The sequence below is a fragment of the Mycobacterium sp. Panama NTM2 genome (assembly GCF_054355555.1).
Window position 1 is genome coordinate 4,378,705 of the sequence record NZ_CM135953.1, and the last position, 228,769, is coordinate 4,607,473.

215 protein-coding genes, 6 tRNA genes, 9 pseudogenes and 1 riboswitch (2 of these 231 running past the window's edge) are annotated in these 228,769 nt (G+C 67.1%); of the genes and pseudogenes, 102 read left to right on the forward strand and 128 right to left on the reverse strand.

Annotation, left to right across the window (positions count from 1 at the left end):
- Both ACXYX3_RS20930 and ACXYX3_RS20935 read right to left on the reverse strand, forming a co-directional pair.
- Positions 1-126, reverse strand: partial view of a type III PLP-dependent enzyme gene (locus ACXYX3_RS20930; RefSeq protein ID WP_458608861.1) — the 5' portion only. The gene continues 1,035 nt to the left of window position 1, outside the view; the window shows 126 of its 1,161 coding nt (coding positions 1-126); the start codon lies at positions 124-126; the stop codon falls past the left edge of the window.
- A complete protein-coding gene (locus ACXYX3_RS20935) occupies positions 95-622 on the reverse strand; it encodes a hypothetical protein (RefSeq protein ID WP_241203257.1) in 528 nt (175 codons plus the stop codon). Before ACXYX3_RS20935 ends, ACXYX3_RS20930 begins: the two co-directional genes overlap by 32 nt.
- A 121-nt stretch (positions 623-743) precedes the next feature.
- Between ACXYX3_RS20935 and ACXYX3_RS20940 the strand changes: the two genes are divergently transcribed.
- The gene (locus ACXYX3_RS20940; RefSeq protein ID WP_458608862.1) at positions 744-1,592 is read left to right on the forward strand and encodes an LLM class F420-dependent oxidoreductase; all 849 of its coding nucleotides are present in this window, start codon (positions 744-746) and stop codon (positions 1,590-1,592) included.
- Between the two features lie 38 nt (positions 1,593-1,630).
- On the opposite strand, the gene ACXYX3_RS20945 is transcribed toward ACXYX3_RS20940, so the two are convergent.
- Positions 1,631-3,160 (reverse strand): acetyl-CoA acetyltransferase, encoded by a 1,530-nt coding sequence (locus ACXYX3_RS20945; protein ID WP_458608863.1) that lies wholly within the window; start codon positions 3,158-3,160, stop codon positions 1,631-1,633.
- Positions 3,161-3,247: 87 nt separating this feature from the next.
- Here ACXYX3_RS20945 and ACXYX3_RS20950 point away from each other — a divergent pair, with 87 nt between their 5' ends.
- Entirely contained in the window at positions 3,248-3,430 is a 183-nt protein-coding gene (locus ACXYX3_RS20950; protein ID WP_241203260.1) for a hypothetical protein, read from the forward strand.
- Positions 3,431-3,735: 305 nt separating this feature from the next.
- Positions 3,736-4,788, forward strand: coding sequence for an IS110 family RNA-guided transposase (locus tag ACXYX3_RS20955; protein WP_458608864.1), 1,053 nt, complete (start codon positions 3,736-3,738; stop codon positions 4,786-4,788).
- Between the two features lie 35 nt (positions 4,789-4,823).
- On the opposite strand, the gene sucD is transcribed toward ACXYX3_RS20955, so the two are convergent.
- Together sucD and sucC are read right to left on the reverse strand one after the other, a co-directional pair.
- On the reverse strand, positions 4,824-5,726 hold the full coding sequence (gene sucD / locus ACXYX3_RS20960) for a succinate--CoA ligase subunit alpha (RefSeq protein ID WP_241203261.1): 903 nt from the start codon (positions 5,724-5,726) through the stop codon (positions 4,824-4,826).
- 21 nt (positions 5,727-5,747) lie between these two features.
- Positions 5,748-6,911, reverse strand: a complete 1,164-nt coding sequence (gene sucC / locus ACXYX3_RS20965) for an ADP-forming succinate--CoA ligase subunit beta (protein ID WP_458608865.1) — start codon at positions 6,909-6,911, stop codon at positions 5,748-5,750.
- A 265-nt stretch (positions 6,912-7,176) separates the two neighbouring features.
- Between sucC and ACXYX3_RS20970 the strand changes: the two genes are divergently transcribed.
- Both ACXYX3_RS20970 and ACXYX3_RS20975 read left to right on the forward strand, forming a co-directional pair.
- Positions 7,177-8,223, forward strand: coding sequence for a M23 family metallopeptidase (locus ACXYX3_RS20970; RefSeq protein ID WP_458608866.1), 1,047 nt, complete (start codon positions 7,177-7,179; stop codon positions 8,221-8,223).
- Positions 8,224-8,820, forward strand: a complete 597-nt coding sequence (locus ACXYX3_RS20975) for a hypothetical protein (RefSeq protein WP_458608867.1) — start codon at positions 8,224-8,226, stop codon at positions 8,818-8,820. It abuts the gene before it with no gap.
- On the opposite strand, the gene pcrA is transcribed toward ACXYX3_RS20975, so the two are convergent.
- A complete protein-coding gene (gene pcrA / locus ACXYX3_RS20980) occupies positions 8,817-11,129 on the reverse strand; it encodes a DNA helicase PcrA (RefSeq protein WP_241203265.1) in 2,313 nt (770 codons plus the stop codon). The genes ACXYX3_RS20975 and pcrA overlap by 4 nt on opposite strands.
- A 245-nt stretch (positions 11,130-11,374) precedes the next feature.
- Between pcrA and ACXYX3_RS20985 the strand changes: the two genes are divergently transcribed.
- Entirely contained in the window at positions 11,375-11,647 is a 273-nt protein-coding gene (locus ACXYX3_RS20985) for a chorismate mutase (RefSeq protein ID WP_241203266.1), read from the forward strand.
- Positions 11,648-11,703: 56 nt separating this feature from the next.
- On the opposite strand, the gene ACXYX3_RS20990 is transcribed toward ACXYX3_RS20985, so the two are convergent.
- Both ACXYX3_RS20990 and ACXYX3_RS20995 read right to left on the reverse strand, forming a co-directional pair.
- Positions 11,704-13,719, reverse strand: a complete 2,016-nt coding sequence (locus ACXYX3_RS20990; protein ID WP_458608868.1) for an SGNH/GDSL hydrolase family protein — start codon at positions 13,717-13,719, stop codon at positions 11,704-11,706.
- A gap of 72 nt (positions 13,720-13,791) precedes the next feature.
- A complete protein-coding gene (locus ACXYX3_RS20995; RefSeq protein WP_241203267.1) occupies positions 13,792-15,240 on the reverse strand; it encodes an NAD-dependent succinate-semialdehyde dehydrogenase in 1,449 nt (482 codons plus the stop codon).
- A 49-nt stretch (positions 15,241-15,289) separates the two neighbouring features.
- Between ACXYX3_RS20995 and pgi the strand changes: the two genes are divergently transcribed.
- Complete coding sequence (gene pgi / locus ACXYX3_RS21000) at positions 15,290-16,942, forward strand: glucose-6-phosphate isomerase (RefSeq protein WP_241203268.1); 1,653 nt, start codon at positions 15,290-15,292, stop codon at positions 16,940-16,942.
- Positions 16,943-16,949: 7 nt separating this feature from the next.
- Here the strand turns inward: pgi and ACXYX3_RS21005 are convergent, their stop codons facing one another.
- The 5 genes and pseudogenes from ACXYX3_RS21005 to ACXYX3_RS21025 form a co-directional block, all read right to left on the reverse strand.
- Positions 16,950-17,789: a glycoside hydrolase family 16 protein gene (locus ACXYX3_RS21005; RefSeq protein WP_458608869.1), complete on the reverse strand. Its 840-nt coding sequence runs from the start codon at positions 17,787-17,789 to the stop codon at positions 16,950-16,952.
- A 37-nt stretch (positions 17,790-17,826) separates the two neighbouring features.
- Complete coding sequence (locus tag ACXYX3_RS21010; protein WP_458608870.1) at positions 17,827-18,576, reverse strand: SDR family oxidoreductase; 750 nt, start codon at positions 18,574-18,576, stop codon at positions 17,827-17,829.
- A 47-nt stretch (positions 18,577-18,623) separates the two neighbouring features.
- Positions 18,624-19,097 carry a zinc finger domain-containing protein gene (locus ACXYX3_RS21015; RefSeq protein WP_458612167.1) on the reverse strand — a complete coding sequence of 158 codons (474 nt, stop codon included), beginning with the start codon at positions 19,095-19,097 and terminating at the stop codon, positions 18,624-18,626.
- A 189-nt stretch (positions 19,098-19,286) separates the two neighbouring features.
- Positions 19,287-19,481: pseudogene (locus ACXYX3_RS21020) on the reverse strand (DNA-formamidopyrimidine glycosylase family protein); the annotation flags it as partial.
- Positions 19,482-19,485: 4 nt separating this feature from the next.
- On the reverse strand, positions 19,486-19,869 hold the full coding sequence (locus tag ACXYX3_RS21025; RefSeq protein ID WP_458608871.1) for a phage holin family protein: 384 nt from the start codon (positions 19,867-19,869) through the stop codon (positions 19,486-19,488).
- 125 nt (positions 19,870-19,994) lie between these two features.
- Here ACXYX3_RS21025 and ACXYX3_RS21030 point away from each other — a divergent pair.
- The 7 genes and pseudogenes from ACXYX3_RS21030 to ACXYX3_RS21060 all read left to right on the forward strand — a co-directional run.
- A pseudogene (locus tag ACXYX3_RS21030) lies at positions 19,995-20,900 on the forward strand (AurF N-oxygenase family protein); the annotation flags it as partial.
- Positions 20,900-21,622 carry a DUF4873 domain-containing protein gene (locus ACXYX3_RS21035; protein WP_458608872.1) on the forward strand — a complete coding sequence of 241 codons (723 nt, stop codon included), beginning with the start codon at positions 20,900-20,902 and terminating at the stop codon, positions 21,620-21,622. The pseudogene ACXYX3_RS21030 and the gene ACXYX3_RS21035, both read left to right, overlap by 1 nt.
- Before the next feature lie 77 nt (positions 21,623-21,699).
- Positions 21,700-22,572 (forward strand): LLM class flavin-dependent oxidoreductase, encoded by an 873-nt coding sequence (locus tag ACXYX3_RS21040; protein ID WP_241203273.1) that lies wholly within the window; start codon positions 21,700-21,702, stop codon positions 22,570-22,572.
- 24 nt (positions 22,573-22,596) lie between these two features.
- On the forward strand, positions 22,597-23,307 hold the full coding sequence (locus tag ACXYX3_RS21045; protein ID WP_241203274.1) for a class I SAM-dependent DNA methyltransferase: 711 nt from the start codon (positions 22,597-22,599) through the stop codon (positions 23,305-23,307).
- 69 nt (positions 23,308-23,376) lie between these two features.
- Positions 23,377-23,673 carry a hypothetical protein gene (locus tag ACXYX3_RS21050; protein ID WP_241203275.1) on the forward strand — a complete coding sequence of 99 codons (297 nt, stop codon included), beginning with the start codon at positions 23,377-23,379 and terminating at the stop codon, positions 23,671-23,673.
- Between the two features lie 68 nt (positions 23,674-23,741).
- Positions 23,742-25,160: a sugar porter family MFS transporter gene (locus ACXYX3_RS21055; protein WP_458608873.1), complete on the forward strand. Its 1,419-nt coding sequence runs from the start codon at positions 23,742-23,744 to the stop codon at positions 25,158-25,160.
- Positions 25,161-25,179: 19 nt separating this feature from the next.
- Positions 25,180-25,818, forward strand: a complete 639-nt coding sequence (locus ACXYX3_RS21060; protein WP_241203277.1) for a VOC family protein — start codon at positions 25,180-25,182, stop codon at positions 25,816-25,818.
- Here ACXYX3_RS21060 and ACXYX3_RS21065 read toward each other — a convergent pair.
- Positions 25,819-26,978 (reverse strand): annotated as a pseudogene (locus ACXYX3_RS21065) (aromatic ring-hydroxylating oxygenase subunit alpha).
- A gap of 70 nt (positions 26,979-27,048) precedes the next feature.
- Here ACXYX3_RS21065 and ACXYX3_RS21070 point away from each other — a divergent pair.
- Positions 27,049-27,663 carry a TetR/AcrR family transcriptional regulator gene (locus tag ACXYX3_RS21070; protein WP_458608874.1) on the forward strand — a complete coding sequence of 205 codons (615 nt, stop codon included), beginning with the start codon at positions 27,049-27,051 and terminating at the stop codon, positions 27,661-27,663.
- Positions 27,664-27,713: 50 nt separating this feature from the next.
- Positions 27,714-28,187 carry a ribonuclease HI gene (rnhA, locus tag ACXYX3_RS21075; protein ID WP_458608875.1) on the forward strand — a complete coding sequence of 158 codons (474 nt, stop codon included), beginning with the start codon at positions 27,714-27,716 and terminating at the stop codon, positions 28,185-28,187.
- Positions 28,188-28,193: 6 nt separating this feature from the next.
- Here rnhA and ACXYX3_RS21080 read toward each other — a convergent pair.
- Positions 28,194-29,620 (reverse strand): annotated as a pseudogene (locus ACXYX3_RS21080) (HNH endonuclease signature motif containing protein).
- A 126-nt stretch (positions 29,621-29,746) separates the two neighbouring features.
- Here ACXYX3_RS21080 and ACXYX3_RS21085 point away from each other — a divergent pair.
- A pseudogene (locus tag ACXYX3_RS21085) lies at positions 29,747-29,980 on the forward strand (DDE-type integrase/transposase/recombinase); the annotation flags it as partial.
- Between the two features lie 53 nt (positions 29,981-30,033).
- Here ACXYX3_RS21085 and ACXYX3_RS21090 read toward each other — a convergent pair.
- The 6 genes from ACXYX3_RS21090 to ACXYX3_RS21115 all read right to left on the reverse strand — a co-directional run bounded on the left by ACXYX3_RS21090 (position 30,034) and on the right by ACXYX3_RS21115 (position 37,806).
- A complete protein-coding gene (locus ACXYX3_RS21090) occupies positions 30,034-32,343 on the reverse strand; it encodes an ATP-dependent DNA ligase (protein ID WP_458608876.1) in 2,310 nt (769 codons plus the stop codon).
- 61 nt (positions 32,344-32,404) lie between these two features.
- Positions 32,405-33,487 (reverse strand): ABC transporter ATP-binding protein, encoded by a 1,083-nt coding sequence (locus tag ACXYX3_RS21095; protein WP_458608877.1) that lies wholly within the window; start codon positions 33,485-33,487, stop codon positions 32,405-32,407.
- Between the two features lie 35 nt (positions 33,488-33,522).
- Positions 33,523-34,407 (reverse strand): carbohydrate ABC transporter permease, encoded by an 885-nt coding sequence (locus ACXYX3_RS21100; RefSeq protein WP_374238307.1) that lies wholly within the window; start codon positions 34,405-34,407, stop codon positions 33,523-33,525.
- Between the two features lie 2 nt (positions 34,408-34,409).
- The gene (locus ACXYX3_RS21105) at positions 34,410-35,381 is read right to left on the reverse strand and encodes a carbohydrate ABC transporter permease (protein WP_458608878.1); all 972 of its coding nucleotides are present in this window, start codon (positions 35,379-35,381) and stop codon (positions 34,410-34,412) included.
- Complete coding sequence (locus ACXYX3_RS21110) at positions 35,378-36,745, reverse strand: ABC transporter substrate-binding protein (RefSeq protein ID WP_458612168.1); 1,368 nt, start codon at positions 36,743-36,745, stop codon at positions 35,378-35,380. Before ACXYX3_RS21110 ends, ACXYX3_RS21105 begins: the two co-directional genes overlap by 4 nt.
- Before the next feature lie 35 nt (positions 36,746-36,780).
- Positions 36,781-37,806, reverse strand: a complete 1,026-nt coding sequence (locus ACXYX3_RS21115) for a sugar-binding transcriptional regulator (RefSeq protein ID WP_458608879.1) — start codon at positions 37,804-37,806, stop codon at positions 36,781-36,783.
- Between the two features lie 186 nt (positions 37,807-37,992).
- Between ACXYX3_RS21115 and ACXYX3_RS21120 the strand changes: the two genes are divergently transcribed.
- The 12 genes from ACXYX3_RS21120 to ACXYX3_RS21175 all read left to right on the forward strand — a co-directional run bounded on the left by ACXYX3_RS21120 (position 37,993) and on the right by ACXYX3_RS21175 (position 48,294).
- Entirely contained in the window at positions 37,993-39,408 is a 1,416-nt protein-coding gene (locus ACXYX3_RS21120) for a mannitol dehydrogenase family protein (protein WP_458608880.1), read from the forward strand.
- Positions 39,405-40,361, forward strand: coding sequence for a carbohydrate kinase family protein (locus ACXYX3_RS21125; protein WP_458608881.1), 957 nt, complete (start codon positions 39,405-39,407; stop codon positions 40,359-40,361). The genes ACXYX3_RS21120 and ACXYX3_RS21125 overlap by 4 nt, the downstream gene beginning before the upstream one ends.
- Positions 40,362-40,370: 9 nt before the next feature.
- Positions 40,371-41,294, forward strand: coding sequence for a non-homologous end joining protein Ku (gene ku, locus ACXYX3_RS21130; RefSeq protein WP_241203289.1), 924 nt, complete (start codon positions 40,371-40,373; stop codon positions 41,292-41,294).
- 55 nt (positions 41,295-41,349) lie between these two features.
- A complete protein-coding gene (locus ACXYX3_RS21135) occupies positions 41,350-42,141 on the forward strand; it encodes an SDR family oxidoreductase (RefSeq protein WP_458608882.1) in 792 nt (263 codons plus the stop codon).
- A gap of 8 nt (positions 42,142-42,149) precedes the next feature.
- The gene (locus ACXYX3_RS21140) at positions 42,150-43,226 is read left to right on the forward strand and encodes an NAD(P)H-dependent amine dehydrogenase family protein (RefSeq protein ID WP_458608883.1); all 1,077 of its coding nucleotides are present in this window, start codon (positions 42,150-42,152) and stop codon (positions 43,224-43,226) included.
- 20 nt (positions 43,227-43,246) lie between these two features.
- On the forward strand, positions 43,247-43,495 hold the full coding sequence (locus ACXYX3_RS21145) for a hypothetical protein (RefSeq protein WP_046364374.1): 249 nt from the start codon (positions 43,247-43,249) through the stop codon (positions 43,493-43,495).
- A gap of 31 nt (positions 43,496-43,526) precedes the next feature.
- Positions 43,527-43,736: a hypothetical protein gene (locus ACXYX3_RS21150; RefSeq protein ID WP_458608884.1), complete on the forward strand. Its 210-nt coding sequence runs from the start codon at positions 43,527-43,529 to the stop codon at positions 43,734-43,736.
- Positions 43,737-43,829: 93 nt separating this feature from the next.
- The gene (locus ACXYX3_RS21155; protein WP_458608885.1) at positions 43,830-45,056 is read left to right on the forward strand and encodes an Nramp family divalent metal transporter; all 1,227 of its coding nucleotides are present in this window, start codon (positions 43,830-43,832) and stop codon (positions 45,054-45,056) included.
- Positions 45,057-46,121: a poly-gamma-glutamate hydrolase family protein gene (locus ACXYX3_RS21160; RefSeq protein ID WP_458608886.1), complete on the forward strand. Its 1,065-nt coding sequence runs from the start codon at positions 45,057-45,059 to the stop codon at positions 46,119-46,121.
- 55 nt (positions 46,122-46,176) lie between these two features.
- Entirely contained in the window at positions 46,177-46,935 is a 759-nt protein-coding gene (locus ACXYX3_RS21165; RefSeq protein ID WP_458608887.1) for a DUF1365 domain-containing protein, read from the forward strand.
- Positions 46,936-46,951: 16 nt separating this feature from the next.
- Complete coding sequence (locus ACXYX3_RS21170; RefSeq protein WP_458608888.1) at positions 46,952-47,575, forward strand: sigma-70 family RNA polymerase sigma factor; 624 nt, start codon at positions 46,952-46,954, stop codon at positions 47,573-47,575.
- Positions 47,572-48,294, forward strand: coding sequence for an anti-sigma factor (locus ACXYX3_RS21175; RefSeq protein WP_458608889.1), 723 nt, complete (start codon positions 47,572-47,574; stop codon positions 48,292-48,294). The genes ACXYX3_RS21170 and ACXYX3_RS21175 overlap by 4 nt, the downstream gene beginning before the upstream one ends.
- Here ACXYX3_RS21175 and ACXYX3_RS21180 read toward each other — a convergent pair.
- The gene (locus tag ACXYX3_RS21180) at positions 48,291-49,385 is read right to left on the reverse strand and encodes a glutamate--cysteine ligase 2 (RefSeq protein WP_458608890.1); all 1,095 of its coding nucleotides are present in this window, start codon (positions 49,383-49,385) and stop codon (positions 48,291-48,293) included. The genes ACXYX3_RS21175 and ACXYX3_RS21180 overlap by 4 nt on opposite strands.
- A gap of 132 nt (positions 49,386-49,517) precedes the next feature.
- Between ACXYX3_RS21180 and ACXYX3_RS21185 the strand changes: the two genes are divergently transcribed.
- Positions 49,518-50,342 carry an LLM class F420-dependent oxidoreductase gene (locus ACXYX3_RS21185; RefSeq protein WP_458608891.1) on the forward strand — a complete coding sequence of 275 codons (825 nt, stop codon included), beginning with the start codon at positions 49,518-49,520 and terminating at the stop codon, positions 50,340-50,342.
- 6 nt (positions 50,343-50,348) lie between these two features.
- On the opposite strand, the gene ACXYX3_RS21190 is transcribed toward ACXYX3_RS21185, so the two are convergent.
- The 3 genes from ACXYX3_RS21190 to ACXYX3_RS21200 are packed head-to-tail and all read right to left on the reverse strand — an operon-like array spanning position 50,349 to position 51,929.
- Positions 50,349-50,618, reverse strand: a complete 270-nt coding sequence (locus ACXYX3_RS21190; protein ID WP_458608893.1) for a cytochrome C oxidase subunit IV family protein — start codon at positions 50,616-50,618, stop codon at positions 50,349-50,351.
- 1 nt (position 50,619) lies between these two features.
- Positions 50,620-51,123: a cytochrome c oxidase subunit 3 gene (locus tag ACXYX3_RS21195; RefSeq protein WP_458612169.1), complete on the reverse strand. Its 504-nt coding sequence runs from the start codon at positions 51,121-51,123 to the stop codon at positions 50,620-50,622.
- A 59-nt stretch (positions 51,124-51,182) separates the two neighbouring features.
- A complete protein-coding gene (locus ACXYX3_RS21200; protein WP_458608894.1) occupies positions 51,183-51,929 on the reverse strand; it encodes a hypothetical protein in 747 nt (248 codons plus the stop codon).
- A 50-nt stretch (positions 51,930-51,979) separates the two neighbouring features.
- Here ACXYX3_RS21200 and ACXYX3_RS21205 point away from each other — a divergent pair.
- Positions 51,980-52,052: transfer RNA gene (locus tag ACXYX3_RS21205), tRNA-Arg, on the forward strand.
- 42 nt (positions 52,053-52,094) lie between these two features.
- Here the strand turns inward: ACXYX3_RS21205 and ACXYX3_RS21210 are convergent.
- Positions 52,095-53,285 (reverse strand): IS481 family transposase, encoded by a 1,191-nt coding sequence (locus ACXYX3_RS21210; protein WP_458608895.1) that lies wholly within the window; start codon positions 53,283-53,285, stop codon positions 52,095-52,097.
- A gap of 196 nt (positions 53,286-53,481) precedes the next feature.
- On the opposite strand from ACXYX3_RS21210, the gene ACXYX3_RS21215 reads away from it, so the two are divergent.
- A complete protein-coding gene (locus ACXYX3_RS21215) occupies positions 53,482-54,678 on the forward strand; it encodes an IS481 family transposase (protein ID WP_458608897.1) in 1,197 nt (398 codons plus the stop codon).
- A gap of 159 nt (positions 54,679-54,837) precedes the next feature.
- Here ACXYX3_RS21215 and ACXYX3_RS21220 read toward each other — a convergent pair whose 3' ends face one another.
- Positions 54,838-55,524 (reverse strand): GAF and ANTAR domain-containing protein, encoded by a 687-nt coding sequence (locus tag ACXYX3_RS21220; protein ID WP_458608898.1) that lies wholly within the window; start codon positions 55,522-55,524, stop codon positions 54,838-54,840.
- A gap of 196 nt (positions 55,525-55,720) precedes the next feature.
- Between ACXYX3_RS21220 and ACXYX3_RS21225 the strand changes: the two genes are divergently transcribed.
- The 5 genes from ACXYX3_RS21225 to ACXYX3_RS21245 all read left to right on the forward strand — a co-directional run bounded on the left by ACXYX3_RS21225 (position 55,721) and on the right by ACXYX3_RS21245 (position 60,461).
- The gene (locus tag ACXYX3_RS21225) at positions 55,721-56,938 is read left to right on the forward strand and encodes an acetyl-CoA acetyltransferase (protein ID WP_458608899.1); all 1,218 of its coding nucleotides are present in this window, start codon (positions 55,721-55,723) and stop codon (positions 56,936-56,938) included.
- Complete coding sequence (locus ACXYX3_RS21230; protein ID WP_458608900.1) at positions 56,935-58,458, forward strand: carotenoid oxygenase family protein; 1,524 nt, start codon at positions 56,935-56,937, stop codon at positions 58,456-58,458. Before ACXYX3_RS21225 ends, ACXYX3_RS21230 begins: the two co-directional genes overlap by 4 nt.
- A 26-nt stretch (positions 58,459-58,484) precedes the next feature.
- Entirely contained in the window at positions 58,485-59,336 is an 852-nt protein-coding gene (locus ACXYX3_RS21235; RefSeq protein WP_458612170.1) for a winged helix-turn-helix transcriptional regulator, read from the forward strand.
- The gene (locus ACXYX3_RS21240; protein ID WP_458608901.1) at positions 59,333-59,890 is read left to right on the forward strand and encodes an isochorismatase family protein; all 558 of its coding nucleotides are present in this window, start codon (positions 59,333-59,335) and stop codon (positions 59,888-59,890) included. The genes ACXYX3_RS21235 and ACXYX3_RS21240 overlap by 4 nt, the downstream gene beginning before the upstream one ends.
- Positions 59,891-60,008: 118 nt before the next feature.
- Positions 60,009-60,461, forward strand: coding sequence for an Hsp20/alpha crystallin family protein (locus ACXYX3_RS21245; protein ID WP_458608902.1), 453 nt, complete (start codon positions 60,009-60,011; stop codon positions 60,459-60,461).
- 56 nt (positions 60,462-60,517) lie between these two features.
- On the opposite strand, the gene ACXYX3_RS21250 is transcribed toward ACXYX3_RS21245, so the two are convergent.
- Together ACXYX3_RS21250 and ACXYX3_RS21255 are read right to left on the reverse strand one after the other, a co-directional pair.
- Positions 60,518-61,951: an ATP-binding protein gene (locus ACXYX3_RS21250; protein ID WP_458608903.1), complete on the reverse strand. Its 1,434-nt coding sequence runs from the start codon at positions 61,949-61,951 to the stop codon at positions 60,518-60,520.
- Positions 61,948-62,640: a response regulator transcription factor gene (locus tag ACXYX3_RS21255; protein WP_458608904.1), complete on the reverse strand. Its 693-nt coding sequence runs from the start codon at positions 62,638-62,640 to the stop codon at positions 61,948-61,950. The genes ACXYX3_RS21250 and ACXYX3_RS21255 overlap by 4 nt, the downstream gene beginning before the upstream one ends.
- A gap of 130 nt (positions 62,641-62,770) precedes the next feature.
- On the opposite strand from ACXYX3_RS21255, the gene ACXYX3_RS21260 reads away from it, so the two are divergent.
- Entirely contained in the window at positions 62,771-63,490 is a 720-nt protein-coding gene (locus ACXYX3_RS21260) for a hypothetical protein (RefSeq protein WP_458608905.1), read from the forward strand.
- 6 nt (positions 63,491-63,496) lie between these two features.
- Here the strand turns inward: ACXYX3_RS21260 and ACXYX3_RS21265 are convergent, their stop codons facing one another.
- A complete protein-coding gene (locus ACXYX3_RS21265) occupies positions 63,497-64,093 on the reverse strand; it encodes a GNAT family N-acetyltransferase (protein WP_458612171.1) in 597 nt (198 codons plus the stop codon).
- Positions 64,090-64,536, reverse strand: coding sequence for a hypothetical protein (locus tag ACXYX3_RS21270; protein ID WP_458608906.1), 447 nt, complete (start codon positions 64,534-64,536; stop codon positions 64,090-64,092). Before ACXYX3_RS21270 ends, ACXYX3_RS21265 begins: the two co-directional genes overlap by 4 nt.
- 25 nt (positions 64,537-64,561) lie before the next feature.
- On the opposite strand from ACXYX3_RS21270, the gene ACXYX3_RS21275 reads away from it, so the two are divergent.
- The gene (locus ACXYX3_RS21275; RefSeq protein ID WP_458608907.1) at positions 64,562-65,008 is read left to right on the forward strand and encodes a cupin domain-containing protein; all 447 of its coding nucleotides are present in this window, start codon (positions 64,562-64,564) and stop codon (positions 65,006-65,008) included.
- On the opposite strand, the gene ACXYX3_RS21280 is transcribed toward ACXYX3_RS21275, so the two are convergent.
- Positions 64,998-65,723, reverse strand: a complete 726-nt coding sequence (locus ACXYX3_RS21280; protein ID WP_241203310.1) for a 3-keto-5-aminohexanoate cleavage protein — start codon at positions 65,721-65,723, stop codon at positions 64,998-65,000. The genes ACXYX3_RS21275 and ACXYX3_RS21280 overlap by 11 nt on opposite strands.
- A gap of 182 nt (positions 65,724-65,905) precedes the next feature.
- Here ACXYX3_RS21280 and ACXYX3_RS21285 point away from each other — a divergent pair, with 182 nt between their 5' ends.
- From ACXYX3_RS21285 to ACXYX3_RS21300, 4 genes are read left to right on the forward strand one after another with little or no spacing between them, the layout of a single operon-like run.
- Complete coding sequence (locus ACXYX3_RS21285; RefSeq protein WP_241203311.1) at positions 65,906-66,853, forward strand: cyclopropane mycolic acid synthase family methyltransferase; 948 nt, start codon at positions 65,906-65,908, stop codon at positions 66,851-66,853.
- A 50-nt stretch (positions 66,854-66,903) separates the two neighbouring features.
- Entirely contained in the window at positions 66,904-67,800 is an 897-nt protein-coding gene (locus ACXYX3_RS21290; RefSeq protein WP_458608908.1) for a cyclopropane mycolic acid synthase family methyltransferase, read from the forward strand.
- 54 nt (positions 67,801-67,854) lie between these two features.
- Entirely contained in the window at positions 67,855-68,064 is a 210-nt protein-coding gene (locus ACXYX3_RS21295; RefSeq protein WP_241203313.1) for a hypervirulence associated TUDOR domain-containing protein, read from the forward strand.
- On the forward strand, positions 68,061-68,408 hold the full coding sequence (locus ACXYX3_RS21300; RefSeq protein ID WP_458608909.1) for a DUF3140 domain-containing protein: 348 nt from the start codon (positions 68,061-68,063) through the stop codon (positions 68,406-68,408). Before ACXYX3_RS21295 ends, ACXYX3_RS21300 begins: the two co-directional genes overlap by 4 nt.
- A gap of 70 nt (positions 68,409-68,478) precedes the next feature.
- Here ACXYX3_RS21300 and ACXYX3_RS21305 read toward each other — a convergent pair whose 3' ends face one another.
- Both ACXYX3_RS21305 and ACXYX3_RS21310 read right to left on the reverse strand, forming a co-directional pair.
- Positions 68,479-69,363 carry an amidohydrolase family protein gene (locus ACXYX3_RS21305; RefSeq protein WP_458608910.1) on the reverse strand — a complete coding sequence of 295 codons (885 nt, stop codon included), beginning with the start codon at positions 69,361-69,363 and terminating at the stop codon, positions 68,479-68,481.
- A 16-nt stretch (positions 69,364-69,379) separates the two neighbouring features.
- The gene (locus ACXYX3_RS21310) at positions 69,380-70,795 is read right to left on the reverse strand and encodes an aldehyde dehydrogenase family protein (RefSeq protein ID WP_458608911.1); all 1,416 of its coding nucleotides are present in this window, start codon (positions 70,793-70,795) and stop codon (positions 69,380-69,382) included.
- A gap of 134 nt (positions 70,796-70,929) precedes the next feature.
- On the opposite strand from ACXYX3_RS21310, the gene ACXYX3_RS21315 reads away from it, so the two are divergent.
- On the forward strand, positions 70,930-71,085 hold the full coding sequence (locus ACXYX3_RS21315; RefSeq protein WP_156394903.1) for a hypothetical protein: 156 nt from the start codon (positions 70,930-70,932) through the stop codon (positions 71,083-71,085).
- 59 nt (positions 71,086-71,144) lie between these two features.
- Positions 71,145-71,561: a hypothetical protein gene (locus tag ACXYX3_RS21320; RefSeq protein WP_241203318.1), complete on the forward strand. Its 417-nt coding sequence runs from the start codon at positions 71,145-71,147 to the stop codon at positions 71,559-71,561.
- Here the strand turns inward: ACXYX3_RS21320 and ACXYX3_RS21325 are convergent.
- The 8 genes from ACXYX3_RS21325 to ACXYX3_RS21360 all read right to left on the reverse strand — a co-directional run bounded on the left by ACXYX3_RS21325 (position 71,549) and on the right by ACXYX3_RS21360 (position 78,151).
- Complete coding sequence (locus ACXYX3_RS21325; RefSeq protein WP_458608912.1) at positions 71,549-72,265, reverse strand: SDR family oxidoreductase; 717 nt, start codon at positions 72,263-72,265, stop codon at positions 71,549-71,551. The genes ACXYX3_RS21320 and ACXYX3_RS21325 overlap by 13 nt on opposite strands.
- A complete protein-coding gene (locus ACXYX3_RS21330) occupies positions 72,258-73,211 on the reverse strand; it encodes a 3-oxoacyl-[acyl-carrier-protein] synthase III C-terminal domain-containing protein (RefSeq protein WP_458608913.1) in 954 nt (317 codons plus the stop codon). The genes ACXYX3_RS21325 and ACXYX3_RS21330 overlap by 8 nt, the downstream gene beginning before the upstream one ends.
- A complete protein-coding gene (locus ACXYX3_RS21335) occupies positions 73,208-73,456 on the reverse strand; it encodes an acyl carrier protein (RefSeq protein ID WP_241203321.1) in 249 nt (82 codons plus the stop codon). Before ACXYX3_RS21335 ends, ACXYX3_RS21330 begins: the two co-directional genes overlap by 4 nt.
- A 13-nt stretch (positions 73,457-73,469) precedes the next feature.
- The gene (locus ACXYX3_RS21340) at positions 73,470-73,724 is read right to left on the reverse strand and encodes a lipoyl domain-containing protein (protein ID WP_241203322.1); all 255 of its coding nucleotides are present in this window, start codon (positions 73,722-73,724) and stop codon (positions 73,470-73,472) included.
- Positions 73,721-74,701: an alpha-ketoacid dehydrogenase subunit beta gene (locus ACXYX3_RS21345; RefSeq protein WP_458608915.1), complete on the reverse strand. Its 981-nt coding sequence runs from the start codon at positions 74,699-74,701 to the stop codon at positions 73,721-73,723. The genes ACXYX3_RS21340 and ACXYX3_RS21345 overlap by 4 nt, the downstream gene beginning before the upstream one ends.
- Positions 74,698-75,597, reverse strand: coding sequence for a thiamine pyrophosphate-dependent dehydrogenase E1 component subunit alpha (locus ACXYX3_RS21350; RefSeq protein WP_458608916.1), 900 nt, complete (start codon positions 75,595-75,597; stop codon positions 74,698-74,700). Before ACXYX3_RS21350 ends, ACXYX3_RS21345 begins: the two co-directional genes overlap by 4 nt.
- A gap of 190 nt (positions 75,598-75,787) precedes the next feature.
- Positions 75,788-77,140, reverse strand: a complete 1,353-nt coding sequence (locus ACXYX3_RS21355; RefSeq protein WP_458608917.1) for an ammonium transporter — start codon at positions 77,138-77,140, stop codon at positions 75,788-75,790.
- 168 nt (positions 77,141-77,308) lie between these two features.
- Positions 77,309-78,151, reverse strand: coding sequence for a CE1 family esterase (locus ACXYX3_RS21360; RefSeq protein WP_458608918.1), 843 nt, complete (start codon positions 78,149-78,151; stop codon positions 77,309-77,311).
- A 95-nt stretch (positions 78,152-78,246) separates the two neighbouring features.
- Between ACXYX3_RS21360 and ACXYX3_RS21365 the strand changes: the two genes are divergently transcribed.
- Positions 78,247-78,894 (forward strand): NAD(P)H-binding protein, encoded by a 648-nt coding sequence (locus ACXYX3_RS21365; RefSeq protein ID WP_458608919.1) that lies wholly within the window; start codon positions 78,247-78,249, stop codon positions 78,892-78,894.
- A gap of 94 nt (positions 78,895-78,988) precedes the next feature.
- Here the strand turns inward: ACXYX3_RS21365 and ACXYX3_RS21370 are convergent, their stop codons facing one another.
- From ACXYX3_RS21370 to ACXYX3_RS21395, 6 genes are read right to left on the reverse strand one after another with little or no spacing between them, the layout of a single operon-like run.
- The gene (locus tag ACXYX3_RS21370) at positions 78,989-79,459 is read right to left on the reverse strand and encodes a type II toxin-antitoxin system Rv0910 family toxin (protein WP_241203328.1); all 471 of its coding nucleotides are present in this window, start codon (positions 79,457-79,459) and stop codon (positions 78,989-78,991) included.
- Positions 79,460-79,464: 5 nt separating this feature from the next.
- Entirely contained in the window at positions 79,465-79,722 is a 258-nt protein-coding gene (locus tag ACXYX3_RS21375; protein ID WP_241203329.1) for an antitoxin, read from the reverse strand.
- Between the two features lie 10 nt (positions 79,723-79,732).
- Complete coding sequence (locus tag ACXYX3_RS21380) at positions 79,733-82,111, reverse strand: cation-translocating P-type ATPase (RefSeq protein ID WP_458608920.1); 2,379 nt, start codon at positions 82,109-82,111, stop codon at positions 79,733-79,735.
- Positions 82,108-83,691: a serine hydrolase gene (locus ACXYX3_RS21385; protein ID WP_458608921.1), complete on the reverse strand. Its 1,584-nt coding sequence runs from the start codon at positions 83,689-83,691 to the stop codon at positions 82,108-82,110. Before ACXYX3_RS21385 ends, ACXYX3_RS21380 begins: the two co-directional genes overlap by 4 nt.
- 28 nt (positions 83,692-83,719) lie before the next feature.
- Positions 83,720-84,826: an MBL fold metallo-hydrolase gene (locus ACXYX3_RS21390; RefSeq protein WP_241203332.1), complete on the reverse strand. Its 1,107-nt coding sequence runs from the start codon at positions 84,824-84,826 to the stop codon at positions 83,720-83,722.
- The gene (locus ACXYX3_RS21395; protein WP_241203333.1) at positions 84,826-85,560 is read right to left on the reverse strand and encodes an enoyl-CoA hydratase; all 735 of its coding nucleotides are present in this window, start codon (positions 85,558-85,560) and stop codon (positions 84,826-84,828) included. Before ACXYX3_RS21395 ends, ACXYX3_RS21390 begins: the two co-directional genes overlap by 1 nt.
- Before the next feature lie 25 nt (positions 85,561-85,585).
- On the opposite strand from ACXYX3_RS21395, the gene ACXYX3_RS21400 reads away from it, so the two are divergent.
- Positions 85,586-87,058: a carboxyl transferase domain-containing protein gene (locus ACXYX3_RS21400; protein WP_458608922.1), complete on the forward strand. Its 1,473-nt coding sequence runs from the start codon at positions 85,586-85,588 to the stop codon at positions 87,056-87,058.
- A gap of 1 nt (position 87,059) precedes the next feature.
- On the opposite strand, the gene ACXYX3_RS21405 is transcribed toward ACXYX3_RS21400, so the two are convergent.
- Genes ACXYX3_RS21405 through ACXYX3_RS21415 form a run of 3 tightly spaced genes read right to left on the reverse strand, consistent with a single transcriptional unit; the run spans position 87,060 to position 90,053 of the window.
- Positions 87,060-87,320, reverse strand: coding sequence for a hypothetical protein (locus ACXYX3_RS21405; protein WP_241203335.1), 261 nt, complete (start codon positions 87,318-87,320; stop codon positions 87,060-87,062).
- Position 87,321: 1 nt separating this feature from the next.
- Positions 87,322-89,316 carry a YhgE/Pip family protein gene (locus ACXYX3_RS21410; protein WP_458612172.1) on the reverse strand — a complete coding sequence of 665 codons (1,995 nt, stop codon included), beginning with the start codon at positions 89,314-89,316 and terminating at the stop codon, positions 87,322-87,324.
- A gap of 14 nt (positions 89,317-89,330) precedes the next feature.
- Positions 89,331-90,053, reverse strand: coding sequence for a hypothetical protein (locus ACXYX3_RS21415; protein WP_458608923.1), 723 nt, complete (start codon positions 90,051-90,053; stop codon positions 89,331-89,333).
- Positions 90,054-90,094: 41 nt separating this feature from the next.
- Between ACXYX3_RS21415 and ACXYX3_RS21420 the strand changes: the two genes are divergently transcribed.
- Both ACXYX3_RS21420 and ACXYX3_RS21425 read left to right on the forward strand, forming a co-directional pair.
- Positions 90,095-90,787 (forward strand): hypothetical protein, encoded by a 693-nt coding sequence (locus ACXYX3_RS21420; RefSeq protein ID WP_458608924.1) that lies wholly within the window; start codon positions 90,095-90,097, stop codon positions 90,785-90,787.
- 27 nt (positions 90,788-90,814) lie between these two features.
- Complete coding sequence (locus ACXYX3_RS21425) at positions 90,815-91,690, forward strand: crotonase/enoyl-CoA hydratase family protein (RefSeq protein WP_458608925.1); 876 nt, start codon at positions 90,815-90,817, stop codon at positions 91,688-91,690.
- A 3-nt stretch (positions 91,691-91,693) separates the two neighbouring features.
- Here ACXYX3_RS21425 and ACXYX3_RS21430 read toward each other — a convergent pair whose 3' ends face one another.
- Positions 91,694-92,140, reverse strand: a complete 447-nt coding sequence (locus ACXYX3_RS21430) for a hypothetical protein (RefSeq protein ID WP_458608926.1) — start codon at positions 92,138-92,140, stop codon at positions 91,694-91,696.
- 32 nt (positions 92,141-92,172) lie between these two features.
- On the opposite strand from ACXYX3_RS21430, the gene ACXYX3_RS21435 reads away from it, so the two are divergent.
- On the forward strand, positions 92,173-93,285 hold the full coding sequence (locus tag ACXYX3_RS21435) for an alpha/beta fold hydrolase (protein ID WP_458608927.1): 1,113 nt from the start codon (positions 92,173-92,175) through the stop codon (positions 93,283-93,285).
- Here the strand turns inward: ACXYX3_RS21435 and ACXYX3_RS21440 are convergent.
- The 9 genes from ACXYX3_RS21440 to ACXYX3_RS21480 form a co-directional block, all read right to left on the reverse strand.
- Positions 93,282-94,898 (reverse strand): AMP-binding protein, encoded by a 1,617-nt coding sequence (locus ACXYX3_RS21440; protein ID WP_458608928.1) that lies wholly within the window; start codon positions 94,896-94,898, stop codon positions 93,282-93,284. The genes ACXYX3_RS21435 and ACXYX3_RS21440 overlap by 4 nt on opposite strands.
- Complete coding sequence (locus tag ACXYX3_RS21445; protein ID WP_458608929.1) at positions 94,895-96,589, reverse strand: AMP-binding protein; 1,695 nt, start codon at positions 96,587-96,589, stop codon at positions 94,895-94,897. The genes ACXYX3_RS21440 and ACXYX3_RS21445 overlap by 4 nt, the downstream gene beginning before the upstream one ends.
- Before the next feature lie 32 nt (positions 96,590-96,621).
- Positions 96,622-98,079: a purine-cytosine permease family protein gene (locus ACXYX3_RS21450; protein ID WP_458608930.1), complete on the reverse strand. Its 1,458-nt coding sequence runs from the start codon at positions 98,077-98,079 to the stop codon at positions 96,622-96,624.
- An 11-nt stretch (positions 98,080-98,090) separates the two neighbouring features.
- Positions 98,091-98,939: a nitrilase-related carbon-nitrogen hydrolase gene (locus tag ACXYX3_RS21455; RefSeq protein WP_458608931.1), complete on the reverse strand. Its 849-nt coding sequence runs from the start codon at positions 98,937-98,939 to the stop codon at positions 98,091-98,093.
- A gap of 6 nt (positions 98,940-98,945) precedes the next feature.
- Positions 98,946-100,301 carry a histidinol dehydrogenase gene (gene hisD / locus ACXYX3_RS21460; protein ID WP_458608932.1) on the reverse strand — a complete coding sequence of 452 codons (1,356 nt, stop codon included), beginning with the start codon at positions 100,299-100,301 and terminating at the stop codon, positions 98,946-98,948.
- Positions 100,302-100,371: 70 nt separating this feature from the next.
- The gene (locus tag ACXYX3_RS21465) at positions 100,372-101,325 is read right to left on the reverse strand and encodes a LysR family transcriptional regulator (protein ID WP_458608933.1); all 954 of its coding nucleotides are present in this window, start codon (positions 101,323-101,325) and stop codon (positions 100,372-100,374) included.
- Between the two features lie 106 nt (positions 101,326-101,431).
- On the reverse strand, positions 101,432-103,252 hold the full coding sequence (locus ACXYX3_RS21470; protein WP_458608935.1) for an ABC transporter ATP-binding protein: 1,821 nt from the start codon (positions 103,250-103,252) through the stop codon (positions 101,432-101,434).
- Complete coding sequence (locus ACXYX3_RS21475) at positions 103,249-105,120, reverse strand: ABC transporter ATP-binding protein (RefSeq protein WP_241203348.1); 1,872 nt, start codon at positions 105,118-105,120, stop codon at positions 103,249-103,251. Before ACXYX3_RS21475 ends, ACXYX3_RS21470 begins: the two co-directional genes overlap by 4 nt.
- Positions 105,113-107,071, reverse strand: a complete 1,959-nt coding sequence (locus tag ACXYX3_RS21480) for an ABC transporter ATP-binding protein (protein WP_458608936.1) — start codon at positions 107,069-107,071, stop codon at positions 105,113-105,115. The genes ACXYX3_RS21475 and ACXYX3_RS21480 overlap by 8 nt, the downstream gene beginning before the upstream one ends.
- Positions 107,072-107,157: 86 nt before the next feature.
- Here ACXYX3_RS21480 and ACXYX3_RS21485 point away from each other — a divergent pair, with 86 nt between their 5' ends.
- From ACXYX3_RS21485 to ACXYX3_RS21495, 3 genes are read left to right on the forward strand one after another with little or no spacing between them, the layout of a single operon-like run.
- Positions 107,158-107,928: a potassium channel family protein gene (locus tag ACXYX3_RS21485; protein ID WP_241203350.1), complete on the forward strand. Its 771-nt coding sequence runs from the start codon at positions 107,158-107,160 to the stop codon at positions 107,926-107,928.
- A 39-nt stretch (positions 107,929-107,967) separates the two neighbouring features.
- Entirely contained in the window at positions 107,968-108,678 is a 711-nt protein-coding gene (prrA, locus tag ACXYX3_RS21490) for a two-component system response regulator PrrA (RefSeq protein ID WP_239736230.1), read from the forward strand.
- Between the two features lie 13 nt (positions 108,679-108,691).
- Complete coding sequence (locus tag ACXYX3_RS21495) at positions 108,692-110,032, forward strand: sensor histidine kinase (protein ID WP_241203351.1); 1,341 nt, start codon at positions 108,692-108,694, stop codon at positions 110,030-110,032.
- A gap of 7 nt (positions 110,033-110,039) precedes the next feature.
- Here ACXYX3_RS21495 and ACXYX3_RS21500 read toward each other — a convergent pair whose 3' ends face one another.
- Entirely contained in the window at positions 110,040-110,402 is a 363-nt protein-coding gene (locus ACXYX3_RS21500; RefSeq protein WP_241203352.1) for an FKBP-type peptidyl-prolyl cis-trans isomerase, read from the reverse strand.
- A 9-nt stretch (positions 110,403-110,411) separates the two neighbouring features.
- Positions 110,412-111,149, reverse strand: coding sequence for an SDR family oxidoreductase (locus tag ACXYX3_RS21505; RefSeq protein WP_458612173.1), 738 nt, complete (start codon positions 111,147-111,149; stop codon positions 110,412-110,414).
- 43 nt (positions 111,150-111,192) lie between these two features.
- Here ACXYX3_RS21505 and ACXYX3_RS21510 point away from each other — a divergent pair, with 43 nt between their 5' ends.
- Complete coding sequence (locus tag ACXYX3_RS21510; RefSeq protein ID WP_241203353.1) at positions 111,193-111,441, forward strand: DUF2630 family protein; 249 nt, start codon at positions 111,193-111,195, stop codon at positions 111,439-111,441.
- Entirely contained in the window at positions 111,438-113,006 is a 1,569-nt protein-coding gene (locus ACXYX3_RS21515; protein WP_458612174.1) for a phytoene desaturase family protein, read from the forward strand. The genes ACXYX3_RS21510 and ACXYX3_RS21515 overlap by 4 nt, the downstream gene beginning before the upstream one ends.
- Here the strand turns inward: ACXYX3_RS21515 and ACXYX3_RS21520 are convergent.
- The 7 genes and pseudogenes from ACXYX3_RS21520 to pdxH all read right to left on the reverse strand — a co-directional run.
- Positions 113,003-113,232, reverse strand: a pseudogene (locus tag ACXYX3_RS21520) (hypothetical protein); the annotation flags it as partial. The gene ACXYX3_RS21515 and the pseudogene ACXYX3_RS21520 sit on opposite strands and share 4 nt — an antisense overlap.
- A gap of 30 nt (positions 113,233-113,262) precedes the next feature.
- Positions 113,263-113,682, reverse strand: a complete 420-nt coding sequence (locus tag ACXYX3_RS21525) for a MarR family winged helix-turn-helix transcriptional regulator (protein ID WP_458608937.1) — start codon at positions 113,680-113,682, stop codon at positions 113,263-113,265.
- On the reverse strand, positions 113,672-115,105 hold the full coding sequence (locus ACXYX3_RS21530) for an MFS transporter (RefSeq protein ID WP_458612175.1): 1,434 nt from the start codon (positions 115,103-115,105) through the stop codon (positions 113,672-113,674). The genes ACXYX3_RS21525 and ACXYX3_RS21530 overlap by 11 nt, the downstream gene beginning before the upstream one ends.
- Positions 115,106-115,248: 143 nt before the next feature.
- Complete coding sequence (locus ACXYX3_RS21535) at positions 115,249-116,553, reverse strand: citrate synthase (protein ID WP_241203355.1); 1,305 nt, start codon at positions 116,551-116,553, stop codon at positions 115,249-115,251.
- A gap of 123 nt (positions 116,554-116,676) precedes the next feature.
- Positions 116,677-117,327 (reverse strand): TetR family transcriptional regulator, encoded by a 651-nt coding sequence (locus ACXYX3_RS21540; RefSeq protein ID WP_241203356.1) that lies wholly within the window; start codon positions 117,325-117,327, stop codon positions 116,677-116,679.
- Positions 117,328-117,397: 70 nt separating this feature from the next.
- Positions 117,398-118,669 (reverse strand): MFS transporter, encoded by a 1,272-nt coding sequence (locus tag ACXYX3_RS21545; RefSeq protein ID WP_458608938.1) that lies wholly within the window; start codon positions 118,667-118,669, stop codon positions 117,398-117,400.
- On the reverse strand, positions 118,669-119,298 hold the full coding sequence (pdxH, locus tag ACXYX3_RS21550) for a pyridoxamine 5'-phosphate oxidase (RefSeq protein ID WP_458612176.1): 630 nt from the start codon (positions 119,296-119,298) through the stop codon (positions 118,669-118,671). Before pdxH ends, ACXYX3_RS21545 begins: the two co-directional genes overlap by 1 nt.
- A 95-nt stretch (positions 119,299-119,393) precedes the next feature.
- On the opposite strand from pdxH, the gene ACXYX3_RS21555 reads away from it, so the two are divergent.
- From ACXYX3_RS21555 to ACXYX3_RS21570, 4 genes are all read left to right on the forward strand, one after another.
- Complete coding sequence (locus ACXYX3_RS21555; protein WP_458608939.1) at positions 119,394-120,512, forward strand: citrate synthase 2; 1,119 nt, start codon at positions 119,394-119,396, stop codon at positions 120,510-120,512.
- A complete protein-coding gene (locus ACXYX3_RS21560) occupies positions 120,509-121,123 on the forward strand; it encodes a maleylpyruvate isomerase family mycothiol-dependent enzyme (protein WP_458608940.1) in 615 nt (204 codons plus the stop codon). The genes ACXYX3_RS21555 and ACXYX3_RS21560 overlap by 4 nt, the downstream gene beginning before the upstream one ends.
- 102 nt (positions 121,124-121,225) lie before the next feature.
- On the forward strand, positions 121,226-121,657 hold the full coding sequence (locus tag ACXYX3_RS21565) for a VOC family protein (protein WP_458612177.1): 432 nt from the start codon (positions 121,226-121,228) through the stop codon (positions 121,655-121,657).
- A 55-nt stretch (positions 121,658-121,712) separates the two neighbouring features.
- Positions 121,713-122,489, forward strand: a complete 777-nt coding sequence (locus ACXYX3_RS21570; RefSeq protein ID WP_458608941.1) for a bestrophin-like domain — start codon at positions 121,713-121,715, stop codon at positions 122,487-122,489.
- Here ACXYX3_RS21570 and ACXYX3_RS21575 read toward each other — a convergent pair.
- Together ACXYX3_RS21575 and ACXYX3_RS21580 are read right to left on the reverse strand one after the other, a co-directional pair.
- Positions 122,486-124,159 carry a 4Fe-4S binding protein gene (locus tag ACXYX3_RS21575; protein WP_458608942.1) on the reverse strand — a complete coding sequence of 558 codons (1,674 nt, stop codon included), beginning with the start codon at positions 124,157-124,159 and terminating at the stop codon, positions 122,486-122,488. The genes ACXYX3_RS21570 and ACXYX3_RS21575 overlap by 4 nt on opposite strands.
- 18 nt (positions 124,160-124,177) lie before the next feature.
- Positions 124,178-125,206 (reverse strand): AurF N-oxygenase family protein, encoded by a 1,029-nt coding sequence (locus ACXYX3_RS21580; protein ID WP_241203362.1) that lies wholly within the window; start codon positions 125,204-125,206, stop codon positions 124,178-124,180.
- A 216-nt stretch (positions 125,207-125,422) separates the two neighbouring features.
- Between ACXYX3_RS21580 and serC the strand changes: the two genes are divergently transcribed.
- Positions 125,423-126,538: a phosphoserine transaminase gene (gene serC / locus ACXYX3_RS21585; protein ID WP_458608943.1), complete on the forward strand. Its 1,116-nt coding sequence runs from the start codon at positions 125,423-125,425 to the stop codon at positions 126,536-126,538.
- 88 nt (positions 126,539-126,626) lie between these two features.
- Positions 126,627-127,448, forward strand: a complete 822-nt coding sequence (sepH, locus tag ACXYX3_RS21590; protein WP_458608944.1) for a septation protein SepH — start codon at positions 126,627-126,629, stop codon at positions 127,446-127,448.
- Here the strand turns inward: sepH and ACXYX3_RS21595 are convergent.
- Together ACXYX3_RS21595 and ACXYX3_RS21600 are read right to left on the reverse strand one after the other, a co-directional pair.
- On the reverse strand, positions 127,416-127,700 hold the full coding sequence (locus ACXYX3_RS21595) for a DUF2537 domain-containing protein (RefSeq protein ID WP_241203365.1): 285 nt from the start codon (positions 127,698-127,700) through the stop codon (positions 127,416-127,418). The genes sepH and ACXYX3_RS21595 overlap by 33 nt on opposite strands.
- Positions 127,697-128,518, reverse strand: coding sequence for a TrmH family RNA methyltransferase (locus ACXYX3_RS21600; protein ID WP_458608945.1), 822 nt, complete (start codon positions 128,516-128,518; stop codon positions 127,697-127,699). The genes ACXYX3_RS21595 and ACXYX3_RS21600 overlap by 4 nt, the downstream gene beginning before the upstream one ends.
- 44 nt (positions 128,519-128,562) lie before the next feature.
- Here ACXYX3_RS21600 and ACXYX3_RS21605 point away from each other — a divergent pair, with 44 nt between their 5' ends.
- Both ACXYX3_RS21605 and ACXYX3_RS21610 read left to right on the forward strand, forming a co-directional pair.
- Entirely contained in the window at positions 128,563-128,811 is a 249-nt protein-coding gene (locus ACXYX3_RS21605) for a DUF2530 domain-containing protein (protein ID WP_111512703.1), read from the forward strand.
- Between the two features lie 18 nt (positions 128,812-128,829).
- On the forward strand, positions 128,830-129,285 hold the full coding sequence (locus ACXYX3_RS21610; RefSeq protein ID WP_241203368.1) for an SRPBCC family protein: 456 nt from the start codon (positions 128,830-128,832) through the stop codon (positions 129,283-129,285).
- A gap of 4 nt (positions 129,286-129,289) precedes the next feature.
- On the opposite strand, the gene ACXYX3_RS21615 is transcribed toward ACXYX3_RS21610, so the two are convergent.
- Positions 129,290-130,039, reverse strand: coding sequence for a DUF3027 domain-containing protein (locus tag ACXYX3_RS21615; RefSeq protein ID WP_458612178.1), 750 nt, complete (start codon positions 130,037-130,039; stop codon positions 129,290-129,292).
- 245 nt (positions 130,040-130,284) lie between these two features.
- On the opposite strand from ACXYX3_RS21615, the gene ACXYX3_RS21620 reads away from it, so the two are divergent.
- Together ACXYX3_RS21620 and ACXYX3_RS21625 are read left to right on the forward strand one after the other, a co-directional pair.
- Positions 130,285-131,952 (forward strand): MFS transporter, encoded by a 1,668-nt coding sequence (locus tag ACXYX3_RS21620; protein WP_458608946.1) that lies wholly within the window; start codon positions 130,285-130,287, stop codon positions 131,950-131,952.
- A complete protein-coding gene (locus ACXYX3_RS21625; protein ID WP_241203369.1) occupies positions 131,949-132,431 on the forward strand; it encodes a DUF2771 domain-containing protein in 483 nt (160 codons plus the stop codon). The genes ACXYX3_RS21620 and ACXYX3_RS21625 overlap by 4 nt, the downstream gene beginning before the upstream one ends.
- Positions 132,432-132,503: 72 nt before the next feature.
- On the opposite strand, the gene ACXYX3_RS21630 is transcribed toward ACXYX3_RS21625, so the two are convergent.
- Both ACXYX3_RS21630 and ACXYX3_RS21635 read right to left on the reverse strand, forming a co-directional pair.
- On the reverse strand, positions 132,504-133,520 hold the full coding sequence (locus ACXYX3_RS21630) for a glutathione S-transferase family protein (protein ID WP_458608947.1): 1,017 nt from the start codon (positions 133,518-133,520) through the stop codon (positions 132,504-132,506).
- Positions 133,521-133,554: 34 nt separating this feature from the next.
- Positions 133,555-133,965 carry a cold-shock protein gene (locus ACXYX3_RS21635; protein ID WP_143818490.1) on the reverse strand — a complete coding sequence of 137 codons (411 nt, stop codon included), beginning with the start codon at positions 133,963-133,965 and terminating at the stop codon, positions 133,555-133,557.
- A 177-nt stretch (positions 133,966-134,142) separates the two neighbouring features.
- On the opposite strand from ACXYX3_RS21635, the gene ACXYX3_RS21640 reads away from it, so the two are divergent.
- The 4 genes from ACXYX3_RS21640 to ACXYX3_RS21655 all read left to right on the forward strand — a co-directional run bounded on the left by ACXYX3_RS21640 (position 134,143) and on the right by ACXYX3_RS21655 (position 137,714).
- Positions 134,143-134,556: a YccF domain-containing protein gene (locus ACXYX3_RS21640; protein ID WP_241203371.1), complete on the forward strand. Its 414-nt coding sequence runs from the start codon at positions 134,143-134,145 to the stop codon at positions 134,554-134,556.
- Positions 134,553-135,617: a GTP 3',8-cyclase MoaA gene (moaA, locus tag ACXYX3_RS21645; RefSeq protein ID WP_458608948.1), complete on the forward strand. Its 1,065-nt coding sequence runs from the start codon at positions 134,553-134,555 to the stop codon at positions 135,615-135,617. The genes ACXYX3_RS21640 and moaA overlap by 4 nt, the downstream gene beginning before the upstream one ends.
- Before the next feature lie 2 nt (positions 135,618-135,619).
- Positions 135,620-135,868, forward strand: a complete 249-nt coding sequence (locus ACXYX3_RS21650) for a MoaD/ThiS family protein (RefSeq protein WP_458608949.1) — start codon at positions 135,620-135,622, stop codon at positions 135,866-135,868.
- A gap of 282 nt (positions 135,869-136,150) precedes the next feature.
- Positions 136,151-136,319: riboswitch (cyclic di-AMP (ydaO/yuaA leader) on the forward strand.
- A gap of 9 nt (positions 136,320-136,328) precedes the next feature.
- Complete coding sequence (locus tag ACXYX3_RS21655) at positions 136,329-137,714, forward strand: transglycosylase family protein (protein ID WP_458608950.1); 1,386 nt, start codon at positions 136,329-136,331, stop codon at positions 137,712-137,714.
- Between the two features lie 6 nt (positions 137,715-137,720).
- On the opposite strand, the gene ACXYX3_RS21660 is transcribed toward ACXYX3_RS21655, so the two are convergent.
- The 4 genes from ACXYX3_RS21660 to ACXYX3_RS21675 are packed head-to-tail and all read right to left on the reverse strand — an operon-like array spanning position 137,721 to position 139,292.
- Positions 137,721-138,146: a molybdenum cofactor biosynthesis protein MoaE gene (locus ACXYX3_RS21660; protein WP_458608951.1), complete on the reverse strand. Its 426-nt coding sequence runs from the start codon at positions 138,144-138,146 to the stop codon at positions 137,721-137,723.
- Positions 138,143-138,637, reverse strand: a complete 495-nt coding sequence (locus ACXYX3_RS21665) for a MogA/MoaB family molybdenum cofactor biosynthesis protein (protein WP_458608952.1) — start codon at positions 138,635-138,637, stop codon at positions 138,143-138,145. The genes ACXYX3_RS21660 and ACXYX3_RS21665 overlap by 4 nt, the downstream gene beginning before the upstream one ends.
- A complete protein-coding gene (gene moaC / locus ACXYX3_RS21670; RefSeq protein WP_458608953.1) occupies positions 138,625-139,095 on the reverse strand; it encodes a cyclic pyranopterin monophosphate synthase MoaC in 471 nt (156 codons plus the stop codon). Before moaC ends, ACXYX3_RS21665 begins: the two co-directional genes overlap by 13 nt.
- Before the next feature lie 2 nt (positions 139,096-139,097).
- Positions 139,098-139,292, reverse strand: a complete 195-nt coding sequence (locus ACXYX3_RS21675; RefSeq protein ID WP_241203377.1) for a hypothetical protein — start codon at positions 139,290-139,292, stop codon at positions 139,098-139,100.
- A 55-nt stretch (positions 139,293-139,347) separates the two neighbouring features.
- On the opposite strand from ACXYX3_RS21675, the gene ACXYX3_RS21680 reads away from it, so the two are divergent.
- Positions 139,348-141,612 (forward strand): helicase-associated domain-containing protein, encoded by a 2,265-nt coding sequence (locus ACXYX3_RS21680; RefSeq protein WP_458608954.1) that lies wholly within the window; start codon positions 139,348-139,350, stop codon positions 141,610-141,612.
- A gap of 285 nt (positions 141,613-141,897) precedes the next feature.
- On the forward strand, positions 141,898-144,024 hold the full coding sequence (locus ACXYX3_RS21685) for a right-handed parallel beta-helix repeat-containing protein (protein WP_458608955.1): 2,127 nt from the start codon (positions 141,898-141,900) through the stop codon (positions 144,022-144,024).
- Here ACXYX3_RS21685 and ACXYX3_RS21690 read toward each other — a convergent pair.
- The 16 genes from ACXYX3_RS21690 to ACXYX3_RS21765 form a co-directional block, all read right to left on the reverse strand.
- Positions 144,000-145,172, reverse strand: coding sequence for a lipase family protein (locus tag ACXYX3_RS21690; RefSeq protein WP_458608956.1), 1,173 nt, complete (start codon positions 145,170-145,172; stop codon positions 144,000-144,002). The genes ACXYX3_RS21685 and ACXYX3_RS21690 overlap by 25 nt on opposite strands.
- Before the next feature lie 241 nt (positions 145,173-145,413).
- Entirely contained in the window at positions 145,414-146,127 is a 714-nt protein-coding gene (locus tag ACXYX3_RS21695) for a class I SAM-dependent methyltransferase (RefSeq protein WP_458608957.1), read from the reverse strand.
- A 79-nt stretch (positions 146,128-146,206) separates the two neighbouring features.
- Complete coding sequence (locus tag ACXYX3_RS21700) at positions 146,207-146,968, reverse strand: aspartyl/asparaginyl beta-hydroxylase domain-containing protein (protein WP_458608958.1); 762 nt, start codon at positions 146,966-146,968, stop codon at positions 146,207-146,209.
- A 293-nt stretch (positions 146,969-147,261) separates the two neighbouring features.
- Positions 147,262-147,915 (reverse strand): GNAT family N-acetyltransferase, encoded by a 654-nt coding sequence (locus ACXYX3_RS21705; protein WP_458608959.1) that lies wholly within the window; start codon positions 147,913-147,915, stop codon positions 147,262-147,264.
- Positions 147,916-147,924: 9 nt separating this feature from the next.
- Positions 147,925-149,088, reverse strand: coding sequence for a GNAT family N-acetyltransferase (locus tag ACXYX3_RS21710; RefSeq protein WP_458608960.1), 1,164 nt, complete (start codon positions 149,086-149,088; stop codon positions 147,925-147,927).
- Between the two features lie 40 nt (positions 149,089-149,128).
- Complete coding sequence (locus ACXYX3_RS21715) at positions 149,129-150,133, reverse strand: glycoside hydrolase family 113 (RefSeq protein WP_458608961.1); 1,005 nt, start codon at positions 150,131-150,133, stop codon at positions 149,129-149,131.
- Positions 150,134-150,153: 20 nt separating this feature from the next.
- On the reverse strand, positions 150,154-151,413 hold the full coding sequence (locus ACXYX3_RS21720) for a nucleotide sugar dehydrogenase (RefSeq protein ID WP_458612179.1): 1,260 nt from the start codon (positions 151,411-151,413) through the stop codon (positions 150,154-150,156).
- Positions 151,410-152,186: a polysaccharide deacetylase family protein gene (locus ACXYX3_RS21725; RefSeq protein WP_458608962.1), complete on the reverse strand. Its 777-nt coding sequence runs from the start codon at positions 152,184-152,186 to the stop codon at positions 151,410-151,412. The genes ACXYX3_RS21720 and ACXYX3_RS21725 overlap by 4 nt, the downstream gene beginning before the upstream one ends.
- A 16-nt stretch (positions 152,187-152,202) precedes the next feature.
- Entirely contained in the window at positions 152,203-153,534 is a 1,332-nt protein-coding gene (locus ACXYX3_RS21730; protein ID WP_458608963.1) for a glycosyltransferase family 4 protein, read from the reverse strand.
- Between the two features lie 5 nt (positions 153,535-153,539).
- A complete protein-coding gene (locus ACXYX3_RS21735; RefSeq protein ID WP_458608964.1) occupies positions 153,540-154,820 on the reverse strand; it encodes a lipopolysaccharide biosynthesis protein in 1,281 nt (426 codons plus the stop codon).
- On the reverse strand, positions 154,817-156,001 hold the full coding sequence (locus tag ACXYX3_RS21740; protein ID WP_458608965.1) for a hypothetical protein: 1,185 nt from the start codon (positions 155,999-156,001) through the stop codon (positions 154,817-154,819). The genes ACXYX3_RS21735 and ACXYX3_RS21740 overlap by 4 nt, the downstream gene beginning before the upstream one ends.
- Entirely contained in the window at positions 155,998-157,968 is a 1,971-nt protein-coding gene (locus ACXYX3_RS21745) for a hypothetical protein (RefSeq protein WP_458608966.1), read from the reverse strand. Before ACXYX3_RS21745 ends, ACXYX3_RS21740 begins: the two co-directional genes overlap by 4 nt.
- Before the next feature lie 7 nt (positions 157,969-157,975).
- A complete protein-coding gene (locus ACXYX3_RS21750; RefSeq protein WP_458608967.1) occupies positions 157,976-159,121 on the reverse strand; it encodes a glycosyltransferase family 4 protein in 1,146 nt (381 codons plus the stop codon).
- Positions 159,118-160,383: a glycosyltransferase family 4 protein gene (locus ACXYX3_RS21755; protein ID WP_458608968.1), complete on the reverse strand. Its 1,266-nt coding sequence runs from the start codon at positions 160,381-160,383 to the stop codon at positions 159,118-159,120. Before ACXYX3_RS21755 ends, ACXYX3_RS21750 begins: the two co-directional genes overlap by 4 nt.
- Entirely contained in the window at positions 160,380-161,162 is a 783-nt protein-coding gene (locus ACXYX3_RS21760) for a glycosyltransferase family 2 protein (protein WP_458612180.1), read from the reverse strand. The genes ACXYX3_RS21755 and ACXYX3_RS21760 overlap by 4 nt, the downstream gene beginning before the upstream one ends.
- Positions 161,163-161,640: 478 nt before the next feature.
- Complete coding sequence (locus tag ACXYX3_RS21765) at positions 161,641-162,960, reverse strand: right-handed parallel beta-helix repeat-containing protein (protein WP_458608969.1); 1,320 nt, start codon at positions 162,958-162,960, stop codon at positions 161,641-161,643.
- 186 nt (positions 162,961-163,146) lie between these two features.
- On the opposite strand from ACXYX3_RS21765, the gene ACXYX3_RS21770 reads away from it, so the two are divergent.
- The 3 genes from ACXYX3_RS21770 (at position 163,147) to ACXYX3_RS21780 (ending at position 165,847) form a co-directional block, all read left to right on the forward strand.
- Entirely contained in the window at positions 163,147-164,796 is a 1,650-nt protein-coding gene (locus tag ACXYX3_RS21770) for a DNA repair helicase XPB (protein WP_241203380.1), read from the forward strand.
- Positions 164,793-165,152 carry a VOC family protein gene (locus ACXYX3_RS21775; protein ID WP_458608970.1) on the forward strand — a complete coding sequence of 120 codons (360 nt, stop codon included), beginning with the start codon at positions 164,793-164,795 and terminating at the stop codon, positions 165,150-165,152. Before ACXYX3_RS21770 ends, ACXYX3_RS21775 begins: the two co-directional genes overlap by 4 nt.
- Positions 165,153-165,229: 77 nt before the next feature.
- Positions 165,230-165,847 carry a hypothetical protein gene (locus tag ACXYX3_RS21780; RefSeq protein WP_458608971.1) on the forward strand — a complete coding sequence of 206 codons (618 nt, stop codon included), beginning with the start codon at positions 165,230-165,232 and terminating at the stop codon, positions 165,845-165,847.
- Between the two features lie 189 nt (positions 165,848-166,036).
- Here the strand turns inward: ACXYX3_RS21780 and ACXYX3_RS21785 are convergent, their stop codons facing one another.
- From ACXYX3_RS21785 to ACXYX3_RS21795, 3 genes are all read right to left on the reverse strand, one after another.
- A complete protein-coding gene (locus ACXYX3_RS21785; protein WP_458608972.1) occupies positions 166,037-179,329 on the reverse strand; it encodes an Ig-like domain-containing protein in 13,293 nt (4,430 codons plus the stop codon).
- A 659-nt stretch (positions 179,330-179,988) separates the two neighbouring features.
- The gene (locus tag ACXYX3_RS21790; RefSeq protein ID WP_458608974.1) at positions 179,989-180,981 is read right to left on the reverse strand and encodes an LLM class F420-dependent oxidoreductase; all 993 of its coding nucleotides are present in this window, start codon (positions 180,979-180,981) and stop codon (positions 179,989-179,991) included.
- A 23-nt stretch (positions 180,982-181,004) separates the two neighbouring features.
- The gene (locus tag ACXYX3_RS21795; RefSeq protein WP_458608975.1) at positions 181,005-181,979 is read right to left on the reverse strand and encodes a helix-turn-helix domain-containing protein; all 975 of its coding nucleotides are present in this window, start codon (positions 181,977-181,979) and stop codon (positions 181,005-181,007) included.
- A 70-nt stretch (positions 181,980-182,049) separates the two neighbouring features.
- Here ACXYX3_RS21795 and ACXYX3_RS21800 point away from each other — a divergent pair, with 70 nt between their 5' ends.
- Positions 182,050-182,208 carry a hypothetical protein gene (locus ACXYX3_RS21800; protein WP_458608976.1) on the forward strand — a complete coding sequence of 53 codons (159 nt, stop codon included), beginning with the start codon at positions 182,050-182,052 and terminating at the stop codon, positions 182,206-182,208.
- Positions 182,209-182,341: 133 nt separating this feature from the next.
- Here ACXYX3_RS21800 and ACXYX3_RS21805 read toward each other — a convergent pair whose 3' ends face one another.
- From ACXYX3_RS21805 to ACXYX3_RS21820, 4 genes are all read right to left on the reverse strand, one after another.
- Positions 182,342-184,489, reverse strand: coding sequence for a 3-hydroxyacyl-CoA dehydrogenase NAD-binding domain-containing protein (locus tag ACXYX3_RS21805; protein WP_458608977.1), 2,148 nt, complete (start codon positions 184,487-184,489; stop codon positions 182,342-182,344).
- 11 nt (positions 184,490-184,500) lie between these two features.
- Entirely contained in the window at positions 184,501-185,712 is a 1,212-nt protein-coding gene (locus tag ACXYX3_RS21810) for an acetyl-CoA C-acetyltransferase (RefSeq protein ID WP_221351252.1), read from the reverse strand.
- Between the two features lie 199 nt (positions 185,713-185,911).
- Positions 185,912-186,100 (reverse strand): hypothetical protein, encoded by a 189-nt coding sequence (locus tag ACXYX3_RS21815; RefSeq protein ID WP_241203387.1) that lies wholly within the window; start codon positions 186,098-186,100, stop codon positions 185,912-185,914.
- A gap of 35 nt (positions 186,101-186,135) precedes the next feature.
- Entirely contained in the window at positions 186,136-187,242 is a 1,107-nt protein-coding gene (locus ACXYX3_RS21820; RefSeq protein WP_458608978.1) for an alkene reductase, read from the reverse strand.
- Between the two features lie 58 nt (positions 187,243-187,300).
- Here ACXYX3_RS21820 and ACXYX3_RS21825 point away from each other — a divergent pair, with 58 nt between their 5' ends.
- Together ACXYX3_RS21825 and ACXYX3_RS21830 are read left to right on the forward strand one after the other, a co-directional pair.
- Positions 187,301-188,224: a DUF5996 family protein gene (locus ACXYX3_RS21825; protein ID WP_458612181.1), complete on the forward strand. Its 924-nt coding sequence runs from the start codon at positions 187,301-187,303 to the stop codon at positions 188,222-188,224.
- Between the two features lie 121 nt (positions 188,225-188,345).
- The gene (locus ACXYX3_RS21830) at positions 188,346-189,515 is read left to right on the forward strand and encodes a pyridoxal phosphate-dependent aminotransferase (protein ID WP_458608979.1); all 1,170 of its coding nucleotides are present in this window, start codon (positions 188,346-188,348) and stop codon (positions 189,513-189,515) included.
- Here ACXYX3_RS21830 and ACXYX3_RS21835 read toward each other — a convergent pair.
- Positions 189,512-189,952 (reverse strand): SRPBCC family protein, encoded by a 441-nt coding sequence (locus tag ACXYX3_RS21835; protein ID WP_241203415.1) that lies wholly within the window; start codon positions 189,950-189,952, stop codon positions 189,512-189,514. The two genes, ACXYX3_RS21830 and ACXYX3_RS21835, sit on opposite strands and share 4 nt — an antisense overlap.
- A 124-nt stretch (positions 189,953-190,076) precedes the next feature.
- On the opposite strand from ACXYX3_RS21835, the gene ACXYX3_RS21840 reads away from it, so the two are divergent.
- Entirely contained in the window at positions 190,077-191,084 is a 1,008-nt protein-coding gene (locus ACXYX3_RS21840; RefSeq protein WP_458608980.1) for a cation diffusion facilitator family transporter, read from the forward strand.
- Here the strand turns inward: ACXYX3_RS21840 and ACXYX3_RS21845 are convergent.
- Positions 191,065-191,505, reverse strand: a complete 441-nt coding sequence (locus tag ACXYX3_RS21845; RefSeq protein WP_241203417.1) for an SRPBCC family protein — start codon at positions 191,503-191,505, stop codon at positions 191,065-191,067. The genes ACXYX3_RS21840 and ACXYX3_RS21845 overlap by 20 nt on opposite strands.
- Before the next feature lie 72 nt (positions 191,506-191,577).
- Here ACXYX3_RS21845 and ACXYX3_RS21850 point away from each other — a divergent pair, with 72 nt between their 5' ends.
- Positions 191,578-191,931: a UBP-type zinc finger domain-containing protein gene (locus ACXYX3_RS21850; RefSeq protein ID WP_458608981.1), complete on the forward strand. Its 354-nt coding sequence runs from the start codon at positions 191,578-191,580 to the stop codon at positions 191,929-191,931.
- A gap of 32 nt (positions 191,932-191,963) precedes the next feature.
- Complete coding sequence (locus tag ACXYX3_RS21855) at positions 191,964-192,116, forward strand: hypothetical protein (RefSeq protein WP_458608982.1); 153 nt, start codon at positions 191,964-191,966, stop codon at positions 192,114-192,116.
- Positions 192,117-192,131: 15 nt separating this feature from the next.
- Here ACXYX3_RS21855 and ACXYX3_RS21860 read toward each other — a convergent pair whose 3' ends face one another.
- Positions 192,132-193,691, reverse strand: coding sequence for a phytoene desaturase family protein (locus tag ACXYX3_RS21860; protein WP_458608983.1), 1,560 nt, complete (start codon positions 193,689-193,691; stop codon positions 192,132-192,134).
- Positions 193,692-193,745: 54 nt separating this feature from the next.
- Positions 193,746-194,351, reverse strand: a complete 606-nt coding sequence (locus tag ACXYX3_RS21865) for a TetR/AcrR family transcriptional regulator (RefSeq protein WP_241203421.1) — start codon at positions 194,349-194,351, stop codon at positions 193,746-193,748.
- A 135-nt stretch (positions 194,352-194,486) separates the two neighbouring features.
- On the opposite strand from ACXYX3_RS21865, the gene ACXYX3_RS21870 reads away from it, so the two are divergent.
- Positions 194,487-195,272, forward strand: coding sequence for an MBL fold metallo-hydrolase (locus tag ACXYX3_RS21870; RefSeq protein WP_458608984.1), 786 nt, complete (start codon positions 194,487-194,489; stop codon positions 195,270-195,272).
- Here ACXYX3_RS21870 and ACXYX3_RS21875 read toward each other — a convergent pair.
- From ACXYX3_RS21875 to ACXYX3_RS21885, 3 genes are all read right to left on the reverse strand, one after another.
- A complete protein-coding gene (locus tag ACXYX3_RS21875) occupies positions 195,245-195,838 on the reverse strand; it encodes a TetR/AcrR family transcriptional regulator (RefSeq protein ID WP_458608985.1) in 594 nt (197 codons plus the stop codon). The two genes, ACXYX3_RS21870 and ACXYX3_RS21875, sit on opposite strands and share 28 nt — an antisense overlap.
- Position 195,839: 1 nt before the next feature.
- Positions 195,840-196,403 (reverse strand): chorismate mutase, encoded by a 564-nt coding sequence (locus ACXYX3_RS21880; protein ID WP_458608986.1) that lies wholly within the window; start codon positions 196,401-196,403, stop codon positions 195,840-195,842.
- Positions 196,403-196,470, reverse strand: a tRNA-Phe gene (locus tag ACXYX3_RS21885). The genes ACXYX3_RS21880 and ACXYX3_RS21885 overlap by 1 nt, the downstream gene beginning before the upstream one ends.
- 349 nt (positions 196,471-196,819) lie before the next feature.
- Here ACXYX3_RS21885 and ACXYX3_RS21890 point away from each other — a divergent pair.
- Positions 196,820-198,154, forward strand: a complete 1,335-nt coding sequence (locus tag ACXYX3_RS21890; protein WP_458608987.1) for a rolling circle replication-associated protein — start codon at positions 196,820-196,822, stop codon at positions 198,152-198,154.
- A gap of 38 nt (positions 198,155-198,192) precedes the next feature.
- On the opposite strand, the gene ACXYX3_RS21895 is transcribed toward ACXYX3_RS21890, so the two are convergent.
- Positions 198,193-199,431, reverse strand: coding sequence for a hypothetical protein (locus ACXYX3_RS21895; RefSeq protein WP_458608988.1), 1,239 nt, complete (start codon positions 199,429-199,431; stop codon positions 198,193-198,195).
- Between the two features lie 167 nt (positions 199,432-199,598).
- Here ACXYX3_RS21895 and ACXYX3_RS21900 point away from each other — a divergent pair.
- The 3 genes and pseudogenes from ACXYX3_RS21900 (at position 199,599) to ACXYX3_RS21910 (ending at position 203,619) form a co-directional block, all read left to right on the forward strand.
- Positions 199,599-200,821 (forward strand): annotated as a pseudogene (locus tag ACXYX3_RS21900) (ISL3 family transposase).
- An 892-nt stretch (positions 200,822-201,713) separates the two neighbouring features.
- Positions 201,714-202,802, forward strand: a complete 1,089-nt coding sequence (locus tag ACXYX3_RS21905; protein ID WP_458608989.1) for a helix-turn-helix domain-containing protein — start codon at positions 201,714-201,716, stop codon at positions 202,800-202,802.
- Positions 202,795-203,619, forward strand: a complete 825-nt coding sequence (locus ACXYX3_RS21910; protein WP_458608990.1) for a hypothetical protein — start codon at positions 202,795-202,797, stop codon at positions 203,617-203,619. Before ACXYX3_RS21905 ends, ACXYX3_RS21910 begins: the two co-directional genes overlap by 8 nt.
- Before the next feature lie 241 nt (positions 203,620-203,860).
- Here ACXYX3_RS21910 and ACXYX3_RS21915 read toward each other — a convergent pair whose 3' ends face one another.
- The gene (locus ACXYX3_RS21915) at positions 203,861-205,096 is read right to left on the reverse strand and encodes an IS256 family transposase (RefSeq protein WP_458608991.1); all 1,236 of its coding nucleotides are present in this window, start codon (positions 205,094-205,096) and stop codon (positions 203,861-203,863) included.
- 150 nt (positions 205,097-205,246) lie between these two features.
- Positions 205,247-205,675: a hypothetical protein gene (locus ACXYX3_RS21920; protein ID WP_458608992.1), complete on the reverse strand. Its 429-nt coding sequence runs from the start codon at positions 205,673-205,675 to the stop codon at positions 205,247-205,249.
- A gap of 118 nt (positions 205,676-205,793) precedes the next feature.
- Here ACXYX3_RS21920 and ACXYX3_RS21925 point away from each other — a divergent pair, with 118 nt between their 5' ends.
- Positions 205,794-206,492 (forward strand): hypothetical protein, encoded by a 699-nt coding sequence (locus tag ACXYX3_RS21925; protein ID WP_458608993.1) that lies wholly within the window; start codon positions 205,794-205,796, stop codon positions 206,490-206,492.
- Positions 206,493-206,514: 22 nt separating this feature from the next.
- Here ACXYX3_RS21925 and ACXYX3_RS21930 read toward each other — a convergent pair whose 3' ends face one another.
- The gene (locus ACXYX3_RS21930; RefSeq protein WP_458608994.1) at positions 206,515-207,111 is read right to left on the reverse strand and encodes a uracil-DNA glycosylase family protein; all 597 of its coding nucleotides are present in this window, start codon (positions 207,109-207,111) and stop codon (positions 206,515-206,517) included.
- Positions 207,112-207,363: 252 nt separating this feature from the next.
- Between ACXYX3_RS21930 and ACXYX3_RS21935 the strand changes: the two genes are divergently transcribed.
- Positions 207,364-208,005 (forward strand): 8-oxoguanine DNA glycosylase OGG fold protein, encoded by a 642-nt coding sequence (locus ACXYX3_RS21935; RefSeq protein ID WP_458608995.1) that lies wholly within the window; start codon positions 207,364-207,366, stop codon positions 208,003-208,005.
- Positions 208,006-208,145: 140 nt separating this feature from the next.
- Here ACXYX3_RS21935 and ACXYX3_RS21940 read toward each other — a convergent pair whose 3' ends face one another.
- Positions 208,146-208,628, reverse strand: coding sequence for a hypothetical protein (locus ACXYX3_RS21940; RefSeq protein ID WP_458608996.1), 483 nt, complete (start codon positions 208,626-208,628; stop codon positions 208,146-208,148).
- A 70-nt stretch (positions 208,629-208,698) separates the two neighbouring features.
- Here ACXYX3_RS21940 and ACXYX3_RS21945 point away from each other — a divergent pair.
- From ACXYX3_RS21945 to ACXYX3_RS21955, 3 genes and pseudogenes are all read left to right on the forward strand, one after another.
- A pseudogene (locus ACXYX3_RS21945) lies at positions 208,699-209,267 on the forward strand (cell division protein FtsK); the annotation flags it as partial.
- Positions 209,261-209,497, forward strand: a complete 237-nt coding sequence (locus ACXYX3_RS21950) for a helix-turn-helix transcriptional regulator (RefSeq protein ID WP_458608998.1) — start codon at positions 209,261-209,263, stop codon at positions 209,495-209,497. The pseudogene ACXYX3_RS21945 and the gene ACXYX3_RS21950, both read left to right, overlap by 7 nt.
- Positions 209,497-210,651 (forward strand): annotated as a pseudogene (locus ACXYX3_RS21955) (tyrosine-type recombinase/integrase). Before ACXYX3_RS21950 ends, ACXYX3_RS21955 begins: the two are co-directional and overlap by 1 nt.
- Positions 210,652-210,689: 38 nt before the next feature.
- On the opposite strand, the gene ACXYX3_RS21960 reads toward ACXYX3_RS21955, so the two are convergent.
- The 3 genes from ACXYX3_RS21960 to ACXYX3_RS21970 form a co-directional block, all read right to left on the reverse strand.
- A tRNA-Phe gene (locus tag ACXYX3_RS21960) sits at positions 210,690-210,766 on the reverse strand.
- 38 nt (positions 210,767-210,804) lie between these two features.
- Positions 210,805-210,881: transfer RNA gene (locus ACXYX3_RS21965), tRNA-Asp, on the reverse strand.
- A 32-nt stretch (positions 210,882-210,913) separates the two neighbouring features.
- Positions 210,914-210,986, reverse strand: a tRNA-Glu gene (locus tag ACXYX3_RS21970).
- Positions 210,987-211,111: 125 nt separating this feature from the next.
- Here ACXYX3_RS21970 and ACXYX3_RS21975 point away from each other — a divergent pair.
- Positions 211,112-211,187, forward strand: a tRNA-Lys gene (locus ACXYX3_RS21975).
- Between the two features lie 3 nt (positions 211,188-211,190).
- Here the strand turns inward: ACXYX3_RS21975 and ACXYX3_RS21980 are convergent.
- A complete protein-coding gene (locus ACXYX3_RS21980; protein ID WP_458608999.1) occupies positions 211,191-212,102 on the reverse strand; it encodes a serine/threonine-protein kinase in 912 nt (303 codons plus the stop codon).
- Between the two features lie 74 nt (positions 212,103-212,176).
- Between ACXYX3_RS21980 and ACXYX3_RS21985 the strand changes: the two genes are divergently transcribed.
- The gene (locus tag ACXYX3_RS21985; protein ID WP_458609000.1) at positions 212,177-212,503 is read left to right on the forward strand and encodes a DUF2510 domain-containing protein; all 327 of its coding nucleotides are present in this window, start codon (positions 212,177-212,179) and stop codon (positions 212,501-212,503) included.
- Here the strand turns inward: ACXYX3_RS21985 and ACXYX3_RS21990 are convergent.
- Together ACXYX3_RS21990 and ACXYX3_RS21995 are read right to left on the reverse strand one after the other, a co-directional pair.
- Positions 212,469-213,119, reverse strand: a complete 651-nt coding sequence (locus ACXYX3_RS21990; protein WP_458609001.1) for a L,D-transpeptidase family protein — start codon at positions 213,117-213,119, stop codon at positions 212,469-212,471. The genes ACXYX3_RS21985 and ACXYX3_RS21990 overlap by 35 nt on opposite strands.
- Positions 213,120-213,138: 19 nt before the next feature.
- Entirely contained in the window at positions 213,139-214,149 is a 1,011-nt protein-coding gene (locus ACXYX3_RS21995) for an oxygenase MpaB family protein (RefSeq protein ID WP_458609002.1), read from the reverse strand.
- A gap of 58 nt (positions 214,150-214,207) precedes the next feature.
- Between ACXYX3_RS21995 and ACXYX3_RS22000 the strand changes: the two genes are divergently transcribed.
- From ACXYX3_RS22000 to phoU, 5 genes are all read left to right on the forward strand, one after another.
- Positions 214,208-214,789, forward strand: a complete 582-nt coding sequence (locus tag ACXYX3_RS22000; RefSeq protein ID WP_458609003.1) for a TetR/AcrR family transcriptional regulator — start codon at positions 214,208-214,210, stop codon at positions 214,787-214,789.
- A gap of 106 nt (positions 214,790-214,895) precedes the next feature.
- On the forward strand, positions 214,896-215,903 hold the full coding sequence (locus ACXYX3_RS22005; RefSeq protein ID WP_241203430.1) for an acyl-ACP desaturase: 1,008 nt from the start codon (positions 214,896-214,898) through the stop codon (positions 215,901-215,903).
- A 77-nt stretch (positions 215,904-215,980) separates the two neighbouring features.
- The gene (gene dusB / locus ACXYX3_RS22010; RefSeq protein ID WP_458612182.1) at positions 215,981-217,066 is read left to right on the forward strand and encodes a tRNA dihydrouridine synthase DusB; all 1,086 of its coding nucleotides are present in this window, start codon (positions 215,981-215,983) and stop codon (positions 217,064-217,066) included.
- Between the two features lie 237 nt (positions 217,067-217,303).
- Positions 217,304-219,304, forward strand: coding sequence for an LCP family glycopolymer transferase (locus ACXYX3_RS22015; protein WP_458609004.1), 2,001 nt, complete (start codon positions 217,304-217,306; stop codon positions 219,302-219,304).
- Between the two features lie 72 nt (positions 219,305-219,376).
- Positions 219,377-220,045: a phosphate signaling complex protein PhoU gene (phoU, locus tag ACXYX3_RS22020; protein WP_458609005.1), complete on the forward strand. Its 669-nt coding sequence runs from the start codon at positions 219,377-219,379 to the stop codon at positions 220,043-220,045.
- A 70-nt stretch (positions 220,046-220,115) separates the two neighbouring features.
- On the opposite strand, the gene pstB is transcribed toward phoU, so the two are convergent.
- The 6 genes from pstB to ACXYX3_RS22050 form a co-directional block, all read right to left on the reverse strand.
- Entirely contained in the window at positions 220,116-220,892 is a 777-nt protein-coding gene (gene pstB, locus ACXYX3_RS22025; protein WP_241203433.1) for a phosphate ABC transporter ATP-binding protein PstB, read from the reverse strand.
- A 9-nt stretch (positions 220,893-220,901) separates the two neighbouring features.
- Entirely contained in the window at positions 220,902-221,819 is a 918-nt protein-coding gene (pstA, locus tag ACXYX3_RS22030) for a phosphate ABC transporter permease PstA (protein ID WP_241203434.1), read from the reverse strand.
- The gene (pstC, locus tag ACXYX3_RS22035) at positions 221,816-222,892 is read right to left on the reverse strand and encodes a phosphate ABC transporter permease subunit PstC (RefSeq protein ID WP_458609006.1); all 1,077 of its coding nucleotides are present in this window, start codon (positions 222,890-222,892) and stop codon (positions 221,816-221,818) included. The genes pstA and pstC overlap by 4 nt, the downstream gene beginning before the upstream one ends.
- 56 nt (positions 222,893-222,948) lie before the next feature.
- Positions 222,949-224,082 carry a phosphate ABC transporter substrate-binding protein PstS gene (gene pstS, locus ACXYX3_RS22040; RefSeq protein WP_458609007.1) on the reverse strand — a complete coding sequence of 378 codons (1,134 nt, stop codon included), beginning with the start codon at positions 224,080-224,082 and terminating at the stop codon, positions 222,949-222,951.
- A gap of 128 nt (positions 224,083-224,210) precedes the next feature.
- Entirely contained in the window at positions 224,211-225,119 is a 909-nt protein-coding gene (gene mshD / locus ACXYX3_RS22045; protein WP_458609008.1) for a mycothiol synthase, read from the reverse strand.
- A complete protein-coding gene (locus tag ACXYX3_RS22050; RefSeq protein WP_458609009.1) occupies positions 225,116-225,943 on the reverse strand; it encodes a winged helix-turn-helix transcriptional regulator in 828 nt (275 codons plus the stop codon). Before ACXYX3_RS22050 ends, mshD begins: the two co-directional genes overlap by 4 nt.
- Positions 225,944-226,112: 169 nt before the next feature.
- Between ACXYX3_RS22050 and lmeA the strand changes: the two genes are divergently transcribed.
- From lmeA to ACXYX3_RS22075, 5 genes are all read left to right on the forward strand, one after another.
- On the forward strand, positions 226,113-226,925 hold the full coding sequence (gene lmeA / locus ACXYX3_RS22055; protein ID WP_458609010.1) for a mannan chain length control protein LmeA: 813 nt from the start codon (positions 226,113-226,115) through the stop codon (positions 226,923-226,925).
- Positions 226,922-227,344, forward strand: a complete 423-nt coding sequence (locus tag ACXYX3_RS22060; RefSeq protein ID WP_458609011.1) for a thioredoxin family protein — start codon at positions 226,922-226,924, stop codon at positions 227,342-227,344. Before lmeA ends, ACXYX3_RS22060 begins: the two co-directional genes overlap by 4 nt.
- A gap of 29 nt (positions 227,345-227,373) precedes the next feature.
- The gene (locus ACXYX3_RS22065; protein WP_374238313.1) at positions 227,374-227,463 is read left to right on the forward strand and encodes an Ms5788A family Cys-rich leader peptide; all 90 of its coding nucleotides are present in this window, start codon (positions 227,374-227,376) and stop codon (positions 227,461-227,463) included.
- An 84-nt stretch (positions 227,464-227,547) separates the two neighbouring features.
- The gene (locus ACXYX3_RS22070; protein ID WP_458609012.1) at positions 227,548-228,021 is read left to right on the forward strand and encodes a DUF4395 domain-containing protein; all 474 of its coding nucleotides are present in this window, start codon (positions 227,548-227,550) and stop codon (positions 228,019-228,021) included.
- 17 nt (positions 228,022-228,038) lie between these two features.
- A protein-coding gene (locus tag ACXYX3_RS22075) for a sulfurtransferase (RefSeq protein WP_241203442.1) crosses the window boundary here: on the forward strand, positions 228,039-228,769 show its 5' portion. 103 nt of this gene lie beyond the right edge of the window; the window shows 731 of its 834 coding nt (coding positions 1-731); its start codon is at positions 228,039-228,041; its stop codon lies beyond the right edge, outside the window.

Here is a 228,769-nt window from a genome sequence, read left to right on the forward strand (position 1 = left end):
ACGTCGCGCGACCCGATGCGGTTCGAGCACGAGAAGCGGGGTGCCGTACGCCTCGGCCAGCCGGGTCCAGCGCGACGCAGCGCCGCGCAGCTGCTCACGCAGCTGAGACCGTCGGTGCGGGTTCATGACCGCTCCCTTTCTCGATCGGACGGCGATGCGCCAGCAGCGTGGTGAAGCGTTCGTAGCTGAAGACGGCGCACCCGTAGAACGCGACGTCGGAGACCAACTTGCCGAAGATCCAGCCGGCCGCGACGTTGCCGAACACCGCAGGCCCGAGATAGAAGGCGAGCGGCCGTACGGCGATGCTGTCGATCAGTTCGGCGGGGCCGAACTCGATCGCGACACTGCGTAGCGCCAGCAGCACGGACACGACGATGCGGGCGCCGCGGCTGCGGTGGCTGTGGTCGCGGTAGGTCCAGCGCAGAGCGGTCAGGAATGCCGCCGCGTAGTAGCCGCCCGATGCGCCGACCGTCGCCGCGACGGCTGCGGCGGCCAGTGACCCGGTGGCCGCGTAGACCGCCGCGGCGGCTCCGAATTCTCCTGCGGTGCCGGCTATTTCGCACGGCAGGTAGCGTCGTATCCATTCCCCGACCCGGTCCCGGATCGGCGTCGTTGCGTTCATGCCGGAACTGTCCCGCGGCCGCCGGTCCAGGTCTTGAGTAGCCCGCTACCCGAATCGGAGCATCCGGCTACTCACGCACCCCACTTGCGGACGCATATTGGAACACGTTCTAATTCTTTCCATGGACTTTGGGTTGGTGCTGTTCACCTCCGACCGCGGCATCATGCCCGCGGCGGCCGCCTCGCTCGCCGACGAGCACGGCTTCTCCACCTTCTACGTGCCCGAGCACACCCACATCCCGATCAAGCGCCAGGCCGCTCACCCGACCACCGGCGACGAGACCCTGCCCGACGATCGCTACATGCGCACCCTGGATCCGTGGGTGTCGCTGGGCACCGCGGCCGCGGTGACGTCGCGGGTCCGGTTGTCCACCGCGGTGGCGCTGCCCGTCGAGCACGACCCGATCACGCTGGCGAAGTCCATCGCCACGCTGGATCACCTGTCCGGCGGCCGGGTGTCGCTTGGCGTCGGATTCGGTTGGAACACCGACGAACTCGCCGATCACAACGTGCCTCCCGCGCGCCGCCGCACCATGCTGCGCGAGTATCTGGAGGCCATGCGGGCGCTGTGGACCGAGGAAGAGGCCGCCTACGAAGGCGAGTTCGTGAACTTCGGTCCGTCCTGGGCGTGGCCCAAGCCGGTGCAGTCGCACATCCCGGTGCTCGTCGGCGCCGCGGGCACCGAGAAGAACTTCAAGTGGATCGCGAAGTCGGCCGACGGCTGGATCACCACCCCGCGTGACTTCGACATCGACGCACCGGTGAAGCTGCTGCAGGACACGTGGGCTACCGCCGGTCGGGACGGAGCGCCGCAGATCGTCGCGCTGGACTTCAAGCCCGACCCGGACAAGCTGGCCCACTGGCGCGAGCTCGGCGTCACCGAGGTGCTGTTCGGTTTCCCCGATCGCAGCCCCGACGAGGTCGCCGCCTACGTGGAACGGCTCGCAGGCAAGCTCAGCGCGCTGGTGTGAATTGATGCGCCGGAGGCCCCGGCCGCAACCACGCTGTTCTAGCGCAGAACCGCCCGGTTGCCGTCGTCCGTCGCCGTGACCGAGATGTTCGCGCCCAGCGGGTCGCCGTCAGACATCAGCGCGACCAATTCCTCGTCGGTCGTGGTCGCCATGAAGCGGGAACCGTCGGCGTCGAGACGTCCGACGATGATCCCGGTGCGCACCGGCCAGTCGTAGTGCACCGAGTACGTCTCGACAACACCCGATCCCTCGGGTTTCTTGGTCACCGGAACCGTCGGCAGCGCAGCCACCTGCTCGGTGAGCTCGGCGCTGCGGGACGTCCGCCATTGCGCGGGTTGGGTGGAATAGATGCCGGCCGAATACTTGCTCATGATGCCGCCGTTGGCGCCGACGAAGCCGAATCGCCCTGGCTTGTCGCGCATCTGGACCACGGTCTCGGCGATCGCGTGCGCCGAGTAGCTGTTGCCCGGACCCCCGAAGTAGGGCAGGCCGCCGGTCAGGGTCAGGCCGCGGGGATCGTCACCGGACACTCCGAGCGCCTCGCTCGCCACGAACACCGGAAAGGGGAAGCAGCTGTACAGATCGAATGTCGCGATGTCGTCGACACCGACGCCGGCCACGCGCAGCGCCTCGTGAACCGCATGCACGGCCGCAGGGCTGGCACCCATGTCCGCCCGGCTCAACAGAGCCTGCTCGACGAGATCCGAGTGCCCGTGCACGAACACCCACTTCTCCTGCGGTACCCCGTGGCGCCGGGCCGCCTCGACGGACATGACGATCAGTGCGGCACCTTGGTTCACGGTGTCGCGAGCGACGAGATACCGCGGATAGGGATCGCAGATCATCCGGTTGTCGTCGGTGACCGTTTCGATCTCCTCGACCGAGCGCTCCACCGGGGACGACGAGAACGGGTTCTTCGCAGCGACTTTCGACATCGGCGCGAACAGCTCGGCCATCGCGTGGCGATATTCCTTCACGCCGACGCCGAGGCGGGCCCGGCGTGCGTTGTCGAGCAACCCGTATTGCACCGGGGCGCCGGTCAATCCGTGCGTCACGGTGTATTCGTCGATGTAGCTGTAGATCCCGTGCCCGCGGCCCTCGAGCTGACCCTCGACATGCTCGGTGAAATCGGGCTTGTCATCTCGGTCGGCGAAGTACTTGGCCGTCGACCCCGGCTCCGACCCCATGATCATCACCACGTCGGCGTCCCCGGCGACGATCGCGTTCCCTGCCTCGGCGACCAACTTCTGCGGGCCCTGCCCGCCCACAGGCTCGAGCACGACGCGTGCCGGGTTACCTCCGAGGCGCTGCATCACCGAGCGCGGATAGTTGTTGGACTTGCCGAGCGTCGCCGGCATCGGACCCGAGATCTCGAACTGGCGCAGCCCGAAGACCGTGTCGATGGCGCCTGCCACTGAGGACGCATCCGCACCGGTGTCGGCGAGCGCCGCCCGTGCGGCCTCGGTCGCCAGCTCCACGGCCGACATGCCGCGGTAGCCGGGGTCGTCGATGCGCTCGGTGAACTGGCCGACGCCGACCAGGATCGGGGTGCGCGGATCGATCGGCATGACGGGCCTCCTGACAGGTGTTGATTCGAGAGGCTAATAGAACCGGTTCCAGTTCTTGTATCGGGGTCGACCGGGTACTCCTCCAGCATGGCCCGCGGCGAACATCCCCAACGCACGGTGTTCTACGGCGCATGTCTGGTGGCGGCGGCGTTTCTGTCGTGCTGGGTGGCGGCGTCGGTGCACATCACCTGGGTATCGACACTCATCTACATCGCCGCTGCGGTCGCGGCCTGCGTCGGCGCGGTGATGACGCTGCGCGACTACGGGTGACGCACCGCGCGCTGGAACGCGACGAGCGCGCGCCTTTGTACGGTTGCGACGGTGTGTCGCTGTACAAACGCTCAGTGTCAGGGTGGTGATCGCCGCGTTGCGGTGGTTGGGTCTTCTCACCCGGGATTTGGCTCTTGCAAACTCTGCCGCCTTCGGGCTGGTTTTCGCGCGTTGTGCCGATCTTGGGTGGGAAGGACCGACCGGCGTGACTTGATAGGAGCGTGGCATCGCCCCCACTGAGATGTGTCAGCCGGTCGGCCCAACCTTCACTCATCCATCCCAATTGATGAAAGAAGGCACCGTTCATGGTGGTCGTTGGAACCGATGTACACAAGCGCTCCCACACCTTCGTCGCCGTCGATGAGGTCGGGCGCAAACTCGGTGAGAAAGTCGTGCCGGCAACCACAGCCGGCCACCACCGGGCAATCACGTGGGCTCGCGCCGCATTCGGCGAGGATCTCTGCTGGGGCATCGAAGACTGCCGAAACCTGTCGGCCCGGTTGGAACGCGATCTGCTCTCGGCTGGACAGTCGGTGGTGCGAGTGGCACCCAAACTGATGGCCCAGACACGAGCCAGTGCCCGCACCCGCGGCAAGTCTGATCCCATCGACGCGCTCGCCGTCGCGCATGCAGTGTTACGCCATCCCGACCTGCCGGTTGCAGCCCACGACGACGTTTCACGTGAGTTGAAGTTGCTCGTCGATCGCCGCGAAGTGTTAGTCGCACAACGCACCTCGACGATCAACCGGCTCCGCCAACACGTCCATGAGCTCGACCCCACCGTTGACCCCAGCCGAGGATCGCTGCACCGCGCCCGCCCGTGCGCTGCCTTGGCCGATTGGCTGGCCGGCCAATCCGGGATCCTTGCCGAACTGGCCCGCGACGAACTCACCGACATCATGCGCTTGACCGAGGCCATTGACGGCCTCGCCGCCCGGATCAGCGATCGGGTGCACACGGTGGCGCCAACACTGATGGCGCTGCCCGGCTGCGGCGAGTTGACCGCGGCCAAACTCGTCGCCGAAACCGCCGGAGTCACCCGCTTCCGCAGCGAAGCCGCTTTCGCCTGCCATAGCGGCGTCGCCCCCATCCCAGCCTGGTCCGGCAACACCGCCGGACGGGTCAGGCTCAACCGTTCAGGCAACCGACAACTCAACGCCGCACTACACCGGATCGCGATCACTCAGCTGCGCATACCCGACAGCCCCGGACAGCACTATTACCGAGCGCGCCTCGCCGATGGCAAGTCAACAAAAGAAGCCCTGCGCTGCCTCAAACGCCAACTCTCCCGCGTGGTCTATAGACGACTCCGCGCCGACCACACCACCCAGCAAAACCCCAACAAGCTCATTGCTTGACATAGGAGCAATGCGCGCTCGCGGATGGAAGGGAGCTACAGGTTCTCGAAGATCTCCCGGGCCAGCTTCGCGGTCTCCGACGGCGTCTTGCCGACCTTGACCCCGGCGGCCTCGAGAGCCTCCTTCTTGGCGGCCGCGGTGCCCGACGAGCCGGACACGATCGCGCCCGCGTGCCCCATGGTCTTGCCCTCGGGCGCGGTGAAGCCCGCCACGTAGCCGACGACCGGCTTGCTCACATTGGCCTTGATGTAGTCGGCTGCCCGCTCTTCGGCGTCGCCGCCGATCTCGCCGATCATCACGATGACCTTGGTCTCAGGATCCTTCTCGAACGCCTCGATGGCGTCGATGTGCGTGGTGCCGATGACCGGGTCGCCGCCGATACCGATCGCGGTCGAGAAGCCGAGATCACGAAGCTCGTACATCATCTGGTAGGTCAGCGTGCCGGACTTCGACACCAGGCCGATCGGGCCCTTGCCGGTGATGTTGTTCGGCGTGATGCCGACCAGCGACTCGCCCGGGGTGATGATGCCGGGGCAGTTGGGCCCGATGATCCGGGTCTTCTCGCCCTTGTCTTTGTTGTAGGCCCACGCGAAAGCGGTGTCCTGCACCGGAATTCCCTCGGTGATGACCACGAGCAGCGGGATCTCGGCGTCGATCGCCTCGATGATGGCGTCCTTGGAGAAAGCCGGCGGCACGAACGCGATGGAGACATCGGCGCCGGTCTCCTTCATCGCCTCGGCGACGCTGCCGAACACCGGCAGCTCGACCTCCTGGCCGTCGGAGTTCTCGTGCTTGACCGTGGTGCCGGCCTTGCGCGCGTTCACACCGCCCACGATCTGGGTGCCGGCCTTGAGCATCAGCTTGGTGTGCTTGGTGCCCTCGCCGCCGGTGATGCCCTGGACGATGACCTTGGAATCCTTGTTGAGGAAGATAGACATTTCTTCGTTTCCCTAAGTCCGCTACTTGTTAGCCAGCTCGGCGGCCTTGTCGGCGCCGGAGTCCATGGTGTCGGCCTGGATGACCAACGGATGGTCGGCCTCGGCGAGAATGCGCCGGCCCTCGTCGACGTTGTTGCCGTCCAGTCGCACGACCAGCGGCTTGTTGGCCTCGTCGCCCAGGATCTGCAGAGCCTTGACGATGCCGTTGGCGACCGCGTCGCAGGCGGTGATTCCGCCGAAGACGTTGACGAACACGCTCTTGACCTGATCGTCACCCAGGATCACGTCGAGGCCGTTGGCCATCACCTCGGCCGACGCGCCGCCGCCGATGTCGAGGAAGTTGGCCGGCTTCACGCCGCCGTGCTTCTCCCCCGCGTAGGCGACGACATCGAGGGTGGACATCACCAGGCCCGCGCCGTTGCCGATGATGCCGACCTGACCGTCGAGCTTGACGTAGTTGAGGTCGTTCTCCTTGGCCTTCAGCTCGAGCGGATCGGTGGCGTCCTTGTCCTCGAACTCGGCGTGCTCGGGATGGCGGAAGTCGGCGTTCGCATCGAGAGTGACCTTGCCGTCGAGCGCGAGGATCTGATCGTCCGGCGTGCGCACCAGTGGGTTCACCTCGACCAGCGTGGCGTCCTCTTTGACGAAGACCTCCCACAGCTTGGCGATGGTGACCGCCGCGGCGTCGAGCACCTCGGCGGGCAGGTGACCCTTCTCGGCGATCTCGCGAGCGAACGCCTCGTCGACGCCCTTGGTCGCGTCGACGGAGACGCGAGCCAGGCGGTCCGGCTTGGTGGCGGCGACCTCTTCGATCTCCACACCGCCCTCGACCGAGCACATGGCCAGGTAGGTGCGGTTGGCCCGGTCGAGCAGGAAGGAGATGTAGTACTCCTCGGCGATGTCGCTCGCCTCGGCCACCAGCAACTTCTTGACGACGTGACCCTTGATGTCGAGGCCCAGGATGTTCTGGGCGTGGGTGAAGGCGTCGTCCGGCGTCGCGGCGTATTTCACACCGCCGGCTTTACCGCGGCCGCCGACCTTGACCTGCGCCTTCACCATGACCGGCTTGCCGATCTCCTCGGCGATGGCCTTCGCATCCTCGGCGCTGTCGGTGACCCGACCCGGCGTGGTGGGAACGTTGTGCTTGGCGAACAGTTCTTTCGCTTGGTACTCGAAGAGGTCCATGGACTCTCAGACCATCCCTGTCTGTCGGCGGCTGGTAGATGTGTGCCCGACGGGCTCCGGGGGAACTGTATCGACCCGGCTTTTCCTCATTGGCACCGCCTGCCCGACATGTGGTCGATCTCACCTGGCCCCAATCGTGATTCAGGTCACATTCTCCGATCGACTACAGTCCCGGGTTGGCATCTCCATTGGAATTTGGTTAACGTCCTGTGGTCTAGATAACGGTCTGGTCACGACGGCTCACGACAGATTAGGACGTCTCAGGTTGGCTCAGCATCGATCGCCTCGCTTCTCTGAGGCCCTCGCGGCACCTGAAGCCACTGAAGTCACCGACATCATTCCGTTCAACGAGTTCGGCGCGCTCGGCGATCTGCGCGACCTCGACTGCGCGTCCGACGACGTGTTCGACCGTGACACCCAGGTCATCCACGCCCCCGAACTCGACGATCTGCTGGACACCGACGATCTCGAGCCCCTGCGCCTCGTGCCCGCCGAATTCCGCGCCTCGAGCAGCACCCCACGCAGCTCACGCGCGTACCGCGACAGCCACACAGACCGCAGCGACGGCACAGCCACCACCGACGTCATCGACATGCGTGGCCGCACCGGTCAGCACCGCAAGCCCGAGGTCCCCGTCAAAGGCCGCCTGATGGTCGCCGCGATGGCCGTGGGGGCGACCGCCGCCGGCGCGTACAGCGTCACCACGGCCGCGGAGAAGCAGCCTGCAGAGACCGTGCTCGCGTCGGACACGACCACGATGGGCGGCTCCGGCGTCATCACCGGCTCGGTGGACGGCATGCAGATCGTCACCGTGGCCCCCGCGGCGAACTCCGCGATCCACGCCGAAGAGATCACCAAGGCCGCCGCCTTCGCGCAGGAACGCGCGGAACGCGAAGCGCGCCTGGCCCGCCCGCAGTTCGTGATGCCGACCCGCGGGGTGTGGACGTCCGGCTTCGGCTTCCGCTGGGGTGTTCTGCACGGCGGCATCGACATCGCGAACTCCATCGGCACCCCGATCCTGGCCGCCGCCGACGGCGTCGTCATCGACGTCGGCCCGACCGCCGGCTACGGCGCCTGGGTCAAGCTCAAGCATTCCGACGGCACCGTGACCCTGTACGGCCACATCAACACCTGGCTTGTCAGCGTCGGGCAGCGCGTCATGGCCGGCGATCAGATCGCGACGATGGGCAACCGAGGCAACTCGACCGGCCCCCATCTGCACTTCGAAGTGCTTCTCGGCGGCACCGACCGGGTCGATCCCGTCGGGTGGCTGGCCAAGCGGGGATTGTCCCCCGGCAGCTACGTTGGCTGAGTGGCCGGCGACGCAGGCGAGGCACCCGAGCAGCACGATGACGCAGAGACACGGATCCTGCGTCGGGCACCGCTGAACACAGGCTCGCAACCCGTCTCGGAATCGGCCGAGCCGGCCACGTCGATCATCAGGCGTCATCCGACCGGTGAGTTCCCCGCGGCGGCAGAGCCCGCCACCGGATATCTGCCGCGGGCCCAGCCCGTCGCCGTCGGCCCTCCGCGCGCACCGCACGTGCCCGCTCGCTCCGCGATCGCCACCGCCGTCGTCAGCATCCTGTCCGGGTGGGCGACCGCGGTCATCGCGACCAATCTGATCTCCGGCTGGTCGGCGACCGACCCGCTGTTCTGCGTCGCCATCGGCTTCCTCGCCGCGATCTCCGCGGCCGCGACCATCGGCGGGTTGATCGCGCTGCTGCTGCGACGCAGGATGGGCCGGCTGCTGGTGATCGTCGGCGCGGCGATCGCGCTGCTGATCTTCGCGGGGCTGTTCGTCGCGGGCGCCGCACTACCGGCCCTCGTCTACGCCATGCCGGTGCTCCCGGTGGCGTCGATCGTGCTCGCGCTGCTCCCAGAGACAGCGCGCTGGGGACGTTCCTAGAGCTTGCTGACCGGCGCGTGGTTGTGCATGAGCTTGACGCGCCCGGCGCTGCCGAAGTCGATCAGCGACATCGCCGACTCCCCCATCCCCGACACCTCTTCCACGCGACCGAGACCGTACTTGTCGTGGGTGACGCGGTCGCCGGGCTCGAGCACCAGCAGCGGCCTCTTACCTGCCGACGAACGCGCGGGCGATGGGCGGGGCGTACCGAACCGGCCCGCCCCGCTCACCGGCGCCGAGAAGTGCGACGGCGGGGCCTCGACGCGCCGCCAATTGATCAGCTCCTGCGGAATCTCCCGCAGGAAGCGCGATTCCGGGTTGAGCATCGGCTGCCCCCATGACGAGCGGACCTTTGCTCGGGTGAGGTAGAGCCGCTGACGGGCCCGGGTGATGCCCACGTACGCCAGCCGGCGTTCCTCCGAGAGCTCCACGGGGTCGCCGAGGGCCCGCATGTGCGGGAACATGCCGTCCTCCCACCCGGTCACGAAGACCACCGGGAACTCCAGGCCCTTGGCGGTGTGCAGCGTCATCATCGTCACCACGCCGGACCCGTGTTCGGGGATGTCGTCGGCGTCGGCCACCAGCGACACGCGTTCGAGGAACGAGGCCAGCACCCCGGTGTCGGGGACGTCCTCGTCCTCGGGCTCGGCGTCCTCCTCGGCGAGAGCGCGTGCGTTGGCCAGATCGATGCTGAATTCGTGTGCGACGCTGACCAATTCGTTGAGGTTGTCGAGGCGGGCCAGATCCTGCGGATCGCTCGACGATTCGAGCTCGGCGCGATATCCGGTGCGGTCGAGCACCGACTCGACCAGCTCACCCAGTTCGCCGTCGAGCCCGCCCCGGAGCTCGTCGAGCATCTCGACGAAGCCGGCGATCGCCTTCTCCGCACGGGTATTGAGCATCGGTACCTTGCCCTCGGCGGCGGCCACCAGGGCATCGTTGAAGCTTCCGCCGGTGTTCTCGGCGTGCACCGCCACGCATGCCTCGGCGCGGTCACCGATGCCGCGGCGGGGGGTGTTCAGGATGCGCCGCATGCTGACCGAGTCACCGGGATTGTCGAGCACCCGCAGATAGGCGACGATATCGCGGATCTCGCGGCGCTCGTAGAAGCGCACGCCGCCCACGACCTTGTACGGGATGCCCGCGCGGATGAACACCTCCTCGAGGGCGCGGGAGGAGTTGTTGGTGCGGTAGAACACCGCGACGTCGTTGTACGAGAAATCGCCCTGGCTGTCGGCGAGTGCGTCGATCTCCTGCGCGACGAACCGGGCCTCGTCATGCTCGTTGTCGGCGACGTAGCCGACGATCAGTTCCCCTTCGCCCGCGTCGGTCCAGAGCCGCTTCTCCCGGCGACCGGCGTTGCGCGCGATGACGGCGTTGGCCGCGTTCAGGATCGTCTGCGTGGAGCGGTAGTTCTGTTCGAGCAGAATCGTTGTGGCACTGGGATAGTCGCGCTCGAAATCCTCGATGTTGCGAATCGTGGCGCCCCGGAACGCGTAAATCGACTGGTCGGCGTCGCCGACGACGCACAGCTCGGCGGGCGCGACCCCATCGACCGTTTCGGTGCCGACGAGCTCACGCACCAGTACGTACTGCGCGTGGTTGGTGTCCTGGTATTCGTCGACGAGGATGTGCCGGAAGCGACGCCGGTAGTACTGCGCGATCTGCGGGAACGCCTGCAGCACAGCCACCGTCTCGCCGATCAGGTCGTCGAAGTCCAGCGCGTTGGCCGCGCGCAGACGGCGCTGGTACTCGGCGTACACCTCGGCGATCACGCGGGCCAGATCCTCGGCGGCCTCCGACGCCTCGGCGGCCGCCTGCTCGGGACCGATCAGCTCGTTCTTGAGGTTGGAGATGCCGTTGGACAGCAGACGCGGTGAGAACTTCTTGGTGTCCAGGCCCATGTCCTTGCCGATCATCAGCAGCAGACGGCGGGAATCGTCGGCGTCGTAGATCGAGAAGTTCGAGTTCAACCCGGGCAGCAGCGACGCCTGGTTGCGCAGAATCCGCACGCAGGTCGAGTGGAACGTCGACACCCACATGTTGCGGGCCCGCGGACCGACCAGTTGCGCCACACGCTCGCGCATCTCGGCCGCGGCCTTGTTGGTGAACGTGATCGCGAGCACCTGGCCCACGCCGACCTCGCGGGCCGCGAGCAGGTAGGCGATGCGGCGGGTGAGTACCGCGGTCTTTCCGGAGCCCGCTCCGGCGACGATGAGCAGCGGGGTGCCCTCGTGGAGGACGGCCTGCCGCTGCTGGGGATTGAGCCCGTCCAAGAGCTCATCGGTTTCAGTGGTAACGATCGACATACTGCCCCAAACCTACCGCCGAACGGTGACAGTCTTTGCGCTGGCACGTCAGGTGATGGCACACTCAGTGAGTGCTTTGTCAGCAGCAACGATTTTTCTACGGGTACCGGCCAGCGGTGCCCGTGGTCTAGCTGCTTCCCCCTTCAGCCCCGCGGTCCGCTTCCGGACCCGGGGCTCGTTTTCTGTGTGAGGCCCGGAACCGGATGAGACCAGACCAGTCACACGACGAGAATCCGGAGAACGACATGACCACCGACACCGCACAGACGCCCGATATCCCAGACATTGCTGACCTGCGCCAGGAGATCGATCGCCTCGACGCGGCGATCCTCGAGGCCGTACAGCGGCGCACCGAGGTCTCGCAGATGATCGGCAAGGCCCGGATGGCCTCCGGCGGTACCCGCCTGGTGCACAGCCGCGAGATGAAGGTCATCGAGCGCTACAGCGTGCTGGGCCCCGAGGGCAAGAACCTCGCGATGCTGCTGCTGCGCCTGGGCCGCGGCCGCCTCGGGCACTGATCTTCTTGCGACCTCGGCGCGATTGCCGTCGCTGAGCGACGACAGGCACGCCGAACTCACTGGGGCTTGACGGCGTCGACCAGCCAGGGCGTGAGCCACTCGACTGCTTCTGGCGTGGGATGCACCCCATCGGCGCGCACGACCATCCCGTTGACCTTGGCCTGGTAGTAGCCGTTGGGGCTGAGCTTGCTGTTCAGGTCGAGCACCGTGACGTTCCGGCGTGGTTCGGCGACGCTGCGCAGCAGCGTGTTCCACGCGTCGACGCGCTTGGGCTGATCCTCGGGATAGAGGCTGCCGTCGGCTTTCTCCGCGCGCCGGTTGTAGGGCTCGGTCGTGACGACGATGCGGGCGCCGGTCGAGCCCAGGATGTCCAGCGCCCGGGTGAGCTCGCCCCGCAAGTAGGCGTCATAGCCCGGCTCGCCGATGTGCGCCCACCGGCCCTCGTTCATCCGGTCGACCACCTCCCACCGGCCGACCATCAGCAGAACCACATCGGGTTTCTCGTAGCCGATGCGCTGCGCCCACCGCGCCGGCCAGGAATCGCATTCCGGCTTCTGCGGCAGTTCTTGACCCACGTACTCATAAGGCCCGCCGCGCGCGATGCCGCAGCCGATCGTGGTGAAGTCGGCGAAGTCGACACCGGGGGTGTCCGGTAGGTAGCGCATGATCGTCCACGCGATGGAATCGCCGAACACCGCGACTCGCACGTCTCCCGGGGCTCGCGGACGCACCGGCCGGGTGACCGATACCGGTATCTCGGGGGCGATCAGGGCGGCCGAATCGATCAACGGCCCCGGGCCGGGCTTGGGGAACGGCGCACCGGACGGAAGCACGGTCATCGCGACCACCGCCGCGGTGGCGGCCGTCGCCGCGGACAGCCGCAACATCGGCACGAACGCCGGACGCCAGTCCCGGATCGGCTGCTCGATCAGCCACCACGACACCGCAGCCACGGCGATCGTCGCCGCACAGCGCAGCGCGAACAGCTTCCACCCCTCCGACCCGGTCCGTTCACCGTTGAGCAGCAGAAAGATCGGCCAGTGCCACAGGTACACGCCGTAGGAGATGGCCCCCAGGCCCACCAGCGGCCCCATCGACAGCATGCGCGCGGCCGGACCGGTCTGATCCAGCGCCACCGGGGCGATCACCAGCACCGCCGCCACGGCGACGACGACGAGCAGTCCCCCCCGGAACTCGGCCGCCGTGCCGACGGCCAGGTGCGCCGCCGTGGCGAGAACCAGCAGCCCCAAGACCGGGAGCAGCCAGGCCAGCCATCGGGCCCAGCGGGAACGCAGTGTCACCAGACCGGCTGTCATCCCGCGCCAGTCCCGCACCACCAACGCCGCCGCGGCAGCGCCGACCAGTAGCGCCTGCATGCGGGTGTCGGTGCCGAAGTACACCCGGTGCAGCGAGTCGTCCGACGCCAGCGCGACCGACGCCGCCGCCGAGCCGAGGACGCCCAGCGCGGCCACCACGAACACCGCAGTACGCACCATCGTCGGGGTGACCGGCACACCACGGCGATAGGCGATGGCGCCCAGCACCGCGACGATTCCGACGATCAGCAGCGGCCACAGTAGGTAGTACTGCTCCTCGACACCGAGGGACCAGGTGTGCTGCAGCGGTGACGGCGGCGCGCCGGTCGAGAAGTAGTCGGTGTGCTGGGCGACGAACATCCAGTTCGACATCCAGAACAGCGCGGCGACGGCCTCCTCACGCAGACCGGCCACCGACTCGGGGGCGAACAGATCGCGGGCGACCGCCACCGCCAGCACCATCACCACGAGCGCGGGAAGTAACCGGCGCGCACGACGCACCCAGAATCCGCGCAGACCGATCCGCCCGGTTCGGGTCGTCTCGTCGATCAGCAACGAGGTGATGAGGAACCCGCTCAGCACGAAGAACACGTCGACGCCCAGGAATCCGCCCGGCAAGCCCGGCACGCCCCCGTGGTCGGCGAGCACCAGCCCGACCGCGATGGCCCGTACCCCGTCGAGCGCCGGAATCCCCCGGCCCGAACCGACATAGCGGCGTGGGCCCACCCGGATCGGCGCCGCGCTCACGGCAGTCAACTCGTGTGGCCCTCCTTGCCTTCGAACAAGGAAGCCTATTGAGGATCGGGCGCGGAAGCGGGAAGGCGCGCGCTACTTCGTCAGCGCAATGTATTTCGTGTCGAGGTACTCCTCGATGCCCTCGCTGCCACCCTCACGGCCGAACCCGGACTCCTTGACCCCGCCGAACGGCGCGGCGGCGTCGGAGATCACGCCACGGTTGACGCCGACCATGCCGGATTCGATGCCCTCGGCCACCCGCAGCGCACGATCCAACGACTGTGTGTAGACGTAGGCGGCCAGCCCGTACTCGGTGTTGTTGGCCGCGGCCACGCCCTCGTCCTCGGTGTCGAACCCGGTGATGGGGGCGACGGGTCCGAACACCTCCTCCTTGAGGATGCGCGCGTCGGCCGGCACGTCGGTCAGCACGGTGGCCGGATAGAAGTTCCCGGGGCCGCCGGGCGCGACGCCGCCCACGGCGACCGTCGCGCCGCGGGAGACCGCGTCGGACACCAGCTCGGTGACGGTGGCGACCTGCTTGGCGTTGATCAGCGGGCCCAGCGTCGACTTCTCGTCGAGGCCCTTGCCGAGGGTGAACTCGCTCATCCGCTTCACCAGCTTCTCGGTGAACTCTTCGCGCACGGCGTTGGCGACGTGGAACCGGTTGGCCGCCGTGCACGCCTCGCCGCCGTTGCGCATCTTCGCCAGGATGGCTCCGTCGACCGCGGCGTCGACGTCGGCGTCGTCGAACACGATGAACGGTGCGTTGCCGCCCAGTTCCATCGACGTCCGCAGCAGCTTGTCCGCCGACTGCTTGACCAGTGCCTTGCCCACGCCGGTGGACCCGGTGAACGTCAGCTTGCGCAGGCGACCGTCGTCGATCAGCGCCTCGGTGACACCGCCGGGATTGCTCGTCGGCAGGATCGACAGCACACCCTTGGGCAGGCCGGCCTCGTCCATCAGCTTGGCCAGCAGCAGCATCGTCAGCGGCGTCTCCTGGGCCGGCTTGACGATCATCGTGCAGCCGGCGGCAAAGGCGGGCCCCATCTTTCGGGTCCCCATGGCCAGCGGGAAGTTCCACGGCGTGATGGCGTAGCAGGGGCCGACGGCCTGTTTGGTGACCAGGATGCGGCCGGTGCCGGCCGGGCTCGCGGTGTAGCGCCCGTCGATGCGGACCGCCTCCTCGGCGAACCACCGGAAGAACTCGGCGCCGTAGGTCACCTCACCCTTGCTCTCGGCGACGACCTTGCCCATCTCCAGCGTCATCAACGCCGCGATGTCGTCGGCGCGCTCGGTGATGGTCTCGAACACCGACCGCAGGATCTCGCCGCGCTTGCGCGGTGCGGTCGCGGCCCACTCGCCCTGCACTGCGCACGCGGCGTCGAGTGCGGCGCGCGCGTCGTCGGGGGTGGCGTCGGCCACCTTGGTGATCACCTGGTCGTCGCTGGGGTCGAGCACGTCGAACGTCGACGAGCCCTCCCGCTCCTCACCACCGATCCACAGACCGGTGGGGACTGAGTTCAGCAGCGCGGCTATATCCATACCCCACGTCTTACACCCTCGGTCAAGTCGCGGCACTAGGGTTCTTTTCATGGGCTCCTCCGACATCACGGCCACATCGGCATGGCAGGCACTGTCCCGGCACCATGAGCAGATCGGCGGCACCGATCTGCGTCAGCTCTTCGCCGACGATCCGGCTCGGGGAACCGAGCTGACGCTGACCGTGGGCGACATGTACATCGACTACAGCAAGCACCGGGTGACCCGTGAAACGCTGGATCTGCTGCTCGATCTGGCGCGCGCAGCCGGGTTGCCCGAGCGGCGCGACGCCATGTTCTCCGGTGAGCACATCAACACCTCGGAGGACCGCGCTGTCCTGCACACCGCGCTGCGGCTGCCCCGCGATGCCGAGTTGAGCGTCGACGGCCAGGACGTGGTGGCCGACGTGCACGAGGTGCTCGACCGGATGGGGGAATTCACCGATCGGCTGCGCAGCGGCGAGTGGCGCGGCGCGACCGGTGAGCGCATCACCACGGTGGTCAACATCGGTATCGGTGGCTCCGATCTGGGGCCGGTGATGGTGTACCAGGCGCTGCGGCACTACGTCGACGCGGGCGTGTCGGCGCGGTTCGTGTCCAACGTCGATCCCGCGGACCTGGTCGCGAAGCTCGACGGACTGGACCCCGCCAGCACGCTGTTCATCGTTGCGTCGAAGACGTTCTCGACGCTGGAGACCCTGACCAACGCGACGGCGGCGCGGCGCTGGCTCACCGATGCGCTCGGCGAGGACGCGGTGAGCAAGCACTTCGTGGCGGTGTCGACCAATGCGAAACTGGTCGACGAGTTCGGCATCGACACCGAGAACATGTTCGGCTTCTGGGACTGGGTGGGTGGCCGGTACTCGGTCGACAGCGCCATCGGGTTGAGTGTCATGGCGGCGATCGGCAAGGAGCGGTTCGCCGAATTCCTCGAGGGCTTCCATCTGGTCGACGAGCACTTCCGAACGGCGCCGCTGGAGGCCAACGCGCCGGTTCTGCTGGGATTGATCGGGCTCTGGTACAACAACTTCTTCGGTGCGGAAACCCGTGCGGTGCTGCCGTATTCGAACGACCTGTCTCGGTTCGCGGCGTATCTGCAGCAGCTCACCATGGAGTCCAACGGCAAGTCGGTGCGCGCCGACGGCACGCCGGTGACGACGCGCACGGGCGAGATCTTCTGGGGCGAGCCCGGCACCAACGGCCAGCACGCGTTCTACCAGTTGATCCATCAGGGCACCCGGCTGATCCCGGCCGACTTCATCGGGTTCAGCGAACCGACCGACGACCTGCCCACCGCCGACGGCACCGGCAGCATGCACGACCTGTTGATGAGCAACTTCTTCGCCCAGACGCAGGTGCTGGCCTTCGGCAAGACCGCCGAGGAAATCGCCGATGAGGGCACACCGTCAGATGTGGTGCCCCACAAGGTGATGCCGGGCAATCGGCCGAGCACGTCGATCCTGGCGACCAAGCTGACGCCGTCGGTCGTCGGTCAGCTGATCGCGCTCTATGAGCATCAGGTGTTCACCGAGGGCGTGGTGTGGGGCATCGACTCGTTCGACCAGTGGGGTGTGGAGTTGGGCAAGACCCAGGCCAAGGCGTTGCTGCCGGTACTGACCGAGGACGAACCGCCTGCGGCGCAGTCGGATTCGTCGACCGACGCGCTGGTGCGCCGCTACCGCGCGGAACGCGGTCGTTCGGCGTGAGTTCGGCTCACCAGACGCGGACGTAGTCGATCAGCATCTCGGCCGGATAGCTGCCACCGCTGGGATCGCCGCCGCCGGAGCCTGCGACGGCCAGGTCGAGGATCGGGAACAGTTGATAGCCCGGCTCGTTGAACTGCCAGTCGGGCAGCGCGTGGGCCGGCACGTCGAAGTACGGTGCGGCGCCGTCGGTGTAGTCCCGCCAGAACCGCATGCCCGCGTCGTCCCACTGCACCCGCCAGGTGTGCCAGGCGCTGTCCACGCTGATGGTCCGGCTGACGTGTTCGCCGCCGTTGAGCTTGGCGTGCACGGCGGTGCCGGGCGCCCAGTGGCCGTTGCCGTACCACTCCATGATGTCGACCTCGCCACCGTTGACGGGGTTGTTGTTGGCGAGATACCACGCCGGCCAGCAGCCGGGGGTCAGGCAGTTGAGCTTGATGCGGGCTTCCCAGTTGTGGCCGATGCCGCCCCGGAAGGTGCCGAAGATTTTGCCGCTGTAGTAGGTGTCACCGTCCTTGGCGGCGTGGAACACCAAGTTCGACTTGCCGTCGAGGTAGACGTTGCGACGGTCGTCCCGGTACTGGCCGACGTTGCCGGGCAGCTCCCAGTAGGTGGGGTCCTCCATGGATTCGCGCGCGGTCGCGACCTCCCACTTCGACCGGTCGGGCGCCGAGCCGGCAGGGCCGTCGAAGTGGTCTTCGAACAGGTACTTGCCGGCCGGTGGCGGCGCGGCGGGCGCGGGTCCGGGCCACGGCGTGGCCTGGGCCGGGCCACTGGGCAGCGCCGCTCCGAGCAGGCCGATCCCCGTCATCGCCATCACGGTGCGTCGGTTGAGATGCCGGTCCGTCATCGGTCCATGAAAGCACCCGCGCCCGCGGGCGAACCTGTCAGGCGAAGCGTTTGGTGTATTTGGGCGGCAGCAGCTTCATCACCTCGACCAGCGGCCACCACGGCCAACCCGGGACAACGGCGCGGCCCTTTTCCTTCTCGATCGCGTCGACCATCGCTTTGACGCCGGTTTCGTTGTCGACCATCAGCATCGTCGTGTTCGACTTGGCGGTCATCTCGGATTCGATGTAGCCGGGCTCGAGCACGGTGATCTTGATGGGTCCCGAGGGGTACTCCGCGCGCAGCGACTCGCCCAGGGAGGTGACACCGGCCTTGCTCGCCGCATAGGCGGCCTTGTGGCCGGGCACGCCGACGTTGCCCAGGACGGAGGAGACCAGGACGAGGTGGCCCTGGCCCGCCGCCTTGAACATCTCCATGGCGGTCTCGATCTGCACAAGCGCGGCAACGAGATTCGTTTCGATCGTGGCCTTGTTGGCCCACAGTTTGCCGCCGCCCAGCGGATAGCCCTTCCCGATGCCGGCGTTGACGATCACGCAGTCGATACCGCCGAGCTCATCGGCCAGTTCACCGAAGACCTTGGGCACCTGGTCGTGATCGTTGACGTCGAGGGCGGCCACGGCCACGCGCACGCCGGGGTGGCGGGCGGTGATCTCGGCCTTGAGTTCGTCGAGGTTGTCGACGCGCCGGGCGCACAGTGCCAGGTCGCGGCCCTTGGCGGCGAACTGGCGGGCCATACCGGCGCCCAGCCCCGAGCTTGCACCGGTGATCAGGATCTTCTGCCGAGTCATTGCGGCAGGATAACCGAGTTAGACAAGTCCCCGGAAATCACAGCGCGCTATTTCAGCAGGCGGGACATCCGCCGATCCGCCAGCACCTTGCCACCGGTCTGACACGTCGGGCAGTACTGGAACGATTTGTCCGCGAACGAGATCTCGCGCACGGTGTCGCCGCAGACCGGGCACGGCATGCCGGTCCGGGCGTGCACGCGCAACCCGGATCGCTTCTCCCCCTTCAACGTGGCCGCCTGCTGACCAACGGAGCGCGTCACCGCGTCGGTGAGCACCGAGATCATCGCGTCGTGCAGCGCGGCGAGTTGCGCCTCGGTCAGTTTGTTGGCCGTCGCGAACGGCGACAACTTGGCCACGTGCAGGATTTCGTCGCTGTAGGCATTGCCGATCCCGGCGATCACCTTCTGGTCGGTGATCACGGTCTTGATGCGTCCGGAGTTGCCCCGCAGCACGTCGGCCAGCCCGTCGACGGTCAGCGCCAGCGCATCGGGCCCCAGCGACGCGATCTGCGGCACGGTCATCGGGTCGGTGGTCAGCCACACCGCCAACCGCTTTTGCGTGCCGGCCTCGGTCAGGTCGAAGCCGAGACCTTCCTCACCGAGATGCACCCGCAGCGCGATCGGCCCCTTGCCCGGCTTCAGCGGCGCGGCACCCAGCTTGTCCGACCAGCGCAACCACCCGGCCCGCGACAGGTGCGTGATCAGGTGCAGTTCACCCGCCTGCAGCCCCAGGTATTTGCCCCAGCGGTTCGCACCGGTCACCTCCTGACCGTGCAGCGCGGACAGCGGCGGGTCGAACGTCTTGAGGACCGACAGCGCAGCGACGTCGACGCGGCGCACGATCTGCCCGACCGCGTGCCGGCGCAGATGGTCGGCGAGGGCTTCGATCTCGGGTAGTTCGGGCATCTTTTCAGTCTGCCTTGACGAGCAGTGAGAGCACCCAACTCACGATCGACAACACGATCGCCGCCCAGATCGCGGTCCACCAGAAGTCGTCGATGGACAGACCCCAGTGGGTGGTGTGCTCGGTGATGGACGAGGTGATCCAGAGCATCAGCGCGTTGATCACGATGTGGATCAGGCCGAGCGTGAGGATGTAGAGCGGGATCGAGATGATCTGCACGATCGGTTTGATGATGGCGTTGACCAGCCCGAAGATGACGGCCACCACGAAGATGATGCCGATCCGGGCGGCGGTCGAATCGCCCCCGACGAAGGCGATCCCCGGGACGACCAGGGTCACCACCCACAGCGCCACCCCGGTGAGGGCGGCACGCAGCAGAAACGAGGTCACATCGGTCATCATGCCCCGTCGGCGTTCCCGACAGCCAGTACCGAAAGTACCCGGTACCGCAGGTATTGACATGGTGGCGCACGGCTCCTTAACGTCGTGAGCACCACGACGAAGGGACGTCGACGATGACGGCTCCACCCGCCCCGCGCAGCACCGCCCCGACCCGCGACGTGTTCGCCGATCGACTGCTCAAGGGATCGGTCAAGAAATCGTTCGCCCCGATCGTCGACATCGACTGGGATGCGCCGCTGGAGCCGGACAAGTTCTTCCTGCCGCCCAGGCTGGTGTCATTGTACGGAACGCCCCTGTGGGACAGCATGTCTCGCGACGAGCAGATCGAGCTGTCACGCCAGGAGCTGGCGAACACGCTCTCGGCCGGAATCTGGTTCGAGAACATCCTCAACCAGGCCCTGCTGCGCAAGATGATGCATCAGGACCCGACGGCGCGGGCCACGCACTACGAGCTCACCGAACTGGGCGACGAGACCCGCCACATGGTGATGTTCGGCAAGGCGATCCAGCGCATCGGCGCGAAACCGGTGCGACCCAAGCTGTATCAACGCGTGATCATCAACATGCTGCCGTTCGCGTTCCAGGGCTCACTGCTGTGGGTCGCCGCGCTGGTCGGCGAGGAGATCTTCGATTCCCTGCAGCGTCAGATGATGGACGATCCGGAGTTGCAGCCCCTGGTGCAGCGCCTGATGCGCATCCACGTCACCGAGGAGGCCCGCCACATCCAGTTCGCCCGCGACGGTCTGCGCAAACGCGCGCCGCAGCTGGGTCGGGTCTCGCGGATGTGGGTCGGCAACGTCAACGGGGCCGGCGGGTTGTTCTTCCGGCACTTGTTCACCAACCGTGTCCAGTACGCGCGGGTGGGCCTGGACTCGCGCGAGGCGCGGCGGGTTGCGCGCAGGAGCCCGCATCGCCGCGAGGTCCAAGTCATGGGCTTCGCTCCGTTGGCGGCGTTTCTGACCGAGGTCGGCCTGATGGGTCCGGTCGCCCGACGCGCGTGGACGCGCAGCGGGTTTCTGTGACCGAGACGGTCATGTACGTCAGCGACTCGGTCTCCGCCGAGTTCGACGAGCGGACACACGTGTGGCGGGTGGGCGACCGCACGGCACGCGTCTTGATCGCAACAGACGGCACGCTGCCCGACGGGACCGCACCGCCACCAGACGGACTGGTGCCCTATCTCGGCGTCGCGGTGTCCGGCGTGCCGAACTACTTCCTGCTGACCGGTCCCGACACCGCCGCGCAGAAGAGCTACATCGCCAAGTGCCTCGCTCACCTCGGCCGCACGGGTGGCTCCCGCATCGAGGTCCGTCCCGCGACCCAGCGGATGTTCAGTCGGCGGGCCCGATCGGGTGAGCACCGCGGCGGTCGGTACTGGCGAGTGGTCGGCACGAAGATCCCGTCGGCGTTCGAGGTGCAACACACCGGCGAGGACATCGTCGACGATGACGCCGTGTACGACGGCATCGCCACCGTCACGGTCGACGGTGGCGACCACCGGGCACGGGTGCGACTGACCGGATGGCTGGACCCGGTCGACGGCCTGTTCCATTGGCGTGGAACATTTTTCGCGGAAATGACTGGTCTGCGACTGCCTACCGTTGTCGAGATCGCCGCGGACGGCGATTCGGTGCCGGCGCGGCTGACGGAGCGGACCTCGCAGGGTGGTCTCACCGTGGTCGGCACCGGAATTCCGCCCTTCGCCCTGGCAACCACCGACATCGAGATTGCTGACGTCTGAGAGCCGGTACGGCCGTTGCGGCCCGCGCGATCTAGAACACGTTCTAGTATGCGGTGCAGCGACGAGCAGGAGGCGATGTGCGGTTCACCTTTGCAGAAGCGATGACCGATCCGACGTACTACATCCCGCTGGCCAAAGCCGCCGAGGCCGCGGGCTATCACGCAATGACGATTCCCGACAGCATTGCCTACCCGTTCGAGTCCGACTCGACTTACCCGTATACCCCCGACGGCAGCCGGGAGTTCCTCGACGGCAAAGCGTTCATCGAGTCGTTCGTCCTCACCGCCGCCCTGTGCGCGGTGACGACCACCCTGCACTTCAACCATTTCGTGCTCAAGCTGCCCATCCGCCCGCCGGCCCTGGTCGCCAAGCAGGCGGGATCGTTGGCCGCCCTGTTCGACAATCGGCTGGGACTCGGGGTGGGCACCAGCCCCTGGCCCGAGGACTACGAACTGCTGGGCGTGCCGTTCGCCCGGCGCGGCAAGCGGATGGACGAATGCATCGAGATCATCCGCGGCCTCACCTCGGGTGAGTACTTCGAGTTCCACGGCGAGTTCTACGACATCCCCAAGACGAAGATGACGCCCGCGCCGTCGCGCCCGGTGCCCATCCTGATCGGCGGGCACGCCGACGCCGCACTGCGCCGCGCCGCCCGCAATGACGGCTGGATGCACGGCGGTGGCGACCCGGAGGAACTCGACGCACTGCTGACGAAGCTGGCCCGCTTCCGCGAGGAGGAGGGCAGCGCCGACAACGAGGACTATCAGATCCACGTCATCTCGATCGACGCCTACACCCTCGACGGCGTCAAACGGCTCGAGGACAAAGGCATCACCGACGTCATCGTCGGGTTCCGCGTCCCGTACATCACCGGCCCGGACACCGAACCGCTCGAGACGAAGATCCGCAATCTGGAGATGTTCGCCGAGAACGTGATCGCGAAGCTGTAGCACGGGATCGGTAGAGTTCGACCGATGACACGCGGTGCCTACGACGTTCCCGACGCCTTCGATGCCGGCGCCGACGCCTACGACGGTCTGGTCGGCTCGAACCCGGGTTATCACGAGCACCTCCGACTGTCGGCGCAGCGCATGCAGCTCCCCGACCAGGGACGCGGGCTGCGGCTGCTCGACATCGGCTGCGGCACCGGGGCGTCCACGGCCGCGCTACTGGAGGCCGCACCGCACGCGGAGATCATCGGCGTCGACGGGTCGGCCGGAATGCTGGAGCAGGCCCGGGCCAAGCAGTGGCCGGACTCCGTACGCTTCGTGCACAGCCGCGCCGAGGGTCTCGCCGAGGCGGGGGTCACCGGACCGTTCGACGGCATCCTGGCGGCCTATCTGGTGCGTAACCTCACCGACCCCGATCCGGTGCTGCAGACCCTGCGCGGACTGCTGGCCCCCGGCGGCGTGTTCGCCGCGCACGAGTACTCGGTGCGTGATTCCGCCGTCGCCCGGGTGACGTGGAATTTGGTGTGCGCCGCGATCATCATTCCGGCGGGCAAGATCCGGTCGGGTGACGCCGGGCTCTACCGCTACCTGCGCACCAGTGTCAACGACTTCGACGGCGCCTCCGCTTTCCGGGAACGATTGAAGCGCAATGGTTTTGTCGATGTGCGCAGCCTGACGGTGTCGGGGTGGCAGCGCGACATCGTGCACACGTTCCTGGCCAACGCCCCCCGCTGAGGACATCGCCGCGCTCACTTCCCATGGTGTGACGGGATTAACACTGCCGAGGTTGGGGCACACACCGGCATGGCGTTCAAACTCACGTATTCGGATGGGCAGGAATCCACGCACGACGACGACACCGTCTGGGAACTCGACGACGGTGTGCTGAAGCTGGGCCGCGAGAAAGACAAGTGGTCGGTGCTGTTGTCGCCGAGTCACTGGGCAGTCCTCGAACTGGTCTCCTCGTCGTCGGACTCCGACAACAAAGATTCCGACAACAAGGACTCCGACAAGGACTCCGACGACAAGGATTCCGACGACGCGGACGACAAATCCGAGAAGGACGGCGACGACAAGAAGTCCGACAAGGACGACGACTAGTCCCACACCTGTTGTGCGGCAGCAGCGTTCGCTGCTGCCGCACACTGTCGCGGCCAAGGAGGCCTCCGATGAGTTCGCATCACACCGCTGCGTCGGATCACGACCGGGCCACCGCACCGGGCCAGTTGACCGGCGCGGCGATCATCGTGGCCCTGGTGTCCGCTGTGTCGGGCATGTTGTACGGCTACGACACCGGCATCATCTCCGGGGCGCTGCTGCAGATCACGGAGGATTTCGGGATCGAGGAGTCGTGGAAGCAGGTGATCGCGGCGAGCATCCTGCTCGGCGCCGTGATCGGCGCTCTGACCTGTAGCTACCTGTCGGAGAAGCGGGGCCGCAAGGGCACGCTGGTGATGCTCGCGGTGGTGTTCGTCCTCGGCGCGCTGTGGTGTGCCATCGCGCCGAATCCGCTGATCCTCTCCCTGGGTCGATTGGTCCTCGGCTTCGCGGTCGGTGGTGCAACGCAGACGGCGCCGATGTACGTGGCCGAACTGGCGCCGCCGAAGTATCGCGGCCGGCTGGTGCTGTGCTTCCAGATCGCGATCGGGGTCGGCATCGTCATCGCGACGATCGTCGGTGCCACCGAACACATTCCCTGGCGATGGTCGATCGGTGCCGCCGCCGTCCCGGCCGCGGTCATGCTCGTGCTGTTGATGCGGCTGCCCGAGAGCCCTCGCTGGCTGGTGAAAAACGATCGGGGCGACGACGCCCGAGACGTGCTCGAAGGAGTGCGGCCGTCGGGCTACGACGTCGACGGAGAGCTCGCGGAGATGGCCGAGCTGACCCGCAAGGAGCAGACCGCGAAGACCAAGGGGTGGCCGGGCCTGCGTGCGGCGTGGGTCCGTCCGGCGCTCGTTCTCGGTTGCGGCATAGCGATTTTCACGCAGCTCAGCGGCATCGAGATGATCATCTACTACTCGCCGACCATCCTGACCGACAACGGTTTCTCGGATTCGGTGGCGCTCCAGGTGTCCGTCGCGCTCGGGGTCAGCTATCTGGTGGCGCAGCTGGTCGGGCTGTCGATCATCGACAGGGTGGGCAGGCGCAGACTCACGCTGATCATGATCCCGGGTGCCGCCCTGAGCCTGTTCGTGCTCGGCGCACTGTTCGTCACCGGCAACAGCGGCCGGGAATCGGTGCCGTTCATCATCGCGTGCCTGGTCGTGTTCATGCTGTTCAACGCCGGCGGGTTGCAGCTGATGGGGTGGTTGACGGGTTCGGAAACCTATCCCCTCGCGGTGCGGCCCGCCGGAACCGCGGTGCAGTCCGCGGCCCTGTGGGGAACCAACCTGCTCATCACGCTGACGCTGCTGACGCTGATCAGCGGGATCGGCGTGGGCCCGGCGATGTGGCTCTACGGGTTGTTCAACGTGGCGGCGTGGTTGTTCGTGTACTTCCGCATGCCCGACCTGACGGGTCGGAGCCTGGAGGACATCGAGGACAAGCTGCGCGACGGCAGGTTCCGTCCCGCCGACTTCGCGCGCTGATCTGACACACTCGGCGGTCATGCGCATCGACACTCTCGTGGTCGCCGATCCCCCGTCGGCGTGGACCGACGCCGGCTTCACGGTCGACTCCGGCGAGACGTGTCACATCGGCGGGGTCGGCATCGACCTGGTCGGACGGGACAGCGGCTCCGGCATCGTCGGGTGGTCGCTCGGCGAGCTACCACGTCATGCAGGCCACGACGTGGACGGCATCCCGACAACGAGATCGCATACCGCCGTGCCGGTGCCTGTGTCCACCGTCCACCGCAACGGTGTCACGGCGATCGACCACGTCGTGCTGATGTCACCCGATCTCGACCGCACTGTCAGCGCGCTCAGTGACCTCGGTGCCCTTCCGCGGCGGGAACGCGACGCCTGGGTGGGCGAGCGGGCGGTCCGACAGATCTTCTACCGCTTCGGCGCGACGATCGTCGAAGTGGTCGGCTCACCGACAACATCGAACCCGGGCCCGTCGACGCTGTGGGGCATCACCTTCGAGGTCACCGACATCGACGAGGCGGCCCGGTTCTTCGGCGATCGCACCTCGACGGTCAAGGCTGCGGTGCAGCCCGGTCGGAGGATCACCACGCTGCGCCATCACGAACTAGGCCTGTCCGTGCGCACGGCGCTCATCTCGGCGCGCCCGCCCCGTACGTGATCAGGACAGCGCGATACCCAACTCGTCGGCGAACACCTTGATCATGTGCTGAACGGCGATCTCGTTGCGGCCAATGATCATGTGGTCGTGCTGACCGCGGCGCACCCCTTCGCCGCATTGCGGGAGCATTGCGAAATCCTCGTCGCGCACCGCGGCGTGCACACTGTCGTAGACGGCGTCGTACGTGGCGCGCATGTCGTCGTTCTGGGCGGGGACACGTGCCATCCAGCTGTGCCGAACAGTGCAGCGGGTGGGCTCGCCGGCGGGCAGGATGTCGATGATCTCCACTCCGACCGGGCTGTTGGCGAGGATGAGGTTCGGGTAGATCCAGTAGATGACGCCCATGTTCGTCGACGGGTCTCGCGGTGCGGAGGCGTCGGGGTCGAGGTTGGTGATCCAGGTGAACGGGAATCCGATGCGATGGTGCCGGCCGAACTCGTCGTAGATCGCGGTGTTGGCCAGCGTGTTCTGTCCGATCACGCTCTGCCCGTGCACGAATGGGAAGTGATAACCCTCGGCGAAGGCCTCCAGCGCACCCTTCACGAGACACCTGAGGTGAACTCGCGATCTGCGTGGTAACCATAGGACTGGTAGCTCCACCGCTCGAGATCCGTTGCCACGGTTCCGAGATGAGCATCCAGGTCCATCGTCGCGTCGGCGGACAGGACGGCCCAGATGAAGCCATACCGTTCCTCGGAGGGCAGCTCGACGAGGCCGTAGTCCTTCAGGTTCATCGAGTCGAAGCCGGCGCGCCCGGGCACCATGAACAATTCACCGGTGTTCTTGTAGGTCCAGGCGTGATAGGGGCAGACGAACCGTGATGCGTTGCCGGAACCGCAGGCCGGCATGGCACCGCGGTGCCGACAGTAGTTCAGCAGCACGCGGCTGGTCCCCTGCCTGTCCCGGGTGACCAGGAGCGAATCGCCGAGTACCGAACGGACCACGTAGTCGTTGCTGTTCGGCAGTTGCGCTGACGGCACGATGGCCAGCGGCACCCGGCGCAGGATCTGCGACTCTTCGACGTCGGTGGTCTTCGGGTCGCGGTAATAGTGCAGCGGCACCCGTAATTCGCGATCGGCCATGTCGGTGGTACCGGCGACCGCGTGCGCGAGCGCCCGTTCGGTCAACGCCTCGTCATCGCAGGGGGTGGAAGCAGCCATGGGCCTGACCATACATCTACCATCAAGTGTATTGTCAATGGTCGATCCCGCGACGTGCGACGATCGCTGCATGCGTAGGCACGGGTGGTCGGGAGACATCCCCCGCGACGACGACGAGGCGGCGCGCCGGATCCTCGACGCCGCCCGCGAGGCGATCGACGGCGGCCGACCCGCGACGGTCTCGTCCGTGGCGCAGACGCTGGGCGTCACCCGGCAGACCGTGTATCGCTACTTCCCCACCCAGGAGGCACTGCTCGCCGCCACGGCCCTGTCCTCGATCGACGCCTTCCTCGACCAGCTCACCGCCAAGCTCGGCAACATCAGCGACACCACACAAGCTGTTGTCGAGGGCATCGCCTACACCCTCGAGCAACTCTCGCACGACCGGTACCTGCGCTTGGTCGTCGAACCCGGGAAGGCATCCGCGTTCACCGCGGGCGTGACATCCGATGTCGCGATCGGTTTCGGCCGGTCGATCCTGGAACGCTTCGACATCGACTGGCGCGCAGCCGGTTTCGACGGTGCACAGCTCGACGGTCTCGTGGAGTTCATGCTGCGGACGCTGCAGTCGTTCATCATCGACCCCGGCGGGCCGGGTCGTCACGGCGAGGGGTTGCGACAGTATCTGCACGACTGGATCGCCCCGGCCATCCGCGCGCGGGCGGCGACGACGTCGGCGCGGTGACGCGGCGAGTCATCGGGCGGACCGGCGGGCCCGTTGCCTATCCTCTGCGCATGCAGGTCGAGACTTCCGGTGACGTCGTGGTGATCCACACCGACGGCGGCTGCCGACCGAATCCCGGACCGGGCGGCTGGGGTGCGGTGTTGCGCCAGCGCCAGCACGTGCGCGAGATGTGCGGCGGCGAGTCCGGCGTCACGAGCAACAACCGCATGGAGCTGATGGCCCCCATCATGGCGCTCGAGGCGTTGACCCGGCCCGTGGTCGTACACCTCTACACCGACAGCACCTACGTACGCAACGGCATCACGAAGTGGGTGCACGGCTGGGAACGCAACGGCTGGGTCACGGCCGCCAAGCAGCCGGTGAAGAACGTCGACCTGTGGCAGCGGCTCCAAAAGGCTTGTGCGCGACACGATGTCGAGTGGTTCTGGGTGAAGGGCCACTCCGGCATCGACGACAACGAACTGGCCGATGTGCTTGCCACCCGCGGCATGGCCGAGGCGATCGCGGCAGGCGTCGCGATCTAGCGGCACTCAGGCGACCTGGTTGTCCGGTGGTGCGGGTCCGCCGGGTTCTGAGGGGTCGGCCGCCCCTCGTGTGGGCTCCTCGTCGTCGGGTGGGCGGAGGAGGCGTTCGGGGGTGTGGTGGGTGTTGATGCGGGTTTGGCCGGTGTCGAGGTTCGGCGGCGGAGCCCATTCGACCTCGTGGCGGGTGTTCATCGACGTGGTCCAACCGCCTTCATTCACCGCGCGTTTGTCGGGTGGGCAGGCCAACCCGAGGTCGTCGACGTTGGTCAGTCCTGGGTGACGTGGTGGACCTGGCAGCCGTAGGCCCCGACGGGGCAGCCGGGTTTGGTGCAGCCTCCGTCGCGGGCGATCAGCATGATCCGCTGCGCTGCCGACGCCACTCTCTTCGTGCGGAACAGGTCCAGAGCGGACCCGGTGGCCCGGTCGAACACCGCCAAATAGTGCGAGGCGTGCGCCCCCATGCGGATCACGTCCTTGATGGGCAGCCGGGTGCCGCCACCCGTCGTCCCGATCCCGGCGCGCGATTCCAAATCCTGCAGCGTGGTCCGCACAATGACGGTCACCGGTAACCCGTTCAGTTGACCCAGCTCCCCGCTCATCAGGGCGATGCGTCCGACCGCGACCAGCGCGTCGTGCTGGCGTTGAGCCAGGCTGCGGTGATCACTGTCGATCTGCGCCTGCGTCGGTGTCCCCGACGTGCAGGGTTCGGGGTCGTCGGGGTTGCACATTCCCGGGGCGGCGTATTTGGCGAAGATCGCCTCCCATATCGCCGCCGCCTCCGGGGTCAGATCGGCCCGCCACGCGGTCATCCCGTCCCGACCCTGCCGCCCCTTACTCAGGGAACGTTTCCGGGTGCGTTCGGCATCGTCGGGTTCAGGACCGTCCTGATCCAACAAAAACAGCTCCAGATCCGCAGCGTCGCGCGTTTCTTTCGGGCCGGCGCCGGTGGCGATGCGCACCACATCGGCTTCGAACTGCTCGCGGGTCGTCGTATCGACGAAGCCGGGCAGCTTGCCGACCGTTTTCCGGATGATCTCCACATGCTCCGGCGTGATCCGCCCCAGCTCCTGCGCGGCCGCGGTCGCCGGCAACGCCGGCGGGAACGGTGTCCCGGTGATCGACTGCCGGGGAGCCAGCAGCGCCGCCTCGGTCAGCCGACGGTGCGCTTCGGAGCCACTGATCCGATAGCGGATCGCCAGCACGTCGCGCCAGTTCTTGGCGCCCATCTTCTGCGGGGTGGTCTCGACCTGCAGCCGCGCCAGGGCGCGATGCCCGGCGGCGGGCAGCCGGCAGGACGCGGATTGCAGCTCATCGAGCAGCTCCACTACGTCCGCGGCGGTGGACAGGTCCAGATCGGCGGCGAGCACGGCATCGACGGCAGCCCGTAGCCCCGCCACCGCCTCCCGCGCCTCCGACATACTTCGAACATACATTCGACACCCGACAAGCTGACTGACTCAAACTTTCTGGCAGGGTCGCCGGAGAATGATGGTGACACGTCCAGAGGGACTGTCAGATGTCCAGATCGCGGAAGATGAAAGTCAGCAGCCTGGTGGCGATTTGTCTATCCCGCGCCGAATGCACGATGGCAGTTAGACCACACCGGCTACGTCCTCACCCGCGGCCGCCAGTGCGTCATCTTCCAGCTCATCGATGATCACTCCCGCTACGCGGTCGCCTCCCATGTCACCTGGAGTGAAACCCCCGAGGCGGCGATCGCCGTGTTCGACAAGGCTGTTCGCCGTCATGGCGCACCCCAACGACTGCTGACCGATGACGGGATCGCGCTCAACCTGTGATGCCTCAGGACATCGGTGACACCCGTGGTCACGATGGGCACCACCGACTACTCCCACACCACCTCGTCAGGCTTTTTGTCCGGTCGCAACCCACGCCAACTCGGCTGTCGCAGTCGCCCGTCCGACGTCCTCTCGCTGTAGCGAACCTCGCCCACCAACTCCGGCCGCACGAAGGTCACCCCCTTCGCGTCGGGTCCGGTCAGTCGAGCGGTGAAGGGTGACTCGTCGGTGTGCAACGGCTCCAGCATCCCCTTGAGCGATGCCAGATCCTTGTCCGTGAACCCTGTGCCGACGCGTCCGACGAAGTGCAGGCCATTGGTCGGATCGTCGGGATCGGGCACGCCGATCAGCAGCGCACCGATTCCACTGGTGCGCCCCTCCCCCGCACGCCAGCCGCCGATGACGACTTCCTGTGTGCGCCAGAGCTTGTCCTTGATCCACGATTTCGATCGCCGGCCCGGCTGATATGTCGAGTCCCACTTCTTGGCGACCACACCCTCGTAGCGACTCTTCTCGACGTGGGCCAGCGCCTCGGCGCCGTCACCCTCCAGCAGGTCCGGGACGATGGGCGCCCCGCCCCGCGCCAGCGTCTCGAGCAGCGTGCGCCGGTCGCGATACTTCGCCCGCAGCAGTGAGCGCCCGTCCAGCGCGAGGATGTCGAACGCCCAGAACTCGACGTTGGTGTCGCGGGTGCGATGCTGCATCGCTTGGAAACTCGGCACACCGTCGGTGTCCAGGGCCACGATCTCCCCGTCGAGGATCACGTGGTGGTCGGCGAGATCGGCTGCCAGTGACTGCAATTGGGGGAACTCACGGGTGACATCCCGACCGCTTCGCGACGTCAGCGTCAGCGTGCCGTGGTCGGCGTCGACCAGCAGCCGGTAGCCGTCCCATTTGCCTTCGAACGCCCATACCGCCGATGTCAGGTGAGCCACGGACCCGTGCGTGGCGAGCATCGGCGACATGTCCTCCGGTGTGAAGGTGTGCTGCTCCTTCATCCGATGCGCCAACCAGTTCTTGCCGTCCGTCTGGATCAGCGCGTAGCGACCCGTGATCTTCGACCCGTGCAGGGTGACGATCACCTCGCCTTTGCGGCCCTCGATGGGCTTCTCGCCGTCGACTCCGGGATCGAGGAACTTCTCTGTCTCGTACGTGCCGGAGTCCCACACGATGACCTTGCCGCCGCCGTACTCGCCGGCTGGGATCTCGCCTTCGAATGTCGCGTATTCGAGCGGGTGATCCTCGGTGTGCACGGCGAGGTGGTTCACCGACGGTGTCTCGGGAAGGTTCTTCGGTACGGCCCACGACACCAGAACACCGTCGCGCTCGAGTCGGAAGTCGTAGTGGAGCCTGCGCGCGTGGTGCTCCTGGATCACGAAGGTGTCGTTGGCGCCGCGGACCGGCGACGCCGCCGGCACCGGTTCAGGGGTCTTGCCGGGATCGCGCATCCGCCGATACGTGCTGAGCCCGTCGGCGACGGGAGCATCGGCGTCCAGAGCGTGGAGCAGATCGCCGTCGCGTTCGACGCGTTCGAGGACCTCGTCGAAACGCAGGTGCCTCACGTCGGGATCCTCGAGCTCTTCCCAGGTTCGTGGTGCCGCAACAGTCGGTTCGGCGCGTCCGCGCATCGAATACGGCGAGATCGTGGTCTTGGCGCCGTTGTTCTGGCTCCAATCCAGGAACACCCGGCCTGCTCGCAGACTCTTGGTCATCGTCGCGGTTACCAGCCCCGACATCGACTTCTCGAGTTGCTGCGCAACACGTTTGGCGAGAACCGATGCCCCACGCGAGCTGACCGGCTCGGTGAGCGGCACGTACAGGTGCACACCCTTGCTGCCGCTGGTGACGGGATAGGTGCGGAGCCCGATCCCCGTCATGAGCTCGCGGACCGCGAATGCGACCTCGGCAACCTGCGGCATCGTGACACCTTCGCCGGGGTCCAAGTCGAACACCACCCGCGTCGCCGGCCCCTGCTCGCCGGCTCCGCCCTCCCGCTCCTTCCCGCCGGAAACGAACCGCCATTGCGGCACATGCACCTCCAACGCGGCCTGCTGCGCGATCCACGCCAGTCCCTCGCGGGAGTCGATGATCGGGTAGGTGGTGCTACCCGATCTGTGATGAATCGTGGCCCGATGCAACCAGTCCGGCGCCGACGACGCGAGCTGCTTCTCGAAGAAGTCCGCCGCGTCGACTCCGTTGGGCCACCGTTTCCGAGTGACGGGACGGCCCGCGATGTGCGGGAGCATGAACTCCGCGATCGCGACGTAGTACTCGAACACCTCGGCCTTCGTGGTGCCGGTGGCCGGGTAGAGCACCTTGTCCGGGTTCGTCAACCGAACCCGCTCGTATCGCTCCACCCGGCCAGTATCCCGCGAGCACCGTGCACCGGGGGCCGGAACCCGGCGGCGTCACTGCACGTCAGTTCAGCCGTTCACCCGACTTCGGGTGGAACAGGTGCACCGCTGCGTCGTCCCGGATGCGCAGCGTCGCCGTCGCGGCGAGCTTGGGCGCGGTGCGCGGGTTACAGCGGGCGACGAGTTCGACCCCGGAGCCGGCGTGGGTGTAGACGTACGCTTCGCTGCCGAGGTCCTCGACGAGGTCCACCACGACCTCCACGCCGTCACCGTCGTCGGAGAGCTCGAGCTGCTCGGGCCGGATGCCGAAGGTGACCTCCGACAGGCCCGCGTCCGAGATCTTCGTCAGATCGCCGCGCTCCAGCGGCAGCACGGAGTCACCGATCTTGACGCCGTCGGACGCGACGGGCAGCGTCACCAGATTCATCGCGGGCGAGCCGATGAAGCCGGCGACGAATGCGTTGGCGGGCCGGTCGTACAGCTCGTTGGGCGATGCGAATTGCTGCAGCTTGCCGAATCGCAGCACCGCGACTCGGTCACCCATGGTCATCGCCTCGACTTGGTCGTGCGTGACGTACACGGTGGTGGTGCCCAGACGGCGTTGCAGTGCCGCGATCTGAGTGCGTGTCTGCACGCGCAGCTTGGCGTCGAGGTTCGACAGCGGCTCGTCCATGCAGAACACCTGCGGCTCACGGACGATCGCGCGGCCCATCGCGACGCGCTGACGCTGACCGCCGGACAGCTTGGCCGGCTTGCGATCCAGGAACTCGGTGAGGTCGAGGATCTTGGCGGCCTCCTCGACTTTGCGGCGCCGCTCGTCGGCCGAAACGCCACGCAGTTTGAGCGCGAATCCCATGTTCTCGGCGACGGTTTTGTTGGGGTACAGCGCGTAGTTCTGGAACACCATCGCGATGTCGCGATCCTTGGACGGCACGCCGACCATGTCTTTCCCGCCGATCCGGATGTGGCCCTCGTCGATGTCCTCGAGGCCCGCCAGCATCCGAAGCGCGGTGCTCTTACCCGACCCGGACGGGCCGACGAGCACGACGAACTCGCCGTCGGCGATCTCGAGGTCGAGTGAGTCAACGGCCAGCTTGTCGGAGCCGGCGTAGATGCAGGACGCGTTCTCGTAGGTGATCGATGCCATGTGAAACTCCTTGCTCTGTCTGAGGTCTGGGTGGATTACTTGATCGCGCCGAACGAGAGGCCGCGCACCAGCTTGTTCTGCGCGAACCATCCGCAGAGGATCACGGGCAGGGCGGCCATGGTCGCGGCCGCGGACAGCACGGCCCAGTACTGCCCCTGCCCGGCGATGAAGCCGACCAGGTACACCGGCATGGTCTGCGCGTTCACGGCCGTGAGATTCACCGCGAAGAAGAACTCGTTCCAGGCGAAGATGATGCAGATCAACGCCGTCGCCGCGATGCCGGGTGAAACCAGCGGGAGAATCACCTCGCGCACCGAACGCCACAGGCTCGCCCCGTCGAGGCTGGCTGCCTCGAGTAACTCACCGGGCACCTCGAGGAAGAACGAGCGCATCATCCACACCGCGATCGGCAGGTTCATCGCCGTGTACATGATGATGAGGGCCCAGATGTTGTCCAGTAGACCGATGTTCGAGACGATCACGTAGAGCGGCAGGATCACCGCGACAACCGGGAGCATCTTGGTGCTCATGAAGAAGAACAGCGCGTCCTGCGTCTTGCGGACCGGCCGCAGCGACAGCGCGAACGCCGCCGGGACGCCCAGCAGCAGCACCAGGATCGTCGAGATTCCGGTCGCGAACACCGAATTCAGCATCGCCGGCCCGATCCCCTGACCGAAGACGGCCTTGAACTGATCGAGCGTGGGTGTGAAGAAGAAGGTCGGCGGATTCGTCGCCGCCTGCCCCTCGGACTTGAACGCTGTCAGGACCATCCACAGCACCGGGAAGAAGAAGCCGAGACCGGCGACCCACGCCACCAGGCCCCACACGTCGAACGTGCGGCCTTTCTTCTTACTCGCCAACCGCGGAGCGTCTCCGGAATCGGTGTTTTCCGTAGTGTCAACCATATTCGCCGTGCTCATGGCTACGCCGCCTCTTCCTTGCCGGAGAACGATTTGAAGATCAATCGGAGTGCGAAGTTCGCGATGACGATCGTGAAGAGCACCACCACCACGCCCATCGCGGCGGCCTGGCCCATGTCGAATCCCAGGAACGCGCGCTGGTAGATGTAGAACGGCAGGTTCGAGCTGGCCACCCCCGGTCCGCCCTGCGTCATCATGTAGATGGCGTCGAAGGTGTTGATCAGGTAGATCGCGCCCAGCACCACGCCGAGTTCGATGAACCGCCGCAGGTGCGGCAGAGTCAGTTCCCGGAACAATTGGAAGCCCGTCGCTCCGTCGACGCGACCGGCCTCGAGCTGGTCGCGCGGCATCGACGTCAGGCCCGCGAGGATCAGCAGCATCATGAACGGCGTCCACTGCCATATCAATTCGACCATGACCATGGTCAGCGGGAACTGCCCGATCCAGTCCACCGGCCCGATGCCGACCAGGCCGAGGAACCAGTTGAGGATGCCGTTGTTCGGGTCGAGGATCGTGGTCTTCCAGATCAATGCCGCCGCGACAGGGGTGATGAGGAACGGTGTGATGAGCAGCGTCCGCACGACGCCGCGGCCAGGGAAGGCCCGATCCAACAGCAGCGCGAACAGCAGCCCGAGGAACGCCGAGATGATGACGACGCCCACGATCAGAACGACGGTGTTGACGGCCACCGACCAGAACTGACTGTCCTTGACGACGGCCACGTAGTTGCCCAGGCCGACGAATCGGCTCGAGCCGGGCCGCACCAGATTCCATGACAGCGTGGAGTAGTACAGCGTGAGCACGAAGGGGATCTGCGTGACGATGATCATGAAGATCAGCGCCGGCAGTAATGGTCCCCGTCGGCGCCAGCCCTCGGCACGGCTGACGCCGGCGTTCTGGCCCTCCTTGATCTTGCGGACGCGTTCGGCGACGGCGTCATCCGTGGCCGAGGAGTTCTCAACGGTTGTGGTCATCCCTGCTGCTCCTGGTAATCACGGCCGACGACCTCGGCGTACTGCTGGGCTTGGGCGAGCGCGTCGTCGACCGACTTCTGCCCGGCGATGGCCGCGCTGATCTGCTGACTCACCCGAGTTCCGAGGTCCTGGAATTCCGGGATCCGCACGAACTGCACACCCTCGTACGGAACGGGTTGAACGGTGGGCTGTTCCGGGTCCGCGTTCTTGATCGACCGAAGCGTGAGCGGGCCGTAGGCTTTCGAGATCGCCTGATACTGCGGTAGATCGGTGTAGGTCGAGGTGCGACTGCCGGGTGGGACACGCGCCCAGCCCAACTTTTCCCCCACCAGCTTGATGTAGTCCTTACTGGTCATCCACGAGATGAACTTCCATGCGCCGTCGGGGTTCTTCGCGGCCTTCGGTATCGCCAGCGCCCAGGTGTAGAGCCAGCCCGAATTCTCCTTCTTGACGATCGGCGCGGGCAGGTAACCGATCTGTCCTTGCAGTTCCGGGTACGTCTTCGGATCCTCGAGGACCGACACCGCGGAGGTGGCGTCGTACCACATCGCGGTCTGGCCTTGCCCGAACAAGTTGGCGCACTCCTGGAAGCCCGTCGACGAGGCACCGAGCTCCCCGGCGTCGTTGATGAGGTCGACGTAGAACTTCACCGCTTCGGCGACCTCTGGACTGTCCAGCTGTGCGTTCCAGTTCTGGTCGAACCACCGGCCGCCGAAGGTGTTGATCACCGTGTCGAGTGGGGCGAGCACCTCACCCCAGCCGGGCTTGCCACGCAAGCAGATTCCGGCGTCCGAGACACCCTTGGCTTTGATGGTCTTGGCCCAGTCGGCCACCTCGGACCACTGGGGCTGGTAATTGGGATCCTGCGGAACCTGTATCCCCGCCTTGGCGAACATGTCCTTGCGGTACATCAGGAAGGACGACTCACCGTAGAACGGCACGGCGTACATGTCGCCCTGCTCGTTCGACAGTGACTTGCGCAGCGACGGGATGAAGTCCTGCTCGTCGTAACCGGGAGTGTTGCGTGCGTATTCGGACAGGTTTCGCAACCAGCCGTCCTTCGCCCACTCCGGCGTCTCGAAATTGGAGATCATCACCACGTCGAACTCGCTGCCGCCCATCGCCGTCGACATGGTGATCTTGGCGCGCGCCTGGTTCTCCGAGAGCGTGACGAACTTGAGCGTGATGCCCGGGTTCTCGGCCAGGAACTCCCGCGAGAGTTCCTGCGCGTCGGTCATCTGGGAGTTCGACACCAGCGCGATCGTCACCTCGTTGTCCGACGCACCGAGACTGCCCGCACCCGAGCAGCCCGCCGTCAGCGTCACACCCGTCGCCGCCGCGCATGCGGTGACCGCGCGCAGCAGTTTGGATAATCTTCGCCTCACCAGTTCCACCTCCACTATCCTTTGTTCAAAAGCCATCGGGCACAATCAATGTCGCAGACCAGCATCTTCGCCAGTCCGCCCCGCAACGCTGCGCGCGTGGCAATGTGTTTGGCCGCCCCGCTGGCGACCAGGATGGTCTTGGGGCATCTGCGGATGTCCTCGAGCGGCACGGACATCGAGCGCCGCGCGAGCTCGGTGACCACCGGGGTGCCGAACTCGTCGAAGAATCGGCCGCCGATCTCCCCGACGGCCCCGAGGGCGACGAGCTCGTCGAGCATGCGAACGTCGAGGAAGCTGGCCTCGAACAGGGTGGTCGACGTCGACGCCGCCCCGGTGCCGAACAGCATCGCGTCAGCGTGGCGGCCCGTCTCGAGCGTCCGCGAGATCACCGAGTCAGCGCTCATCGACGCGACCGTGGACCGATCGGCGTAGAGCGGCGCCGGCAAGCGGATGGCCTCGGCGCGGAGCGCATCGGCGCTGCGGCTGAGGATGAACTCCATGCCGGTCTGGTAGGCGGCCGTCGACATGGCGCCGTCCAGCTGCACCACGGTGCGGCAGCTGGCCCCACCCGGCACCAGCGCGCTCGCGACCGCGACCTGTTCCGGCCCCCAGGTGAAACCGACGACGTCGTCGGCCGACAGTCGCCTCATGAGCAGAGCCGCGGCGGCGCGTCCGACGCTCGCGAACGCCGCAGGCCGGCCGGGTGCGCCGACGTCGATGCCGTGGCCGGTGACGACCGCCTCCGTCAGCCCGAACGTCGCTTCGAGCTCGCGTTCCTCGTCAGCATGCAGGCTGCCCTGCAGCGTGGCCGGCACCACCACCTCGATGCGGACGAGCCCCTTGGCCTTGGCTCGGGAGATCAGTCGTCCCGCGGTCGGCCGCGACACGCCAAGTCGGCCGGCGATCTGCGCCTGTGTGAGCCCGTCGAGGTAGTAGAGCGTCGCTGCGCGCAGGGCCAATCGCAGGTCATCGGCACCGACCGACGCGAGGTCGGGAAGATCGGCCTGAGCCGTCCGACCGTTCGACGTCGGGTTCGCCACGATGCCGCGCCGCCTTTCCCGCGTGAGCATTTGCTCACGGGTGCGAGTAGATGCTCATCACGCTAGCATCATGGATGTGACGTACACAACACTTGCCGACTTCAAACCCGTCCCCCGTCTCGGCCGCGGCGAGCCGGACCGCGACACGATCGGGGCGAGTAGCGTCGGGACTGTGGTGACCGTGTCATGAAACTCAATGCCGAGAATCAGCCGCGCATCCCGATCGACAAGCCGACCTACGACCGGGCCCACACCGGCGTCGGCATCGTGCATTTCGGCGTCGGCGGCTTCCACCGTGCCCATCAGGCCGCCTACGTCGACCGCCTCCTGAACGCCGGCCGGGCCGACGGGTGGGGCATCTGCGGCGTGGGCGTACTGCCCGCGGATCGCAGGATGGCCGACGTGATGGCCGCGCAGGACTGCCTGTACACCTTGCTGCTGGAGCACCCCGACGGGACCCGAGAGGCACGGGTCATCGGATCGATCGTCGACTACCGATACGCGCCCGACGACGCGGAGGGCGTCATCGAGCTGCTCGCCGCGCCGAGCACACGCATCATCTCGCTCACCATCACCGAGGGCGGTTACCAACTCGACGACCTGCCGGAGATCAACGTGTTCGGCCTCGTGACCGACGCGCTGGCCCGCAGACGCGAGCGCGGCGTGCCCTCCCCGACGATCGTCTCGTGCGACAACATCGAGGGCAACGGTGACGTCGCACGACACGCCTTCACCGAGTACGCCGACTCCGTTCACCCGGGACTCTCGGACTGGATGGCCGAACACACCCGTTTTCCCAACTCCATGGTCGACCGCATCACACCTGTCACCACCCCCGCAGTGATCGACACGGTGGCAACCGAATTCGGTGTCGATGATCAATGGCCCGTGATCGCCGAGCCGTTCACCGCATGGGTGCTCGAGGACACGTTCTCCGACGGCCGGCCTCCGTGGGAGGACGCTGACGTCCTCCTGGTCGACGACGTCACCCCCTACGAGCTGATGAAACTGCGCCTGCTCAACTCCGGTCACCAGACCCTGTGCTACTTCGCCTATCTGGCGGGCTACCGGCTGGTGCACGACGCCGCGGGCGATCCGCTGTTCGCCGAGTTGCTGCGGCGCTACTTCGCCGAGGCCGAGCCGACGCTGCCGCCGGTTCCCGGCATCGACCTCGCCGACTATCAACGCACCCTGATCGAGCGCTTCGCCAACCCGGGAGTGCGCGACACCATCGCCCGACTCTGTGCCTACTCCTCCGACCGGATTCCGCAGTGGCTTGTTCCCGTCATCGAGGCGAATCTGAAAGCCGATCGCAGCGTGAACATCTCGGCCGCGGTGGTCGCCAGTTGGGCGCGTTATGCCGAGGGAGTGGACGAGCAGGGCGAGCCGATCGCCATCGAGGACAACCGCGCCGCGACACTGGCACCGCTGGCCGAAGCCCAGAAAGACAACCCGACCGCGTTCATCGAGAACACAGCTCTCTTCCGTGATCTCGCACGTCAGCCTCGCTTCGTCGAGGCCTATCGCGAGTCGCTCGAGTCGCTGCACCGCGTCGGCGCGCGCGCCACGCTGGAGGTGCTCCTGAACGGTGATGCGCAGTGAGCAGACAACGAGCACTCGTGATCGGTGAAGCGCTGATCGACATCGTGATTCGCGACGGCGACATCACCGGTGAGCACGTCGGCGGAAGCCCGTTGAACGTCGCTGCCGGGCTGGGCCGGCTCGGTCGAGGCGTCGACTTCCTCACCCACATCGGCGAGGACGAGCACGGCCGTCGCATCGCCGAGCACCTGCACTCCTCCGGCGTCGAGCTGGTGACCGGCAGCAGCACGGCCGACCGCACGCCGACCGCACGGGCGATACTGGATGAGCACGGCGGAGCCACTTACGAATTCGACATCGCCTGGCAGCTGAGCGGAATCCCCGAGGTACCCCCGCCTCTGGTGGCGCACGCCGGTTCGATTGCCGCGGTGCTGGAACCGGGATGTCGCGCGGTGGCTGCGCTGCTCGACACCTATCACCCGTCGGCGACGGTGACCTTCGACCCCAACGTCCGGCCGTCGCTGATCGACGACGCTGACGCCGCCCGCAACCGTATCGACCGCCTGATCGAGCGCAGCGACATCGTCAAGGTCAGCGACGAAGACCTGGCCTGGTACGACAAGGAGCATTCCCCGGAGGAGATCGCGCGCACGTGGCTCGACCTCGGTCCGGCCGTCGTCGTCGTGACGCTGGGCGAGCGGGGCGCGCACGGGGTCGTCGCGGGGGGCAGCGTCGACGTCGCGGCACCTGCGGTCGACGTCGTCGACACCGTGGGCGCCGGAGACTCCTTCATGGCAGGACTCATCGACGCGCTCTGGGACATGAACCTGCTGGGCGCCGAACGCCGGCCCGACCTGCGCCGACTCTCCGAGTCAGCGCTGGCCCAGGCACTGGAGACGGCCGCGCTGTCGTCGGCGCTCACCGTCTCTCGCGCGGGCGCCGACCTCCCCGATCGGGCGACCCGCGACGCGGCCGCGGCCAGGTCCGGCCCGCATGCGGGTCGACCCGGCTAGCCTGAGGTGATGCGGTCCATCTGGAAGGGTTCGATCGCCTTCGGGCTGGTCAATGTCCCCGTCAAGGTCTACAGCGCCACCGAGGACCACGACATCAAGTTCCATCAGGTGCATGCCAAGGACAACGGGCGAATTCGATACAAGCGCGTGTGCGAGGTGGACGGGGAGGTCGTCGAGTACCGCGACATCGCCAAGGCCTACGAGTCCGAGGACGGCCAGACGGTCATCATCACCGACGACGACATCGCCACCCTGCCGGAGGAACGCAGCCGCGAGATCGAGGTGCTCGAGTTCGTGCCCGCCGGCGACCTCGACCCCCTGATGTACGACCGGAGCTACTTCCTCGAACCCGACGGCAAATCGTCCAAATCGTATGTGCTGCTTGCCAAGACGTTGGCGGAGACCGACCGTGTGGCGATCGTGAACTTCGCGCTGCGCAACAAGACACGACTGGCCGCACTGAGGGTCAAGGACTTCAGCAAGCGTGACGTGATGATGATCCACACCCTGCTGTGGCCCGACGAGATCCGCGATCCCGACTTCCCGGTGCTGGACAAGGATGTCGAGATCAAGCCGGCGGAGCTCAAGATGGCCAGCCAGGTGGTCGATTCCATGACCGACGACTTCAATCCCGACCGCTACCACGACGACTACCAGGAGCAGCTGCACGAGCTGATCCAGGCCAAGCTCGAGGGCGGCGAGGCTTTCACCACCGAGGAGCAACCCACCGAGCTCGACGAATCCGAGGACGTCTCGGATCTGCTGGCCAAGCTCGAGGCGAGCGTCAAGGCGCGCAAGGAGCAGAGCTCCGGGAAAGACGAGCCCGCCAAGAAGGCGCCCGCGAAGAAGGCCGCCAAGAAGGCCCCGGCCAAACAGGCCGCGAAGAAAGCTCCGGCCAAGAAGGCTGCGAAGAAGGCCGCCGCGAAGAAGTAGAACGTGTTCCAGAAATAGCCCACGGGACGGCGGCGCGCTTGCTAGCGTCACGGCCGTGATCCTGGACAGATTCCGGCTCGACGATCAGGTGGCCGTGGTGACGGGCGCGGGCCGCGGCCTCGGCGCGGCGATGGCCGTCGCCTTCGCAGAAGCGGGCGCTGACGTGCTGATCTCCGCGCGAACGCAGTCCCAGTTGGAGGAGGTCGCCGAGCAGGTTGCCGCAACGGGCCGGCGCGCGCACATCGTGGTCGCCGACCTCGCCCACGCCGAGGACACCGCGGCGCTGGCAGCCCAGGCGGTCGAAGCGTTCGGCAGACTAGACATCGTCGTCAACAACGTCGGCGGGACCATGCCGAACGCGCTGCTGAACACCTCCACCAAGGACCTGCGCGACGCCTTCGCCTTCAACGTCGCCACCGCCCATGCGCTCACGCTCGCCGCGGCGCCGCTGATGCTCGAGCACTCCGGCGGCGGCAGCATCATCAACATCACCTCGACGATGGCGCGGGTCGCCGGACGCGGCTTCGCGGCCTATGGCACCGCGAAGGCCGCGCTGGCGCACTACACCCGCCTCTCGGCGCTCGACCTCGCTCCGCGCATTCGCGTCAACGCGATCGCGCCGGGCTCGATCCTCACCTCAGCGCTCGACATCGTGGCGAGCAACGAGGAGTTGCGCACACCGATGGAGAAGGCCACACCGATGCGCAGGCTCGGCGATCCGCTCGACATCGCCGCGGCCGCGGTCTATCTCGCCTCCCCGGCAGGCGCCTATCTCACCGGCAAGACCCTCGAGGTCGACGGTGGCATCACGTACCCGAACCTCGAACTGCCCATCCCCGATCTGTGAAGGACACCATGACGATTCGCGTCGCTGCCATCGGAACCGGAAACGTCGGCAAACACGCTCTGGCGCAACTGATCACGGACCCGAAGTTCGAGCTGACCGCGGTGTGGGTGTCCTCGGACGCCAAGGCCGGCACCGACGCGGGCGAATTGGCCGGACTCGGGGTGTCGACCGGGGTGCCGGCCACCACCGATCTCGACGCCGTGATCGCCACGGGCCCCGACTGCGCGGTCTACACCGCGATGGCCGACAACCGGTTACCCGAGGCGCTCGAGGACTACCGACGCATCCTGGCCGCCGGCATCAACGTCGTCGGCAGTAGTGCGGTGTTCCTGCAGTACCCGTGGGGAGTGTTGCCCGACGAGATGGTGACTCCGATCGAGGAGGCCGCCAAGGCGGGCAATGCCAGCGTCTTCGTGAACGGCATCGATCCGGGTTTCGCGAACGATCTGCTGCCGATGGCACTGGCCGGTACCTGTCAGAGCATCCAGCAGATCCGCTGCATGGAGATCATCAACTACGACACCTACGACAGTGCGACGGTGATGTTCGACGTCATGGGGTTCGGGGGGAGTCTCGACGAGACGCCGATGCTGCTGATGCCCGGCGTGCTCAGCTTGGCGTGGGGATCGGTGGTACGGCAATTGGCCGCGGGCCTGGGCCTCGAGCTCGACGAGGTGACCGAGACGCACACCCGGGTGCCCGCCCCGGAAGATTTCGACATCGCCTCGGGCCACATCGCCGAAGGGACCACGGCAGCAATCCGGTTCGAGGTTCGCGGCATGAAAGACGGCGAGGTGGCGGTGGTTCTCGAACACGTCACCCGACTGCGCGACGATCTCTGCCCGGACTGGCCGCAGCCTGCGCAGCACGGCGGTTCCTACCGCATCGAGATCACCGGCGAGCCGTCCTACACGGTGGACCTGTGTCTGAGCAGCCCGAACGGCGATCACAACCACGCGGGACTGGTCGCGACGGCCGCCCGCGTGGTGAACGCCATCCCCGCGGTCATCGATGCCGCGCCGGGAATCGTGACAGCGCTCGACTTACCTCCCGTGACTGGCAAAGGTCTGTACGCTAAGCCCTGAACCTGCTGAAAGGACTCCGCATGAAGGCCCGCCTGACCACTTTCGCCGCTGTGCTCGTCGCCGGCGGAGCCTCCCTCGCGATCGCCGCTGCGCCCGCTGCGCTGGCCCAGCCGTCCTGCGTACAGACAGGTGAGGGCGGCGGCTTCCAGGGCGGCGCCAACACCGTGTGTGAGTCACCCGGCAATTCGCAGATCGACTCCCGTCCCGGCGTGTACGCCGAGCCCTGGGAGGGTGGTTTCGGCTGGGGTTACGGCCCCTACGTGCTCTGAGCCGACCGTGACGCGTCGAGTTCTGCGCTGCATGGCACTCGTGGGTGCGGGTGTCGCAATCGCCTGGGGCGGGACGGGTGTCGCGACCGCCATGCCGAAGTGCAGCGACGTCGGCAAGACGATCACCTACTGCGAGACCAACGGCAGCACGCAGATCACCGCGACGCCGCCGCCCTGGAACTGGGGTGGCTGGCAGGGCGGTGGCTACTACCCCTTCGGCGCGTTCGGCTACCTGCCCTGACCCCTGTGATCCCGGGTGGCGCATTGCCACGCCGCCGAGTTTACGGCTAACCTAACTTTTCTCTTCGCATCAACGAACAGAGAAGGATCGCGGGTGAAGCCCGACGTCGCTACACCGACCCGTCCCCTGTGGTTGCTGCTCGGCCCCGCCTTCGTCGCGGCCATCGCCTACGTCGACCCCGGCAACGTCGCGGCCAACGTCAGCGCGGGAGCCCAGTTCGGCTTCCTGCTCGTCTGGGTGATCGTCGCGGCCAACCTCATGGCGTGCCTCGTCCAGTACCTGTCGGCCAAACTGGGGTTGGTGACGGGCCGGTCACTGCCCGAGGCCGTGTCGGACCGGATGGGCACCCCGACGCGGTTGGCCTACTGGATGCAGGCGGAACTGGTGGCGATGGCAACCGATCTCGCCGAGGTCGTCGGCGGTGCCATCGCGCTGTACCTCCTGTTCGATCTGCCTCTGCTCGTCGGTGGGGTGATCACCGGCGCGGTCTCCCTGGTGCTGCTGCTGATCAAGGATCGTCGCGGCCAGACCGTCTTCGAGCGCGTCATCACCGGCCTCTTGGCGGTCATCGCCGTCGGCTTCTTCACCAGTCTGTTCGCAGCGCCTCCCCCCGCCGGTCAAGCCCTCGCCGGTCTGGTGCCGCGGTTCGACGGCCCCGAAAGCATCCTGCTGGCCGCCGCCATGCTCGGCGCGACGGTCATGCCGCACGCGGTGTACCTGCATTCGGGGTTGGCGCGCGACCGGCACGGGCACCACGCACCCGGCCCGCGTCGCAAGGCACTCCTGCGCGCCACCCGCTGGGACGTCGGCGCGGCGATGCTGGTCGCCGGGGCGGTGAATCTGTCGATGCTGCTGGTGGCCGCGACCACCCTGCAGGGCGTACCGGACACCGACTCGATCGAAGGCGCGTTCGCCGCGGTGCAGGGCAGTCTCGGCCACACCGTGGCGCTGCTGTTCGCGATCGGATTGTTGGCATCGGGGCTCGCGTCGTCATCCGTCGGCGCCTACGCCGGAGCGATGATCATGGACGGTTTGCTCCGCCGGTCGGTGCCGTTGCTGACCCGGCGGTTGATCACGTTGCTGCCCGCGCTGGCGGTGCTCGCGGCAGGCGTCGACCCGAGCCGCGCTCTGGTGTTGTCGCAGGTCGTGCTGTCGTTCGGCATCCCGTTCGCGCTCATCCCGCTGGTCCGGCTGACCAGTGACAGATCGCTGATGGGCGGTGACGTCAACCGGCGCATGACCACGACTCTGGGCTGGTTGGTTGCCGGGTTGATTACTCTGCTCAACGTGGTGCTCATCTATCTGACGCTGACCGGCTGAATGACGGCGCGACACCACTACTTCGCGTACGGCTCGAATCTGTCGGTGCGGCAGATGGCGCAGCGCTGCCCTGATGCCACCGATCCGCAACCCGCCACCCTGGCCGACCACGACTGGCTGATCAACGAACGCGGCGTCGCCACCGTCGAACCACAACCGGGCGGGGTGGTGCACGGCGTGCTGTGGCGCGTCTCCGATCACGACCTGGCGACGCTGGACAGCGCCGAGGGCGTACCCCTGCGCTACCGCCGCGACGCGCTGACGGTGCACACCGCCCACGGCCGGCGCACCGCCTGGGTCTACATCGACCATCGCGTCGAGCCGGGCCCGCCGCGCCCCGGATACCTCGAACGGATCCTCGAGGGCGCCCGACACCATGGTCTGCCGACCCGCTGGATCGACTTCCTGCAGCGATGGGACCCGACGCGGTGGCCCCGCCGCGAACACGACCCGGATTCGACTCCACCACAATCACTCTCGGAGCTGCTGAGCACGCGGGGAGTCAGCGAGCACAGTGAGCTGCGGTCGGAGTTCGGGTTCCTGGCCATCCACGGTGGTGGACTCGAGCAGATGACCGATGTGATCGCACGCCGCGCCGCCGATGCGGCGAACGCGTCCCTCTACATCGTCCACCACCCCGACCACTACCCTCACCATCTCGCGTCAGCGCTCTACGATCCGGCACACTCACCTCGGCTGGCGAATTTCCTCGACCACGTCGACGTCGCGGTGTCGCTGCACGGATACGGCCGGATGGGGCGCAGCACCGAACTACTCGCCGGCGGTCGGCACCGCGCACTCGCCCGGCACCTGGCCGACCACATCGCGATTCCCGGCTACCGCGTGATCACCGACCTCGACGCGATACCCCGCGAACTGCGCGGCCTTCATCCGGACAATCCGGTCAACCGCACCCGTAGCGGCGGCACTCAGCTGGAACTGTCCGCGCGGGTCCGCGGCAACAGCCCGCGCAGCGGCCTGCCGGGTGACGACGGTCTGGCTCCCGCCACGTCCGCCCTGGTGCAGGGATTGGTGCGGGCCGCCCGGGCCTGGCCCCCGGGCTGACGGAGAGACACCATCTGGGCGCAATCCGCAACCCGGGCTGCTCCGAATACCGGTTGTGAAGCAACACGGCGGCGCCGCGCACACCACCACGGCGCTCTACCGCACCCGGATCACCCACCTACGGCGTGCTCCGGTACATCACTATTTCGAGCACAAGAGCTACAGCTGGCTGGTCGACCTCGACGACATGCCGCAGGTGCCGGGGTGGCTGCGCCCGTTCGCGACCTTCGACCCCGCCGACCATCTGAGGCCCGCGCCCGTCGACACGCTGCGCGGCCGCGTCGATGCGTTCCTTGCCGAGAAGGGCATCGACCTGTGCGGCGGCCGCGTCACCGCATTGCTGCAGCCCCGGGTCCTCGGCTCGGCGTTCAACCCGTTCAGCTTCTACTGGTGCCACGGCCCGGACGGTGGGGTGCGCTACGTGATCGTCGAGGTACAGAACAGCCGCGGTGAACGGCACGCCTACCTACTGCCGCCGTCGGGCGACTGGCCCGCAATGGTCACCAAGAAGCTGTACGTGTCGCCGTTCAACGACGTCGACGGGCACTACCTGATCAATGCGCCGCATCCGGACGAGCACCTCGACCTGCGCATCTCGTTGCACCGCGAGAACCACCCGGCGTTCGTCACGACCATGCGGGGAGACCGCAGAGCCGCCGGGATCGGGCAGATCCTCGCGCTGCAGGTCATCTCGCCGCTGGCGCCGAAGATGAACTCGCTGAGCATGCGGGTGCAGGGCACCATGTTGCGCCTGCGCCGCGTTCCCGTCGTGCCGCATCCGGCGGAGGAGCGCGAGAAGGTGTATCACTCGTGATCGACGGGGACACCTGATGATCGCGACCTTGCCCCCCAGGGCGAAGCCCACGACTTCGACGGACAGCCTGCGGGCAGCCGCTAGGCTACCGCTCGTGACCGCCGAACTCGACGCTTTGCTGCGCCAGGTGGCCCGCCAGGACGTGGACGCCTTTGCCGCCCTGTACGACCAGACCCGGTCCCGGGTCTTCGGCCTGGTTCTGCGCGTACTGCGCGACCCGGGGTACAGCGAGGAGACGACGCAGGACATCTACCTGCAGGTCTGGCGCAACGCACACACATACGATCCGTCGGCGGGTTCACCGCTGGCGTGGCTGATGACGCTGGCGCACCGACGCGCGGTGGACCGGGTGCGCTCCGAGCAGGCCGCCAGCACCCGGGAATCCCGGTATGGCGCCGCCAACGTCGAGCCACCCGCCGATCACGTCGCCGACGAGGTGATCCTGGACGAGGAGCGGCGCCAGGTCGCCGCGTGCCTCGGGGCGCTCACCGACACCCAACGAGAATGTATCCAGTTGGCGTATTACGACGGTCTTACCTATGTGCAGGTTTCCGAGCATCTTTCGACGAATCTTGCCACCATCAAGTCGCGGATGCGTGACGCCATTCGCGGTCTCCGCCGATGCCTGGGGGTGACATGACCAGCCCGGAAGAACTGCTGTCCCTTGCGACGCCCTATGCGCTGCATGCGCTCAGTGACCCTGAGGTCGACGACATCGACCGTCAGCTCAGCGACGCCTCGCCCGACGTGGCCGAGGCGTTCCGCGCCGAAGTCCGCGCCGTGCGCGAGACGATGGCGGTGATCGCGGAAGCCACCGCAGTCGAGCCGCCGCCCGAACTTCGCGCACAGGTGTTGAGCCAGATCCAGCGCGACGGCGGCCGGGGTGGCGCGGTGCGCTCCATCGGACCGAAGCGCCGACGGTGGGCGACCGTCATGCTCGCCGCGGCAGCGGTGGTGGCCGTCGGACTGGGCGCCCTCGGGGTCGGTGTGGCGATGCGGCCGAGCGCCTCCGAGTCGACGACCGACCAGATCTTCGCAGCGCCCGATGTGCGGACCGTCTCGGGTGACATCCCCGGCGGTGGCACCGCGACCCTGGTGTTCTCCCGGGAGCGGGATTCCGGCGTGCTCGTGATGAACAACGTGACACCGCCCAAGCCCGGGACGGTCTACCAGATGTGGCTCGTCGCCTCCGACGGTCCGCATTCGGCGGGGACGATGGACGCCGGTGCTGTCACGCCGTCGACGACGGCGGTGCTCCCGGATCTCGGTGCGTCGAGCGCGTTGGCGTTCACGGTCGAACCGCCCGGCGGGTCGAAAGAGCCCACCACGCCGGCTTTCGCCGAACTGCCGCTGGTCTAGAACTCGAGCGTCGCATCACCCGCGACGGCGAGCACGTCGCGCACATCGTGTCCGCGCCGCCATGCCCGTCGTTGCCGCATCGCCCCGTTGCCGTGCTCGAACACCGCGGCCACGCCCCGGCGCACGACGTCCTCGTCGCCGGTGCGCTCCAGCGCCGGGCGCACCCAGTCGAGCATCTGTTGCAGCAACGTACGCATCGGCGCGGCCGTGTTGCTGCGCAGGTCCACACCGGAACCGTCGACGCCGTCGCGTGCGGCCTTCCAGTACGCCGCCTTCAGCGTCCAGGCATCCACTGTCGGCTGGGCCTGACCGCGCTCTTCCTCCGCGAGCGCGGTCATCACAGCCGCGCGCGACAATGTCGCCAGCAGAACCGTCTCCCCCACCGTCGCCGGCACGTCGGCGACCCTGATCTCCACCGTCGGGAAGTTCGCCGAGGGCCGCACATCCCAATAGACCATGCCGTCGTCGCGAATCACCTCGGACTGCACCAGCATCCGTACCGCAGCGTCGTAGTCCGCGGCGGAGTCGAAGAGCGGCGGCGGCCCGGCGCTGGGCCAGCGCGCCCACAGCACGCTGCGCCAGCTCGAGTGACCGGTGTCGGCGTTGCGGTAGATCGCCGAGTTGGCCGTCAACGCCAGCAGCACCGGCAGCCACGGGCGCAGCCGATTGGACACCACGACCGCCGCGTCGCGGTCCGGTACGGCGACGTGCACGTGGCACCCGCAGATGCCCTGCTCGTGGGCGATCATCCCGAAGCGGTCGCCGATATCGCGGTAGCGCGGGGTGTCGGTGACCGGGAAGTCGTGCGGCAACGTCGGCGGCAGACCCACCGCGAGTAACCGGGCACCTGCCTGACCAGCGGCATCGGCGACGGTGCCGCGCAGACGCGCCAGCGCGGTGTGGAGCTCCTCCGCGGTCTGCATCACGTCGGTCGCCGTTTCGATCTGACAACTGGTGAGCTCGAGTTGGAGGTCGAGCCCCAGGTCGGCGGCGCGCTCGGCGACGTCGCGGTTGCGGGGTAACGGTGCGCCAGTGTCCGGATCGACGAGGAGGAATTCCTCTTCGACGCCGATCGTGGGGATGTCTGCCATAGGGGTGAAGAACCTGCCGAAATTTTGATCCGGCCCGTCGGATAGTTCGACGACGGGCCGGATCGGCGGGAAAAGACTGCAGCCTTAGTGCCCCTGGCGGATCCCCTTCAAACCTGTCCCTACGATCGAACCGTGGCTGCAGAGTTGCGATTTGGTATCGGCGTCATGCGTGGCACCTCACGCGGGCAGCTGCACGACTTCTCACGGCAGGCCGAGGACCTGGGCTACGACGTGGTGCACGTGCCGGACCACCTCGGCGGCCCGGCGCCGTTCCCGGTGATGACGACGATCGCGATGGCGACCTCGACGCTGCGGGTCGGCACGTTCGTGCTCAACGCGGCGTTCTACCGGCCGGCGCTGCTCGCGCGCGACGTGGCGGCGCTGTGGGACGTGTCCGAGGGCCGGCTCGACCTCGGGCTGGGCACCGGTTATGTGAAAGAGGAGTTCGAGGCGGCGGGCATCCCGTTCCCGAGCGCCGGCGCACGGGTGGAGCACCTGCGCGAGACCTGCGCCTATCTCGCCGAACGCACACCCGACGTGCCGATCATGATCGCCGGCAACGGCGATCGGGTGCTGCGGCTCGCGGCCCGGATGGCCGACATCGTGGGTCTCACCGGAGGCGACCGGGCACCCGGCGCCGACGAGGATCCGCTGGCGGACAGAATCGCGTTCGTGCGCGACGCAGCCGGTGAGCGCTTCGATTCGCTGGAACTGAACATCGCGATCACCGCGATGCCGCTGGACGGTTCGGGCGTACCGGATCTGACCATTCCGCGCCACTTCCTGCCCGGGCTGTCCGACGACGAGCTGCTACGCCATCCGGGGGTGCTGTCGGGGTCCGCCGCGGACATGGCCGATCGGATTCGCGGTTACCGGGACCGGTACGGCATCAGCTATGTGACGGTGCAGGACCGGCACGCCCGCGCGTTCGGCGAGGTCATCGCGCTACTGAAATAGGTTGCGTTACAGCCACAGATACAGCCCGGACAGCAGCGCCCACATGCCGATGCAGTACGCCTCGAACGCGGCGCGCAGCGGGATCGGGGCGTGCCGCAGCTCCATGAAGTCGAGGCCGACGAGGCGCACCTTGATCGCGGCGATACCCAGCACGGCGACGCCGACCATGGAGCCGGTGCCGTGGTCGGCGCCGAGCGCCCAGGACAGCAGTGTGGCCGCGACGAGGACGAGCCAGCTCAGCCCGGCGCGGTTCTTGAGCAGCCCGACGATCGTCATGTCAGCTCACCAGGTAGAGCAGCGCGAACAGGAAGATCCAGAGCAGGTCAACCAGATGCCAGAAGCATGCCGCACCCTCGACCAGCGCGGTGCGGGTGAGGCTGAGTTCGGTGCGCCGCGTCTGGGTCGCCAGGAACGTCAGGGCACCAACGCCGAGGCAGACGTGGAACAGGTGCAGGCCGGTGAGGATGACGTAGTAGAGATAGAAGTGGTTGGCGCCCGGGCCGTGTCCCGCTTCTGCGAGCGCCACGTATTCGGTGATCTTGAGACCGATGAAGACCAGGCCGCAGAGGATCGCGGCCCCCGCTGCGCGGGTGGCGATGGTGCGCTGCGCGGCTCGCATGGCGTTCAGCGCGAGCACTACGCACAGCGAACTGGTCAGCAGTACCAGCGTGTTGGCCACGCCGACGCCGATGTGCAGGGTGGTCCGTGCCTGATCGAAAAGCTCTGGGGCTGTTGCGCGTTCGACGAGGAAGGTGACGAAGAACGCACCGAAGACGGCCATGTCGCCGAACAGGAAGACCCAGGTGCCACTTTCGGCGGGGACCCGGCGAGCAGTGGTCGTCACCCGGAGAGCGCCCGCTGAACGGTGATCGATTTCAGCGTCACCGCTGTCGTGGCGAACAGCCAGACGACGAGCACAAGTCCAGGAATGTAGAACGCGAACACCCCGTTCCAGGCGAGCGGTCCGTCGTTGAAGACGACCACGACACACCCGGGCAGAGAAAGCGTGGCCACCCACAGGTTGAGGTAGCCGTACCACCGCGGGAACGTCGGAGTGTCGGCCTGATCGGTGAACGCGGCGATGGCCAGCGTGACGTTCTGCACGATGATGGTCCCGACGATGCCGATGAACCACAGCCAGAAGACATCGTTGAGCGCCTGGGTGAGTTCGGCGGACCGGCCCTCGGGCCGGAAGGCGGCGACGCCGAGGAAGAACTGCGGAAAGATCAGCGCGGGGACGAACACGGTGGCGGCCATCAGCTGCGTCATCGATAACATGCCCCAGCCGCCCTCGGCGCGTTTGATGCGCAACACGATGACGGCGAGGAACGGCAGCGCCAGCGCGGCGCTGAGCAGAGCGCCCGAGACCCCGAAGCGGATCCAGAGTTTGTGATCGACGAAGAACGCGGCGATCTCGTCGGCAGAGGCCGCCGGGGAGAGCGGCGGGAAGAGCTGTGCGACGCCGGAAAAGCTCGCGCCGTAGAGAAGGATCATGATGCTGCCCGACCAGGCGCCGATGCGTTGCAGTGTCAGCTCCACGCCGGGGACGCTACCGGCGGAGGTCACAAGTTTTGTCACTTTTGCCATATGTGACGGGCTGGGGTTCAGCAGCCGCTGACCGGTAAGCTCCCAGCGTCGCCCCCGTAGCTCAGGGGATAGAGCACGGCTCTCCTAAAGCCGGTGTCGCAGGTTCGAATCCTGCCGGGGGCACTTTGTGATGTCGCAGGACATCGGAATAGCCGCGGACCTACTTTAGGTCCGCGGTTTTTTCCGTTTGGGGCCTTTGGGGGCGCCGGTGGGTTGGTAGTCCCTGGTGGGGTCGAGTGTGAAGTCGCGTAGGACTTCTCCGGTGGCGGCGTTGATGACGGTGATGTGGTGGTCCTGGGCGAGGATCAGAACGCGGGTTCGGTAGTGGTGGCGGCCGATGCCGATGTGGTGCAGGCGCCCGTTGACGCGCAGAGTGATCGCTCCGGCTTGGTCGACGCGGTCGGTGCGGACACGGTTGTGGGTGTCGATGCGCGTTGCTGGGTCGGCTTTGGGGCGGCTGGTGTAGATCACTGCTGGGGTGGCTCTGTGGGGCAAGGAGCGGTGGGGGCGGCGGTGGTTGTATTCGTCGACGAAGGTGTCGAGTTGGGTTTGGAGTTCGGCGATGGTGGTGGCGCGGGGTTGGCCGGTGAGCCATTTTTTGAGGGTTTGGTGGAAGCGTTCGACTTTCCCGCAGGTGGTGGGGTGGTGCGGGGTGGAGTTGATTTGGTGGACGCCGAGGCGGTGGAGTTCGGCTTCGAAGGCGTTGCGTCCGCCTTTGCCGCCGGCGAGGCGGGTGGTGAAGACCATGCCGTTGTCGGTGAGTGTGGAGTGGGGGATGCCATGGCGGGCAGTGGCTTTGGTGAATTCGGTGACGACGATGGCGCCGGTGATGCGGCGGTGGGCGGTGACGGAGATGGCCAGGCGTGAGCAGTCGTCAAGCCAGCACAGGATTTCGGTGTCGGCTCCGTGTGTGAGGCGCCAGTGGGTGAAGTCGGCTTGCCAGCGTTGGTTGGGCTGTGCGGCGGCGAAACGGATGTAGGAGCTTTTGGGGCGTTTCTGCGGGGTGGGTTCGACGAGGCCGGCGCGGGTGAGGTGGCGGCTGATCGTCGCGGCTGATACACGCAGGTGGTGGTGGTGTTCGAGGTGCCAGGCGATGGTGTGGGGGCCGGCGTCGAGGCCTTTGCCGGTCAGGGTGCGGCGCAGGTCGATGATGAGGTCGATGGTGGATTGTGGGAGCCGGCCTGGGCTGGTGTGGGGGCGCCGGGAGCGGGGTTCGAACGCGGCGTCGCCGTCGAGGGTGTAGCGCTTGATCAGCCTCGAGATCCAGCTTTGGGAGACGCCGTAATCGCGGGCGACCTGCGATTGTGAGCGGCCCTCGACAAGGACTGCGGTGATGACCAGACGAGCCTTCGACACCAGCCGAAACTGGCTGACGTACCTATGCCGATGTCGTGAGACACCCTATTCCGATGTCCTGAAACACCACACTGCCGGGGGCACTTTGTTGCTGTATTGCGTCGGGTGATGCCTGACATTTCTCCTCCGGGTGATGCCTGACAGTGTTTCGGCTGATGCTTGACAGTTGCTTCGGCTGATCCTTGACACTCCCTGAATGAGGGAGTTGAGCGTGGCTGAGCAGCGGTATCAGGCTGTGTTGGCGGTGATCAGCGATGGGTTGTCGATCTCGCAGGTCGCCTCGAAGGTAGGCGTGTCGCGGCAGACGTTGCATGCGTGGCTGGCGCGGTATGAGGCCGACGGCCTGGAGGGATTGGTGGATCGGTCGCATCGGCCGGTGTCGTGTCCGCATCAGATGTCGGCCGAGGTGGAGGCGGCGTTGCTGGAGCTGCGGCGATCGCGCCCGTACTGGGGTCCGCGCCGGTTGGTGTTCGAACTGGCCAGGCGCGGAGTGACGCCGGTGCCTTCGGAGTCGGCAGCTTATCGGGCGTTGGTGCGCGCACAGATGATTGATCCGCACGCGCGGGACCGGCGCTCACGTAAATGGAAACGGTGGGAACGCGGTGCTGCGATGGAGCTGTGGCAGATGGATGTCGTGGGCGGGGTCGCTATGGCCGACGGCAGCTCAGCCAAGATTCTGACCGGCGTCGACGATCATTCCCGGATGTGCGTATGCGCCACGGTGATGGCTCGCGAGCGGACCCGCGCGGTGTGCGACGGACTGCGTCGTGCGCTGGCCACCTACGGGCCGCCGACGCAGATTCTGACCGATAACGGCAAGGTGTTCACCGGCCGGTTCAACCATCCTCCGGTTGAGGTGCTCTTCGACGCGATCTGTCGTGAGCAGGGCATCGATCATCTGTTGACTCAACCGCGCTCACCGACCACCACGGGGAAGATCGAGCGTTTCCATCGCAGTCTGCGCGCCGAGTTCCTCAGTGGCTGCGGCCCTTTCGCCACTATCGGAGTCGCTCAGCAAGCCGTCGATGAGTGGGTTCGGTTCTACAACACTGAGCGACCCCACCAAGCGTTGCAGATGGCCACTCCGGCCTCGCGATTCACCACCGAGACGTCTGCGCCGGCGTCGATGACGCTGCCACCGGATCAGGGGCTGCACGCCAAACGTGTCGGCTCGGACTGGGTGAGCCGGCGTGTGACCACCAACGGCGTGGTCTGCGTGTCCTGGCAACAGGTCAGCCTGGGCCGGCACTACGCAGGATCGCGGTGCGACGTCCATGTTGACGGTGAGCTGCTGCGCTTCTACATCGGTGACGTCCTGGTCAAGACTGCCGCGCGCACGAGCACTGGAGAGGTAAGAAACAAGCGGGCCCTGCGCACCCGCGCACAGGCCTAAAACCACACACCGAGTGTCAAGAATCAACCGGAACACATCCGTCAACAATCAACCGAAGCTCAACAGGGGCACTTTTTTGCGGTTCGCCGAATGTTCGGTTTATGACGCGTCTTGCGAGTGCGGGCGTCACATTCCGTGCGTTCGGCGCCTCGTCCGGCCTCAGGCGCCCCGGGTGTCGATCACGCGCTGCGCGATATCGGTCAGCTTGACGTTGCTGTCCTGGGAGAGCCGCCGCAGCATGTCGAACGCCGCCACGTCGTCGACGTTGTAGCGCTCCATGATGATGCCCTTGGCCTGCCCGATGCGATCCCGCGTGGACAGCGCCGATTGCAACTGCTCGTGATGCCGGCTGGCGAGGATCGCCGCGGCCGCATGGGCGGCCAGAACCGCGCCGATGTTCTCGTCGGCTGCATCGAACGCGTTCGGCGCGACAGCGAACAAGTTCAGCGCACCCGCCGTTTGCGAGCTGGTGTACAGCTTGAACGACAGGCCGCTGCGCACGCCCAGCTCGGCGGCCGCGGCCGAGTAGCGCGGCCAGCGGGGCTCGGCGGCGAAGTCGTCGGAGCGCACGATCGTCTCCTCGAGGGCAGCCTCCAGACACGGGCCCTCGCTGTGCTTCATCTGAAGCCGGTCCAGCTCGTGCGGCAACTCGGATGTGCCGGCGACGGACTCGAAACGGCCCGCTTTGCCGACGAACAGGATGCCGGCCGCGTCGGTGCTGGGAATCAGCTCCAGCACCTCTCGGGTGACATCGGACAGCACGTCTTCAACACTGCGTGGCGAGGCGACCGCTCGAGCGAGCTCGGCCATCCGCTGTGCCAGATCGCGGTTGGTCGAACCGGTCATGACCTCGTGAACTCCTTCATCGAAGGGAACCGTACACCGAGCCGGGTTTGCGGCGCTCGCGTGCGGGCAATGCAGGGCCGCAGGCAGAAGCGTCGGTCGACCGAGGCTCCTGTCAGGTCTCGTCGGTTCAGACACCAGCCGGCGAGACCGCCTCGGGGTCTGTCACTCTGTTAAGTGAAGTAGTAGCGTCACGCGGATGAGCACCGTGGGCGTCTGGATTCTGGGCGGCTATCAGAGCGACTTCGCTCGCAACCTCGACCGGGAGGGGGCGGATTTCGCCGCGCTCACCGCGGAGGTCGTCGACGAGACGCTGTCCGCCGCCCGGGTCGACGCCGCCGACATCGGCGTCGTCCACGTGGCCAATGCGTTCGGCGAGCTGTTCGCCCGCCAAGGTCACCTCGGCGCGATGCCGGCCACCGTCTGCGACGGCCTGTGGGACACCCCCGCCACCCGCCACGAGGCCGCCTGCGCATCCGGCAGCGTCGCCACGCTCGCCGCCATCGCCGACCTTCGCTCCGGCGCCTACGACAGCGCGTTGGTGATCGGCGTCGAGCTCGAGAAGACCGTGCCCCGCGACACCGCAACGGCGATCCTGGGCACCGCCGCGTGGACCGGCCACGAGGGCGCTGACGCAAAATACATGTGGCCGTCCATGTTCGACACCGTCGCCGCCGAGTACGACCATCGCTACGGGCTGGACGACGCGCATCTGCGTGCGATCGCCGCACGCAATCTCGCCAACGCGCGCCGGAACCCCAATGCTCAGACCCGGACCTGGGCCGTGCCAGACCCCCTCACGGACGACGACGCGAGCAACCCGCCTGTCGAGGGCAGGCTGCGCCGCTTCGACTGCAGCCAGATCACCGACGGCGGCGCGGGCATCGTCGTGGTCACCGACGGCTGGCTGCGCGCTCATCCCTCGGCCCGCCCGCTGGCCCGCATCGACGGCTGGGGTCACCGCACCGTCGGCCTCGGCCTGGACCAGAAACTGCGGCGCTCAGCGCAGTCGCCGTACGTGCTGCCCCACGTGCGTTCCGCCGTGCACGACGCCTTCCACCGCGCGCAGGTCACTCTCGACGACATCGACGGCTTCGAAGTCCACGACTGCTTCACGCCCAGCGAGTACCTCGCCATCGACCACATCGGGCTGACCGAGCCCGGACAGTCGTGGCAGGCCATCGAGAGCGGCGACATCGACCCCGGCGGCCGGTGCCCGATCAATCCCAGCGGAGGGCTCATCGGCGGCGGCCACCCCGTCGGCGCCTCCGGGGTCAGGATGCTGCTCGACGCCGCACGCCAGGTGAGTGGAACCGCCGACGGCTATCAGGTCGACGGCGCCAGCACGTTCGGCACCCTCAACTTCGGCGGCAGCACCGCCACCACCGTCAGCTTCGTCGTCGGGAGACCCTCATGAGCCTGCGCACCCATCCCGAGGTGGTCGCCTCCTTCCTGTCCACCCTGCCCGCCGACGACGACCATCCGTACCGCACCGGCCCCTGGCGGCCGCAGACCACCGAGTGGGACAGCGACGACCTCGAGGTCGTGGCGGGCACCGTCCCCGACGACCTGGACGGCGTGTATCTCCGCAACACCGAGAACCCGCTACATCCCGCTCTGAAGAACTACCACCCCTTCGACGGCGACGGCATGCTGCACATCGTCGGCTTCCGCGATGGAAAAGCGTTCTACCGCAACCGCTTCGTGCGCACCGACGGGTTCCTCGCCGAGAACGAAGCCGGCGGACCGCTGTGGCCGGGAATCGCCGAACCGATCGAACTCGCCCGCCGGGACCACGGTTGGGGCGCACGGACGTTGATGAAGGATGCGTCGTCGACCGACGTGATCGTGCATCGTGGCGTCGCGTTGACCAGCCACTACCAGTGCGGCGATCTCTACCGCATCGATCCGTGCACCGGCGATGCGTTGGGCAAGGAAGACTGGAACGGCGGCTTCCCCCGCGACTGGGGCGTGTCCGCGCACCCGAAAGTGGACGGCGGTGAACTGCTGTATTTCAGCTACAGCAAGCAGGCGCCGTATCTGCGCTACGGCGTGGTCAGCGACGCCGGCGAGGTGGTGCACACCGTCGACGTCGAGCTTCCCGGCCCACGACTGCCCCACGACATGGCGTTCACCGAGAACTATGTGATACTCAACGATTTTCCGCTGTTCTGGGATGCCGCGCTGCTCGAGCACAACATCCACCTGCCACGCTTCCACCGCGACACCCCGTCGCGGTTCGCTGTGATCCCCCGTCGCGGGGACGCCTCGCAGATCCGCTGGTTCGACGCAGACCCCACCTACGTCCTGCACTTCCCCAACGCCTACGAAGACGGCGACGAGATCGTGCTCGACGGGTTCTTCCAAGGCGACCCCGAACCCGCGGACAACGGGATGGGCAACAAGTGGCAGCGCGCTTTCCGGTTCCTCGCCCTCGACCGGATGCAGGCCAGGCTGCATCGCTGGCGGTTCAATCTCGTGACGGGCGAGGTCCGTGAGGAGCAATTGACCGACAGCATCAGCGAATTCGGCATGATCAACCCCGACCGCGCCGGACGTGCACACCGCTACACCTACGCGGCGACGGGCAAGCCCTCCTGGTTCCTTTTCGACGGGCTGCTCAAACACGATCTGCACACCGGCCGCGAGGAGCGCTACGCATTCGACGACGGCGTCTATGGCAGCGAGACCGCGATGGCGCCGCGGCCGGGCGGTACCGCCGAAGACGACGGTTATCTCATCACGTTGACCACCGACATGAACGCAGACGCATCGTATTGCCTGGTGTTCGACGCAGCCCGGGTCGCCGACGGACCGGTGTGCACACTCCAACTGCCCGAACGGATTTCGAGTGGCACCCACTCCACGTGGGCAGCCGGGTCGGAGTTGGCCCACTGGCGCGACAGCGATTCGGCGGCCGCGGCGATCGGGTTGTGACCGACGCCCCGAACGCCGTCGCACGGATGCTGGGCGTTCTCGGCGACGAATGGAATCTGCTGATCGTCCAGCAGACGCTGCTCGGCGCCACCCGCTACGGCCATTTCGTCGATGCGCTCCCCGTGTCGCACGCCGTGTTGTCCGGCCGGCTGCGCACCTTGGTCACCGAAGACCTGCTGGGCCGCCGCGAATACCAGACACATCCGAGCCGTGTCGACTACACGGCCACGCCGAAGAGCCGCTCGCTGTGGCCGATGCTCACCTCGATCTGGGAGTGGGAGCGCAGCTGGGTGCCGGACCATCCGCGCCCGCTGCCGGCCATGCGCCACACCACCTGCGGGACGCTGTTCACGCCGAGGTTGACCTGCCGATCGTGTGAGGCCGCCGTCACGTCGGAGAAAGAGCTTGTGGCGCAGTGGGGTCCGAGTGGCAGCTGGGCGCGCTCGATCCCGTCGACGACGAACCGCCGCCGCTCGGCGGGGCGGCGCGCCGCAGTGCTGTTCCCACAGACGATGACCGTCATCGGCGACCGGTGGGGATTCGCGCTACTGGTGGCCGCGTTCGTCGGAGTCGGCAGGTTCACCGACTTCCAGACCGAGCTCGGGGCGCCGCCGGCCACGATCTCCGGCCGGTTGGCCGTCTTCACTACCGAAGGGATTCTGCACACGGTCGCCGGTCGCTATGTGCTGACCGACAAGGGACGAGCGCTGCTTCCCGTCCTCGTCTGCGCGCTGGCGTGGGCGCAGCGCTGGTATCCCGATCCCGACGGACCGGCCGTTCGCATCACCCACGTGTCGTGCGGGCACCGATTCCACCCGCGGCTCACCTGCGATCAATGCCTCGAGCCGCTGCGCGGGGCGCAGATAATGACGTCATGACCACGCTCGCGGACCGGGGCACGACCGCACTGCTCGTCGTCGACGTGCAGAACGACGTCGTCGGCGGCGCTTTCCGGCGAGACACCGTGGTGGCCAACATCGCTCGGCTGGTCGAGCGCGCGCGCCGCGAGGGGACAGCAGTCGTGTGGGTCCGGCACCACGACGATCAACTGCCCCACGGCAGCACCGGCTGGCAGATCGTGGCGGAGCTCTCCCCTGCCGACGGCGAACCGATCGTCGACAAGACCTACGGCGACGCGTTCGAAGCGACATCACTGGAACGCACACTGGCCGACCTCGGCGTGGGCCGGCTCGTCGTGACCGGGGCGGAAACCGATGCGTGCGTGCGCAGTACGCTGCACGGCGCCTTCGTCCGGGGTTACGACGTCGTCCTCGTCGCCGACGCACACACCGCAGGTGACAAGACGTCGTGGGGTGCTCCGCCGGTGCCCGCCGTCATCGATCACACGAACCTCTACTGGTCACATCAGGCCGCGCCCGGACGCGTCGCCGAGGTCATCCCCACCGACGCGATCGCGTTCGCCGACAGCTGACGGGACCCGCGAAAAGTTCTTGGCACTCTCCTGCGTCGAGTGCTAATCTCGCTGGTGCACAGTGATTTGGTCGCCCGCCAGGGTGGCGGGCTTCAGACGATGTAGGAGGTGGATTGCTGTGCTTCGCTTCGATCCGTTCAGTGACCTCGACGCTCTGACCCGGGGCCTGATGACCAGCCAGACCGGTTCGAACCGCGTCCCACGTTTCATGCCCATGGACCTCTGCAAGATCGACGACCACTACGTGCTGACCGCCGATCTGCCGGGTGTCGATCCGGGCTCGGTCGACGTGAATGTCGACAACGGCACGCTCACCATCTCTGCCCACCGCACCGCCCGCTCCGACGAGTCGGCGCAGTGGTTGGCCAACGAGCGATTCTTCGGTGGCTATCGCCGGCAGCTCGCCCTCGGCGACGGGATCGACACCAGTTCGATCTCGGCGACCTATGAGAACGGCGTGCTGACGGTGACGATTCCTGTCGCCGAGAAGGCCAAGCCGCGCAAGGTGGAGATCCAGCACGCCGGCACGCAGGCGTCCATTTCTCCCACCACCGTCGACGCCGACCAGTAACGACCGACAACGGCTGCGGTCCAACCGGTTTCGCCCGGTTGGACCGCAGACTCATCTCAACGTCGCGGCAACGTCAGAACGAACCGCGCCCCCGGCCGGTGGGCCACGTTCACCAGATCGCCGCCGTGCGCTCGCGCGAGCGCTCGGGCGATCGCCAGGCCCAGCCCGGCGCCGCCGCGGTCACGGTCGCGGGCCTCGTCGAGCCGCACCAACCGCTCGAAGATCCGTTCCCGTTGCTCATCGGGGACTCCCGGACCGGTGTCGGTGACGGTGAGCACGGCGCGACCATCCACCGCCCGGACATCGATGTCGATAGCCCCGCCCGCCGGGGTGTGCCGGCGGGCGTTGTCGACGACATTGGCGAGAATCTGCGCGATGCGCAGGGGATCGACGACGACGGGCAGTGTCTCGTCACCACGTCGCCGGATCTGAAGATCGGGCGCGAGCACGGCGCTGCGGTCGCGCTCGGCGTCGGCCAGTGCCACCAGGTCGCACGGCTGCAGGTCGAGCGGTGACCCGGCGTCGATGCGGCTGAGGTCGAGCATGTCGGCGACCAGCCTCCCCGCCCGGCGGGCCTCGCTGAGCACCAGTTCGGCCCGGTGCCGCTGGCGTGCGGACTCGGGGTCGTCGTGCTGGACGGCAGACGACACGAGTTGATCTGCGGCGGCGTGGATTCCGGCGATCGGGGTGCGGAGTTCGTGGGCGGCATCGGCCAGGAACCGGCGGGTCGCGGCTTCCGCCTGCGCGGCGGCCTGCGCGGACTGATAGGCGCGGTTCTCCGAATACTGCAACGCATCCACCATGGTGTCGAAAGCCGCTGCCGCGCGGCCCAGTCCGGTTCCAGGGCGGTCCGGGCGCACCCGCCTGGCGCGGTCGCCAGAGGCGATGGACTCGGCGACCTGGGTCAGGCGGGTCAGCGGCAGCATCGTGGCGCGAGCGATCAGCGTCACGCCCAGCGCGGTGACCAGCAGCACGGCGATGCCCGCGACCACCATGAGGATGCGCAGTTGCCGTAGCAGCGCAGAGGTCGCGGTAGTGTCGGCGACCAGGATGAGCCGGCTGCCATCCGGTAACCGATGGTCGATCACCGTCGCCGTCGCATCCGGCGGCGGGGGTGGCCGGCGCCCGTTGGGCGGCCCGGGTCCGCGATCACGCCCCGGCGGGCCGGGCGGGGGCGGCGGCGCGACGTCCTCGCCGATCGTGGTGTCCGGGTCGATCCCCGGATCGCCGTACCGCTCGCCGTCGACGGTGAAGACCGCGGCCCGCACACCGCCTCCGTCGACGTCGGCGGCCCACTGGGACGGCGGAACCCCGGCACGGGCCAACGCATCGACACGGGTGACGCCGGCCTGCAGACGACTGTTGAGGTCCCGCCGGGCCTGAGCGCCGATCAGCACGTCGATGACCACGCCGAGGACGAGGAGCAGCGCTGCGAGAAAAACCAGGACGGCGATCACCACGCGCCGTTGCAGCGACGGCGTGGCGGTCATCGTGCCTGCAACCGGTAGCCGATGCCGCGCACCGTCTGCAGAATCCGCGGGCCGTGGGCCTCCATCTTGCGCCGCAGGCTGCTGATGTGGACGTGCACCAGGTTGTCGTCGTAGGAGGCGTACCCCCAGACCGCGTTGAGGATCTGATGGGCGCTGACGATGCGGCCACGTTGATCGAGCAGGAAGTCCAGCAGCCGGAACTCGGTGGCGGTCAGATCGAGTGGGACGCCCGCGCGGGACGCGACGCCGGCGCCGCGGTCGACGACGAGGTCACCGGTCTGCACAGTGGCGGGCAGGCGCCCTCGGCGGCGCAGGACGGCACCGACCCGCGATACCAGTTCCGGCACCTCGAACGGCTTGACGACGTAGTCGTCGGCGCCGCCATCGAGACCGCGCAGCCGATCGGTGAGGCCGTCTCGCGCGGTCAGCATGATCAGGCCGACGTCGCCCCACTGGCGGATGACATCGGAGAGCGCGAAGCCGTCCCGCCCGGGCAGCATGATGTCCACGATCACCAGATCCGGTCGGTAGCCGTCGAGTGCACGCTCCAGGTCATGGCCGTCGACACGGCCGTCAGCGGCGTATCCGGCATGCACGAGGGCTTCGACGACCATCTCGCGGATGGCTGATGAGTCTTCGACGACGAGCACGCGCGCCGCGGCACGGTCGGTGTCTGACGGGGCGCCCATGGATTCATTCTGGCCGGTGCTCGCTGAAGCGGGTCTGAAGAATCGCGCCATCGCCGCCGCTCTTCAGGTTGGCTTCATGACCGGCCCCTAGCGTCGCGCTCAGCTCGAGTTCCACGACGAAGGAGGACCCATGGCCGATGATGAACGCCCGCAGGAGGATCGGACGGACGAGCACATCGATGACACCCCGGCGACCGACCGCATCCCCGAATCCGCGCCGCACTACGCAGCTCCGGTCGCGGCCGCCGAGCCGAAGGCGCGGTGGGCGTCGGTGCGCGAACCCGCGCGCCGGCATCCCGTCGGTGTGGCCGTCGGCGCCGCCGCGGCCGGACTGGTGATCGGATTCCTGGGCGGCACACTCGCCGACGCCCATCCGACGATGTCCCTGTCGGTCGGCACCGCGTCGGTCGCGCAGCCTGCGCCGCCAGGTCCGGGATTCTGGGGCCCTGGTGGACCCGCCGGGCCGGGTGACCCGGGAGGACCGGGAGGACCGGGCTGGGGTCCTGGCGGACCGGGTGGACCACATGGTCACGACCACGGGCCGGGCGGGCCTGACCGAGGACCCGCAGGTCCGGGGGGACCGGGTGGGCCGGGTGGGCCCGGCGGGCCGGGGCGCGACGGTGGGCCCGGTGGGCCTGGTGGGCCTGGTGGGCCGGGGCGCGACGCTCCCCCGCCACCGCCTCCAGTGGGCGCCGACGCCCCCGGCGATCCCCGCGGTCCCGGCCGGGACGGCACCCCGCCTCCCCCTCCGGGTGGACCCGCGGGACAAGGGCCGAGCTCCGCCGGCCAGGCGCCCACTCCGAGCACGCCACCGCTACCCGCCGAACGGGGCGCGACGCCCCAGGCGTGACCCGCGTCAGCCGTTGCGGTCCAACCGGAATCGCAGGTTGGACCGCACGGCCGGCCATTCGATGTCGAGAATCGAGTACACCACCGTGTCGCGCCGCGACCCGTCTGGCATCACCTGGTGGCTGCGCAGGATGCCGTCGAGTTTGGCGCCCAACCTCTCGATCGCGGCGCGGCTGTCCCGGTTGAGATGATGGGTACGCAATTCGACTGCCAGACAACCCAACTGATCGAACGCGTGGCCGAGCATCAACAGCTTGGTCTCGGTGTTGACCGCGGTGCGCCGGGCTGAGGCGACGTACCAGGTGTGGCCGATCTCGAGGCGGCGATTCGGCCCGTCGACATTCAGATAGCTCGATGATCCGACGATCGCACCCGAGCGGTCTCGCACCACGAACGTGAGCCCTGTCTGCGGATTCTGAACTGCCAGCCGGCCGGCCACCCACTGCGCCGCAGCCCCGGCCCTCGGTGCGGCAGTGAACCACAGCGCGCCGAGCTCTCCGTCGGCGGCCAGAGCCTCGATCTCCGCGAGATGGTCATCCCGCAGGGGTTCCAATGACACCACGCGCTCGCCGGTCAGCTGAACCGGCTCGACGAACCCGCTCATTCCCTGGCGCCGACGATCGCGGGCGAGCGCTTCCACGCCGCGAGCATTGTCCAAATCGAGAGCAACACCGCCGCGGCCGCCACCCCGCCGACGACGTAGAGGCCGTAGGCGGCCGACACCGGCGGATACACATAGAGCCGGTAGAACCACACCGCCAACACCACGATGATCACCGAAATAGCCAGCGCCGCAGTCGAAGCCATCCGTCCCGACACGCCACGAGCAGCCATGGCGCCGGCCACCACCAGCGTCGCCGCCAACAGCACGATCAGCTGTCCGACACCGAAACCGGGCGGCGGCACCGGCATCGCACCGGCGACGCCCCCGATCCCGTTGGCCCGTCCCCCGCCTCCTGCCGACGAGCGCAACCACGGCAACCAGGCGCTCACCGCCACCACCAGCGCGCACACTGCCACCAGCCAGCCGGGACGGGCGCGAGACATGGGCAAAGACTACTAGGGTGAGCCGATGAGCGATCTCCCCGAATGGGCGCGTCGGCTGAACCTCTCTCCGCACCCTGAGGGCGGCTGGTTCACCGAGACGTGGCGCAGCGAGCTCACGGTGCCGGAGTCGGCACTGCCACCGGACTACACGGGAAGCCGCAACGCGGGCACCGCGATCCTGTTCCTGCTGATGCCCGGCCAACAGTCCGCGTGGCACACCGTGCGCAGCGCGGAACTGTGGCTCTACCACTTCGGCGGTCCACTGCTGCTCGACGTCGGTGCCGAACAGGACGGCGCCACCACCCATGTGCTCGGCACCGACATCCTCGCCGGTGAACATCCGCAGTTCGTCGTGCCGCCCGGACATTGGCAGCGCGCGCGCCCTCAGGGCGACGAACCGTGTCTGGTCAGCTGCGTCGTCGTGCCCGGTTTTGACTTCGCCGACTTCGCCCTCGGGGCGCCTACCGACTGAGCAGATCGACTGCGGCGCAGACCAGCGCCGCGTTGCCGTCGGCCGCCGATCCGTCGGGCAGCCGCAGCGTGTCCTCCATCCCGATGCGGGCCTGCAGTCCGCGCGCCCCGGCGTGCTGCAGCAGCGGCCAACAACTCTCGTCGAGCCCGTGCAGAAGCACCGGCGCAGGGGAATCCGCCGCGGCAACCCGCGCCAGCACCTCGTCGGCCGTCGCGATGTCCCCGTCGGCGCCCATCTCGACCATCACCCGCAGGCAGTGGGCGGCCACCTCGGAGTTCGCCCACGCCTGCGCCGCGTCGGCGTGGAAAATTCCCGCCTCCACGCCGATACCGCGGGACAGAAGTAGCTCTGCCAATTCCGGCGAACCCGGTTCGTGCCAGTTCACCGATGCGAAATCGGGCAGCACCGACCAACTTTCGATCGCCTCCCGGCGCTGCTGGGCGTCCGGCAGCGCCCAGAAACCGGTCGTCACACCCAGCGGCAATCCGGGGGCGGCCTCGCGGACCGCGGTCACGGCCGAGGCCACATCATCGGCCAGGAGCGAGTCTGCTCCCCGAGCGTCCTTGGGGTGAAGGTGCACGGCCCGGGCCCCTGCGGCGTGGGCAGCCACCGCTTCGGCCGCCAGCTCCTGCGGCGTCACGGGGAGTCCCGGATGCTGATCAGGGGTTCGCGCGCCGTTGATGCAGGCCTTCAGGTAGAACGTGTGCTCGGCCATACCGACCATCTTGACGCTCCGGCCGTCGTTTGGCAGTTTTCCCCTTGGCTTTGCGCACGCCGCCTGTCGATGAGTGGCGGGGAAAGGTATGGTCAGCGGAGCCAGTTCGTGGCCGGGCGGGTCAGCAGCGTACCCGCGCCGTGGGCCGCAGGTGAATCTCGATCTCAGATGAGGATGGACGAATGTCGAACACCGAAACCGATCAGCCGCAGGGCACGGCCCAGTCGAAGTGGCTGTCGAAGTCTGCGTCGGACACCCGCGGCTCGGACAAGCAAGAGGTGCAGTTCCACTACGACATCTCCAACGAGTTCTTCAAGCTCTGGCAGGACCCGAACCAGGTCTACAGCTGCGCGTACTTCGAGAAGGACGATTACACCCTCGAGCAGGCCCAGATGGCCAAGATCGACCTGTCGCTGGGCAAGCTGGGACTCAAGCCCGGCATGACGCTGCTCGACATCGGCTGCGGCTGGGGCGCCACCATCATGCGGGCCGTCGAGAAGTACGACGTCAACGTCATCGGGCTGACGCTGTCGGAGAACCAGAAGGAACACATCGAGAACCACTGGTTCGCCAACTCGACCAGCAAGCGCAGCATGGAGGTGCGGCTGCAGCCCTGGGAGGAGTTCGAGGGCCAGGTCGACCGCATCGTCTCAATCGGCGCCTTCGAGCACTTCGGCTTCAACAAGTACGACGACTACTTCAAGAAGACCTACAGCTGGATGCCCGACGACGGCGTCATGATGCTGCACACGATCATCATTCCCGAGGATGAGGAGATCAAGGCCAAGGGACTGCCCCTGACCATGTCCAACGTGCGGTTCATCAAGTTCATCATGGACTACATCTACCCGGGCGGTCGTTTGCCGCTGGCGTCGATGGTGCGCGATCACGCGGTCAAGGCCGGCTACACGATCACCCGCGAGCAGCACCTGCAGCCGCACTACGTGAAGACCCTCGACACGTGGGCGTCGAACCTGGAGAACAAGAAGGACGAGGCCATCGAGATCACCTCCGAGGAGATCTACGAGCGATTCCTCAAGTATTTGCAGGGCTGCGCCAACCTGTTCCGCGACGGTTACACCGACGTCGCGCAGTTCACCTGCGAAAAGCAGGCATTGACGTCTGTGTAGTAATTTGAACGTTCGCCATCGGTGCGGATGAATTGGAGGTCGGTCGGGGAATGGGTAAGGGCGCTGCAGGGCAGTCCACGAACAAAAAGGACATGACGCCCCACTTCGAAGAAGTGCAGGCGCACTACGATCTCTCCGACGAGTTCTTCGGTCTCTTTCAGGATCCGTCGCGAACGTACAGCTGTGCCTACTACGAGCGCGACGACATGACGCTCGAAGAGGCCCAGATGGCCAAGATCGATCTCGCGCTGGGCAAGCTGAACCTCGAGCCGGGTATGACGCTGCTCGACATCGGCTGCGGCTGGGGCTCGGTACTCCAGCGGGCCGTGGAGAAGCACGACGTCAACGTCGTCGGCCTCACTTTGAGCCGCAACCAGTGCAAGTTCGCGCAGGAACTGCTCGACGGGCTCGACACCGACCGCTCCCGGCGGATTCTGTTGCGCGGCTGGGAGCAGTTCGACGAACCCGTCGACCGGATCATCAGCATCGAGGCGATCGAGGCGTTCCCTCAGGAACGCTACGAGCCGTTCTTCAAGATGTGCAGCAGCGTGCTGCCCGAGGGCGGGCGCATGCTGTTGCAGGCGATCCTCGGCCATCCGCTGAAGAAGTGGCCGGAGATGGGCATCCCGATCACGATGACCGATTTGAAGTTCATGCGGTTCATCGCCAAGGAGATCTTCCCGGGCGGATCGGTGCCCGGCGAGGAGAACATCGTCGAGTTGTCCACCCAGGCCGGCTTCACCGTCGAGCAGACGCAATTCCTGAACGCCGATTATGTGCGGACGCTCGACACGTGGGCCGAAGCCCTCGAGGCCCATCACGACGAGGCCGTGGCCGCGACGTCCGAAGAGGTCTACCAGCGATACATGAAGTACCTCGTCGGCTGCAGCGATTTCTTCAACCGCGGCATCAGCGAGCTCGGGCAGTTCACGCTCGTCAAAGCCTGACCGCGTCACCCTTCGGTCACGTCTGATCACGTGCCGGCCGGGTACCCGCAGCCCATGAGCGAATTGAACAAGGGCGACAAGGTCACCTGGCAGAGCCACGGCAACACCGTGAAGGGCACCGTGGAGGAGAAGATCACCTCCGATACCGAGGCGGCGGGTCGCACGGTGCGGGCATCCTCTGACGACCCGCAGTACCGCGTGGTCAGCGACAAGAGCGGCAACGACGCCGTGCACAAGCCCGAGTCGCTGAACAAGAAGTCGTGAGCGGCTCGAGCGAGAGCGACTCCGACACCTACGACGAGTTCTCCGATGCGGTCAACATGACAGCATCGGAGATCGAGAAGTGGCTGGACACCGACGAATCGCAGGAAGTCGGGCAGAAGTCGTCGTCAGGCGGAGAGTCGACGGGGCACGAGAGTGGACGGCGCATCGTCGATATCCTGCACACCAAGAAGGCCGAGCTGACCGACGACGACTACGCGCACATGCGCAAGGTGGTGGGCTACGTCAAGCGCCACCGTGCGCAGGGCCCGGACTCCGACGTCGAGCACAGCCGGTGGCGGTACTCGCTGATGAACTGGGGCCACGATCCGCTTAAGAAGTCCTGACAGCCCCGGCGAGCAGACACGAAGTCGAGCCATCCAGGCCCTGAATACTCGAGTTCGCGTCTGCTCGCCGTCATGAGGTGACCCCGAGGACCCGCAGCGCGTTCTGCTTGTAGATCAACGGCAGCGCCGCCGGGTCGATGTCGAGCGTCTCGAAGTCGCGCCGCCACCGCTCGAGTTGCAGATACGGGTAATCGGTCCCGAACAGCGCCTTGGTGCGCAGCTGCCGACTCAGCGCGTGCACCAGCTGCGGCGGGAAGTACTTGGGGCTCCAGCCCGACAGGTCGACATAGACGTTCGGCTTGTGCGTGGCGATCGCGATCTGCGCGTCGACCCACGGCACCGCCGGGTGAGCCATCACGATGGTCAGGTCCGGGAAGTCAGCTGCGACATCGTCGAGCAGCATGGGATCGCTGTAGCGCAGCTTGATGCCGTATCCGCCGGGCAGTCCCGATCCCATCCCCGTCTGCCCGGTGTGGAACAGCGCGGGTACCCCGGCCTCGGCGATGGCGTGATAGATCGGGTAGTGGGCTCGGTCGTTGGGCTCGAACGCTTGCATGCTGGGGTGGAACTTGAAGCCTTTGACCCCGAAGTCGCGCACCAGTTCGTGGACGCGGTGCACGGCGTGGCGGCCCTGGTGGGGATCGACGCTGCCGAACGGGATCAGTACGTCGTTGTTGCGCTCCGCACCCAGCACCAGATCTTCGATGGAGTTCGGTGTGTGTCGCATTCCGTGCCGGGCGTCGATCGTGAACACGACAGCGGCGGTGTTGTGCCGGCGGTACTGGTCGGCGATGGTGTCGACGCCGGCCACGATCCCCTGCGGCATCTTGAAATACTTCGCCGTCGCCTCTATCAGGACATCGTCGTATGCGCGGTGACCGTGTCCGTCGATCTCGACGTGGGTATGGATGTCGATCGCCTCGATGCGATCGAAATCGATGCCATAGGTGTACATTTCGCAACTCACCCCGCTACGCCGAGATCACCGCCTTGATCTCAAGGTACTCGTCGAAGCCGAACCGACCCCATTCGCGGCCGTTGCCGCTGCGCTTGTAACCGCCGAACGGCGCCGCGATGTCGAAGGCGTGGTTGATGGCCACCGCACCCGCGCGGATGCGCTTCGCCACAGCGCGCGCCTGATCGGAGTCGGCACCGGAAACATAGCCCGCCAACCCGTAATCGGTGTCGTTGGCGATCGCGACCGCGTGGTCGAGATCGTCGTAGCCCAGGATGCACAGCACAGGCCCGAAGATCTCCTCCCGTGCGATGGTCATGTCGTTGGTGACATCGGCGAACACCGTCGGTTTGACGTAATAGCCGGTGTCCAGTCCCTCGGGCCGCCCGGGTCCACCGGCGACCAGCGTCGCCCCCTCGTCGATACCCCGGCTGATCAGGCCCTGGATCTTCTCGTACTGGGCCCTCGACGCCACCGGGCCGATGGCTCTCGTGTCCGCCGGGTCGCCGACGCGAACGGCGAGCGCCGCCTCTCTCGCGGCGTCGATGGCCTCGGCCATGCGGGTGGCCGGGACGAGCATCCGCGACGGCGCGTTGCAGCTCTGTCCGCTGTTCAGCATCATCGCGGTCGTTCCGGCGGTGACACTGCGGGCGAACCGGTCGTCGTCGAGCACGATGTTCGGGCTCTTGCCACCGAGCTCCTGGGTCACCCGCTTGACCGTTGCGGCGGCGTTCTTCGCGACCTCGATACCGGCGCGGGTGGACCCGGTGAACGAGATCATGTCGATGTCGGGATGCGCCGACAGCGCCGCCCCCACCCCGGGACCGTCGCCGAAGACGAGGTTGTACACGCCCGCGGGAACGCCTGCGGCAGCCAGGATTTCAGTGAAAATCTGAGCGGAGAACGGCGCCACCTCCGAGGGTTTGAGCACCATCGTGGCCCCGGTGGCCAGCGCGGGGAACACCTTGCAGGCGATCTGGTTGAGCGGCCAGTTCCACGGCGTGATGAGACCGCACACCCCGATCGGCTCCCGGACCACCTGCGTGCTGCCCTGTTGCTCGGAGAAGGCGAAGGTCTTCAGCGTCTCGATCGCCGAGAGCAGGTGCCCCATTGCGAGGTTGACCTGGGTTCCCCCGGCCAGGGACGGCGGTGCCCCCATCTCTTCGTGCACCGCATCGGCGAGGTCGCCGTGACGGCTGCGGTACTCGGTGAGGATCGCCGACAGCACTTCGAGCCGGTCGTCGCGGCTGGTCTGTGACCACGTGGCGAACGCCCGCCGCGCGGCTCCGACCGCGAGGTCCACATCGGCGGAGGAGCCCAACGCGATGCGGCCGGCGACGTTCTCGGTGGCCGGATCCTCGACATCGAGGGTGTTGGGCCGCAGCGGGGGGACCCATCGGCCGTCGATGTAGAACTCGAGATATTCGCGCATGACCCCACTGTTCCTCACCGCGTCGGAGTGCGGGGGTCTTCGGCGAACGGAATCATCGGTTTGGTTTTGACGGATCTGGTAATTCCTTCTTCGCAAATATGACGTGACCATGTCCTTCGAAGATCGGATTGACCATGATCGTGCTCGGCATCATCCTTCTGTTGATCGGTTACTTCACCAGCCTGTCGATTCTCTACACGATCGGCGCGATCCTGGTGGTGGTCGGAGTGGTGCTGTGGATTCTCGGCGCCGTGGGCCGTCCCGTCGGCGGGCGAAAAGTCTGGTACTAGCAGGCCGACACATGCCGCCAAAGCCCACGGGCTTTGGCGGCATGCGGCATCGTTGATCCATGACCCCTCAGAAAGTCCCCAGTCCCAAGGAGATCAGGGCGGCTGCGCAGGCCGCGGCCGACGCGGCCCAGACGGTCGCGTCCACTGCGATGCGCATTCCCCCGGCCTCCATCCAATTGGCTGCCGAGATGCCCGACCTGATCGAGAACCTTGCAGCGGCCACCGCGCGACTCAATGCGGTGATCGACCGCACCGAACGTTATCTGGCGTTGGCCGACCCAATGCTCCGCACGTTGGATGCGCTGCTCCCCCAATTGGAAGCGCTCGTGGCCACCGGCAACGACGTCTACCGCACGGTGTCGACGATGCCCGGTGTGTCGACGCTGGGCAGGTTCACCAACCGCGGCGCCGAGCCACCCCGCGAGGAGAAGCCGCCGCGACGGCGCGCCTCGCGCTCCAAACCTCAGCCCACATAGATCGTCTCTCCGGACGTCGGCGGTGCGTCGATCGCCGCCACGACCGCGTCGGCGAACTCCGCCACCGTGGGTAGCGGTCCTGCCGCCCGCCGGGCCGCCACCGCACCCGGATCGGCGCGTTGCAGCAGCCGCAGCGCCACCGACCCTTCCAGCAGATCCCCCGACACCACGACGAACGTCACGCCCCGGGCGTCGAACTCGTCCTGCAGCGCCCGCAGCGCCGTCTCCCCGGCGTGCTTGCTCTCCGCCACTTCCGCGTAGCCGGCGATGGGCACCGGCCGCCGGCCGAAGAAGTGCGCGGGATGACTGGTGACGAACACGATCACTCCCCCGCGCGGCATGATCGCCAAAGCCCGGCGCGCAACGGCCAGCTGCGCGTCCCGATTGAGCCGACGGGCGTAACCGGCGTCCGCGTGACGCTCCAGACCACCGGAGGCGTTGAGCACCAACACCTTCAAGATTCCCAAGCGGGACACCTCGTCGAACATGGCGCCCACGGCGTGCTCGTCGCACAGGTCCGCCTGTACCGCCGTCGCGCCGGCACCGGCCTCACGCACCGCAGCGACGACCTCAGCTGCGCGGCGCTGCTTCTCCCGGTAGTTGACGACGACATGCCGGCCTTCGCGCGCCGCCCCGACGGCAACCCCGGCACCGACGCCGCGTGAGGCGCCGGTCACCACGACGACGTCGGGACGATCACCCATCGGGGTCGAGGCGAGCGGCCGTGGCGCCGGAGAGGTCGTAATCGACCATGACGCCGCCCCACGCCTCACCCGAGCCGTAAGCGACCAGCAGCGCGCGACCCTCGATGGGAATCGCATTCTGCCGCAGCGATTCTCCCAGCGCCAACGGGATCGATGCGGCCGACGTGTTGCCGAAATTCTCGACGCAGTCGACGAACACGGCGTTCCCGATGTCGGCTTCGTCGCGGACCCGTTGCAAGATGCGGGAATTGGCTTGGTGACCGATCACGATGGCCGGTTCCACGTCACCCTCTTGGAGGAGCTTCGCCGTCTCGGTCATCGTGCGGACGGCGCGATGGTAGACGCGGATCCCATCGAGCTGGATACCCTGGCCCATCTGGCCGCGCATCAGATCCGCACCCGCGCCGTCGGATCCGGCATGCCAGCGGTGCTTGCGGAACGCCGGTCGGGGGGCGATCAGTACCGCACCGGCGCCGTCCCCGAACAGCGGGCCCGTGTTGCGGTCGGTCTTGTCCAGCATCCGCGACATCGCCTCGACGCAGCACACGATCACCGCCGAACCGTCGCCCCCGTCGCACAGGGACAATCCGGAGATCAGGCCGTAGATGAAGCCGCTGCACGCCGCGGACATGTCGAAAGCCAGGATGTCGTGCGGCAATCCGGCCTTGGTGGCCACTCGCTGGGCGATTCCCGGCACTGCCCCGCCGGCCGAGCTGCTGACCACCAACAGCGCGGAGATGCGCAGGTCCTGGTGACGGGCGACGAGCAAAGCGCACACCCGCGCGGCGACGTCGTCGAGGGCTTCGTCGTCGTCCATCCACCACCGTGCGGCGACGCCGGTGCGGCGGCGAATCCACTCGTCGGTGAGCCCGATGCTGTCGAAGAACGCGTTCGGGACGTGCTCTCCCGTTGTGGCCGTGACGATATCGACGATGCCGGCGTTCACGGTGTGCCGATCAGTCCCATGAAGTAGCTCTTGATGTCCGCGGGGCTGACACATTCGTCGAGCCGCTCGAGGTCGGCTTCGACGCTGAACTCCTTCTCCAGGAGTTCGGTGAGTTCAGCCACGTCGAGCGAATCGAGATCGAGATCCCAGACCGCCGTGGTGAAGTCGTCGACGCCTGCGTCGGGAGATCGACGCCGGACGATCTTGAGCATGATGGTGTTCATTCGTTCTTCGATGGATGACATCGCCTTCGACCTTTCACCGTCGCTCGTCGAGTTTGTACAACACCGCTCCTGATGTGGTGATCGACCGGGCACCGACCACTATTTCGACCACCGTGCCGGCCTTTTCGGCCATCAGATCGACACTGCTCTTGTCCGTCTCGAGAACGGCGACCACATCGCCGCGCTCGACGGCATCACCGACCGAGACCAGCCACTCCACGACCAGCGCATCGGTCAACCCGTGACCGAAGTCCGGGACGTGGATGTCGACCGTCGAATCCCCGCTCACCGGCACATCTCCTCGATCACACTGACGATGGCGGGTTGATCGACCAGATGATCGGCCTCGAAATCCGCGGGCGGGTAGATGTGGCGCGCTGGCGCCAGCCGGCGTATGGGGGCAGTAAGGTCGGGCCAGGCTCGCTCGCCCACCGTCGCCGCCAATTCCGCACCGACACCGCAGAATTCGATCGCCTCGTGCACGATCAGCAGCCGTCCCGTCCGGGACACGGAGGCGAGCACCGTGTCGACATCCATCGGCGCGATCCAGCGCAGATCGACCACCTCCACGTCGACCACGCCGGCCAGCTCGTCAGCTGCGGCGAGGACCTCTTCGAGCACCGCGCCCCAGCCTGCCACCGTGATGTCGGTTCCGGATCTGATCACGCGTGCCCCCAACGCGGACAGCGGCTGCGAGTTCGCCCTGGCCTGCCGTCTGCGATGCCAATACAGGCGTTTGGGCTCGAAGAAGATCACCGGTGCGCCGAGGTGGCATGAGTACTCGAGCATCGCCGCCGCGTCCTCCGGCGACGATGGATAGGCGACATGCAACCCCGGGGTGTGGGCGAACAGCGCCTCGTTGGATTCGCTGTGGTGCTCGACCGCTCGGATGCCACCGCCGACGGGAACCCGCACCACCAGATGCAGGTCCAGCTCACCGTTCCACCGCGTGATCATCTTCGCTGCCTGCGTGACGATCTGGTTCATCGCTAGGTACACGAAACCGTCGAACTGGATCTCGCAGATCGGTTTCAAGCCCGCCATCGACATCCCGATCGCCTGCCCGACGATCGACGATTCGGCGAGCACAGCGTCGCGCACCCGGCCCGCGCCGAAGCGGCTCTGCAGCCCCCTGGTCACCCGGAAGACACCGCCCAGGCGTCCGATGTCCTGTCCCACGAGCACGATCGAACTGTCGCGTAACATCAGATCGGAGAGGGCGCCATTGAGCGATTCGGCCAGGCAGCTGGGCCGCGGGGAGGTCATCGACCGAATGCCTCCACCATCGCACGGCTGTGCGCTTCGATGTCGCGGTCGACCCCGGCGAGCCACGCGTCGTCCACGACGCCGGTGCTGAACAGCCTGTCGCGGTAACGCTGTACCGGATCGTTGGCGACCGCCGCGGCCAATTCCTGCTCGTCGCGATAGAGCGTGTGGGCATCGGAGCTGCTGTGTCCCGCCGTTCTGGTGGTGTGCAGCTCGATCAGGCCCGGAGTACCGGTGGCCTCGACGTGTTCACGCGCGGTGACACATTCCCGGTAGGCGACATCAGGATCCTCGGCACGCACCGACCACGAGGTGATGCCGAAACCGCGGGCGCGCTCGGCGATGCTGGTGCGCATCTGTTCGTGGCTCGGCTTGGAGATCGCCCACCCGTTGTTCTGCACGACGAACAGCACCGGTACCGATTCGACCGCCGCGAGGTTCATCGCTTCCGAGACGTCGCCCTCGCTGGTCGCCCCGTCACCGAGGTAGACCACCACCATCTCCGATACGTTCTGCAGCCGCCGGGCGATCGCGAAGCCGACTGCGTGCAGCGTCTGTGCGGCCACCACCAGCGTGTACGGAAAGAACCGGTGCCGGCGCGGATTCCATCCGCAGAAGGTACGGCCGGCCCACTGCGCCACCAGTCCGACACCGTCGATACCGCGCACGATCGCAACGGCGTGTTCGCGATAACTCGGGAAGATGGTGGTCGATTCGCCGATCGCCATCGCCGACGCCACCTGCGCTGCTTCCTGGCCGTGGCACGACAGCCACAGATCGACCCGGCCCTGGTTCTGGAGACGCACCGCCTCTGCGTCCACGCCGCGTGCGACCAGCATGTGGCGCAACATCGCGCGGCTGGTCTGCACATCCACAGACGTTGCCAGATCGGTCAATTCAGCACCGTTCCTGTCGGCGTCAACGACTACGACCTACCCAATGGCATCCCGCGACCAGCCCAGGGGATGCGTAGAGGTGCTCGTTCACGCAACGCTGTGACTGACCTTCGGAACAAAATTCTTAGCCACTGTAACTTACCGCACCGTCGAATACACCGGGTGCATGAATTCAGGGCACCGCTTGCCGTCAGTCCGGCTGTGACGCCTGTTCGCCAGGGGCAATCGACCGAGGCCGTGTCGATTCCGAGGTCGGCCCTCCGGTTCCGAACGCTGCCGTCCGGGGTGGGGCGCCGTGCCCGAGCGCATGGCCGTGAACACCCTCGGCATAGGCGGTTTCGGCGTGCTGCGAGAAGTCCACGCCGGACACCTCGTCCTCGGCGCTGATGCGGAAGCCGATCACCCTGTCGATCGCCTTGGCCAGAAGAAACGATGCGGCGAAGGCGTAGCCCGCGACGACGACGACCGCCACCGCCTGCTTGCCGAGCTGACCGACGCCGCCACCGTAGAACAGACCGCTCGCCCCGCCCGTCATCGTGGCGGACGCGAGAAGCCCGATGAGCACGACCCCCACCACGCCCCCGACGAAGTGCACCCCGACGACGTCGAGGGAATCGTCGTATCCGAAACGGAACTTCAAGCCGATGGCGAAGGCACACACCACGCCGGCGACCAGACCCACCACCGCGGCACCGAACGTGGTGACGGTCCCGCACGATGGCGTGATCGCGACCAGGCCGGCCACGACGCCGGATGCCGCGCCGAACGTCGTCGGCTTGCCGTCGCGAATCTGTTCGACCGTGAGCCACCCCAGCATGCCCAGGCAGCCGGCGACCAAGGTGTTCAGGAAGATCGCGGCGGCGGTCCCGTTGGCGGCCAGGGCGGAGCCGGCGTTGAAACCGAACCACCCGAACCACAGCAGGCCCACGCCGAGGAGGACGAACGGCAGGTTGTGCGGGCGCATCGCCTCCTTCTTGAAGCCGATGCGCGGCCCCAGCACCAGGGCAAGCGCCAACGCCGATGCGCCCGAGACGATCTCGACGACCAACCCGCCGGCGTAATCGAGCACACCCCAGCGCATCAGCCATCCGCCGGGTGCCCACACCCAGTGCGCGACAACCGAATACACCACGATCACCCACAGCGGGACGAAGACCACCCACGCCGCGAACTTGGCCCGATCGGCGATCGCGCCACTGACCAGTGCGGCCGTGATGATCGCGAAGGTGAGCTGGAAAGTCACGAACAGCAGCTCGGGAACCTGCCCGTGCACGGTGTCTGCGGTGATCCCGCCCAACCCGAGGTGGGACAGACTGCCGATCACCCCGCCGGCGCGGCTGTCGGAGAACGCCAGGCTGTAGCCGGCGAGCAACCACGTCACCGTGACCAATGGGATCGCGATGAAGCTCATCATGATCATGTTGAGCACGCCGGTGGTGCGGACCATCCCGCCGTAGAAGATCGCCAGACCCGGTGTCATCAACAGCACCAGGGCGGTGCTGGCCAACAGCCAGGCGGTCGCTGCGGGATCGATCTGATTCACGTTCGCACTCCTTCGGGCGGTCCCGAACGAGGATGTCGGCCGCTCGTTTCGGCAAAGCGGCGATCATGTTTCCGGCATGTTTCGCGCGGTCCCGCCCGCATGCACCCGTCTCACCCGCCGGGATCACGCCCGGCGCGGCGGGGTGCGTCGCGCCCGGCTACCCGGCGGTCAGCGCCCGTGGGCGGCGAAGAAGTCGGCGCCCGCCTGGCCGGCGTCGTAGTTGAATCCGGTGGGCCAGACGTGCCCGCCGCCGCCGATGATCACGAACTCGACCGAGGTGCCGTCGGCGCAGCCGATCGACGATGACCGACCCGGTGCGTCGACAGGCGGAGGGCATCCGTCGATGGCACGCCAGCGATTGACCAGTTCTGGTGCGGAGACGATCACGCTCGGCCCGCCTCGGCCGACCATCGGGCCGCCGCCGAACGGGACCACCGGATCGGCATCACCGTGTACGGCGAGCACGGACACCGGCCGCGACGGCGCGCACGGCACCGTCGCACCGAGCGTCCCGGCGACCGACACCACGGCGGCGACCAGATCGGCGCGCTCACAGGCCAGCCGCTGGGCCATGAAGCCGCCGGCCGACATGCCCGTGACGAACACCCGGCCCGGGTTGACGCCGTACTCGCCGGTGAGCTGCGTGATCAACGCGGAGAGGAACCCCACGTCGTCGACGCCCTGCCGCTCGGGGACCGAACCACCGCGGCCGTCCGCCCAGCTCATGTCGACGCCGTCCGGGTACGCGACGACGAAACCGTGGCGGTCGGCGATGGCGTCGTAGTTGGTCCACGCCTCCTGGTCACGGCCCGTCTGCCCCGCACCGTGCAGGTTGATCACCAGGCCGGTGACGGCGCCAGGGGGCACGTGCACCGAGTAGGTGCGCTGCAGACCGCCGACCTGGAGGCCCTGCGCCGGCCCGGGAGCGGCGGAGGCCGGAACGGCGGATGCGACGACGGTGACCACCGCTGCGGCCAGCGCGGTCAGGACACGGACGACTGCCAGATGCACGGGCGCCAGTATCGACCCGACGGTTTCGCCCGGATCACGCCGGGGCACGGTGGTACACACGCACACCAGTGTTACCGACCGAGGAGGAATCGACGATGCAGGTTGTCATCGCAGGCGGTCACGGCAAGATCGCGGTGATCACCGAACGGCTGCTCGCCGCGCGCGGCGACCGGGCCGTGGGATTGATCCGCAACCCGGACCATGCCGCCGACGTGGAGGCCACCGGTGCCCGAGCGGTCGTGGTCGACCTCGAGAGCGCGACCGTCGACGAGGTCGCCGGCCACCTGGCCGGCGCGGACGCCGTGGTGTTCGCTGCCGGCGCGGGCCCCGGCAGCGGTGCCGCACGGAAGCAGAGCGTCGACCGGGATGCCGCGATCCTGTTGGCCGACGCCGCCGAAGCGGCCGGTGTGCAGCGCTACGTGATGATCTCGGCGATGGGTGCCGACGCCGACACACCCGATGACGCAGCCGACGACGTCTTCGTGGCCTACCTTCGCGCCAAAGGCGCCGCCGACGACGAAATACGTTCGCGGACACACCTCTCGACGACCATTGTGCGGCCAGGCCAGCTGACCGACGACGCACCGTCCGGGCGGGTCACGATCGCCGAGAGCACCGGCCGGGGCAAGATCGCGCGGGCAGATGTCGCGGCGGTCATCGTCGCGGTGCTCGACGGACCGGCGACCGCGGGCCGCACGTTCGAAGTGATCGCCGGGGACACCCCTATCGCCGACGCGCTCTAGTCGCCTCCTGCGAGCAGACGCGAACTCGAGCTTTTTGGGGCCTCCTCAGCTCGAGTTCACGTCTGCTCGCCGGCAGAATTCTCGCGGCAACAACTCAGGAGGGCGCGAACACGGCCTTGAAGCGGTTCAGCGACTCCTGGATGTCGCTCTGCAGCGCGCTGGCCACCACCATGCCGATGGGACCGAACAGCGCAGGCCCGCCCAGATGCACGTCGAACTGCACGTTCGAGCCGACGGGAATGTCTGTGCCCGTGTCTGCGCGCGTGCCTGCGGCGGGCCGCACCTTGCCGATCAGCTTCACCTTGACCCCGCCGCGCCCGACGCCGTTGAGCGTCATGGCCTCCGGCGGCTTGAAGTGCACGACCGTCCACGAGATGCGGTTGAGCATGCCTTTCACTTCGACGATCGAGTCGAGTGTCGTGCCCTTGTCGATGGTGTCGGGCAGCGGCGAGCGCCACATCCGGTGGATGGACAACCATTCCTTGAAGCGGGACAGATCCGACGCGCTCTCCCACGCCTGTTCGGGCGGCAGAGGCACGTCGACGGACACCGAGAGCTTGGCCATCGGCGTTACGACACCGGAGGCGCCGTCGGGGGCTCCTGCTGCGGCGGAACCGGCGGCTTGGCCGTCCCGGGCTGACCGGGGGCGCCGGGCTGACCGGTCTGGTCGCTGACGGCCTTCTTGGCGGCGTCCTGCACCTTGTCGACAGTCGAGGCGTACTTGCCCTGCGTCTTCTTGTCCACGAGGTCACCGGCCTTGTCGATCACGGTGTCCACTTTGTCGGCGTTCTTGGAGAGAAGATCTTTCGCCTTGTCCAAAAATCCCATGCCCCCGACTTTACCGTTCTGGCGAACGCCACAGCCTGCGGGTTTCACCGAGGAGCCTGCCCTGCACCCACCAGATCACCTCCACGGCCGCCGCCCCGAGCAGCCCGATGACCAGCGCCGTCGAGGTGGTCGCCAGGTTCGTCGGATCGAGCAGGAACACCTTCTGCGCCACCGGCAGGCTGAAGATCAGCACATAGGCCAGCGCGGACGCGACAACCAGGGCGACCCGCCACCACTCATAGGGTCGGGCCACCACCGCGAGCACCCACAGCGCCGACACCAACAGAGTGATCAGCGCCGCGGTCGAGGCCTGCGTCTGCTCGACCGCGGTGGCGGCGCGCCCCTGGTAGGCCAACAGGTAGGACACGAACGTCGCCAGGCCCACCACCACACCCGAGGGAAGCGCGGCGGTCATCACCCGGCGCACGAACCCGGAGTGAGCGCGCTCGGCATTGGGCGCCAACGACAGGATGAACGCCGGCACACCGATCGTGAACCAGGCGGCGATGGTGACGTGGATCGGCTGGAACGGGAACAGGAGCGGATCGGTGCCGAAGATCTCCGCCGACAGACCCGCGACCCCGACCAGGACCGCGAGCAGCACCGAATAGACGGTCTTGGTGAGGAACAGGTTGGAGACCCGCTCGATGTTGCCGATCACCCGCCTGCCCTCGCCCACGACGTAGGGCAGGGTGGCGAACTTGTTGTCCAGCAACACGATCTGAGCAACTGCGCGGGACGCCGAACTCCCCGATCCCATCGCCACGCCGATGTCGGCGTCCTTGAGGGCCAGCACGTCGTTGACGCCGTCGCCGGTCATCGCGACGGTGTGGCCGCGCGACTGCAGGGCGTGCACCATCGCCCGCTTCTGGTCGGGCCGCACCCGGCCGAACGTCGTGCATTCCTCCAAGGTCTCGGCCAGGCGATCGGGTTCGGTAGGCAACCGGCGCGCATCCATCGTCTCACCCGCGAGACCGAGGGAGGCCGCCACCGCACCCACCGACACCGCGTTGTCCCCGGAGATCACCTTCACCGAAACCCGTTGCGAGGCGAAGTATTCGAGGGTGTCGCGAGCGTCAGGCCGCACCCGCTGCTCCAGTACGACCAACGCCGCCGGGGTGACCGGGCCCGGAGCCTGCGGATCGTCGACCGGTACGTCGGCCGACCCCAGCAGCAGCACGCGCAGTCCCTGCGCACCGAGCCGCTCGGCCTGCGCGGCCGCCGACGACGTCGGGTCGAGCAGCACGTCCGGCGCACCGATCACCCAGTTACCGTGCTCCCCGTACGACGCCCCGCTCCACTTGGTGGCCGACTTGAAGGGTGCGGTGGCGGTGGCCGTCCAGCCCGGCGGCATGCGGTACGCCTCGGCGATCGCGGCCATGCTGGCGTTGGGCCTGGCGTCATCGGCCGCGAGCTGGGCGAGCACGTCGGCGACAGCGCTACCGTCCAGCGGCTCGACCTCGCTGACCCGCATCCCGTTCTCGGTGAGCGTGCCGGTCTTGTCCGCGCACACCACGTCCACCCGGGCCAGCCCCTCGATGGCGGGTAGCTCGTTGACCAGACACTGCCTCCGCCCCAGTCGGACCACGCCGACGGCGAACGCGATCGAGGTCATCAGCACCAGGCCCTCGGGCACCATCGGCACCAGCGCGCCGACCATGCGCAGGACGGATTCCCGCCAGCCCGCATCGGTGGTGAACAACTGGGTGTAGATGGTCAGCGCCCCCGCCGGCACCAGCAGGTAGGTGATGAACTGCAGGATCCTGTTGATGCCGCTGCGCAGTTCGGACTTCACCAACGTGAACTTGCTGGCCTCCTCGGCGAGCTTGGCGGCGTAGGCCTCCCGGCCCACCTTGGTGGCGCGGTAGACCCCGCTGCCCGCCACCACGAAGCTGCCCGACATCACGTGATCGCCGGAATTCTTGGTGATCGCATCCGCTTCTCCGGTCAGCAGCGACTCGTCCACCTCCAGGTTCGCCGCGTCGACGACGTCACCGTCGACGATGATCTGGTCCCCCGGGCCGAGCTCGATGAGATCGTCCAGCACCACCTCGCTCGGCTGCCGCGGCGCGGTACCGGACTGCCTGCGCACCAACGGTTTCGCCTGACCGACGATCGCGAGCCTGTCCAGGGTGCGCTTGGCCCGCAGCTCCTGGATGATGCCGATTCCACTGTTGGCGATGATCAGCAGACCGAACGCCCCGTTGATCACCGACCCGGTGGCGAGCACGATGACGAGCAGCACCCCGAGTATGGCGTTGATGCGGGTGAACACGTTGCCGCGCACGATCTCCGACACGCTGCGTGCGGCGCGCGTCGGGACGTCATTGGTCTTGCCCTCGGCAACTCGCCGGGCGACCTCGGCATCCGACAGGCCCGCGGCGGTCACCGCGTGAACACTCCCTTGCCCTCGGAGTTGTAGTAGTCCAGCGTCAGGCGGGGCCCGTCGAACGTCGCCGATGCGACCGTGCCGGGCGGCGCGTTCTCGGTGATGAAGTCGTAGGCGAATGTGTTGCCGTCCCAGTGTCGCAGCGGCACATCGAGATTCGCTCCGATCCGAAGCCGTAGGGCACCGTCGACCTCGGTCACGGTGGCGGGGCCCCAGAAGTCGTTGCGATACGTCCCCAGATAGTTCGACAGCGGCGCCGCGGGCGCCGGCGCGGCGGGTGGCTGCTTGCCGGACAGGGAACCTGTCGGCGCGTCGATCTGCGCGAAGGCCTTGGCGTAGAGGGTGCGCCAGTCTTGGCGGATCTCACCGAACTGCACCAGATCGGCGAACTCGGCGGTGAGTGTCTCCGGCACCCCGGTCGGCGTCGCGTTGGTGAGCGCGACGATCGCGACGTCGGCCGACGGCAGGATCAGGATGTTCGATCCGGCACCCAACTCGAACGCGCCGGAGTGACTCAGTTCGGTGCGTGCCGCCGATGTGGTGCCGACGTTGAACCCGAATCCGTAGAAGCCCGTGCGCATCGCGGGTTCGGTGGCCGGGCTGGACACCGACTGCGGAGTCAGCGCCGGCAGCAGCGCCGCCGGGTCGATCACAGCCCGGCCCTGGTAGGTCCCGTTGCCGAGCACCATGGCCAGCCAGTGCGTCATGTCCGTCACCGAGGCGCTGGCACCGCCGGCGGGGGCCTGCGCGTCGGCGTCCCGGACGAACTGCGGCCGATAGGTGCCGTCGATGCGAATGTGGCCCACCGCGCGATCGGGGCGGCGGGCGTAGTCGGCGAACCGGAAGCTGGCCGTCGTCATGCCGAGCGGACGGAACAGGACGTCGGTGGCGAGGTCCTCCCACGGCTTGCTCGCCGCCGCGGCTGTCGCCTCCGCACCGGCGGTGAATCCGAAGTTGGTGTAGGCGTAGGAGATCCGAAACGGATCGAGTGGATAGTCGCGCAGTTTCTCCAGGACCTGCCTGCGGTCGTAGCCGAGATCCTCGAGCAGGTCACCGGCGTGGTCGGGCAGCCCGGAGCGGTGCGACATCATGTCCCCGATCGAGACCATCGGGGTGACGGCTGGATCGGCGAGCGCGAACCACGGCAGCTTCGACACGACCGGGGTGTTCCAGTCGACGGTCTTCGCGCCGACCTCGTGGGCCACCACCGACGCCGACAGCGATTTCGACACCGAGGCGAGCTGGAACACGGTGTCCGAGCCGACCGCGTTGTCGGCGCCGTCGGGTCTGGTGAGATCTTTCTTGCCGAAACCTCTGGCGTACACGGTCTTTCCACCATGCACCACAGCGACGGCCATCCCGGGAATGCCGGAGGATCTCATCAGCTCCTCGGCGAGCCCGTCGAGCTGGGCCACTGCGCCTTCGACCGCGTCGGCGGGCAGCGGCATCGCCGGCACCAACGGCGGAGGCGTGTCGGCGTTCAGGCTCGGCGGAGCTGCCGACGTCGTCGTATTCGACGAGGGTGCGGCGCCGCAGCCGGCAGCCAGCAGGGACAGCACGGCGAGCACGGCCAGTTTCATGATCGAAACGGTAACCCGCGGCTGGTCGTTACAGCCGCCACCAGGGGTCGAACGTCGAGTCGCGGTCCACCCGGCCACCCGGGATGGGGACCGCGATCCGGACGCCTTCGGCGTCGGCAGCCACCACCAGCCGTTCGGCCGGCTCGGCCCAGGGGTGCGGCGCCAGCCGGAACGTCGCCCAATGGATCGGCATCATCAGTCCGCCGTCGGTCATGTCGAGGTGGGCGCGCACCGCGTCTTCGGGGTTCATGTGGATGTCGGAGAAGGCCGGGTGGTAGGCGCCGATCGGCAGCAGGGTCAGGTCGAACGGCCCGAACTCGGCACCGATCTCGGCGAAACTCTTCGTGTATCCGGTGTCACCGCCGAAGAACGCTCGGTGCTGGGGCCCCATCACCACCCACGACGCCCACAGCGTGGTGTCGCGGGTGAACAGCCGGCCGGAGAAGTGCCGGGCCGGGGTGCAGACCAGCGTGAGGTCCCCGATGCGGTGCGATTCGTACCAGTCGAGCTCGACGATGCGGCTCTCCGGGATGCCCCACTTCCGCAGATGCGCCCCGATGCCCAGCGGCACCAGGAACGGGGCCCGCTGGCTGTGCGTGAGCGCGATGACGGTGTCGATGTCGAGATGGTCGTAGTGGTCGTGGCTGATGATGATCGCGTCGACCGCGGGCAGCGCCTCGATCAGCAGCGGGATCTCGTGCATGCGCTCCGGACCGACGGCGCGCGACGGTGAGCACCGTCGGCTCCACACCGGGTCGGCCAGCACGCGGTAGCCGTCCACCTCGATCAGCGAGCTGGAGTGGCCGTACCAACTCGCCGCGACGGTCTGCGCGTCCGGATGCACCTTCGGCGGATCGGCGATCGGGATGGGCCCCGGCGGCTTGCCCTTGGAGCCGGCATTGGCCAGGTCGCGCAGCAGCGTGCGCTGCGCCTCCCGGTCCACCGTCATGCCGGACGGGGGCTCCAGATTGACGAACTTGCCGTCGCGGTACTGCGGGGAGCGCCGGGCCACCGGAGCGATCTCGGCGGGTGTGGCGCCCAACGAGGCCGAGGTGCCCTGCAGCGCCCGCAGTACCCAGCCGGCACCGAGCAGGGAGGCCGTCCCGAAGCCGAAGCGCAGCGCCGTGGAGAACATCAGGCGCCCTGGAATTTCGGCGCGCGCTTCTCGATGCGGGCCACCTGCGCCTCGATGATGTCCTGACTCTTCCACGCCTTGTCGAACAGCTCCTGATGCGCGGGCCACGGGTCCTCGTAGGCACCGTCGTCGTTGAGCACCCGCTTGGCGTGCTGCAGCGCCAGCGGCGCGTAGCCCGCGATCTCCTGGGCCCAGGCCTGGGCGTCGGCCAGCGTGCCGATCCGGTTGGCCATTCCGGTCTGCAACGCCGCCTCCGACGTCAGCCGCTCGGCGGCCAGCAGCATGCCGCGCGCGCGGCCGGCGCCCACGAGCGAGGTCAGCCGGCGGATGCTCCAGTTGTCCAGCGCTATGCCGTACTTGGCGACCGGGAACTGGAAGTAGGCCTCGGGCGCGACCACGCGCAGATCGCAGATCATCGACAGGATCACTCCGGCGCCGATGGCCGGGCCGTTCACCGCCCCGATGACGGGCAACGGCGCCCGGTCGATCGCGAGGTTGAGAGCCCGCGCCTTGTCCGGCAGCTCGTCGGCCACGCCCTGGCCGCCGGACAGATCGGCGCCGGAGCTGAACACATGGCCGGCGCCGGTGAGCACGATCGCGCGGACGTCCTCGCTGCCGGCTTTCTCGATCGCCTCGCGCAGACCGTCGACGAGTTCGGAGTTCAGGGCGTTGCGCCGCTCCGGACGCTGCATCTCCAGAGTCAGCACGTGGCCGTCACGGGTGGCTTCAATCATGGGCCCAGCCTATTAGCCTCGAGCTGTGAGCCGGATCCGCGCCCTCGAGCTGCGCGACGCCGTTCTCGACGAGGAATCCTTCGTGAGCTGGGATTCCGCGCCTCTCGAGGTCCCGATGTCCGACGCCTACCGGCGCGAACTGACCGCTGCCGGCGCGGCGAGCGGTCTCGACGAGTCGGTGCTGACCGGGGAGGGCCGGGTGTTCGGCCGCCGCGTCGCGTTGGTCGTGTGCGAGTTCGACTTCCTGGCCGGATCCATCGGCGTGGCCGCCGCGGAACGCATCGTCGCGGCGGTGCACCGGGCCACCGCCGAGCGGCTACCGCTGCTGGCCTCGCCCAGTTCGGGGGGCACCCGCATGCAGGAGGGCACCGTGGCCTTCCTGCAGATGGTCAAGATCACCGCCGCTGTGCAGCAGCACAAGCAGGCCCATCTGCCGTACCTGGTGTACCTGCGGCACCCGACCACGGGCGGGGTGTTCGCATCGTGGGGCTCGCTGGGTCATGTCACCGCCGCCGAGCCGGGCGCGCTGATCGGGTTTCTCGGACCGCGCGTCTACGAGCACCTCTACGGCGAACCCTTTCCCGCGGGCGTACAGACCGCGGAGAACCTTCGGCGTCACGGCGTGGTCGACGCGGTGGTACCGCTCGACGTCCTGCGCGCGACCATAGACCGCACCCTGACCGTGGTGTCCGACCCGCCCGGCACCGCCCCACCGGCTCCCCCGCCCGAGCCGCTGCCCGACGTGCCTGCCTGGGACTCGGTCGAGCTCTCCCGGCGTCCGGACCGGCCCGGGATCGGCGCGCTGCTGCGCCACGGCTCCACCGAACGGGTCCTGCTGTCCGGTACGGGACAGGGCGAGGCCGCGACGACGGTGCTCGCGCTGGCGCGGTTCGGCGGCCAGCCCGCCGTCGTCCTCGGTCAGCAGCACATCGTCACCAGAGTGGTCGGCCCCGCTGCGCTTCGCGAGGCGCGGCGCGGCATGGCGCTGGCCGCAGGTCTGCAACTGCCCCTGGTGCTGGTGATCGACACCGCGGGCCCCGCGCTGTCGGTCGAGGCCGAGGAGGACGGTCTGGCCGGCGAGATCGCGCGCTGCCTGGCCGATCTGGTGATGCTGGACACCCCGACGCTGTCGATCCTGCTGGGGCAGGGCAGCGGCGGCCCCGCCCTGGCGATGGTGCCGGCCGATCGCGTGATCGCCGCGTTGCACGGCTGGCTCGCACCGTTGCCGCCCGAGGGCGCGAGCGCGATCGTGTACCGCGATGTCGACCATGCCCCGGAACTTGCTGCGGCACAGGGTATTCGATCCACCGACCTGCTGCGCAGCGGTATCGTCGACGCGATCGTGCCAGAACATCACGATGCCGCCGACGAACCGCGCGCGTTCATCAGCCGGCTGTCGGACACCATCGCCGCCGAGCTGCACGCCTTGAGGACGGCACCCGCCGAGCAGCGCCTCGCCGCCCGCATCGAACGCTATCGCCGCATCGGCTTACCCTGAATCAGAGGAGCAGAGCGAACGCGCAGACCGCGACCTGCAGCACCAGCCCGCCCAACGCGAGCCACGCGGCCGGCCGCTTCCTGACCACCTGCGAGATCGTCACGGCCAGGGTGACCATGAGCATCGCGAACCCGCCGTAGCCCAGCACCGCACCATCGCCGTGGGAGAGGAACATCGCAGCGCGCCAACAGAAGGCCTGCAGGAGGAGCAGCACCACGGCACCGGCGAAATCCTTGAGCCGTCGATCGTCGTCGCGGCTCACGTCAGACCTCGATCGGTGGGTGGAGCCGCTCGATCGTGTACTGGCGGTTGCGCCGCGCCGCCCAGGCACTGGCGGCCAATGAGGCCAGCAGCACCGCCGACAGGACCGCGATCGCCGTCCACAGCCGAGCATCCACACCGCCGACGATCAACTGGCGTAACCCGTTGACCGCGTAGGTCATCGGATCGAAGGGGTGCAGGATCTGGAAGGGCTTCGCGGTGGTCTCGACCGGGTAGATCCCGCCGGCCGAGACCAGCTGCAGCATCAGGAACGCCAGTGTGGCGACGCGGCCGACCGCGACGCCCAGCACCGCGTTGAACGCCTGGATGAGAGCCAGGAAGGCGCCCGCGACGAGTGCCAGGAACGCGACCGTGGCCAGCGGATAGACCGCCTGCAAGCCCACCCCGAAGTGCACGACCACGTACATCACCACCACCTGGCAGACCACGATCAGCAGGCCCGGCCAGTACGACGCCAGCACCACACGCAGCGCGCCCAGTCCGTTCACGATGGGTCGGGATTGCAACGGTGTCAACAACATCCACACGATCAGCGCGCCGATGAACAGGGCCAGCGGGAGGAAGAACGGCGCGAACCCGGTGCCGAACGTCGCCGCCGGATGGGTGTTGCGCAGATCGAGCTCGGTCGGTGCGGCGAGGGTGCGCGCGACCTCGGTACGCTGCTGCGGACTCCACGACGGGATCTGCTGCGCGCCCTGACGCAAGCGGGTGGCCAGCTCCTGCCCGCCGGTGCGCAACTGCGCGGTGCCGTCGGCGAGTTGATGTGCGCCGGAGGACAATTGGTTGCCCCCGGCCGTTAGTTGACCCAGACCCGCATTCAAGCGCTGCGCACCGGAATCCAGTTGATGGACCCCGTCGCGCAGCTGCGCGACGTCGGAACGCAGACCGCCGTTCAGAGCTCGCGTCAGGAAGGTCCGTAGTCGGCTGTGGGGGTCGCCGAGTTCTCCCTCGAGCGTCGCGGCGCTGTCGCGCAGCCGGGTCAGCCCGTCGTCGGTCGTGGGATCGATGCCCTGCGCACGCAGCAGGTGCTGCGCGCCGGCGAGCGCCTGCCCGGCGTCACGGACCGCGGGATCGGGGTTGTTCTGCAGGAATCCGACGGCCTGATCGACGATCGCAGCCGCTTGAGCGCTGTTGATGTTGAGCGCGGCGATCCGGTCGGTCGTCGACCGGACGGCACCGGAGAGGTGCTGCGCGGCGCCGGCGACCTCGTCGGGATTCAGGCCCAATCCGCCCACCCGGTCGAGCACGTCGAGCAGCGGTGCGGTCGCCGTGTCGACGGACCCGCTCAGGCGCCGGGTGCCCGCGGCGAGTTGCGCCGATCCCGCCTGCGCGGTGCGCAGACCCGAGGTCAGCGTGTCGGCCCCACCGGCGAGCCGGTGCGCGCCGTCGTCGGCGGAGACCAGACCATCGGCCAGTTGCTGGGCGCCGCCGGCAGCCTGATCGAGACCCGAGCCGGCATCGGCGAGGCCGTTGACCACGGTGCCGATGCCGCGTTCTCCGATCTTCGCGTTGACCTGGTTGAGGATCTCGCGTGAGGCGTTCTGTCCGATGACGGTGCCGAGATAGTTGTTCGCGTCGTTGAACGTGAACTGCAGCGGTGCCTGCGCAGGACGGGGACCGGCGGGTGATGCCACCAGCTCGGAGAAGTTCTCCGGCAACGTGATCGAGAAGTAGAAGCGGCCGTCGGCCACACCGTCGGCGGCCTCCTGCGCGGAGACCTCCGTGAGGTCCAGCTGGCCCGAATTGAGCAGCGCGCGGGCGACCTCGTCACCGGCGTTCACCTGGGCGCCCTGCACCTCGGCGCCGCGATCGGCATTGACCAGCGCGACCGGCACCTTGCCCACCTCGGCGAACGGATTCCAGAACGCCCACAGGTACATCGCTCCGTAGAGCAGCGGCAACAGGATGATCGTGACGAGCGCGATCCGCGGCATCAACCCGTGCGAGTACCGCTTGAGATCCGTGCCCAGTGACATACCGGCCAGTACCACTACGCCCCACCTTCCTGATGTCCCGCCAGTTCGGCGCGGGCGACGCCGGCCACCGGTATCTCTCGCAGCCCGGGGCGGGCCGCGACGCCGTTGACGCTCGCCGTCAGCACCGTCTGTTCGCGGCCCAGATCGACCAGACGGTCGACCAGCAGCTCGCGGTTCGCGTCGCTGGTGACCTGCTCGAGGTTGCCCACCACGAGCAGCGCGGGGCGTCTGGTGTTGGCGAGTGCGATACGCAGCAGCAGACCGTCGAGCTCGGTCAGCTCCTCGACGAACTCCGTGCGGGGCGGCAGCGGCAACTCACCGAACACAGGCCCGCACACGCGCCGCAGATTGTCGTCATCCGCGCGGCGAATCAGCTTGTACCAGGGCGCATCCCAGCGCAGCTGCTCGGTGATGAGATCACCCACGGTGACGGACTCGGCGACGGTGTCGAGTTCGTCGATCCCGGCCAGGGCCGCAACGGCGAAGATGTCGCGGGCGCGGGTCCGTCCGAACACCGTCAGCGACCCCGACGTCGGACGCATCCGCCCGGCCAGCGTCATCGACAGCGCAGTGCGTCCCGACCCTGCCGGACAGACCATGACCGTCACGCCCGCCGCGGGGACGTCGAGGTCGACCGGGCCGTACACCGGACCCCACGGACCGCGCAGCGTGAGCCCCCGCGCGACGATCGCGGGCTCGGAGTCGTCGGGGACTGGATCTGACGGCGCGTCCGGCACAAGGGCAATTCCACCACATGACCCGGTGGCATTCTGGGCATGTGGAGGCGCTGTTGCAGTTCGCCGGGAACTACTGGTGGCTGGTCTTCCCGCTCGGCGGGGTGATCGGCGGCGCCGCGCGCGGCGTCTCGGCCGCCAACGAACGCCGTGCCCAGCGTCGGCTCGAGCGGTACCGCATCAAGCAGGAGACGAAAGTCGCGCTCGCCAGGGAGAAGGCTTCGGGCGCAGCCTCCACCGAGACCAGGCGCCGCGAGCTGACCAAGGTGCTCGAGCGCCACGATGCCACCGATGCGCGCTGGCTCTCCTACGAACTGGACGTCGCGAAGCTGCTGGACTTCCCGGTGATGACGGACATGCGGGAACCGTTGACGCTGGCGTTCCACAAGGCGAAGAGCCGGGCCGACCTGCTGCGGCCCACGCATGCCGACGACGTCCTGGGCGACCGCGATGCCGCGGCCGCGTATCGCGACGCGGTCGGCGACTACGTCGCCGCGTTCGATGCCGCCGAGGCCGAAGCGACCCGACGGCGGCGCAGCGACTTCTCCGCCGACGACCAGGACCGGCTGGCCCGCGCCCAGCATCTGTTGCGCTTGGCCGGCGACGACGCCGCCACACCGCAGGAGCGCCAGAACGCCTACGGCCGGGCGCAGAAAGAACTGGCCGGTCTCGTCGTTCTCCCCATCGCCACCCGCGCGGCGATCGAACGCACGGTGCTCGGCGAACTCGAAGCGTGAGCCGGGGCGGTCGGTAGCCTCACCGACGTGGATTACGAAACCCTGCACTGCACCGTCGATGCCGACGGGGTCGCGCTGCTGACGTTGTCGCGCCCCGATCAGCTCAACGCCTTCACGGTGACGATGGCCCGCGAACTCGAGCGGTTCTTCACCGTCGACGCCTACGACGACGCGATCCGTGCCGTCGTCGTCACCGGCGCCGGCCGCGCGTTCTGCGCGGGCATGGACCTCTCGGCCGACGGCAACGTGTTCGGTCTGGACGAGAGTCTGACGCCGACACCGGAACAGATGCAGGCCGACTACGCGACCGAGCCGTTGCACAGCGGCATCCGCGACACCGGCGGCCGCGTCACCCTCGCGATCCACGCGCTCCCCAAACCCGTCATCGCCGCCATCAACGGCGCCGCGGTGGGCATCGGCGCGACGATGACGCTAGCCATGGACATCCGCGTCGCATCCGACAAGGCGCGGATCGGTTTCGTGTTCGGCCGCCTGGGCATCGTGCCCGAGGCCTGCTCGTCGTGGTTCCTGCCCCGGCTGGTCGGCATTCAGCAGGCGCTGGACTGGGTGTACTCGGCCGACATCCTCACCGCCGAGGACGCGCTGGCCGGCCGGCTGCTGCGCTCGGTGCATCCGGCCGACTCGCTGGTCGCAGATGCGGTCGCGCTGGCGCGCAGCTACGTCTCCGGACGTTCGCCGGTGGCGCTGGCGCTGGCCAAGCAGTTGATCTACCGCAACGGCGCCGTCGAAACTCCGCTGCAGGCCCACCTCAGCGACTCGCTGGCGATGTTCTACACCTCGCTCGGCGACGGCAAGGAAGGCGTCGCCGCGTTCCGGGAGAAGCGGGCCCCGAACTTCACCGGCAGCGCGACCGAACTGCCGCGGATCTTCCCCGAGGGCTGAGCGTCAGGCCATCGCCAACGCGGTGAGCATGGCGCCGGAGGTGATCAACAGCAGCGGCACCCGCAACAGATTGCGCCGCGTCCAGCGCACCGCCGCGGCCTCGTCGACGTCGGCAGGATCGGTGCGTTCGAACTCCGCCGCCCGCGGGACGAGGTCGAACAGCGCCCACAGCCGCATCGTGGCGTGGCTGACCAGCGCCACCAGCAGCGGAATCCCGATCGCCGAGTCCCCCCACGTCAGGATCAAGGTGACGATCAGGAGAACCTCGAACACGACGGGCGCGGGCAGCCAGAACCGGACGCGCGCGATACCGCCGTTGCGCGACTGGATCAGCCCTGGGCGCCTCGGCCAGTACGGATCGACGACGAGCGCCTCGTAGAGGGCGGCACCCAGGCAGACACAGGCGGCCAGCGTGGTGGCGGCGAGCAGAACGAGCGTCGGGGTGGACACGAGGTCTGATTATCCCGGTGCCAGGATGGGTCATGCCCGACATCTCCGAGTTCCGCATCGCGATCCCCGACACCGACCTCGCCGACCTGCAGAACCGGCTGACCCGGACCCGATGGCCCGAAGCCGAATGCGTCGACGACTGGAGCCAGGGCCTGCCGCTGTCCTACGCGCGCGAGCTCGCCGCCTACTGGCGTGATGACTACGATTGGCGCACAAGGGAAGCCGCGTTGAATCGGTTCGACCAGTTCACCACCGAGATCGACGGGTTGCCGATCCACTTCGTGCACCAGCGCAGCGGTCGCGATGACGGCGAGAAAGCCTTCCCGCTGTTGATCACCCACGGCTGGCCGGGCTCGATCGTCGAGTTCTCCAAGGTGATCGAGCCGCTGACCGCCGCCGGATTCGACGTCGTATGCCCGTCGCTTCCGGGTTACGGCTTCTCGGGCAAACCCACCGCGACCGGCTGGGGCATCGAACGCATCGCGGCGGCGTGGGACGAGCTGATGGTTCGCCTGGGCTACCGGCGCTACGGCGCCCAGGGCGGCGACTGGGGCTCGGCAATCACCACACAGATCGGCCGCAACGAGGGCCACTGCGTGGCGATCCACACCAACATGCCGATCGGGCGGCCGCCGAAAGACCTCAGCGACATCACCGCCGAGGAGCGCGAGGTGCTCGAGGCCTACGCCGAGCACCAGCAGTGGGGCACCGGTTACTCCAAGCAGCAGTCGACGCGCCCACAGACGCTGGGCTACGGGCTCACCGATTCGCCCGTCGGACAGATGGCGTGGATCGTCGAGAAGTTCTGGGCCTGGACCGACAGCGACGGGCACCCGGAGAACGTGCTGACCAAAGACGAGATGCTCGACAACGTGATGCTCTACTGGCTGACAGCCAGCGCGGCGTCGTCGGCAAGGTTGTACTGGGAGAGCTTCGGCTCGTTCCGCGACGGCGGTCGGGTCGAATTGCCCACGGGCGTCGCGTCGTTCCCCAAGGAGATCCTGCGCTCGTCGCGCCGCTGGTGCGAAGCGACCTACAACATCACCCGCTGGACCACGATGCCTCGCGGGGGACACTTCGCCGCGTTCGAACAGCCCGAACTGTTCACCGACGACGTCGTCGCGTTCTTCTCCGAATTCCGCTAGAGGCCGAAGATCTCGACGCTGCGCTCGCGCATCTCGACCTTGCGCACCTTCCCGGTGACGGTCATCGGGAACTCGTCGACCACGTGCACGTAGCGCGGGATCTTGTAGTGCGCCAACGCCTCCGACGCGAACTGCCGCAGGGCGGCCGCGTCGAGTGCCGGCCGGCCCGGGCGCATCCGGAGCCAGGCGCAGACCTCCTCCCCGTAGGTGGGGTCCGGCACCCCGATTACCTGGGCGTCCTCGATGTCGGGATGGGTGTAGAGGAACTCCTCGATCTCGCGCGGGTAGATGTTCTCCCCGCCGCGGATCACCATGTCCTTGATGCGGCCGACGATCGTGCAGTAGCCGTCCTCACGCATGACCGCGAGATCACCGGTGTGCATCCACCCGTCCGGGTCGATCGCCTGCGCGGTCTTCTCGCCGTCGTTCCAGTAACCGAGCATGACCGAGTAGCCGCGGGTACAGAACTCGCCGGGCTCGCCGCGCTCGAGGGTCTCGCCGGTGTCGGGGTCGATCACCTTGATCTCCACATGCGGGTGCGCCCTTCCGATCGTCGCCGTACGCCGCTCCAGATCGTCGTCGACGCGCGTCTGGCAGGACACCGGCGACGTCTCGGTCATGCCGTAGGCGATCGCGACCTCCGCCATGTTCATGTCGTTGACGCAACGCTTCATCACCTCGACCGGGCACACCGAGCCCGCCATGATCCCCGTCCGCACCGTCGACAGGTCGCGTCGGCCGAAGTCGGCGTGGTTCTGCATCGCGATGAACATCGTCGGGACCCCGTACACCCCCGTGCACCGTTCCGCTTCGATGGCGCTCAGCGTCGATCCCGGATCGAACCCCGGGGCGGGGATCACCATCGTGGTGCCGTGACTGGTGCAACCCAGGTTGCCCATCACCATGCCGAAGCAGTGGTAGAACGGCACCGGGATGCAGAGCCGATCCCCAGGGCCGAACCCGATGAGCTCGGTGGTGAAGTAGCCGTTGTTGAGGATGTTGCGATGCGAGAGGGTCGCACCCTTCGGGAAACCCGTTGTGCCCGAGGTGTACTGGATGTTGATCGGATCGTGGTTGTCGAGCCCGGCGGCACGGTCGGCGAGCTCGTCGACCCCCACCGCGGACGCCCCGGCGCGCAGCGCATCCCAGTCGGGAGTGCCGATGAACACGACATCGGTCAGATGCGGAACGGACCCCCGGACCTCACGGACCATGCTCACGTAATCCGAGGTCTTGAACGACGTCGCGGCGATCAGCAACCGCGTCCCCGATTGCTCGAGCACATAGGCGAGTTCATGCGTTCTGTACGCCGGATTGATGTTGACCAGGATCGCGCCCACCTTGGCGCACGCGTACTGCGCGATGGTCCACTGCGCGCAGTTCGGCGCCCAGATCCCGACGCGATCGCCCTTTGCGATGCCTTTCGCCATCAGGCCGCGGGCGATGACGTCGACCTCGGCGTTCAGCTCGGCGTAGGAGTACCGCAGACCCTGCGCGACATCGACGAGCGCCTCGACACCACCGTGGCGGGCCGCGGTGCGTTCCAGGTTCGCGCCGATGGTCTCCTCGAGGATCGGCGTGTCGACCGGACCGGCCTCGTAACTGGCGCTCATGACAACAGATCCTCGTACCGGTGTTCGGTCTCGATGGGCGTACCCGCGGCATGCGCCTCCTCCTCGCGGCGGCGCAGGTCGACGCGGCGGATCTTGCCCGAGATCGTCTTGAGCAGGTCGAAGAACTCGACGCGGCGCACCTTGAGGTAGGGCGCGAGGTGGTCGCGGCTGTACTGCAGGATCTGCCGGGCTGTGTCGGCGTCGGCAGACCAGCCTTCGGCAAGTGCGACATAGGCCTTGGGCACGGCGAGGCGGGTGTCGTCGGGAGCGGGCACGACGGCCGCCTCGACGACGGCCGGGTGTTCGATGAGCACGCTCTCCAACTCGAACGGCGACACCTTGTAGTCAGAGGACTTGAAGACGTCGTCGGTGCGGCCGATGTAGGTGATGTAGCCGTCGGCGTCGCGGTTGGCCACATCCCCGGTGTGGTAGTAGCCGTCACGCATGACGTGCGCGTTGCGCGTCTCGTCGTCGAGGTAGCCGGTCATGAGATTCGGCGGAGCCTCACCCAGGTCGAGGCAGATCTCCCCCTCCTGCGCCCGCACTCCGGTCAGCGGGTCGATCAGCACGACCGGCACCCCGGGCATCTGGCGACCCATCGAGCCGGCCCTCACGGGCTGTCCAGGGGTGTTGCCGACCGCCAACGTCGTCTCGGTCTGGCCGAACCCGTCCCGGATCGTCAGACCCCAGGCCTTCTCGACCCGGGAGATCACGTCCGGGTTGAGCGGCTCGCCCGCGCCGAGGATCTCCCGTAGCCCCTCGGGCCTGGCACCCAAATCGGCCTGAATAAGCATGCGCCACACGGTCGGCGGCGCGCAGAACGTGTTGACCCCGGCGCGGCGCAGCTGGTGCAGCAACGCCGCGGCGTCGAAGCGGGCGTAGTTGTAGACGAAGATCGTCGCCTCCGCGATCCACGGCGCGAAGAAGCAACTCCACGCATGCTTGGCCCACCCGGGTGAGCTGATCGCCAGGTGGACGTCACCAGGCCGCACCCCCAGCCAGGCCGCCGTCGTCAGATGCCCGACCGGGTAGCTGACCTGAGAATGCTCGACCAGCTTGGGCTTGCTGGTGGTGCCCGAGGTGAAGTAGATCAGCAACGGGTCCGACGGCACCGTCCCCGGGGCGAAAGGACCCTCGGGTTCCACGGCGGCGGCATCGGCGTACGGATGCCAGCCCGGCACCGGCTCTCCCACCGCGATGCCGACGAACGAGGCGTCCACCCCGTCGAATTTCGCGGCATCGCCGGAGTTGGCGATCACGAAACCGGCGCCGCCGCGTCGCAGCCTATCGGCGACGTCGTCGTGGCCGAGCGCCGCCGTGGTCGGCATGATCACCGCGCCGAGCTTGGCCACCGCGAGCATCGACTCCCACAGTTCGACCTGGTTGCCCAGCATCAGGATGACCCGGTCCCCGCGACCGACGCCCACCTCCTGTAACCACGTCGCCACCTGATCAGAGCGCGCGGCCATCTGCCCGAAGGTCACCTTCTCTTCGCTGCCGTCCTGCTCGACGATCCACAAGGCGACGTCCTGCGGGCGGTCGGCAGCGACGATGTCGAACCAGTCTGTCGCCCAATTGAAGTGCCCCGTGATGCTGGGCCACTCGAAGGTCTCGACGGCCGTGTCGTATTCACCGATCATCTCGATGAGGTGGTCACGTGCCGCGCGATACCGATCGGTGTTGGTGGTCATGGCTCGATACTGCCCTGCGGCGCGTCGAACTCCTAGGTCTCCACAGGTGCGATGCGCCCCGAGAAGGTGACCGCCTCGATGCCGTGCTCGCGCGCATCGTCTTCGGCTTTGGCGTGTTCGGCCGACAGATCCAATGACCGCGCCATCAGCAGGTAGGCCACGGCAGAGACGACGAGCCCGATGAACAACGCGACATCGACGTCGCCCATTGCGGCGGCGATCGGGCCGGTGTACCAGACGGTCACCACGAACGGGATCATCGCGACAATGCCGATCGCGTAGGCTGCCAGCCCGCGCCAGCCCCACGTGCCGTACACCCCGCCGCGCGGCACGAAGATCTCCCGCACCGCGTAGTGGCCGCGACGCACGAAGTAGTAGTCGACCAGGTTCACCGACGTCCACGGGACCAGCAGGTAGAGCAGGACGACGAGGAAACTACCGAAGTTGGAGAGGAATTCACCGCTGGACAGCACTGCCCCGAGGAGCCCGCACAGTGCGATCACCGTGCAGGACAGCACACGTAGGCGGCGTGTGGGTTTCACCGCTCGGAACGAATCCACCACGGTGATCAGCTCGATGGACGCGGCGTAGATGTTGACAGTGATGACGGTGACCAGCCCGGGCAGAGCCGCGACGAGCAACCACACCCCCGAACCGGGCAGGATGTCGTCGGCCGTCTGCCGGACCGCCTCGAGTGGGGACAGGTCGGCGAAAAGCGCGGCGACGAAGGCGCCGAGCGCCATCAGCCAGGCGGCTCCGACGAACACGCCAGCGTAGGTGTGGAACAGCGCGGCGCGCGGACTCGTCTGCGGCGGTAGATAGCGAGAGTAGTCCGACACGTACGGAGCCCACCCGAGTGCATAGGCGGCTGCCGCGGCGAACTGCACCAGGAAGGCGCCCCAGCTGAAGCCGCCGAACCCGAACTGTCCGGCCGGCAGATCAGCACTGAGAAGGGCGGCGACCGTGAACACCCCGAACGTCGCGAGGAAGAGCCATGTCAGCCACGTCTGGACTCGGTGGATCCAGTGGTATCCGAAGATGGCCAGCGCCAACGCCAACGCGCTGATCCCGACGAACCACAGATCGCGAACGTCGGAACCGGTCGTCAGCGTCAACACATCGGCGGCGAGGATCTGGTTGAAGACGTTGAATCCCACGATGGAGAAGATCACGACTGCGCAGATCACCACCACCCCGCGGTAGCCGAACTGTGCGCGTGACTGGATCATCTGCGGCAGTCCCAACTGCGGGCCCTGCGCGGAGTGGAATGCCGTGAACACGGTGCCGACCGCAGCGCCGATCGTGATCGCCAGCAGGGAGGTCAGGAACGACGCCCCAAGTGCCGCGCCGACCATGCCCGTGGCCAACGTCGTCAGGTTCGCGTTGGACATGAACCAGAGGGGGAACAGCGTCGAGGGCTTACCGCGGCGATCCTGCAGGGGCACCCAATCGATCGACTTGGATTCGATGGCGGATGAGTCAGTGGACATCGGGTCTCGCTTCACTCGAATGACGGCACACAGGTGGGGATTCGGGGAACCACGATGTCCCCGTACAGGTCAGGTCGCCGATCGGCGAACAGGTCGTTGAACGGGCCGATCGTCTTGTCGGAGGTCAACGTCAGCACAGCGGTGGCGGGGTCCTCGACGCCGGCGGAGGTGGCACAGACCCAGCCGTCGGGAGAGATGACGCAGGTACCTCCCGTCCACTCCACCCCGCGCTCCGCGCCGTGCCGATCGGCGATCACGGTGGGCAACCGCGACGAGCGCGCGGCCGCCATGGCCTGGACGATCTCGGGTGCATGTTCACCCACGGGCCGATCGACCAGAGGCCAATTGACTGGAAGGGCAAGAACATCGGCGCCGGCCAATGCGAGCCGCCGTGGCAGTTCCGGGAATTCGTTGTCGTAACAGATGGCCAGTCCGAGCCGGCAGATCGGCGTGTCGACAACTGCGCCGGCCTGCGCACCCGATTCGAAGATGCTGCGTTCAGCCGCCCACAGATGGGACTTGCGGTAGCAACCCAACACTCCGTCGGCGCCGACGACCAGAGCCGAGTTGTACAGTTGCTCCCCGTCACGCTCACAGAAACCCACCACCAGCACCGTGTCACGAGAGAGGTCGGCACCCAGCTCGGTCAGGACAGAATCTCCGGCCGTCAGGGCGCAGGCGCGGGCTTCATCGCGATCGGCGAACACGTATCCGCTGGTTGCCAATTCGGGCAGCACCACGAGGTGCGGACCGCGCCTCCCGACGGCCGCGACAGCGGCTCGGATCCGCGCCAGATTGCCGTCGACGTCACCGATGGTGACGTCGACCGGTACCGCCGACACTCGCAGTTGCGTGGTCATCCTTCATCACCTGCGATCCACCGCGGGTGTTCCGTCGAACACCCCGCTGTGGCGCCCGATCGCGTCGATCCGGATGCTGGCGGTGGCCTCGTGCGCGGCAAGACCCTCGAACGCCGAGATCCTCTCCACCGCAGGCGCCAGCGCCGCGGTGGCATCCCGGCTGGCGCGCTGAAAGGTCAGCGGCTTGAGGAACCGCGACACCGACAGGCCCGCGTTGTAGCGCGACGTCTTGCCCGTCGGCAGCACATGGTTGGTTCCCGCGATTCCCTTGTCGGAATACGCAACCGTGCTCCAGGGGCCGAGGAACAGCGATCCGTAGTTGCGAAGCTCCTTGAGGAAGAACTCGTCGTCACCGGTGTGCACCTCGAGGTGCTCGGGTCCCAGCACGTCGCTGATCGCCGCCGCCTGCGCCCGGTCTTCGGCCAGGATCACAGATCCGTAATCGCGCCACGCAGCGCCCGCGATCTCGCGGGTGGTCAAAGACTGTAGCTGACGCTCGATGGCACGAATCACGTTGCTGCCCAGCGCTTCCGAGGTGGTGATCAGCGCGGCCGGCGAGTTCGGTCCGTGTTCAGCCTGGCCGAGGAGATCAGCTGCGACCCATTCCGGGTCGGCGGTCTCGTCGGCGAGGACGGCGACCTCCGACGGACCGGCCAACAGGTCGATGCCGACCTGACCGAACAGCTGGCGCTTGGCTTCGGTGACGAAGGCATTGCCGGCGCCGACCAGCATGTCCACCGGTGCATCGCCGAGGAGCCCGAAGGCCATCGCCCCGAGCGCTTGCACGCCGCCGACGGCGAACACCCGGTCGGCCCGCGAGAGGTGCGCACCGTAGAGCACGGCGGGGTGCACGCCGTGCTCACCCGAGGGCGGAGAACACGCCAGCACCGTCGGCACACCCGCGGCCTTGGCCACTCCGACGGTCATGAACGCGCTCGCCAGGAGCGGGAACCGTCCAGCGGGCAGATATGCACCGACCCGGGAGACGGGGACGTACTGCACGCCGCCGGTAACGCCGGGAGCCAGCTCGATCTCGAAATCGGCGAGGTGCTCCCGCTGGGCGGAGGCGAACCGGTTGGTGCGCTCGTAACCCAGTTCGAGGGCCTCGCGGACGTCGGGAGGCAGTGCGTCCCCGGACCTGCGCATGTCTGCGGCATCGACTTCCAGAGCCTTGGTGTAGCCGTCGAGATCTCGCGAGTACCGATGCACCGCGTCCAGTCCGTCGCGCTCGATCTCCGACAACATCGCCGAGACCCGCTCGACGACCTGGGGATCGCGTTGGGCCGGGGGGCCGGAGACGGCGGGTTTCTTGAGCCAGGTGAAGGGCCCGAGTGCGCGGGCCTCGGCGGGCGTGATCTGCATGGTCGTCACGCTAGGCAAAATCTGCGCACAGGACTAGAGGGACAGATCCTGCAGCAACTACAGGTTGTTCCTATGAATGGCGGGCGGTAACGATCACAGGAACCCCCGAGGCGTCGGTCGGCGAGATGGCCGCCAGCTCGCGGATGGTGTCTTCTGCGAGGCGGGCGAACTCGCGCGTCGCGTTGGACAGCGGACGCACCCGGTGCCGCGCGAGCGCGATCACGTCGAACAACGGCTCGGCGAAGCGCGCGACGTGCAGGCCCGCGGGGAAGGCGTCGCTGTCGACGACCGCACCGCTGGCGATGGTGTCGCCAACCCCCGCCGCGACCAGCCGGAGCGCCGCCTCCACGTGCTCGATCTCGATCACGGGTTCCAGTCGCAGACCGGCGAGCTGTGCCCGTTCTGCCAACTGACGCCGCGTGGGGTCCTTCCAGCCGTAGTGCGCGTCGTAGAGCACGAGATCGGCAGCGGCGAATTGTTCGACGGTCACCGGCGCGGCAGCGCGGCTCGCGTCGGCGCTGACGTAGAACACCTCGTCGCGCAGCAGCGGGCGGACCGTGAGGTCCTCGTCATCGATCGGCAGGATCAGGATGCCCGCCTCGATTTCACCGGCCTGGATGGCGGCCGCCGTCTCCGCCGAATTCTGCCCGACCAGGCGGACCCGTACCTTCGGGTACCGCTTGTGGAATGTCTGCACCAGGCTCGACAGCAGGTAGTAGTCGGCATTGCGCGGCATTCCGAAGGTAGCCGTGCCGCCGCCGAGTGACCCCAGGGCGCGCACCGCCTGCGCCCCGCTCTCGAGGGCCTGCACCACCTGCTGGGCGTATGGCAGTAGTTCCTGCCCTGCCACCGTGAGGCTGAGCCGGCGGCTGCCCCTCACGAATAACTGTGTCCCGAGCTCGTCTTCGAGCCGACGCACCAACTCCGACACTGACGCCTGCGCGATCGCGAGCTCGTCAGCGGCGGCGGTGAAAGAGCCGAGCCGTTGTGACTCCAGGAAAGCCCTGAGCTGATTCAGAGTCATGGTGGGTTCACCCTATGGTTGGCGCCGCCGATGCGTGTCGAGACTGCGGGCAGATCGCGTTCTGCGCCCACATCACGATCTCCCCGCAGTCTCGGCGACCGTCGCGTCAGGCCAGCGATTGCACCCAGGACCGGTGCAGCGCGGCGTAATGCCCGTCGTCGCGGCCCGTCAGCTCCTCCGGCGAGCCGTCCTCGACGATGCGGCCGTGCTCGAGCACCAGCACCCGGTCGGCGATCTGCACGGTCGAGAGCCGGTGGGCGATCACGATCGCAGTGCGCTCGGCGAGCACCGTTTCCAGCGCCCGCTGCACCATCCGCTCACTCGGGATGTCCAGCGACGAGGTGGCCTCGTCGAGAATCAGCACCGCGGGATCGGCCAGGAACGCGCGCGCGAACGCGACCAACTGACGCTGGCCGGCCGAGAGCCGGCCACCGCGCTTGGCGACGTCGGTGTCGTATCCATCGGGCAGTGAAGCGATGAAGCCGTCCGCGCCGACCGCCTCCGCCGCGGCCCGCACCTCCGCATCGGTGGCGTCGGGCTTGCCGAAGCGGATGTTGTCGGCGACCGTGCCGTCGAACATGAAGTTCTCCTGCGTCACCATCACCACGTGGCGGCGCAGCTCGGTCTGCCGCACATCGCGCAAGTCCACCCCGTCGAGGGACACGCTGCCCGACACCGGGTCGTAGAACCGGGTGACCAGCTTGGCGATCGTGGTCTTGCCCGCGCCGGTGGTGCCGACCAGGGCGACGGTCTGCCCGGCGGGAACCACGAGGTCCAGCTGCGGCAACACCGGCCGATTCGGGACGTAGGAGAACCGGACGTCGCGGAAGGCGATCTCGCCGCGCACGGTGTCGAGGGCGACGGGCTCGGCCGGGTCACCGATGCCGGGTTTCTCGGCGAGCACCCCGGCGAGCTTCTCCAGCGCCGATGACGCGGACTGGAAGGTGTTGAAGAACTGTGAGATCTCCTGCATCGGCTCGAAGAACATCCGCAGGTACAGCAAGAACGCGGCCAGCGTCCCGATCGTCATCTCGCCGTGCAGCACCCGGTACCCGCCGTAGATCAGCACGACACCGGTGGTGATGTTGCCGACGAACTTGACGCCGGGCATGAAGATCGCCAGCAGCTTGAACGTCTTCTCGTTGATGACCCGGTAGCGGTCGGCGACGTCTTCGAAGATCTGCTGGTTGCGCGGCTCCCGGCGATAGGCCTGCACCGCCTTGATGCCCGTCATGGTCTCGACGAACTGCACGATCACCAGCGCCGAGATCTCGCGCACCTCACGGTAGATCCGGGACGACTCGCGGTGGAACCACGCAACGAGCACGACCAGGATCGGGAAGGCCGCCAGACACATCAGCCCGAGTTCGGCGTCGAGCGTGATCAGCAGGATGGCGGTGCCGACAAGGGTGAGCACCGCGGTGATCAGGCTGTCGAAGCCCGTCTCCAACATGTCCTGGATGGCCTCGACGTCGTTGGTGGAGCGGCTGACCACCCGGCCCGAGGTGTAGCGATCGTGAAAGGCGATGTCGAGGCGGCCGAAATGGCGGAACACCCGTCGGCGCAGTTCCCGCAGCACGCGCTGACCGACGCGACCCGAGCGGCGCAGGAAGAACATCCGCGCACTGGCCTGTACGAGGACCACGGCGCACAGCACCCCGACGATCGTCATCAACGTCGTCGCCGGCCCACCCTGCAGCAGCGGCGGGATGCCGTTGTCGATTCCTCTCTGCACCAGGATCGGAACCGAGAGGCGCGCAACGTTTTCCACGACCACGACTACGGCGAGCGCGGCCACCGTCCACTTGTAGGGACGCAGCAGCGAGCCCAGCAGCGCGCGGGCCTCGCGGCGCCGCGGCACCGATTCGTCGATGGGGAGGTCGTCGTGCTCGTCGAAGCGTCCGCGCCAGTCCGGGGCCACACTCACGTCTGCCCCTCCAGGATCTCGTGATCCAACCGCGCCCGCTCGGCCCGCTGCTCCCAGTCGGCCTCGCGTTCACAGCCGTCGTCGAGTTCGTCGTCGGCGGCCAGCAGGTAGCGGTACGCGGGGACATCGGCCAGCAGCTCGGCGTGCGTGCCGACGTGGGTGATGGTCCCGTTCTGCAGCAGCGCCACCCGATCGGCGAGCAGCACCGTCGACGCGCGGTGGGCCACCACCACGCCGGTGACCGCGTGCAGGACGCGGCGCAGCGCCTCCTCGACGACGGCCTCGGTGTGCACGTCCAGAGCGCTCAACGTGTCGTCGAGAACCAGGATGCGCGGGGCGGCCAGAATGGCGCGCGCCAGCGAAAGACGTTGTCGCTGACCGCCCGACAGGCTCATCCCCTGCTCACCGATGCGGGTGTCCAGACCGTAGGGCAGGTCGTAGACGAACTCCGCCGCCGCCACCTCGACGGCCTGACGCAGCTCGTCGTCGGTCGCCCCGGGGTTACCGAGGCGCAGATTCTCTGCGACCGACATCGAGAACAGCGTCGGATCCTCGAACGCCGTGGCCACCGCCTTCCGCAGCGCCTCGAGACTGAGCTCGCGGATGTCCTGGGCGTCGATGCGGATCTCGCCCTCGGTCACGTCGTAGAGCCGAGACAGCAGACCCACCAGCACCGACTTGCCCGATCCGGTCGCGCCGACCAGCGCGAGCGTCTCCCCCGGCTCCACGGTCACGGTGACATGACGCAGCGCCCAGTCGTCGGAGTCCGGGAAACGGAAGCCGACGTCGACGAGCTCGAGGCGGCCTCCCCGCGGCGTCGCATCACGCGGGCCGTCGGTGATCTCGCGCGGCGCATCGAAGATCTCGGCGATGCGGTTCGCCGCGGTGAAGGACTCCTGCGTCATCGACAGCAGGAAGCCGAGCGACGCGATCGGCCACACCAGCGAGAGCATCATCGTGATGAACGCGACCAACGTGCCCATCGTCACGTAGCCGTGGCCGGCAGCGTAGGCACCGAAGCCGAGCACGAGGATCAGCGTCAGGTTCGGGATGATCTCCAGCAGCGTCCAGAACTTGGCCGACACCGACACCCGGCGCACCTGCGTCTCGTACAGATCGGTGAGTTGCTCGTCGAAGCGGTCGTAGACGTAGTCCTCGCGGCCGAAGGACTTGACCACGCGCAACCCGAGCGCGGCCTCCTCCACGTGGGTGGCGACGTGGCCGGCCTGATCCTGGGCCTGCCGTGACAGCCGCGTGTACTCCTGCTGGAAGTGCAGCACCGTCAGCGTGATCGGCACGATCGACACCAGCACCACCACACCGAGCGGCCAGTACATCGCGAGCAGGATCGCGGTGACGATGGTGATCTGCAGGATGTTGAGGATCAGGAATGTGAGCCCGAACGACATGAACCGCCGAATCGAGCTCAGGTCGTTCATGATTCGCGACAGCAGCTGACCGGACTGCCAGCGGCCGTGGAACGACATCGGCAGGATCTGCAACCGCGCGTAGAGGTCTTTGCGGATGTCGGCCTCGACGCCCATCGTCGCGCGGGCCACCAGCCATCGCCGGATGAACCACAGCGCCGCCTCGGCGATGCCCAGACCCATCGCCGCGGCGCCCAGCGTCCACAGCCCCTGCTGGTCCTGGTGTCGCACCGGCCCGTCGATCACCGCTTTGGTCATCAACGGGATTCCGACCGTGGCACCCAGACTCGCGAAGGCCACGGTGAACATCAGGATCCAGCGCCCGCGGTACGGGAGCAGGTACGGCAGCATCCGCCACAGGTCCGAGCTGGGCCTCACCCGCCGGGGCCGCGGCGCGATCGCGGGCGCTGCGCGCAGCGCGTTGGTTCCGGAGTCAGCCACTCACAACATCTTCCCACTGCGAGCAAGTGGTTAACCCATCTAGCGAATGTGCGCGGTGGCACGGCAGGTGAGCGTGCGTGCCCGACGGCGCGCCGAACTGCGTGCGGTAGAGCTCGGCGTAGCGGCCGCCGCGCGCCAACAACTCCGGATGTGTGCCGCGCTCGACGATCTGTCCGTCTTCGACGACGAGGATCACATCGGCCGCACGGATCGTCGAGAGACGGTGGGCGATCACCAGCGACGTGCGGCCGGCCAGCGCTTCTGCGAGCGCCTGCTGCACCTTGGCCTCGGACTCGGAGTCCAGGGATGCCGTCGCCTCGTCGAGCACCACCACCCGCGGCGCGGCCAGCAGCAGGCGCGCGATGGTCAGGCGCTGACGCTGACCGCCGGAGAGCCGGTAGCCGCGCTCCCCGACGATCGTGTCGATACCCTCGGGCATGTCGGCGACCACGGTGTCGAGCCGGGCGCGGCGCAGCGCCGCCCAGATCTCGTCATCCGTGGCCTCCGGGGCGGCGAGCGCCACGTTGGCGCGGATCGTCTCGTGGAACAGGTGCCCGTCCTGGGTGACCATGCCGACGGTGTCCTTCAGCGACGCGAAGGTCGTGTCACGCACGTCGATCCCGTTGAGGCGGACGGCCCCGGACGACACGTCGTAGAGCCGGGCCAGCAGCGATGCCGTCGTCGACTTCCCCGCCCCCGACGAGCCGACGAGCGCGATCATCTGGCCGGGCTCTGCGGTGAACGAGATACCGTGCAGCACCTCGTCGCCGCCACGATCGTCCAGCTCACTGACGTCTTCGAGCGAGGCCAGCGACACGGTGTCGGCGGCGGGATAAGCGAACCGGACGTCGTCGAACTCGACGGTCACCGGACCGTCGGGGATCTCGACCGCGTCGGGCCGCTCCTGGATCAGCGGTACCAGGTCGAGCACCTCGAAGACCCGCTCGAAGCTGACCAGTGCGGTGGCGACCTCGACGCGCGCGTTGGCCAGCGCGGTCAGCGGCGCGTAGAGGCGGGTCAGCAGCAGGGCCAGCGACACGATGGCGCCGGCCTGCAGCGTCCCACCCAGCGCCAGCGCGCCGCCCAGCCCGTACACCAGCGCGAGTGCCAGCGCCGACATCAGCGTCAGCGAGTTCATGAAGGTCGACTGCAGCATCGCGGTGCGCACCCCGATGTCGCGCACCCTGCCGGCCCGCACGCCGAACTCGCGGGACTCGGCGTCGGTGTCGCCGAACAGTTTGATCAGCGTCGCTCCCGGCGCAGAGAACCGCTCCGTCATCTGCGTGTTCATCGTCGCGTTGTGGCCCGCGGCCTCCCGCGACAGCGTCGCCATCGCCCTACCGATGCGGCGCGCGGGAAGCAGGAACAGCGGCATCAGCGCCAGCGACACCACGGTCACCTGCCAGGAGATGCTGATCATCACCGCCAGCGTCAACGTCAACGTGACGATGTTCGAGACGACGCCGGACAAGGTGTCGGAGAACGCGCGCTGCGCGCCCATCACGTCGTTGCCCAGCCGGCTCACCAGCGCACCGGTGCGTGTCCGGGTGAAGAAGGCGACCGGCATGCGCTGCACGTGATCGAACACCGCGGTACGCAGATCCAGGATCAGACCCTCGCCAATGTTCGACGACAACCATCGCGTCAGCAACGACACCGCGGCCTCGGCCAGTGCCACGCCGGCGATCACCACGGCCAGCATCACCACCGTCCCCACGGCGCCCCCGTCGGTGATCTCGTCGACCACGCGGCCCGCGAGCAAGGGCGTCGCCACCGTCAGCACCGCGCCGAGGACGCTGACCAGCAAGAACCAGCCGAGCATGCGGTGATGCCGCGCAGCGAACCGCCAGATGCGCGCCATCAGCGGGCGGTCCGCCAACCCGTGCAGATCGCCGCCCCGGGCGTGCGTCTGCCGGTACAGCGACTGCCGGGCAACTGTTTCCAAGCTCATCTCATCACCGTAGAACCTCAACATTGGATGAGGTCAAAGCCTTCCCGGCAGGTTCAGCTCAGCTCCAACGGGTAACTTCCGATGACGTGACGGAGTCAAGACAGGCAAGACTGCAGAACTGGCAGCGTCGGACCGAGTTGCCGCTGGCCGGAGTCGCGGTGCTGTTCCTGGCCGCCTACGCCACCAGCGTGTTGGCCCGGCCTCAGGGCGCGATGGCATGGACGCTGGGCCTGATCACCGCCATCACGTGGTTCGTCTTCGTCGTCGACTACCTGGTCAGGCTGACCCTGGCCGAGAACCGCTGGCGCTGGTTCTACCGGCACCTGTTCGACCTCGCCATCGTCGTGCTGCCGATGCTGCGACCGCTGCGGCTGCTGCGATTGGTGACATTGATCGCGGTGCTGCAACGCGCCGTCGGCGACGCCATCCGCGGGCGTGTCGTGCTCTACACGGTGTCGGGAGCCCTGCTGCTGGTGTTCGTCGCCTCGCTGGCCGTGCTCGACACCGAGAGGGGCCAACCCGGCGCGCAGATCGAGAACTTCGGCCAGGCCCTGTGGTGGTCGGTGACCACGATCACCACGGTGGGCTACGGCGACCTGACCCCGGTGACGACCACCGGGCGGATCATCGCGGTGTTCCTGATGATCGGCGGAATCAGCCTGGTCGGTTCCATCACGGCCACATTGGCGTCGTGGATCGTGCAGCGCGTGTCCGACGAGGACGAAGAGGGCCGCTCGGTGACGACTGCCCACGTCGACACACTGCTCACCGAGATCGGCGAGCTGCGCGAAGAGGTGCGACGCTTGCGCAGCGAAACCAGCGAGATCAACCGCCAGGCTGCCGCGTCGGCCCGGTAACGGGCAGGTTCCCGCAGCCTGGACCTGTCGTCAGGCAAGATTGCGGGCATGGACAGTGCAGTGGGTTCGCCCCGGGTGCTCGTGGTCGACGACGATCCCGACGTGCTGGCCTCGCTGGAGCGCGGCCTGCGTCTGTCCGGGTTCGACGTGTTCACCGCCGTCGACGGTGCCGAGGCGCTGCGCAGCGCCACCGAGACGCGACCGGACGCCATCGTGCTCGACATCAACATGCCGGTCCTCGACGGTGTGTCGGTCGTGACCGCGCTGCGTGCGATGGACAACGACGTGCCGGTCTGTGTGCTCTCGGCCCGCTCCTCCGTCGACGACCGGGTGGCGGGTCTGGAGGCCGGCGCCGACGACTATCTGGTCAAGCCGTTCGTGCTCGCCGAGCTGGTCGCCCGCGTCAAGGCGCTGCTGCGCCGGCGCGGGTCCACCGCGACGTTCTCGTCGGAGACCATCGCGGTCGGCCCGCTCGAGGTCGACATCCCGGGCCGGCGCGCCCGCGTCGACGGGGTCGACGTCGACCTCACCAAACGCGAATTCGACCTGCTGGCCGTGCTCGCCGAACACAAGACCGCCGTGCTGTCGCGGGCGCAGCTCCTCGAGTTGGTGTGGGGGTACGACTTCGCCGCCGACACCAACGTCGTCGACGTGTTCATCGGCTACCTGCGCCGCAAGCTGGAGGCCAACGGCGCACCGCGCCTGCTGCACACCGTGCGCGGTGTCGGTTTCGTGCTGCGACAGCAGTAGCGGGCACCCCGTCATGATCGTGGTGTCGCGGATCTTCCGACGCACGCCGTCGCTGCGCACCCGCGTGGCATTCGCCACCGCGATCGCCGCGGCCATCGTCGTCGGCATCGTCGGTACGGTCGTCTGGGTCGGCATCACCCAGGACCGCAAGGAGCGCCTCGACCGTCGGCTCGACGAAGCCGCCGGCTTCGCGATCCCGTTCCTGCCGCGCGGCCTGGACGAGATCCCGCCGTCGCCCAACGACCAGGACGCCGTCATCACCGTCCGGCGCGCCGACGGCCAGGTGACCTCGAACTCCGTCGTACTGCCCGAACTGCCACCCGGCTACGCCGACACCACGGTCGACGGGGTGCGCTACCGGGTGCGCACCGTCGAGCTGTCCACGCCCGAGCCGATGTCGGTGGCCGTCGGCGCCACCTACGACGCGACGATCACCGACACCAACAACCTGCACCGGCGGGTGCTGATCATCTGCACGATGGCGGTGGGCGCGGCGACGTTCGGCGGGTGGCTGCTCGCGGCGTTCGCGGTGCGGCCGTTCAAGCGGCTGGCTCAGCAGACCCGCCAGATCGAGGCGGGTGACGAAGCGCCCGACATCGACATCCGCGGCGCCACCGAGGCCGTCGAGATCGCGGACGCCATCAAGGGTCTCGTCGGCCGCGTATGGGAAGAACAGGGCCGCACCAAGGCGGCGTTGGCCTCGGCCCGCGACTTCGCGTCGGTCTCGGCCCACGAACTGCGGACCCCGCTGACCGCGATGCGGACCAACCTGGAAGTGCTCGCGACGCTCGACCTCGCCGAGGAACAGCGCAAGGAGGTCGTCGGCGACGTCATCCGCACCCAGACCCGGATCGAGGCCACGCTCGGCGCGCTGGAGCGGCTGGCGCAAGGAGAATTGTCCACCGAGGACGACCATGTGCCCGTCGACATCACCGAACTCCTGGACCGGGCCGCGCACGACGCGATGCGGGTGTATCCCGATCTGGAGGTGTCGCTGGTGCCTGCGCCGACGGTGATCATCGTCGGGTTGCCCGCAGGCTTGCGGCTGGCGGTCGACAACGCGATCGCCAATGCGGTCAAGCACGGCGGCGCGACCCGCGTGCAGCTGTCCGCGGTCAGCTCGCGAGCGGGAGTGGAGATCGCGATCGACGACGACGGCGTCGGCGTGCCCGAGGAGGAGCGCACGGTGGTGTTCGAGCGGTTCTCCCGGGGCTCGACGGCGTCGCACTCCGGCTCAGGCCTCGGGTTGGCGCTGGTGGCTCAGCAGGCCGACTTGCACGGCGGCACAGCGGCATTGGAGGCGAGCCCGCTGGGCGGGGCGCGCCTGCTGCTGCGGCTGCCGGGGCCGAGCTAGTTTTCGGCTAGCGCGTGCCGAGCAGGTCGATGACGAAGATGAGGGTCTTGCCCGACAGGCGGTGTCCGCCGCCGGCCGGACCGTAGGCCTGCTCCGGCGGGATCGTCAGCTTGCGCCGGCCGCCGACCTTCATCCCCGGGATGCCGTCCTGCCAGCCCTGGATCAATCCGCGCAACGGGAACTCGATCGACTCACCACGGTTCCAGGAGCTGTCGAACTCCTCGCCGGTGTCGTACTCGACGCCCAGGTAGTGCACTTCCACGTTCGCACCCGGGACCGCTTCGGGGCCGTCGCCGACGACGATGTCTTCGATCACCAACTCGGTGGGTGCCGGGCCGTCGGGGAAATCGATCTCGGGTTTGGTCGCCATCCGCCCACCCTAGCCCGGCGACCTGACCTCCTCGGGCTGCAGCCACTCGGTGGGCCGCAGCAGCACCACCTCCGGCAGGATGCACGCCGCCGACAACCGTGTCGTCATCCGCACGACCTCCGCCACGTCGCGCGGCGTGATCATTGTCGACGCCTCGATGGCGCTGCGGTAGACGTCGGCCATCGCCGTGTCGACCAGGCCCGGGCAGATCGCGGTGGCCTTGATGCCCGAGGTAGCGAGCTCGTCGTGCAGCGACTCGGTGAACCCCACGACGGCGGCCTTGGTCGCCGAATACGACGACAGCGTGGCCTCGCCGCGCTTGCCCGCATTGGACGCCGTGTTCACGATCTGCGCCTGTTTGCGCTGGCGCACAGCCTCTTTCAGCAGCGGTTGGCACTTCGCGGTCAGCAGCACGACGGCGCGGATGTTGACGGCCAGTTGCGCGTCGAGGAAGTCCGCGGTGATGTCGGCGACGGCCCGGTTCCCCGCGATCCCCGCGTTGTTCACCAGCAGGTCCAGTGACCCGTACCGCTCGGTATGGAATGCGACCACCTCGTCGAGGAAAGACTCCTCGGCCAGCGATCCGGCGATCGTGTGGACGGCCGACCCGCCGAGCGAGGCGGCCACCGCAGCAAGCTTCGCCGGGTCGCGGCCCACCAGGGTCACGGCATATCCCTCCTCGTGCAGGGCCGCCGCGATCGCCGCTCCGATACCGCCCGACGCCCCCGTCACCAGGGCACTACGCATGGTCACCGGTTCATTAGATCGCGCTGGGGGGCAGACTGTAGGCGTGGCCAACGACGAAGACATCCTTGCCCAGGTGAATCAGCTCGTCGCGGAGGAGAAAGACCTCCGCTCCAAGCTGCAGCACCATGAGATCGACGAGTCCGAAGAGCACCAGCGGTTACGCGCGGTGGAGGTCCAACTCGACCAGTGCTGGGACCTGCTGCGCCAGCGGCGAGCCCTCCGCGAGACCGGCGGCGACCCGACCGCCGCGCAGGTGCGTCCGGCCGACGAGGTCGAGGGCTACCTGAACTGAGCAGCGCCACGGACCCCCGCGCCGACGTCGTCATCGTCGGCGGCGGGCACAACGGCCTGGTGGCCGCCGGTTACCTCGCCCGGGCCGGTCGCCGCGTGCGTCTCCTGGAACGTCTCGACCACGTCGGCGGCGCTGCGGTGTCGGCGTACGCGTTCGACGGCGTCGACGCGCGACTGTCGCGGTACTCCTATCTGGTGAGCCTGCTGCCGCAGCGCATCATCGACGACCTCGGGGTGCGTGTCCGCCTCGTGCGGCGGCGCTGGTCGTCCTACACACCGGACCCGGCGTCGGGCGGCCGCACCGGACTGCTGGTCGGCCCGGCCTCGACGTTCGGCGCGGTGGGCGCCGCCGACGACGAGGCGGGCTTCGACGCCTTCTACCGGCGCTGCAACAGCCTGACGTCACGGGTGTGGCCGACGCTGACGGAGCCGTTGCGAACCCGTTCGGATCTGCGCCGGCACGTCGTGAGTGTCGCCGGAGCCGATGCGGAATGGGCCTGGCGTGCTGTTGTCGAGGAGCCGGTCGGTGCGGCGATCACCTCGGCGGTGCGCCACGATCTGGTCCGCGGGGTGATGGCCACCGACGCGCTGATCGGAACCTTCGCCGCGCTCGAGGATCCGGCGCTGCAGCAGAACGTGTGCTTCCTGTATCACCTGATCGGCGGCGGCACCGGGGACTGGGATGTGCCGGTCGGCGGGATGGGCGCGGTCAGTGGAGCGCTCGCCGCGGCAGCGGCGGGTTTCGGCGCCGAGATCCTGACCGGAGCGGAGGTCGAGTCGATCACGCCCGACGGCGAGGTGCGCTACCGCCACGGCGGTACGCAACATGTCGTCGCCGCCGACCGCGTCCTGGCCAATGTCACACCGGCCGTGCTGGCCCGACTGCTCGGCGAAGCCGCACCCGACGTCGCACCCGGTGCGCAGGTGAAGGTGAACCTGATGCTGCGGCGGCTCCCCCGTCTGCGTGACGACAGCGTCACCGTCGAGCAGGCCTTTGGCGGCACCTTCCACATCAACGAGACCTACAGCCAACTCGATTCGGCGTACCGGCAAGCCTCCGACGGTGTCGTGCCCGAACCGCTCCCGTGTGAGATCTATTGCCATTCGCTGGCGGACCCGACGATCCTGTCGGATGAGCTGCGCGCCTCGGGAGCGCAGACGCTGACCGTCTTCGGGCTGCACACACCTCACCACCTGATGACCACCGGCACCCCGGAGCGCCTTCGCGACACGCTGACGTCGGCGGTGCTGACATCGCTGAATTCGGTTCTCGCCGAACCGATTCACGATGTCTTGATGGAGGACTCCGCAGGCCGGCTGTGCATCGAGACCAAGACGACAGCGGACCTCGACGATACGTTGGGCATGACCAACGGCCACATCTTCCACGGTGCGTTGTCGTGGCCCTTCGCCGAGGACGACGACGAGTTGTCCACGCCGGCGCAACGCTGGGGGGTGGCCACCGCGCACGAGCGAATCCTGCTGTGCGGGTCGGGATCTCGCCGCGGTGGCGCCGTCTCGGGCATCGGGGGGCACAACGCGGCGATGGCGGTACTGGGCCGCTAGCTGGCTGATCCGGGTTCGTAGGGCTGGTGCCACCACCACTGGGCGCGTTCGCCCGTGGCGCCGGGGCACGGTGCGACGTCGGGCGGTGGCTGAGTCGGGTGCGGGCCAGCGACGCGGAGGTCAGGGCGCGGCCGGCGGCGTCGGTGACCACGAGCTGGTCGGCGGGCCCGGTGATCGTGATCAGGCCGCGGTGATGGGCCCGATGGTGATACGGACACACCAGCGCGGATGAAAACGGCTCTGGGGATAGACCACCTCAGCGGCCCGCGAGCTTGTTCAACAGCGACCGCAGTGTCGCCAGATCGTCGGCGCCGAGATCGGTCAGCATCGGCGGTGCCGGGTCACGGACGTCGTCGATGGTGCGCACCAGCTCGCGCCCCGCATCGGTCAGCGACACCACCTTGCAGCGCCTGTTCTGCGGGTTGACCTCGCGGACCACGAGTCCACGCTGCTCCAGGTCGTTGATCGCGACCGTCGCGGCGGGTGCGTCGATGGTCGCTGCCGCGGCGATGTCCTTCACCGTCATCGGAGCCCGGCGCAGACGCATCAGGATGCGTACCCGGCTGAACGGCAGCCCCGAGCGGTCCACCACGAGACGCTTCCATCCGTCGAGGTTGTCCATGACGAGGGCGGACATGTCGCGCCACACCGCGTCGGCCATCGACTCACCGGACATGAGCACCCACCGGCGTCGGCGTTCCGGCGATCAGCGGCGCCAACCGGTCGGCGGACCGCTGCGCGCGTTGCGAGGTGGAGAACACTCCGAGCGCCAGGATCACCAATCCCAGCGCGACGCAGACGAACCACAACGGTCGGGCGGCCGTCGCGAAATCGGCGCCGCCCATCGTGATCGCCGAGCCGGCGACCGAACCGCACAGCGCCACACCGACACTGACGCCGACCTGCCGGCTCGTCGAGGTCACCGCCGAGGCGGCTCCCGCGCGATCCAACGGCATTCCGCTGACCGCCGCGTTCGTGATCGGGGCATTGACCATGGCGAACCCGATGCCGAAGACGGCGAACACGATGACCAGCCACCACACCGGGGTGGAGCCCGTCAGGAAGGTCAGCATCGTCGCGGCCACCGCGATCATTGTCCCGGCGATCACCAGCGAGGGGCGCGCGCCGAACCGGCCGACCAGGCGACCCGACAGCGGAGAGAAGATCAGGGCACCGATCGCGATGGGCAGGTAGATCAGGCCGGTGTGCATCGCCGAGTAGCCGCGCTCGCCCTGCAGGTAGAGCGACATCATGAACAGGAACGCACCCCAGGCGGAGAAGGCGCTGACCGCCGAGACAGTGGCCGAACTGAACGGGATGCTGCGGAAGAAACGCAGATCCAAGAAGGGGTCGTGGCGCCGTGATTCGTAACGCAGGAACGCGGCCAGTGCCACCGCAGCGGCGACGGCGGTGCCGACGACCCGGGGATGCGACCAGCCCAGCACCGGACCTTCGATGAGGGTGTAGACCACGCCGAACAGTGTGATGACGGCCAACAGCTGCCCGACCGGATCGACGCTGCGCATGGTCGCCGACTTGGTCTCGGGAACGAAGACGGCCGTGAGGATCAGGGCACCGGCGCAGATCGGCAGGTTGATCCAGAACACCGAGCGCCAGCCGATCGTCTCGATGAGCAGGCCGCCGACGATGGGCCCGGCTGCCATCGAGATGCCGGTCACCCCACCCCAGATGCCGAGCGCCCGGGCCCGCTCTTGGGGTTTGACGAAGATCTGCGAAATGATGGACAGCGCAACTGGATTCATCATCGAGCCGCCTATTCCCTGCAGGAAGCGGGCACCGATCAGCGCGTCGATGCTGGGCGCGAGGCTGCAGGCCAGCGAGCCCAGCGCGAACAGGCCCAAACCGATCTGGAACACGCGCCTGCGGCCGAACCGGTCACCGGTGGCACCGGAGAGCATCAACAGCGAGGCCAGGACCAGCGTGTAGATGTCGAGCACCCACTGCATCTGCGACGGTGACGCCGAGAGATCGGTGCGGATCGACGGAATAGCGACGTTGACGATCGTGGCGTCCATCGACACGATCAGCAGGCTCAGGCAGCAGGACACCAGGACGATCATCTTGCGCCGCTGCGTCAGCGTGCCGACAGTTTCATTCACACAACTATTGTGAAACTACAACCTTCGGGTGAGCAAGCCAGATCCCGTGACGAATTCGACATAATGGCGAAGATCACTCGCCTTTTGGCGCCCGAACGTCGGTTTGGGCGAAAAGGGAAACGCTAGCGGGCGCCGAGATCGGTGTAGTCGCGCTCGGTGTAGCCGGTGTAGATCTGCCGCGGCCGGCCGATCTTGTTGGGCTCGCCGTGCATCTCCCGCCAGTGCGCGATCCACCCCGGAAGCCGGCCCAGCGCGAAGAGCACCGTGAACATCCGCGTCGGGAAGCCCATCGCCCGATAGATCACGCCGGTGTAGTAGTCGACGTTCGGGTAGAGCTTGCGCTCGACGAAGAAGTCGTCGGTCAGCGCGATCTCCTCGAGCTCCTTGGCGATGTCGAGCAGCTCGTCCTGCACGCCGATCTTGCCCAGGATCTTGTCGGCCTGCTCCTTGACGATGCGCGCCCGCGGGTCGTAGTTCTTGTACACCCGATGGCCGAAGCCCATCAGCTTGACGCCGTCCTCGCGGTTCTTGACCTTCTTGACGAACGTCGCGACGTCGTCGTCACCCTTGCGGATCTTCTCGAGCATCTCCAGCACGGCCTGGTTGGCGCCGCCGTGCAGCGGACCCCACAGCGCGTTGATGCCGCCGGAGATCGACGTGAACAGGTTGGCCTGCGAGGAACCGACCAGACGCACCGTCGACGTCGAGCAATTCTGCTCGTGGTCGGCGTGCAGGATGAACAACATGTCGAGTGCGCGCACGAGCTCGGGGTCGACCTCGTAGGGCTCGGCGGGGAAACCGAACGTCATCCGCAGGAAGTTCTCCACCAGCGTCAGCGAGTTGTCCGGATACAGGAACGGCTGGCCCTCGGACTTCTTGTACGCATACGCCGCGATCGTGGGCAGCTTGGCCAGCAGCCGGATGGTCGAGAGCTCCACCTGCTGCGGGTTGAACGGGTCCAGCGAATCCGGGTAGTAGGCGCTCAGCGCGTTGACGGCGCTGGAGAGCACCGGCATCGGGTGCGCATCGCGGGGGAAGCCGTCGAAGAACCGCTTGAGGTCCTCGTGCAGCAGGGTGTGCCGCTGGATCTGGGTGGTGAACTTCTCCAGCTGATCGGCGGTGGGCAGTTCGCCGTAGAGCAGCAGGTAGCTGACCTCGATGAAGCTGGACTTCTCGGCGAGCTGCTCGATCGGATAGCCGCGGTAGCGCAGGATGCCGGCATCCCCGTCGATGTAGGTGATCGCACTCTTGGTCGACGATGTGTTGACGAAACCGCCGTCGAAGGTGGTGTAACCGGTCTTGGCCAGCAGAGACCCGAGCGCGATGCCGTCAGCACCCTCGGTCGCTTTGACGATGTCGAGTTCCAACTCCCCGCCGGGGTAGGACAGGGTGGCGTGCTCTTTCCCGGTTTCGGCGTTATCGGCCACTGGGATCCCTTCGGGTCGGTTCTCACGGGCTCGGGGAGGTCTTACTGCAAGTCTGACTACAGAAGGTAGTCCCATTCCGACGGGCACGCCCGCGGGGGTCGCCGAGGCCGGGTCACGTCGGGATCACACGGGTTGCCCGACCCCCGCAAACTCGACCATGAAGTCCGCGTAGACCGACTCGAACGCGGCGACACACGCGTCGACGTCGACATTGACCAGCCTCGACGTCTGGCCCATGACCTCCTGCAGCGCGGTCATCAACACGCCGCCGAACACGGCCGCGATCAACCTGACCCGCCGATCGTCGACCGGCACCCCCACGCGGTCGGCGATCGCCACGTCCACCGGGCTGGCACGGAACTCCACGACGGCCTGCTGCAGCGTCGACGACGACGAGGTGATCCGCAGGATCTGCATGAACCGGTACGACGTCAGGGCACCCGCAGGCGCCAGCTTGGTGCTCTGCGCCATCCCGATGTAGGACCGGCGGAGCGCCTCGAAGTGACTGATCTCCGGTGGCTGGGTGAGCAGCTCGGCGGCCACCCGGTCGAGCACTTCGTCGATCAGGGCGAGCGCGATCGCATCCTTGGTGGCGAAGTACCGGCTGAAGGTGCGCGGCGAGACGTCAGCGCTCGCAGCGATCTGATCGACCGTCGTCCCGTCGAATCCCTGCCGATCGCACAGCGCGATCGCGGCGTCCATCAGCGTGGCGCGGGTACGGCGCTTTTTGCGCTCGCGAAGCCCGAGCACGGGCTCCCCCCTGACATCACCCACGAAAAGGGATGCTAACCGGCCCGGAGGCGTCGCGAGGGGGGATTGAACTGCAGATTCGCCGGCCGCTCGATCACCGAACCCCGGGCACCCGATAGCGGATGAACGCCGGTACCGCGAGCGCCGCGAGCAACACCCCGATCACCACGAGCACGCCGCCGCCCGCCGCGGCGACGGTCGTGCCGACAGCGGCGGCCACCGCCCCGTGGGCGGCGTCAGCCAGCCGGGGCCCGCCGGCGACCACGACGGTGAAGACGCCCTGCAGGCGCCCGCGCAGCTCGTCCGACGCCGCCTCCTGCAGGATCGTCGACCGGAACGCCGCGGACACCATGTCGGCCGCACCACCGAAAGCCAAGCATCCCAACGCAATCCACAGCATCACTCCCGCAGCCCCGTTGGCCGCCCCGGCCGCCAGGCCGAAGCCCACCATAGCCAGACCCCAGGCCACGATCGCGCCGACCACCGCAAGCCCCTGCCGGCGGATACGGGGCAGCCAGCCGGAGAAGATGCCGCCTGCCACCGCGCCCGCCGACATCGCGGCCGCCAGCAGCGCCATCGTCGTGCCGCCCGTCACCGGACCGCCGAAGCTCTCGTGGGCCATCTGCGGGAACAATGCCCTCGGCATGCCGAAGATCATCGCGATCAGATCGACCACGAACGACATCAGCACGACGCGGTTGCCGGCGAGGTAGCGGAAGCCGTCGAGCACCGCACCCAGACCGTAGCCCGGCGCGCCCTCTCCGGTCAGCGACGGCGGCATCGGGGTCAGCCGGACCGTCGCCCACACCGCGGCGAGACAGGTCAGCGTGTCGATGAGGTAGAGCGCCGACAGGTCGACCCAGTGCAGGAGTACACCCGCAAGCAGCGGGCCGGCGATCGCGCCGAACTGCATGACCGTCATGTTCAGCGCGTTGGCCGCGGGCAACTGACCGATGGGCAGCATCCGCGGGATCGCCGCCGAACGGGTCGGCGAGTTCACCGCGAAGAACGCCTGCTGCACCGACAGCAGGCTCAGCACGACCCAGACGCTGTTGATCGCCAACGCCGCCTGCAGCCACAGCAGCGCCGAGGAGACCGTCAGCCCGGTGGAGGTGATGATCAGCAGCTTCCGGCGATCCATCGCATCAGCCCAGGCGCCTCCCCACAGCCCGAACACGACGAGCGGCACGAGCGCGAACAGTCCGGCCAGACCGACGTAGAGCGAATTCTGGGTCAGCGCGTACAGCTGGACCGGGACCGCAAAGATCGTCAGGTTGGCACCGACCACCGTGACGATGCCGGCAGACCAGAGCCGCCGGAAGTCCGGGGTCTGCAGCGGCGTCGTGTCGGCGAAGAGCCGCCCCACTACGGTTGGAGGCGTTCGACGCGACCCTCGCGCACGCGAATCCTGTTGTGCAGACGGTTCTCCCGCCCCTGCCAGAACTCGATCTCCTCGGGCGCGATGACATAGCCACCCCAGTGCGGCGGGACGGGCACCGTCTCGGTGTCGGCGAACCGTTCGGTGACCTCGGCGAGCTGGCGGCGCAGCGCATCGCGCGAGGCGATCGGGCTGCTCTGCGCCGAAGCCCACGCCCCCAGCTGGGAGCCCCGCGGGCGTTCCGCCCAGTAGGCGGCGGTCTCGGCGGCCGACACCTTGGTCACCGGCCCACGGACGTGTACCTGCCTGCTGAGCGAGTACCAGGGGAACGTCGCCGAGGCATACGGCACGGCCGCCAGCTGGCTGCCCTTGGCCGACTCGTAATTCGTGTAGAAGGTGAGGCCCGATGCGGTCACGCTCTTGCACAACACGGTGCGGGTGACGGGTCTTCCCGCCGCGTCGACCGTGCCGACGACCATCGCGTTCGGTTCGACGACCCCGGCCTGCTCGGCGTCGGCCAACCAGCTGGTCAGCAGCGCGAGCCAGCCCTGGTCGAGCCAGTTCTCCTCGAGGTCGGCGCTGCCGTCCTTCTCGACCGACCCGTACTCCACCCGCATGCGCGCGAGGTGATCCGATGTGCTCACGCGATCACGCTACGCCCGGGGTGTGACTGGCAGTTTCGGCGGCGGGGGGTGGTGCAAGAATCACGCCCATGACTGCGGTTCCCAAGGATTTCGCCCCCGGGCTCGCGGGCGTGGTGGCGTTCGAGACCGAGATCGCCGAACCCGACAAGGACGGTGGCGCGCTGCGCTATCGCGGTGTCGACATCGACGATCTGGTGGCGAACCGGGTGAGCTTCGGCGACGTCTGGGGCCTGCTGGTCGACGGCCGGTTCGGGCCGGGTCTCGCGCCCGCCGAACCGTTCCCGCTGCCGGTGCACAGCGGCGACGTCCGCGTCGACGTCCAGGCCGGCCTGGCGATGCTGGCACCCATCTGGGGTCTGAAGCCGCTGCTGGACATCGACGACCAGACCGCGCGCGATGACCTGGCGCGGGTGTCGGTGATGGGACTGTCCTACGTGGCGCAATCCGCGCGCGGTATCGGGGCGCCTGCCGTCCCCCAGCGTCTGATCGACGAATGCCCCACGGTCACAGCACGATTCATGACGCGGTGGCAGGGTGAACCGGATCCGCGCCACATCGAGGCCATCGACGCCTACTGGGTGAGCGCCGCCGAGCACGGCATGAACGCCTCGACGTTCACCGCGCGCGTCATCGCATCGACCGGTGCCGACGTGGCGGCCGCATTGTCCGGCGCCGTCGGGGCGATGAGCGGTCCGCTGCACGGCGGCGCACCCGCCCGCGTGATCCCGATGATCGAAGAGGCCGAACGCACCGGCGACGCCCGCGCCGTCATCACCGGAATCCTGGACCGCAACGAGAAGCTGATGGGGTTCGGTCACCGCGTGTACCGGGCCGAGGACCCCCGCGCCCGCGTCCTGCGGGCCACCGCCAAGCGACTCGACGCGCCGCGTTACGACGTGGCCGCCGCGCTGGAACAGGCCGCGCTCACCGAGCTGCGGGAACGCAGACCCGACCGCGCGATCGAGACCAACGTCGAATTCTGGGCCGCGGTGATCCTCGATTTCGCGCAGGTGCCGCCGGCGATGATGCCCGCGATGTTCACCTGCGGCCGCACCGCGGGCTGGTGCGCCCACATCCTCGAACAGAAGCGTCTCGGCAAGCTGGTGCGGCCGTCGGCGATCTACGTCGGTCCGGCGCCGCGAAGCCTCGAGTCGGTCGACGGCTGGGATTCCCTGGCCCGGCCATGACCACCGAACGGACCGTTTTCGCCTCCGCTGCAAGCTATTTCGCAGCCCTCGTGCGGCAAATTCCCGCGGATCGATGGGATGCGCCGGGGCTCGGCGACTGGACGGTGCGCGACCTGGTCGGGCACACGTCGCGTTCGCTGATCACCGTCAGCACGTATCTGCGCACCACCGCGTCCCACGAGGACGTCGCCGAACCCGCCGACTACTACGTGCGCATCAAGGACTACGCCGCCGGTGTGGGCGCCGAGGCGATCGTGGAGCGCGGCCGGCAAGCAGGCCGTGACCTCGGGCCGGACCCCGTCGCCACGATCGACACCCTGGTCGACCGCGTGCTCGGCGAGATCGACGCCGCCGGTGACCCGCTGATCGAGGTGATCGGCGGACTCGGCCTACGGCTGAACACGTACCTGCCGACGCGGACCTTCGAGATCGCGGTGCACGGTCTCGACATCGCCGCCGCGGTCGGGCTCACCGTGGACCCGCCGGTGGAGGTGATCGCCGAGGCCGCCGCGCTGGCCGGCCGCATCGGAGCGCATCTGGGGCAGGGCCCGGCGATGCTGCTGGCGTTGACCGGGCGTGCTGCCCTGCCATCGGGATTCTCCGTCGTCTGAGCCGATGAGTTCTGCACGCCGGCACGGTCAGTACGGACAGCCAACCGGCCACCAGAGAAGGAGATATCCGTGGCATCCGAAAAGGCCCTCGACAACACCCCGATGCTCGTTCCCCACCTCGTCGTCGGCGACGCCGCCGCGGCGCTGGATTTCTATGCCCGCGCCTTCGGCGCCGAGGAGATGGTGCGGCTGCCCGGCCCCGACGGGAAGCTGATGCACGCCTGCATGCGGATCAACGGGTCGATGGTGTTCCTCAACGACGACTTCCCCGAGTACAACGACGGCGTCTCGGCCACCCCCACCGCGCTGGGCGGCACGCCGGTCACCCTGCACCTGCACGGCGCCGACGTCGACGGTCGGTTCCAGCGGGCGCTCGACGCGGGCGCCACCGTCGTCAATCCTCTCGAAGACCAGTTCTGGGGTGACCGCTACGGGGTGGTGCGCGATCCGTTCGGCCACCACTGGGCGCTGGCCGAGTCGGTACGGGAGGTCGACGTCACCGAGATCGCCGCGCAGATGAGCAGCGACGCCTGAGGTTCCCCTGGTGTGTTTGCCAGGCTAGATGGGACAGGCCAGCAATAATCCGACGATGATCTGGTTGCTCCAGTTCCCCCCTGTGCTTCTCGGCATTCTGTGGGTCGTCGTCATCGTGGGGATCTCCGTCGGTGGTCTGATCCTGTTCCGCAAGACGGTGTCGCACACCCGGCTGGAGAACGCGAATCCGGTGTCCAGTGCGGTGTTTCAAGTCGCAGGGGTGCTCTACGCCGTACTGGTCGCGTTCGTCGTCGTGGTGGTGTGGGAACAGATGGGCGACGCCGAGGACGCCAGCGGTAAGGAGGCCTCGGCCGTCGCCGAACTGCTCCGCGACTCCGCGGCGCTACCGGCCGCGAACCGGGACGAGGTGGAGCGCAGCCTGATCGCGTACACGCGGGACGTGATCGACAACGAGTTCCCGAGGATGCGCCGCGGCGAGGCCATCTCCGAGCAGTCCGAGGCGCTGGACACCGTGTGGAACTCGTATCTGAAGGTGCAGCCGGAAACGCGCAACGAGATCGCGTTCTTCGATCATGCGATCGTGCGGCTGAACGACCTGAGCGCCAACCGGAAGTTGCGGGTGTCCACGGGCGAGGCTTCGGTGCCGGCCGAACTGTGGGTGCTGCTCATCGGTGGCGGCGCCGTGCTGATGGCGTTCACCTACCTGTTCGGCACGCGTGACCTGCTGGTCCACGGACTGGCGATCGCGTTGACGGCATCGTTGCTCGCCTTCGTGATGTACCTGATCTTCGCGTTGGAGCATCCGTACGTCGGTGCGCTGTCGGTGCAACCCACGGCGTTCATCAACGTGCTGACCTACTGGAACAGTTAGCGCAGCAGGCCCGCCAGCAGCCGACGGTGCATGGGTTCGGCGGGCGCACTCGCCGCGACGCGCAGCATCTCGTCGACCGTCGTGAACTTCACCCGCGGACGCTCGCCCTGACCGCGGGCCACTTCCGCGGCGTCGATCGCCTTCCATCCCGCAGCGTCGACGACCTTGGGCTGCCTGCCGCGCACGAAGCGGTCCAGCGCCGAGGCGCGCTCGCGCGGTTCGGCCAACAGTCCTGCGTTGTAGTCGGCGACCAGCGTGTGCACGGTCTCGGCCGCACAGGACTTGTTCGTGCCGATGAAGCCCGTGGGGCCGCGTTTGATCCAGCCCGCCACGTAGCTGCCGCGCATCGGGTCGTCACCGTCGAGAACGCGGCCACCGTCGTTGGGGACGACGCCGGCGGTCTCGTCGAACGGCAGACCGCTTATCGGCATGCCGCGATAGCCGATGGAGGTCAGCACGGCACCCGACTCGAGCGTGACGGTGTCGTCCGTGCCGGTGATCTGGAACTCCATCCCGGTGACTCGCTCCGACCCCAGCACCCGCGCCGGTGTGAGGCGGTAGGCGAGTCGGATCCGCGGACGGGAGATCGGCGCGGTGCTGTCCCCCAGCTTGCTCAGGATCTCGAGTTTGCGCCGGGTCAGATCGTCGGTCACCTCGGCGAGATCCTCCCGGACCCGCTGGTGATCCGCGGGGTCGAGGACGACGTCGCAGCGGGCCGTGAGCCCGATCAGTTCGGGCAGCGTGAACGCCGAGGCGGCCGGACCGCGCCGCGCGGCGATCACCACCTCGCGAACCTTCGACGCACGCAGGGCCTCGAGCGCGTGATCGGCGATGTCGGTGCGTGCCAACGCATCCGGATCGGTGGTCAGGACGCGCGCCACGTCGAGCGCGACATTGCCGTTGCCGACGACGATCACCCGCTCCCCGCTCAGATCGACGGCGAGATCGGCGAAGTCGGGATGGCCGTTGTACCAGGCGACGAACTCGGTGGCGGTGCCCGCACCCGACAGACTCATGCCCTCCACGTCGAGGCGCTTGTCGGTGGGCGCGCCGACGGCGTAGAGCACCGCGTGATGGTGCTCGAGCAACTCGTCATGCGTGAGATCCAATCCCACCTCGACGTTGAGGTAGAACCGGAAGTCTCGACGGGCCGCGATCGTGTCGAACAGAGCCGTGACCCGCTTGGTCGCCTGATGGTCGGGGGCCACCCCGGCGCGCGCCAACCCGAACGGGGTGGGCAGCTTCTCGAACACGTTGACCTGCACCCCGGATTGGGTCAGCAGCTCGTCGGCGGCGTACATGGCCGCCGGGCCGGAACCGACGATCGCCACCCGCAACGGTCCCCTGCCACCGGCGTGCACCTGCGGCGCTTCCGGCACCGGAGCCAGCTTCGACGTCGGCGGCAGCTTGCCTTCGCGCTTCGGGTAGAACCCCGCGTTGATCTCGACGAACGGCAACTGCTCAGCGGTGAGCTTGCTGTCCGGCGCGATCGCCCCGACGGGGCATGCCGAGACGCAGGCTCCGCAATCGACGCAGGCGACCGGGTCGATGTGCAGCATCTCGGCGGTGGCGAAGCCCGGCTCGTCCGGCGACGGATGGATGCAGTTGACCGGACACGCGAAGACGCAGGACCCGTCGCTGCAACACGACTGGGTGATGACGTGAGGCATGGGAACGTCCTGGTGACGCTAGGCGACGGCGGCCAGGTGTTCGCGCTGCGGCTCGCTGCGGTACCGGCTGGGCTTCCCGCCGATCCGGCAGATCCGCCACATCAACTTCGCGAACGGGTTCATCAGCCCGGTGTCGTGGGCGAGCATCCGCACGTCACCGAACATGTCGCGCAGCATCTGCCGCGACTCCGGGGACTTGAAGAAGATGTCCTTGCGCACCGACCGCGGGATGTCGAATTCCTGCCAGAACGCCTTCGGCGGGACGATGATCGCCGAACACAGCACACGCATCACGACCGGGACGTACAGCGAGAGCCAGAACCGCTTGCGGCGCGGCAGTTCCGGCACGCGCTTGCGCAGGTACTCATGGGCGAACGAGATGTGCCGGGCCTCCTCGGCGACGTGAATCGCCATGACGCGCTCCATGATCGGATGCAGGGCCTTGCCCTCGCGCAGCACGTTCTTCTGGGTGTGGTCGATCGGTTCCTCACCGGCGAGGATGCCGAACCAGAACGGGATCGGCAGTGGACCGGCGACCAGCGGGATCGCGGGTTGCACCCACTTGAGCAGTTTCGGCATACCCGGCACGTCGGCGCCGATGCGGTTCACCATCTCCTGGAACATCAGGGTGTGGTTGCACTCCTCGACCGCCTCGTGCAGGCAGTACCGGTACTCGGGCGAGCCGTTGGGGGTCCAGAACGCGTACTCCATCAGCCCGCGGATCAGGATCGATTCGAAGTGCAGACCGACCTTGGCGACATTGGCCTGCCGCCACATGCCGATCTCGATCTGCCGCTCCTTGGGCTGCGATCGGTACCACTCGTGCTTACCGATGGGATCGGTCGCCGGCAGGATCCACCGCTCGTCGTTCGGGGTGACCGTGAACTCCGGCGAATCCCAGTCGATGTCGGTGTAGGGGTTGAAGTTGCGCCGCACCGACCCCTCGGACAGCGTCTTCAACGTGTCGACGTATTCGGCGTCGTCGAAGACGTCCATGTTCTTGCGCCAACGCCGGATGATCTTCGTGCGTGCTTCTTTGACCGCCATCGGGAGCCTCCATTCCCTCGCGTGAGGTTTACATTCAAGTACCCGTTGTCCAAGCACAGTACCCACGGTCCCAGGAATTGAACAGGGCAATTTCCTGAATGTGCGCTGGGCGCGTTATCCCGGTCACACGTGACCCAGATCACTACCGCAGGTCCGCGTCCACCCGGATTCCCACCGGATTCGAGACCTACACCCCGCCGGTTCTACGCTTGCCCCATGGCTGCGGACCTCACGATTCCCGACGACCTCAAGCCCCGCGACGGCCGCTTCGGCTGCGGACCGTCCAAGGTGCGTCCCGAACAGCTGACCGCGCTCGCCGAGGCCGGACACCTGTTCGGCACCTCGCATCGGCAGGCGCCGGTGAAGAACCTGGTCGGCCGGGTCCGCGACGGCCTGCGCCAGCTGTTCTCACTACCCGAGGGATACGAGGTGGTCCTGGGCAACGGCGGCTCCACCGCGTTCTGGGACGCCGCGGCGTTCGGGCTGGTCGACACACGGTCACTGCATCTGACCTACGGTGAGTTCAGCGCGAAGTTCGCCTCGGCGGTCGCCAAGAACCCGTTCGTCGGGGACCCCGTGGTGGTGAAAGCCGACGCCGGCAGCGCTCCCACGCCGACGTCGGACCCGTCTGTCGACGTCATCGCCTGGGCACACAACGAGACCTCCACCGGCGTCGCCGTCGGAGTGCAGCGCCCGGAGGGCTCGGGTGACGCACTGATCGTCATCGACGCCACCTCGGCTGCCGGCGGACTCCCCGTCGACGTCAGCGAGGCCGACACCTACTACTTCGCCCCGCAGAAGAACTTCGCCGGCGACGGCGGCCTGTGGATCGCGCTGATGTCGCCGGCCGCACTGGCCCGCGTCGAGGCCATCGCGGCGTCCGGGCGCTGGGTGCCCGACTTCCTCTCCCTGCCCATCGCGATCGAGAACAGCGTCAAGAACCAGACCTACAACACGCCCGCGATCGGCACGCTGGTGCTGCTCGCCGAGCAGATCGACTGGCTGCTCGGCAACGGCGGCCTGGACTGGGCGACCAAGCGCACCGCGGACTCGTCGTCGCGGCTCTACTCCTGGGCCGAGGCGTCGTCGTTCGCCACCCCGTTCGTCACCGATCCGGCGCTGCGCTCCGCCGTCGTCGGCACCGTCGATTTCGCCGACGAGGTCGACGCGGCGGCCGTGGCCAAGGCCCTGCGCGCGAACGGCATCGTCGATACCGAGCCGTACCGCAAGCTCGGCCGCAACCAGCTGCGGGTGGGCATGTTCCCCGCCGTGGAACCCGACGACGTCAGCGCGCTGACCGCGTGCGTCGACTGGGTGGTCGAGCGGTTGTAGCGACTGCCGCGTGTCACCGCGGTAACGAGGAGATAACGCAGTAGGGTGACCGCGTATCGGGCTCAGCGCAGCCCGAGAGGAGGTCGCCATGCGGGAACTGAAGGTCGTCGGACTCGAGGTCAACGGCACACGGATCATCTGCGAGACCGACGACTCCGGCGAGAAGTTCGTGTTGCGCTCCGATGAGCGGCTCAAGGCCGCCGTGCGTGGCGACCGGGCCGGCTCCAACCAGACCACGATCGATGTCGAGGTGCCGAACATGCTGCGCCCCCGGGAGATTCAAGCCAAGATCCGCGCCGGAGCCTCGGTGGAGCAGGTCGCCACGGCCGCGGGCGTCGACATCGCCCGCGTGGAACGATTCGCCCACCCCGTCCTGCTGGAGCGCTCGCGTGCGGCGGAGCTGGCCACCGCCGCCCACCCTGTGCTGTCCGACGGTCCGTCGGTCCTGACGCTGCTGGAGACGGTGACCGCCGCGCTGATCGCGCGCGGGCTCGACCCCGAGAAGATCGAGTGGGACGCCTGGCGCAACGAGGACGGCCGCTGGACGGTGCAGATGGCGTGGAAGGCCGGCATGTCCGACAACGTTGCGCACTTCCGGTATGCCCCGGGCGCCCACGGCGGCACCGTGACCGCGTTCGACGACGCCGCCTATCAGCTGATCGACCCGAGCTACGCCCGGCCGCTACGGCCGCTGGCCCCGGTGGCGCAACTCGCACTCGGAGACCCCGAACCCATCGCGCCGGCACCGGCACCGCAGCCGGCTCCCCCGGCGGCTCGAGCACCGGAACCGGAACCGACGGTCGACGAGACCCCCGACGCGAAACCGGCGCGACCCAAGAAGGCGCGGCCGACTGTCCCCGCGTGGGAGGACGTGCTGCTAGGCGTACGTTCCAGCGGCGGCCAGCGCTAGCAACCCGACCCAGGCGGCCACGACGCCCACCCCGGCGCCGAGCACGAACCAACGCCACACCGGCGCCTTGCGCCAGCCCCACACCGTCGGCGCCAGTCCCCCCACGGCGACGAGATTCAACCCGATCGCCAGCAGCGGACTCACCCGCATCAGCCCGATGCCCAAGACGATGAGGGCGGCGGCGAGCACGGCGGCGACAAAGGCCGCGACGGTCAGCCCGGTACCCCAGGGAGTCGGCTCGTGGGGCTTCACGGCGCGAGCCTATCCCGCTCGTAGAACGCCAACGCCGCTGCTGTCGCCACGTTCAGAGAGTCCGTTCCGCGCGACATCGGGATGCGCGCGCGCACATCGCACGCGCGCATGGTGTGCTCGGCCAGACCCGGCCCCTCCGCGCCGACGAGGATGCCCACCTTCTCGCCGACCAGGTCGTCCATCGCGTCGGCCAGGCGCTGCGCGCCGGCGGCCGGGGTCATCGCCACCAAACGAAACCCTTTGTCGCGCAGCGTGTTCAAGTCCCCCGGCCAGTTCTGCGCCCGCGCGAACGGAACCAGGAGCGCGTGTCCCATCGAGACGCGTACCGCGCGGCGGTACAGCGGGTCGGCACATCCCGCGCCGAAGATCACCGCACCAACTCCCAGCCCCGCGGCGTTGCGGAAGATCGAGCCGAGATTCTCGTGATCGTTGACCCCCTCCAGCACCGCCACCGTCCGCACCCCGTCGAGCACATCGGACACCGTCAACTCAGGCGCGCGCGACGCTGACGCCAGCACACCGCGGTTGAGGTGGAACCCGACCACGTCGGCCATCACCTCCGCGCTCGCCCGGTAGTACGGCGCGTCGAGCCCGTCGAGATCGGTGCCGAGCTCGGCCAACCGGCGGTCGGTGCCCAGCAGCGCCCGCGGACGGAACCGCGACGCCAGCATCCGCTGCACCACCAGCACGCCCTCAGCGATCACGAGCCCCCTGCCGCTGGGCAGATCGGGCCGCCGGTCGACGCTGTTGAGGTCACGGAAATCATCCAGTCGCGGGTCGGTGGGGTCGTCGACGTCGACGACGAGGGCGGCGGGCACGGCGACCGACACTACCGACGCGTGATCGGTTACGTTGGGCCGCGATGACGACCACGCCCCCCGAACCGCCGCCGCTGCCGCGCGCCCTGACCTCCCCGTGGCCGGTGATCGTCGTGATCACCGGCGGGTGGCTGATAGCGACGCTGCTCGCGTTCACGGTCGAGGCTTTGGCGCCGTGGCGGCCCGTCAGCCTGGCCGGGCTCGGCGTGGGTGTTCTTGGCACGTCGATCTTTCTGTGGCAACGTCACGCCGTGCGCCGCGGATCGCGCGGAGCACAGAGCGGTTTGGACTGACACGAGGAGAACACCGTCATGGCGGCGCCCATTCTGCAAGCGCAGATCGACATCAACGCACCGGTCTCGACCGTGTGGAAGCTGGTCTCCGATGTGGAGCGGATGCCACAGTGGAGCCCCCAGTGCCGCTGGACGAAGGCGATCGGCGGAGTGCGTCAGGGCGCACGCATGGTCAACCTGAATCGCCGCGGAATGTTGTTCTGGCCCACGACCGCTCGCATCACCGAGCTCGTGCCGGAGAAGAAGCTGGCGTTCAAGGTCAGCGAGAACCACACGGTCTGGAGCTACGAACTCGAACCCACGGAGGCCGGCACCCGGTTGGTGGAGACCCGCCGCGCCGAGAACGGCACCACCACCGCGGTGTCGGCGTTCGCGGTCGACAAGTTCATGGGCGGGGAGACCAGCTTCGAACAGGAACTCATCGAGGGCATGAACAACTCGCTGGAGCGCATCAAAGCGGCCGCCGAGCGCTAGCGAGCTAGCTGGAGCGCTCTTCGGTGCGCTCCACGAGATCGAGCACGCCGTCGTCGAACGGGTCGAACTGGGGCGATCCCGAGCCCTTCGGCGCCGGCGTGTCCGAATGGGCGCCGCAACCGTATTCGGCGTCGACCACGCGCCCGTCGGCGGCGTACTCGTTGGCGCACACCCCGAACATCACACCCAACGCCCCACCGAGCGGGACGTAGAACCCGCAGTCCCGACACATCCGGCGGGTGGCGCGTGCCATCGCCGACCCCGGGCCGAAGTCACCGTCATGCCAGCGCTGCGCAGCGTCGCCACGCCCCCACAGGCTCAGCACCTGACGACGGCCCAGTCCGACCTCGACGGCCACCTCGTCGATCTGCGGGTCACCGGTCCCCATGAACCCCGGCACCAGGCGCGGATCGTCGGCGGGGGGAGCCAGCAGGTCGCCGGGGCCGAGATCGCCTGCGCGCACCCGCTCCTCCCAGGGCACCCATTCCGGCGCGAGCAGCGCCGACGGGCCCGGGACGAGGACGACCTCGCTGATGGTGACCTGCGCGGCGCCCGACCAGGCCGCGACCACGACGGCCCACTGCCAGCCCCGGTAGCCGGTCAACTCCGCGACGAACCGGTGGGTGGCCGAGGACTGGTCTTCGATCTCGGCGCCGAGGTAGTCGCCGACAGTGTCGGCACCACTGAACTCAGCGATCGCGGAGCGGGCGTCGTCGACCGCGCCGAGCAGCATGGCTTCGAGCTCGGCGGACATCGGCTCCGGCTCGGCCGGTTCGGTCGGTTCGGCAAGCTCGGTCGGCTCGGCAGGCTCGGTCGATGCGGCCGGCTCAGCTGACGGCTCGACCGCCGACTCGGGTGCCTCGGCGGGCGGCTCGGCCTCGGGCGAAGAGGGTTCGGTCACGCTGTCCATCGGTGTTCATCTTGCCCGACGGAGCCGGTGGCGAGCCACACCGGTTGGCTGCACGTCCCCTGTCGCCTCCATGAGGGAGAATCGAGCGCGTGACAGGAGCGCGGCGCGACCACCAGGACCCCGCCGGTCCGACGGGCGGACGCTACTACCCGCCACGTCCGCCCGTCGGGGAACATCCGGGCATGGCCAACTACCCCAGCGACCCGGTGGTCACCGACGGTAGGCGCGCCTCGTCGACGACCAACCACAGCGGCAACCGATGGTTGCCGCCGCTGGACGAGCACGACCGTCGTCGCCACCACAGCCGGTTCGACGACGACCGGGCCGCGGGCGCCGAGAAGGTGACGGTCACCCGCGCCGCCGCGCAGCGCAGCCGCGAGATGGGCTCGAAGATGTACGGTCTGGTCCACCGGGCCGCCACGGCCGACGGCGCCGACAAATCCGGGCTGACCGCGCTCACCTGGCCCGTGGTGGCGAATTTCGCCCTCGACGCCGCGATGGCGGTCGCCCTGGCCAACACCCTGTTCTTCGCCGCAGCGACCGGTGAGAGCAAGAGCCGGGTGGCGCTCTACCTGCTCATCACGATCGCCCCGTTCGCGGTCATCGCCCCGCTGATCGGCCCCGCCCTGGACCGCCTGCAGCACGGCCGCCGCGTCGCCCTGGCCGCGTCCTTCGGCCTGCGCACCGCGCTGGCGGTGATCCTGATCGCGAACTTCGACAGCGCGACCGGCAGCTTCCCGTCCTGGGTGCTGTATCCGTGCGCGCTCGGCATGATGGTGCTCTCGAAGTCCTTCTCGGTTCTGCGCAGCGCCGTGACACCGCGGGTGCTGCCCCCGACCATCGACCTCGTCCGGGTCAACTCTCGACTGACGATGTTCGGCCTGCTCGGAGGCACGATGGTGAGCGGCGGAATCGCGGCCGCGGCCGAGTGGGGATTCCAGCTGTTCGCCATGCCCGGGGCGCTCTACGTCGTGGTCGCAGTGTCGATGGCCGGCGCCGTTCTGGCGATGCGGATACCGAAGTGGGTCGAGGTCACCGAGGGTGAGATCCCGGCCACGCTCAGCTACCACAGCAGGCCGGACGGGTACTTCCGCGATCCGCCCGCCGCGAAGGTTCGCCAACCGCTGGGCCGCAACATCATCGCCGCGCTGTGGGGCAACTGCACGGTCAAGGTGATGGTCGGCTTCCTGTTCCTCTACCCCGCGTTCGTCGCCAAAGCCCACGACGCCAGCGGCTGGGAACAGCTGCGCATCCTCGGGCTGATCGGCGCCGCGGCCGCGGTGGGCAACTTCATCGGGAACTTCACCGCGGCGCGGCTGAAACTCGGCCATCCGGCGCAGCTCGTGGTGCGCTGCGCGATCGCGGTCACCGCGATGTCGCTGGCCACCGCGCTGACGGGCAGTCTCCTGGTCGCCGCGGCGACGACCCTGGTCACCTCGGGCGCCAGCGCGATCGCCAAGGCCTCCCTGGACGCCTCACTGCAGGACGACCTGCCCGAGGAATCACGCGCGTCGGCGTTCGGGCGCTCGGAGTCGCTGCTGCAGCTGGCGTGGGTGGTGGGTGGTGCGACGGGGGTGCTGATCTACACCGAGCTGTACGCGGGGTTCACCACGATCACCGCGCTGCTCATCCTCGGTCTGGCGCAGACGATCTTCAGCTACCGCGGCGAATCCCTGGTTCCGGGATTGGGCGGCAACCGTCCCGTGCACGCGGCGGCTGAGGGTGTGCGCGTCGAGTCGGCGGTGTCCGGCGAGTGAAACGAGTCATCGCCGTCCTCGTCGCCGTGGCGCTGCTCGCGTCGGCCGCCACCGGGGTCCTGGTGTGGCGGCTCTCCCGGGAGGCGGGCCCCGACCTGCCCGAGATCTCGGCCTTCTCCGCCGGCCAGCTGACCCGGGTCGGCCCGTACCGGTTCTGCCGGGTGCTCAACCCCACCGACTGCATGGTGCCCGCCGACCAGGGCGAACTGACCGTCTCGGGCCGTCACCCGGTGCAGTTGTCGCTGCCCGCCGAGATCGCGAAGGCGCCGTGGGTGCTGCTGCGCGCGTACGAGGACGGTGACGTGGTCGAGGAGTTCCGACCCGACGCCCGGCTCGCGGTGACGATCCCCACCGTCGACGCCCAGCGCGGACGGCTGACCGGTTTCGCGGTGCAGCTGCCGACGCTGGTGCGCGATCAGGACGGCAACGAGTTCCCCGTCCCGCACGCGGAGTGGTCGGTGCGCACCAACTGGAGCTGACCGGTCACGAAGGTGCACTGACGGTCGTGATCGGCGTGCGTCAGCAACCGTAGGAGCACTCTCGCGACGACATCAACCGGCGCTGTGCGCCGCAGGCACCTGCTCGCCCTCGCGCGGCGGCCCCGGCGGCGTCCCGTCGCCGAAAGGATTGCCGCCCAGCGCTTCTCGCCCGTGCGGGGTGAGCCAGTTGGCCAGGTCCGGGCCCTTCGGCACCACACCGGTGGGGTTGATGTCGCTGTGCACGATGTAGTAGTGCTGCTTGATCTGCACGAAGTCGATGGTGTCGCCGAAACCGGGCGTCTGGAACAGATCCCGCGCGTATGCCCAGAGCACCGGCATCTCAGAGAGCTTGGCGCGGTTGCACTTGAAGTGTCCGTGATAGACGGGATCGAAGCGGGCCAGCGTGGTGAACAGCCGCACGTCGGCCTCGGTGATCGTGTCGCCCACCAGATAGCGCTGGTCGGCCAACCGGTCGGAGAGCCAGTCGAGCGCGGTGAACAGCCGATCGTAGGCCCGCTCGTAGGCCTTCTGGGAGCCCGCGAAGCCGCAGCGGTAGACCCCGTTGTTGACCTCGGTGTAGATCCGCTCCGCCACCTCGTCGATCTCTGCGCGCAGCGGCTCGGGATACAGGTCCGGGGCACCGTCGCGGTGATGGGCGGTCCACTCGGTCGACATGTCGAGCGTGATCTGGGGGAAATCGTTGGTGACGACCTCTCCGGTGGGCACGTCGACGATCGCGGGCACGGTGATGCCCTTCGGATAGTCGGGGACGCGCTTGTTGTAGGCATCGCGCAGGAAGTGGATACCGAGCACCGGATCGACGCCGCCGGGATCCAGATCGAAGGTCCAGCTGCGCTCGTCGTGCGTGGGACCGCAGAAGCCGATGGACAGCGCGTCCTCGAGACCGAGCAGGCGACGGACGATGATCGTGCGGTTGGCCCACGGACAGGCCCGCGCCACCACCAACCGGTAGCGGCCCGCCTCGACCGGGTAGCCGTCCCGGCCGTCGGCGGTGATGCGGGTGGAGATGTAGTCGGTGTCCCGGTCGAAGTCGCCGCCGGAGTTCGACGGGTCGGCCACGTAGCTCATGGACTCTGTCTTACCCCGTCGGGCCGCCGACGACTCAGGCGTCGAGTTCGCGGGCGACGGCCTTGACGACCTCCGAGACGCGGCGGGCCACCTTGCGGTCCGGGTAGCGCCCCTTGCGCAGCTCTGGCTGGACCGCGCCCTCGAGCAGCGTGATCATGTCCTCGACCATGCCGTGCAGCTCGTCGGGGCTGTGCTTGTGCTCGACGGTGGCCGCCTCGCGGCGGGTCCGGGTCAGGCTCGGCGGCGGATCGATCAGCTTCAGGCTGAGCGCCTGGGGGCCGCGACGGCCGGCTGCGACACCGAATTCCACGCGCTGGCCCGCCTTGAGGCCCTCGACACCGGCGGGCAACGCCGAGGAACGCACGTACACGTCCTCGCCGTCTTCTTGCGAGAGGAACCCGAAGCCCTTCTCCGCGTCGTACCACTTCACCCGGCCGGTAGGCACTGGTCTCACCTGCTTGTCTGTCTGAGCCGATTCGTCCGCGCCCCACGGGGTACAGACCGTTTACATAGAGGAAGCGCCCCGCCTGCGCCGGGACGCGTCGCAACGATCCTACTCGGACGTCGCCGCAGCCAGCACCCCCTTAACTCGGTAGGCTTGCCGGACCGCGGGAGGAAGAAGATGCGCCTGATCTTGAACGTCATCTGGTTGATCTTCGGTGGCCTGTGGCTGGCGCTGGGTTACCTACTCGCCGCGTTGATCTGCTTCGTTCTCATCATCACGATCCCGTTCGGCTTCGCGGCGCTGAGGATCGCGGTGTACGCGCTGTGGCCATTCGGCCGCACAATCGTCGACAAGCCCGGCGTGCGCCCGGGCGCCCTGATCGGCAACATCATCTGGCTGCTGGTGGCCGGCATCTGGCTGGCGATCGGACACGTGTTGACCGCCATCGCGATGGCGATCACGATCGTGGGCATTCCGCTGGCGCTGGCGAACCTGAAGCTCATCCCGGTGTCCCTGATGCCGCTGGGCAAGGAGATCGTCCCGGTCGACGGCCACGCCGCCACCGGCGTGGCAACCGGATACCCGCGATGAGCGCCGTCGCTCTCGGTGTGCCGACCGTGCGCGGCGTGTCCCAGGGTGCGCCCGCCCACGGCCCGCTCGTCGACACGTTCGGCCGGGTCGCCACCGATCTGCGGGTGTCGCTGACCGACCTGTGCAACCTGCGCTGCACCTACTGCATGCCCGCCGAGGGGCTGGACTGGCTGCCATCAGAGCAGAAGCTGACCGTGGATGAGCTCGTCCGGCTGCTCGAGCTCGCCGTGACCCGCCTCGGGATCACCAGCGTGCGCTTCACCGGCGGCGAGCCGCTGGTCGTCCCGCACCTCGAGCGGGTGATCGCCGCGACGGCCGCGCTACGGCCCCGCCCGGAGATCACGCTGACCACCAACGGCGTCGGCCTCGCCGGACGTGCCGATGCGCTGAAGCAGGCCGGTCTGGACCGCATCAACGTGTCCTTGGACACCGTCGATCCGCAGCGCTTCGCCGCGATCACCCGGCGTGACCGGCTGGATGCGGTGCTGGCCGGTCTGCGCGCGGCGAAAGCCGCCGGCCTGGCCCCGGTCAAGGTCAATGCCGTGCTCGACCCCGTCAGCGGCCTGACCGACGCGCTCGCGCTGCTGCGCTTCTGTCTGGCGCACGGCTACCAGCTGCGCATCATCGAGCAGATGCCACTGGATGCGGGCCACTCCTGGCGCCGCGATGCGGCGCTGTCGGCCGACGAGATCCTGGCCAGCCTCCGCGAGGAGTTCACCCTGACGCAGCACCCGGCGCCGCGAGGCTCGGCGCCCGCCGAGCTGTGGCAGGTGCGCGACCCCGACGGCGCTGTCGTCGGCGATGTCGGCATCATCGCCTCGGTGTCGCACGCGTTCTGTGCGAGCTGTGACCGGACCCGGCTCACCGCCGACGGCCAGGTGCGCAACTGTCTCTTCGCCCGGGATGAGACCGATCTGCGAGGCCTGCTGCGGTCTGGTGCCGACGACGACACCGTGGAAGCCGCGTGGCGTGCCGCGATGTGGGGCAAGGCTGCCGGACACGGCATCAACGACCCGGGGTTCGTCCAGCCGGACCGCCCGATGAGTGCGATCGGCGGCTGATCGTGGCGGTGACGGTGCGTTACTTCGCCGCGGCGCGGGCGGCGGCCGGGGTGGACCACGAATCGGTCGACGTGGACGAGGCCGCGACGGTCGCCGACGTGGTGGAGGTCCTTCGCGCGCGGGGTCCGGAGCTGGAACGGGTGCTGGCGCGCTGCTCGTACCTGCGAGACGGGGTCGCCGTGCGCGACATCACGATTCCGCTCGGGTCGGCACAGACGATCGATGTGTTGCCGCCGTTCGCCGGCGGGTAGATCCCCCTTCTGGCGGCGATGTATTCCGTGATTTACGTCACATCACGGAATGGTCACGGGATGGCTACGGCAAGGTAGCGACGCCTGGCACCTGCAGGAACAACGCGCTCGCCAGGCGTTTTAGAGAATTTTTAGTATTTGCCGAGGTCGGCGACACGGCGACACCGGCGAGGTGACGAGAATCTGGCGAGCCATTACCGTTCTGGACCAGGCCGGTCGCCCCCACTGACCGGCTCACCGCGAGACCAGTAGCGCCGAGCTCCATCCGCTGGTCCGCGGGGACGACGAGACACACCTGGATGGAGGCGGGGGACCCACCGGTCCACCGAAAGGACCTGGAGCCGTCACCGGCTCCTAGGGGTGAAGCCGACGCCGTTTCGACGCCGCCGGCCGGGCGACCTCTCCAGCCCGAACCCGACAGCTGACCTCGCGGGCGCAGACGAGAGGACCACGCGCACCTATGAGTGGACGGCATCGCAAGCCCACGACTTCTTCTGTCAGCGTCGCCAAGATCGCCGTCACCGGCGCGGTCATCGGTGGCGGCAGCCTGGCTCTGGCCGGTACCGCAGGCGCGGCGACCGACAATGAATGGGACCGGGTCGCCAGCTGCGAGTCCGGCGGAAACTGGGCGATCAACACCGGCAACGGCTACCAGGGTGGGTTGCAGTTCTCGCCCAGCACCTGGTCCGGCCACGGCGGTGGCGAGTTCGCCCCCGCGGCCCACCTGGCCACCAAGGACGAGCAGATCGCCGTCGCCGAGCGTGTGCTGGCGACGCAGGGCAAGGGCGCGTGGCCCACGTGCGGCGGGCCGCTCTCCGCCGCAACACCCCGCAACGTCGTCGCCGAGGTCGCCAACGAAGCTCCCCCGGCGCCCGCAGGACCTCTCGGCCTGCTGCCTCCCCCGCCGCCGGCCGGCCCGCTCGCGCCGCCTCCGCCGCCTGCGCCGTTCGATGCGATGGCCGCGCCGCTTCCCGCTCCCCCGGTCGACCCGATGGCCCCGCCCCCGGCGCCCGCACCGGCTCCCGTCGATGCCGCACCGCTGGACGCCCCGCTGCCTCCCCCGCCGGTCGACCCGATGGCCCCGCCGCCCCCGGCGCCCGCACCGGCTCCCGTCGATGCCGCACCGCTGGACGCCCCGCTGCCTCCCCCGCCTGCCGACCCGATGGCGCCGCCGCCCCCGGCGCCCGCACCCGCTCCCGTCGACGCCGCCCCGCTGCCTCCCCCGCCGGCACCGGTGGTCGATGTCGCGAACACCGCACCGGCCACCGACCCGATGGCCCCGCCCCCGGCTCAGCCGGTGGTCAACGCCGCCGATTGGGACGCCGCGCAGAATCCCGCACCGGCTGGCCAGCCGCAGGTGTGGGCCCTGCACCCGGGCGACCTGCCGCAGCAGCCGGCCCCGGCAGCTCCCCTTCCCGCCCCGGTTCCGGCTCCTGTCGCAGCCCCGGCTCCGGCTCCTGTCGCAGCCCCGGCTCCGGCTCCCGTCGCAGCCCCGGCGCCGGACCCGCTGGCCCCGCTGAATTCTGTTGCTGTTCCCGGCCCGGCCTACGACATCGCCAACCAGGCGATCTCCGGCGATCTGCCGATGCCCGACGGGATGCCGCATCTGGCCAGCCCGCAGAATCTCCCGCCCGGCACGACGGCCGATCCGAACGTGGTCGCCGACCCGAGCCCGAACGTGACTTATCTGAAGGACATCTGGCACGCGATCCAGACGCAGGAGATCTCGGGCAAGGACGCGCTGCTCGCACTCACGCAGCGGCCGCTCACCAGTGGTCCTGCGGCGCTTCAGCCGCTCCCGGCGGGTGCTCCGGTTCCGCCGGCCCCGGTGCTGCCGCCGTCCTGAGCTCCGCTACGCGGAGTTGACCCACTCGTCGGTGCCGTCGACGAAGAACTGGTGTTTCCACACCGGTAGTAGTTCCTTGACACGGTCGACCAGTCGCGCGCACGTCTGAAACGCCGCGCCGCGATGATCGGCGGCCACCACCGCGATCAGTGCGGCGTCCCCGATCTGCAGGGGACCCACGCGGTGGCTGACGGCGAGCGCCCGCACGCCGCTGCTCTCTGCGGCCACCTCGGCGGCGACATCGGCGAGCACCTGGGCCGCCGACGGATGCGCGGAGTACTCGAGCCGGGTCACCGACCTGCCGCCGTCATGGTCACGAACCACCCCCGCGAACGACACGACAGCGCCCGCGGCGTGACGGGCGACCAGTGCCTCGTGCTCGGCTGCATCGATCGGATGCTCGGTCAGATCCGCTCGGACGACCTCGGTCATGGTCGGTGATCTCCCCCACGCAGCTGGTCGAGGGCGTGATCCAGCACGGCGTCGAGGACGCTCAGACCGTCCCGCACACCGCCGAGTGAGCCGGGAAGATTCACGATCAGCGTCCTTCCTGCGACGCCACAGAGCCCGCGGGACAGGACCGATGTCGGCACCTGGGGCAGACCCGAGCGCCGGATCGCATCGGCCAGCCCGGGCACTTCGTAGTCGAGCAGAGCCGCCGTCTGCTGCGGGGTGGCATCGGTGGGCGAGATACCGGTGCCCCCGGAGGTGATGATCACGTCGGGCGCGTGCCGCAACGCATCTCGCAGGGCCGCCCCGACGGGCTCGCCGTCGGCGACCACCGTCGGCGGCGGTGTGTGGATCGCGCGCGCGGTGAGCCAGTCGACGATCACCGGACCGCAGCGGTCGGTGTAGACGCCGGCCTGGGCGCGGGTGGACGCGATGACGACCAGCCCGGAACGCCGGCCGGTCACCTCGACCACGGGCCCGTCTTACCGCCCTCCTTGTGCAGCACCCGAATGCCGTCGATCGACGCCGCACGGTCGACGGCCTTGATCATGTCGTAGACCGTCAGCGCGGCCACGCTGACCGCTGTCAGCGCCTCCATCTCGACGCCGGTGCGATCAGTGGTGCGCACGGTCGCCGTGATGCCGACCTCGTCGCCGGAGACGTCGAAGTCGATGTCGACGCCGGTGATCGCCAACGGATGGCACAGCGGCACGAGGTCGCTGGTGCGCTTGGCGGCCAGGATGCCCGCCACCCGGGCGGTGGCCAGCGCGTCACCTTTGGACAGGCCGTTCGTGCTGATCAGGTCGACGACATCGGTGCGCGTACGGACGGTGCCCGCGGCCACCGCTGTGCGCTTCGTGACGTCCTTGGCGGTGACGTCGACCATGTGGGCGGCGCCGGTCTCGTCGAGGTGCGAGAGGCGGTCCGCCATCGCTACTTGTTGATGACGGTCGAGGACTGGATGAACGGAAGCTCCTCGGCCGGCACAGGGAACGTGATGTCGCCGAACGGCGACAGTGCCCCGGTGCGGTCGGCGGCCAGCTCGCTGACGGCGTGGTCGTCGGCGTCGCTCGTCGGCCAGCCGGGATCGACGTATCGGTTCTTCTTGTCATCAGCCACGGATGACATTGTGGCAGGCCGATCGCCGGCTGGCGAGGGTGGGAGGCTGCTTTACGCTGGTCAGGTGAGCGCCAAGAGCCCCGGTGTGCCGTTGGGCGTGTGGTTGGCCGAGCGCGACGACGAGGCACTGATCACGCTGCTGCGGTCGCGGCCCGACCTGACCCAGCCGCCGCCGGGCACGATCGCTGCGCTGGCCGCCCGCGCCGCCGCCCGGCAGTCGGTCAAGGCAGCCACCGACGATCTCGACTTCCTGCACCTGACGGTGCTCGACGCGCTGTTGACCCTGGATGCCGAGACCACGGCGGTCACGTTCGGCGAGCTGGCCGCGGCGCTGGGCGAACGAGCCGACGTGACGTCCGTACGCGCCGCCATCGACGTTCTCATCGAGCGCGCACTGGTGTGGGGCGACACCACCGGCGAGGGGGCGCTGCGGGTCGTCGCCGAGGCCGCGAACGGGCTGCCCTGGTATCCGGGCCAGGCGACACTCGAACCGCAGGCCCTCTCCGCGGCCGAGGTCACCGACGCTCTCGACGCAGTCGACGGCGCAGCCCGCGACCTGCTGGACAAGCTGCTCGAGGGTTCTCCGATCGGCCGCACCCGCGACGCGCTGCCCGACGCTCCCCCGGAGCGACCCGTCCAGCGGCTCTTGGCGGCCGGGTTGCTGCGCCGGCTCGACGCCGACACCGTGATCCTGCCGCGGCTCGTGGGGCAGGTGCTGCGCGGCGAGACACCGGGTCCGGTGAGTCTGACCCGTCCGGACCCGACGGTGACGACGACGTCGACCGCTGACGTCGACGCCGTCGCGGCCGGCGCTGCGATCGACCTGCTGAGGGAAATCGATCTCGTGCTCGAGAACTTGAGCGCGACACCGGCTCCCGAGCTGCGCAGCGGGGGCCTCGGCGTTCGCGAGGTCAAGCGGCTCACGAAGGCCACCGGAATCGACGAGCGCCGGTTGGGCTTGATCCTGGAGGTGGCGCTCGCCGCGGGACTGATCGCGGCGGGGGTTCCCGAGCCCGAGCCCCCGGACACCGGTTCCTACTGGGCGCCGACGGTGGCCGCGGACCGGTTCATCGAATCTCCCACGGCGGTGAAATGGCATCTGGTGGCGTCGGTGTGGCTGGACCTGCCGGGCCGGCCGAGCCTGGTGGGCAGCCGCGGACCTGACGGCAAACCGTATGCGGCACTGTCGGATTCATTGTTCTCGACGGCGGCCCCGCTGGATCGCCGACTTCTTCTGACGATGCTCGCGGACCTCCCGCCGGGGTCAGGCGTCGACGCTGCAAGCGCATCCCGCGCCATGGTCTGGCAACGGCCCCGCTGGTCGGCGCGTCTGCAGCCCGATCCGGTGGCCGACCTGCTGACCGAGGCGCACGCCGTCGGCGTCGTCGGCCGTGGGGCGCTGGCCGCTCCGCTGCGCAGACTCCTCGCCGGCGACGACGAGCAGTCCGTGATCGCCGCGATGGACAAGGCGCTGCCGTCCCCGATCGACCATTTCCTGGTGCAGGCCGATCTGACGGTCATCGTCCCGGGACCACTGGAGCGGGAGCTGGCCGAGCAGCTGGGCGCGGTCGCCGCTGTCGAATCGGCCGGCGCCGCGATGGTGTACCGCATCGACGAGGCATCGGTGCGGCGGGCACTCGACACCGGCAAGACCGCGGGCGAGCTACACGCACTGTTCGCCCGGCACTCGAGAACCCCTGTGCCGCAGGCATTGACGTATCTCATCGACGATGTCGCCCGCCGGCACGGACAGCTGAGGGTGGGCATGGCGACCTCGTTCGTGCGCTGCGAGGACGCGGCGCTGTTGGCCGCCGCGGTCAGCGCACCCGCCACCGAAGCCGTCGAATTGCGCCTTCTGGCACCGACGGTCGCCGTGTCCCAGGCCCCCATCTCCGAGGTGCTCGCCGCGCTGCGCGGCGCCGGGTTCGCTCCTGCGGCTGAGGATTCCGCCGGGGCGATCGTCGATCTACGCAGCCGCGGCTCCCGCGTTCCGGCGCCGGGTCGGCGCCGGACCTTCCGGCCCGGCACCACCCCGACCGACCAGACCCTGGGTGCGATCGTCGCCGTGCTGCGCAAGGTCGCCGCGACACCGGCGTCCGGTCTACGGCTCGATCCGGCGGTCGCCATCTCCGAATTGCAGCACGCCGCACATCATCAGGAGTCGGTGGTGATCGGCTACGTCGACCCAGCGGGTGTGGCGAGCCAACGCGTGGTCGCGCCGATCAACGTCCGCGGGGGTCAGCTGACCGCCTACGACCCCGCCTCAGGTCGGGTTCGCGAGTTCGCGATCCACCGCGTCACCTCGGTGGTGTCGGCGGATCCGGGCTAGATCAAGGACACGGTCGTCAACACCAGTCCGGCATGACAGTTACCAGATGGTAACCAAGCTTGCTGCACGCCCCGAAAGAAGACACAGTGACGCCCGAGAAAAATTTGCTGTAACAGCGAGTGGCATCTCTACGAATGTAGAGCGCCCGCCCAAGTGCATTTACATTAATCTCCGAAACTGCCTCTTCAACAGGCATTACTGAAGCTTTAACGGCAGCAAATCAAAATTTTGCACACATTAGGCCCTAAAGAGCAACAAAAAATAACTTCGCTCAAAATCCTCTAAATGGAGCACTTTTCCGTATTGCTGCATAAACACCGCAGGTCCATCAATATTGTGCTGCAGGTCAGCCGGCCTGGACAAGGTGACTCGGGGGTCGCAATGGACATCAACACGCACGAAGGCGGCGACAGCACACAGGATGATCGCCCTTCCGACGTTAACAAGTCCCGCCGCGGCTTTCATCGGCGCAGGATCGAGCCCTACGCCTGGCTTGCCGCCGGCGCCGTCGGAATCGGGATAGCGACTGCCCTGACAGCACCGGCGGTGGCGCAGGCCGATGACGGGTCGAGCGCGTCGGCAACGACGGCTGGACCTACCACGTCCGCACACTCATCGTCGGCCAGGTCGGACCGGACACCCCGAGCATTCGAGCAACGGGTCCGCGGTGACGCCAATCGCAGAATCACGCGGGCTGCTGCCGGCTCCGAAGCGGACCCTGTACGCGGAAACGAACGCAAAGCGCTAACCAGGCGCGACGGCACATCCAAGCGCGGGCACAGGGACAACGCTGCGGCTACGACAGACGGCGACGGCGCGCGTCTCCAGCGCAGCGCCTTTCGTGACCGCCTCCGCACCGAGACGGAACAGGAAGCTCCGGAAAGAGTCGATAAGCAGCTGACGGCGCCCACCAACGATCAGACTCCGACGCCCACGACGCCCGCCCCGAATCGCGTGTCCGAGCTTCTCGAGGGGCTCTTCACCCGCGTCAACGATCGCACCACCACCACCACCACCGCGGGGCGTCCCGCCGCTGCCACGTTGAAGACTGTCGCGGCAAGCAGTCAACCAAAGACCCTAAAAAGCGTTCTCGCCGGGTTGTTCCCGCGCCTCAGCCGCGCCGTGCCGACCGCCGGTGCCGTCACCGCGACGCCGACCATCCCGAGCGTCCCCACCAAAGACGACGCGGGTCTGTCCGTACCCTTCCAACGGCCCGATGCGCCCAGCGGTCGAACACTGAACGTGCGGGACTACGGCGCCACGTCGAACCAGTCATCGGACAACGATGCACTCGCAATCCAGAAGGCGATCAACGCGGCCAAAGCCGGTGATACCGTATACATCCCGAACGGCACCTATCACATTAGGTCGACCATTAACCTGAAGTCCGGCGTCTCACTCATTGGAGAGTCCAGAGGCAGCACCATACTGGCGGGCGCATACTCAAGTCAGCCGCACGCCATGATCTATGCCGCCCCCGGCACCACGAACCTCACCGTGTCGTCCTTCACGATCACGTCGGCGTCCGGCCCCACGTACAAGGCGGCGATCAGGCTGGGCTTGGAAGGGACGGGGCAGGTCTCACGAATTGCCGTGCAGAACCTCTTCATCGAGAAGTTTGAGCGCTTCGGGGTGCAACTGCAGAACGCCTACCAGGTGGTGGTCGAGAACAACGTCATCAAGAACGCGACCGCCGTAGGGGGCGGCGGCCAGGGTTATGGCGTGATCGTCGATCAGGCGCTGTCGAACAACAACTGGATCGTCGGCAACGAGATCGGCCCCGTGATTCGTCACGCCGTGCTGGTGCAGAAGAGCGCTAACCACAACCTGATTGAACAGAACACCATCACCGGTACCGTATCCGGCGCGATCGACCTACACGGTGAGGACGAGTACGCGAACGAGATTCGGTACAACACCATCTCCAATGGTGTTCGAGATGGCACCTCAGTCAGCCCGAACGGCGGCGGTATCGAAGTCGGCGAATTCAGCGGCGTAGCTGGCACCACCCTGTTCCATGACAACTCAGGTCCGGGCAACTACATCCACCACAACGTGGTCACCAACTACAGCTACGGCCTTCGAGTGGTGAACAACAGCAACTACACATTCATTGAAGACAACATCTTCTACAACAACATCGGCGCCGGAATTCAGGCCGACCTGGCACCGCTGAACAACCTATACATCTCCGGAAATCAGCTGTACAACAACGGCGCCGGCGTGATCCTGTACGACGTCACGCAGGCAGTCGTCGATAACAACTCGATTCGCGACAACCGCGACTACGGACTGTGGGCCAATGCCGGGACCAGTACCTATCTCATCACTGGAAACACCATCACCGGCAGCCGGGTCAACGTCACCCTCAAGAACGCGACCGGGGTCTACCTTCCGCTGATCACCGTATGACTGCCCTCCGCACATTCAGACGGCGCAGCCGCGCCAGCGAAGCGGCCCTCGATCCAGGCTAAGACCGATCTGCTGCTCTTCCACACGATGGTGCGATGGTCCACACCGGGCAACTCGACGAAGTCGATCTGTCCGCCGAGCTCGCAAGCCTGCGATACGGCCGAGGCCACCCAACTCGGCAAGACCAGCGAGTCGGCCAGCCCGGCGACGACGAGCATCGGTTCGCTAAGCTCCGCCTGCGGCAACGCAATTCGCTGGAACGCATGACGGAAGTCGGCAGCATCGGCTGCCGTCGCCGGCTTCACCTCGGCCGATCCGCTAACCTCATCGACAACGCTCAACCAGGGCACCGGAGCGGCGCTGGCTTTGGGCGCCGGGGCGCCCGTCGACTCGCACTTGTCGATACGCTGGCCGCTAGGCCGCGCCCGGCCGCGGAGAAGAGCATTCGCATTTATCCCGGGGCTGTAGCGAGCCATGCCGGTGACCAACAGTGGCATCAGCTCCCGCTGCTGTTCGGTCAGCGACGACGAGGAGGCGAGATCGACGACGCCGGACACGTTCGCGGCCGGGGCCAAAGCGACAGTTCCCAGAAGTGACAGGTCGCCGCCGTACATTCCGTTGAGTTCATTCGCCGCCCAAACAGCCTGCCCGCCTTGAGAGTAACCGAGTGCGATCCATCTGTCCGAGACGGCAGGAGAGAGATGGCGAAGTGCCCTCACGGCGTCAATCGTGTTGAATGCCTCCGTGCGCGGTTCGAGGTAGGGGTGTGTTCCCGCGGCACCGAGACCCTCGTAATCGGTGAGGGCGACGGCATAGCCGTTGTCCAACAGCGACGCGATAATCGGCGCATACCCCTGCAGATCCGGTTGGGCGGCGGGCCCGCAGTTGAGACCGATACCCGTTGTACCGTGCGCGAGTGAGATGGCGGGCCAGCCGCCAGGCGGGGCCGTGCCGGGTGGAACGAAGAACGCGCCAGAGACTGCCCGCGCTGTGCCGTCGACGCCCGAGGTCGACATGTAGACCGCTCGCCACGCCTCCCCCACCGACGTTGACATCTCCGAAGCCGGTGGAATGTACGGCGTGCGACTGACGACCTGGCCGCGGTCGCGCACCGCATCTCCTGCCAGCACCGGGAAGGGAGTGATCACCGGCGCCGCGTTGGGGGCGGAGGGCAACGCGGTTCGGTGGCTTGCCAAGGAAACCAATGACCCAAGTAGGAGGACAGCGAGCACCATTCGCCAGCTGGTCGGCAGAAAGCTCGTGAATGCGGCGCGGACGCCAACGGCCCGGCTCGATTGCCGGTGACGAGCGCGGCTCTGGGAACGTGTCATCTGTTCTCAGCCTAGCGAGAGCTGCGATCGGGGCCCTTGACCGTGAACGGGAGCGATGTCAAACAGGACGCTGCAAGACGAATTGCCACGACCAGGGCACGATCCGCATGGGACCTGCCAGCGCCCGGGCGACCCACCGCACCTTACGCGGAATCGCCTCCGGCGGATAGTTGAACTTTCGCACTGCCACCACCCGGAATCCGGCGCGCTCCGCTGATGCGCGTAGATGCTTCATGGTCACGACATAGAAATCGTGCTCCCAACTCACCGGAGCAAGTTTCCAGTAGCGGTGCTGCACACGGGTGGGGAGCCAACCCATCAACGGCAGCCTGCTGTGGGACTCGATCGGGAAGTAAGGGTTCGGAATCTGCCCGACGACAACGCCTCCCGGCTTGAGCACCCGGAACATCTCGTGCAGGCTCGCGCCGCGCTCGTCAGGTGGGATGTGTTCGAAGACGTTGGCGAACAATGCCACATCGAACGACGTATCGGGGAAGTCCAGGCCGCTGGCCCTGCCCGGATGGAGGACGCACCCCCGCTCGGTCACCTGCCTCTCCAGCAGCGAGGGATCGATGCCGGTCCATTTACCCACCCGGGTCAGCTGACCCATCTGATCGGTCAGTGCCCCACGCTGACAACCGATTTCGATACCGTCAGTCGCAGCGTGCGCCGCGTACTCCTGTACCAGGTCGGCGAGGTTGCGGCTGAGAATGTTGTTGCGAGCCGCCCACTCCTCGTCAGACTGCAGGAGCTGTCCCCCTATGGCACTCATCGCTCGTCACCCTCCCCTTGATTGCTGTGCGAATTGGCAGTTGTCGGCGACACCTGTTGTGCCACCTCGATCAGATCGACTAAGCCCTCACCGCGTCGCCGGGCGCTGCCTGTCCGGCCGCTGGGAGGGTCTCTTTCCACGCTTCACTATTGGCCAGGGCGCGCTTGATGAAGGGCGAACTTCGGATCAGTCCGATGAAGCCGCGGTTCGGAAGAGTCAGGTACCAGGGCAGATCTCGGATGACATCGACGAACAGCACGACCCTGGTCTCGTCGCTGTCGTTCCAGACCTCATGTTCGAACGTGTCGTCGAAGAGCATGCTGCGCCCGTTGCGCCAATGCCGGGTGCTGCTGCCGACGCGGATCCGCGCGCTCGACTCGTCGGCCGGGGTGCGCAGGGCGAGGTGGTACCGCAACACCCCTTTCCAGGGACCGACGTGTGGCGGAATGTGCTTGTGCGGCCTCAGGACCGAGAACATTGCCGTCGTCATCCCCGGGATCGACTCGACGATCTCCGCCGTCCGCGGGCAACGCCGACAGTTCTCCTCCGCCCGTACGCCATAGCCGTAGAGCAGGAACACCTTCCAGAGGTCATCCTGCGTCAACTTGATCTGCTCTTCCTGGATGTCCTGAAAATTAGGGAGATTGTCGACGTTCTCGAGCAATGAATCGAGCTCGGCGCGGATCTCGTCCGCGTGCGCTTCGACCTTGGCGATCCAAGGGAACGCGTCCGTGTCGAAGAACTCAGTACGGCCATCCGGCGTCCGGAGGACGAGTCGGTCGAACACCGCCTGCGCCCGCGCCGCTATTGCACCTGGAACCACTCCGAATCGGCTTGCCACGTGAAGACATTAACATAGCTTTGCATGGATTTGGCAATCTCATATACCGGTTATTGATCTTTCGTGCGCAGACTATTCGCATCCGCATCATCCGTACCGATGCAGCACTGACGCTTCCGTCAAGTCACTGCGCAAGGCCCCCGACGTAGGGGCTGACTCGTGCTTGTCGGCTCCCGCTGCAGGCGAGCCGTTGACCGAAACCGAATCGGATCCGCGACGGCTATGCGCTTTTCTAGCAAATAACTTTAGGTTCGCCTTCTTCGCATTGACACGCCGACGCCAGCGGCGATTCGTCAGGGGGTGTCAATTGGCTGGTATTCGATCCGCCGCCGGAAGAACCGCCACCGGTCGACGCGCCTGCGGTAGTGGTGGAAACCGGCACTCTTCGCCGACCGCAGGGGTGCGATGTTGTCCGCGCCGATGACCCCCAAGACGTAGCGCACACCCATGGCATGGGCCTGGTCGGCGATCTTGCACGAGGCGTCGGTCATGATGCCCTTACCGCGATGACGCGTGGATACGTAAACGCCTTCGATGAGGGCCTCGTCGCTACCGAGCTGAGGCAACCAGTTGCCCCAGCGTGCTTGGATGAGTTGGTTGTCTCGAGCGAACAACAGCCAGGCCATGTAGCACACCGCCCCATCGGTATCGACGGCGACGAAGCAGTTCGGCAAGCCTGCCTCGAGCAGCCAGCGCTGGTCCGCGCGGTGCTGCGCTGCTTCGGCGGGCAGACCCGGGACATCCTCGAGGAACGACAGATCGTCGTCCGGCCGTACTTCGCGGACCTCCAACGGGATCTCTGCGGGCTCCGGGGTGAACGGGACGTCCATGTCGCGACGCACCTGAATCGAGATCCGCTCGGAGTGAAGGCGCTGTCGGAACGTCCTGACGATCCACCGGCGCCCGGTGTCGGTGCCGACGAGTTCGACGAATTCACGGAGTTGCATGGCGGCGAATCACCTCTGCCCCGAAGCGGTTCGCGGTGTGACTTGCTGCGCCGATGCCGCGAGCACGCTTCCGTCGGCACCCGCCGCGCGGCGCCGCCGCAGCACGGAATCGACTCTCAGGTAGCTCGCCCGTGCCCGTTTCGCGGCTCGGTGCACCGAGGGATGGCTTTCCACGGCGGACTGCAGCCGGTTCGCAGGTGCACGCCTCACCCAGTGGGCCGCCGCACCGGTGGGCCCGCGAACCACGGCCCCCTGGCCGATGACGAGGTCCCGGCTGCGAAACCACTGCTTGTAACCCTCGGGGCCTGGCCCCATGTCGATGTGACCGATTCCGGCACCCGCTGCGCCTTCGGCGAGCGACAGGTGAAGCGCAAGCCCCGGCGAGTAGTCGCTGTAACCGGTGTCGTAGGACGGAAACCAGTGCGCGAGGACGCTGGCCGACCGGATGCCGAAATGCCCTGCCACCGGCCGGTCGCCGGCGTAGAGCACCGACAGCACACCGGCGAACTCCGCTGACCGGGTGGCGACGAGCTGGTCGAGGAGCTCGACGATCCATGGTCGCGCGAACCGATCAGCCCAGCCGGTTCGCAGATACTGCGCCGACTTCCACTGCATGACCGTTCGCAGCAAGTCGCGGTCGACCACATCGAAGTCGAACCTCAGCTCGCCCACTTCACGTGCGAGCCGGCGCTGCTTGCGCGAGATGTTCTTCAACCGGTTCGACCCTTGCCGCAGCTGCGCGACAAAGGGTTCGAAGCCCGCCGACAGGTCCATGATCGGCGACAGCAGGTGACTGCTTTGGTAGGGCAGGAACGGGACCTGTCCCGCGACAAGGTGGTCGAACTCCCAGACCGCTAGCCCACAGGCCCGAAGTAGTTCGCGTACATCCCACTCCAGGCCCGCAACGTGCACGAGTCCTTGACAATCGTTGTGGCCGGCGCAGATCGGCGCGCCGAACCCCATGCCCCGCCGCTCGAAGGGGAAGAAGCCGACCGTGTCAGGCCCCTCGGTCAGAACTGCCACCCGCGACTCCGGCCGAACCCTGCCCACCGCCACAGTGAACTCCGGTGCCAGGAAGGGGTTGGCCAGTGCGGGGTTGGCGAGCTGGATCTCTCGCCATTTCGCGACCTCGGCGGCACCGAGGTCGCCAGGATGGACGACTGTGAACTTCATGATCGCTCCCCCTGGCGGATCCCGCCTGAATTCGCCTGTGTCATGACGACCACCGTTGGCGCACGACGGATTCGGCCGTCTTTCCTCGAGGCGAGAAGTCGAGCGGCTCGGCAACAGTGTCGGGTGGCGTGATCCAGACCCACCAGAACACGCCGGCCCACCAGGGCTGCCCGCTGAACGCAGTCAACAGCGCCTCGTACGCCGAGGCTTGCTCGGCCTGATCCGGCTCCGTGCTGATCCGCCAGTTCGAGGGATCGGTGACCGTGCCGCGCTGGCTTGTGTAGCCGGCCTCGGTGAACAGTATCTGACGTCCGTATTGCGCCGCCAACGCGGCCAACCGGCCGATCACGGAGCTCCAACTGTGTTCCAGTGCAGTGACATCGGATGTCGGCGCATCACTCAACGGCAGGTACGCATCGATGCCGATCATGTCGAGCGCATCCCAGAAGGGCACCGTTTCCCAATCTCGGCCCGCGGCGTAGAGAACCACACCGTCGTAGCGGGCACGGACCTCGTCGATGACCTGTAACCACGCAGTCCGGTCGAAGCTGATCGAGGACAACTCGGTGCCCACGGCGAACTGCTCCACCCCGAGCCGCTGCGCCATCGCTGCGTAGTGAGTGATGAAACCCGTGTACGCGGCGAACCAGGCTGCCCGGTCGTCGGGCAGGATGTTGTTGCGGCTGTCCTGCCCCGGCACCGGCAGGTCGACATGCGGTTTGAGCAACACTTTCAGACCCACCTGGTGCGCGAGTCCGATCGCTCGTTCCAACCCCGAATCGCTTACTGTTCCCGCGGTCCTCGACATCTCGCTGGATGCCCGCGTCTGCTGATACCAGGTAGGGGTGAACTGCACCCAGTTAGCACCCAGAGAAAGCGTCTCACGAAGCGAGGGTTCCAGACTCGCTGCGTCGTAACCGTCCACCCGCCAGGTCGGGAAGGCGAATCCGCGCTGCTGCGAACCCGATTGGGCACTGGACAAACCCGCATCGTCGACCATGACAGCCGTCAGGATCGCCACCGTGGACAGGGCCGATACGAGCACCCGCGCCAGTCTGCGTGGTGTCACAGGTGCTCCACGTTGGGGCCCTGCAGACGGTGGCGGCAGTCGAGAATGAACGTCGAACGAGCAACGATCTCCTCGAAATCGAACGCGTCGTGGTCGGTGAGAAGCACGACGGCGTCAGCCGACTCCAGCACTTCGGGCGTAGCTTCCACCCGCTTCAGCAGGCTGTCGATAGGCGTCGCCTCGACGATGTGCGGATCGGCACCCAGCACTTCGGCACCCATGGAAGACAGCAGTTGCGCCACCCGGACCGAGGGTGACTCCCGGGCGTCGCCGGTGTTCTTCTTGTAGGACATTCCCAGCAGCAGGATCCGCGAGCCATTCACGGCGCGCTTCTTGTCGTTCAGCGCCGCCGCGATGCGCCGCACCACGTGATCGGGCATGTGTTCGTTGATATCGTTTGCGAGTTCGACGAACCGGAAGCTGTGGCCGAGCGTGCGTTCCACCACCCACGAGAGATACGACGGGTCGATCGGCAGACAGTGTCCACCAACGCCCGGGCCGGGTGTGAATCGCATGAAACCGAATGGTTTGGTGGATGCGGCGTCGATGGCATCCCAGACATCGATACCGAGCTCGTGGGCGTAAATCGCCATTTCGTTGATCAAAGCGATGTTGACGTGGCGGAATGTGTTTTCGAGCAGCTTGGCCAATTCGGCCTCGCGGGGCGACACCACGGGAACGGTCTTCTCCACGATGGTGCGGTAGAACCCGTCGACTGCTGACAACGACGCCTCGTCGATTCCGGACACGATTTTCGGCGTATTCACCAAGGTCCATGTGGTGTTGCCCGGATCGATGCGTTCAGGGCTGTAACCGAGATGGAAATCGACGCCCGCGACGAGACCGGACCCGTCCTGCAGGATCGGCGCCACCAGTTCCTCGGTGGTGCCCGGGTACGTCGTCGACTCCACCACGACCGTCGCGCCGGGACGCAGGTAGCGCCCAAGCGTCTCCGCAGACTGCTCGATGTAGCGCAGATCGGGCACCCCCTCACGCAAAGGTGTCGGGACTGCGATGATCGCGATGTCGAAGGCGGCACACGCACGCGCTTCCGACGACGGATGAAACGTCCCGGAGGCCAGGATGTCATTCAAGACGTCGTCGGAGATGTCCTCAATGTAGGACTCCCCGACTTGCAGTCGTTTGATCCGGCTCTCGTCGATGTCGTACGCAACCACGTGATGTCCGACCTGCGCGGCCCGCACCGAAAGGGGCAGACCGACATATCCCTGACCTACGACCACGACACGCATCATTGGTGACCTCCGCGAAAATGTTGCACACCGTAGCGATTGCCGACGGTGAGAAGAGAAACGACTCGTTTGGCGTCCAGTCGCCACATGGTGTCGCGATCGTGGACGAGCGTGCGCGGAATGGCATACCGGCCGATCTCGGCGCTCGTCTTGACGGCGCACGCGTAGTCGTAGCCCGCGGTACGTGCCACGCCTACGACACGGGCGTCGAGATAGCCGTATGGGTAGCAGAAGCCACCGACCTCGTGGCCGAGCACCTCGGCCAGGATGTCCCGACTGCGGATCACTTCGGCATTCAGCTGTTCGTCGTCGGCCTTGACCAACGAGACATGCTGGAGCCCATGGGAGCCCACTTCCATTCCGGAGCGATCGAGCTCTCGGACCTCAGCCGCGGTCAACAGAGCTTTCTCCGGTCCGGGACGGCTCCACTCGTTCGTGCCTCCGAGCCGACCGGCGAGCACGAAGATCGAGGCGGTGTAACCGAATCGCTGCAGCATGGGCAGGGCCGTGGTGATGAAATCCTGGTAGCCGTCGTCGAACGTCAGCCCCACCAGTCCCCGGGCCCGTCCCTCGCTCTTGGCTTGCAGCAGTTCTCGCATAGAGACGCCGCGCAGTCCCCGTTGGCGAAGCCAACGCATCTGTTTTTCGAAGCGATGCGGGTGCATGGTGACCTCGAAGGGATCGACGTCGTATTCCGCTATCGAGTGATACATCCACACCAGCGGAATCGTGGTCAGCTCCGCCTGGCTCGTGCATAGTGAAGCGTCAGAAGTCATTGACGCGCTTCCCTTCTCATCGGCTCGTGCCCGACGCGGCGCGGACGTTTTCGAGGACGCGCAGATAGATCTCGTCCACGCGGGGTGCCACCTGCGACAGCGTGAAGGTGGCAGCTTTGCGCGGTCCTGCCGAACCCAGCCGAGCACGCAATGCCGCGTCCGAGAGCAATCGCTGCACGGCTGACGCCAGTTCGGTGGCACTTCCGGGCCGGACATGAAGCCCGTCAACGTCATCGGTGACGATGTCGAGCAGTCCCCCTAGAGCGGACACCACACAGGGCGTGCCACCCGCCAGACATTCGACGGCGACGCGCCCGAAGCCCTCGGGGACGACGCTGGGCACCACACCGACCGACGCATGCCGCCACGCCGCGATCACCTCGGTGTAGGGAACGTCCGTCGCCACGATAACGCCTTCCTGGTCCCGCATCGGGAAGTCCTCTCGCGGAAGACCCGCCAACACCAGCGGCGCGGTGACGCCGTCGGCGCGCAACCGTGCGTACGCATCGAGCAGGACGTCCACGCCTTTGTGCGCACCCAGAGCGCCTGCGTAGAACAGGTACTGTCCTTCGGCGGGAACGAAACGCGGACGGACGGCGGTTCGATCGTCGGACGCCAGCGCCAACAGGTCGTCATCGATGAAGGTCGGAATGACGGTCATCGCGCTGCGATCGGCCGGGCGGGGCGCCGACCCGCGCGCGGCGAGCGCGGAGGAGGTGGCGGTCCACTCGGTCACGCGGCGGTGGCGCCTCGACCCGATCTCGTGCAGTCCAGCGGCCAGAGGGACACCCTTGGCTCCGTAATGGGAATACGCGCACCGCACGCACTTCGCCAAACCCGGCCCTGAACAGAGTTCTTCGCCCCGGTGGAGCATCACCTTGGTCGCGCACACCTGACTGTGATCGTGAGCGCTCGCGACGACGGGTATTCCGGCTCGTTGGGCGGCGCCGAGCACGCTGTAGAGAATCCATCCCCGCGCATGAATGACATCGGGCCGGAACTGATCGATCAGCTCGCCGAAAGCACGGGCGAAAATCGGGTCGGGTACCGGCGGGAAAAAGAGGTGCGTCGGCGATGCGTATGCGCCGGGGACGTGCGCCATCGCCATTGGAAGCCGATGGATGGCAACGCCGTCGACGATCTCGTGTGCCGGCGAGCGCGGATGAGGCGCAGTCGCCATGGCGACGACGCGCCCCATTCCGACCTGAGTGCGCATGAGCGCTGCAATCGAGAGCTCGAGCCCGCCGACGTTCGGCAGGAAGCTGTCCATGGCGTGGAGGACCCGTAGGCCGTCGAGCTGGTCATTCGTCCGCTGCCGCGGCAACGACGCGTCTCTGCGGTCAGACATCGGTGTCATCGGACTCCCCGTCGCTCCGGCCCGGTTCGGCGCAGGCCGAACACGGCGAACATCGTGGCCACCACAGACTGGGAGAACAGAACCGCCAGGACGGCGCCGAACATGCCGAAGTACGGCATGGCCACCCAAGCACCGCCCACGCTCATCACCGCACCGGCTGCTGTGACGGTGGCGACCTTCGGGAACTCACCTTGCACCCGCAATACTGCGATGCCCACGTTGATGACAGCATCGGGAAAAGTACTGAACAGCAACAGGATCAGCAGCGGGCTGTAGTGGGTGTACTCGGGGCCGAAAAATCCCAGAACCTCTTTGGCCAGCAGGCAGGTGATGACAACCGGGACGAACAGCAGCGTCGCGATCAGACGCCACGCACGGCGCGCCTGCGCCCGGATTCGATCCGGCCCGTCTGCACAATCTGCGAGCAGAGAGTTCGAGACCGCCGCGGCCACAGCCAGGAACGCGCTGCCGATCAACAAGACGACGGCCAGGTAACCGATCTTCTCCGGAGGCAGGTATGCCGCGGCGATGACGGGAATCAGCAGGGCAGGCGATCGGACGGCGAGTGTGGCCAGGTGGTCCCAGCCCAACGAGTGGCGCATCCGCGACAACCACGCCAGACGCGGCCGGAAGCGGAATTCCGTTGTCGCGCGCGCCAGTAGCCACAACGACAGCACGATGCTCAGGGCCAGGGACGTGATCCAGATCAGCAGAATGGAATGGCTGGCCGGCCCGTCTATGCCGACTGCGAGCACGCCCAGCGACAATGTCACCGCGACGGCCGCCAGCCGCGCGATGCTACCGACGACGGCGCCGACGAGGGACAGTTCGGCTCGCCGAACGCCGAGCAGTGCAGCGTTGATCACCAGCAGTAGGGCCGTGACCATCGCGCCCACCGACAGGAAGCCGATCAGCCATCCGGTGCCGATCACGGCCTTCAGCCGCTCCGGCATGAACGGCGCGACGGCCGCACCTACCAGCCCCGAGGAAACGGCAGTGATGAGAAGAGCCGTGCTGAACAGGCCGCTGCGCTCCTCGTCACTCGCGCCGGGCAACAGTCGGGTCAACATTGGAACGAACCCGGACACCGTCACGATCGAGACGAATGTCATCGCCGAGATCACGGTATTGGTGACACCGATGACGCCCGGGGTGAACCCTCGCGCGCACAGCATCCAGAAGACGTAGCCCAACACCGCGGTCGCGTGTGTTGTCGCCAGGAGCGCGACACTGTTCCCCACCAGCCCGCGTGACGGCAGGGTTCGCACACTGGTCATCGAGGGCACCACCCGTCTCGGACAACTGCTTGCGCCCGCACACCGGAGACACCGTCGCGCAGCGTCACTTTCGGTGGCGACCCCGGGCGACACACCAGCTGTCGGCTCCCCTCGAGCAACGTCACCAGCAACGTTCCGTTCGTGATCCGCAGTTGCGCGGGGAGCTCACGGCCGGTGATGTCGAAGACGGCGAAGCGGGCATCACGAACCATCTGCGGCCCCTCTGCGCCGATACCGGTCAACGACAGGGCGACGTCGGCGTCAGCAGGCGCCGGGATCTGTTCGACGGCGAATGCCGAGGGCATCTGCTGTTCAGGAGACCAATGCGCGTCGACGAAGGACAATGCGGCGGCCGTGCCGACGAGCACGACCACACTCGCCAGGACACCTCGTACATTCGCCGGCGTACGGGCCGGCTGCATGATCGGCCATATCAGCGTGGCCATGGTGACCAGGACCGCGGCCCCGAGAACGATCAGCCAGTCGAGACGGCGGATGTGTGCGTAGTTCATGTCGTAGGTCCACAGCCGCATCGTCATGACGATGACGATCTGAGCTCCGGCAGCCCCCACGGCAGCGGACAGCAGCAGGCGCTGCCACCGCCGCGCAGGCCACCTCGAGAGGCCCAGCAGCACCCCGACCGCCACGGCACCGCTCGCGGCGCACGTCGCGATCAGTATGCCGTTCGTCGTGACCTGCGCACCTTCGCCAAAGTGATGAATAACAGGGCCTACCAGCGCATACCACGCGAGTGTGGTGCTGATGCGGGTGCCGAGCCATGCGGGCAGTCCCGCGCCGGTGCGCATCATCAGCGCAGACATCCACTGCCCCGGCACCAGCCACAAGCCGCCCAGTCCGCAGGCCAGCGCCACCCATCCGGTCGCGGTGGTCGGGGCGGCGAACAACGACGCGTCGTGCTGGAGCCACCGCGATGTCCCGAGCAACGCCAGCCCGATCACGATCCAGATCAGCAGCCGAAGGCGGGTCGCCCGGTCCAGCACCAGGGCGGCGTTGCCTCGCCACCGGGCCGCCGGCGCCCAGGGCCGCCGGCGGTGCCGCCGGCGGCGGCGGCGGCGAAGATCGGAGGAGGTGGTCTGCACTGAGTTCGGCAGTGGCTCGCTCACCTCGCGCTCATCGGCGTATTCGGCGTCGAGATCGATTTCTGGAGATGCGTTCTTCACCCCGCCGCCCCCTCGCAGCTACGAGCTTGCGTACGCCGCAGCAGATCTCGATTAACCTCGTAAACCGTCAGCGGCCCCGCGGCGTATACGCCCCGCAGCCACGGTAGGCAATCGAACCTGTCGAGCGCCGCTTGAGGGAAGGGAGCGACACCGCGTACGCCCGGCTCGTTGCGCGTGAACCAGTAACCCATGCGCGGACGCGTGGTCGCCATCCGCGAGTCGACCACGAAATAGCGAATCTTCGAATCCCACACCTGCTTGAGGACCTCCGGCCGCACCGGCGCCGCACTCATGTAGAAGTCCCAGATCGGAAAGGACGCGCTGGGTCGGAGCGCGGACATCCGGCCGAGAGAGCCGACCTGGGTGGAGACATACCGGTCGGCCATCACCGGCGTGTCCACCGGTGCGTGTGTGGCCATCCATTCCGCGACCGCTCGGCCCTCTTTGGATACCGAGCGGGCATCGTCGCCCACCTGAGGCGCTCCAGGGAACCGAGCGGACAGATTGACCCCCAGCGTCGCACTGCCCATGGACAGGACGATGAACAGCGCGCAGGCCACCCCAGCACGAACTCGAGGGCGGCCGAATGCAGCGGCCACCGCATGAAGCCGACCCCCCAGCGCACCTGGCGCGTGCCGCCCGTGCGACCACGCGAAACCGGTGACGACCGCGATGCCGATGAAGCTGTAACCCCACGACCGATGAGCACCCTCCGCGCCGCCGTTGGTGAGGAGCATCGGCATGCTCGCGAAAAACATCGCACCCAGTACCGCAAACCCCCAGACGGCAGTACTCACTCGACGGCGGTACTGCCAAAGCACCAACAGAGCCCAGCAGAAGACCCCGAGCATGAGGAAGGGATACATATAGCCGGCGGCTATTTCGTACACCGGACTGAGCGACCCACCGAAGAGCGATCGCTTACCCCCCGAGGACTTTCCGAGCCCGTCGAGGATCTTCCCCAGCTGCGCGAGCCCTTCCGTCCACGCGGGGCTCAAGTAAGAGAGAAGCCAGTCATACTTCTCGGACCACCAGAAGTGGATGGAGCCGAGCAGCGCGAACCAGATCAGCGCGAGCGGCCACAGCCGTTCCCGGCAAGCGCCGACGCCACCGGTCAGCGTTCTGGGGTACCAGTGCACCAGCCGCGCGACGATCAACAAAGCCAGGATCAGCGCGAGGATGATCGTGCTCAAGTGATGGATCATCGGCAGCGCCACTACGGCCAGGAGCGCGGCGCCGATGGCTCGCACGGAAGGCCGTTCGGTGGGGCGTCCCGCGGCGACGGTCGCCGCCAAGCACCACAGCACCAGCGGTAGCGCAAGGCTTTCATAGGAGAAGCCAGCGCTGAAAAACAGCCACGAAGGATTGAGGGTGTAGACGACGGTACCCACCGCCGCGCCGGGCGCGGTCACGTCGAGGAGCCGGATCAGCTGGTACACCGCGAGCACCGACAGGATGTGAGCGAGTGCGATCACCAGGATTCCGGCGAACCACAGCGGCATACCGGAAAGACGGGTCACCGCGCTACTCAGCTGGTGCATGCCGAAGAATTCTTTGCTGATCGGCAGTAGCAGCAACGTATGACCCACATCGCCGCTGTAGTAGGCCTCGATCGCCTGGCGCAGGTGGATGAATTCGTCGGAGCCGGCGGGGCCGAACCGTTGGAGCCGCGGAACCATCCCGAATAAGCCGACGCCCACCAGCGCGCAGGCCCGCATGACCGCATCGGTCCGTCGCGCGCACGCCAACGCCACCAGTGACAGCATGCCGGTGATGAAACCCAGCCAGTACAACGCGAATTGGAGGTTGTCAGGAACGGCGAGACTCGCCGCGTGGTGGTACGCGAGCACGATCAGCACGGCGCCCACCGGAACGCCGACAGCTGCCCCCGCCATCAGGAACAGCTGCTGGCGGGCCATGCCGCGCTCCGGCGCAGCAGTCGTCGGGCGATCGAGGACAGCGGTCATCAGATGCTCACACCGACGCGCGTTCGCTGGCTGCGGTGAGCGTGTCGAGCAGGCGCCCGACGACATCGTCCTCGGTCGCCAGTGAGCACCGAGAAGCACGCGCCGCTCGCGAGCCCCCCACCGCCGCGGAATCGGCGATCGCGTCGGCGAATCCCCGCGCTGCCTGCGCGGCGTCCGGTCCGGTCCCGCACAGCCGCGCCGCCGCCGCGGCACCCGCCTGCCGTACGACCTCACGATGGGCCGGGATGTCACTGGCAACGACGGGGAGACCCGCCATCAGCGCTTCGGCCAACCCGATACCGAAGGCCTCCTGCTCGCTGGCGGTCGCATAGATCGTCGTCGTGGTCCACAGATCGGTGAGCGTCTCGTCGTCAACTGCTCCGGTGAACGTCACCGCATCACCGATGTCGAGTTGCCGGGCCTGTTCGCGATGAGCGTCGAGCGCCGAACCGTCCCCAACCACCACCAGTCGAACGCTGGAACCACGGCTGCGCAACAGCGCCACGGCGCTGACCAGCACGTCGATGCGCTTGTAAGGTTCTTGACGCGCCACCGCCAGGACGGTCGGGGTCTGCGGTTCGTGGGCCCCACGGCCTCGCATCGGGTCGGACACGGCGGGCGGAATCACGACTACGTTCTCAGCACGCACGTCACGACCAAAATCCCGCAGTACGAGGTCTGCCTCGGCGCGGGTATCCACGATCACGCGGCGACTGCGGCGCATGAGCCGCCGGCCGGCCGGCCGATAGGCATGGTGCAGCGCCTGACGCATCGGGGTGTGGCCCACACCGTGATAGTGCGGGGTGAAAACGATCGGCGTACCGGTCCACTCAGCGATCAACCAGGCCAGTGGTGTGTGGTAGCTGTGCAGCCACAGCACGTCGAATCGGCCGGGCCCGCAGGCCGCCCGGACCGCGGGCCACGCCGGGACGTCGAAGACGTTCCGAATCGGTAGTCGGTGGCGTTCCACGACATAGCCGTCGCGCTCCTCCCGGAGCGGCAGCTCGACGGCACGGGGAACCTGAGTGACGACGGTGACGTCGGTGCCGTGGGCGGCCAGAGCGGCAGCGGCAGACGACACATACGTCTCCACGCCGCCACGAAAGGGCGCGAAGCGCGGGGCGACGACACCGACCCGCAGGCGAGAACTCACCGGGCACCCACCTCTGGCCGAGGAGTGTCGTGTTCTCGCATGATCGCCGAACCGCCCGTCGACCATCCTGCTCCGATTCGGCGCAGGAGATCCGCGTAGCGGTCGGCACTCCTGTGCCATGAATGCGGATCTTCGTGGGCGACACCGATGAGAGATCGCGCGGTCCGTATCCCGTCGGCCAGCGCGACGGCATCCTCCGGCGGCACGAGCACAGCTCCGGTGTATCCGGTGGTGGCCTCGACCAGTCCGCCGACCGACGTCGTGACAACCGGCATGCCGCGACTCATCGCGATGTGCAGCGGGCCCGACGCCGACGACCGGCGATACGGAAGCACCACGATGTGGGCGGCGGCGAAGAACCCCGGGACCTCCTCGTCGGCCACATATCGGTCCACGATGGTCAGGCGGTGCGCGGGAAGTGCAGCTTGCAGCCTGTCCAGGGGTTCGCGGTAACCGTTCCACACTTCGCCGACGACGGTGAGATGTACATCGGTGCCGTCCGCGACCAGCGATTCCACCGCTTCCGCCAGCTCCAGGTGACCCTTGTAGGGCCGCACCACGCCGAAGATGAGGAGGCGCACGGCGCCCTCACGGTCGGGTCCGTCGGCCGGGGAGACCAGCGGGTCGAGGCCGGCGTCGAACAGAGCCGACTCTCCGCCGTGATGAGCGTAGGGCCCGTGGGGGACCACCGCGATGGGCAGTCCCGCAAGGCGGGGGTAGGCCTCGATGAGCTCTCGACGGTCGAAGTCGGAGTGGACCACGACCGCGTCGGTGCGGCTCAACAGGATGTTCAGCCCGGTGCGTGTGTACCGGCCGACGAACGGAAGACTTGCTTCGCCGACGTCCTGCATCTCGTGGAACTCGATCACAAGCCGCGCCCCCGCTCGCTTCGCGAGCCAGGACAACATGAGATAGCTGTGCAAAACCGTGGCGGTCCACCACTGCAAAACAACGACTCGGGGCCGGGTGCGCCGCCAGAAACGCCAAGCGCGCCATGCGGACAGACCCCAGAACCAGTCGAGGCCGTTGTACACGGGGACGTCCGGCAGCGGCAGAGATCCATCGGTCCGCCCCACGCGAGACCGGCCGGGGTAGAACAGCTCGGGACAGAGCCGACGTAGTAACAGCGCTGCCACTGGGCCGCGGTCGGCCAGCGCAGCGGTCAGCAGGGCGGTGTAGTAACTGACACCCGAAAGAAAACGATCCCCCGGACCTACGATCAGCGCAACGGGCCCGCTCCCCTCAGCGTGCCCGTCGGTCATGCAGTGTTCCCGACTCGCTCGTTCGCATGCACCTGCTTGCGTACGGACTGCACCATGCGACCGCTCAAGCCGGAGCGATGGCCGCGCAAAACGGTACGCAGGACCCTTATGCCGTCACGGATCGACCGCAGGTTGGATTTGCCAGCCCGGCGCGGGAGTTCGAGGCTGGGCACCTCGGCCACGCGCAGGCCCGACTGCATGGCCCGAACGACCATTTCGGCTTCGATCTCGAATCCGGTCGCCGACAGTGCCAGGAGGTCGAGGTAACGGCGGTGGAAAGCGCAGAAGCCGTAGCAGAGGTCGGTCATCTCCGTTTTGTAGAGGTGGTTGAACACGGCCAGCAAAAACCGGTTACCGAGGCGCCGAAAGCCGGTGATGTCGAGCGAGCCGCCACCCGGGATGAACCGCGATCCCTTCACGAAGTCGTATCCGTTGGCGAGGAAGTGGATGTAGTGCTTGATCTCGTCGGGCGCCATACTGCCGTCGGCGTCCATCATCACGATCAGGTCCCCGGTCGCGGCGAGGAAACCGGTGCGCAGTGCGCTGCCCTTGCCCTTGCCGTCCTGCGCGACCACCTTGATGTCCGGGCGGTACCGACGTGCGGTGATCAGAGTCGCGTCCGTGGATTCACCGTCGACGAGGATCACCTCGTCGAGTTCGTCGGCGATGTGCTCCAGTACCCACGCGATGTTTCGGGCCTCGTTCTTCACGGGGATCACCAGGCTGACGGTCAGCGGCGTTGAGGCTTCGTCCGCACGCCGCTTGCCGCGAGATCCCATCACCGTAACCGGCTCAGCCACGTGAACCGATCGGCCGGTGAGTGCCGTGCTCCCTGGCGCCTGATGACCATTTGTCAGTTGCTGCTCCGGCATTACTTGTTCCCCCTGGGACTTTTGGCCCTTGCGCAGTGAATTGCTTGAGATTAGCTGGTATCCACGGTGCCGTACCAAGTTGTTTAAGACGAAGTCGACGGTAGCATCACAGGAAGTGAGCTGCAACACTGATCAGCAGCTAATACGGTCGTATTCCGCAACGCGTCGTTCTGAATATTGATTCCTCTCCTCTGGAGTTAGCTGTAGCTCTGCGAGCGACGACTGCTGCTGCCCGGTACATGACGTGCGACATTGAGCGGCGTTGTAGCGATGAGCTGCACCTTCGCCGCGACACCCACCGGAATCGGATCGACGAACGGAGAAGACGACGCGTTTCTGGCGTTCGCTGACGAACTCGTGTCCCCCGGCGGACGGGATCGCACGCTCAGCTCGATGCAGCCGGCCGGTAGGTGCCGGCCAGACTCCCCAGCGTCACGTCGACGAGGCTCCCACTCACCAGGTTGTCCACGATGACGTAGTCGGTGACACCGCCATTGGTCGCGAGGCCGTACCTCTGGTTGGAGGTGATGGTGTTGTTCTCCACCACAGCACGCTTCACGTTGTCAAGCACCACCCCGTTACCGTTCGACGTGATGAGATTGCGCCTGATGGCGAGGTCTTGCAGCGGGGCTAGATCTGCGAGAATTCCACTGACCACGTTGTGGTGAAAGTTGTTGTCTTCGACGTAGGTGAGATTGCTGTTGTTCACCACACGTAAGCCATAGGTGCAGTTGTAGACCTCGTTGTGGTGAATCCAGTTCCGCGGACCCGAGTTGTCGTGAGCAAAGACGTTTCCGACAATGCCACTGAATTCGCCGACCTCGATCCCGCCCCCATTTGCGCTGACCGAAGTTCCGTTACGCACGCAGTCGGAGACTGTGTTGAACCTGATCTCGTTTGAGTACTCGTCTTCACCGTGCATATCGATGGCGCCTGACACCGCGCCGGTGATCCGGTTGCTCTCGATCAAGTTGTGATTGGCCGACTCCTGCACCAGAACCCCGTGCCTGATCACCGGTCCGATCACGTTGCCGCGGATCCAATTGTTCTTTGAGAGCGGCTGATCGACGAGGATGCCGTACCCGGAGCCGCCTCCATCCACGGCTGCCGCGTTGCGGATGACGTTGTCGGCGACGAGGACATGCGAAGCGTTCTGCATCTGCACACCGAAGCGCAGATGTCGATCGATCATGAGATCGCGGACGACGATGCGCGACACGGCCCCCCCGTGTTCACGGCCCAACCGGATGCCGGCCTCGAAGCCAGCGCCCCCTGACGAGGTGAGCCTGAAGGACGACACAGTGAGATTTCCCACTCCCGGGGCGGCGTAGATGATGCTGTTGGCGACCGATCGATAGGCGCCCGCGACGATTGTCTTGTCGCGCGACTCGCCGATGAGCGAGACTCCGGACTGCAGGCTGATCGTGGATCGGACGTGATACGTACCGTTCGGCAAATAGACCACATCACCGGGCTTGGACGCGCGGATCGCGCGTTGAATAGCGATCCCGTCGTCATCCGCGGCCCTGTCCGGGGTAGCTTTGAAGGCCAAGGCGTTACGAGTGGTGCCAGTACTGGCGTCGGGCATTCGGAAAGGCGCCGACAACCCCGAGTCATAACCGGCGGTGGGCTGTGCTTGCACCGGCACAGCGACCGCCCAGGCCAGTACGACCAAGACCGCGGCCAGCGGCCGGCGGAAATTCACCTGTGAGCTCCCATCAGCTCCCGAGCCCCCCGCAAGTCAAGATCATTCCTTGTGAACGCGGATCAGGACAGGTGCACCCGATCTCGGCTTGGCATCGAAAGACGGAGACCGTGCCGCGCGGACGACAGGGCCGCTTGTCGTCGTCATCCGGATAATGGGAAGGATGACTTTCTCCCGAGGCCGCGCATGACCGACGGCCCATTGATCGTGCAGTCGGACAAGACCGTGTTGCTCGAGGTCGACCACGAACAGGCCGGCGCTGCGCGCGCAGCGATCGCGCCGTTCGCCGAACTCGAGCGTGCCCCCGAGCACGTGCACACCTACCGCATCACCCCGCTGGCGCTGTGGAACGCCCGCGCAGCCGGCCACGACGCCGAACAGGTCGTCGACGCTCTCGTGTCGTTCTCCCGGTACGCGGTGCCCCAGCCGCTGCTCGTCGACATCGTCGACACCATGGCGCGCTACGGCCGCCTGCAGCTGGTCAAACATCCCGCCCACGGACTGACATTGGTCAGCTTCGACCGCGCGGTCCTCGAAGAAGTGCTGCGCAACAAGAAGATCGCGCCCATGCTCGGTGCCCGTATCGACGACGACACGGTGATCGTGCACAACAGCGAGCGCGGCCGGGTCAAGCAGATGCTTCTCAAGATCGGTTGGCCGGCAGAGGATCTGGCCGGATACGTCGACGGTGAGGCGCATCCGATCACGCTGGAACAGGACGGCTGGGAGCTGCGCGACTACCAGCAGATGGCCGCCGACTCGTTCTGGGACGGCGGCTCGGGCGTCGTCGTGCTCCCGTGCGGGGCGGGCAAGACCCTGGTCGGTGCCGCGGCGATGGCGAAGGCCGGCGCCACGACGCTGATCTTGGTCACCAACACCGTCGCCGGCCGCCAGTGGAAGCGCGAGCTGATCGCCCGGACCTCACTGACCGAGGAGGAAATCGGCGAGTACTCCGGCGAGAAGAAGGAGATCAGGCCGGTCACGATCGCGACCTACCAGGTGATCACCCGGCGCACCAAGGGCGAATACAAGCACCTCGAGTTGTTCGACAGCCGCGACTGGGGGCTGATCGTCTACGACGAGGTGCACCTGCTGCCGGCGCCGGTGTTCCGGATGACGGCCGACCTGCAGTCCCGCCGACGGCTCGGGCTCACCGCGACGTTAATTCGCGAGGACGGCCGCGAAGGCGACGTGTTCTCGCTGATCGGCCCGAAACGCTACGACGCGCCGTGGAAGGACATCGAGGCTCAGGGGTGGATCGCCCCGGCGGAGTGCATCGAAGTGCGCGTCACGATGACCGACAACGAGCGCATGCTCTACGCCACCGCCGAACCGGACGAGCGCTACAAGCTCTGCGCGACCGCGCACACCAAGATCAACGTCGTGAAGTCCATCCTGGACCGTCACCCCGGGGAGCCCACCCTGGTGATCGGCGCCTACCTCGACCAGCTCGACGAACTCGGCGTCGAATTGGACGCACCGGTCATCCAGGGATCGACGAAGACCGCGGAGCGCGAGCAGCTCTTCGACGCGTTCCGCACCGGTGAGATCCGCACGTTGGTGGTGTCCAAGGTGGCCAACTTCTCCATCGATCTGCCTGAGGCCAGTGTCGCCGTGCAGGTGTCGGGGACGTTCGGTTCACGGCAGGAGGAAGCCCAACGGTTGGGCCGGCTGCTGCGTCCCAAGGCCGACGGCGGTGGGGCGGTGTTCTATTCGGTGGTATCGCGCGACAGCCTCGACGCCGAGTACGCCGCACACCGGCAGCGGTTCCTCGCCGAACAGGGCTACGGCTACGTGATCAAGGACGCCGACGACCTGTTGGGGCCGGCGATTTGACCGTCGGACGAGTGGTTCCGACCATGACGGTGGTCGATCTGGCCGCCGCCGTCACGCAATACCGCGCGGTGTTCGACCTCGACGTCGTGATGGATCACGGGTGGATCGTGACGCTCGCCGACCCTGACCGCCGCCACCAGCTGAGCCTGCTGACCCAGGACGCGAGCGCGGGGGTCAACCCGACGGTGTCGATCGAGGTCGACGACGTCGAGGCCGCCTACCGAGGTGCAGTGGCGGCGGGCGTCCGCATCGTCCATCCGCTCAGCGAGGAGGAGTGGGGCGTGCGACGGTTCTTCTTCGAAGACGCCGCCGGCAACGTCGTGAATGTGCTGTCGCATCTCCCCGGTTCCAGCTGACCGGGCGCGCGTCGGCCGTGAAGCGGCTAGCCTCATTCCTCGAGTCGGGACGAGCTCGAGGCACGACGAAGGAACCCATGACGACAGACAGGCGCGACCAGCGCGCCAGAACTCTGCGCTGCGCCGCCGGCGTCGCCGCTGCGATGGCATTCGGTGTGCTCACGCTGGCCGCCCTGGCCGGCGCTCAGCCGGTCCCGACGCCCGTCCCCGGGCCTCCGGCGCCCGGCCAGCCGGTGGCTGTGCCGGTCGACCCTGCCGTCGCCGCGCCGCCTCCCGCGCCGCCGGGCCCGCCGATGGTGCCCGAAATCCCCAATGCTCAGTACGGCTCCGGTGACGGTCCGCTGGGCTTCCTGCGCGACGCCTGGCACCAGGCCCGCGATCCCTATGGCTTCCTGGGGACCGCTGACATGCCGAACATGCCGCCTCCCGGTGCTCCGCCGCCGGGGGCGGGCCCGCCGCCGCCCCTGCCGCCGGGGTACAAGTCGCTCAACGCGCCGGGATCAGAGACTCCATCTACGACCCCGCAGGGCGGCGGTCCGGCGTTGCCGCCGGGGTACTACCCGGTCGACGGCCCGATGCCGCCGGGCTACGAGTGGGGCGTGCCGCCGCCACCGCCCCCGCCGGACCCGAACGCACCCAAGCCGTACGTGCCGGTGGTGTCACCGCCTCCGCCGCCGCTGTTCCCGACGCAGTAGCGCTGGGATCAGCCAGAAGCGTCACGACGTCAGCGTTGCGGTCGATGGCGGAATTGGCCGGCGCAACGGTTGTCGCCGCCGCCGGGCAGAGCTTTCATGGCCGTTTATCCCTCGACGCAGGTGACGTCGCGAACGCGAGCGGTTGTTCAGCGTCGAAGTGACGGAGGGGGGCCCCGCCCGCTATCTCGATCACAGGATCAACGTCAGCGTTCCAGATGCCGTGTTGCTGCTCAACCCTTGTGCGTCGCGGACGACCATCGTGATGTTGCGGAATCCGAGAAGATTCAACCCGGTTTTCGAGAAACGAACGGACTGGAGCACGGACTGGTACTCGGCAACCGTTCCGAGTCCACTCAGGGTGAGCACTCCTCCGGAGTAGTTGCCGGTGATGTTGCCCGTCGCAGTGAACGACAGGACATCGACGCTCTGCACGTTGGTGATCGTGACGATCGCCTGATCCAGGAACGACGAGTCATCGAGGATCACCGCCGTCGGACTGACGACTTGTGCACCGAGGAGCAGGACGCCTCCGCCCAATGGGGCCGTGAGAACGGGGGCCGAGTTGGCCGTCTGCGTGATGAGCGCGGTGGCGTTCGGACTGACGGCGCCGAGCGAGTCGGTGACTGTGAAGGTGATGGTCTTCAATGCGGTCGTCCCGGATACGCCCGACGCGAAGGTCACCGACCGCAGGAGTTGTTGGTAGGTCGCTGTACTGGCATTGCCGACGAAAGTCAGAACCCCGGTGGCGGTATTGAAGTTGCCCACGATTCCCGACGTCGGTGTGAAGGAGAGGACGTCTCCGGGGGCGAAGTTGCCGGTGATCGCCACCGATGCTCCCTGCATTGTCGGAGAATCCAGATCCAGCACGGTGAGAAGCGGATTGACCGCCACGGCGGTGTTACCGGCGGTGTAGATCGGCCCCAGCAGCGTGGTCACCAGTGGTGACAGGTTCACTGGCGCCGCCACCACGGTCACCGCCACAGAACCCGGGAGGCTCGTCGCGTTCTGAAGATCGGTCACCGTGAACGACACAGTCTTGATCGTTGCCAGAGCGGAGGTACCGGTGGATATCGTCACCGAGCGAAGCAGCTGCTGGTACACATTCACATCGGCGTTACCGGTGAAGGTCAACGTGCCCGTCGCACCGTCGTAGGAGCCGGAGATCCCCGGCTGTGCACCCCAACCGAGGACGTCGCCCGCCGCGAAATTCCCGACGATCTTCACTGTTGCGCCTTTGAGCGTGGCGGAGTCGAGGTCGAGCAGCGACAGGTTGCCGTCGATGATGAGCGGTGTACCACCCGCTGTGTAGGAAACGTTGACGCTAGACGTGACGACAAGCGGGGCAACGTTCAGCGGTGCCGAAACGATCGTCATTGCAACAAGACTCGGACTGCTGACCCTGCCGTCAGCATCGGTTACCCGGAAGGACAGGCTCTTGATGGTGGCCAGTGCGCCGCTGGAGGTCGAGTAGGTCACCGACCTGAGTACCTGCTGATACTCCGCGAGCGTGCCGGCACCCTCGAAGGCCAGAACGCCGTTGCTATAGCTCCCGTGGATGTCACCCAGCGTCTGGAACGACAGCGTCTCCCCTGCTCCAGCTCCGCCGACGATCGACACCACCGCTCCGGACAGCATCGACGAATCGGCATCGAGCAGAACCAGATTCGGATCGACGGCGGTAGCCGTGCTGCCGGCCGTGTAGTTCACGTTGGCCACAGACGTGACGACGACGGGGGTGGCCAGGATCGGGAGAGACAACACTGTTACTGCAACCGAACCCGCAACGCTGGTCGCCAGAGTGTCATCGGTGACCGTGAACTCGATGGTGCGGACTGACGTCGACGCCGTCGAGCTGGTGGCGAATTTCACCGATCGCAACAGGTTCTGATACTCACCGACACTTGCATTCCCCTCGAAGGTGAGAACGCCACCAACGAAGTTCGCTTCCACGTCGGGCGGCAGTGTGCCCCACGACAATGTGTCGCCGGCTTCGGGACCAACAATCGTCACTGTGGCACCCGAGATGGTGTCCGAGTCACCATCGAGGAGGATGAGCGCCGGGTCGACGGTGACCGCGGTCGAACCAGCCGTGTAGGGGACACTGACGATCGAGGTGAGGACGATCGGCGCCGCAGCGGGAAGCCCGACCACGGTCACCGCGGTCGCCACCGGCATATTGGAATTACCATCTGCATCAGTCACGGTGAACGACACCGTGGACACCCCCGCCGAGGCGGAGGTCAGCGTGATCGATTGCAGCAGCTGCTGATACACCGCTGCACTCGCCGCCCCGGTGAACGTGACCTGTCCGCCGATCGAGTCGTCAGCGCTGATACCACCCGAGAGCGTCCATCCCAGGACACCGTCGCCGTCGACCGTGACAACCACGGACTGAATGTCCGAGTCCGGATCGGTCAGCACTGCGATCGGGCTGACGGTGATCGGCTGACCGGTCGCGCCCGCCGCGGCCGGCGCGACGATCAGGACCGGCGACACTTCCACCGGACCCAAACCGACCACCGTCACCGCCGTGACGACCGGCAGACTGGAATTACCATCGACATCAGTGACCACAAACGACACGGTGGAGATCCCCGCCGAGGCGGAGGTCAGTGTGATCGACTGCAGCAGGGTTTGGTAGGTCGCCGCACTGGCCGCCCCAGTGAAGGTGACCTGACCGATCACCGAATCATCCGCGGCGATGCCGCCGGGCAGCGTTCCCCAGCCCAGCGTCCCGCCACCGGTGACGGTCACCACCACGGACTCGATGTCGGAGTCCGGATCGGTCAACACTGCGGACGGGCTGACGGTGATCGGCTGACCGGTCGTGCCCGCGGCAGCCGGGGCCACGACCAGGATCGGAGACACCTCCACCGGACCCAACCCGACCACCGTCACCGCCGTGACGACCGGCAGACCGGAATTACCATCGACATCAGTCACGGTGAACGACACCGTGGACAGTCCCGCCGTGGCCGAGGTCAGTGTGATTGATTGCAGCAGGGTTTGGTAGGTGGCCGCCGACGCCGCCCCGGTGAACGTCACCTGACCGGTCACCGAATCGTCCGCGGCGATGCCGCCGGGCAGCGTTCCCCAGCCCAGCGTTCCGCCACCGGTCACGGTCACCACCACCGACTCAATGTCGGAGTCCGGATCGGAGAGCACCACCACCGGAGACACCATGACCGGCTGACCGATCGTGCCCGCCGCCACCGGCGCCACGACCAGGACCGGGGACACCTCCACCGGACCCAACCCGACCACCGTCACCGCCGTCACCGCGGGCAGACCGGAATTACCATCGGCATCAGTCACCGTGAACGACACCGTGCTGACTCCGGCCGAGGCGGAGGTCAGTGTGATTGACTGCAGCACTTGCTGATACACCGCAGCGCTCGCCACCCCCGAGAACGTCACCTGCCCGGTCACCGAATCATCGGCGGTGATGCCGCCGGGCAGAGTTCCCCAGCCCAGCGTTCCCCCACCGGTCACGGTCACCACCACAGACTCGATGTCGGAGTCCGGATCGGAGAGCACTGCAATCGGGCTGACGGTGATCGGCTGACCGGTCGTGCCCGCCGCTACCGGGGCCACGATCAGGATCGGAGACACCTCGACCGGGCCCAAACCGACCACCGTCACCGCCGTGACGACCGGCAGACTGGAATTACCATCGACATCAGTGACCACAAACGACACGGTGGAGATCCCCGCCGAGGCAGAGGTCAGTGTGATCGATTGCAGTACTTGCTGATACACCGCAGCGCTCGCCGCCCCCGAGAACGTCACCTGCCCGCCGATCGAGTCGTCAGCGCTGATACCACCCGAGAGCGTCCATCCCAGGACACTGTCGCCGTCAACCGTGACGACCACGGACTGAATGTCGGAGTCCGGATCGGAGAGCACCACCACTGGAGACACCGTGACCGGCTGACCGGTCGTGCCCGCCGCCACCGGCGCCACGACGAGGACCGGCGACACCTCCACCGGACCCAAACCGACCACCGTCACCGCCGTGACGACCGGCAGACTGGAATTACCATCGACATCAGTGACCACAAACGACACTGTGGAGATCCCCGCCGAGGCAGAGGTCAGTGTGATCGACTGCAGCACCTGCTGATACACCGCAGCGCTCGCCGCCCCGGTGAACGTCACCTGCCCGGTCACCGAATCATCGACCCCGATCCCGTCGGGCAGAGTTCCCCAGCCCAGCGTTCCCCCACCGGTGACGGTCACCACCACGGACTCGATGTCGGAGTCCGGATCGGTCAGCACCACGATGGGGCTGACGGTGATCGGCTGACCGGTCGTGCCCGCCGCCGCCGGCGCCACGATCAGGATCGGAGACACCTCCACCGGGCCCAAACCGACCACCGTCACCGCCGTGACGACCGGCAGACTGGAATTACCGTCGGCATCAGTGACCACAAACGACACGGTGGAGATCCCCGCCGAGGCAGAGGTCAGAGTGATTGACTGCAGCAGGGTTTGGTAGGTGGCCGCCGACGCCGCCCCGGTGAACGTCACCTGACCGGTCACCGAATCGTCCGCGGCGATGCCGCCGGGCAGCGTTCCCCAGCCCAGCGTTCCGCCACCGGTGACGGTCACCACCACCGACTCAATGTCGGAGTCCGGATCGGTCAGCACCACCACCGGAGACACCGTGACCGGCTGACCGGTCGTGCCCGCCGCTACCGGCGCCACGACCAGGACCGGGGACACCTCCACCGGACCCAAACCAACCACCGTCACCGCGGTCGCCACCGGCAGACCGGAATTACCATCGGCATCAGTCACCGTGAACGACACCGTGCTGACTCCGGCCGAGGCGGAGGTCAGTGTGATCGACTGCAGCACTTGCTGATACACCGCAGCGCTCGCCGCCCCCGAGAACGTCACCTGCCCACCGATCGAGTCGTCAGCGCTGATACCACCCGAAAGCGTCCATCCCAGGACACCGTCGCCGTCGACCGTGACGACGACCGACTCGATGTCAGAGTCCGGATCGGTCAGCACCACCACCGGAGACACCGTGATCGGCTGACCGGTCGTGCCCGCCGCCGCCGGCGCCACGACCAGGACCGGAGACACCTCCACCGGACCCAAACCGACCACGGTCACCGCGGTCGCCACCGGCAGACTTGAATTACCGTCGGCATCAGTGACCTCATAGGACACCGTCGACAGTCCCGGCGTAGCCGAGGTCAGCGTGATCGACTGCAGCAGGGTTTGGTAGGTCGCCGCACTGGCCGCCCCAGTGAAGGTGACCTGACCGATCACCGAATCATCTGCGGCGATGCCGCCAGGCAGCGTTCCCCAGCCCAGCGTCCCGCCACCGGTCACGGTCACCACCACCGACTCGATATCTGAGTCCGGATCGGTCAGCACTGCGATCGGGCTGACGGTGATCGGCTGACCGGTCGCGCCCGCGGCCGCCGGCGCCACGACCAGGATCGGAGACACCTCCACCGGACCCAAACCGACCACCGTCACCGCCGTGACGACCGGCAGACTGGAATTACCATCGACATCAGTGACCACAAACGACACTGTGGAGATCCCCGCCGAGGCGGAGGTCAGTGTGATCGACTGCAGCACTTGCTGATACACCGCAGCGCTCGCCGCCCCCGAGAACGTCACCTGCCCACCGATCGAGTCGTCAGCGCTGATACCACCCGAAAGCGTCCATCCCAGGACACCGTCGCCGTCGACCGTGACGACCACGGACTCAATGTTGGAGTCCGGATCGGACAGCACTGCGATCGGGCTGACGGTGATCGGCTGACCGGTCGTGCCCGCCGCTACCGGGGCCACGACCAGGACCGGGGACACCTCCACCGGACCCAAACCGACCACCGTCACCGCCGTGACGACCGGCAGACTGGAATTACCATCGACATCCGTCACCGCGAACTCGACCGTGGAGAACCCGGCCGAGGCGGAGGTCAGTGTGATCGACTGCAGCACTTGCTGATACACCGCAGCGCTCGCCGCGCCGGTGAACGTGACCTGTCCGCCGATCGAGTCGTCAGCGCTGATACCACCCGAGAGAGTCCATCCCAGGACACCGTCGCCGTCGACCGTGACGACCACAGACTCGATGTTGGAATCGGGATCGGACAGCACCACGATCGGGCTGACGGTGATCGGCTGACCGGTCGTGCCCGCCGCTACCGGCGCCACGATCAGGACCGGCGACACCTCCACCGGACCCAAACCAACCACCGTCACCGCCGTCACCGCGGACAGCGCGTTGGGGTTGCCATCAACATCAGTCACGGTGAACGACACCGTGGAGATCCCCGCCGAGGCAGAGGTCAGTGTGATCGACTGCAGCAGTTGCTGATACACCGCAGCGCTCGCCGCCCCGGTGAACGTCACCTGACCGCTCACCGAATCATCGGCGGTGATGCCGATAGGCAGGGCTCCCCAGCCCAGCGTTCCGCCACCGGTGACGGTCACCACCACCGACTCGATGTTGGAGTCCGGATCGGACAGCACCACCACCGGAGACACCCTGACCGGCTGACCGGTCGTGCCCGCCGCCGCCGGCGCCACGATCAGGACCGGGGACACCTCCACCGGACCCAAACCAACCACCGTCACCGCGGTCGCCACCGGCAGACCGGAATTGCCGTCGGCATCAGTGACCACGAACTCGACCATGGAGATCCCCGCCGCGGCGGAGGTGAGTGTGATTGATTGCAGCACTTGCTGATACACCGCAGCGCTCGCCACCCCGGTGAACGTCACCTGACCGGGAGTCTCATCATCAACCCCGATCCCGACGGGCAGAGTTCCCCAGCCCAGCGTCCCGCCACCGGTGACGGTCACCACCACCGACTCGATGTTGGAGTCCGGATCGGACAGCACCACCACCGGAGACACCCTGACCGGCTGACCGGTCGTGCCCGCCGCTACCGGCGCCACGATCAGGACCGGGGACACCTCCACCGGACCCAAACCAACCACCGTCACCGCGGTCGCCACCGGCAGACCGGAATTGCCGTCGGCATCAGTGACCACGAACTCGACCATGGAGATCCCCGCCGCGGCGGAGGTGAGTGTGATTGATTGCAGCACTTGCTGATACACCGCAGCGCTCGCCACCCCGGTGAACGTCACCTGACCGGGAGTCTCATCATCAACCCCGATCCCGACGGGCAGAGTTCCCCAGCCCAGCGTCCCGCCACCGGTGACGGTCACCACCACCGACTCGATGTTGGAGTCCGGATCGGACAGCACCACCACCGGAGACACCGTGACCGGCTGACCGGTCGTGCCCGCCGCTACCGGCGCCACGATCAGGACCGGGGACACCTCCACCGGACCCAAACCGACCACCGTCACCGCCGTGACGACCGGCAGACTGGAATTACCATCGACATCCGTCACCGCGAACTCGACCGTGGAGATCCCGGCCGAGGCGGAGGTCAGTGTGATCGACTGCAGCACTTGCTGATACACCGCAGCGCTCGCCGCTCCCGAGAACGTCACCTGACCGGTCACCGAATCATCGGCGGTGATGCCGCCGGGCAGGGTTGCCCAGCCCAGCGTTCCGCCACCGGTCACGGTCACCACCAACGACTCGATATCGGAGTCCGGATCGGAGAGCACCACCACCGGAGACACCATGATCGGCTGACCGATCGTGCCCGCCGCCACCGGCGCCACGATCAGGATCGGGGACACCTCCACCGGACCCAAACCGACCACCGTCACCGCCGTCACCGCGGGCAGTGCGTTGGGGTTGCCATCAACATCAGTGACCACGAACGACACCGTGGAGATCCCCGCCGAGGCAGAGGTCAGAGTAAGTGATTGCAGCACTTGCTGATACACCGCAGCGCTCGCCACCCCGGTGAACGTCACCTGCCCGGTCACCGAATCATCTGCGGTGATACCGGCCGGCAGCCCCGCCCACCCCAGCGTTCCGCCCCCCGTGACGGTCACCACCACCGACTCGATATCGGAGTCCGGATCGGTCAGCACCACGATGGGGCTGACGGTGATCGGCTGACCGGTCGTGCCCGCCGCTACCGGGGCCACGACCAGGATCGGAGACACCTCCACCGGACCCAAACCGACCACCGTCACCGCCGTCACCGCGGGCAGCGCGGCGGTGTTGCCATCGACATCAGTGACCACAAACGACACTGTGGAGATCCCGGCCGAGGCGGAGGTCAGTGTGATCGACTGTAGGACTTGCTGATACACCGCAGCGCTCGCCGCCCCGGTGAACGTCACCTGCCCGGTCACCGAATCATCGGCGGTGATGCCGATAGGCAAGGTTCCCCAGCCTAGCGTTCCGCCCCCGGTCACGGTCACCACCACCGACTCAATGTTGGAATCGGGATCGGTCAGCACTGCGATCGGGCTGACGATGATCGGTTGACCGGTCGTGCCCGCCGCTACCGGGGCCACGATCAGGATCGGAGACACCTCCACCGGACCCAACCCGACCACCGTCACCGCCGTCACCGCGGGCAGCGCGGCGGTGTTGCCATCAACATCAGTCACCGTGAACGACACAGACTGCAGGCCAGGGGTCGCCGAGGTGAGGGTGATCGACTGCAGCAGTTGCTGATACACCGCAGCGGTCGCCGCCCCGGTGAACGTCACCTGACCGCTCACCGAATCATCTGCGGTGATACCGGCCGGCAGCCCCGCCCAGCCCAGCGTTCCGCCCCCGGTCACGGTCACCACCACCGACTCGATATCGGAGTCTGGATCGGAGAGCACCACCACCGGAGACACCGTGATCGGCTGACCGGTCGTGCCCGCCGCTACCGGCGCCACGACCAGGACCGGCGACACCTCCACCGGACCCAACCCGACCACCGTCACCGCCGTCACCGCGGGCAGCGCGGCGGTGTTGCCATCAACATCAGTCACCGTGAACGACACAGACTGCAGGCCAGGGGTCGCCGAGGTGAGGGTGATCGACTGCAGCACTTGCTGATACACCGCAGCGGTCGCCGCCCCGCCGAACGTCACCTGACCGCTCACCGAATCATCGGCGGTGATACCGGCCGGCAGCCCCGCCCAGCCCAGCGTTCCGCCCCCGGTCACGGTCACCACCACCGATTCGATGTCGGAGTCCGTATCGGACAGCACCACCACCGGAGACACCCTGATCGGCTGACCGGTCGTGCCCGCCGCTACCGGCGCCACCACCACCAGCGGCGCCGTCGCCGCCGGAAGACCCAGCACGGTCACGATCGACGTGGCGGGCACGCTCGTCTTGCCCTGATCATCGGTCACGGTGAAGGTGACCGTGACAATCCCGGTGCTGCCCGAGGTAAGCGTGATCGACTGCAAGAGCTGCTGATACGCCGCCACACTCGCCGCACCCGTGAACGTCACCGAACCCGCACCCGGCGTCGCGACCACACCCGAGGGCAGAGCGCCGTAATTCAACGTGCCGCCCGACGCGGAAACGGTGGCTGAACCCAACTGCGTCGAATCGATGTCGGTAATAACGACGGCCGGACTGACGGTAACTGCGCTACCCGTTGTGCCTCCTGCCACTGGCGCGACGACCACCAGCGGAGCCGCGGCCGCCGGAAGACCCAACACAGTCACCACCGACGTCGCGGGCACACTCGTCTTGCCTTGATCATCGGTCACGGTGAACGTGACCGTGGCAATCCCCGTGCTACCCGAGGTGAGCGTGACCGATTGCAGCAATTGCTCATAATCATCAAGCGACGCGAGGCCCGTGAACGTAACCGAAGTGCCCGCGCCTGGGATGGCGACCACACCCGTGGGCAGGGTGCCGTAGCCCAGAGTTCCGCCCGACGCCGTCACTGTCGCCGAAGCCAGCTGCATCGAATCGATATCGGTGATCACCACAATCGGCGATACCGTCACGGCACTGCCGGTCGTGCCGGCCGCTGCTGGTGCAGTAATCAGGAGCGGCGGAATCTCCACCGGAGCACTCAGGACGGCGACCACCGTTGTGGACGGCACACTGGCCTTGCCCTGGTCGTCCGTAACGGTGACGCTCACGGTCACGAGTCCAGCGCTGCTCGATGTCAACGTGACCGACTGCAGTATCTCTTGATAGGCCGCCACGGATGCAATGCCAGTGAACGTCACGGAGCCCGCATCTCGCGTTGCCGTCACACCGGTGGGCAAATCTCCGTACGCCAAAGAGCCCGAAGACGCCGACACGGTCGCAGCCGTCATACTCGCTGAGTCCACATCGGAGATGACAACTACCGGGCTCACCGCGATTGCAGTCCCCTTCACACCCGTCGCGGTCGGTGCGGTCACGACCAGTGGAGCTGAGGCTAGAGCGAGACCAAGCAGGGTCACGATAGTGGTCGCGAGCGCGCTTGTGTTCCCTTGATCGTCGGTTACGCTGAACGACACTGCATCGATGCCAGCGGATGATGATTGCACTGTAATTGACTGCAGTAGTTGCTGATAGGACGCGACCGACGCGGCACCTGTGAACGTAATCGAGTTTGCTCCCGTTGTTGCGGTGACTCCGTTCGGCAGCGTGCCATATCCGAGCGCGGCTCCCGCTGCCCCGCCCACTTTGACTGTTGCTGATGCCAATTGGGGTGAGTCGATGTCGGTGATCACAACTACCGGCGACACCGTCACCGGACTACCGGTTGTGCCCGCCGTCACCGGCGACACCACCACCAGCGGCGCCGCCGCCACCGGAAGGCCCAACACGGTCACGATCGACGTCGCCGGCACGCTCGTCTTGCCCTGATCATCAGTCACCGTGAACGTGACCGTGACAATCCCGGTGCTGCCCGAGGTCAACGTGACCGACTGCAACAGTTGCTGATACGCCGCCACACTCGCCGCACCCGTGAACGTCACCGAGCTACCCGCACCCGGCGTTGCGGTGACCCCATCAGGCAACGTCCCGTAAGTGAGCGTTCCGCCCGTGGCGGTCACCGTCGCCGACGCCAACTCCGTCGAATCGATGTCGGTGATCACCACCACCGGCGACACCGTCACCGGACTACCGGTTGTGCCAGCCGCCACCGGCGACACCACCACCAGCGGCGCGGCCGCCACCGGAAGCCCCACCACCGTGACCACCGACGTCGCCGGCACGCTCGTCTTGCCCTGATCATCAACCACCGTGAAACTCACCGTGACGATGCCCGCAGCACCTGAAGTCAGCGTGATCGATTGCAACAGTTGCTGATACGCCGCCACCGACGCCGCACCCGTGAACGTCACCGAGTTCCCAACCGGTGTGGCAACCACCCCATCCGGCAGACTGCCGTAACCCAGCGTCCCCCCCGTGGCGGTCACCGTCGCAGACGCCAACTCCGTCGAATCGATATCGGTGATCACCACCACCGGCGACACCGTCACCGCTGCGCCAGTCGTGCCGGCTGCGAGGGGCGCAGTGACAATCAACGGAGGCGTTGCCACGGGTAGACCGACAAAGGTGACGACCGTGCTGACGGGGATGCTGGTTTCGGCTTGGTCGTCAGTCAGTGTGAAGGTCACCGTCTTGACACCGACGTTGGCCGACGTCAGCGTGATTGACTGCAGCAGTTGCTGATACGCCTCCACTGTGGCGGCGCCGACGAATGTCACCGATCCTTCGCCGACCGTCGCTGTCACACCCGTTGGCAGCGGCCCGTAGCCCAGTACGTCACCTGCTTCGGCGTCGCCAACGGTGACTTTGGCTGAGGACAATTTTTGCGAGTCGAGGTCGGTGACCACGACCACCGGCGACACCCGTACCGCGGTTCCGGCAGTCCCGAGCGCCAGAGGCGTGACGACGAGGACGGGTGGGACCGCCACCACGATGACAGTGGCCACCCCCGCAACCAGACTCTGGAGCCCGACGTCGTCTTTCACGGTGATCGAGGCGATGCGCGGAGCGCCGCCCTGTGTCGTCGAGAAGGAAATCGCCTTCAGCGCAGCCTCGTACTGAGCGAGCGTCGCCGAGCCCGACAGGGTGAGAATCTTCGTGGTGGAATTCCATTGTGCAGTCACCGGATTGCCGGGCGGCGCTGTGTAAGTCAGTAGGTCACCGCTTCGGCCGTTGGTCAGCGACACCGTCGCAGACTGCAACATGGTCGAGTCGACGTCCGTGATGATCGCACTCGACAACAGTGCGACCGGACTCGATCCAACGACATAGGTCCCCGCGCCCGTGGTCACCACAACCGGGGGTACTTTGACGATCGGGTTGACCGTCACGGGAACGGTGACCGTCACCTCGTCACGCTCGGCGATACCGATCGCCCTGGCGAGGGTGTGGAAGATCGCCCGGGCCAACTTGAACGGCCCCCGCAGATCCTCGCTGCCGTCACTGATGATGACTTTGAAGCTGTCCTGCAGAGGGTTTCCCGTCACGACAGTGGTCGGCGTGTAGATGAATTGACCGGTGATCGGATCAAGCGTGACGAGGCCATGAGCCGGCTGCACGATGACGTACTTCAGCGGGTCGCCGTTGGGATCGTGGGCATTCAGATCGACGAGCACCTGCCCGGTGATCGTCTGGCGGCTCTCGATGGGCCCGTAGACGGGCGACTCGTTGAAGAACGTGTGCTGAATCTGCCTGCGCACCCAGGCCAGCAGGCCGTCGAACCACGGGGCGGTCGCGGGCGCACGTGGGTCGAGAAACGGCGATATCGTGCCCGACACCAGAGCGGTCATCACCTGCACCGCTTCGACCCTCTGCTCGACCGGTGGGGCAGATATCGTGGCCGGGGCGACCCGCTCCTCGCGCAGAGTGGAACGCACCCGCACCGGTCGGGCGTTCGACTCTTCGCTGACCCCGTCAGGCTCGTCCCCGGCCGCGATCGGAGCGGCATCCGCGTCGATTACGTCCGGTTCGCCCACCCCCGAGGCGGGGGCCACCGGCGGGTTCTGCGTCTGTTCCGACGTCTCGCGACGACCCCCGGACTCCGTAGATGTCGCGGACTCCATCACCGGTATCACCGCTTGATCGGAGTCGTCCTCCGGGCTGGAGTCGCTGACCGCGGGGGCTGGTTCTTCTTCGGTGACCTCGAGTTCATCGGCGTCGGAGTCGTCCTGTGACCCGGGGTCTGCAGCTTCGGTGTCGCCAGGAGACTCTGTGGCGGCGTCCTGGTCGACCGTGCCTCCGGCTGCGTCGTCTGCGACGTCGGATGTTTCAGTGGGAGAGGCGCTGCCACGCGCTTTCTTCCCGGAGGTAGCAGTGCCAGAGAACAGCTTGTGCGGACGCGAATCAGCCTTCTGCGCCTTCGGGCCCGGCGAAGTGGTGGCCGTTTCGGTGTCTGCGTGGGCGAGGCCGACCGAGTTCGCAATGGCGAAGCCGACCCCCAGCGAAACAGCGAGTGCCCCGATCCTGCCGACGGGCAGGGTGTACTTCGGGACGACGCGGCGGGCGTGCCGGGTCGAAGCCGGATCACGCGCGTCACCCAAGAGCAGCCGGGCTGACCAGAACTCCTGCTCAGGTCGTGCGTTCTCGGTGCGGGCTGCGCGATGGCGGGGAGCTGCACACATAGGTGTCCTCCGTTTGCTGCGTGCTGTTCCCCCCTGACGATGGACTCAAAAGCCGTCGCGCTGCCCACGCGATCACGGACGACCAACCCGTGTGGTTCGACCCGTATCGAGCGCAAACGACGCTGCGCGAATTCATTGCCGCCCCCGACAATCGACTGAGCCAACTGATTAGCTGAGCGCTCGCTCGAACCCGGCAATGAACGCTCCGCTAGGGAAAAGATTAGGACAACCGAAGGGGATATTTGTGACGATTTCAAGAAAATTATTGTCGCCGCAAATTTTGGCAGAGCCCGGCAGTTGAAATAGCTACGATGAGCCGCTGTTGAGCGCCGATGGCGTACTGTCTGGGCTTCGTCGCTGGCCATCGTCCTTCGCGACGTTATCCAAGGATCGACGACCGCGGCACCCTGCCGGGGCCACCGCCGGCATCAGCAGAGGCGATCGCCTGTCACGGCGCGGCGCGCCGATTCGCAGTGCCCCGGGCCGGGACATCATTGCTCGATGAGCGACCAGCCCGAGGCGAGAGACGTGCGGCATGCATGGCCGTGAGCCACGGGGACAGGGCGCAAGAGCGCGATCGCACTGCATGAACCAACAGCGGGTCCCGCTCACTGGGCAGGAACGGTCACCGGATCTCGCGTTTGCCGACGGGGTTGCGCTCAGGCCAGCGCAGGGATCACTTCGCGCTCGAAGAGTTCGATTCCGGAGCGGTCGTAGGCCGCCTCGGGGAAGTAGCAGATCACATACTCGCAGCCGAGATCGCGGAGTTCCTGCAGCGCGTCGACGATCTGCTCGGGCGTGCCGCAGCCCGACTGCGGGGTGCGCATCGAGTCCACCATCGCGTCGGCAGCGGGGTCGCCCGCCAGAGCGGCGATCCGTTCCCGAACCCTGGTGCGACGGTCGTCGACCTCGCCCTCGGTCGCCCCGACGATCATGTTCAGGTTGGCCGACCGAACGATCGTGTCGAAGTCGGTGCCGACGTCGCGGCAGTGTGCGGCAAGCACATTCGACTTGTGCGCGAAGCCCTCCGGCTCCGAGGTGAAGTTCGTGTACTGGGCATACTTCGCCGCGATGCGCAACGTGACCTTCTCCCCGCCACCGGCGATCCACAGCGGAATTCCGGAGCGCTGCAACGGTTTCGGCGCCACGATCGCGCCCTCAACCTGGTAGTGCGTACCCGAGAAGTCGACCACTCCCTCACGCCATCCATCGGCCATGATCTGCACTCCCTCGTCGAGGCGAGCAAGGCGCACACCTGCGGAGGGAAATCCGTAACCGTAGGCACGCCATTCGTGTTCGTACCAACCGCCGCCGATGCCCATCTGGATCCGGCCGCCGGAAATGACGTCACAGGTGGCCGCGACCTTGGCCAGATACACCGGGTTGCGATAGCTCATCGCCGTGCACATCTGGCCCAGCTTGATCCGTGAGGTACTGGCCGCGTACGCGGCCATCAGCGACCACGCCTCGTGGGTCGCCTCGGACGTCGGCACGGGGATAGTGTGGAAGTGGTCGTAGACCCAGAGCGAGTCCCAACTCTCGCCACCGTCGACGTAGGCGGCCAGATCGCGCATCACCCCCCATTGATCACCGGGATCGATGCCGACCAGATCGAGACGCCAGCCTTGCGGGATGAAGAGTCCGAAGCGCATCCCCCGACTCTAAGCGCATCCCGCTACGGCGCCACCGAACCAGCGAAGCAGCCGCGGTACTCGCTCGGTGTGGTGTGCATCTGCCGGACGAAGTGGTAGCGGTAGGTCACCGGTGACTCGAATCCGACACGTGCGGCGATCTGCTCCACCGACAGGGCAGAACCTTCTAGTAGCGGCAGGCTGGCTTGAATCCGTTGCTCGGTCAGCCATTTGATCGGCGTGCTGCCCGTCGCCTTGGCGAACTGCCGGAGGAAGCTGCGCCGCGACATCGCACTCTGAGCCGCCATGTCGTCCAACGTGATCGCCGTATCGAGGTGCTCCAGCGCCCAGGCCATCGCAGCGGCGACACGGCCGTCTGCAGATGGCGCAGGGACCGGTGTCTCGATGTACTGCGCCTGACCGCCCGCCCGGTGCGGCGCGATGACCAGCCGTCGCGCGACGTCATTGGCCACGGCCGCACCATGGTCGGACCGCACGATGTGCAGGCACAGGTCCAGACCTGCTGCGCAGCCCGCGCTGGTGAGCACGCGCCCGTTGTCGACATAGAGAGGCGTGCGGTCGATCTCGATGTTCGGATAACGGTGCTGCAGGACGTCGGCGTAGAGCCAGTGGGTGGTCGCCGATCTTCCGTCGAGTACGCCGGCCTCGGCGAGCGCGAACGCGCCGGAACAGATCGAGACCAGGCGCGCCCCCCGCTGGTCTGCGGCACGAACGGCCTCGATCAGCGCCGCAGATGCGGGCGCATCGATGTTGCCGACGCTGGGGATGACGACGGTGTCGGCGCCCGCGAGTTCTGCGAGCCCGTACGACGTGCGCACCGTCGCGCCGCCCAGGAGACGCACCTCGGGCGACTCGGCACACAGCTGGACCGAGTACCAAGGTTCGCTGATGCCCGCGGAGAATCTCTCGTTGAGTTCGGTGATGCCGAAGATCTCCGCCGCAAGGCCCGACTCGAATCCCGTCATACCGTCATAGGCAAGAATGGCGACAGTGTGCATGTCACTATCCTAACGAATAGTGGCATCAGGGCCACTGTTCGCGCCGGAGCGGCCCCCGCATGATCGAGTCATGTTCTACAAACGACCGCCACGCACGCTCGACCATCGGTTCTTTCGCCTCCTTCGCGAGGCCGTCGCCGGCATTCACGCCGCCAACGGCATCGCCCACGGAGTGGCGCCGGCGTCTACGTCGGCCGCCCGCAGGTCCGAGGAGCCGTCACCCCGCTGAGTCCTCCAAGCCGAGCGCGGCCACGCGGCGCAACGACAAAGGGCTGCGCCTCTACGAGACGATGCCGCTACCTGCTGACACATGAAGAATCCCCCGGAGCCGTTGCAGCTCCGGGGGATTCGACTGATGACTACTAGCTCGTCAGCGACGACGGCGGGGTGAACCGCTCGCCGTACTTGGCCGCCAGTTCCTTCGCGCGGGCGACAAAGGCGTCCTTGCCGACGCCGCCGGCGCCCTGGTAGCCGACGATGAACTGCGCCGACCCACCCGTGTAGGGCGGGTAGCCGATGCCCATGATCGAGCCGATGTTCGCATCGGCGGTCGAGGTCAGCACGCCCTCGTCGAGACACTTCTGCGTCTCGAGCGCCTCGGCGAACAGCATCCGATCGATCATGTCCTGCAGCGGCATCTCGGTGTTCGTACCACCGAACGTGTCGGCCAGGCCCTCCCACAAACCGACGCGCTTGCCGTCGACGTACTCATAGAAGCCCGCGCCCTTGAGCCGCGACGGACGACCGATGTCGATCATCTTGTTGACGACCGCCTCGGCCGGGTGCGGCTCGTAGGTGCCGCCCGCGGCCTCGGTCGCTTTGCGGGTCTCGCCGGCGATCTTCTGCATGAGCTCCAGGTTCAGCTCATCGGAGAGCTGCAGCGGAGCCGCCGGGTAACCGGCCTGCGAACCTGCCTGCTCGATGCTGGCCGCGGGCACACCCTCGCCCAGCATCGCCAGTGCCTCGTTCACGAACGTGCCGATGACGCGGGAGGTGAAGAAGCCGCGGCTGTCGTTGACCACGATGGGGGTCTTACCGATCGCCAACGTGTAGTCGAACACCCGGGCCAACGCTTCGTCAGACGTCTTCTCGCCCTTGATGATCTCCACCAGAGGCATCTTGTCCACCGGAGAGAAGAAGTGGATACCGATGAAGTCCTCTTGGCGCTTCACACCGGTCGCAAGACCGGTGATCGGCAGCGTCGAGGTGTTCGACCCCAGCAGCGCGTTGGGCTCGACGATGTCCTCGATCTCCTGGAACACCTTGTGCTTGAGGTCCTGGTTCTCGAACACCGCTTCGATGACGAAGTCGACGCCCTTGAGGTCCTGCGGATCGGCCGTGGGATGGATGCGGCCCAGCAGAGCATCGGAGCGCTCCTGCGTGGTGCGTCCGCGCTCGAGAGCCTTGGCCTCCAGCTTCTCGGAGTAACCCTTGCCCTTGTCGGCGGCTTCCTGCGAAACATCCTTCAGCACCACGTCGTAACCGGCCTTGGCCGAGACGTAGGCGATGCCGGCGCCCATCATGCCCGCGCCCAGCACACCGATCTTGCGGATCTCCTGCTTGGCGATGCCGTCAGGACGAGATGCGCCGCCGTTGATCGCCTGCAGATCCAAGAAGAACGCCTGGATCATGTTCTTGGCGGTCTGGCCGGTCACCAGCGAGGTGAAGTAGCGGCTCTCGATGCGGGTGGCGGTGTCGAAGTCGACCTGGGCACCTTCGACGGCCGCGTCGAGAATCGCGCGTGGCGCAGGCATCGGAGCACCCTTGAGCTGCTTGCGCAGCAGCGCCGGGAACGACGGCAGGATCGCGGCGAGCGCGGGATGCGACGGCGTGCCGCCGGGCATCTTGTAGCCCTTCTGATCCCAGGGCTGGGTGTGGGCTTCCGGATTGGCTTTGATCCAGGCCTTGGCGGCCGGCACCAATTCCTCGACGCTGCCGACCAATTCGTCGACCAGACCGATGTCCTTGGCCTTACCCGGCTTGAAACGCGTTCCCTGCGAGAGAATCTCCATGAACGCCTTCTGGATACCGAACATCCTCACGGTGCGCGCCACGCCGCCGCCGCCGGGCAGCAGACCCAGGGTGACCTCGGGCAGGCCGATGACCACACCCTTGGTGTCGGCGGCGATGCGGTGGTGGCACGCGAGAGCGATCTCCAGACCACCGCCGAGAGCGGCACCGTTGATGGCGGCGACCACGGGCACGCCGAGGGTCTCCAGCTTGCGCAGGTCGGCCTTGATGAACTCCACCTCGGCGAACGACTCCGCGGCGTTCTCCGGGCCCACCTTCATCATGCCCTTGAGATCGCCACCGGCGAAGAACGTCTTCTTCGCGCTGGCGATCACCACACCGGTGATCGAATCCTTCTCCTGCACAAGCCGCTCCACGGCGTTGTGCATGGACTCCTTGTAGTGCTCGTTCATCACGTTGGCCGACCCGGTCGGGTCGTCCAGCGTCAGGGTGACGATGCCGTCGGCATCCTTGTCCCACTGAATAGTGTTCTCTGCCATGGTCATATCTCCTAGACGCGCTCGATGATGGTGGCCACGCCCATGCCGCCGCCGATGCACAGCGTGACAAGTGCACGCCGCGCGCCGCGCCGCTCGAGCTCGTCGACCATGGTGCCGGTGATCATGGCGCCGGTGGCACCCAACGGGTGTCCCATCGCGATGGCGCCACCGTTGACGTTGAGCTTCTCGTCGGGGATGTTCAAGTCCTTCTGGAACTTCAGCACCACCGAGGCGAACGCCTCGTTCAGCTCGAACAGGTCGATGTCGTCCACGGTCAGGCCCGCCCGGTCGAGCACCTTCTTGGTGGCCGGCGTCGGACCGGTCAGCATGATGACGGGGTCGGCACCGGACGTCGCGGTCGCGACGATTCGGGCGCGCGGGGTGAGGCCCTGCGACTGGCCGGCCTTCTCGCTGCCGATCAGCACCAGCGCCGCGCCGTCGACGATGCCGGAGCTGTTGCCGCCGGTGTGGACGTGGTTGATCTTCTCGACATAGTGGTACTTCTGCAGCGCCACATCGTCGAAGCCACCCATCGCGCCGATACCGTCGAACGCGGTCTTGAGCTTGGCCAGACCTTCGGGTGTGGTGTCGGGCCGCATGTGCTCGTCGTGGTCGAGCACGACAAGGCCGTTCTGGTCCTTGACCGGGACCACGGACTTGGCGAAGTAGCCACCCGACCACGCTGCGGCCGCCCGCTGCTGGCTGCGCAGCGCGTAGGCGTCGACGTCCTCGCGGGAAAAGCCCTCGATGGTGGCGATCAGGTCGGCCCCGATGCCCTGCGGGACGAAGCCGACGCGGTAGTTGGTCTCCGGGTCACTGGCCCAGGCCCCGCCGTCAGAGCCCATCGGCACGCGGCTCATCGACTCGACGCCGCCGGCCAGCACCAGGTCGTCCCAGCCGGAGCGCACCTTCTGGGCGCCCAGGTTGACGGCCTCCAGGCCCGAGGCGCAGAAGCGGTTGAGCTGGAATCCGCCGGTGGTCTCGGGCAGGCCGGCCACCAGGCCCGCGGTGCGAGCGATGTCGCCGCCCTGGTCGCCGACAGGGGACACGACGCCGAGGATCACGTCGCTGATCAGCGTCTCGTCCAGGTCGGGGTACCGCGACCGGATCTCGTCGATCAGACCGACGACGAGGTTGACGGGCTTGATCTCGTTCAGCGACCCGTTGCGCTGCTTGCCGCGCGGGGTTCGGATCGCCTCGTAGATGAAGGCTTCTTCGGACATGTGATCTCCAGGTCCTGTTCAAATCGGATTCCGCGATGCGTCCATGACGGACGCCGCGGGGAGGCTGCTCCTCTAGCGGCATGCTAGCAGCCTCGCCCAACCGCTTGGTTGGGCCCTGGAGTCACCCGGCGGGCAGACGAGAACTCGAGCTATCAGAGGTCAGGTAGCTCGAGTTCGCGTCTGGTCGCGGGAGGAAGGGTTAGTCGGGTGAGCCTTCGGTGTCGTCGAAGAACGACCACTCGCCGTCGTGCTCGACCTCCATGCGCCACCCCAGCTCCGAGTTGTCCGCCTTCTGGTCGACGAACCAGGCGTGCGCGTCGTCGGCGTTCTCGATGTCCTTGGTGTCGACGACGTCACCCTTGGGGTTGAGCACACGGTAGGTAGCCATGTGCAGGGTGTTTCCCCGACGCGGCGCGTTCACACCTATGCCGAGCGCGATGTCACCAATTCGTCCAGAGTCGGGTAATCGATGTAGCCGGCGGGCCCCGGTGCGTAGAACGTCGCCACATCGGGCTCGTTCAACTCCGCTCCGGACTCCAGCCGCGTCACCAGGTCGGGGTTGGCGAGGAAGGCCCGTCCCACGGCGGCCGCGCTGATCACACCCCACGCGGCGAGGTTCTCCAGCATCGCGAAATCGGTGTCCACGGTGCGGGGCGTGTTCAGCACCAGCGTGCCCTCCCACTGGGTCCGCAGCGCCGCGAACGCATCGGCGGAGGGCTCGCTGACGATGTGCAGGTAACCGATGTGCAGCGACTTGATCCGGCAGAGCAGGGCTTCGTACGCGCTGATCTGGTCGATCTCCGACATGTCCCCCGCAGCGTTCCCGGGGGAGATTCGCAGGCCCACACGATCGGCGCCGATCTCGTCGGCGACGGCCTCGACGACCTCGGCCGCGAACCGCGCCCTGTTCTGCGGGGAACCCCCGTAGGCGTCGGTGCGCTGATTGACGACGTCGGAGAGGAACTCGTGCAGCAGATAGCCATTGGCGGAATGGATCTCGACACCGTCCATGCCCGCGTCGACGGCCCGGCGAGCAGCAGAGCGGAACTGTCCGACGATCGAGGCGATCTCGTCGGGCGTCAACGCGCGCGGTACCGGCAACGGTTTCTTCCCGGTGGGCGTGTGCGTGACCATGTCGGCGGCGATGGGCGACGGCGCCACCGCCTCGAAGCCGCTGATCTCCGGGTGAGCCATCCGCCCGACGTGCCAGAGCTGGACGAACATCGCGCCGCCCGCACGGTGCACCGCTGACGCGATATCGGCCCAGCGGTCCTGCTGACGATCGGTGTAGATGCCCGGCGTGTTCATGTATGCGCCGTTGGCCTGCTCGCAGACCGCGGTGGCCTCGCTGACGATCAGACCCGCCTGCGCGCGCTGGCTGTAGTATTCGGCAGCCAAGGCCGACGGCGTGCCGTCGGCATCGGCCCGCGACCTGGTCAGCGGTGCCATGAAGATCCGGTTCTCGGTCGATAGGGCGCCGATCTGAAGGGGCTTACGTAGCGCCGCATCCGCGCCGAGGGTGAACGTCATGCTGCTCTACAGCGCACACGAACCCGGATCCATTCCCGCCGCTTTGGTCGATGATGGTCTGATGACACAGACGAACGGTTGGCCGACCCTGGTGGTAGCGGACTGGCAGGACACCCGAGACACGGTCCACCTGTGGACGCAGATCGTCGGTAAGGTGAAGTTGGCCGCCACGCCGACGGTCAACCACTGGTGGAACTCGGTGTTCTACACCGACGCCCGAGGCTTGACGACATCGCTGATGCGTTGGCGAGAAACGAGTTTCGATGTGAGCTTCGATTTCGTCGAGCATGTGCTGCTCATTCGGGTGACCGACGGCAGGTCTCGCAGCATGGCGCTGACGCCCCGCAGTGTGGCCGACTTCTACGCCGAATTCCGGGGCCATCTCGACGACCTGGGCATCGACGTGCCGATCAGCCCGACTCCCGTGGAGCTGCAGCACGCCATCCCCTTCGCCGACGACACCGAGCACGCTAGCTACGACGCCGCCGCGGTGACCGACTTCTTCACCTCGCTGGTCAGCGCCGACCGCGTGATGACCGACTACCGTGCGGACTTCACCGGTAAGAGCAGCCCGGTGCACTTCTTCTGGGGCGCTTTCGATCTCGCTGTCACCCGATTCTCGGGCCGGGAGGCGCCGCCGCATCCCGGCGGCGTGCCGAACTGCCCGGACTGGGTGATGACGGAGGCCTACAACGCCGAGGTGGCCAGTGCCGGCTATTGGCCGGGCGGGGCCGAGGAAGGTGTCTTCTACGCCTACGCCTACCCGCAGCCCGACGGCTACGACACCGCAGACCTCGGCGTCGACGGCGCCTCGTTCAACACCGATCTCGGCGAATTCGTCCTGCCGTACCGCACCGTGCGGACCGCCGCCGATCCCGCTGGGCTGTTGCGCCGCTTCCTCGATGCGACGGCAGCCACGGCGGCAGACCTCGCGATGTGGCCCGAGCAGCCGGTGCGCCCGCCGACACACCTGTCGCGCTGAGGTGCGTCCGCAGGCTGAGATCGCGAAAGTGCGATGTCATACGCGACTCTCCGAGCGGGGCGTATGAGTTGGCACGGTCGGCGATGAGATCGGCGAGCTGGGCCATCTACCCTCGACTGTCATGACGGTTGCGCGACTGACGCCCTACGCGGTGACGATCTTCGCCGAGATGTCGGCCCGCGCGGCCGAACTCGGTGCGGTCAATCTCGGCCAGGGGTTTCCGGACGAACCCGGTCCGCCCGCCATGCTCGCCGCGGCTGAGAAGGCCATCGCCGACGGGGACAACCAGTACCCGCCCGGCCTGGGCATCGCACCGCTGCGGCAGGCCATTGCCGCTCAGCGCCTGCGCCGCTACGGCATCTCCTACGACCCCGATACGGAGGTGCTGGTCACCGTCGGCGCCACCGAGGCGATCGCAGCGTCGATCCTCGGCCTCGTCGAACCGGGCTCCGAGGTGCTGCTGATCGAACCGTTCTACGACTCGTATTCCCCCGTCATCGCGATGGCCGGGTGCCACCGGCGGGCGGTGCCGATGCGCCTCGACGGCGGGCGCTTCGCGATCGACGTGGAGGCGCTGCGCGCGGCGATCACCCCGAAAACCGCTGCGATCATCGTGAATTCGCCGCACAACCCGACCGGAACCGTCGCCGGCGACGAGGAACTGCGGGCGCTCGCCGAGGTGGCCGTGGCCGCCGACCTGCTGGTGATCACCGACGAGGTCTACGAGCATCTGGTCTTCGACGGCCGCAGACATCTCCCCCTGGCCGGCTACCCCGGCATGGCCGAGCGCACCATCACGATCTCCAGCGCCGGCAAGATGTTCAACGTCACGGGGTGGAAGATCGGCTGGGCGTGCGGACCACGCCATCTGATCGCGGGGGTGCGGGCGGCCAAGCAGTACCTGAGCTACGTGAGCGGGGCGCCGTTGCAGCCCGCCGTCGCCGCGGCACTCGACACCGGCGACGAGTGGGTGGATGCGCTGTGCCGCTCGTTCGAATCCCGACGTGACCTCTTGGCCGCTGCGCTGCGCGAGGTCGGCTTCGACGTGTTCGACAGCTTCGGCACCTACTTCTTGACCGCCGACCCGCGCCCGCTGGGCTACGACGACGGCAGGGCGTTCTGCACCGAGTTGATCGAGCGAGTGGGTGTGGCGGCCATTCCGATGTCGGCGTTCTGCGATCCCGCCGCGTCGCCCGCCGGTGAGTGGAACCCGCTGGTGCGCTTCGCATTCTGCAAGCGTGAGCAGACGCTGGACGAAGCCATCGATCGGCTGGGCGCGCTGCGCCCCTAGCGCGCTCCGGCCATCACCCGCTGGCGCAGGTTCTCCAGCGCGACGTCGAGCACCATCCGCTTGGCCCGCTTGACCAGAAACGCCGGATAGGGCGCCGCGAGATCGAGGATCAGATCGAAGCGCACCCGGGTGCGCGCTTCGCCTTCCTGCACGAGGTTGTACTCGCCGTGCTGGCAGCGTTGCCGCGACGTGCGTTGGGCGTCCCACACCACCCAGTCGTCGCCCCAGTGGTACTCCAGGAGTTCCTTGTCGCTCATGCCCATGATCTTGACCGTCGCCTTCACGTGATGAGGCCGGCCGTCGGGGTGGCGGTCGATGACCTCGGCCGCTTTGTGCAGAGATGACCAGGATGCGACGGCTTCGATGTCGGCCAACGCGTCGAGGATGACCTCCGGCGGCGCCTCGATCACCACCTCACTGGAAGCACGAACAGCCATGCGGCAAAGCATAACGGCGGTCCCGATCACATGTTGGATATCGTTCAGCTAATTTTATGACGCTTCTTAATGTGGCGCGGACCGCCACGTTTGTGCCCACTCGCGGCGGGGAAGGCACGCTGCCATGAGCGCAGTGTCCGACAGTGGGTCCGACCGGGCAGCCACCGACGCCGATCCCGACTCGCCGAAGGGCGGGGAGAGCACGCTGACGGTGATCGTCGCGCTGGCCGCGAACTTCGCAGTCGCCGTCGCCAAGACCGTCGCCGCCGTCATCTCCGGCTCGGCGTCGATGACGGCCGAAGCGACCCACTCCTGGGCCGACACCGCGAACCAGGGTTTCCTGTTCGTCGCCAACCGGCGCAGCTCCCGCCCACCGGACGGCGAGCGGCCATTGGGTTACGGACGCGAGGCGTACGTGTGGTCCCTGCTCGCGGCGGTGGGGCTTTTCGTTGTCGGCGGGACGGTATCGGTGTGGCACGGCATCACCGAGATCATCCACGGAGAGTCGGGTCCGGAGAACTACCTGGTGGCCTACATCGTGTTGGGGGTCGCGTTCGTCCTCGAGGGGTCCTCGCTGCTGCAGGCGTTCCGTCAGTTGCGGTCCGAGGCGAGCGAGTACGACCGGGAACTGCTCACGCACGTGCTCGACACGTCCGATCCGACCACGCGCGCGGTGTTCGCCGAAGACACCGCGGCACTGATCGGCATCGTGATCGCACTGCTCGGCATCGGCTTGCACGAGATCACCGGCGACGCGATCTGGGATGCGATCGGCTCGATTCTGGTGGGCCTGCTGCTCGGCGTCGTCGCGGTGATCCTCATCGACCGCAACCGCCGCTTCCTGGTCGGCGAATCAGCCAGCCCCCGAGTGCGTCAGGCCGTGATCGCGCAGATCGAGCGGATGCCGGAGGTGGCCTCGGTGCGCTTCCTCCGGCTCATGTTCGTCGGCCCCAAGCAGCTGTTCTTGGTGGCCAGCGTCGACATCGAGGGTGACGCCGCCGAGTCGCGGATCGCCGAGACCCTGCGCGATCTCGAGAACAGGTTGCAGGCCGAGCCCACCATCGTCGACGCCGTCCTGACCATCGCCGAGCCCGATGAGCTCGACCGGCTCGCTAACCCTTCACAACCTTGAGCACCTGTTTGCGGAGCCCGTCGGTGGCGGTTTCGACGCCGCCTTTGATGGTGCGCTTGACGATGAAGCCGGGCAAAGGCACCGACAGGTCGATCGCGATGTCGAAACGCACCCGCGTCCTGTCGCCCTCAGGAGTGAGCGTGTAGCCGGCGTCTTGCGCCTTGAGCTGGCCCGCGGAGACCAGCGTCCAGCTGACTTCGTTGTCGCCCCAGGTGTATTCGATGACCTGCTCGTCGGTCAGCCCGGCTGCCTTGACGACCATCTTGACCTGCTTGGGCCTGCCGTCGTCGAACCGTTCCAGCACCTCGGCCTTCGTGTACTGCGGCGACCAGGTCGGGGTCGCTTCGACATCGGCGATGACGTCGAGGATCTGTTCCGGCGTTGCTTCGATCACGACTTCGCGCGAATCCTTGGTGGCCATGGCGGAACCATAGAGCACGGGAGCTGCTGTTCGGATCGAGATCATCGCAGCAGACCCGTAGGCTCGTCGACTGTGAGCAGTGACATCGACCCCGCCGTCCCGCCGAGCGGCGCCGGCTGCGTCGAGTGCGACGCCGACGGCGGCTGGTGGGTGCATCTGCGCCGATGCGCTGCGTGCGGCCACATCGGCTGCTGCGACGACTCGCCGCAGCGGCACGCATCCGCGCACTGGCGCTCGAGCGGCCATCCGATCATCCGGTCCTTCGAGCCGGGTGAAGATTGGTTCTGGGACTACGCCACCCAGTCCTATTACGACGGACCCGAGCTCGCTGCGCCGCAGAGCCGGCCCGTCGACGAGACGGTGCCCGGTCCGCGGGGACGAGTTCCCGCGGATTGGATGGCGCAGCTGCAGGCGCGCCGCCAGTGAATGGAATCGCCGCGCCGGGGTAGTCCTGGCTGGTGAGCACAGATCCCCGTACCACTGACACCGACGCCGGCGCCGAGAATGCCGACGACGACGTGATGAGCGATCCGTCCAAGGGTGCCCAGGAAGGCGCCGACTGGTCAGACGAGGGCGGCGCGACCTCGGGCGGGCCGGTTACCTCGGATTAGCGCCTGTCACCTGATTCATCCCGCCGACAGGACCTCCTGCGCGGCGTTGTAGCCCGGGATGAAGGTGATGCCCGGGCCGCCGTGACAGCCGGCCCCGGCGAGATAGCACCCGTCGATCGGAAGCGGTTGATCCACATGACCTTTGGGGCCCGGACGGTTCGGCCCCATCTGCTCGGGGTGAATCAGGCCGTGACAGTAGTCCCCGCCGGGTGCGCCGAACATCGTGCCCATGTGTTTCGGCGTGAACGTGGTGTGGCGCAGGACGAGCCGCTCGAAGTTCGGAACCAGCCGAGTGATCTTCTCGATCACGCGGCGCCCCATCTCGGTTTTGCGGTCGCCGTAGCCGGCCTGCTCCTCGGTGAGGGGAAACCACAGCGAGAAGGCCGACGCCGCGTGCTTGCCGGGCGGCGCCAGGCTGGGATCGTTGGCCGAGGGGATCTGCAGCGCGATCGCCGGATCGGCGGGCGCGATGCCCCGTTTCGCGTCTTCCCACTGCGTCTGCAGTTCTTCCGGAGTACTGAATATGCCGATGGCCGACTGGTATTCGGGGTCGTCGAGCACCTCGTAGGGGGCGGCGAACTCGAGCGGTCCATCGAGTGCGAAGTGCATCTGCAGATAGCTGCCGCGGTGGTCGATGCGGGCGTAACGCTCTTTGATGTCCGCGGGTACCGCCGCCGGATCCAACAGGCCGTTGACGGTGAGATCGGGAGCGAGGGTGGAGACGACGACCGGGGCGGTCAGGGTCGAGCCCTCCTCCAGGCGGACGCCACGGACGCGACCACCGGCGGTGAGTATCTCGGCGACTTTGCTGCGTAGACGGAGCTCACCGCCCGCGTCGGCGAACATCGACAGAAGGTGGTCGGTGACAGCGCCCATGCCCCCACGGAACTTCTTGATGAGCGTGGCATTCTCGTCGGGTACGGCCAGCCCGAACGCCAGGGCGGCGGCGCTGCCCGGTGTCTCGGGACCGCGAAAGGTGGTGTTGACGGCCAGGAATGCCAGCATGCCGCGTAGCGCGCCGTGCTTCTCCCGGTCAGGAAGGTGGCGGTCGAGGACGTCGCTGACCGATCCGAACAAGATGTCGCTGATCGCTTGACGCTCGAATTCGTTTGTCGCGCAGGCATACATCTCGTCGAGCGTCTTGGGCGGGCTGGCCGCATCGAAACGGCCGAGGGCCCGCGTGGGTGCCTGACACCACGCCATGAGACCGGCCATCCCGTTGACGGCCTCGGCGCCGTGCACCTCGTTGAGATGAGTCAGCAATCTCATGGGGTCGGTGTAGTAGATCACCGGGTCGTCGCCGATGCCGCGGAGTTGCACGCTCATCACGTCGAGATCCACGGTCGGCAGATCGTCGAGCCCCAGCGCCGCACTGACCACGGCGGAGGTGGGCACCTGCACCGACCCGGCGATCTCGAACCGGAAGCCGTCGAAGAGTTCGACCGTCGAGGCCATGCCGCCGGCATAGCGCTTGGCCTCCAGGCACACCGTGCGTAGGCCGGCGCGTTGCAGCAGCGCAGCGACGGTCAGACCGTTGTGTCCCGCACCGACGACGATCGCGTCGTAGTCCGTCATCGCCCGAGGCTGACACGCACGCCCATGTTTTGTCAATATTGACGAAACTTTGGATCAGCCCGGACTGCCGACTCCGGTCTGCAACAGCGCCAGCGCCTGGCGACACAACCTGTCCAGCTCGGGCAGGGAACGGTCCTCCCCCAGCATCCACACCTCCATGGCGCCGAACACCGCAGCGGCGATGCACCGCGCCGTCACCGTGATGCGCATGCGCTCCTCCGTGCCGGGCGCGGGCGGGTCCTTGGCGGCCATCCGCTCTTCGATCGCCTCGGCGAAGTCCGCCTCGACCTGCCGGATGTGCCGGACGATGCGACCCGGGTCGAGGTCGTGGGCCCGCATGGCGGCGATCTGAGTGACCGCCGAATCGTCGTAGGGGGCGGCCGAGATCGCCGACTGCACCGACTCGATGATGGGTTCGTCCGGCGAGCGCGAGGACAGCGCCGCGCGGAACCAGTGCAGTCCCGCGTCGTAATCGGCGAACAGCAGATCGTGCTTGGACGAGAAGTGCCGGTAGAACGTGCGCAGCGAAACACCGGCATCGGCGGCGATCTGTTCAGCCGACGTCTCCTCCACGCCCTGGGCCAGGAAACGGACCGTCGCGGCCTGCCGGAGCGCCTCCCTGGTGCGCTCGCTACGCGCCGTCTGAGCAGGCCGGACCATGCCGGTAAGGTACCCCAGCCACCGGACACGCCAGACGGACCCGAGCCGTTGCCATCGTCGGATGGCGTCGACACGCTAGTGTTGTGACGCACTGTGAAAAATTGACATCGGTGACGACGCGGGGGGCGACGGCTGGTGAAGGTCCACCATCTGAATTGCGGCACGATGCGGCCTTGGGGGGCAGGCACGGTGGTGTGCCATGTGCTGCTGGCCGAGGCGGACAGCGGCCTGGTGCTCGTCGACACCGGATTCGGCACGCTCGACTGCCGCCGACCGGCGCGGTTCGGCCGGTTCCGGCAGTACTTCTTCCGGCCGTCCTTCGATGAGACCGAAGCAGCCGTGAACCAGGTCGAGGCGCTCGGCTTCCACCGCAGCGACGTGCGGCACATCATCACCACGCATTTCGACGCCGACCACATCGGCGGGCTGGCCGACTTCCCCGACACCCAGGTCCACGTCACCACCGCCGAGCTGGATCACGCGGTGCGCTCACCCGCGCTGCCCGACCGAATCCGTTACCGCGCCGAGCAGTGGGCACACGGCCCTCACCTGGTGGAGTACGACATCGACGGCGAGGCGTGGCGGGGGTTCGCGGCCGCCCGAGAGCTCACCGGAATCGGCGCCGGCTTCGTGCTCATCTCGCTACCCGGTCACACCCGCGGACACGCCTGCGTGGCCGTCGACGCCGGCGATCACTGGATACTGCACGCCGGCGACGCCTTCTTCCAGGAGGGCACCCTCGAGGAGAACCCCCGGGTGCCGGCGTTGACGGCGTTCGAGAAGGCTGTGGCAGAGGACCGGAAGCAGGTGGCGGACAACCACTCTCGGCTCGTAGAACTGCATCGGCGCAACGAACCCGATCTGATGATCGTCTGCTCCCACGACCCGGCGCTCTATGAACAGGCCAGAGCGTCGCGCTGATCCCGGTGCCCCACCAGGGCGATCGACGCCTCCACCGCCTCATCGGTGACGTCGCTGAGACGACCGCCCTCCTCGACGGTGATCGCGGTCAGCTCACGCAAACCGCCGAGCAGCATGATGATGCGTCGACGCGGTACGGGACCGATTCCGGCCGAACGGAATTCGGTGCTGTCGCTGAGCGCATCGACCATGTCGATGAAGTGATCGAGCGCCTCGCGCTGCAATCCACGAGCGGCGCTACCCAACGCCGGCACGTCACGAATCCAGCTGAGCATCAACGCCGATCGCGCCTCTGCCGAGGCGATCCACGCCTCGATGGCTTGGCGCACTTGCTTCTGCCATGGCGCGGCCGGATCGACGGCCGCCCGGATCTGCTGGATCTGGTCGTCGTTGGCCTCTGACAGCAGAGCGACGAAGCACTCGTCGCGGCTGGTGAAGTGCTCGTAGAACGTGCGCCGCGAGGTGCGGGCCCGGCGCACGATCTCGGCGACGGTGGTCTTGGCGTAGCCCTGCTCGGCGATCGACGCTTCCAGGCCGTCCAGCAGCCGCTGGCGGAAGTCGCTCATGTCAGCGGCAGTAGTTGCGGGTGGCGAAGTCCAATGCCTGCCGGTACAGCGGGTCGAGGCCGCGCGCCGTCGCGACCGACGCCTTCGCCGCATCGAGTTCGGCGGGGCACTGCGGGGAGTGCAGCTTGGGCCACTCCTCGGCCATCAACGTCACCATCTCGCGGTTGAGCGCGTCGATGATCGCCCGCGACGACGCCAGATCCGGCGCGTCAGCAGGAGCGGTGGCCGGATCGAAGGTCCACTGCGCCAACCGCTGGTATTCGATGCCGACGGTGGCGTCGAGCTGATCGCGGAACGCGGTCTGCACGTAGGCGGGGTCGATCTGGAAGCCGCGGGCCTGATCGGCCACGTTGTCGAGCACCTGCTGCTCGCGCGCGGGGTCGACGACGGCGGTGCGGGTGTGGAACTTGTTGGCCGCCACGGGTTCGGCGATCTCCAGGCGGCGCACCGCGGCATCGACGAGATCGGTCACCGTGTGGGTGGGTTGCGCCGAGGCGACCGGCGCCGGGACAAGGGCCACCGCCAGACCGGCGACGGCCGCTGCGAGTGCACCACGGGTGTTCATGGTGGCCAGGGCCGGGATCGAACCGGCGACCTTCCGCTTTTCAGGCGGACGCGACAACCACTGACCTGCGGTTTCAACTTCTTTTGTGCGTCCTATGCGCCGCATTGAGCAAGGCTAACGCACTCGAGTTGTCCGACGAACGGACATAGACCGGACACGGTGCTTGCACTCCTGACCAGGAGCTTCGGCGCTGCCGCATGTGTCGCATGCGGCATCGGAGCCTCCGGGGAGCAGGCATCCCGATGCCCAGCATCGAATCATCAACTACCGGCTCGACACGATCGGCGGGCGGCTCGACATCGGCACCTGACGGGCCGCCCTTGGCGTCCCGATCTCCGGGTGCCTCGGTGGACGGGAGGTCGCGAGCGACCGAGGCCGCCAGGCCGCAGGGCGGGAGAGCGCCAGCGGTCGGCCGGATGGCCACCGAGGCGTCCGGCCTGAACCCTGGCGCGGCTGGCCGGCTTGTTATATGTGCCGAAAATGTCCGCGAGTCGGTCGACGACGGTATCGCGAAGGGCGAGCTGTGGGCGATCGACGCATTGGGGCTTCGGTTCCCGAGCCCCGAGATGGTCACCGCGGCCGCGGCCCTGTTCGAGCCGGCGGCTCCATGGGCGTCTGGTCCTGCCCGTCGGGAGGTCGAGCCGGAATCCGGACGGTTTCGCATTTCGATCGGTCCCGGTGTGGTGCGGCTCGGGTGGAGGAATTCCGTCCGTGCTGAGAAGACCGCCGAACGGGCCGTTGCGCATCACCAACGTGACGTGGACGACGCCAAGTTTCAAGTCAGGTCGAATTTGGCTGCCGGGGAATGTCATCAGGCCGTCGTGTCTTCGACACGACGGAGTCCTACGGAAGACGACCAGTGCGGTACCGGCGGTGTCATCACCGAATGGTCCAGAAAGTCACGGTCGTCGATGTGCCGCACCTTCGCCGAGCTCGACTACAGCCCGCTGATGGAATCTGGGCGCGTTCCGGCGATGGTGACGCTCACCTACCCCGGCGACTGGGAAGTGGTCGCACCTGATGGAGCTAGCGTGAAGCGACACATGGTTGTGTGGCGCAAGCGCTTCCAGCGTGAGTACGGCGAACCGGCACGCTATATCTGGAAGTTGGAATTTCAGCGTCGCGGTGCCCCGCACATTCACCTTTGGATGGCGCCTCCGATGTCACCGGGACGATCAGGCCTGGGCTTCGCGCAATGGCTGTCCGAAACGTGGGCTCAGATTGTCGACCATCCTGACGCCGTGCAGAAAGCGCGCCACCTTCTCGCCGGCACTGCTATCGACGTACGCAACGGGCTGAAAGCGTGCGACCCGAAACGGTTGGCGATCTACTTCGCCAAGCACTCGTCGCCGAACTTGCAAGGCGACAAGGAGTATCAGCACATCGTGCCGGAGCTGTGGCGAGAACCCGGTAAAGGTCCCGGCCGGTTCTGGGGTGTCCATGGACTCAAGAAGGCCATTGCCGTCGTTGAGGTCGGGCAGGACGCATACCTTGCTGCTCGGCGCATCGTACGGCGATGGTCACGCAACCAGGCAGTGTGCGGCGATTCCGCTAGCCGCTTCCCCACCGCCGTGGTGCCGCGCACGGCCACGCGCCTCGTCAACCGGATCGATCGTGACACCGGCGTCGTGGCGTGTCGGAGGATTCGGCGACGGCGAACGCTCTGCAATCAAGGGGGCCTTGCCGGCGGCTACGCGCTGGTAAACGACGGACCCGCGTTCGCCGCGCAGCTTGCGCGTGCGATCACGTAGACGCAGATCTGTTTTGCCGCTGCGATACCTCTTACCTCCTACTTGCGGCGGAAAAATGTCTGGACGACGTCCTTTAGTTCAGCGGTCTTGACCTTCGCCGTTTCGGTCAGATCATTTGCTACGTTCTTGGCCGCATCGGCTTGATCTGCGCCCCATACCTTGGCCACTGCGGCGCCATCGGCCCCAGTCGCCAACGCTTTGTTCAGCACTTCACCCGCGGCCTGGCCCCATCGCTTCACGTCGCTGGCGGCGTGATCGGAATCGATCCCGAGACGGTCTTGGAAGGCCATCACGCCCGTCGTAATCTCGTTGCTCGATCGCACCGCTGCAGGTGCATCGTACGGATTGAACAGCACCTTGGAGTTCGCGGTGCGAACGGTCTCATCCATCTGAGTCAGCAACCGGGCGGTGAGGGTCGAGAGGACATCCAGGCGTTTCCGGCGGGCTTTGACCAAGCCCAGTCGGTGGCTGTCGAGGTCCTCGGGAACGGCGTCGAGCACGCGGTCGAGTTCCAGAATGGCTACCCCGTCCTGAAGCTGCAGGCAGCGCGCTATCACCGCCAGCCACTCTCGCACCTTGGGTTCGGCGTCCTTAGTAGCCTTGGCGATCTTGCCCAGATCGGCTTTCTTCTTTAAATTCTCGGAGAGGGCCTCAAGTTGACGTATGGCGTACGCCTCTGTTTGTGCGAGCACCAAGGAACTCGACTGAATCTTCGACCAGGTGATCTCCGAGACCCGTCCAACCTGATCGCGGACTGTCAGCGCGTCCTCAATAGCCAAGTCGACACCGATCATGTTCGCGAGCACAGCATCCTTCTGGGCGCGCAGAATGTCATCGACCTTCTCGTTGATCTCCTGGAGATACTCCACGATTTGGTCCATCTGCTGCTGCATCGCCTGCTGCTGCATCATCGCCGACAGTGCGCACAGCGCCATGGGTCCGCTAAGCAGCGCCGTCGGCGCCTGGGCGATCTGAAGCCACTGCTTGACCTCACCAGGCTTCCCGATCATTGCGTGACTGACGCCCGGGGTTTTGGTCGCCATCAGGCCGTATTGCTTGACAGCCTGCGCCGATTCCGCGGTTAGCTTGACCCAGCGGCCCGAGTTCGCGGCTACCTCCGAGCCGACGCGCAATGCGGTGCCACCCGTACCGGCGAAGGACGAAAGACGGCGGACGTCCAGCTCCTTATAGGGCGCCGTACTGAGGCCTTGGTCGAGTAAGAAGCGCTCGACATCGGCTGAGTCACCGATCACGGCCAAACCCTCACCGTCGGTCACCAGTGGCGCTCCTAGTGTTCTCATGGGCGCGTTCATGCTGGTCAGCAAGGTTTTGCGGTGCGATACAACGGGATCGGCGTTCCTTGGGTGAATTGAGGGACGCGCACGCGGTGTGCCTCTAGGTTTCGGGGTTACCGCACCAACCGCAACCACAAGGAACGATCCGCGTGCGCGTCAGTACTGCATTTAACCGTCTGCTGGCCATTCCCGGAGCCACCGTCACCGACGTCGTGATCGGCGATGGCGACATCGAGGTCATGCTTCGGCCCCGAGCCCGGCTGATGACCTGTCCGTGCGGCAAACGGTGGCCCACCGCATACGATCGGCGCCGCCGGCGGTGGCGACATCTTGACCTGGCGCGTTGCCGGCTCTGGCTGGTCTATGACATTCGGCGAGTGAACTGCCCCAAGTGTGGAGTGACCACCGAAGCGGTGCCCTGGGCCCGACCCCTAGCCCGCCATACCCGCGACTTCGAAGACATGGTGCTGTGGCTGGCTCAACGCACCGACCGCACCCTGTATCGACGTTGATGCGCTGCGCCTGGGAGACGGTGACCGCGATCATCCACCGAGGCGTCGCCGAATTGCTCGACCAACGCCGACTCGACACGCTCTACCGTATCGGCGTCGATGAGATCTGCTACCGCCACCCGCACCGCTACCTGACGATCATCGGCGACCACGACACCGGCACCGTCATCGATATCCAGCCCGGACGAAGCAAGGAGTCCTTAACGAACTTCTATGACAGTCAACCTGATTCGATCCTCGACCAGATCGAAGCAGTCAGCATGGACGTCTCAAGCATCTACACCAGCGCCACGAAAGAACATCTCCCCAAGGCGGTCATCTGCTACGACGGCTTCCACCTGATGCAATGGGTCAACCGCGCCCTAGACCGCGTCTACGCCGAATCGATGACCGGACCCGGCCGGACCGCAATGAGCACCGCAGACTGGAAAACCGGACGCTGGGCGCTGCGCACCGGAGAGAACAAACTCAGCGACACCAAACGCGACCTGGTCAACCACATCACCCGCACCAACCGACGCATCGGACGGGCCTGGACCCTCAAAGAACAAGCTCGCGACCTCTACCGCTACGACCATCCACCCGGGGTCGCCCGCCAACGACTCAAAGCCTGGATCACCGCCGCCAAACGCTCCCGCATCCCCGTCTTCATCTCCCTCGGCAAACGCTTCCAGACCTACTTCGAGCCCATTCTGGCCGCCATCGAACTCCGCATCTCCAACGCCCTCCTCGAAGGCATCAACGCCACCACCAGGCTCGTCAACGCCCGCGGCTACGGCCACCACTCCGCCCAAACACTGGCCGCAATGATCTACCTCTGCCGCGGCGGACTACACCCCCAGCTACCCACAAAAACATGAGGAGCCGCTCACCAGTTCGATCTCGTTGGCCATCGTCTCTCCGTTGAAATTGAAGGCCATCAACCGGCCGCTTGGCTCACCTCGCAGACGCTACCGGTGGGCACCGACCTCTGGGACAATTGAGATTTGTCGCTGGCATCGGTCTACGGCGTTCGACGCTCTGCACAGCGTCCTGCGAATCCTGATCGGTTTGGGCGTAGCTGCACTGCAAATCCGGACCTTAGGGTTCCGAACATGGCTGCTTCTCCACCACAGTTTCATTCACCGGCACGACGGCCGCGGCCTGGCAGCGGTGGGTACTCAACGCGCTGCACAACTTTGACCTATACACGATCGACGACTGGGCGGCGCTCATGAAGAGCCACCTTGAACGATCCGGTGGAGCCACCCCAATGCAGACTGCGCGCCATACCGTTGATGCTCTGCACTACGTGGAGAGACTCAGGCGTACGACCGCAATCCTTGCCGCACAAGGCAATCCGGCGGCACGCTATCAACTGGCCGACGCCGCTCTCGACCTGAGGTCCGCTCTCGACAGGCTTCATGAAGCACGCGACGAGCTGCTGAAAGCCGCTGGGGCCGACCGTGTGACTGACGTTTAACGGTGGGCGACTGTCCGTGTGACAAATCAGATTCGCGCGCTCCTAGGCCGAGGTCCGGGGTGTTCAGTTTCTGAACACCAGTGGTCGGATCTCCCGACGGCCACCTGCGTAATTGAAATTGTTCGGGTTAGGAGCCCATTCCGTTGACAACGGAATAGCGTCATATCGCGAACATGGACGAAGTTTGCTCGGCCTGCGGGCGAGATGACATGCGCAGACGCAACCTGTTCGGGGTAACCCCTTGTTCCGCAGCCATCGGAACAGGTATGTTTTCCGAACAGGAGATGCTCATGACTGAACCAATCACTCCACCGCCCGGCACGGAGGCGGAGATCTTGACCGAGTGCACCGAACTACTCCGCGATCGTCTACCTGACGACTGGCGAGTCGACATTCAGAGACCGCCGATGGACGCCGCCATAGACGCGATCCTGGCACTCACCGCACCCGCGGGTGAGCAGGTTCGATTCCTCGTAGAGGCGAAGAGGCTAGTGGCCGGCCGCGACGTTCCTAGGATCTTGGAACAGTTGCAGTGGGCAGCAGATCGCGAGCTCATCGACACCGAGACCATGGTCATGTCCCGATACCTGGCGCCCCCAGTTCGCGAACGGCTGTCGCAGGGGAACATGTCGTTCATCGACGCCACCGGCAACATCTTGATCCAGTCGTCACGTCCCGCGCTGTTCGTTCGCGACCGGGGCGCCGATAAAGATCCGTGGCGAAGCCCTGGCCGGCCGCGCGGATCGCTGGCAGGTGAGCCCGCCGCGCGTGTAGTCCGGGCACTCATCGCAAAGCGGGGGCCGTGGTCGGCGCGCGATCTCGTCAGCGCGTCCGGGGCATCCACCGGCGCAACGTACCGGGTGTTGGAGTTCCTTCAGGAAGAGGGGCTGGTGGAGAAGATGGGAACGGACTACATCCTGAACGACTGGCCAACCCTCCTACGCCGATGGAGTCGTGACTACAGCTTCTTGCGCACCAACCGCACATCAAGCTACATCGAGCCTCGCGGCCTAGAGGCGCTGCAGAGCAAAGCTGCTAATTCTCAGTACTCACAGTACGCAATAACGGGAACGATCGCGGCAGCGCAGTGGGCGCCTTACGCACCCGCCCGCGCGGCGATGGTCTACGTCGATGATGCGGCGCGCGCAGCAAAAGAATGGGGCCTACGGCCAGCGGATAAGGGCGCCAATGTGATTCTCGCCGAACCCAAGTACGACGTCGTGTTCACCGGAACCGGTACCAATCGCGACGGTGCTGTCATTGTCGCGATTGAACAGGCGGCGGCAGACCTACTCACGGGTCCGGGCCGGAACCCCTCTGAGGGAGAGGAACTCATCTCATGGATGGAGCGAAACGAAAGTGAGTGGCGACGTGGATGACCTTCTCGTCAAAGCCCGTTCAGCCCTACTGGACGCACTTGAAGCCCTGAATGAACAACACAAATCGATTGTCGTGGTCGGCGCGCAGGCCATCTATCTGCACAGTGGCCACGCTGACGTTGCAATCGCCGAGGCAACTAAGGACAGCGACCTGGCGGTGGACCCTCGGGAACTCCCCGAAGAGCCACTTCTTGAAGAAGCGATGAAGCGAGCTGGCTTCTACCCGAACGTGAACGGGCAGCCTGGAGCATGGCTAAACCCGGCAGGCATCCCGGTCGATCTGATGGTTCCAGATGCGTTGTCGCAAGGCGGTAAATCTCATCGCGGAGCCCGAATCCCACCCCACTCCAACCAAGCAACAAGGCGGACCGTCGGGTTGGAAGCCGCCGTAGTGGACAACGAGCTCCGCACGATATCTGCGCTCGCCCCTGACGACACAAGGGCTTTCGAAGCCCGAGTCGCCGGGCCAGCCGCACTCTTGATCGCGAAAATCCACAAGATCCATGAACGGCGCGACCAACCTGACCGCCTCAACGATAAGGACGCTCACGATATCTACCGCCTGCTTGTGGCAACAACCGACACGGCCGCACTCGGATCGAGCTTTCAGCGCCTACTGTCCGACCCGATCTCCAAAACGGTGACCGAGCAGGCCCTCGATTGGCTGCGACCTCTTTTCGCCGACGGCCCCGACGCACTTGGATCGGTCATGGCAGGTCGGGCAGAGGAAGGGATCGGCGACCCCGACCTGGTGGCAGCTTCTGTTGCCGCGCTTGCAGCTGATGTGCTCGCTGCCGTCGCGGATGCGCCCGAGTAACCACACAACAGCGAGGGATACCTGCGTTGCACTCGGCGAGCAATCACCGCAGGTCTGCGGGCAGGTTCTTCGTGAGCTCCAACAGATCCACCTTCCCCTGGTCGGTGAACCCACCGATGAACACGGGGAAGTCCCACCTGTGGGACAGTTGCACGACAAGCACGGGGATAGCGTCCCGTGGAGTGGTGGACTTCGGATCTGGCGTGGTTCACGCGTTGTGATCAACGAGTCATGTTGAACGCTAGGCGATTTGGTGTTGTTTGGCAAGTGCTGCCGCAGCGTGTTTGGCGGCAATGACGGCACGTAAATCGTCCATGGAGACATCGGAGAGATAGCGGCGGGTGACCTGCCACTCGTCGTGGGATTCGATGACCACCGCAGTCGCCAGCCGCAGGAACGCCGCCGGATTCGGAAAGATCTCCACGACATCAGCGCGGCGCTTGATCTCCTTGTTCAACCGTTCGATCGGGTTGTTCGACCAGATCTTCTGCCAATGCGCCTTCGGGAACGCGGTGAAGGCCAGCACGTCGGTCTTGGCCTCGGCCATCATCGCGGCCACCTTCGGGAAGCTGGCCGCCAAGGTATCGGCGACGCGGTCCCACTGGTCGGCGACCTCGGCGGGGTCGGTGTGGGCGAAGATGGTCTTGACCGCCGCGGTGACCGCCGGGGCGTGTTTGGCGGACACCGCGGTGTGCAGATTTCGCATGAAGTGCACTCGGCACCGCTGCCACGATGAGTTCGCGAACTGTTGTGCCACAGCCGATTTCAATCCAGCATGCGCATCAGAGATCACCAGGTGCACACCACTGAGCCCGCGGACCCTCAGCGAGGCGAGGAATTCGCGCCAGAACTCGTAGGACTCGCTGTCACCGACGGCGGTGCCCAGCACCTCGCGCGTGCCGTCGATGGACACCCCGGTGGCCACCACGAGCGCCTGAGAGACCACGTGCGCCCCGATGCGCACTTTGCAGAACGTGGCGTCGCAGAACACGTACGGGAACTCGGTGTGGGCCAGGCTGCGGGTACGAAACGCCTCGATCTCCTTGTCCAGGCCGGCGCAGATCCGTGAGACCTCCGACTTGGACACGCCGGTCTGCACACCCATCGCGCTCACCAGGTCATCGACGCTGCGCGTGGACACCCCGTGGACGTAGGCCTCCATGATCACCGCGTGCAGCGCCTTATCGATACGGCGGCGCCGTTCCAGCAGCGACGGGAAGAACGATCCGGCCCGCAGCTTGGGGATCTGCACCTCGACGTCACCGGCGGTGGTCGAGATGGTCTTGGGTCGGTGCCCGTTGCGGTGGACGGTGCGTCCGTCAGTCCGCTGATAGCGGCCGGCGCCGATGGCCGCCGTGGCCTCGGCCTCGATCAGCTGCTGCAACCCGGCGCGGATCAGCTCGGCGAACACCGCGCCGACATCGGCGGACTTGAGCGCATCGAGTTGGGCAAGCAGGGCAGAATGATCCTGGGTCATCGCGTGGTGTGTCTTCCTGTTGAGTCACTTGGTAGGTAACTCACTGACCACTACGCGATGGCCCACCCCAACAGCGTCAACGACACACCCAGCACCGTCGTCCCCGCCCCCCGAAACTCCACCACGCTAGGGGACTTATCCAGCACGGGATCAGCAACAGCGCGAGTCGAGGTGCTCACGGACAACCGCGAGGTCCCGTGCGCGGTCACGGGCGATCCGCCTCGACTTCACCGTGAAGGCGGACTTCTCGATCACGATGAGCCGCATCCCGTGTTCGGGGATCTCGGTGCGCTTGCGTTCGTCGTAGCGCCGGCGTTGCTCGGCGCGGCCGACCCCGGAGACGGTCTGCCGACGGTCGAAGAACTCCACCGCTTTTGAGTGCTGCTCCTCCTGGAACTCCACGACGAGCCGCAGGTTCGGCCAGTACCCGTCGACGGGGAGCTCTGTACCGCGCGGTCGCGACGGTGACGGGTCTCCGCGAAGCCAGTCGAACCGCTGCTGACGACGTCCAACCAGGCCGAGGACCTCGTCGCACAAATCGAGGACGTAGTGCTCGTCGGAGTCCGCGCGGCCTGCCATTGCGCGATCATCGCACCGGCACTCACCCAGTTGCCCACGCCCCCGCGACATCACTGAAATCGCACGGAAGCGGCGGTCCGGCCCTGCTGCGCTCTGTACGTCGGAATACGGTGTGCTGATGCGGTGGTACGCGCGCCCCGAGGGTGACTGCGCACGGCTGAACCTCGCGCCTCAGCTCGACTCCTGGGACCGGGCTGACAACCGTAGCCAGGTGCAGCTGGGGAAGTTCCTGGACGAAGCGGACACGCTGCTCGCAGCGTCGCGGATCGACGGCCCGTGGGCACTGCGGCTCGACGTCGGCTTGGCACCGAATCTCGACCTGCTGGACAAGCGCGACCTCGACAACTACGCGAAGCCCCTCGCTTCCCGGCTGTCCGACGGCGGGCTGGTGTCGGTCTGGTGCACCAAGCGCAGCGGTGGACACTCCGCCCTGAGAATCGAGGCAGCGCGCGCGGTGCCCGCGCCACCAGTCGGTGTTTTGCACGCTAAGACGACTAGCTCTTGGGACGGACCCGCGGCAAAGGAGCAGATTCGCTCAGCCCTTGCGGATGTCCCGGAGCTGCCGGATGGACCCGTCAGGCTTGAACTCGCCTTCACCGTCGGACCGAGCAGGAACTGGCTGAACCTCTGGAAGCCAACCATCGACTCGCTGGGTACCCTCCTCGGCCATGAACAGCCGTTTCGCCCGTGGAACCCCCGCGACGGCAGGATCACTGAGCTGGGCATGCACCTCGACATCGATTCGTCGCTGCGGTACGAAGTCCACATCGGCATCGCAGCTCACCCCGTCGTGGCGGCGTCTGTGGAGGCCCGGTAGTGCGCGTACCTGCCCACCGCTGCTAGCCCGCCTCGAACCCCCAGGTGATCGCGCGGGCGAGACTCGACGAGTAGTACGCGCGGTCGGCTGTCTTCTTAAACCGCAGCGAGCCGGGGTGCTCCGGGAACAGTAAGTAGGTCGTGCCCGGTTTGACGGCCGACGGCTTCACGAACGGCCACGTCAGCCGCCGCGCGGCAGGGTACCGAGCCGCGAGCACTTTCTCCGCATCCGCGCCCAACCCGATGATCAGCCGCGGCGACACGACGTCCAGCTCCTCGTGGAGGAACGGGAGACAGTTGTCGATCTCGTGGGGATGTGATCGCCGGTCGTCGATAGGGTGGCAATGCACCACGTTCGTAATGAACAGTTCGCGCTTCTCCCGGCCGGCGACCTCCAGCGCCCGGTCGATGTAGGTTCCGCTGCCGCCGGTGAAGGGGACCCCGGATTCCATGCACTTGCGGCAGAGGCTCTGTCCGACGATGGCGACGGGAGCGTGCGCCGATCCGTATCCCGGTGCCGAAGCAGTCACACCGGGCGCGTTCATCCCCGGGCACTCCCGGCACCTGCTGATCTGCTCGGCGATGAGGTTCAACCGCCTCCGCCTAGAGTCCGTAGCCATGTCGCAATGGTCTCACCGGTCCCCGACGCGACGACCGCGATTGCGAGAAGGCTCCCGCCTACGTCGGCGCCCCGTGCGAGGCTTGCCGCGGCGTAGGGAATCAACTGTGTCCCCGCCGCGTCGAAAGGGGCCGAGATGTGGCAGGAGGGACACGCTGCTGTAGGCGATCTGCTGAAATCCCCCGTCTTCGGTCCGGCCGACCGGATGCAAGAGCCACTCCCCGTAAGCAACTGGTGGGCGGATCGCGGAATCGTGCTCAGCTCAACCGAGCTCAACCGCACCGCGTTGTTTAGGCTCGCGGCGCAGTGTTGGGGGAACGACGAACCGGACTGGGTGACGTTCCTCTGGCACGTACTCGCGTGGGGAGTGGTGGGCGACTATAGGAACGCGTCGAAGATCGTCAACAGTGCCGGCGACGCCGAACAGCGTGCGCGGCTGAACGGCGTCTTGCGGGCCGCCGCCGAAGCGAGCCGCCACGGTGACATCCGCTCCGCCTACACCGCGATCCACGGCAAAGTTGCCCGTTTGGGGCCAGCCTTCTTTTCGAAGTTCCTGTACCTCACCTCGAACCGGGACTTGCCGGGGTCGCGGTGCCTGATCCTGGATTCCCGGGTCAGTGCAGCGGTTTTCACACTGACCGGTCGTGAATACTGGAAGGAGACGGCGGCGACATACGAGCACTTCTGCGGCCAGGTCCACCGGTGGTCCGAGTTGTTCGGCGAGCCGGACGACGTCATCGAATTCAGGCTGTACCAGTTCGGCCGGCTGATCGCCTCGTCACGGTGGCGGTGGCTCCATGCTGAAGCCTCGCTGTACCGCGAAGGCCGGCGCCACGTCGGGTTCGACGACATCGCCGAGCGGCGAGCGCGTCTCATGGGCTGGACGACCGTCTAGGACGATCGAAGCGGACAACGGGCACGACACGTCGCCGCAAAACGATTGGGCAACATCGCGCCGCGAGATCGGTCCCGTCGAACACCTTCCAGAACCGCATCGCCGCTGCGTCGTCCTGGATGCGCGGAACCCGCTGGGTCTCACCCGGTCGGCAGGATCTCCATCACGTCCCACCGGTCCTTCCACTCAGCGATGCGGGCCACCGGGATTGCGTGGTGGGTGCTCGCGTCATTCTTGACGCGGTGGCCGCCGGAGTCCGCGAGGTACTTGCTGTGCGCTGTGTGGATATCGTTCTCAATCCACCACTGCGGCACGACGTAGAACTCCGGGTATGCCTTTCCGAGGTCGACGAGTACCCAGTACTTCGTCTCGACCTCGGGTGCCCTCCGCTTCCTGCCCCGCTTCATGCTGGTCTGCCACGTGCCGGCCGTCTTCGTCTTGACCTGGATGCTGATCACGCGGTCGTGGCTGGCGTCGCTGGCCAGCAGATCGATATCGTGCATGTTCCCGGAAAACGTCACGGCGTAGCCACCGCGCCGGTGGATCTCTGCAGCGACGAAATGCTCCCCAGCCGAGCCGACCTGCTGGGTTGTGAGCTTGGGACGTTTGAACGTGGCGATCACGCGCTGACCGTATCGCCAGGCGCGGAACCTGGCGACGATTCGGACATTCCGCCGAGGCAGGCGCGGGGTCGACGCCGTTCAAACTCTTGCCGGGCTAGAGAAGCTGATGGACAAGCGCGGCAACGAGATGGCCGGCCGCACACGCGAGCACCATCCGAATAAAGTCTCACCCCTGGTCGTGCTGCTGATCGACGAACTTGCGGACTAACCGCCTACATGAGCGACCCAGCCCTTCGTAAAGAAGCCGCCGCCTCGTTGTCACGGATCCTCACCAAGGGTCGAGCGCTGGGGATCGTGGTTGCCGCCTTTCTCCAGGACCCTCGCAAGGAAGTCCTGCCGATGCGAGGTCTGTTTACCCAGACCATCGCGCTTCGACTGCGATCCCGCGAGGAAGTCACGATGGTCCTCGGCGACGGCATGGCCGACACGGCGCCAGCGCACCGAATCGAACCCGACAGACCCGGCACTGGCTACGTCATCGCCGAAGACGGCCATACGGCCAAGGTCCGATCCGATTTCTGGTCCGACGATCAAATCCGCGCCACCGCACGGCAATACGGGAAAACCGAGGATCGCCGATGGGAGAGCAGTGAATGGCCGGTCCGACTCAATCCAAGCAACGAGGTGAATCCATGGTGATTCACAGTCTCCGGGAAGCACTCGTGTCCACCGGGAGTTTTCCTGAGCTGCTGACCGCTGATCAAGTGTCAGCGCTCCTTGGCGTCTCTGCCGCAACGCTCAGCCGGTGGGCTGCGCTCCGTGAAACCACGGGAGAGCCGATCGGGCCGCCCTGCTACACGTTGTCCGAGCGGGTCCGTCGTTGGGATGCTGCCGAAGTCCGCGCTTGGCTCAAGCAGGTGCGTCGGTAGTGGCCGGCAATACGCCTCGCGGCATCCGAAAGCGCCTTAACGCCGCTGGCGAGCCCCGCTACCAAGTCCGCTATCTGATCCGTGACCCCGATGCATTGTCCGGTTGGGTGGAAACGTCCGCGACCTTCCCGACGCTGCGCGAGGCCAAAGCGTTTAAATCCGAACGCGACAACGAAGCCGCCCTTGGTGCACGTCGGTTCGATCCCCGCCTCGGTCGCACGCCGCTGCAGCGGATCTGGACGCAATTCTCCGAATCCAAGAAACCGGCGGTGTCGCCGAAGACCTAGAGCGGCTACACCCAGCATTGGCAACTGCGCATCAAGCCCCGCTTCGGCCACGTGCCAGTCGACGAAGTCACCCGCGCCGACGTTCAGGCGTTCGTCGATGGCCTGAAAGTCGGGCCGTGGGCGAAGGTCTCAACGCTGCGCCTCCTGCGGTCAATTCTCGACGTCGCACACCAGGACGGCCGCATCCACCGCAACCCCGCCCTCGGTGTCTCGGCAGGCCGGATTCCCGAGCGGGAACGTCACCGCTACCTCACCGCACAAGAAGTCCAGAGACTCGCTACCGCGTGTGGGGACCAGGGCGACGTGGTGACCCTCCTGGCCTATACCGGCCTGCGGTGGTCCGAACTCGTCGGCCTCCGGGTCAAGGACATCGACCTGACCGCTCGTCGGCTCTATGTCCGACGGGCCGCACCGGAAGTAGAGGGCCGCATCGTCATCGGGCCGCCCAAGACTCGGGCCGGTATCCGAACTGTCCCGCTCCCCCAAGTCGTCGTCGACATCCTCAAAATGCGGATCGGCGGGCGGGCACCTGACGAGCCCGCTATTACCTCACCGAACGGCGCGATGCTGCGCTCCAACAACTGGCGTCGCCACACGCACTGGAACAAAGCCCTCGAGAAGACCGACCTGGCGCCACTCACCATCCACGATCTGCGCCACACCTACGCCAGCTTGGCCCGTAAATCCGGTGCTGACCTCCGCTACGTGCAGAAGACCATGGGCCACTCAACACCGACCGTGACGGCGAACATCTACAGCGACCTCTACTCCGATGAGCTGGACCAGGTCGCAACGAACCTCGATCAGCTTCACGCGACCGAAATTCACACACCGAAGACCGGACAAGAACCGGACAAAGAAAACTGACAACCGAGTGCAAGACCCGTGTCAATGCAGGTGAAGAATGGTGGCCAGGGCCGGGATCGAACCGGCGACCTTCCGCTTTTCAGGCGGACGCTCGTACCAACTGAGCTACCTGGCCGGAAGGCCATCGACTCGCGCCGACGAACCTCGCCAATATGGCGACCCTGACGGGACTCGAACCCGCGACCTCCGCCGTGACAGGGCGGCGCGCTAACCAACTGCGCCACAGGGCCTTACTGTGCAACCCGACAACTCGCGTTGCGCGTACCCCCAACGGGATTCGAACCCGTGCTACCGCCGTGAAAGGGCGGCGTCCTAGGCCACTAGACGATGGGGGCCAAGTCCGAATTCCTCCGGGGTACTCACAACCACGTTCGTTGGGAGCTTCGATAGCTTAGGGTACCGACACCCGAATCCTCAAACGGCCACCCCCGCAGTATCCTTTTGCAGGCACGCACGCCACGCCCCTATAGCTCAGTCGGTAGAGCTACGGACTTTTAATCCGCAGGTCCCAGGTTCGAGCCCTGGTGGGGGCACCACATTCACAACGCGACCATCAGAACGGCCGCCACCAGCACGGCGAGCATCGCCGCCGCCCCTGCGAGCACCGCCACGACCCGCTGCCGCGCCCCACTCAATCCCTGAGGCGCACCGTCCAGACAGGCCCGCATCTGCTCGGCCGTCGCAAAGCGCCACCGCGGGTCCGGCGACATCGCGCGCTCCACGGTGGCCACCAACGCCGCATCGAGATCCGGCCGCAACACCGCCAGCGGCGTGACCGCTCCCGCCGCGATGGCATCGGCCAGCCCCGTCAGGGTCTCCTGCGGGTAGGCCCGGCGGCCGGTGAGCGCCTCGTAGGCCACCACGCCGAGCGCGTAGAGGTCGTCGCTGGGCGTCGCGGGCCGGCCGGCGGCGCGGTCGGCCGGCATGTAGGCCATGGTCCCGAAAACCCGGTTGGTCAGCGTCTGTGGCGTGTCGGCGCTCTTGGCCACCCCGAAGTCGGCGACCTTCACGGTGCCGAACCAGGTGAACAGGAGGTTGGCCGGTTTGATGTCGCGGTGCAGGATGCCGCGTGCGTGCGCGGCGCCGAGCGCGTCCAGCACGTCGCTCAGGATGCCCCGGACATGCTGCGCCGGCATGGGACCGCCGCGCGCCAGGGCGTCGGCCACACTGCGGCCCGGCAGGCGTTCCAGCACGATGTAGTGCCGGCCGCGGTGCACGCCGGTGTCGTGGACCGCGACGACGTGAGGGTGGTCCACGACGGCCGCAGCGCGAGCCTCGGTCGCGAACCGGCGGCGGGTGTCGGGCTCGTGACTGACCGACGGATAGAGGAGCTTGACCGCCACGGGGCGGCCCAGCTGCAGATCCCAGGCATCGCGTACCTCGGCCATTCCGCCACGGCCCAGAATGCCTCGCAGCTCGTAGCGACCGCCCAGGACCTCCGGCGCGTGCATGCGTTCAAGCTAGCCGCTGCGGCGCCGGCGCAAACCTGACGCGGCCGTGGCGAACCCTCGTAGGATCGGCGTCGATGTACATGTCACGACCACCGCGGCCCTCGTGGTGGCGGCGCCATCCGCTGCTGACGGCGTCCGCTGCCGCGGTGGCGCTCTGGTGGACGTGGCTGGGGTGGTACCCGGCGGTGATCCTGGTCACCGCGTCGGTGGCCGTCGTCGCGGTCCGGCGTCGCCGCAAGGCGACCGCCATCCGCAACGCCGGCCTGAGGGCCCGCGCCGACTACGAACACCAGCTCACCTTGGCCGGTGACCCGCACGGGTTCTACGGCCGCTTTCCGCCCGCGGACTGGTACGGCCGTCCCTCAGTCACGCAGGGCCGGACAGGCCCACCCCGATGGTGATCTCCGGCTGCTGCGCGGGGTCGAGCCACTGCAGCACCGACTGCATCTGATCCCGGCCGATCGCGACACACCCCCACGTGGGCTCACCATCGGTGACGTGCAGGAAGATGCCCGCTGAGCGGCCCGGAACCCGCTCCGGATTGTGGTCGATCAGCACCGCGTAGTCGTAGATCTCCCCGGAGTCGTAGAGGTTCTCGGCGTCCTCCGAATCGATCTCGGCGGCGTGCACATGGGTGTTGTACGTCGGGGAGTCCACATCCTCGTCCCACCAGTCCTCGTCGGTCGCCACGAAGTAGGGCATACGGGTGCCGGGGTTCTCGCTGCGCCCGAACGCCTGCCCGAGCGGGAAGGTGCCTTCCGGGGTGCGGAACACGTCGTCGGCCGGGGCACCCACCCCGAGGCCGCCCAGGTCCGCCCGGGTGGGGCCCAGCACCACGCGCCACGTCCCGTCGACGCGCTCGTAGGTTGTCAGCTCCCCCACGGGCGAATCCGATTCCGGCGCACTGACGACGATGCGTTGTGCAGGCGACTCGCTGCCGGGTTCGGCGGCGGCGCCGCCGGCGGTGCCGGTCGCCAGGATCATCAACAGCGGCGCGACGGTCAGTTTGCCCAGCACAGAGTCGAAACTACGCGTGTCAGACCGTCGGACAGTAGAAGTGTGGGTCGCCGCGATACTCGACCGGCGGCAGGTTGCGCGCCGGGGTCTCCACCAGCGGCGCGTCGGACGGCAGGCGGCCGTGTGCCCGGTCCCAAGCCGAACGTTTGCGCGGATGCATCAGCATCCGCTTCGGCAGCAGGCGGGTGGTCAGGTAGACCGCACGGCCGAACAGTGCGTGTAACCGTGCCTGCCGCGGGGTCCACGAGTACCCCATCAACTCACGCACCGGCGGGTCGTAGAGGCCGACCGTCGCGAAGTTGAAGAAGCGCTGCATCCCGGCGATGTTGAGCCGCCACAGCCAATCCGGCAGCCAGTCCAGCGACGGGTGCTTGGGCATCGTCGACAGGTCCATGACCTCGCGCGCGGCCCAGTTGTTCTCCAGGACGTTGCGGCACATGTGGTCCCAGTACCGCTCGAAGTCCTCCCAGCTGGCGGGCACCGGCCGCATGCTCATGCCGTACATCCGGTACCACGTGACGTGCTCGTCGAAGAGCTGCCGTTTCTGCGCGTCGGTCAGCCCGCCGCCGACCCACTCGGCCGCCAGCAGCGTGGACTTGAAGAACGTGGCGTGCGCCCAGTAGAAGACGTCGGGGTTCAGTGCGCTGTACCGCCGGCCCTCGTCGTCGACGCCCTTGATGCCGATGTGATAGTCGCGGACCTCGGCTCCGGTGCGTGGGGCGCGGTCGCCGTCGAACACCACACCGCCGATGGGATACACCGACCGGAACAGCCGGGGCATGCGCTCGAGGAAGAAGATCGAATGCTGCGCCACGGCGGCACCGAGCTGCGGGTGCATGTTCTGCATCGAGCCTGCCCACGGGCCCTGCAGCATGCCGGTCCACTGTCCGAAGTACTTCCACGTCAGCGAGTCGGGGCCCAGCGCCGCGGGTACGTCGTCGTAGCCGCCGGTCACGGGACAGCCGGCGGTCACCGGTACGTCATCGGACGCGCTGGTCACCGGGCATGTGGCGGACGTATCTTGAGTCACTGTTCGCGCTACCCCGATTCTGACTACATGCGTTGTCAAAACGAAGCATAGGAGGACTGTGCCGTCCGGTCAACGACAGGGCAGATGGTCCGGCGTTCCCGTGCGGGAGCGCCCCGCCCTGCGCCGTGACGACCTGATCGCCGCCGGGATCGAGCTGCTCGGCAGCCCGGGCGGCCCGAGCCTGACCGTGCGGGCGGCGTGCCGCGCCGCCGGATTGACCGAGCGCTACTTCTACGAGAGCTTCACCGACCGCGATGACTACGTCGCCGCGATCTACGACGAGGTCGGCAGTGCGGCGATGGCGACGCTGGCGAAGTCGGAGAGCATGCGGGACGCCGTCGAGCGATTCGTCGCGATGATGGTCGACGATCCGGCGCGCGGCCGTGTGCTGCTGCTGGCGCCGGAAGCCGAGCCGGTGCTGGCCCGGTCGGGCGCGCGGTGGATGCCGAACTTCATCGAGCTGCTACAGCAGAACCTGACCCGCATCACCGACCCGACCACCCAGGCGATGGTTGCCACCGGCCTGATCGGGGCACTCACTGCACTGTTCACCGCGTACCTGGACGGTCGGCTCTCGGCGACTCGGGAGCAGTTCATCGACCACTGCGCGGAACTGCTGCTCCACGGCGCAACACGCTGAATCGCGGCACGGGACACGGGTGTGACCTCCCGCGCGGCGACTTGAATGTCACCGGCAGACACAGATATATTGACTGCAACTACGAGGTACAGATATCGGAGGTGTCATGGCCAAGGATCTCACTGATCTGCAGCTGCTGACCGAACTGGAGCCCGTCGTCGAGCCCCTGGTCAACCGGCACATGAAGATGAAGAAGGACTGGAACCCCCACGACTTCATCCCGTGGTCCGACGGCAAGAACTACTACGCCCTCGGCGGCCAGGACTGGGACATCGAACAGTCGAAGCTCTCCGAGGTCGCACGGACCGCGATGTTGACCAACCTGCTCACCGAGGACAACCTGCCGTCCTATCACCGCGAGATCGCGATGAATTTCAGCATGGACGGACCGTGGGGCTTCTGGGTCAACCGGTGGACCGCCGAGGAGAACCGGCACGGCATCGCCCTGCGCGACTATCTCGTCGTCACCCGCAACGTCGACCCCGTCGAGCTGGAGATGCTGCGCGTCGAGCAGATGACCCGGGGCTTCTCCCCCGGCCAGAACCAGCAGGGCGGCCTCGAGCTGTTCGCGGAGAGCCTGTTCGACTCGGTCATCTACGTGACGTTCCAGGAGCTCGCCACCCGCGTCTCGCACCGCAACACCGGCAAGGCGTGTGACGACCCGATCGCCGATCAGCTGCTGCAGCGCGTCTCCGCGGACGAGAACCTGCACATGATCTTCTACCGCGACGTGTCCGAGGCCGGCTTCGAGATCGCCCCTGACCAGGCGATGAAGTCACTGCACAAGGTGCTGCGCAACTTCAAGATGCCCGGCTACACGATCCCCGACTTCCGTCGGCGCGCGGTCACGATCGCCTCCGGCGGTGTCTACGATCCGCGCATCCACCTCGAGGACATCGTGATGCCGGTGCTCAAGAAGTGGCGGATCTTCGAGCGCGAGGACTTCAACGGCGAGAGCGCCAAGATGCGCGACGACCTCGGCCTGCTGGTCGAGGAACTGCAGGAGGCCGTCGACAAGTTCGAGGTCGCCAAGCAGCGCCGCGAAGAGCGCCTGCGTCAGATGGCGGAGAAGAAGGCCGCCAAGGCACAACTGGTGGGATCATCGACGTCGTAGCCCCCGGCAGCGAATCGACCCGATCTGGATTGCAGATCGGGTCGATCGCGTTGCGCAGCCCCGTCGTCCTGGCCCCGATGGCCGGCGTGACCAACGTGGCGTTCCGGACGCTGTGCCGCGAACTCGAACTCGCCCGCGCCGGCACCGTCAGCGGCCTCTACGTCTGCGAGATGGTGACCGCCCGTGCGCTGGTCGAGCGGCACCCGGTCACGATGCACATGACGACGTTCGCGCCGGAGGAGTCGCCGCGCTCCTTGCAGCTCTACACCGTCGATCCGGTCAACACGTACGCGGCGGCCAAGATGATCGTCGACGAGAACCTCGCCGACCACATCGACATGAACTTCGGCTGCCCGGTGCCCAAGGTCACGCGCCGCGGCGGCGGTGCGGCCCTGCCCTACAAGCGCCGCCTGTTCGGTCAGATCGTGGCCGCGGCGGTCAAGGCGACCGAGGGCACCGATGTTCCGGTCACCGTCAAGTTCCGCATCGGCATCGACGACGAGCACCACACCCACCTCGACGCCGGGCGGATCGCCGCGGAGGAGGGCGCCGCTGCGGTCGCGCTGCACGCGCGCACGGCTGCGCAGCGATACTCGGGGACCGCCGACTGGGAGCAGATCGCCGCACTCAAAGCCCATGTCGCCGGGATTCCGGTACTCGGAAACGGTGATATCTTCGACGCTCGTGACGCGCTGGCCATGATGGCCGCGACGGGCTGCGACGGCGTCGTGATCGGCCGGGGCTGCCTGGGGCGGCCGTGGCTGTTCGCCGAACTCTCCGCCGCCTTCAACGGCGAGACACCGGCCACCCCGCCCACCCTGGGCGAGGTCGCGTCCATCATTCGTCGACACGGCGAGCTGCTCGCCGCGCACTTCGGAGAGGACAAAGGCATGCGCGACATGCGCAAGCACGTGGCCTGGTACCTGCACGGATTCCCGGCGGGAGCAGACCTACGGCGATCATTGGCGCTGGTCAAGACGATCTCGGAGCTAGACGACCTGCTCGGCGAGCTCGAGCCCGACGTGCCGTTCCCGGCGGCCGCCAACGGCCCTCGCGGACGGCAGGGCTCCGCGGCGTCGGTGTCCCTGCCGGAGCACTGGCTCGACGATCCCGAGGACTGCGCGGTCCCCGTCGGCGCCGACGTGATGCATTCGGGCGGCTGACCGCCCGCTTGACACGCGTCTCGACTGGATATCGATCCTCGCCCGAGGACTTCGGTCGGCTGGCTCTCTCCCAGGATGTCTCAGTACGATGAGATGCCAGCGAATGGCAGATGTACCCGGCTCATCACGCCCAGCCGGGATCAGTGCTTATCGAGTCGGAGACGGCGTTCACCCGCGGTGCGCGTCAGCACCGCCGAGACGCCTGTGGAGCAATGGGAGCTGAAAGGCCGGTAGACGATGAGTGACGGTGATCACGCCACTCGCGGCCGCCCGGATCCCGACGAACCGAACCGCGACAACGAATGGCTTACCCGATCGGCGCGGCCGGCACCAGGCGCCGCGCCGTGGGAGCGGGGAACTGACCCCTCCGACGAGGACTCCGCCGCCTCCAACCGGGGTGACGGCGAACCCGCGCCGATCACCGTCGCCGACCTGATCGCGAAGATTCACGGCGAGGCCCCGATCCCCGCGCCCACCCGCCACCGTGCTGAACCAGAGGCCGAACCCGAGGTCGATCCCGAGGCCGGCACCGATCCAGAACCTGCGCGCGACCGCGAACCCGAGCCCTACCCCGCCGACGAGTTCGACACCACGATCCTGCCCGTCCTGGACTCCCCCACCTCGGAGTTACCGGATCTGACGGCCGCCGCGATCCGCGAGGAGCCGAAGCCGCAGCGCGCAGGGCACCGTCGCAGCGTCATCGCGGGACGAGTCGTGGCGGCGCTGGTCGCAGTCCTGGCCCTGGTGTTGACCGGCGGCGCCTGGCAGTGGCAGTCATCGAAGAACAACCTGCTCAACCGCGTCTCGGCACTCGACCCCGACTCCCGCGACATCGTCGACCCCAACGCTCAGTTCGGAGACGAGAACTTCCTGATCGTCGGCACCGACACCCGCATCGGCGACAACAGCGAGATGGGCGCGGGCACCACCGAGGATGCGGCCGGTGCCCGGTCCGACACGGTGATGCTGGTCAACATCCCGGCCAACCGCAAACGCGTCGTCGCAGTGTCCTTTCCCCGCGACCTGAAGATCGAGCCGATGAAGTGCGAGGTCTGGAACCCCGAGACCCGCCAATACGGGCCGATCTACGACGACCAGACCGAGTCCTGGGGACCCGAAGAGGCCTACACCGAATACAAGCTGAACTCCGCATTCGCCGTCGGCGGCCCGAAATGCCTGGTCAAGGTCATCCAGAAGCTGTCCGGCCTACACGTCAACCGATTCATGGCCGTCGACTTCGCCGGCTTCTCCAAGATGGTCGACGCGCTCGGCGGCGTCGAGGTGTGCAGCACGACGCCCATCGAGGACTACGAGCTCGGCACCGTGCTGGCCAAAGCCGGTCGTCAGATCGTCGACGGGCACACCGCGCTGAACTACGTGCGCGCACGGCAGGTGACCACCGAGACCAATGGCGACTACGGGCGCATCAAACGGCAGCAGCGGTTCCTGTCGTCGCTGCTGCGCTCACTGATCTCCAAGGACACGTTCTTCTCGCTGTCCAAGCTCAACAACGTCGTCAACATGTTCATCAACGACAGCTACGTCGACAACCTCGACACGAAGGACCTCGTCGACCTCGGTCAATCGGTGCAGGGCGTCAACGCGGGCAGGATCACCTTCGTCACCGTGCCGACGGTCGGTTACGCCGACGACTACGGCAACGAGATCCCCCGTACCGACGACATGCGCGCGTTGTTCGACGCGATCATCAACGACGACCCGCTGCCCGAAGAGCGCAACGCCGACAACACCCCGGTCCCGGGCACTCCCGAGTCGCCGGCGAACGGTGCACCTGCGTCCCCGACGCCCAACGACGGCGAGGTCATCGAGGCCGTGGCGACCGACCCCGCGGACGTGACGGTGCAGGTGTCGAACTCCACGTCGGAAGCCGGCCTGGCCTCGACCGCCGCCGATGCACTGCGCACCCACGGTTTCAACATCACCGATCCCGACGACTACCCCGGTCCGTTGGACCACACCACGGTGTTCTTCTCCCCCGGCAACGAGAAGGCGGCCGCAACGGTGGCCTCGTCGTTCCCCGACCCGACCATCGAGCGGTCCAGCGGCCTCGGCGACGTCGTGCAGGTGGTGCTGGGTAAGGACTTCTCTGCGGTCGGCACGCCCATGCCGAGCGGCGCCACGGTCAAGGTGCACGTCCTGCGGGGTTCCAAGAACGCCGCCAGCGAGCTCCCCGAGGACCTGACCATCACCAACGCCGCCGACACGTCCTGCGAATAGCAAGCGCCATTCACCTGGCGTTCACCGGCCGGCTCGTGACGATCTGCGCAGGTAACCCGTAGGCTTTTGATCATGCGTACCGCGTACCACGAGCAGCTGGAAGCCCTGTCCACCCAGCTCGGCGAGATGTGCGGGCTGGCGGGCGTTGCCATGGAGCGCGCCACACAAGCCCTGCTGCAAGCCGATCTGGCGCTGGCCGAACAGGTGATCACCGACCACGAACAGATCGTCGCGATGAGCGTGCGCGCCGAAGAGAGCGCATTCGTGCTCCTGGCGCTGCAGGCCCCGGTGGCCGGGGACCTGCGCGCGATCGTCAGCTCGATCCAGATCGTCGCCGACGTCGACCGGATGGGCGCGCTGGCCCTGCACGTCGCCAAGATCGCCCGGCGTCGTCACCCCCAGCATGCGCTGCCCGAAGAGGTCAACGGTTACTTCGCCGAGATGGGCCGGGTGGCCGTCGAACTCGGCCACAGCGCTCAGGAGGTGCTGATCACCCGCGACCCGGAGAAAGCAGCACGCATCCGCGAAGAAGACGACGCGATGGACGACCTGCACCGGCACCTGTTCACCGTGCTGATGGACCGTGAGTGGCGCTACGGGGTCGCGGCGGCGGTCGACGTGACGCTGCTGGGCCGCTTCTACGAGCGCTTCGCCGATCACGCCGTGGAGATCGCGCGCCGGGTGATCTTCCAGGTGACCGGGCACGCCCCCGAAGAGGAGGAGCTACCGGCCACACGCTGACAGCTCCCGACAGCGAGCGAGCCCCCCGGAATTCTCTCCGGGGGGCTCGCTCGCTGTCGGGGTGATTCGGTCAGCCGAAGCGGCCCGAGATGTAGTCCTCGGTCGCCTTCTGCGTCGGGTTGGAGAAGATCTTCTCGGTGTCGTCGATCTCGATCAGCTTGCCCGGCTTGCCGGTCGCCTCGAGGTTGAAGAACGCCGTCTGATCGCTGACACGGGCCGCCTGTTGCATGTTGTGGGTGACGATCACGATCGTGAAGTCCTGCTTCAGCTCGGCGATCAGATCCTCGATCGCCAGCGTCGAGATCGGGTCCAGGGCAGAGCACGGCTCGTCCATCAGCAGCACGTCCGGTTGCACGGCGATCGCCCGGGCGATGCAGAGCCGCTGCTGCTGGCCACCGGAGAGCCCGCCGCCGGGCTTGTCCAACCTGTCCTTCACCTCGGTCCACAGGTTCGCGCCCTTGAGCGACCGCTCGGCCACCTCGTCGAGCGTCTTCTTGTTGCGCACGCCCTGGAGCTTCAGGCCGGCAACCACGTTGTCGCGAATCGACATGGTGGGGAACGGATTCGGGCGCTGGAAGACCATACCGATGGTCTTGCGCACCCCGACCGGGTCGACACCGGCACCGTAGATGTCGTCACCGTCGAGCAGAACCGAACCTTCGACGCGGGCGCCGGGGATGACCTCGTGCATCCGGTTCAGGGTGCGCAGCACGGTGGATTTGCCGCAGCCCGACGGTCCGATGAACGCGGTGACGCTGCGCGGCGGCACCGACATCGACACGTCGGCGACGGCGTGGAAGCTGCCGTAGTAGATGTTGACGTCTTTGAGATCGAGTCGCTTGGCCACAGCAGTCTCCTAAACCTTCTTGGGCGCAAAGAATTTGGCGATGAAACGGGCACCGACGTTGAGCAGCGCGATGACGATGATCAGCGTCAGCGCGGCGCCCCACATGCGGTCGGTGGGCACCGGATTGGCCCCGGCCCCGGCGGAGGTCTGGTCGTACATCATGCCGGGCAGCGAACCCATGAACCCGCTGAACATGTCGAAGTTGATGGCCTGCGAGTACCCCACCAGGATCAGCAGCGGCGCCGTCTCGCCCATCACGCGGGCCAGCGACAGCAGGATGCCGGTGACGATGCCCGACAGCGCGGTTGGGATCACGATGGCCGCGATCGTCTTCCACTTCGGCACGCCCAGTGCGTAACTGGCTTCCCGCAGGTCCATCGGGACGATGCGGAGCATCTCCTCGGTGGACCGCACGATCACCGGGATCATCAGGAGTACCAGCGCCAGCGACACGGCGATGCCCGACCGTTCGAACCCCAGCGTCGCCACCCACAGTGCGTAGATGAACAGCGCCGCGACGATCGACGGCACACCGGTGAGGATGTCGACCATGAAGGTGGTGAGCTTGCCCAACCGTGTGCCGCCGCCGTACTCGACGAGGTAGATGCCGACGAAGACGCCGATCGGGATCGAGATGACCGCGCACACGGCGGCCTGCAGAAGGCTGCCGACGATCGCGTGATAGGCACCCCCACCGGCGACGAACGCGGTCATGCCCGCCTGGGAGTTCAGCCACCAGGTACTCGAGGTGATGACACCGATCCCCTTGGCCACCACCGTGTAGAGCACCCAGAGCAGCGGCACGAGCGCGATGATCACCGAGGTGGTCACCAGGACGGTCGCCACGTTGTTGGTGACCTTGCGGCGCGTGCTGACGCCCTGGAACGTCGGCGACTTGACGGGGCGGTCCAGTGTCGGCGAACTCATGATGCAGACCGGTCCTTTCCGGAGACCGCGGCGCGCGCCAGCGAGTTCACCACGAAGGTCAGGATGAACAGCACCAGACCGGCCGCGATGTAGGCGCCCGCCTTGTACTGGTCGTTGAATTCCGATGCGGCAGCGGCGATCTTGCTGGCGAAGGTGTAGCCGGCGTCGAACAGCGTCCAGCCGAACGCCGACTGGGTGCCGCGCAGGATGATCAGCAGCGCGATCGTCTCACCCAGCGCGCGGCCCAGGCCGAGCATCGCGCCGCTGATGTACCCCGACATCCCGAACGGCAGCACCGTCGTGCGGACCACCTCCCAGCGCGTCGCGCCGAGAGCGAGCGCCGCCTCGATCTGTCCGCGCGGGGTCTGCACGAACACCTCGCGCGTGACGGCGGTGATGATCGGAAGGATCATCACCGCCAGCACGATGCCGGCGGTGAAGATCGTGCCGCCACCGGCGACCGAAGCGTTGCCCGACGCGAACAGGAAGAACCAGCTCCCGAGGTTCTCGTTGAGCCACACCGCCGCCGGCCTGATCACCGGCGCGAGCACGTAGAGGCCCCAGACGCCGTAGATGATCGACGGCACCGCGGCGAGCAGGTCCACCATGTAGGCCAGCGGGCCGACCACCCGCTTGGGTGCGTAGTTCGTCAGGTAGATGGCGATGCCGAGAGCGATCGGCATCGCCAGCACCAGCGCGAACACCGACACGAACACCGTGACCTGCAGTAGGTCCAGGATGCCGAACTGCATCGCCGAGGTGTCGGTGGTGATCCAGTTTCCTCCGTAGAGGAAGAAATTCTGTTCGTTGCGCGCCAGCGCGGGGATCGCCCGCCAGAGCAGGAAGATGCCGATCGCGGCGATGATCGCGACGATGAGCACGCCCGAGCCCTCGGCCAGCCCACGGAAGATCCGGTCGCCCAGGCGCACCACGCCGCGCCGCGAGGGGTCGGTGGACAGTGGCGTCGGCTCGGGGTGAGGTTCGGCCAAGGTCTCACCCGACCCCGAGCCTGTCGGATTGGGGATAGTCACAGAAGTCCCGTCAGAGCCCTTCTCGATACTGTTGAACGTCATCGGTGTGTGGCACCCATCCTCGCCTCGAACGTGCTACCGCGCCAGCGCGCGTCTGGCTACTTGATGGCCTCGATGGAGGTCAGCAGGCGCTCCTTGAACTTGTCGGGCAGCGGCACATAGCCGGCACTCGACAACCCGCCCTGACCGTCGTTGGCGGCCACGGTCAGGAACGACTTGACCGCTGCGGAGGTCTCGGGGTCGTACCCGGCCGAGCAGACGATCTCGTAGGTGGCCAACACCAACGGGTAGGCGCCGGCTTCCTTGGTCCCGTACAGCGAATTCAGGTCGAGGATCAGGTCGTTGCCCTCGGCGGCGAACTTCGCGTCGTCGATCGCCTTGCCTGCGGTCTCGTCGGTCAGTTCGACCGCGCCGGCTCCCGTGTCGATCTGGGCCATCGGCAGCCCTGCCTGCTGGGCGAAGCCCTTCTCGACGTAGCCGATCGAACCGGGTGTGGCCTGCACGGCCTGGGTGACGCCGGCGGACTTCGAGGCGCCCTCGCCGGCGCCGCCGTTGAACTCGCTGCCGGCGTCCTTCGTCCAGGTCTCCGGCGCGGCAGCCTTGAGGTACTTCTGGAAGTTGTCGGTGGTGCCCGAGGAGTCGGAGCGGTAGATCGGGGTGATCGCCGTGTCCGGCAGGGTCGCTCCGCTGTTCAGCGCGGCGATCGCCGGGTCGTTCCACTTGGTGATCTGGCCCTGGAAGATCTTGGCGAGGGTGTCGCCGTTGAGCACGAGCTTGTCGACGCCCTCGAGGTTGTAGGCCATCGCGATGGGTCCGAACACCAGCGGGAGGTTCCAGGCCGGGTTGCCGCCGCACCGCTGCGCAGCGGCTGCCACCTGGTCACCCGAGAGCGCCGAGTCCGAGCCGGCGAAGTCGACGGTGTTGGCGATGAACTGCTCACGGCCCGCCCCGGATCCGGTCGGGTTGTAGGACAGGTTCTTGCCCTGGCACTTCTGGCCCCAGACCTGGTTGAACAGCGCGACGGCATTCTGCTGGGCGGTCGAGCCTTCGGCGGTCAGCGAGTTCTTGCCACCGCAGTCGGCCGGGGCGGAGCTGCTCCCCGACGCGGACGAGGAGTCCGAGCCTGCCGACGGCGTGTTGTTGTCGCTGCCGCATCCGGCGAGGGTGATCGCGGCGACCGCCGCGACCGAGACCGTCGTGCCGAACGTCTTGCCGATGCTCTTGCGCTTCACTGATCCCACTTTCGTCGTCCGCGTGTGTCGGTGGCCGGTACGGCTCCGAGCTCACCCGGCAAGCTATGCGCCGGTAGTTGACGTACTGCGGATTACGAGTGAACGGGAGGTGAACAGGTACAGCGATTTCACAGGTGGTAGCTGGTAGGGCGACTGTAGGCGGCATCGACGGTCGCGACCTCGAAACCCAATCGTCGGTAGGTCTTCACCGCAGCGGCGTTGTCCGATTCGACGTAGAGCATCACCTCGGCGTCCCGGCCCGCGGCAGTCAGCCGGTGTGCGAGGTGGTGCAAGCCGGTGAGGGTGAGCGCAGCGCCCAGACCGCGCCCCTGCGCGGACGGGTCGACCCCCACCACGTACACCTCGCCCAACGTGTCGGAATGTGTCTTGGTCCAGTGGAATCCGAGGAGATCCCCACTTGTGGTGTCGTGCGCGAGGAACAGTCCGGCCGGGTCGAACCACGATTCGTCGCGTCGCTCCGCGATGTCGGCGTCGGTCCAGCCGCCCTGTTCGGGGTGCCAGGCGAACGCGGCGTTGTTCACGCGCAACAGGTCAGCGTCGTCTGCCGGTCCCGAGTACGTGGTGATCCGCACCCCGGCCGGCGCCGGTGTCGGTGGCAGGTCGGCCAGGCTGCGCCGCATCTGCCACAGCTCGCGCACCACGGCGAGCTCGAGCGCCGCGGCGGTGGCTCGGGCAGGCGCGAGGTTGCCGTGCGCCCAGATGCGGGCGTCCGGACCGCCGGCGGGCAGGCCGGCGCCGATCATCGCCGCACCGATGCCGCGTCGCCGCGCCTCGGGGTGCACGACCAGTTCTGCCATCGCGGGAGCGCCGTCGCCGGCAGGCGCGAGATTGAGGTAGCCGAGCACGTCGTCGCCGTCTCGGGCGAGCAGATGCCGGGTGCGGTCGTGGGCGAGTTCGCGGAGTACCTGGTCCCCGACGGGTGCGATCCCGTCGATGTGAGAGGCCGCGGAGATCAACTCGCGGATGAGGTGCTGTTCGTGGTCGGTCAGCCGCTCGCGCCAGTCGATCGCCGTCACGTTCTGCGCAGCGCGTCGGCGGGCGTCGCGGGGATGTCGGCGTGGCGCAGGGCATCGACGACGGAGCTGTCGGCGCCGCCCGCACCGTCGACGTCGTCGTACGGGTCGTCGTCCATGTCCTCGGCCAGATCGGACTCCGCGGCGGCCGACCGTCCCCGCGCGGGCCGGACCGCTTTGTAGCCGACGTTGCGTACGGTGCCGATCAGCGATTCGTATTCGGTGCCGAGCTTGGCCCGCAGCCGTCGCACGTGCACGTCGACCGTGCGGGTGCCGCCGAAGAAGTCGTACCCCCACACTTCCTGCAGCAGTTGCGCCCGGGTGAACACCCGGCCGGCGTGCTGGGCCAGGTATTTGAGCAGCTCGAATTCTTTGTAGGTCAGGTCGAGAGGGCGTCCGCGCAGTCGCGCCGTGTAGGTCCCCTCGTCGATCACCAGCTCCCCGAGGCTGATCTTGCCCACGTTCTCTTGGTTGGCCGCTCCGCCGCGTCGGCCGACGAGAAGCCGCAGCCGCGCGTCGATCTCCGCCGGTCCGGTGCTGGGCAGCAGGATCTCGTCGAGCCCCCATTCCACGTTGACGGCCACCAGGCCGCCCTCGTTGACGACAGCGACGACCGGCACGGCCGTTCCGGTGGTGCCGAGCAGGCGACACAGGCCGCGTGCGGCGGCGAGGTCGGTGCGGGCGTCGACGATCGCCACATCCGCGGTTCCGGCTTCCAGCAAAGACGACACTTCGGTGGGCGCCGTCCGGACATTGTGCGCCAGGAGCGACAACGAGGGCAGGACGGATTCAGGATGCGGGTCAACAGTCAGTAGCAGTAGGTCCAACTGTCCCCTCCAGCGCCGTGGAGATCATCCGGGACCTCGCCGGTACGTCTTTGTCGCGCGGTGACTTCCCAGATTCATACCTGACATACGGCCGTTACCCGGCCGATGGCTTCCTAACGATAGCGTGCCACCTGCTCTTAAGCCGCGCCGAACGTGGGACGCCGGCGGTGTGGGCAACAATGTCGGCGTGCGCAGGTTCGTCATCGGTGCCATCGCGACGGTGGTCGTGGTTCTCCTCGGCGCGCTCGGAATCGACTTCGGATCAGCGGTCTACGCCGAGTATCGCCTGGCCAGGAGCGTGCGGACGGCCGCGGATCTGCAGTGGGACCCGTCGGTGGCGATCCTCGGGTTCCCGTTCCTGACGCAGGCGGCCGATCACCACTACAACGAAGTCGAGATCAAGGCCAGTGGCGTTGATCACGCCGTGGTCGGCAAGGCCTCGCTGGAAGCGACCCTCCATTCGGTGGATCTCGGCGATTCCTGGCTGATCGCCCCCGACGCCACCCTGCCCATCGGCAAGCTGGAAAGCCGGATCATCATCGACTCCACCCACGTCGGACGCTTCATGGGCATCCCCGATCTGCTGGTGGAAGCGCCCACCCGGGAGACCAACGACTCGACCGGCGGCACCACGGAGTCCGGTATTTCCAGCAACAAGGGCGTCGTGTTCACCGGCACTCCGCGTCAGGCCGGGGTCGATCAGCGCGTCAGCATCGCGGTGGACCTGTCGGTGACCGGGCCCGACCAGACGACGCTGACGATGACGGCGACGGGCGTGCTGACCGGTCCGGGTACGGCCGATCAGGACGTCCCGGCGGACAAGCTGCCCGCCGTGCTGGCCGCTTTCTCCACAGAGATGCCGGGACAGAAGTTGCCGTTCGGAGTCGCGCCGACCAGCGAGGGCGCCCGCGGCTCGGACCTGATCATCGAGGGCATCACCGAGGGAGTAAGGGTGCCCCTGAATGAGTTCAGGATGTCATGAGTGCTTCCTGGATCGCCGTGATCGCGGTGCTGGTCGCCGCATTCGGCGTGGCGTTCGTCATCGGCAGGCTGCTGACCTCACGTGCCGGTTCGGTGACTCCGTCCGCGGATTCGCCTGCCGTGGACACCAGCGAGCTGGGCCTGTCCGGTACCGGGCCGACGGTCCTGCATTTCGGGGCGGTGTGGTGCGGTCCGTGTGCGGGGGTCCGCCGCGTCGTCGATCAGGTGTGCGCCGACCTGCCGGCGGTGGCGCACGTGGAGATCGACATGGACGCCAATCCCGATGCCGCGCGCCGTCTTTCCGTGCTGTCTCTGCCGACGACGTTCGTCTTCGACGCCGAAGGACGCCAGCGGTATCGGGCGTCCGGCGTTCCGACAGCCGCTGACCTGCGGTCCGCTCTGCTGCCGCTGTTGGCTTGATCACGTGGTCGTTCGGTAAGCTGTCAGCCGTGTCAGCCCGTGTCGAGCTCAGGCTCACCAAGCGCCGCGCAGTCGATCTGTGCCGCGTTGCGGGTTGTTGCTGTTGTTGTAGCTGCTAGGTAGCCGCGCCGGTCTCGGCGTCGCGCTCCCCGGCGGTCTCGTCGCGAGCCGCACCAGCCAGTCCAGACAACAGGAGCATTTTCATGTCGCACGTCTCGCAGATCACACAGCACCCGGCACCGACCGAGGTCGACGTTCGCGGTCCGCGATTCGTCGCGTGGATCGCCACCGGCGTGCTGGTCGCGACTCTGCTCGTGTCGACGGTCAGCACTGCGCTGGCCGCCGGTGTCCTCGCCGCCCAGGCGGTCGTGTTCGCGCTCGGCGCCACGCTCGGTCCCCGTCGGCACCCGTACGGTCTCGTGTTCTCGGCGCTCGTCGCTCCGCGGCTGGGTCCCGTGACGGAGCGGGAGCCGGTGGCTCCGCTGAAGTTCGCCCAATTGGTCGGCCTGCTCTTCGCGGTCGCCGGTGTCGCAGCCTTTTTCGCCGGGTCGCCGACGCTCGGGCTGGTGGCCACCGGTCTGGCGCTTGCGGCCGCTTTCCTCAACGCAGCCTTCGGCATCTGCCTGGGCTGCCAGCTCTATCCGTTGTTCCTCCGCCTCAAACCCACTCACTCGTAGTCGAAAGGATCTCCTCCATGGCACGCTCCGACGTCCTGGTCACAGCAGACTGGGCCGAGAGCAATCTCGATGCGCCGAAGACCGTCTTCGTCGAGGTCGACGAAGACACCAGCGCATACGACACCGGGCACATCCCGGGCGCGATCCGGCTCGACTGGAAGACCGATCTGCAGGATCCGGTCAAGCGCGACTTCGTCGACCAGCAGCAGTTCTCGAAGCTGCTGTCGGAGCGCGGCATCGCCAACGACGACACGGTGGTGCTCTACGGCGGCAACAACAACTGGTTCGCCGCCTACGCCTACTGGTACTTCAAGCTGTACGGCCACGCCGACGTCAAACTGCTCGACGGTGGCCGCAAGAAGTGGGAGCTCGATGCGCGGCCCCTGTCCACGGATGCGGTGAAGCGGCCCGAGACCAGCTACACCGCCCAGGCACCCGACAACAGCATCCGCGCGTTCAGGGATGAGGTCATCGCGGCGATCGGTGAGAAGAACCTGGTCGACGTGCGCTCGCCCGACGAGTTCTCCGGCAAGATCCTGGCGCCGGCGCATCTGCCGCAGGAGCAGAGCCAGCGCGCCGGTCACATCCCGTCGGCCATCAACGTGCCGTGGAGCAAGGCCGCCAACGAGGACGGCACCTTCAAGTCCGACGAGGACCTGGCCAAGCTCTACGCCGACGCCGGGTTGGACGGTGAGAAGGAAACTATCGCCTACTGCCGCATCGGGGAGCGCTCGTCGCACACCTGGTT

Coding starts and splice junctions, on each gene's coding strand:
- ACXYX3_RS20935 (WP_241203257.1), bottom strand. CDS start 622: ATGAACGCAACGACGCCGATCCGGGACCGGGTCGGGGAATGGATACGA.
- ACXYX3_RS20940 (WP_458608862.1), top strand. CDS start 744: ATGGACTTTGGGTTGGTGCTGTTCACCTCCGACCGCGGCATCATGCCC.
- ACXYX3_RS20945 (WP_458608863.1), bottom strand. CDS start 3,160: ATGCCGATCGATCCGCGCACCCCGATCCTGGTCGGCGTCGGCCAGTTC.
- ACXYX3_RS20950 (WP_241203260.1), top strand. CDS start 3,248: ATGGCCCGCGGCGAACATCCCCAACGCACGGTGTTCTACGGCGCATGT.
- ACXYX3_RS20955 (WP_458608864.1), top strand. CDS start 3,736: ATGGTGGTCGTTGGAACCGATGTACACAAGCGCTCCCACACCTTCGTC.
- sucD (WP_241203261.1), bottom strand. CDS start 5,726: ATGTCTATCTTCCTCAACAAGGATTCCAAGGTCATCGTCCAGGGCATC.
- sucC (WP_458608865.1), bottom strand. CDS start 6,911: ATGGACCTCTTCGAGTACCAAGCGAAAGAACTGTTCGCCAAGCACAAC.
- pcrA (WP_241203265.1), bottom strand. CDS start 11,129: ATGTCGATCGTTACCACTGAAACCGATGAGCTCTTGGACGGGCTCAAT.
- ACXYX3_RS20985 (WP_241203266.1), top strand. CDS start 11,375: ATGACCACCGACACCGCACAGACGCCCGATATCCCAGACATTGCTGAC.
- ACXYX3_RS20995 (WP_241203267.1), bottom strand. CDS start 15,240: ATGGATATAGCCGCGCTGCTGAACTCAGTCCCCACCGGTCTGTGGATC.
- pgi (WP_241203268.1), top strand. CDS start 15,290: ATGGGCTCCTCCGACATCACGGCCACATCGGCATGGCAGGCACTGTCC.
- ACXYX3_RS21005 (WP_458608869.1), bottom strand. CDS start 17,789: ATGACGGACCGGCATCTCAACCGACGCACCGTGATGGCGATGACGGGG.
- ACXYX3_RS21010 (WP_458608870.1), bottom strand. CDS start 18,576: ATGACTCGGCAGAAGATCCTGATCACCGGTGCAAGCTCGGGGCTGGGC.
- ACXYX3_RS21015 (WP_458612167.1), bottom strand. CDS start 19,097: ATGACCGTGCCGCAGATCGCGTCGCTGGGGCCCGATGCGCTGGCGCTG.
- ACXYX3_RS21045 (WP_241203274.1), top strand. CDS start 22,597: ATGACACGCGGTGCCTACGACGTTCCCGACGCCTTCGATGCCGGCGCC.
- ACXYX3_RS21050 (WP_241203275.1), top strand. CDS start 23,377: ATGGCGTTCAAACTCACGTATTCGGATGGGCAGGAATCCACGCACGAC.
- ACXYX3_RS21055 (WP_458608873.1), top strand. CDS start 23,742: ATGAGTTCGCATCACACCGCTGCGTCGGATCACGACCGGGCCACCGCA.
- ACXYX3_RS21060 (WP_241203277.1), top strand. CDS start 25,180: ATGCGCATCGACACTCTCGTGGTCGCCGATCCCCCGTCGGCGTGGACC.
- ACXYX3_RS21070 (WP_458608874.1), top strand. CDS start 27,049: ATGCGTAGGCACGGGTGGTCGGGAGACATCCCCCGCGACGACGACGAG.
- rnhA (WP_458608875.1), top strand. CDS start 27,714: ATGCAGGTCGAGACTTCCGGTGACGTCGTGGTGATCCACACCGACGGC.
- ACXYX3_RS21095 (WP_458608877.1), bottom strand. CDS start 33,487: ATGGCATCGATCACCTACGAGAACGCGTCCTGCATCTACGCCGGCTCC.
- ACXYX3_RS21100 (WP_374238307.1), bottom strand. CDS start 34,407: ATGAGCACGGCGAATATGGTTGACACTACGGAAAACACCGATTCCGGA.
- ACXYX3_RS21105 (WP_458608878.1), bottom strand. CDS start 35,381: ATGACCACAACCGTTGAGAACTCCTCGGCCACGGATGACGCCGTCGCC.
- ACXYX3_RS21120 (WP_458608880.1), top strand. CDS start 37,993: ATGAAACTCAATGCCGAGAATCAGCCGCGCATCCCGATCGACAAGCCG.
- ku (WP_241203289.1), top strand. CDS start 40,371: ATGCGGTCCATCTGGAAGGGTTCGATCGCCTTCGGGCTGGTCAATGTC.
- ACXYX3_RS21140 (WP_458608883.1), top strand. CDS start 42,150: ATGACGATTCGCGTCGCTGCCATCGGAACCGGAAACGTCGGCAAACAC.
- ACXYX3_RS21145 (WP_046364374.1), top strand. CDS start 43,247: ATGAAGGCCCGCCTGACCACTTTCGCCGCTGTGCTCGTCGCCGGCGGA.
- ACXYX3_RS21150 (WP_458608884.1), top strand. CDS start 43,527: ATGGCACTCGTGGGTGCGGGTGTCGCAATCGCCTGGGGCGGGACGGGT.
- ACXYX3_RS21160 (WP_458608886.1), top strand. CDS start 45,057: ATGACGGCGCGACACCACTACTTCGCGTACGGCTCGAATCTGTCGGTG.
- ACXYX3_RS21170 (WP_458608888.1), top strand. CDS start 46,952: ATGATCGCGACCTTGCCCCCCAGGGCGAAGCCCACGACTTCGACGGAC.
- ACXYX3_RS21175 (WP_458608889.1), top strand. CDS start 47,572: ATGACCAGCCCGGAAGAACTGCTGTCCCTTGCGACGCCCTATGCGCTG.
- ACXYX3_RS21180 (WP_458608890.1), bottom strand. CDS start 49,385: ATGGCAGACATCCCCACGATCGGCGTCGAAGAGGAATTCCTCCTCGTC.
- ACXYX3_RS21190 (WP_458608893.1), bottom strand. CDS start 50,618: ATGACGATCGTCGGGCTGCTCAAGAACCGCGCCGGGCTGAGCTGGCTC.
- ACXYX3_RS21195 (WP_458612169.1), bottom strand. CDS start 51,123: ATGGCCGTCTTCGGTGCGTTCTTCGTCACCTTCCTCGTCGAACGCGCA.
- ACXYX3_RS21200 (WP_458608894.1), bottom strand. CDS start 51,929: ATGGCAAAAGTGACAAAACTTGTGACCTCCGCCGGTAGCGTCCCCGGC.
- ACXYX3_RS21215 (WP_458608897.1), top strand. CDS start 53,482: ATGAGGGAGTTGAGCGTGGCTGAGCAGCGGTATCAGGCTGTGTTGGCG.
- ACXYX3_RS21220 (WP_458608898.1), bottom strand. CDS start 55,524: ATGACCGGTTCGACCAACCGCGATCTGGCACAGCGGATGGCCGAGCTC.
- ACXYX3_RS21225 (WP_458608899.1), top strand. CDS start 55,721: ATGAGCACCGTGGGCGTCTGGATTCTGGGCGGCTATCAGAGCGACTTC.
- ACXYX3_RS21230 (WP_458608900.1), top strand. CDS start 56,935: ATGAGCCTGCGCACCCATCCCGAGGTGGTCGCCTCCTTCCTGTCCACC.
- ACXYX3_RS21235 (WP_458612170.1), top strand. CDS start 58,485: ATGCTGGGCGTTCTCGGCGACGAATGGAATCTGCTGATCGTCCAGCAG.
- ACXYX3_RS21240 (WP_458608901.1), top strand. CDS start 59,333: ATGACCACGCTCGCGGACCGGGGCACGACCGCACTGCTCGTCGTCGAC.
- ACXYX3_RS21250 (WP_458608903.1), bottom strand. CDS start 61,951: ATGACCGCCACGCCGTCGCTGCAACGGCGCGTGGTGATCGCCGTCCTG.
- ACXYX3_RS21255 (WP_458608904.1), bottom strand. CDS start 62,640: ATGGGCGCCCCGTCAGACACCGACCGTGCCGCGGCGCGCGTGCTCGTC.
- ACXYX3_RS21260 (WP_458608905.1), top strand. CDS start 62,771: ATGGCCGATGATGAACGCCCGCAGGAGGATCGGACGGACGAGCACATC.
- ACXYX3_RS21265 (WP_458612171.1), bottom strand. CDS start 64,093: ATGAGCGGGTTCGTCGAGCCGGTTCAGCTGACCGGCGAGCGCGTGGTG.
- ACXYX3_RS21270 (WP_458608906.1), bottom strand. CDS start 64,536: ATGTCTCGCGCCCGTCCCGGCTGGCTGGTGGCAGTGTGCGCGCTGGTG.
- ACXYX3_RS21275 (WP_458608907.1), top strand. CDS start 64,562: ATGAGCGATCTCCCCGAATGGGCGCGTCGGCTGAACCTCTCTCCGCAC.
- ACXYX3_RS21280 (WP_241203310.1), bottom strand. CDS start 65,723: ATGGCCGAGCACACGTTCTACCTGAAGGCCTGCATCAACGGCGCGCGA.
- ACXYX3_RS21285 (WP_241203311.1), top strand. CDS start 65,906: ATGTCGAACACCGAAACCGATCAGCCGCAGGGCACGGCCCAGTCGAAG.
- ACXYX3_RS21290 (WP_458608908.1), top strand. CDS start 66,904: ATGGGTAAGGGCGCTGCAGGGCAGTCCACGAACAAAAAGGACATGACG.
- ACXYX3_RS21295 (WP_241203313.1), top strand. CDS start 67,855: ATGAGCGAATTGAACAAGGGCGACAAGGTCACCTGGCAGAGCCACGGC.
- ACXYX3_RS21305 (WP_458608910.1), bottom strand. CDS start 69,363: ATGTACACCTATGGCATCGATTTCGATCGCATCGAGGCGATCGACATC.
- ACXYX3_RS21310 (WP_458608911.1), bottom strand. CDS start 70,795: ATGCGCGAATATCTCGAGTTCTACATCGACGGCCGATGGGTCCCCCCG.
- ACXYX3_RS21315 (WP_156394903.1), top strand. CDS start 70,930: ATGATCGTGCTCGGCATCATCCTTCTGTTGATCGGTTACTTCACCAGC.
- ACXYX3_RS21320 (WP_241203318.1), top strand. CDS start 71,145: ATGACCCCTCAGAAAGTCCCCAGTCCCAAGGAGATCAGGGCGGCTGCG.
- ACXYX3_RS21325 (WP_458608912.1), bottom strand. CDS start 72,265: ATGGGTGATCGTCCCGACGTCGTCGTGGTGACCGGCGCCTCACGCGGC.
- ACXYX3_RS21335 (WP_241203321.1), bottom strand. CDS start 73,456: ATGTCATCCATCGAAGAACGAATGAACACCATCATGCTCAAGATCGTC.
- ACXYX3_RS21345 (WP_458608915.1), bottom strand. CDS start 74,701: ATGACCTCCCCGCGGCCCAGCTGCCTGGCCGAATCGCTCAATGGCGCC.
- ACXYX3_RS21365 (WP_458608919.1), top strand. CDS start 78,247: ATGCAGGTTGTCATCGCAGGCGGTCACGGCAAGATCGCGGTGATCACC.
- ACXYX3_RS21370 (WP_241203328.1), bottom strand. CDS start 79,459: ATGGCCAAGCTCTCGGTGTCCGTCGACGTGCCTCTGCCGCCCGAACAG.
- ACXYX3_RS21375 (WP_241203329.1), bottom strand. CDS start 79,722: ATGGGATTTTTGGACAAGGCGAAAGATCTTCTCTCCAAGAACGCCGAC.
- ACXYX3_RS21385 (WP_458608921.1), bottom strand. CDS start 83,691: ATGAAACTGGCCGTGCTCGCCGTGCTGTCCCTGCTGGCTGCCGGCTGC.
- ACXYX3_RS21390 (WP_241203332.1), bottom strand. CDS start 84,826: ATGTTCTCCACGGCGCTGCGCTTCGGCTTCGGGACGGCCTCCCTGCTC.
- ACXYX3_RS21395 (WP_241203333.1), bottom strand. CDS start 85,560: ATGATTGAAGCCACCCGTGACGGCCACGTGCTGACTCTGGAGATGCAG.
- ACXYX3_RS21410 (WP_458612172.1), bottom strand. CDS start 89,316: ATGTCACTGGGCACGGATCTCAAGCGGTACTCGCACGGGTTGATGCCG.
- ACXYX3_RS21435 (WP_458608927.1), top strand. CDS start 92,173: ATGCCCGACATCTCCGAGTTCCGCATCGCGATCCCCGACACCGACCTC.
- ACXYX3_RS21440 (WP_458608928.1), bottom strand. CDS start 94,898: ATGAGCGCCAGTTACGAGGCCGGTCCGGTCGACACGCCGATCCTCGAG.
- ACXYX3_RS21445 (WP_458608929.1), bottom strand. CDS start 96,589: ATGACCACCAACACCGATCGGTATCGCGCGGCACGTGACCACCTCATC.
- ACXYX3_RS21450 (WP_458608930.1), bottom strand. CDS start 98,079: ATGTCCACTGACTCATCCGCCATCGAATCCAAGTCGATCGATTGGGTG.
- ACXYX3_RS21455 (WP_458608931.1), bottom strand. CDS start 98,939: ATGACCACGCAACTGCGAGTGTCGGCGGTACCGGTCGACGTCACCATC.
- hisD (WP_458608932.1), bottom strand. CDS start 100,301: ATGCAGATCACGCCCGCCGAGGCCCGCGCACTCGGGCCCTTCACCTGG.
- ACXYX3_RS21465 (WP_458608933.1), bottom strand. CDS start 101,325: ATGACTCTGAATCAGCTCAGGGCTTTCCTGGAGTCACAACGGCTCGGC.
- ACXYX3_RS21480 (WP_458608936.1), bottom strand. CDS start 107,071: ATGAGCTTGGAAACAGTTGCCCGGCAGTCGCTGTACCGGCAGACGCAC.
- ACXYX3_RS21495 (WP_241203351.1), top strand. CDS start 108,692: ATGATCGTGGTGTCGCGGATCTTCCGACGCACGCCGTCGCTGCGCACC.
- ACXYX3_RS21500 (WP_241203352.1), bottom strand. CDS start 110,402: ATGGCGACCAAACCCGAGATCGATTTCCCCGACGGCCCGGCACCCACC.
- ACXYX3_RS21505 (WP_458612173.1), bottom strand. CDS start 111,149: ATGCGTAGTGCCCTGGTGACGGGGGCGTCGGGCGGTATCGGAGCGGCG.
- ACXYX3_RS21525 (WP_458608937.1), bottom strand. CDS start 113,682: ATGTCCGGTGAGTCGATGGCCGACGCGGTGTGGCGCGACATGTCCGCC.
- pdxH (WP_458612176.1), bottom strand. CDS start 119,298: ATGCGGGTGGAGTACGGGTCGGTCGAGAAGGACGGCAGCGCCGACCTC.
- ACXYX3_RS21555 (WP_458608939.1), top strand. CDS start 119,394: ATGACTGCGGTTCCCAAGGATTTCGCCCCCGGGCTCGCGGGCGTGGTG.
- ACXYX3_RS21560 (WP_458608940.1), top strand. CDS start 120,509: ATGACCACCGAACGGACCGTTTTCGCCTCCGCTGCAAGCTATTTCGCA.
- ACXYX3_RS21565 (WP_458612177.1), top strand. CDS start 121,226: ATGCTCGTTCCCCACCTCGTCGTCGGCGACGCCGCCGCGGCGCTGGAT.
- ACXYX3_RS21570 (WP_458608941.1), top strand. CDS start 121,713: ATGATCTGGTTGCTCCAGTTCCCCCCTGTGCTTCTCGGCATTCTGTGG.
- ACXYX3_RS21575 (WP_458608942.1), bottom strand. CDS start 124,159: ATGCCTCACGTCATCACCCAGTCGTGTTGCAGCGACGGGTCCTGCGTC.
- ACXYX3_RS21580 (WP_241203362.1), bottom strand. CDS start 125,206: ATGGCGGTCAAAGAAGCACGCACGAAGATCATCCGGCGTTGGCGCAAG.
- serC (WP_458608943.1), top strand. CDS start 125,423: ATGGCTGCGGACCTCACGATTCCCGACGACCTCAAGCCCCGCGACGGC.
- sepH (WP_458608944.1), top strand. CDS start 126,627: ATGCGGGAACTGAAGGTCGTCGGACTCGAGGTCAACGGCACACGGATC.
- ACXYX3_RS21605 (WP_111512703.1), top strand. CDS start 128,563: ATGACGACCACGCCCCCCGAACCGCCGCCGCTGCCGCGCGCCCTGACC.
- ACXYX3_RS21610 (WP_241203368.1), top strand. CDS start 128,830: ATGGCGGCGCCCATTCTGCAAGCGCAGATCGACATCAACGCACCGGTC.
- ACXYX3_RS21615 (WP_458612178.1), bottom strand. CDS start 130,039: ATGTCCGCCGAGCTCGAAGCCATGCTGCTCGGCGCGGTCGACGACGCC.
- ACXYX3_RS21630 (WP_458608947.1), bottom strand. CDS start 133,520: ATGAGCTACGTGGCCGACCCGTCGAACTCCGGCGGCGACTTCGACCGG.
- ACXYX3_RS21640 (WP_241203371.1), top strand. CDS start 134,143: ATGCGCCTGATCTTGAACGTCATCTGGTTGATCTTCGGTGGCCTGTGG.
- moaA (WP_458608948.1), top strand. CDS start 134,553: ATGAGCGCCGTCGCTCTCGGTGTGCCGACCGTGCGCGGCGTGTCCCAG.
- ACXYX3_RS21655 (WP_458608950.1), top strand. CDS start 136,329: ATGAGTGGACGGCATCGCAAGCCCACGACTTCTTCTGTCAGCGTCGCC.
- ACXYX3_RS21660 (WP_458608951.1), bottom strand. CDS start 138,146: ATGACCGAGGTCGTCCGAGCGGATCTGACCGAGCATCCGATCGATGCA.
- moaC (WP_458608953.1), bottom strand. CDS start 139,095: ATGGCGGACCGCCTCTCGCACCTCGACGAGACCGGCGCCGCCCACATG.
- ACXYX3_RS21675 (WP_241203377.1), bottom strand. CDS start 139,292: ATGTCATCCGTGGCTGATGACAAGAAGAACCGATACGTCGATCCCGGC.
- ACXYX3_RS21685 (WP_458608955.1), top strand. CDS start 141,898: ATGGAGCACTTTTCCGTATTGCTGCATAAACACCGCAGGTCCATCAAT.
- ACXYX3_RS21695 (WP_458608957.1), bottom strand. CDS start 146,127: ATGAGTGCCATAGGGGGACAGCTCCTGCAGTCTGACGAGGAGTGGGCG.
- ACXYX3_RS21705 (WP_458608959.1), bottom strand. CDS start 147,915: ATGCAACTCCGTGAATTCGTCGAACTCGTCGGCACCGACACCGGGCGC.
- ACXYX3_RS21710 (WP_458608960.1), bottom strand. CDS start 149,088: ATGAAGTTCACAGTCGTCCATCCTGGCGACCTCGGTGCCGCCGAGGTC.
- ACXYX3_RS21720 (WP_458612179.1), bottom strand. CDS start 151,413: ATGATGCGTGTCGTGGTCGTAGGTCAGGGATATGTCGGTCTGCCCCTT.
- ACXYX3_RS21725 (WP_458608962.1), bottom strand. CDS start 152,186: ATGACTTCTGACGCTTCACTATGCACGAGCCAGGCGGAGCTGACCACG.
- ACXYX3_RS21730 (WP_458608963.1), bottom strand. CDS start 153,534: ATGTCTGACCGCAGAGACGCGTCGTTGCCGCGGCAGCGGACGAATGAC.
- ACXYX3_RS21735 (WP_458608964.1), bottom strand. CDS start 154,820: ATGACCAGTGTGCGAACCCTGCCGTCACGCGGGCTGGTGGGGAACAGT.
- ACXYX3_RS21745 (WP_458608966.1), bottom strand. CDS start 157,968: ATGACCGCTGTCCTCGATCGCCCGACGACTGCTGCGCCGGAGCGCGGC.
- ACXYX3_RS21755 (WP_458608968.1), bottom strand. CDS start 160,383: ATGACCGACGGGCACGCTGAGGGGAGCGGGCCCGTTGCGCTGATCGTA.
- ACXYX3_RS21760 (WP_458612180.1), bottom strand. CDS start 161,162: ATGGGATCTCGCGGCAAGCGGCGTGCGGACGAAGCCTCAACGCCGCTG.
- ACXYX3_RS21770 (WP_241203380.1), top strand. CDS start 163,147: ATGACCGACGGCCCATTGATCGTGCAGTCGGACAAGACCGTGTTGCTC.
- ACXYX3_RS21780 (WP_458608971.1), top strand. CDS start 165,230: ATGACGACAGACAGGCGCGACCAGCGCGCCAGAACTCTGCGCTGCGCC.
- ACXYX3_RS21785 (WP_458608972.1), bottom strand. CDS start 179,329: ATGTGTGCAGCTCCCCGCCATCGCGCAGCCCGCACCGAGAACGCACGA.
- ACXYX3_RS21790 (WP_458608974.1), bottom strand. CDS start 180,981: ATGCGCTTCGGACTCTTCATCCCGCAAGGCTGGCGTCTCGATCTGGTC.
- ACXYX3_RS21795 (WP_458608975.1), bottom strand. CDS start 181,979: ATGCACACTGTCGCCATTCTTGCCTATGACGGTATGACGGGATTCGAG.
- ACXYX3_RS21800 (WP_458608976.1), top strand. CDS start 182,050: ATGTTCTACAAACGACCGCCACGCACGCTCGACCATCGGTTCTTTCGC.
- ACXYX3_RS21805 (WP_458608977.1), bottom strand. CDS start 184,489: ATGGCAGAGAACACTATTCAGTGGGACAAGGATGCCGACGGCATCGTC.
- ACXYX3_RS21810 (WP_221351252.1), bottom strand. CDS start 185,712: ATGTCCGAAGAAGCCTTCATCTACGAGGCGATCCGAACCCCGCGCGGC.
- ACXYX3_RS21815 (WP_241203387.1), bottom strand. CDS start 186,100: ATGGCTACCTACCGTGTGCTCAACCCCAAGGGTGACGTCGTCGACACC.
- ACXYX3_RS21820 (WP_458608978.1), bottom strand. CDS start 187,242: ATGACGTTCACCCTCGGCGCGGATGCGGCGCTACGTAAGCCCCTTCAG.
- ACXYX3_RS21830 (WP_458608979.1), top strand. CDS start 188,346: ATGACGGTTGCGCGACTGACGCCCTACGCGGTGACGATCTTCGCCGAG.
- ACXYX3_RS21835 (WP_241203415.1), bottom strand. CDS start 189,952: ATGGCTGTTCGTGCTTCCAGTGAGGTGGTGATCGAGGCGCCGCCGGAG.
- ACXYX3_RS21840 (WP_458608980.1), top strand. CDS start 190,077: ATGAGCGCAGTGTCCGACAGTGGGTCCGACCGGGCAGCCACCGACGCC.
- ACXYX3_RS21845 (WP_241203417.1), bottom strand. CDS start 191,505: ATGGCCACCAAGGATTCGCGCGAAGTCGTGATCGAAGCAACGCCGGAA.
- ACXYX3_RS21860 (WP_458608983.1), bottom strand. CDS start 193,691: ATGACGGACTACGACGCGATCGTCGTCGGTGCGGGACACAACGGTCTG.
- ACXYX3_RS21865 (WP_241203421.1), bottom strand. CDS start 194,351: ATGGTCCGGCCTGCTCAGACGGCGCGTAGCGAGCGCACCAGGGAGGCG.
- ACXYX3_RS21875 (WP_458608985.1), bottom strand. CDS start 195,838: ATGAGCGACTTCCGCCAGCGGCTGCTGGACGGCCTGGAAGCGTCGATC.
- ACXYX3_RS21880 (WP_458608986.1), bottom strand. CDS start 196,403: ATGAACACCCGTGGTGCACTCGCAGCGGCCGTCGCCGGTCTGGCGGTG.
- ACXYX3_RS21890 (WP_458608987.1), top strand. CDS start 196,820: ATGGCCACCGAGGCGTCCGGCCTGAACCCTGGCGCGGCTGGCCGGCTT.
- ACXYX3_RS21905 (WP_458608989.1), top strand. CDS start 201,714: ATGACTGAACCAATCACTCCACCGCCCGGCACGGAGGCGGAGATCTTG.
- ACXYX3_RS21915 (WP_458608991.1), bottom strand. CDS start 205,096: ATGACCCAGGATCATTCTGCCCTGCTTGCCCAACTCGATGCGCTCAAG.
- ACXYX3_RS21920 (WP_458608992.1), bottom strand. CDS start 205,675: ATGGCAGGCCGCGCGGACTCCGACGAGCACTACGTCCTCGATTTGTGC.
- ACXYX3_RS21925 (WP_458608993.1), top strand. CDS start 205,794: ATGCGGTGGTACGCGCGCCCCGAGGGTGACTGCGCACGGCTGAACCTC.
- ACXYX3_RS21930 (WP_458608994.1), bottom strand. CDS start 207,111: ATGGCTACGGACTCTAGGCGGAGGCGGTTGAACCTCATCGCCGAGCAG.
- ACXYX3_RS21950 (WP_458608998.1), top strand. CDS start 209,261: ATGGTGATTCACAGTCTCCGGGAAGCACTCGTGTCCACCGGGAGTTTT.
- ACXYX3_RS21980 (WP_458608999.1), bottom strand. CDS start 212,102: ATGCACGCGCCGGAGGTCCTGGGCGGTCGCTACGAGCTGCGAGGCATT.
- ACXYX3_RS21985 (WP_458609000.1), top strand. CDS start 212,177: ATGTACATGTCACGACCACCGCGGCCCTCGTGGTGGCGGCGCCATCCG.
- ACXYX3_RS22005 (WP_241203430.1), top strand. CDS start 214,896: ATGGCCAAGGATCTCACTGATCTGCAGCTGCTGACCGAACTGGAGCCC.
- dusB (WP_458612182.1), top strand. CDS start 215,981: ATGGCCGGCGTGACCAACGTGGCGTTCCGGACGCTGTGCCGCGAACTC.
- ACXYX3_RS22015 (WP_458609004.1), top strand. CDS start 217,304: ATGAGTGACGGTGATCACGCCACTCGCGGCCGCCCGGATCCCGACGAA.
- phoU (WP_458609005.1), top strand. CDS start 219,377: ATGCGTACCGCGTACCACGAGCAGCTGGAAGCCCTGTCCACCCAGCTC.
- pstA (WP_241203434.1), bottom strand. CDS start 221,819: ATGAGTTCGCCGACACTGGACCGCCCCGTCAAGTCGCCGACGTTCCAG.
- pstC (WP_458609006.1), bottom strand. CDS start 222,892: ATGACGTTCAACAGTATCGAGAAGGGCTCTGACGGGACTTCTGTGACT.
- ACXYX3_RS22060 (WP_458609011.1), top strand. CDS start 226,922: ATGAGTGCTTCCTGGATCGCCGTGATCGCGGTGCTGGTCGCCGCATTC.
- ACXYX3_RS22070 (WP_458609012.1), top strand. CDS start 227,548: ATGTCGCACGTCTCGCAGATCACACAGCACCCGGCACCGACCGAGGTC.